At 60.2% G+C, this 164,581-nt stretch carries 123 protein-coding genes, 13 pseudogenes and 1 riboswitch; of the genes and pseudogenes, 83 read left to right on the top strand and 53 right to left on the bottom strand.

Annotated features, from left to right (window positions below):
- Nucleotides 1-358: 358 nt before the first annotated feature.
- The 3 genes from ABQJ48_RS25035 to ABQJ48_RS25025 form a co-directional block, all read right to left on the bottom strand.
- A complete protein-coding gene (locus tag ABQJ48_RS25035; protein WP_367840649.1) occupies nucleotides 359-1,621 on the bottom strand; it encodes a threonine/serine exporter family protein in 1,263 nt (420 codons plus the stop codon).
- Between the two features lie 126 nt (nucleotides 1,622-1,747).
- Nucleotides 1,748-1,996 carry a hypothetical protein gene (locus ABQJ48_RS25030; protein ID WP_367840648.1) on the bottom strand — a complete coding sequence of 83 codons (249 nt, stop codon included), beginning with the start codon at nucleotides 1,994-1,996 and terminating at the stop codon, nucleotides 1,748-1,750.
- 646 nt (nucleotides 1,997-2,642) lie between these two features.
- Complete coding sequence (locus tag ABQJ48_RS25025) at nucleotides 2,643-2,942, bottom strand: hypothetical protein (protein ID WP_367840647.1); 300 nt, start codon at nucleotides 2,940-2,942, stop codon at nucleotides 2,643-2,645.
- Between the two features lie 398 nt (nucleotides 2,943-3,340).
- Here ABQJ48_RS25025 and ABQJ48_RS25020 point away from each other — a divergent pair.
- The 10 genes and pseudogenes from ABQJ48_RS25020 to ABQJ48_RS24975 all read left to right on the top strand — a co-directional run.
- Nucleotides 3,341-3,493 (top strand): annotated as a pseudogene (locus tag ABQJ48_RS25020) (succinate dehydrogenase, cytochrome b556 subunit); the annotation flags it as partial.
- Between the two features lie 2 nt (nucleotides 3,494-3,495).
- Nucleotides 3,496-3,696 carry a hypothetical protein gene (locus ABQJ48_RS25015; RefSeq protein WP_367840646.1) on the top strand — a complete coding sequence of 67 codons (201 nt, stop codon included), beginning with the start codon at nucleotides 3,496-3,498 and terminating at the stop codon, nucleotides 3,694-3,696.
- Between the two features lie 61 nt (nucleotides 3,697-3,757).
- Complete coding sequence (locus ABQJ48_RS25010) at nucleotides 3,758-9,340, top strand: trifunctional serine/threonine-protein kinase/ATP-binding protein/sensor histidine kinase (protein WP_367840645.1); 5,583 nt, start codon at nucleotides 3,758-3,760, stop codon at nucleotides 9,338-9,340.
- 170 nt (nucleotides 9,341-9,510) lie between these two features.
- Nucleotides 9,511-10,149 carry a response regulator transcription factor gene (locus ABQJ48_RS25005; protein WP_367840644.1) on the top strand — a complete coding sequence of 213 codons (639 nt, stop codon included), beginning with the start codon at nucleotides 9,511-9,513 and terminating at the stop codon, nucleotides 10,147-10,149.
- 75 nt (nucleotides 10,150-10,224) lie between these two features.
- Entirely contained in the window at nucleotides 10,225-10,560 is a 336-nt protein-coding gene (locus ABQJ48_RS25000; RefSeq protein ID WP_367840643.1) for a response regulator, read from the top strand.
- A 957-nt stretch (nucleotides 10,561-11,517) separates the two neighbouring features.
- Nucleotides 11,518-11,724 (top strand): hypothetical protein, encoded by a 207-nt coding sequence (locus tag ABQJ48_RS24995; RefSeq protein ID WP_367840642.1) that lies wholly within the window; start codon nucleotides 11,518-11,520, stop codon nucleotides 11,722-11,724.
- Between the two features lie 151 nt (nucleotides 11,725-11,875).
- Nucleotides 11,876-12,325: a hypothetical protein gene (locus ABQJ48_RS24990; protein ID WP_367840641.1), complete on the top strand. Its 450-nt coding sequence runs from the start codon at nucleotides 11,876-11,878 to the stop codon at nucleotides 12,323-12,325.
- Nucleotides 12,326-13,091: 766 nt separating this feature from the next.
- Nucleotides 13,092-13,250, top strand: a complete 159-nt coding sequence (locus tag ABQJ48_RS24985; protein ID WP_367840640.1) for a hypothetical protein — start codon at nucleotides 13,092-13,094, stop codon at nucleotides 13,248-13,250.
- 149 nt (nucleotides 13,251-13,399) lie between these two features.
- A complete protein-coding gene (locus tag ABQJ48_RS24980; protein ID WP_367840639.1) occupies nucleotides 13,400-14,617 on the top strand; it encodes a serine/threonine protein kinase in 1,218 nt (405 codons plus the stop codon).
- Nucleotides 14,610-15,749, top strand: a complete 1,140-nt coding sequence (locus ABQJ48_RS24975; protein ID WP_367840638.1) for an ATP-binding protein — start codon at nucleotides 14,610-14,612, stop codon at nucleotides 15,747-15,749. Before ABQJ48_RS24980 ends, ABQJ48_RS24975 begins: the two co-directional genes overlap by 8 nt.
- A gap of 294 nt (nucleotides 15,750-16,043) precedes the next feature.
- On the opposite strand, the gene ABQJ48_RS24970 is transcribed toward ABQJ48_RS24975, so the two are convergent.
- The 5 genes and pseudogenes from ABQJ48_RS24970 to poxB all read right to left on the bottom strand — a co-directional run bounded on the left by ABQJ48_RS24970 (nucleotide 16,044) and on the right by poxB (nucleotide 21,802).
- Nucleotides 16,044-16,379 (bottom strand): response regulator, encoded by a 336-nt coding sequence (locus tag ABQJ48_RS24970; RefSeq protein ID WP_367840637.1) that lies wholly within the window; start codon nucleotides 16,377-16,379, stop codon nucleotides 16,044-16,046.
- A 75-nt stretch (nucleotides 16,380-16,454) separates the two neighbouring features.
- Nucleotides 16,455-17,065, bottom strand: a pseudogene (locus tag ABQJ48_RS24965) (response regulator transcription factor).
- A 414-nt stretch (nucleotides 17,066-17,479) separates the two neighbouring features.
- A protein-coding gene (locus tag ABQJ48_RS24960) for an IS5 family transposase (protein ID WP_367840636.1) occupies nucleotides 17,480-18,344 on the bottom strand; the annotation gives its coding sequence in 2 pieces (ribosomal slippage) (nucleotides 17,480-17,933 and nucleotides 17,932-18,344; 867 coding nt in all).
- Between the two features lie 429 nt (nucleotides 18,345-18,773).
- Complete coding sequence (locus ABQJ48_RS24955; RefSeq protein ID WP_473094178.1) at nucleotides 18,774-19,946, bottom strand: MFS transporter; 1,173 nt, start codon at nucleotides 19,944-19,946, stop codon at nucleotides 18,774-18,776.
- A 134-nt stretch (nucleotides 19,947-20,080) separates the two neighbouring features.
- Nucleotides 20,081-21,802 carry a ubiquinone-dependent pyruvate dehydrogenase gene (poxB, locus tag ABQJ48_RS24950; RefSeq protein ID WP_367840634.1) on the bottom strand — a complete coding sequence of 574 codons (1,722 nt, stop codon included), beginning with the start codon at nucleotides 21,800-21,802 and terminating at the stop codon, nucleotides 20,081-20,083.
- A gap of 565 nt (nucleotides 21,803-22,367) precedes the next feature.
- Here poxB and sdhC point away from each other — a divergent pair.
- From sdhC to ABQJ48_RS24920, 6 genes are all read left to right on the top strand, one after another.
- The gene (gene sdhC, locus ABQJ48_RS24945; protein WP_367840633.1) at nucleotides 22,368-22,784 is read left to right on the top strand and encodes a succinate dehydrogenase, cytochrome b556 subunit; all 417 of its coding nucleotides are present in this window, start codon (nucleotides 22,368-22,370) and stop codon (nucleotides 22,782-22,784) included.
- A 2-nt stretch (nucleotides 22,785-22,786) separates the two neighbouring features.
- Entirely contained in the window at nucleotides 22,787-23,155 is a 369-nt protein-coding gene (gene sdhD / locus ABQJ48_RS24940; RefSeq protein ID WP_367840632.1) for a succinate dehydrogenase, hydrophobic membrane anchor protein, read from the top strand.
- 3 nt (nucleotides 23,156-23,158) lie between these two features.
- Nucleotides 23,159-24,934 carry a succinate dehydrogenase flavoprotein subunit gene (sdhA, locus tag ABQJ48_RS24935; RefSeq protein WP_367840631.1) on the top strand — a complete coding sequence of 592 codons (1,776 nt, stop codon included), beginning with the start codon at nucleotides 23,159-23,161 and terminating at the stop codon, nucleotides 24,932-24,934.
- A gap of 86 nt (nucleotides 24,935-25,020) precedes the next feature.
- A complete protein-coding gene (locus ABQJ48_RS24930) occupies nucleotides 25,021-25,722 on the top strand; it encodes a succinate dehydrogenase iron-sulfur subunit (RefSeq protein WP_367840630.1) in 702 nt (233 codons plus the stop codon).
- 1 nt (nucleotide 25,723) lies between these two features.
- On the top strand, nucleotides 25,724-25,996 hold the full coding sequence (locus tag ABQJ48_RS24925) for a succinate dehydrogenase assembly factor 2 (protein WP_367840629.1): 273 nt from the start codon (nucleotides 25,724-25,726) through the stop codon (nucleotides 25,994-25,996).
- A gap of 100 nt (nucleotides 25,997-26,096) precedes the next feature.
- A complete protein-coding gene (locus tag ABQJ48_RS24920) occupies nucleotides 26,097-27,611 on the top strand; it encodes an NAD(P)/FAD-dependent oxidoreductase (protein WP_367840628.1) in 1,515 nt (504 codons plus the stop codon).
- 388 nt (nucleotides 27,612-27,999) lie between these two features.
- Here the strand turns inward: ABQJ48_RS24920 and ABQJ48_RS24915 are convergent, their stop codons facing one another.
- The 8 genes and pseudogenes from ABQJ48_RS24915 to ABQJ48_RS24880 form a co-directional block, all read right to left on the bottom strand.
- On the bottom strand, nucleotides 28,000-29,697 hold the full coding sequence (locus ABQJ48_RS24915) for an NAD-dependent malic enzyme (protein ID WP_367840627.1): 1,698 nt from the start codon (nucleotides 29,695-29,697) through the stop codon (nucleotides 28,000-28,002).
- Nucleotides 29,698-29,784: 87 nt separating this feature from the next.
- On the bottom strand, nucleotides 29,785-31,191 hold the full coding sequence (gene fumC, locus ABQJ48_RS24910) for a class II fumarate hydratase (RefSeq protein WP_367840626.1): 1,407 nt from the start codon (nucleotides 31,189-31,191) through the stop codon (nucleotides 29,785-29,787).
- 672 nt (nucleotides 31,192-31,863) lie between these two features.
- Nucleotides 31,864-32,853, bottom strand: a complete 990-nt coding sequence (locus ABQJ48_RS24905; RefSeq protein WP_367840625.1) for a cytochrome d ubiquinol oxidase subunit II — start codon at nucleotides 32,851-32,853, stop codon at nucleotides 31,864-31,866.
- A 30-nt stretch (nucleotides 32,854-32,883) separates the two neighbouring features.
- Complete coding sequence (locus tag ABQJ48_RS24900) at nucleotides 32,884-34,296, bottom strand: cytochrome ubiquinol oxidase subunit I (protein WP_367840624.1); 1,413 nt, start codon at nucleotides 34,294-34,296, stop codon at nucleotides 32,884-32,886.
- Nucleotides 34,289-36,181, bottom strand: a pseudogene (locus tag ABQJ48_RS24895) (molybdopterin dinucleotide binding domain-containing protein). Before ABQJ48_RS24895 ends, ABQJ48_RS24900 begins: the two are co-directional and overlap by 8 nt.
- A 172-nt stretch (nucleotides 36,182-36,353) precedes the next feature.
- Nucleotides 36,354-36,554 carry a hypothetical protein gene (locus tag ABQJ48_RS24890; protein ID WP_367840622.1) on the bottom strand — a complete coding sequence of 67 codons (201 nt, stop codon included), beginning with the start codon at nucleotides 36,552-36,554 and terminating at the stop codon, nucleotides 36,354-36,356.
- 38 nt (nucleotides 36,555-36,592) lie between these two features.
- Nucleotides 36,593-36,742 (bottom strand): annotated as a pseudogene (locus ABQJ48_RS24885) (class II fumarate hydratase); the annotation flags it as partial.
- Nucleotides 36,743-37,370: 628 nt separating this feature from the next.
- Nucleotides 37,371-37,706 (bottom strand): annotated as a pseudogene (locus ABQJ48_RS24880) (DUF932 domain-containing protein); the annotation flags it as partial.
- Between ABQJ48_RS24880 and ABQJ48_RS24875 the strand changes: the two are divergent.
- Nucleotides 37,665-38,042, top strand: a pseudogene (locus tag ABQJ48_RS24875) (hypothetical protein); the annotation flags it as partial. The pseudogenes ABQJ48_RS24880 and ABQJ48_RS24875 sit on opposite strands and share 42 nt — an antisense overlap.
- Nucleotides 38,043-38,245: 203 nt before the next feature.
- On the opposite strand, the gene ABQJ48_RS24870 reads toward ABQJ48_RS24875, so the two are convergent.
- Together ABQJ48_RS24870 and ABQJ48_RS24865 are read right to left on the bottom strand one after the other, a co-directional pair.
- Nucleotides 38,246-38,974: a haloacid dehalogenase type II gene (locus ABQJ48_RS24870; RefSeq protein WP_367840621.1), complete on the bottom strand. Its 729-nt coding sequence runs from the start codon at nucleotides 38,972-38,974 to the stop codon at nucleotides 38,246-38,248.
- An 86-nt stretch (nucleotides 38,975-39,060) separates the two neighbouring features.
- Nucleotides 39,061-39,849 (bottom strand): SDR family NAD(P)-dependent oxidoreductase, encoded by a 789-nt coding sequence (locus ABQJ48_RS24865; RefSeq protein ID WP_367840620.1) that lies wholly within the window; start codon nucleotides 39,847-39,849, stop codon nucleotides 39,061-39,063.
- Nucleotides 39,850-40,215: 366 nt separating this feature from the next.
- Here ABQJ48_RS24865 and ABQJ48_RS24860 point away from each other — a divergent pair, with 366 nt between their 5' ends.
- Nucleotides 40,216-42,480, top strand: coding sequence for a putative bifunctional diguanylate cyclase/phosphodiesterase (locus ABQJ48_RS24860; RefSeq protein WP_367840619.1), 2,265 nt, complete (start codon nucleotides 40,216-40,218; stop codon nucleotides 42,478-42,480).
- A gap of 412 nt (nucleotides 42,481-42,892) precedes the next feature.
- Here the strand turns inward: ABQJ48_RS24860 and crcB are convergent, their stop codons facing one another.
- Both crcB and ABQJ48_RS24850 read right to left on the bottom strand, forming a co-directional pair.
- Complete coding sequence (crcB, locus tag ABQJ48_RS24855; protein ID WP_367840618.1) at nucleotides 42,893-43,273, bottom strand: fluoride efflux transporter CrcB; 381 nt, start codon at nucleotides 43,271-43,273, stop codon at nucleotides 42,893-42,895.
- Between the two features lie 75 nt (nucleotides 43,274-43,348).
- Nucleotides 43,349-43,410, bottom strand: a riboswitch (Fluoride riboswitch).
- A gap of 146 nt (nucleotides 43,411-43,556) precedes the next feature.
- Nucleotides 43,557-44,744 carry an ammonium transporter gene (locus tag ABQJ48_RS24850; RefSeq protein ID WP_367840617.1) on the bottom strand — a complete coding sequence of 396 codons (1,188 nt, stop codon included), beginning with the start codon at nucleotides 44,742-44,744 and terminating at the stop codon, nucleotides 43,557-43,559.
- A 375-nt stretch (nucleotides 44,745-45,119) separates the two neighbouring features.
- Here ABQJ48_RS24850 and ABQJ48_RS24845 point away from each other — a divergent pair, with 375 nt between their 5' ends.
- Nucleotides 45,120-46,847 carry a sensor histidine kinase gene (locus tag ABQJ48_RS24845; RefSeq protein WP_367840616.1) on the top strand — a complete coding sequence of 576 codons (1,728 nt, stop codon included), beginning with the start codon at nucleotides 45,120-45,122 and terminating at the stop codon, nucleotides 46,845-46,847.
- Between the two features lie 36 nt (nucleotides 46,848-46,883).
- On the opposite strand, the gene ABQJ48_RS24840 is transcribed toward ABQJ48_RS24845, so the two are convergent.
- Nucleotides 46,884-47,210 carry a hypothetical protein gene (locus ABQJ48_RS24840; RefSeq protein ID WP_367840615.1) on the bottom strand — a complete coding sequence of 109 codons (327 nt, stop codon included), beginning with the start codon at nucleotides 47,208-47,210 and terminating at the stop codon, nucleotides 46,884-46,886.
- Nucleotides 47,211-47,360: 150 nt separating this feature from the next.
- Nucleotides 47,361-47,942 carry a DJ-1/PfpI family protein gene (locus tag ABQJ48_RS24835; RefSeq protein ID WP_367840614.1) on the bottom strand — a complete coding sequence of 194 codons (582 nt, stop codon included), beginning with the start codon at nucleotides 47,940-47,942 and terminating at the stop codon, nucleotides 47,361-47,363.
- A gap of 274 nt (nucleotides 47,943-48,216) precedes the next feature.
- On the opposite strand from ABQJ48_RS24835, the gene ABQJ48_RS24830 reads away from it, so the two are divergent.
- From ABQJ48_RS24830 to ABQJ48_RS24820, 3 genes and pseudogenes are all read left to right on the top strand, one after another.
- A complete protein-coding gene (locus ABQJ48_RS24830; RefSeq protein WP_367840613.1) occupies nucleotides 48,217-48,687 on the top strand; it encodes a BCAL1086 family glycoprotein in 471 nt (156 codons plus the stop codon).
- A gap of 93 nt (nucleotides 48,688-48,780) precedes the next feature.
- A pseudogene (locus ABQJ48_RS24825) lies at nucleotides 48,781-48,867 on the top strand (Rrf2 family transcriptional regulator); the annotation flags it as partial.
- Between the two features lie 280 nt (nucleotides 48,868-49,147).
- Nucleotides 49,148-51,787: a mechanosensitive ion channel domain-containing protein gene (locus ABQJ48_RS24820; protein WP_367840612.1), complete on the top strand. Its 2,640-nt coding sequence runs from the start codon at nucleotides 49,148-49,150 to the stop codon at nucleotides 51,785-51,787.
- Between the two features lie 51 nt (nucleotides 51,788-51,838).
- Here ABQJ48_RS24820 and ABQJ48_RS24815 read toward each other — a convergent pair whose 3' ends face one another.
- Nucleotides 51,839-52,522, bottom strand: coding sequence for a cysteine dioxygenase family protein (locus ABQJ48_RS24815; protein ID WP_367840611.1), 684 nt, complete (start codon nucleotides 52,520-52,522; stop codon nucleotides 51,839-51,841).
- Between the two features lie 138 nt (nucleotides 52,523-52,660).
- On the opposite strand from ABQJ48_RS24815, the gene ABQJ48_RS24810 reads away from it, so the two are divergent.
- Together ABQJ48_RS24810 and ABQJ48_RS24805 are read left to right on the top strand one after the other, a co-directional pair.
- Nucleotides 52,661-53,134 (top strand): Lrp/AsnC family transcriptional regulator, encoded by a 474-nt coding sequence (locus tag ABQJ48_RS24810; protein WP_367840610.1) that lies wholly within the window; start codon nucleotides 52,661-52,663, stop codon nucleotides 53,132-53,134.
- Between the two features lie 310 nt (nucleotides 53,135-53,444).
- Nucleotides 53,445-53,654 (top strand): hypothetical protein, encoded by a 210-nt coding sequence (locus tag ABQJ48_RS24805; protein ID WP_367840609.1) that lies wholly within the window; start codon nucleotides 53,445-53,447, stop codon nucleotides 53,652-53,654.
- 126 nt (nucleotides 53,655-53,780) lie between these two features.
- Here the strand turns inward: ABQJ48_RS24805 and ABQJ48_RS24800 are convergent, their stop codons facing one another.
- Entirely contained in the window at nucleotides 53,781-56,282 is a 2,502-nt protein-coding gene (locus ABQJ48_RS24800) for an FUSC family protein (RefSeq protein ID WP_367840655.1), read from the bottom strand.
- A gap of 202 nt (nucleotides 56,283-56,484) precedes the next feature.
- Between ABQJ48_RS24800 and recC the strand changes: the two genes are divergently transcribed.
- The 3 genes from recC to ABQJ48_RS24785 are packed head-to-tail and all read left to right on the top strand — an operon-like array spanning nucleotide 56,485 to nucleotide 65,779.
- Nucleotides 56,485-59,874, top strand: coding sequence for an exodeoxyribonuclease V subunit gamma (gene recC, locus ABQJ48_RS24795; protein WP_367840608.1), 3,390 nt, complete (start codon nucleotides 56,485-56,487; stop codon nucleotides 59,872-59,874).
- Complete coding sequence (gene recB, locus ABQJ48_RS24790) at nucleotides 59,871-63,620, top strand: exodeoxyribonuclease V subunit beta (RefSeq protein ID WP_367840607.1); 3,750 nt, start codon at nucleotides 59,871-59,873, stop codon at nucleotides 63,618-63,620. The genes recC and recB overlap by 4 nt, the downstream gene beginning before the upstream one ends.
- A complete protein-coding gene (locus tag ABQJ48_RS24785) occupies nucleotides 63,617-65,779 on the top strand; it encodes an AAA family ATPase (RefSeq protein ID WP_367840606.1) in 2,163 nt (720 codons plus the stop codon). The genes recB and ABQJ48_RS24785 overlap by 4 nt, the downstream gene beginning before the upstream one ends.
- Before the next feature lie 126 nt (nucleotides 65,780-65,905).
- On the opposite strand, the gene ABQJ48_RS24780 is transcribed toward ABQJ48_RS24785, so the two are convergent.
- On the bottom strand, nucleotides 65,906-66,547 hold the full coding sequence (locus tag ABQJ48_RS24780; protein WP_367840605.1) for a VC0807 family protein: 642 nt from the start codon (nucleotides 66,545-66,547) through the stop codon (nucleotides 65,906-65,908).
- 167 nt (nucleotides 66,548-66,714) lie between these two features.
- On the opposite strand from ABQJ48_RS24780, the pseudogene ABQJ48_RS24775 reads away from it, so the two are divergent.
- Nucleotides 66,715-66,807: pseudogene (locus ABQJ48_RS24775) on the top strand (alternative ribosome rescue aminoacyl-tRNA hydrolase ArfB); the annotation flags it as partial.
- A 234-nt stretch (nucleotides 66,808-67,041) separates the two neighbouring features.
- On the opposite strand, the gene ABQJ48_RS24770 reads toward ABQJ48_RS24775, so the two are convergent.
- Nucleotides 67,042-67,377, bottom strand: a complete 336-nt coding sequence (locus tag ABQJ48_RS24770) for a helix-turn-helix domain-containing protein (RefSeq protein ID WP_367840604.1) — start codon at nucleotides 67,375-67,377, stop codon at nucleotides 67,042-67,044.
- A gap of 175 nt (nucleotides 67,378-67,552) precedes the next feature.
- On the opposite strand from ABQJ48_RS24770, the gene ABQJ48_RS24765 reads away from it, so the two are divergent.
- From ABQJ48_RS24765 to ABQJ48_RS24735, 7 genes are all read left to right on the top strand, one after another.
- A complete protein-coding gene (locus ABQJ48_RS24765) occupies nucleotides 67,553-67,855 on the top strand; it encodes a hypothetical protein (RefSeq protein WP_367840603.1) in 303 nt (100 codons plus the stop codon).
- Nucleotides 67,856-68,472: 617 nt separating this feature from the next.
- Nucleotides 68,473-69,174 carry a hypothetical protein gene (locus tag ABQJ48_RS24760; RefSeq protein WP_367840602.1) on the top strand — a complete coding sequence of 234 codons (702 nt, stop codon included), beginning with the start codon at nucleotides 68,473-68,475 and terminating at the stop codon, nucleotides 69,172-69,174.
- Nucleotides 69,175-69,185: 11 nt separating this feature from the next.
- Nucleotides 69,186-69,893, top strand: a complete 708-nt coding sequence (locus ABQJ48_RS24755; RefSeq protein ID WP_367840601.1) for a hypothetical protein — start codon at nucleotides 69,186-69,188, stop codon at nucleotides 69,891-69,893.
- Nucleotides 69,894-70,018: 125 nt separating this feature from the next.
- Nucleotides 70,019-70,297, top strand: coding sequence for a hypothetical protein (locus ABQJ48_RS24750; RefSeq protein WP_367840600.1), 279 nt, complete (start codon nucleotides 70,019-70,021; stop codon nucleotides 70,295-70,297).
- Nucleotides 70,298-70,312: 15 nt separating this feature from the next.
- Entirely contained in the window at nucleotides 70,313-70,948 is a 636-nt protein-coding gene (locus tag ABQJ48_RS24745; protein ID WP_367840599.1) for an RNA 2'-phosphotransferase, read from the top strand.
- A 316-nt stretch (nucleotides 70,949-71,264) separates the two neighbouring features.
- Nucleotides 71,265-71,981, top strand: a complete 717-nt coding sequence (locus ABQJ48_RS24740; RefSeq protein WP_367840598.1) for a putative phosphothreonine lyase domain-containing protein — start codon at nucleotides 71,265-71,267, stop codon at nucleotides 71,979-71,981.
- Between the two features lie 209 nt (nucleotides 71,982-72,190).
- Nucleotides 72,191-72,379 carry an AbrB/MazE/SpoVT family DNA-binding domain-containing protein gene (locus tag ABQJ48_RS24735; protein WP_367840597.1) on the top strand — a complete coding sequence of 63 codons (189 nt, stop codon included), beginning with the start codon at nucleotides 72,191-72,193 and terminating at the stop codon, nucleotides 72,377-72,379.
- 139 nt (nucleotides 72,380-72,518) lie between these two features.
- On the opposite strand, the gene ABQJ48_RS24730 is transcribed toward ABQJ48_RS24735, so the two are convergent.
- Nucleotides 72,519-72,797 (bottom strand): DUF1427 family protein, encoded by a 279-nt coding sequence (locus ABQJ48_RS24730; RefSeq protein ID WP_367840596.1) that lies wholly within the window; start codon nucleotides 72,795-72,797, stop codon nucleotides 72,519-72,521.
- Nucleotides 72,798-72,959: 162 nt separating this feature from the next.
- Nucleotides 72,960-73,649, bottom strand: a complete 690-nt coding sequence (locus ABQJ48_RS24725) for a hydrolase (protein ID WP_367840595.1) — start codon at nucleotides 73,647-73,649, stop codon at nucleotides 72,960-72,962.
- A gap of 429 nt (nucleotides 73,650-74,078) precedes the next feature.
- Here ABQJ48_RS24725 and ABQJ48_RS24720 point away from each other — a divergent pair, with 429 nt between their 5' ends.
- From ABQJ48_RS24720 to ABQJ48_RS24690, 7 genes are all read left to right on the top strand, one after another.
- A complete protein-coding gene (locus tag ABQJ48_RS24720) occupies nucleotides 74,079-74,369 on the top strand; it encodes a XapX domain-containing protein (RefSeq protein ID WP_367840594.1) in 291 nt (96 codons plus the stop codon).
- Nucleotides 74,366-76,255 (top strand): amidohydrolase, encoded by a 1,890-nt coding sequence (locus ABQJ48_RS24715; protein WP_367840593.1) that lies wholly within the window; start codon nucleotides 74,366-74,368, stop codon nucleotides 76,253-76,255. The genes ABQJ48_RS24720 and ABQJ48_RS24715 overlap by 4 nt, the downstream gene beginning before the upstream one ends.
- Nucleotides 76,234-76,689, top strand: coding sequence for a DoxX family protein (locus tag ABQJ48_RS24710; protein WP_367840592.1), 456 nt, complete (start codon nucleotides 76,234-76,236; stop codon nucleotides 76,687-76,689). Before ABQJ48_RS24715 ends, ABQJ48_RS24710 begins: the two co-directional genes overlap by 22 nt.
- 24 nt (nucleotides 76,690-76,713) lie before the next feature.
- A complete protein-coding gene (locus ABQJ48_RS24705) occupies nucleotides 76,714-77,631 on the top strand; it encodes a glyoxalase (RefSeq protein ID WP_367840591.1) in 918 nt (305 codons plus the stop codon).
- Nucleotides 77,632-77,704: 73 nt separating this feature from the next.
- A complete protein-coding gene (locus ABQJ48_RS24700; RefSeq protein ID WP_367840590.1) occupies nucleotides 77,705-78,397 on the top strand; it encodes a YoaK family protein in 693 nt (230 codons plus the stop codon).
- A 161-nt stretch (nucleotides 78,398-78,558) separates the two neighbouring features.
- The gene (locus ABQJ48_RS24695) at nucleotides 78,559-79,995 is read left to right on the top strand and encodes an alginate export family protein (protein ID WP_367840589.1); all 1,437 of its coding nucleotides are present in this window, start codon (nucleotides 78,559-78,561) and stop codon (nucleotides 79,993-79,995) included.
- 92 nt (nucleotides 79,996-80,087) lie between these two features.
- A complete protein-coding gene (locus tag ABQJ48_RS24690; protein WP_367840588.1) occupies nucleotides 80,088-81,668 on the top strand; it encodes a cation:proton antiporter in 1,581 nt (526 codons plus the stop codon).
- A 262-nt stretch (nucleotides 81,669-81,930) separates the two neighbouring features.
- Here ABQJ48_RS24690 and ABQJ48_RS24685 read toward each other — a convergent pair whose 3' ends face one another.
- On the bottom strand, nucleotides 81,931-83,865 hold the full coding sequence (locus ABQJ48_RS24685) for a PAS domain-containing sensor histidine kinase (RefSeq protein ID WP_367840654.1): 1,935 nt from the start codon (nucleotides 83,863-83,865) through the stop codon (nucleotides 81,931-81,933).
- A gap of 867 nt (nucleotides 83,866-84,732) precedes the next feature.
- On the opposite strand from ABQJ48_RS24685, the gene ABQJ48_RS24680 reads away from it, so the two are divergent.
- Together ABQJ48_RS24680 and ABQJ48_RS24675 are read left to right on the top strand one after the other, a co-directional pair.
- Nucleotides 84,733-84,900: a tetratricopeptide repeat protein gene (locus ABQJ48_RS24680; protein ID WP_367840653.1), complete on the top strand. Its 168-nt coding sequence runs from the start codon at nucleotides 84,733-84,735 to the stop codon at nucleotides 84,898-84,900.
- 579 nt (nucleotides 84,901-85,479) lie between these two features.
- Nucleotides 85,480-85,784: pseudogene (locus ABQJ48_RS24675) on the top strand (acylphosphatase); the annotation flags it as partial.
- A 787-nt stretch (nucleotides 85,785-86,571) separates the two neighbouring features.
- Here the strand turns inward: ABQJ48_RS24675 and ABQJ48_RS24670 are convergent.
- The 3 genes from ABQJ48_RS24670 to ABQJ48_RS24660 form a co-directional block, all read right to left on the bottom strand.
- A complete protein-coding gene (locus tag ABQJ48_RS24670) occupies nucleotides 86,572-86,784 on the bottom strand; it encodes a hypothetical protein (protein ID WP_367840587.1) in 213 nt (70 codons plus the stop codon).
- A gap of 345 nt (nucleotides 86,785-87,129) precedes the next feature.
- Nucleotides 87,130-87,333 carry a cold-shock protein gene (locus ABQJ48_RS24665; protein ID WP_367840586.1) on the bottom strand — a complete coding sequence of 68 codons (204 nt, stop codon included), beginning with the start codon at nucleotides 87,331-87,333 and terminating at the stop codon, nucleotides 87,130-87,132.
- A 1,493-nt stretch (nucleotides 87,334-88,826) separates the two neighbouring features.
- On the bottom strand, nucleotides 88,827-89,189 hold the full coding sequence (locus ABQJ48_RS24660) for a hypothetical protein (RefSeq protein WP_367840585.1): 363 nt from the start codon (nucleotides 89,187-89,189) through the stop codon (nucleotides 88,827-88,829).
- A gap of 243 nt (nucleotides 89,190-89,432) precedes the next feature.
- Between ABQJ48_RS24660 and ABQJ48_RS24655 the strand changes: the two genes are divergently transcribed.
- From ABQJ48_RS24655 to ABQJ48_RS24640, 4 genes are all read left to right on the top strand, one after another.
- On the top strand, nucleotides 89,433-90,173 hold the full coding sequence (locus ABQJ48_RS24655) for a 3-ketoacyl-ACP reductase (protein ID WP_367840584.1): 741 nt from the start codon (nucleotides 89,433-89,435) through the stop codon (nucleotides 90,171-90,173).
- A 237-nt stretch (nucleotides 90,174-90,410) separates the two neighbouring features.
- Nucleotides 90,411-90,746, top strand: a complete 336-nt coding sequence (locus tag ABQJ48_RS24650) for a hypothetical protein (RefSeq protein ID WP_367840583.1) — start codon at nucleotides 90,411-90,413, stop codon at nucleotides 90,744-90,746.
- 731 nt (nucleotides 90,747-91,477) lie between these two features.
- The gene (locus ABQJ48_RS24645; protein WP_367840582.1) at nucleotides 91,478-91,711 is read left to right on the top strand and encodes a hypothetical protein; all 234 of its coding nucleotides are present in this window, start codon (nucleotides 91,478-91,480) and stop codon (nucleotides 91,709-91,711) included.
- A 588-nt stretch (nucleotides 91,712-92,299) separates the two neighbouring features.
- Complete coding sequence (locus ABQJ48_RS24640; RefSeq protein ID WP_367840656.1) at nucleotides 92,300-92,578, top strand: hypothetical protein; 279 nt, start codon at nucleotides 92,300-92,302, stop codon at nucleotides 92,576-92,578.
- Here ABQJ48_RS24640 and ABQJ48_RS24635 read toward each other — a convergent pair.
- Nucleotides 92,537-92,698: pseudogene (locus tag ABQJ48_RS24635) on the bottom strand (cold-shock protein); the annotation flags it as partial. The gene ABQJ48_RS24640 and the pseudogene ABQJ48_RS24635 overlap by 42 nt on opposite strands.
- A 2,217-nt stretch (nucleotides 92,699-94,915) precedes the next feature.
- Between ABQJ48_RS24635 and ABQJ48_RS24625 the strand changes: the two are divergent.
- Both ABQJ48_RS24625 and ABQJ48_RS24620 read left to right on the top strand, forming a co-directional pair.
- The gene (locus tag ABQJ48_RS24625; protein ID WP_367840581.1) at nucleotides 94,916-95,209 is read left to right on the top strand and encodes a GYD domain-containing protein; all 294 of its coding nucleotides are present in this window, start codon (nucleotides 94,916-94,918) and stop codon (nucleotides 95,207-95,209) included.
- Between the two features lie 137 nt (nucleotides 95,210-95,346).
- Nucleotides 95,347-95,922 carry a hypothetical protein gene (locus ABQJ48_RS24620; RefSeq protein ID WP_367840580.1) on the top strand — a complete coding sequence of 192 codons (576 nt, stop codon included), beginning with the start codon at nucleotides 95,347-95,349 and terminating at the stop codon, nucleotides 95,920-95,922.
- A 128-nt stretch (nucleotides 95,923-96,050) separates the two neighbouring features.
- On the opposite strand, the gene ABQJ48_RS24615 is transcribed toward ABQJ48_RS24620, so the two are convergent.
- On the bottom strand, nucleotides 96,051-96,323 hold the full coding sequence (locus ABQJ48_RS24615) for a hypothetical protein (RefSeq protein WP_367840579.1): 273 nt from the start codon (nucleotides 96,321-96,323) through the stop codon (nucleotides 96,051-96,053).
- Nucleotides 96,324-96,907: 584 nt separating this feature from the next.
- Nucleotides 96,908-97,354: an HU family DNA-binding protein gene (locus tag ABQJ48_RS24610; RefSeq protein WP_367840578.1), complete on the bottom strand. Its 447-nt coding sequence runs from the start codon at nucleotides 97,352-97,354 to the stop codon at nucleotides 96,908-96,910.
- A 592-nt stretch (nucleotides 97,355-97,946) separates the two neighbouring features.
- Between ABQJ48_RS24610 and ABQJ48_RS24605 the strand changes: the two genes are divergently transcribed.
- Nucleotides 97,947-98,861 (top strand): H-NS family nucleoid-associated regulatory protein, encoded by a 915-nt coding sequence (locus tag ABQJ48_RS24605; RefSeq protein ID WP_367840577.1) that lies wholly within the window; start codon nucleotides 97,947-97,949, stop codon nucleotides 98,859-98,861.
- 53 nt (nucleotides 98,862-98,914) lie between these two features.
- Here ABQJ48_RS24605 and ABQJ48_RS24600 read toward each other — a convergent pair whose 3' ends face one another.
- From ABQJ48_RS24600 to ABQJ48_RS24590, 3 genes and pseudogenes are all read right to left on the bottom strand, one after another.
- A complete protein-coding gene (locus ABQJ48_RS24600) occupies nucleotides 98,915-99,226 on the bottom strand; it encodes a hypothetical protein (RefSeq protein WP_367840576.1) in 312 nt (103 codons plus the stop codon).
- Nucleotides 99,227-99,824: 598 nt separating this feature from the next.
- A pseudogene (locus ABQJ48_RS24595) lies at nucleotides 99,825-100,214 on the bottom strand (phosphatidylserine decarboxylase); the annotation flags it as partial.
- A gap of 535 nt (nucleotides 100,215-100,749) precedes the next feature.
- Nucleotides 100,750-102,351, bottom strand: a complete 1,602-nt coding sequence (locus ABQJ48_RS24590) for a hypothetical protein (RefSeq protein ID WP_367840575.1) — start codon at nucleotides 102,349-102,351, stop codon at nucleotides 100,750-100,752.
- 477 nt (nucleotides 102,352-102,828) lie between these two features.
- Between ABQJ48_RS24590 and ABQJ48_RS24585 the strand changes: the two genes are divergently transcribed.
- The 3 genes from ABQJ48_RS24585 to ABQJ48_RS24575 are packed head-to-tail and all read left to right on the top strand — an operon-like array spanning nucleotide 102,829 to nucleotide 107,277.
- Entirely contained in the window at nucleotides 102,829-103,023 is a 195-nt protein-coding gene (locus ABQJ48_RS24585) for a hypothetical protein (RefSeq protein ID WP_367840574.1), read from the top strand.
- Between the two features lie 52 nt (nucleotides 103,024-103,075).
- A complete protein-coding gene (locus tag ABQJ48_RS24580) occupies nucleotides 103,076-104,776 on the top strand; it encodes a site-specific DNA-methyltransferase (RefSeq protein ID WP_367840573.1) in 1,701 nt (566 codons plus the stop codon).
- Nucleotides 104,773-107,277, top strand: a complete 2,505-nt coding sequence (locus ABQJ48_RS24575; protein ID WP_367840572.1) for a DEAD/DEAH box helicase — start codon at nucleotides 104,773-104,775, stop codon at nucleotides 107,275-107,277. Before ABQJ48_RS24580 ends, ABQJ48_RS24575 begins: the two co-directional genes overlap by 4 nt.
- 201 nt (nucleotides 107,278-107,478) lie before the next feature.
- On the opposite strand, the gene ABQJ48_RS24570 is transcribed toward ABQJ48_RS24575, so the two are convergent.
- Both ABQJ48_RS24570 and ABQJ48_RS24565 read right to left on the bottom strand, forming a co-directional pair.
- A complete protein-coding gene (locus ABQJ48_RS24570) occupies nucleotides 107,479-107,667 on the bottom strand; it encodes a hypothetical protein (protein ID WP_367840571.1) in 189 nt (62 codons plus the stop codon).
- 72 nt (nucleotides 107,668-107,739) lie between these two features.
- Nucleotides 107,740-107,949, bottom strand: a complete 210-nt coding sequence (locus ABQJ48_RS24565; RefSeq protein WP_367840570.1) for a hypothetical protein — start codon at nucleotides 107,947-107,949, stop codon at nucleotides 107,740-107,742.
- Nucleotides 107,950-108,094: 145 nt separating this feature from the next.
- Between ABQJ48_RS24565 and imuA the strand changes: the two genes are divergently transcribed.
- From imuA to ABQJ48_RS24525, 8 genes are all read left to right on the top strand, one after another.
- Entirely contained in the window at nucleotides 108,095-108,802 is a 708-nt protein-coding gene (gene imuA, locus ABQJ48_RS24560; RefSeq protein ID WP_367840569.1) for a translesion DNA synthesis-associated protein ImuA, read from the top strand.
- Nucleotides 108,732-110,204 (top strand): Y-family DNA polymerase, encoded by a 1,473-nt coding sequence (locus ABQJ48_RS24555; RefSeq protein ID WP_367840568.1) that lies wholly within the window; start codon nucleotides 108,732-108,734, stop codon nucleotides 110,202-110,204. Before imuA ends, ABQJ48_RS24555 begins: the two co-directional genes overlap by 71 nt.
- Nucleotides 110,205-110,210: 6 nt before the next feature.
- The gene (locus ABQJ48_RS24550; protein ID WP_367840567.1) at nucleotides 110,211-113,360 is read left to right on the top strand and encodes an error-prone DNA polymerase; all 3,150 of its coding nucleotides are present in this window, start codon (nucleotides 110,211-110,213) and stop codon (nucleotides 113,358-113,360) included.
- Nucleotides 113,361-113,423: 63 nt separating this feature from the next.
- Nucleotides 113,424-114,386: an SOS response-associated peptidase family protein gene (locus ABQJ48_RS24545; RefSeq protein WP_367840566.1), complete on the top strand. Its 963-nt coding sequence runs from the start codon at nucleotides 113,424-113,426 to the stop codon at nucleotides 114,384-114,386.
- A 669-nt stretch (nucleotides 114,387-115,055) separates the two neighbouring features.
- Nucleotides 115,056-116,030, top strand: a complete 975-nt coding sequence (locus tag ABQJ48_RS24540) for a HamA C-terminal domain-containing protein (RefSeq protein ID WP_367840565.1) — start codon at nucleotides 115,056-115,058, stop codon at nucleotides 116,028-116,030.
- On the top strand, nucleotides 116,027-118,591 hold the full coding sequence (locus ABQJ48_RS24535; protein ID WP_367840564.1) for a DEAD/DEAH box helicase: 2,565 nt from the start codon (nucleotides 116,027-116,029) through the stop codon (nucleotides 118,589-118,591). The genes ABQJ48_RS24540 and ABQJ48_RS24535 overlap by 4 nt, the downstream gene beginning before the upstream one ends.
- Entirely contained in the window at nucleotides 118,588-119,862 is a 1,275-nt protein-coding gene (locus tag ABQJ48_RS24530; RefSeq protein WP_367840563.1) for an SIR2 family protein, read from the top strand. The genes ABQJ48_RS24535 and ABQJ48_RS24530 overlap by 4 nt, the downstream gene beginning before the upstream one ends.
- Nucleotides 119,859-121,598, top strand: coding sequence for an ATP-binding protein (locus tag ABQJ48_RS24525; protein WP_367840562.1), 1,740 nt, complete (start codon nucleotides 119,859-119,861; stop codon nucleotides 121,596-121,598). Before ABQJ48_RS24530 ends, ABQJ48_RS24525 begins: the two co-directional genes overlap by 4 nt.
- Before the next feature lie 8 nt (nucleotides 121,599-121,606).
- Here ABQJ48_RS24525 and ABQJ48_RS24520 read toward each other — a convergent pair whose 3' ends face one another.
- Genes ABQJ48_RS24520 through ABQJ48_RS24510 form a run of 3 tightly spaced genes read right to left on the bottom strand, consistent with a single transcriptional unit; the run spans nucleotide 121,607 to nucleotide 127,091 of the window.
- Nucleotides 121,607-122,335 carry a hypothetical protein gene (locus ABQJ48_RS24520; protein ID WP_367840561.1) on the bottom strand — a complete coding sequence of 243 codons (729 nt, stop codon included), beginning with the start codon at nucleotides 122,333-122,335 and terminating at the stop codon, nucleotides 121,607-121,609.
- The gene (locus ABQJ48_RS24515) at nucleotides 122,332-125,691 is read right to left on the bottom strand and encodes a VPA1269 family protein (protein WP_367840560.1); all 3,360 of its coding nucleotides are present in this window, start codon (nucleotides 125,689-125,691) and stop codon (nucleotides 122,332-122,334) included. The genes ABQJ48_RS24520 and ABQJ48_RS24515 overlap by 4 nt, the downstream gene beginning before the upstream one ends.
- Complete coding sequence (locus ABQJ48_RS24510; RefSeq protein WP_367840559.1) at nucleotides 125,688-127,091, bottom strand: hypothetical protein; 1,404 nt, start codon at nucleotides 127,089-127,091, stop codon at nucleotides 125,688-125,690. Before ABQJ48_RS24510 ends, ABQJ48_RS24515 begins: the two co-directional genes overlap by 4 nt.
- 122 nt (nucleotides 127,092-127,213) lie before the next feature.
- Between ABQJ48_RS24510 and arfB the strand changes: the two are divergent.
- Nucleotides 127,214-127,549, top strand: a pseudogene (gene arfB, locus ABQJ48_RS24505) (alternative ribosome rescue aminoacyl-tRNA hydrolase ArfB); the annotation flags it as partial.
- A 59-nt stretch (nucleotides 127,550-127,608) separates the two neighbouring features.
- On the opposite strand, the gene ABQJ48_RS24500 reads toward arfB, so the two are convergent.
- Nucleotides 127,609-128,904 carry an EAL domain-containing protein gene (locus ABQJ48_RS24500; RefSeq protein ID WP_367840651.1) on the bottom strand — a complete coding sequence of 432 codons (1,296 nt, stop codon included), beginning with the start codon at nucleotides 128,902-128,904 and terminating at the stop codon, nucleotides 127,609-127,611.
- Nucleotides 128,905-129,455: 551 nt separating this feature from the next.
- Here ABQJ48_RS24500 and ABQJ48_RS24495 point away from each other — a divergent pair.
- Nucleotides 129,456-129,746: a putative quinol monooxygenase gene (locus ABQJ48_RS24495; protein WP_367840558.1), complete on the top strand. Its 291-nt coding sequence runs from the start codon at nucleotides 129,456-129,458 to the stop codon at nucleotides 129,744-129,746.
- Between the two features lie 101 nt (nucleotides 129,747-129,847).
- Here ABQJ48_RS24495 and ABQJ48_RS24490 read toward each other — a convergent pair whose 3' ends face one another.
- The 3 genes from ABQJ48_RS24490 to ABQJ48_RS24480 all read right to left on the bottom strand — a co-directional run bounded on the left by ABQJ48_RS24490 (nucleotide 129,848) and on the right by ABQJ48_RS24480 (nucleotide 131,561).
- Nucleotides 129,848-130,105: a hypothetical protein gene (locus ABQJ48_RS24490; RefSeq protein WP_006052974.1), complete on the bottom strand. Its 258-nt coding sequence runs from the start codon at nucleotides 130,103-130,105 to the stop codon at nucleotides 129,848-129,850.
- 273 nt (nucleotides 130,106-130,378) lie between these two features.
- Nucleotides 130,379-130,615, bottom strand: a complete 237-nt coding sequence (locus ABQJ48_RS24485) for a hypothetical protein (protein WP_367840557.1) — start codon at nucleotides 130,613-130,615, stop codon at nucleotides 130,379-130,381.
- A 226-nt stretch (nucleotides 130,616-130,841) separates the two neighbouring features.
- Nucleotides 130,842-131,561, bottom strand: coding sequence for a YdcF family protein (locus ABQJ48_RS24480; RefSeq protein ID WP_367840650.1), 720 nt, complete (start codon nucleotides 131,559-131,561; stop codon nucleotides 130,842-130,844).
- A gap of 264 nt (nucleotides 131,562-131,825) precedes the next feature.
- On the opposite strand from ABQJ48_RS24480, the gene ABQJ48_RS24475 reads away from it, so the two are divergent.
- Nucleotides 131,826-132,149: a hypothetical protein gene (locus ABQJ48_RS24475; protein WP_367840556.1), complete on the top strand. Its 324-nt coding sequence runs from the start codon at nucleotides 131,826-131,828 to the stop codon at nucleotides 132,147-132,149.
- Between the two features lie 341 nt (nucleotides 132,150-132,490).
- Here ABQJ48_RS24475 and ABQJ48_RS24470 read toward each other — a convergent pair whose 3' ends face one another.
- Complete coding sequence (locus tag ABQJ48_RS24470; protein ID WP_367840555.1) at nucleotides 132,491-132,745, bottom strand: hypothetical protein; 255 nt, start codon at nucleotides 132,743-132,745, stop codon at nucleotides 132,491-132,493.
- Between the two features lie 285 nt (nucleotides 132,746-133,030).
- Nucleotides 133,031-133,429: pseudogene (locus tag ABQJ48_RS24465) on the bottom strand (transposase); the annotation flags it as partial.
- 402 nt (nucleotides 133,430-133,831) lie between these two features.
- Here ABQJ48_RS24465 and ABQJ48_RS24460 point away from each other — a divergent pair.
- The 9 genes from ABQJ48_RS24460 (at nucleotide 133,832) to truB (ending at nucleotide 146,801) form a co-directional block, all read left to right on the top strand.
- On the top strand, nucleotides 133,832-134,734 hold the full coding sequence (locus tag ABQJ48_RS24460; protein ID WP_367840554.1) for a LysR family transcriptional regulator: 903 nt from the start codon (nucleotides 133,832-133,834) through the stop codon (nucleotides 134,732-134,734).
- Between the two features lie 210 nt (nucleotides 134,735-134,944).
- A complete protein-coding gene (locus ABQJ48_RS24455) occupies nucleotides 134,945-136,192 on the top strand; it encodes a pyridoxal phosphate-dependent aminotransferase (protein ID WP_367840553.1) in 1,248 nt (415 codons plus the stop codon).
- Nucleotides 136,193-136,547: 355 nt separating this feature from the next.
- A complete protein-coding gene (scpB, locus tag ABQJ48_RS24450; RefSeq protein WP_367840552.1) occupies nucleotides 136,548-137,786 on the top strand; it encodes an SMC-Scp complex subunit ScpB in 1,239 nt (412 codons plus the stop codon).
- A gap of 62 nt (nucleotides 137,787-137,848) precedes the next feature.
- Nucleotides 137,849-139,717: a 23S rRNA pseudouridine(2605) synthase RluB gene (gene rluB / locus ABQJ48_RS24445; RefSeq protein WP_367840551.1), complete on the top strand. Its 1,869-nt coding sequence runs from the start codon at nucleotides 137,849-137,851 to the stop codon at nucleotides 139,715-139,717.
- A gap of 478 nt (nucleotides 139,718-140,195) precedes the next feature.
- The gene (gene rimP / locus ABQJ48_RS24440) at nucleotides 140,196-140,654 is read left to right on the top strand and encodes a ribosome maturation factor RimP (protein WP_007182297.1); all 459 of its coding nucleotides are present in this window, start codon (nucleotides 140,196-140,198) and stop codon (nucleotides 140,652-140,654) included.
- On the top strand, nucleotides 140,651-142,126 hold the full coding sequence (gene nusA, locus ABQJ48_RS24435; RefSeq protein WP_367840550.1) for a transcription termination factor NusA: 1,476 nt from the start codon (nucleotides 140,651-140,653) through the stop codon (nucleotides 142,124-142,126). The genes rimP and nusA overlap by 4 nt, the downstream gene beginning before the upstream one ends.
- A gap of 94 nt (nucleotides 142,127-142,220) precedes the next feature.
- Nucleotides 142,221-145,181: a translation initiation factor IF-2 gene (gene infB / locus ABQJ48_RS24430; protein ID WP_367840549.1), complete on the top strand. Its 2,961-nt coding sequence runs from the start codon at nucleotides 142,221-142,223 to the stop codon at nucleotides 145,179-145,181.
- A 225-nt stretch (nucleotides 145,182-145,406) separates the two neighbouring features.
- The gene (gene rbfA / locus ABQJ48_RS24425; protein WP_367840548.1) at nucleotides 145,407-145,772 is read left to right on the top strand and encodes a 30S ribosome-binding factor RbfA; all 366 of its coding nucleotides are present in this window, start codon (nucleotides 145,407-145,409) and stop codon (nucleotides 145,770-145,772) included.
- Between the two features lie 93 nt (nucleotides 145,773-145,865).
- Complete coding sequence (truB, locus tag ABQJ48_RS24420; protein WP_367840547.1) at nucleotides 145,866-146,801, top strand: tRNA pseudouridine(55) synthase TruB; 936 nt, start codon at nucleotides 145,866-145,868, stop codon at nucleotides 146,799-146,801.
- A gap of 144 nt (nucleotides 146,802-146,945) precedes the next feature.
- Here the strand turns inward: truB and ABQJ48_RS24415 are convergent, their stop codons facing one another.
- The 4 genes from ABQJ48_RS24415 to ABQJ48_RS24400 are packed head-to-tail and all read right to left on the bottom strand — an operon-like array spanning nucleotide 146,946 to nucleotide 151,943.
- A complete protein-coding gene (locus ABQJ48_RS24415; protein WP_367840546.1) occupies nucleotides 146,946-148,508 on the bottom strand; it encodes a DHA2 family efflux MFS transporter permease subunit in 1,563 nt (520 codons plus the stop codon).
- A gap of 35 nt (nucleotides 148,509-148,543) precedes the next feature.
- On the bottom strand, nucleotides 148,544-149,779 hold the full coding sequence (locus ABQJ48_RS24410; RefSeq protein ID WP_367840545.1) for an EmrA/EmrK family multidrug efflux transporter periplasmic adaptor subunit: 1,236 nt from the start codon (nucleotides 149,777-149,779) through the stop codon (nucleotides 148,544-148,546).
- 33 nt (nucleotides 149,780-149,812) lie between these two features.
- The gene (locus ABQJ48_RS24405) at nucleotides 149,813-151,378 is read right to left on the bottom strand and encodes an efflux transporter outer membrane subunit (protein WP_367840544.1); all 1,566 of its coding nucleotides are present in this window, start codon (nucleotides 151,376-151,378) and stop codon (nucleotides 149,813-149,815) included.
- Between the two features lie 49 nt (nucleotides 151,379-151,427).
- The gene (locus tag ABQJ48_RS24400; RefSeq protein WP_367840543.1) at nucleotides 151,428-151,943 is read right to left on the bottom strand and encodes a MarR family winged helix-turn-helix transcriptional regulator; all 516 of its coding nucleotides are present in this window, start codon (nucleotides 151,941-151,943) and stop codon (nucleotides 151,428-151,430) included.
- Nucleotides 151,944-152,283: 340 nt separating this feature from the next.
- Here ABQJ48_RS24400 and typA point away from each other — a divergent pair, with 340 nt between their 5' ends.
- The 9 genes from typA (at nucleotide 152,284) to ABQJ48_RS24355 (ending at nucleotide 164,475) form a co-directional block, all read left to right on the top strand.
- Entirely contained in the window at nucleotides 152,284-154,110 is a 1,827-nt protein-coding gene (gene typA, locus ABQJ48_RS24395; RefSeq protein ID WP_367840542.1) for a translational GTPase TypA, read from the top strand.
- Nucleotides 154,111-154,506: 396 nt separating this feature from the next.
- A complete protein-coding gene (locus ABQJ48_RS24390) occupies nucleotides 154,507-157,368 on the top strand; it encodes a 2-oxoglutarate dehydrogenase E1 component (RefSeq protein ID WP_367840541.1) in 2,862 nt (953 codons plus the stop codon).
- A gap of 140 nt (nucleotides 157,369-157,508) precedes the next feature.
- Entirely contained in the window at nucleotides 157,509-158,792 is a 1,284-nt protein-coding gene (odhB, locus tag ABQJ48_RS24385; RefSeq protein WP_367840540.1) for a 2-oxoglutarate dehydrogenase complex dihydrolipoyllysine-residue succinyltransferase, read from the top strand.
- A 149-nt stretch (nucleotides 158,793-158,941) separates the two neighbouring features.
- Nucleotides 158,942-160,384, top strand: coding sequence for a dihydrolipoyl dehydrogenase (gene lpdA / locus ABQJ48_RS24380; RefSeq protein ID WP_367840539.1), 1,443 nt, complete (start codon nucleotides 158,942-158,944; stop codon nucleotides 160,382-160,384).
- A 90-nt stretch (nucleotides 160,385-160,474) separates the two neighbouring features.
- Nucleotides 160,475-161,572 carry a cell division protein ZapE gene (zapE, locus tag ABQJ48_RS24375; protein WP_367840538.1) on the top strand — a complete coding sequence of 366 codons (1,098 nt, stop codon included), beginning with the start codon at nucleotides 160,475-160,477 and terminating at the stop codon, nucleotides 161,570-161,572.
- 209 nt (nucleotides 161,573-161,781) lie between these two features.
- Nucleotides 161,782-162,000, top strand: a complete 219-nt coding sequence (locus ABQJ48_RS24370) for a transposase (RefSeq protein ID WP_367840537.1) — start codon at nucleotides 161,782-161,784, stop codon at nucleotides 161,998-162,000.
- A gap of 150 nt (nucleotides 162,001-162,150) precedes the next feature.
- Nucleotides 162,151-162,924, top strand: coding sequence for a DUF2971 domain-containing protein (locus ABQJ48_RS24365; protein WP_367840536.1), 774 nt, complete (start codon nucleotides 162,151-162,153; stop codon nucleotides 162,922-162,924).
- Between the two features lie 67 nt (nucleotides 162,925-162,991).
- Nucleotides 162,992-163,576: a recombinase family protein gene (locus ABQJ48_RS24360; protein ID WP_367840535.1), complete on the top strand. Its 585-nt coding sequence runs from the start codon at nucleotides 162,992-162,994 to the stop codon at nucleotides 163,574-163,576.
- Between the two features lie 443 nt (nucleotides 163,577-164,019).
- Nucleotides 164,020-164,475, top strand: a complete 456-nt coding sequence (locus ABQJ48_RS24355) for a hypothetical protein (RefSeq protein ID WP_367840534.1) — start codon at nucleotides 164,020-164,022, stop codon at nucleotides 164,473-164,475.
- Nucleotides 164,476-164,581 lie beyond the last annotated feature (106 nt).

Below are 164,581 nucleotides of genomic sequence, written 5' to 3'. Positions count from 1 at the left end.
ACGTTTCGTTGACAGATCCAGACCAAGACCAAGTTGCGTCATCGAAGATACCCCTAAACTTTCCTATCTCCCAGGATAGTCCACCCGTACGTCGACGCCAGGACTTTTGCAGACCTTCCCTAGTACCTCGCTGACGTCGGGGCGCGTCAACAACTTCCTGGGTGAGTTCTTCAAAACACATCTCCCTCCATTCGAGCCACGCAAAACAGCGGCGGCAAACAGCCCAGCAAGCAACGCTCGTGCTGCGGCCGCGGAAGTCCGATTGGCGAAGGCAGTGCCAGCGCTTGACCGACCTCAGGCAGCAAAAAAGTCGGCTGCAGCGGTGTCCGCCGGTGAACGCTGGACGCTTTGAAGCGAGTCAAGGGGCCGAGCGGCCCGTCGTAAACCATTCAAACAGCATGCGCGGGAGGATCAGTCCAACGGTCATGGCCAGGAGTATCAGGAACGCCGTGGCGCCGTTCACAACGAAGGCCGGGACAAGGTCGGCCGACGCGCGCGGTCCGACGGCGACCAGTTCAAGCAGTGTGCTTGCGGCACCGAACAGGTAGAAGCCCGGCATCATCGAGACAATCGCGGAGAAGCCGACGGCGGCGAAGGGCAGCCGTAGGCGATCGACGATCGGCGCGACGATCAGGCCGACCAGAAGGCAGGCGAAGAACGCCGCTGTCGGGACATTTGCGCTCAAGAACGAGATGAGCGCCCAGCGCGCCGCGTGCGCCAGCATGCCAACGGCGATTGGCAAGGGCAGCAGGCGCCACGGCATCGAAAAGAAAGTCCCGAAGCTCGCGACGGCGCATCCTGCGGCGATGACATCGGCGGCGAAGGGCGCGGCCGCGGACGGCCCGGCCTGAAGTGCGCCGCCGGCGATGCCCGTCCCGATCAGCAGGCCTGCACAGATCATAAGCACGATGATGCCGGCATAGGTCAGGCGCGCGACGCCCAGCGTGATCCGTGTGCGCGCAAGATCTATCGCACCGTTGAGGATATGCGGGCCGGGAACCAGCACCATGCAGGGGCAAAACGCGACGAGCGATTGCGCGTTGGAAAGGTGGAGGCGACCCGCGACGGCGCCGATCGCGCCGGCGATCGTGGCGGCGGACAGTGGTTCGAGGAAAGGGTTGCCGCCAAGCTTCCCCAGCAAGCGACGGACAAGGGCTCCGGCGCAGGCGCTCATGGCGATCAGCGCCAGGCTCGCCACATCATGCACACCGTAGATCACGCCGAGAGACGCCGCGCCGATGGCCGCAAAGACAGCGAAGCGAAGTGTCGCGACGGGTGGCATGCGCCCTGCCGCTACGAGCGCCGGGGGCACGGCTGCGGTCGACATGGCGCCGTCGCACACTTGATGCATGATTGTCTGGACGGCCAAAACCTTGCCCATGTCTATGCCTAGCGGCTCGGCCGGGACAATTTCCGAGAAGGAGGTGTGGTCAAGCTCGACAACGAGTTCGCCCCAGTGCGGCAACAGCCTGACCGATACGCCGAGGGTGCGCCCGAGTTGCTGTGCCGTGACGACAGTCATCTCCGTGGTCTGTCCGTGCGTGAACAGGAGCGAGGCTGCCAATGCGACGGTGTTCACTTCGTCCGTGGAGCCTCGCCGAGGAATCGCTTCTTTGTTCATGCCGCCTCAAATAGGATAATGTCGGACCGGATGCCCGCGACCAGGCCGCTGGATGCGAATGTAGTCGTCTGGATCAACGATGTATCGGATGTTTGGCCTCAGATCGCGCGACCATCGACCGATCGCTCACGCCGCAAGCGGGTAGACGCGCATCGTTAGCCTGCACGCCTTTGCCGGGAACACATTCCACGAGCCGTCATCATGCCGGAAGAAAACGATGGTCAAATTTCCGTCGGCACTTGCCGCCCCGATGCGCACGTAGCGCCTTCCATCCACTCGTGTACGACTGAACTCCATCACACGTATTGTCACCACCGAGGGAGGTCCAAACCACTTGTCGACCAGCGTTCGCAAGCACTTCTCGCCGGAACCCATCTTGCACTCCTCTGACCGCGGCGCCACCATCAGCGCTACCCACTACGCTTTGATAGTAGTAAGCGCGACACAAGATGGCTATTACATAAAGCTGGAACGCTGAGGTTCAGACGTCGGTTCCGGTTTGCAAATGGCCACTGCACTCCGAGCACGAACGGTTGGCCAGAACCACTGTTCAACGCGTATCCATTTTTGGTCAAAGCTTACTTTGCGACGGCTCGGCCGAATCAGAAATGCCAGCATGACAACGGCGCACTTGCCCAGAGCGTCGATCGTGTAAAGACACATGCCAAATGGCGTAAGCGTGATATGCGAGACCGGCATAAGGATGCCTGCAATGAATCCGTCCCCGAAGAGAACAAAGAATTGAAGAAAGGAATCTAGGGATAAAGATCTCTGCGCTGCAGGCGAGCGTGGTCCACATCGCGGTAGCCGCAACGAATGCCATTGCATCGTTCCGGCACTTGGTTCGAGGCAGCTCGACCGCGAGTTCAAGAAGCGAAAAGCCAACGGTGAGAACGAGTGTCATGTCGAACAGCCCCAGGCATTGCCGCAGCGTTCTTATCGGGCACGTGACGCTCTGCACGGTTATCGTGGACGGCAGACTGGAAATTCACGCTCTGCCACTTGTAGACAAGATTCCAGTTCATTGATATATCGCGGTGCGTGTACGAATGACGCCGCGAATAGAAAAAGCTAAACGAAGCACGCGTTTGCCGCTTTTCGCGAAACATGAGGTGGCCGTTCCTGCACGTTTTTGCGCATCCTCATACGACGCTGGCGCAGCGGCGTTGACTTGAAGCGTCGGACAGGCGATGGTATGACGAATGGCACGATCGACGAAGAGGTCCGGAAGTTTTTCTTCACACTTGAAGCGGACGTCCGCTAACTTCTTGCTGTCGCATTCCCGGAGCAGACGAATTACTCCGGATACCCTCTCGTGCATGCGATGGGCGCACAGCCTCTCGCGCTCCCGCGTCCGCGTGGTCCAGTCTCGCGCATGAACATCGCAAGCACCATTGCGAGCACGGTGCCACCGAGCACCACGAGCCGGCTCAGTGGAGTACCCGGCAGATTCATTACGCCGCCGTTCGCGAGGTGGGCGAGCAGCTGGCCGTATGCGGGCGTGAGCAATGAGGCCAGGTAGTGGAACGTCGCCCGGCTTACATAAACATGTAATTTCGTGGCCCGACACAACGTTATATGTTGATTCTATGGACGCGTGGTCAAAGCGTCCAAATAGCGGGGCGAAAGATCCGTATCACCACGACCGCTTGCTATTGCGTCGTTCGCGATGCTCGCGTGCCTGATTTGCCAGGTGTCGAATCAGAGTGGGGTCCAGGTATGAGTGAAATATTGACGAAACCCAGGCGAGAATTTAAAAACATCGGATTGGGGCAGATTTTGTTCAATTATCGTCTGCCTCTTGCGGGGCGCACGTCGATCTTGCATCGCGTCAGCGGTGTGCTGTTGTTTGTCCCCCTGCCGTTCCTGCTCTAATGGCGCTGGACCTGATTCGCGACGCCGACGGCGACGTGCTTGGCGTGACCGCGCTGGAAATGGAAACGGCCGGTCCCGGTGGTACCGACAATCCACTATTAGATGGGCGGCATTCCGACGAACATGAACGGCCTGGTCGTAAGGGCGGTGAAGGGATCAATGCGGTCAATGTTCTGCTGGGCTTCGAAGGACGTGCGTAACACGTGATTTTGATGTGCGATGGTGCAATGCGGCAGTCGCTCGAAGCGAGGGGCAGAAGCCATGGCGCGACATGTCGATGTCAACGACGTTTCAAAACTGGTTCGAAGTGCGGACATTCCACGAGTGCTGACTTCGATGGCGAGTGACATCAAGCGAGACTATGTGGGCTGCAGCTCCGAGGTCCTGGTGAAGGGCGGTGACCGTGTCGTCTCCAGGACGTGGCGTGTGAATGCCGACGGCACACATACTTCCGTGCTGACCGTGCGGCCCTTGGGCGAAGCCCCGACGGAGGCCAGTCTGGATCGTCTGGCGCACGAATACGGCTTAAAGGACCAGCTGGACAGTGCATGGGCCGTGCGGCCGTTGGAACTTGTACGTCAAGGCGATCGGCCCGTGCTGGTATTCGAGGACCCAGGCGGCGAGCCACTAGAGCGGTTGCTGGGCGCGCCATTCGAATCCGGGCGCTTCCTGCGGCTTGCGATCGGCATTGCCGCGGCGCTTGGGAAGGCCCATCAGCACGGCCTTGTCCATAAGGATCTCAAGCCGGTCCACATTTTCGTCGACGAGTCGACCGGATCGGTCTGGCTCACAGGGTTTGGCCTGGCCACATTACTGCCGCGTGAGCGCCAATCGCCCGCGCCGCCCGAAACCATTGCGGGAACGCTCGCCTACATGGCGCCAGAGCAGACCGGCAGAATGAATCGATCGATCGATGCGCGCAGCGATCTGTACTCGCTCGGCGTCATCTTCTACCAGATGCTGACGGGGTCGCTGCCGTTTGCAGTGTCCGAGCCAATGGAGTGGGTCCATTGCCATATTGCGCGTAAGCCCGTTCCGCCGGGCGAGCGGACTGAGCGCGTTGCGGCCCAGGTTTCGCATATCGTGATGAAGCTACTAGCCAAGACGGCCGAGGAGCGCTATCAAACGGCGGTTGGCCTCGAGCATGATCTTCACCGTTGCCTGATTGAATGGAACGCGGTTGGCAGGATTGATCCTTTTTCGCTCGGCGAACGCGACATCCCGGATCGACTTCTGATCCCCGAAAAACTGTATGGAAGAGAGCGGGAAATCTCGGCTTTACTCACTGCCTTTGAGCGTGTCGTCAACGGGGGCACTTCGGGTTTGGCGCTGGTTTCTGGCTATTCAGGGATCGGCAAGTCTTCCGTTGTCAATGAGTTGCATAAAGTGCTCGTGCCGCCACGCGGGTTATTCGCATCCGGCAAATTCGACCAGTACAAACGAAATATCCCTTATGCCACGGTCGCTCAGGCTTTCCAGAGTCTCATCTCCCAGATTCTCGGCAAGAGCGACGTGGAGTTGGGCGGATGGCGTGCCGGATTTCAGGAGGCGTTGGGTCCGAATGGCCAGCTCATTGTCAACCTCGTCCCGGAGCTCGCGCTCATCATCGGCGAGCCGCCACCACCACCAGACGTTCCTCTGCAGGACCAGCAGGCCCGGTTCCAGATGGTTTTCCGGCGCTTCCTCAGCGTCTTTGCCCGTGCCGAGCATCCTCTAACACTGTTCCTCGATGACCTTCAGTGGCTGGACTGCGCAACCCTCGATTTGATCGAGCATCTGATGGCGCATCCAGACGTGCGCCACCTGCTGCTGGTCGGGGCTTACCGTGACAACGAGGTCGGTCCCGCGCACCCGCTGGCGCGGACCCTGGCGAGACTCGACCGCGCCGATGGGCGGGTGCGGGAAATCGTGCTGACGCCCCTTTGTCCAGAGGATGTGGGGCGGCTGCTGGCAGATTCACTGCACACGGACCAGGGGCGCGTGCGACCATTGGCTGAACTCGTGTTCGAGAAGACGGCTGGCAATCCGTTCTTCACGATCCAGTTCCTGCTCACCCTCGCCGAGCAGGGGCTATTGGTATTCGATCCTGGCATGGCAGTATGGACCTGGGATCTGCCTCGCATTCGCCTCAAGGGATTCACTGAAAATGTCGCAGATCTCATGGCGGTGAAGCTGAGTGGCCTGCCTGTAGCGACCCAGGAGGCTTTGGGAGAACTGGCATGCCTTGGGAACGTCGTGACGTCGGGTACGCTTGCCGCGGTACGCGGAGGGGCCGAGGAGGCGGCGCACGGGGCGCTTTGGGACGCCGTGCGGTCCGGGGTTGTCCTGCGCTCAGATAGCGACTACACCTTCCTTCACGACCGCATCCGGGAGGCGGCGTATGCGCTGATCCCTGAAGGGGCGCGTACGCTGCTGCATCTTCGGATCGGCCGCGCTCTCGCAGCCGGGACGTCCGCGCAGGACCTCGAGGAGAATATCTTCGACATCGTCAACCAGTTCGGTCGTGGCGCGGCGCTGATCAGCACGGCGCAGGAATGCGAACATGTCGCTCGTCTGAACCTCATTGCGGGCAAGCGAGCGAAGGCGGCAACCGCTTATGATTCGGCACTGCGGTACTTCATCGCCGGCCGCACATTACTGCGGGACAATGAATGGGAACGATGCTACCGGCTCACCTTCGACCTTGAACTTGATTGCGCCGAGTGTGAATACCTGATGGGGGAGCTGGCTTCAGCGGAAAAACGGCTCACCATGCTGTCGACCCGGGCACAGACGACGATTGACTCCGCAGCCGTTACCTGCGTGCGCCTCAATCTCTACACGACCCTGGACCAGAGCGACAGCGCTGTCCGGGTCGGCCTGGAATATCTCCGCCGTGTTGACGGCCCATGGTCGCCGTACGCAACGGAGGAAGACGTGCATCGGGCCTATGATCGATTGTGGCAACAGCAGGGTGCGCGCTCCATCGAGGCAATGCTTGATCTGCCGTCGATGCAAGACCCGGATCGGTGCGCAACCATGGACGTCCTGACGGTGCTCACGTCACCGGCCTTTTTCACCGACATGAACCTGTTCCGCCTCGTCGTGAGCCGGATGGCATCCCTCAGCATGCAGTATGGCAACACCGACGGATCATGCCTTGCCTATGAATGGCTGGGCGCAGTGCTGGGGACGTATTTCGGCGAATACGAGGCGGGGCTACGCTTTGGCAGGCTTGGCCTGGAGCTGGTAGAGAAGCGTGGGTTCGACCGCTTCAGCGCTCGCGCTTATCTGGTGTTCGCCGTCCACGTCGCCCACTGGACGCAGCCCCTGCAAACGTCTCGTGCCTTCCTGAGGCGCGCCCACGAGGCGGCGCTGATCGCCGGCGACCTGTCTTACGCGGCCTACAGCTGCATCGATGTGATCACAAACCGTATCGCCAGCGGAGACCCGCTCAGTGACATCGAACAAGAGGCCGAGCACGGGCTTGAATTCGCGCGGAAGCTAAAATTCGGTCTCGCGAGCGACTGCATCATCGGGCAGCTCAGGCTCATTCGAATATTGCGCGGGCTGACACCGGACTTCACCTCTGTCCATGACGTGGCATTTGACGAGGCCTGTTTTGAGCAACGTCTGGACGATCCGCAACTGGCCAATCCCGCGTCCTATTACTGGATTCGCCGGCTGCAGGCGAGCGTCTACGCCGGCGACGACGCGTCTGCCATCGCGGCTCTATTGAAAGCTGCGAGACTTCTTTGGGCGACTCCGACCCAATGCGAGTTGGCCGAATACCACTTCTATGGAGCCCTGGCTCGGTCAGCACGCTGCGATGGGAGTTCAGTTGAAGAGCAAGCCGGGCATCTGCAGGCGCTGGCGGCACATCACAAGCAGCTTGCGATCTGGGCAGAAAGCTGCCCAGCAACGTTCGCGAACCGCGTGGCATTGGTAGGTGCCGAGATTGCACGCCTCGAAGGCCGGGACCTCGACGCCATACGCCTATATGAAGATGCCATCAGGATGGCGCGCGAGGGTCAATTTATCCAGAACGAGGCCTTGGCCCACGAACGCGCCGCAAAATTTTGTGCGACGCGCGCCTTTCCGACAATGGCTGACGCGTATCTGCGAAATGCGCGGCATTGCTATCAGAGTTGGGGCGCCGATGGGAAGGTGGGGCAACTTGACCAGCGCTATCCCCAACTGAGCGGGAAGGAGCCTGCGCCGGGACCCACGAGCACGATCCGGGCGCCGGTCGAACATCTGGATCTCGCGACCGTGCTCAAGGTGTCGCAAGCCGTTTCGGGCGATATTGTGCTGGACAAGCTGGTCGACACGCTCATGCGCACGGCGATCGAGAATGCCGGGGCCGAGCGAGGCCTGCTGATTTTCTCCCACGGCAGTGAACAGCGGATCGAGGCGGAAGCCATAACGTGCGGCGATACGATCGACGTACGGCTGTGCAACCAGCCCTTAACCGCAGAGGTGCTATCCGAGGCGATTGTCCAGACGGTCGTTCGCACGCAGGAGGCCACGATCTTCGACGACGCCGCAGCCGAACCCGCACTGGCCACGGATCCGTACATTCGGCAACGCCAGGCCCGGTCCATTCTCTGCCTGCCTCTTATCAAACAGAACAAGCTCAACGGTGTGCTCTATCTCGAGAACAACCTGGCTCCGCGCGTCTTTACGCCGCTGCGCATTTCGGTGCTGCGGCTTATTGCATCTCAGGCGGCGATCGCGTTGGAGAATACGCGTTTGTATCGCGACCTCGCTGAGCGCGAAGCGAAATTTCGCCGCCTGGTTGATGCAAATATCATCGGCATTTCCTTCTGGGAACTTGACGGTCCGATTCTTGAGGCCAATGATGCGTTTCTCCGGATCGTCGGATACGATCGCGAGGATCTCGTCGCTGGCCGACTGCGCTGGACCGAGCTGACTCCCCCGGAGTGGCGCGATGGCCACGAACGCTGGTGGACTCCGGAACTCAAGATGACCGGCAGCGTGCAACCCTACGAGAAAGAGTACTTCCGGAAAGACGGCAGTCGTGTGCCCGTGCTTGTCGGCTCGACGAGCTTTGATGACACCCGGAACCACGGTGTCTCCTTCGTACTCGATCTGAGCGAGCGCAAGCGTGCGGAAGAGAAACTGCGGTGCAGCCGCGAGCAGCTTGCGCAGGCGTCGAGGATTGCGACGGTGGCCGAGCTGTCCGCTTCCATCGCCCACGAGCTCAATCAGCCGCTGCAGGCAGTTATGGCCAACGGGCACGCGTGCATGCGATGGCTTGCTGCTGCGCCGCCCAACGTGGGCGAAGCCAGACGCATTGCCGAACTGATCGTCAGCGACGCACATGCCGCGTCGGACGTGACAAGGCGCATTCGAGCGTTGTTTAAGCAGGCAGCGTCTGCAAAGACCCATCTCGACGTTAACGGATTAATACTTCGAGTCTGCGCCCTGATGTCTGACGAGATCCAGGTGGATGGGATCTCGCTCAAGACAGAGCTGGCCGCGGACGTCCCGATGATCAATGCCGACCCGGTGCAAATTCAGCAGGTAGTGGTCAACCTTTTGCGCAACGCCATCGAGGCGTCGATGGCGACGGCGGACCGATCGAAGCCGCTCTTGGTCCGCTCCCGGCGCGACGGGGACGACGTAGTGGTTGACGTTCAGGATCGCGGCATCGGGCTGACAGACTGCACGACCATATTCGAGCCGTTCGTTACCACAAAGGAAACGGGCATGGGCATGGGACTGGCAATCTGTCAGTCTATCGTCGAAGCACACGGCGGCCGCATTTGGGTCGCGCGCAATGAGGCGCAGGGCGTGACCTTCAGTTTCAGCCTTCCGGTTGATAGGGGCAGATTTGCCTGAGTCCGGCGATGGATCCGCGGGTATTGTCAACTTGTTGAGTAAAGCGCTGCCGAACGCGCAGTGCGTAAGGTCGGTGTAGTACCGGCAATGCATGAAGAGATTGGTCACCTGATCGGGGACCGACCGTGACCGCATTTCGAAGGGCATTTACCTGGCAATAGGGGGGTTCCATGGAATCCGCGAGCGAACTGGTGTATGTGGTCGACGACGACAGACGGGTATGTGAAGCACTCGCTGCGCTGATACGCGCAAACGGAAGAGACGTCCACACATTCAACTCCGGCCGGGAGTTTCTGGACACACAGCGTCAAGATGTCGTTGCATGCGTGATCCTGGACATGAGAATGCCAGGCATGAGCGGCCTCGAAGTCCAGAAGCTTGTCGGCAGGGACGCTCAGATGCCCGTCATTTTCATTACCGGAAGGGGAGATGTGCCGTCCACGGTCCAGGCCATGAAGGGCGGAGCGGTTGACTTCCTCACCAAGCCTCTCGATGAGGATGCGTTGATGCGCGCGATCGATGCGGCCCTCGCCAGGGCACACGTTCTTCGCAGGGAGGCAGAGGATGCAGCGACGCTCCAGGCGTTCTATCAATCGCTGACGCCTCGTGAGCAGGAGCTTTTGCCGTTACTTGCAGGCGGCCTGCGCAACAAGCAGGCGGCGGCAATCCTTGGTATCACCGAATACACCGTACAGGTATATCGCGGCCACATCATGAGAAAAATGCAGGCGGATTCATTTGCCACGCTGGTCAGGCAGGCGAGCAAACTGCGGCTCGAAACGTCATTGACAACTACGTTGCATGCCTGACGCTAACGCCAATTCGTTGTTGGACTCAATAACCCCGGGAAAAAAATGCCCACGCCTCCGGTTCGAACCGTTGCCGTGATTGATGATGACCGACGCGTTCTGGCGTCTCTGGGGAACCTGCTGGCCTCCGGCGGGTATGAAACACGCGCGTACGAATCTGCACGGGATTTCTTTGCCGACGGATATGCGGGCCTCGTATGCGTTATCACCGACCTGGGGATGCGGCCCATTGACGGCATTCAGGTGCTCGATAGAACGGTTCATTCGGACGCAGCGACGCCGGTCATCATTATCACAGGGCGACCGGGCGGGCATACGGAAGACTTCTATCTGCAGCGAGGCGCACTCGGTTTCTTCAGAAAGCCTGTCGACGGGGACGCCTTACTGGATCTGCTCGATAGTATCGCTTGAACGGTTGGGTCGGTGTTTAAGGTGAGGCGTGGGGTGCATACGCTAGTAACTGCTCGTAGCCCGTCGACGGCAGGCGCATCACGTAGCCTCGTGGCGACCCACTTGAAGGCACCCGATCTCAACTGCGTAAGACGGTCACCGTGATATCGGTGCCAGCCTGCAGTATTGCGACGGCACCACCGTGACTCGGCAGATGAGGGGGCAACTTGTGCCGGTGAAGAGTAGGCGCTTCCGGTACGGCGACAGGGACATACTTGCGCAGTTCGTACGCAACGCTGTCACGACTCAGCGGTTCACGCTTCCGGTTCACGAAGACGAAGTCGTCGGGCTTTGCATCGCGCACCGCGGGCAGCCACTGGCGCCCGAGCGCGGTTTCGCGCGACAGCGGACTCAGAAGGCCCTTCCGCCCCTTCCGGTGGAGTAGTACCTGGTACGGATGTGTCAGATAGAGATCGACGCAACGAATGGCCAGCGCCTCGCTTATCTTTCCCCAGTCGCGTCGCGAGCATGCCGCCGTCCTCGTCGCTTCAAACGATTGAGATGACTCGAACCACTGTGCAGCGCTACCCAAAGTTCCAGCAATATGTAATAGCCAGCCTATGTCGCGCTTACTACCATCAAAGCATGGCGAGTAACGCCGATGATGGCGCCGCGGTCAGAGGAGAGCGAGATGGGTTCCGGCGAGTAGTGCTTGCGAACGCTGGTCGGCAAGTGGTTTGGCCCTTCTGCGGTAGTGACGATACGCGTGATGGAGTTCAGTCGCACACGAACGGATCGAAGGCGCTACGTGCGCATCGGCGCGGCGCGCGCGGACGAACGTCTGACAATCGCTTTTTTCCGGCACGCTGACGGTTCGCGGAACGTGTTCCCGGCGAAGGCAAGCAGGCCGGCGATGCGCGCGTACCCGCTTGCGGCGTGAGCGATGGGCCGAACGTCTGGCGATCTGAGGAGAGCACAATGAACGCCCTGAAATTGGCGGAGGATGCAGGAATGCTGATCGTACTTGACGGCAGAATTGGTTGCACCGAATACCGAAGCGTCCATGGAACCCTGGATGCATTTCAGCGTTTTGTTCAGGCATTGGAATCGACATTGTCCAATGCCGACGAGTCCGGCGAACCTCGGTGTCGCGACAACCTACCCTCGGAGTCTTCCTCAACTTGAAGAAATGGCACCGGAGCTATTTCGGAGGCCTTACCCACAAGTCGGCACGTCCATCTGACCGCCGACCACGAAACTGTAGGTGGGAAGGACGTGCTAGTGCCAGTTCGTGTTTGTTTACACTGGGAGCAGGTCCGATTAAGTGGAGAGACTGATGAAGATTTCTGCAACCTACGCCTGCGTGATGGTGCTTACTGCAATCGTCGGCGGTCTCCCGCCGGTCTCGTGCTACGCTCACGCGCTCGATTCGCAGCTCGACTGTAGATCGAACGCACATGCGTTCATCGCTCCGCTCCTAAAGGAGAAGTATATCGATCCAAGTCCGATGCGCGTCGAAGCGAACTCGGTCAACGCATTTCGACCAGCACAAGGCAGCAACTTGACGGCATTTGGCTTTCGAGTATATGCAGTCCTCGGGTATGAAACCAATGATGCACTGTTCAGCCGCGGAGAGGGCCAGCCTATTACGGACTCAGCCTATGGCGCGGTAGTAATGGGCGCGGCCGGATCAGTAGAAGCGAACGCGCGCCAGGGCGGCAGCAGCGCTGACATTCATCAAGTAGTCCCCCTCTTGCTAACTGCCATTTTTTGCGGCGGACCGTGACGCGCTTGTGATTGCCGACAGTACGGCGTGTCGCCCACGGGCTAGTACTTTCAGTGCATTTGTCAGAATACTCGATGACGGCGTTTTGCCGGTGCTTCGCCGTTTTCCACGCCTTCCTGCGTGCACGAGACGCGCGGGTCACGTGCTTGCCTGTCGCACTGGCGAAGACGGCGCGAACTCCAGCTTTATGTAATAGCGGTCCCTAATCCTGCTTACTATCATGAAGACAAGGTGGGACCAGCATTCGGCACACGGTGCGCGCTACATGCCGTCGCGATCATCGTTATTAGGGGGGTGTCTGGCGCCGTGGTCCAGAAGCTGTTCTAGCGCCGTCGGCTCGTGGATCGATCCCTTACCGCTATACAAACGTGTCTGAGCCCTATGCTCACGAAAGACTGCGGTAACCGTTCGTGCAATGGTTTTCTTTGGGTCGTCCGCATATCTTGGTTTCATGGACGGTACAATTTTTTGAGACGTGATATGTCAGACGTTCTACATACCTGGATTTTTAAAAGTTGCAACGAGTATGACGAGCATACCTTCCTCTCCGGGTTTCCATCCAATTGTAGTGGTCAAGCAAGTCTGGATAACCTCCGCACTGAGGCTCGCCCCCGTACGTGACGGTATAGGCAGGCATACTGATGATGTTCCTGTCGTGGGGCATGAGGAAGATCACTATGACGATGAAGATTAGATACCCCCGCTTCACGAGCATCGAGTTGTGGGTCCTGGCCATCTCCATCATCATTGCAGCCGGAATGCAGATATGAGTGTAGGTGCCTATAGTCCCACCAACGCACGCCTAATGCTCTTCAAGACGCGCGATGCGATCAGCCCGTTGCTGCCGCTGTTGCTGATCGGCGGATTGATCTGGTTCATGCGCCCGGCCGTGTTTGGGTTGTGCGCAATGGGGTCCGTTGCGTGATTGCGAATATCGCCCCGGACCGGGATCGTTCCCGACAGTCGACGACGATAGCGTCGGCGGCTGCTCCCGTTCCCGGTCAAACTGACCGGGAATCAAGCCTTACGTGAAGCAATGGACCCTTGCTTCCTAGGCCGGAGCAAGGAGAGGAAATGACAGTCGCGCATTATCTGTTACTTGACCGCATCTGCAGAACGGCAGGCTCTGACCTCTATCGCGCCCGCCGCGTGGATGACCGTATGCCGGTGCTGTTGAAACTCCTCCGCTCTGAAACTGCCGGGGCAACCGAATTCGTCCGGCTCCGGCGCGAATATCTGCTGCTTCAGTCATTCAATGCTGCAGGAATAGCGAAACCGCTCGCACTGATCGCTGACAGCCGATCGCTGGCTCTGGTACTGGAAAATTTCCAGGGTGAATCGCTCGAATCCGTTCTGGCCTGCACGCGCCTGGATTTCACGGTCTCTCTTCAGATCGCCCGCCATCTGGCCGAAGCACTGGCAGACATTGATGCTGTTAAGGTCGATTATCAGAACATTCATCCCGCCAATATTCTGGTGGAACCGGCAACGGGACAGATATTGCTGGTGGACCTGAGCAATGCGACCGCCCAGGAAGCGAAGAGCGTCCCGTCCGAGGATTGCGCTGTGCCCGTGGCCGATTGGGCCTACTTGTCTCCCGAGCAAACAGGCCGCCTGAATCGTCCGGTTGATAGCCGAAGTGATTTGTATTCGCTCGGTGTTTTGTTCTATCGCATGCTTACCGGTCAGTTGCCGTTTCAGGCGCACGACCCTCTGGAATGGACGCATTGTCATGCTGCCCGCGTCCCGCCACCGCCGTGCGACATCACGCCCGAAATCCCGAAGACGGTTTCGGACATTGTGATGAAACTGCTCGCGAAGCTGCCGGAGGATCGGTACCAGAGCGCATACGGACTGCGATCCGACCTGGACCGTTGTATCGCGCAATGGCAGGCAACGGGTTACGTCGAGACATTTCCGCTCGGCAGTGAAGATATCTCCGACCGCTTTCAGATTTCGCGCAAGCTCTACGGGCGTGATGAGGAAGTCGCCACGCTGCTCGCCACTTTCGAGAAGGTGGCGGCAACCGGCCGCACAGCGCTGGTGACCGTCGCAGGCTATTCGGGCATCGGCAAATCATCGCTGGTGGGACGGAAGTCTCTTTCCCGTCGAGGTGCGTGCACGGGCGTTCAACCGCGGGGGGCGCCTTTTCGCGATTGCGCTTGCGAGCGATATCACCGAACGCAGGCACCGCGAGCAGCGGCAGCTCGCGCAATTCAGCGTCACGCGTACGCTGTCGGCAGCGGGCTCGCTCGAAGAGGCGGCACCACGCATTCTGCGCGAAATGTGTGAGGCACTCGAATGGGATTGCGGCGCATTGTGGCGTGTCGATCCCGAAGCGGGGGTGCTGATGCGCGTGCAGACATGGCCGCCGGACACTTTCGCGCGAGTTGGCTCCAGGTTGGCGGCCGGGACGAGAGGCTTCGGTATAGGACTTTCCGGGCAGGTGTGGTCGAGCGGTGCGCCTGCATGGATTCCCGACATGAAGCTCGATCCGGAGTTCCAGCGGGCGGAACCGGCCGCGAAGGAAGGGCTCCGCGCGGCCTTCGCCTTCCCGATCACGCTTAAGAGCGGCGTACTGGGTGTGATCGAATTTTTCAGCCGCGAAGTCCGCGACACCGACCCCGAGATCGTGCAGATGATGACCGCCGTCGGCAGCCAGGTCGGGCAATTCATCGAACGCGCGCGAGCGGAAGACGCGCTGCGACATGCCCGGGAGAAGCTTGCGCAGGCGTCGAGGATGGCGACGGTGGCCGAGCTGTCCGCGTCCATCGCCCACGAAATCAACCAGCCGCTGCAGGCCGTTTTGGCCAACGGGCAGGCGTGCCGGCGCTGGCTCGCAGCAACGCCACCCGACATCGACAAAGCACGACTTAGCGCCGAAGCCATCGTCCGTGACGGTTATGCCACGGGGGATGTAATCAGCCGCATTCGCGCGCTGTTCAAGCGCACGGCGCCTTCCAAGATCGATCTTGACATCAATAAACTGATACTTCAGGTCTGCACGCTGATGGCTGACGACATTCAGGGGAACCTGATCTTGCTCGAGACTCAGCTAGCCCAGAACGTGCCGATGATCAGAGCCGACGCAGTGCAGATTCAGCAGGTGATCGTCAACCTTCTGCGCAACGCGATCGAGGCGTTGTCAGCAACGGTCGAACTCCCGAAGTCGCTATTGATCCGCTCTCGGCGCGACGGGGACCACGTAGTGGTCGACGTTCAGGATGAGGGCATGGGGCTCGCGAATCCGGAGACGATATTTGAGCCATTTACCACCACAAAGGAAGCGGGCATGGGGATGGGGCTGGCGATCTGCCGGTCGATCGTCGAAGCACACGCCGGCCGTATCTGGGTCGCGCGCAATGGGGTCCGTGGCGTGACCTTCAGCTTCAGCCTTCCAACTGAAACTTCGGACGCAACGTGAAACAAATGGACCATACTGCCTACGTCCTCGTCAACTATCCTTCGATTGCCATCATATTGGGCGCATTGGACGAGCCCTTCTGCGATCGAAGTGGGCGATTCGATCTGCGCGCTTTGCGCACCCAATGCCAATTTTGTGGGCGTCGCGAAGCAATTTTCGGCCGGTGATGCTACCTCGAGCTTTCCGGATGCCGCTGCGAGGCTACGTGATGCGCCTTTCCATCGACGGGCTGCGAACTCGCGCAGTTACTGGCGTCTGCACCCCACGCCTTACTTTAAACACCGACCCAACCGTTCAAGCGATACTATCGAGCAGATCCAGTAACGCGTCCCCGTCGACAGGCTTTCTGAAGAAACCGAGTGCGCCTCGCTGCAGATAGAAGTCTTCCGTATGCCCGCCCGGTCGCCCTGTGATAATGATGACCGGCGTCGCTGCGTCCGAATGAACCGTTCTATCGAGCACCTGAATGCCGTCAATGGGCCGCATCCCCAGGTCGGTGATAACGCATACGAGGCCCGCATATCCGTCGGCAAAGAAATCTTGTGCAGATTCGTACGCGCGTGTTCCATACCCGCCGGAGGCCAGCAGGTTCCCCAGAGACGCCAGAACGCGTCGGTCATCATCAATCACGGCAACGGTTCGAACCGGAGGCGTGGGCATTTTTTTCCCGGGGTTATTGAGTCCAACAACGAATTGGCGTTAGCGTCAGGCATGCAACGTAGTTGTCAATGACGTTTCGAGCCGCAGTTTGCTCGCCTGCCTGACCAGCGTGGCAAATGAATCCGCCTGCATTTTTCTCATGATGTGGCCGCGATATACCTGTACGGTGTATTCGGTGATACCAAGGATTGCCGCCGCCTGCTTGTTGCGCAGGCCGCCTGCAAGTAACGGCAAAAGCTCCTGCTCACGAGGCGTCAGCGATTGATAGAACGCCTGGAGCGTCGCTGCATCCTCTGCCTCCCTGCGAAGAACGTGTGCCCTGGCGAGGGCCGCATCGATCGCGCGCATCAACGCATCCTCATCGAGAGGCTTGGTGAGGAAGTCAACCGCTCCGCCCTTCATGGCCTGGACCGTGGACGGCACATCTCCCTTCCGGTAATGAAAATGACGGGAATCTGAGCGTCCCTGCCGACAAGCTTCTGGTGGTCAACCTCAAAACCGCGCTCAGCCATCATCTCTTCGAGATTGCGAAGGCTTAACGAGTAGGCCACATACCACCGCACACACAGCAGGATCACGTCCAGCGGATAGTGCAGGCGCTTGAGTACCTTCGCTACGCTGGCAGGCAGGGCTTTTCTCGCAGTTGCCTTCTTCATATCACGCTTCACTTCAGGAAAATGTCCGCCTGAATTTCACTCCTGCATCCTTAGCGCGACACAACCAATCAACAGGTTTGAGCATTTGAACGCTCACCGAGCGGGGGCGCTTCAGGGTCCGTCGTTACTTTGAGGGTTGTCGCGCAGGTTGCCCGTGTGTCAGTTGCCCAAAGGAGATCTACGCTCGCAACTGATGAACGAAACGTCCTAAAGAATGGGTCTATCAGGCTGTTAGTTTGTCTACACTCCGGCTTACGTGAGCTTACTGTTTGTGCTGTACCTGTATGCACAGGCTTGATCTACGGGAATTCGCTGGATTCGTGCACGACTACTGGCAGGGGCGCGGTCTTGCGCTGCCGGTTCCGAGCTTCGGCCGTCTGGCCGACCGTGTTGCCAATGATTCCGCCTAAGAACTTATCCGTAAATTATGTTGACGTCCAGTGGCAGCTTACGAAAGGCGATGATGGCAGCGGCAAGATGGTTTAGGGCGACGAAACTGCGCTCGAGCTTTTCGTATCGGACGAGCAGTTTGCGAAAGCGGTTGAACCAGCTATGACAGACTTCAACCACCCAGCGCGTGGCCTTTTTATTCGGATCGCGCCGCTTGAGGTCGGCCTCCTTCCGGCGATCAACGACATGAGCAATGTAGTCGTGCTCGTCGACGATGCGAAGACACTCGGCGCTTCGGTAGCCCGCATCGACGCACAGGTGCTTGCTGCGTCGATACGCAGGATTCGGGCGCTTGACCATGATGGCACTGAGCACCTCATCGAGTCGCTTCCCGTCATTGACGTTGGCCCCGGTGACGATGAGCGACAACGGGACGCCACGACCGTCGACCAGAAGATGGCATTTGCTTCCATTTTTTTCCCCGATCCGTCGGGTTCGGACCGACAGGTTCTTGTGCCAGGAGAGCCTTCATCATCGCCCCGTCGACGCTTTGCCAGCGCCAGGCGATGCCCTCCATTTCGTCGTATTCGGACAATCCCGCCGCCCAGAGTGCCTCGAAGAAGCCCGCTGCTTCCCATTCGAGAAAGCGTTTGTGGATGGCGCTGGCACTACCGAAACGCTCTTTGGGCAACGCCTTCCATTGGCAGCCCGTGCGCAGTACATACACAATGGCTTTAAACACCTGGCGAGCCGGCTTCGGCGGTCGTCCCGCGCCCGGCCTGCGTAGGCACTTTTTCTCTGGTGAGGGCGCACGTTGCGGAATCAGCGGCTCCACCCGCTGCCAGAACGCATCGGTCACCTCCCACGATTCGACTCTCTTCCTGGCCAAGCCTTCGCTCCAATGCCGCACTCGATTGCGGCTCCGAACGAAGTATAGATTTATTTGCGGATAAGTTCTAAGTCCGATGCGGTTGATGACCCTAGGCAAAACCGCTGGCACGACCAGTTCGTGTGTTATCTCAAAGAGAAGGGACGGTATGCATTTCAGAACAAATATGGCGATGGCGCGCTCGCGTTGAGGCGCAATTCTCACATATCAAGCGCTGCATCGGCGCACGCTGCTGACTCACCGTATCGCGTCACACGTTCCGAAAGGCCGTGTGATCGCCAACCTGATCAATCAATGGAATGCTTTTGGCCAGGTACTAAAAAGGGCCTGCTTGCGTCTGTAAATGTGGATTCTTACCATCCAGAACAAAGCCCTTCGGCGGCCCACACCCCTGGATAGGCATCCCCAAATGCTGGCGTGGAGCCGGGGTCATGTGTTCGCACGTCCGCGTGGTCCGGTCTCGCGCATGAACATCGCAAGCACCATTGCGAGCACGATGCCACCGAGCAGCCACGAGCCGGCTGCGCGGAACACCGGCAGATCCATTGCGCCGCCGCTCGCGACGTGGGCAAGCAGCTTGCCGTACGCGGGCGTGAGCAAGGCGCTGAACGCGAATACCAGGAAATTGATCGCGCCGCTGGCGCTGCCCTTCACGTTGTCCGGATTGACTTCCTTGATGACCGTGTAGGGCAGCATTGCCGCACCGGAGCCGATGCCGAGGAGCAGCCCGAGCACATAAGGCGGCGCCACACCGGCTGGCAGATAGAAAATGCCCGCGCCCGACACAAGCATCAGTAACGCGCCTGCAATCAACACCGGCTTGCGACGCCCCAGACGGTCAGACAGGTAACCTAACAGCGGGCAGCCGATCACCCAGCCGAGCGGCACCATGCTCGCACGATTGACGGCCTCCGCATAGCTGACGTCGAGACCGTTGTGCAGGAACGGAATACCCCAGATCATGTCGCCGATCGTAGTCGGCAGGAACAGCAGGCCGGCGCAGAAACCGCAGAGATACGACTGCGGATTGGACAGCACTTCCTTGTACGGCGCGAACATCTTTATCCATGAGCCCTGGTTGGCTGGGCTGTCGTCATGGACTGCGGGCGTCGCGAAGAACACCAGCACGGCGATCAAAAGGATGACAAGGCCGGACAGCCACCAGAACTTTTGCCACGTGATGAGGCCGTGAATCAGCGGGGCAACGGCGAACTGCCCTGCGGAGCCGCCCAGCATGCCGAAGCATTGAGTGAATCCCACCGCCGTCGCAAGAGAACGCGGGGGAAAGCCGTGCGTGGCGAGATACACCGCGCCGATGAACCCACACGCCGAACCCGCGCCTTGCAGCAGGCGGCCGACCTGCGCCGCCTCCACGCTGCCCAGGCCGAACAGCGCCGCGCCGACGGCAACGAGGACGATGCCGGCCGGAATGACCGCCTTGCCGCCGAGCCGATCGAGCAACGCACCGCAAACGATCGAGAACAGCGCATAGGTGTAGTAGTACAGGCCGACTAGCGCGCCCACGCCCAGCGCATCGCGGGCGAACGCCGCACTCAGCTCGGGTATCATCACGCCCGGCGCCGAACGCAGCATGTACTGCATGAAGTAGAAGGCGGCACAGAAAAGCCAGGCGATGACGAAACCCATGTGGATGGGCTGGCGGTCTGATGCGACATTGACGGTGCTGACGACCTTGCTGGACATGGTTCGATTTCCGTTGAGTTTTGCGGACCGCGTTACCGGAACAGGTTGACCTTTGCGAGATCGATGAGCTGCTGGCCGCGACCGTCCATGACGGCACGAAGCATGAACAGCCCAAAGTGGTAGGCCTGATCAGCGGTGGTCGTGGGAGGCATCACGAGTTCCTGACGCGCGCTTACTACGTCGACGAGAGCCGGGCCTGGATGGGCGAATGCTTCGGCCAGGGCAGCTTCCAGTTCAGCAGGATGTTCGACGCGCACGCCTTTGATTCCTATCGCGTTGGCCATCGCGGCGAAGTTCGGATTTTTCAGGTCACATCCCGTATCGACGAACCCACTGGCCTTCATCTCCATTTCCACGAAGCCGAGTGTTCCGTTGTTGAGCACGACGACTTTGACCGGCAAACCGGTTTGAATCAGCGTCAGGAACTCACCCATCATCATGGTGAAGCCGCCGTCACCCGACATCGAAATCACCTGTCGATCCCTGAAAGCAGCCTGCGCGCCAATCGAGTGCAACAACGAATTGGCCATCGAACCGTGGTTGAACGAACCGACCAGCCGTCGTTTGCCGTTCATCTTGAGATATCGTGCGGTCCATGCGACGGGGGTGCCGACGTCGCAGGAGAAGATCGCATCTTCGTCCGCGAGTTCGCTCACCAGCCGGGTCACATACTGCGGATGGATCGTGCTGCTGCCGGCTTCCGGCTCCGCCAGCGCATCCAGACTCTGGCGGGCCTTGCGATAGTCGTGGAGTGCGCGATTCAGAAAACTGCTGTCCGCTTTCTCCTGAATCATGGGCAGAAGTGCATCAAGCGTATCCTTGACTGTTCCCAGTACACCAAGCTCTATCGGGCATCGATTGCCGAGCGCTTCCGCCCTTGTATCGACCTGCGCGATAGTCACCTTCTCCGGGTAGAACTGTCGATAAGGGAAGTCGGTGCCCAACATCAGGAGCATGTCGCAACTCTTCATCGCGGAATACCCGGAAGCGAAACCGACAAGGCCCGTCATGCCCACATCGAATGGATTATCGTATTCGATGTATTCCTTGCCTCGCAGCGAGTGCACGATTGGCGCTTGCAGTTTGCGGGCGAGTTCTACGACTTCCGCGTGTGAATCCTTGCAACCCGCTCCGCAAAGCAACGTCACGCGCGAGGACTTATTCAACAGACCTGCGAGTTTCGCGACTTCGTCATTCGATGGGCGAATCACCGGAGCAACAGGCGCACTCCATTTCGGCGCAGGTTTGGTGAGCGGCCCGAGTGCCACATTGCCCGGTATGACGACAACCGCGACGCCTTTACGCGCAACGGCCGTCCGGATGGCACGGCCCAGAATTTGCGGCAGTTGGTCCGGGCTGGTGACGAGTTCGACGTAGTGACTGCATTCCTTGAACAGTACTTCGGGATGGGTAGACTGAAAATAGTCGATACCGATTTCCGAACTTGGAATATGCGCGGCGATCGCTAGAACAGGAACACCGCTGCGATGGCAATCGAACAAGCCGTTGATCAGGTGCAGATTGCCCGGACCGCAGCTTCCGCAACAGACCGCAAGTTCGCCTGTGAGATGAGCTTCGGCGCCGGCGGCGAAAGCCGCGCCTTCCTCATGCCGCATGTGAACCCATTCAATCGAACCATCCTGGCGCAGGGAATCCGTGAATCCATTGAGAGAATCTCCCACGACGCCGAACACACGCTTCACTCCCGCATTCACCAGTGCACCGACCAGGTAGTCGGCAGCTATCGTCGCCATTTCATATCTCCATATATTAAGAAATTACTACAAGTCGGATGGTTCCCTGAGAAACAAGACAAACACGTTCTGCGTGAGCGCGTCGTCCTCTGAATTGAAATGTTGAAAACCTGAATCGTTCATGGACGATTCTTTTTTGTCCCAAGTTCCACCATCTTGATTCCGGCCGTCCCGGTATCGCGTCCGGATGCTCGTATAGAAACTGGAGGAGTGCCAAGTTGATGATAGGCGGCGGGGCAAAGGAGAGGTATTACATGAATCTGGTATCAGTTCAGTGTGGCTATCAGCACCCGACGCTTGATGAGAATGAGGCCGGGCACTGGAGTGCACCTCGGATTACATAAACCTGTGTATCCGGGCCGTGAGAAACGGTATAGGTTATTTCTGTGCGCGCTTGATCAAAGCGCCGGAATAGCGGGCCGAAAAGCAGGCGCTTGCCTTCAGCGACACGACATTCTGGAACCTGCACAACGTGAGCATGAACGTGATCTCTCGCTAGCAACGACCATCATTTTGTGCTCAGCGCCTGATTTTCCAGGCGTCAATATCAGAGAAGGGGTCTAGCATGACTGAAATCTTAACGAAGCCCAGGCGGGAATTTAGAAACATCGGATTGGGGCAGATTTTGTTCAAGTATCGTCTGCCTCTTGCGGGGCGCACGTCGATCTTGCATCGCGTCAGCGGTGTGTTGTTGTTTGTCTCCCTGCCGTTCCTGCTCTACCTCTTCGAGCAGAGCCTCACCTCAGAAATGAGTTTCGGGGTTTTCAAGGCGTTACTTTCCAACGTCATCGTCAAGATCATCGGGCTCGTGCTCGCATGGGCTTTCCTTCATCACTTCTGCGCGGGCATCCGCTACCTTGTGATGGATGCGAATCATAGGGCGGTGACGAAGCAAAACGGCAGAAGTACAGCGGTGGTCGTTCTAGTCGTGTCGCTCATCCTCACGGTCGCGTTCGCGCTCAAACTCTTCGGAGCGTTCTAAAAATGGCAGCTAATAACCGAATCGGTCCGAAGCGTCTGGTCGTCGGTGCACACTACGGTTCGCGCGACTGGCTTGCGCAACGCGTGTCCGCCTGTGTGATGGCCGTGTACACCGTGATTCTGCTTGCATGGTTCTTCGGCGCGCGAGATTTCTCGTACGACGGCTGGGCGTCGATCTTCGCCACGCAATGGATGAAGCTCGCCACGTTTGTCGCGCTGATGTCGCTGTTCTATCACGCGTGGATTGGTATCCGCGACATCTGGATGGACTATGTGAAGCCCGTTGGCGTGCGTCTCTTCCTCGAAGCGCTGACGATCATATGGCTGCTCGCGTGTGCGGGCTACGCTGCGCAGATTCTCTGGGGGGTGTAAAACATGGCTGCGATCAGGAATTCTTTGCCGCGTCGCCGCTTTGACGTGGTCATCGTCGGCGCTGGTGGCGGGGGGATGCGCGCTTCGCTGCAGCTCGCGCGCGCCGGTCTGTCGGTCTGCGTGCTGTCGAAAGTGTTCCCGACGCGTTCGCACACGGTCGCTGCCCAAGGCGGCATCGGCGCGTCGCTCGGCAACATGAGCGAAGACAACTGGCACTTTCACTTCTACGACACGATCAAGGGTTCCGACTGGCTCGGCGACCAGGACGCGATCGAGTTCATGTGCCGCGAAGCACCGAACGCCGTCTACGAACTGGAACACATGGGCATGCCGTTCGACCGCAACCCGGACGGCACGATCTATCAGCGTCCGTTCGGCGGCCACTCGGCCAACTACGGCCAAAAACCGGTGCAACGCGCCTGCGCGGCCGCTGACCGTACCGGTCACGCGCTGCTGCACACGCTGTATCAGCAGAACGTGGCGGCCAGAACGCAGTTCTTTGTCGAATGGATGGCGCTGGACCTGATCCGCGACGCCGACGGCGACGTGCTCGGCGTGACCGCGATGGAAATGGAAACCGGCGATGTCTACATCCTCGAAGGCAAGACCACGCTGTTCGCAACGGGCGGCGCAGGGCGTATTTATGCTGCCACGACGAACGCGTACATTAACACCGGTGATGGTCTGGGCATGGCCGCGCGTGCCGGATTTGCCTTGCAGGACATGGAATTCTGGCAATTCCACCCGACCGGCGTGGCCGGCGCGGGCGTGCTGATTACCGAAGGCGTGCGCGGCGAAGGCGGCATTCTGCGTAACTCAAACGGCGATCGTTTCATGGAACGCTACGCGCCGACGATGAAGGACCTCGCACCGCGTGACTTCGTTTCGCGTTCGATGGGCCAGGAGATCATTGAAGGCCGCGGCCTGGGGCCGAACAAGGACTACATCCTGCTGGACCTGTCGCACATCGGCACCGAAACGATCATGAAGCGTCTGCCGTCGATCCGCGAAATCGCCATAAGGTTTGCGAATGTCGACCCCACCAAGGAGCCGATCCCGGTGGTACCGACCATCCACTACCAGATGGGCGGAATCCCGACGAACATGAACGGCCAGGTCGTGGGCACGTCGAAAGGTCACGAAGATCCCGTCAACGGCTTCTACGCAGTGGGCGAATGCTCGTGCGTGTCGATCCACGGCGCAAACCGTCTCGGCACGAACTCGCTGCTTGACCTGGTGGTGTTCGGCCGCGCGGCCGGCAACCACATCATCAAGCACGTCAAGGAAATCAGGGAGCACAAGCCGTTGCCGGCTGACGCCGCTGATTTCGCGCTCGCGCGTCTCGACAGGCTGGAGAAGTCGAACTCGGGCGAGTATTCGCAAGCGATCGCCGGCGATATCCGCTCGACGATGCAATCGCATGCAGGTGTTTTTCGTACGCTACAGCTCCTTTCGGAGGGTGTCGCGAAGATCAAGGAGTTGAGCGAGCGCGTCAACTATGTGTACTTAAAAGACAAGTCAAAGGTGTTCAATACCGCCCGCGTCGAGGCGCTCGAGGTAGCTAACCTGCTAGAGGTGGCCCGCGCGACGATGATATCGGCCGAAGCTCGCAGGGAAAGCCGCGGTGCACACGCTCTTCACGAATACCCGGTGCGCGACGATAAGGATTGGCTGCGGCACACGTTGTGGTTCAACGAAGGCGATCGCCTCGAATACAAGCCCGTGCATCTGAAACCGCTGACAGTCGACACCATCCCGCCGAAGCCGCGTACTTACTGAGAACTCTTCGGAGACTTCCTCGGGGCAGAAAGATTTAAGGTGCTTCGGCGTTTCTTGAGAGATAACCCATTCAGAGGACAGCAGAAATGGCAAAGCGTATTTTTGAAGTCTACCGCTACGACCCCGACAAGGATGCGGCGCCCCGCATGCAGACCTATGAACTCGAAATAGAGCATGAGCGAATGTTGCTTGATGCGATCATCAAGCTCAAGTCGGTCGACGAAACCTTCGCGTTCCGCCGCTCTTGTCGAGAGGGCGTGTGCGGGTCCGATGCAATGAATATTAACGGCAAGAATGGTCTGTCATGTCTGACGAACCTGCACGACCTGCCGCAGAAGATCGTGCTTCGTCCGCTTCCAGGTTTGCCAGTGATTCGCGACTTGATCGTGGACATGACAAACTTTTTTAACCAGTACCACTCGATCAAGCCGTATCTCATCAATGATACGCCGCCGCCTGAGAAGGAGCGATTGCAGTCGCCCGAGGAACGGGACGAGCTTGACGGCGTGTACGAGTGCATCCTGTGTGCGAGCTGCTCGACGTCGTGTCCGAGCTTCTGGTGGAATCCGGACAAGTTCGTCGGACCGGCAGGGCTCTTGCAGGCCTATCGCTTCATCGCGGACAGCCGCGATCAGGCGACTGCCGAGCGGCTCGACAATCTCGAAGACCCGTACCGTCTGTTCCGTTGCCATACGATCATGAACTGTGTTGATGTGTGCCCGAAGGGGCTCAATCCGACAAGGGCGATCGGCAAAATCAAGGAACTCATGGTTCGCCGAAAGGTTTGACATGGACGTGACCTCACATCAGTCAGATGCACTGCGCCGCGCGCGGCTTCGCTGGCGCGCCCGGCGCGGTCTGCTCGAAAACGACCTTATTCTTGAGCGCTTTTTCAACCGTTACGAGGACTGCCTCAGCGACGACGACGTAGCAGCACTCACGTGCTTGCTGGATCTGGGCGATAACGACCTGCTGGATTTGCTATTCGGACTCAAAGAACCGGTAGGCGATTTGGCCCGGGGGGATGTCGTTCGCCTGGTGCGTATCTTACGTAGTGTTTGAGCGCCACTTGTGACTTTCTAACGCGTGATTGGCGCTCTTTCCACATTTTGACAGGGTGGCGGATGGCCGCTCACAGAAAGTATTGGTCGAGCGCAATTTCTTGAGCACCGCCCTCAACGAATCGCCGGGTCTGGCACTTCATTCAACTGACGGTGAATTCCTTTCTTTAATGGAAACGCGCCAGCAACGCGTAGCTCCAACGGAAATCCCGCAGCCGGTTGGTGACGGTCGGTGCCGTCGCCAGCTGGATACACACGCGAACGAAGCCAGGAAAGCATTCCTGCCGCAATCTACAATCCTCAAGGTTTCCTTTGTTATGTCCCATCGAATTATCATCGTGGGTGGCGGGGCCGGCGGCGTGGAGCTTGCCACTCGCCTGGGCCGCAGCCTCGGCAAGCGCGGCAAGGCGGAAGTCATCCTTGTCGACACGCATCTGACTCATATCTGGAAACCACTGCTTCATGAAGTGGCAGCCGGATCGCTCAAAGCCTCTGAAAACGAGCTTGATTACGTCGCGCAAGCAAAGTGGAACCACTTCCAGTTTCAGATCGGACGCCTTTGTGGACTGGACCGTGCAACCAGGACCATACAACTGTCTGCCACGATTGACGAGCGAGGCGTGGAACTGGTACCTGGACGCAACCTGTCATATGACACGCTGGTGATCGCCGTGGGCAGCGTCACGAACGACTTTCATACGGCGGGTGCCTCCGAGCACTGCATTTTTCTTGATAACCCGAAACAGGCGGCTCGCTTCCATCAACAATTACTGAGCCACTACCTGACAGCGCATGCGGGCTCGTCCGAAGCGGTCGAGCTTGGTGTCGCCATCATCGGCGCCGGTGCGACCGGCGTCGAGCTGGCTGCAGAGCTGCATAACGCAGCGCAGGAGTTGGCTGCCTATGGCTTAAGCAATATCCGGCCGGAGAACATGCGGATTACCGTGCTCGACGCCGGACCGCGTGTTTTGCCTGGACTACCGGAGCGAATCGGTCTCGAGGTACATCAGACGCTCGAAGGGCTCGGCGTGACGGTGATCACAGGCGCGGCAGTCACTGAGGTGACCGCAGATAGTTTGAAGACAGTCGATGGGAGGGTCATTCCCGCAACCCTGAAAGTTTGGGCGGCAGGAATCAGAGCCCCCGACTTTCTGAAGGACCTGAACGGGCTGGAGAGCAACAGGATCAACCAACTGCTGGTACGCCCAACATTACAGACAACACGGGATGACAATATTTTTGCACTGGGTGATTGCGCGGCCTGCCCGCTGGGCGACGGTAGCGGCAAAACTGTTCCGCCCCGGGCACAGGCAGCCCACCAGCAGGCCTCATTACTCGCCGGGGGCATAGAGCTTCGCATTGAGGACAAGCCTCTGCCCGAATACCGTTACCGGGACTACGGTTCATTGGTCTCACTGTCTCGCTTCGGTGCCGTGGGCAATCTGATGGGCAACCTGATGGGAAGTGTCAAGGTAGAGGGCTGGTTAGCCAGGATGTTCTACATTTCCCTTTACCGGATGCACCAGGTCGCGCTCGTTGGTGTATTTCGAACTGGTCTTCTGATGCTGAGCGACCGCATCGGCCGTAAAACTGAGCCCCGCCTTAAACTGCATTGAGCCGCCTGTACATCGCGATTCACGGCAAAACGTTCCAGGCGGGGACGCTACTGGCCTGGGTAGGGCAGCGCGTTTCGGACAGTCGTGTGCTGCGTTTGATTGAGCAGATGCTCAAGGCGGGACCGTCTCACCGATCTTGAGTAACATTCTTCCTACTCCGTTTGACTCGGAGATGCCGTTCAGCTTCAGCCTTCCGACTGAGACTCCGGATGCAACATGAAATTCGTGGACCACATTGCACACGTCGTCGACTATTGTTCGATTGCCCCCATTTTTGCTAGTGACGTCGCTTTATGCGAGCGCACGCGTTGGTGCCCGTCGCAGCCGGATAGGCCCCTGAGACGTGTTGGCCCCGCGCGACAACCGATGTGGCGCGCAGGACCGGTTTTCAACCGCGCTTCCGATAAGGCCGATAGCGCGGCTCCCAAACGAGCGCCGCGATGCGGGCGTCGAGGGTGGCCTCATCGCAAAGCTCGGCGACGCCGTCGGCCTGCGCCTGACGAGCGACAGCCTTCGCGACGGCCACCGCGACCTTGCGCAGGTCGGTAACAGGCGGGAGAAGCAGCCCCTCCTTGTCCGTAACCGTCGGCGACATGGCGGCCACAGCCTTTCCGGCGACCATGAACATCGTATCGGTGATCCGGCGCGCGCCGGCGGCGAGGACGCCCAGCCCGATACCCGGAAAGACGTAGGAATTGTTGGTCTGATTGACCTTCCGTGTCTGGCCGTTCCAGTTAAGCGGCGGGAATGGACTCCCCGTGCCGATGAGAGCGCGCCCCTCGCTCCAGGCCATGAGCTGCTCCGGAGTCGCTTCGCTGCGCGAGGTCGGATTGGACAGCGGGAAGATGACCGGCCGCTCGACGTGACTCGCCATGGTGCGAACGATAGACTCGGTGAAGGCACCGGCCTGCCCCGAAACCCCGATCAGCACCGTCGGGTGGGCATGGGAAACCACATCGAGCAGGCCGATCGCGTTAGGTGCCTCCCGATTCCAGCCGGCGATGGCCTCCGGGTTCTGAAGGAATGGTTTCTGCGCCGGCGTGATGTCCGGCATGCCCTCGACGAGCAGCCCGTTGCGGTCGACAAGGAAGAAGTGGCGGCGTGCGTCGACCTCGTCGGCACCGGCATCGATCATCGCCTGGAGCAGCAGGGAAGCGATGCCGCATCCGGCCGATCCCGCGCCGAGCACGGCGATGCGCTGCTCCGTTAGCGGTACGCCAGTGACGTTGATGGCGGCGAGGAGCGTGCTGACCGCGATCGCGGCGGTGCCCTGGATATCGTCGTTGAAGGTGCACAGCCGATCACGATAGCGTTCGAGGAGGCGGGCGGCGTTCGAACCGGCGAAATCCTCCCAATGAAGCAACACGTCGGGCCAGCGCTCCGACACGGCCGTGACGAATTCCTCGACGAAGGCATCGTACTCATCGCGGCCTATGCGCTCGTGCCGCCAGCCGACATAGAGCGGATCGTCAAGTCGTTCCTGGTTGTTCGTTCCGACATCGAGCAGGACCGGCAGCGTTTCGTCCGGATGGATGCCGGCACAGGCCGTATAAAGCGCCAGCTTGCCGATCGAGATGCCCATGCCGCCGGCACCCTGGTCGCCGAGCCCCAGGATGCGCTCGCCATCGCTGACGACGATGAGGCGCACCCGATCGAAGCGGGCGTCCGACAATATCTCGCGAATGCGATGCTGGTTCGGATAGCTGATGAAAACGCCGCGCGGTTTGTGCCAGATTTCGCTAAAGCGCTGGCAGCCTTCACCAACGGTCGGCGTATAGACCAGCGGCAGCGTCTCCTGGAGATTGCCGGCGATGAGCGCGTAGAACAGCGTCTCGTCGCTGTCCTGCAGCTCGCGCAGGAATGCGTAGCGCTCGAAGTCGGTCGCGTAGGCGCGCAGCACCTTCAGCCTGCGCTCGACCTGCTCCTCGAGCGTGCCGACATGCGGCGGAAGCAACCCGTGCAGACCAAACACACAGCGCTCCTCATCCGTGAAAGCCGTGCCCTTGTTGAGCATCGGCGTGTTGATCAGGGCGAATCCTGTCAGATCGGTTTCAACCGGTGCAACGAGATTAGTTGAATCACTCATCGGATATTCCTTCGTAGCCGCTTTCAGGCCAGACCGATGGCGACCGCGGCCGGCCGTCGCCATCGGATCTGCGATAGATTTAAGGAATCAGACCATGGTCGCGACGTAGGGCTTGACCATCTTCGCCGGGTCGACCACGCGGTCGAATTCCGCCTCACTGACAAAACCGAGAGAGAGGGCCGCCTCCTTCAGCGTCAGATCCTGCTCCATCGCGTGGTGAGCGATCTTCGACGCCTTGTCGTAGCCGATGACCGGCGCGAGCGCCGTTACCAGCATCAGCGAGCGCTCGACGTATTCGGCGATCTTCTTCCGGTTCGGTTGCGTGCCTTCTACGAGGAACTTGCGGAAGTTGATGCAGCCGTCGGTCAGCAGGGTCACCGACTGGGTGATATTCGCGATCATCAGCGGCTTGTAGACATTCATCTCCAGATAGCCGCCGGCGCCGCCGAAGCCAACGGCCACGTCGTTCGCCATGACCTGGACCGCCAGCATCGTCAACGCCTCGGCCTGGGTCGGGTTCACCTTGCCGGGCATGATCGATGAGCCGGGCTCGTTCTCCGGGATCAGCAGCTCGGCCAAGCCGGCGCGCGGGCCGCAGGCCAGCAGCCGGACGTCGTTGCCGATCTTGTAGAGCGAGGCGGCAAGCGTCCGGAGCGTGCCTGAGAGCTGGATGAGCGCGTCGTGCGCACCCTGCACCGTGAACTTGTTGGACGCGCTCACGAACGGCAGGCCGGTAAGCTTCGCGATCTCGGCCGTGGCAGCCTCTGCAAATCCTGGGGCGGCGTTGATGCCGGTGCCCACAGCCGTGCCGCCGAGAGCCAGGCGATAAACGCTCTTCAGCGCGTCGTCGAGATGCTCCAGATTCTCAGCGAGCATACCGGCATAGCCCGACCATTCCTGGCCCAAGGTCAGCGGTGTCGCATCCTGCATGTGGGTACGGCCGATCTTGACGATGTCCTGCCAATCGGCGGCCTTGGCCGCGATGGCGTCGTGAAGCGCCATGACGGCCGGGATCAGTCGCTGCTTCACGCCGACCGCCGCCGCAACGTACATCGCCGATGGAAAACTGTCATTCGACGATTGCGACATGTTGACGTGATCGTTCGGATGGACGGGCGCCTTGCTGCCGAGGGCAGTGCTGGCGAGCTCGCAGCAGCGGTTCGAGATCACCTCGTTCATGTTCATGTTGAACTGTGTGCCGCTGCCGGTCATCCAGACGTGAAGCGGAAACATGTCGTGATGCTGGCCGGCCAGAATTTCGTCGCATACCTGAACGATGAGCTCATGGATCCTGGCGTCAAGCCGCCCGCCCGCGTGGTTCGCGGTGGCCGCGGCTTTCTTTAATATCGCGTACGCCACGATCATCTCGCGCGGCATGATGTCCCGACCGATGCTGAAATGCTCGAGCGACCGCTGGGTCTGGGCACCCCAGAGCTTGTCAGCAGGGACACGCACTTCGCCGAGGCTGTCGGTTTCGATGCGGACTTCGGTCATGTCGATCCTCCAGAATTTGGCATTCGGCGCGGTCGGTAGCCGGCAGCGCACCGGACCCTGCCGACGAACACACGGCAACTGCTCGCCGGCGTAAGCGAGCATGGTCGGGATATGAACAGACTCTCGCCGTGGAGCATGAAGGCGCCCTTATTGAAGGTCGCCACGTTGAAAGACAGATCAAGCGTCCACACAAACAATATATAACGTTGTGTTCAACCGAGACATTGCATATTCATGTAATCCGGGGCACGTCCAGGTGCCTGTTCTCGTTGTTCAACATGCGCTGAGCGCCAATAAATTCGCTGGAGTAAGTTCAGATTCATGTAATAGACATCATTTGCCATGCTAACTATCATCAAAGCAATCCGGCACCCTCGGCCGCTCAATGGTGATTGCTGCGGGCCTTGATGTGACTGCGGTCCGGGTGAACGTCTCGCGCGCAACACACGGCAGCCGATTCAACCGCTCGTGCAGGAGAGATCGCATGGTTTCAAAGACGCTGTGACCAGGGCCGACGAGGCAAACAAACGGAATGCGCTTTTTCGCGAGGTACACGGTTAAAGTTCATTCCGTTGAAATGGATGCAGGGTGGGCCGGCTCAAAATCAACAGTCCGTTAGCAAACCCAACATGACGGCTCCATGAATGATGTGATGTGAAATGGCGGCGCGGATCAATCGCCCGCATGTGCTTCGCCCACCACCTTGCCGCGAAAGATGTAGTACTGGTACAGGTTGTAGCCGATCATCACGGGAAAGATCAGGCCGATACCGGCGAGCATGAACGCGAGAGTCCGCGAATCGGAAGCGGCTTCGACGATGCCCAACTTGCCGGGCACGAAGTCCGGGAACAGGCTTACCGCGAGACCGATGAACGACACGAGGAAAAGAGCTACCGCGCCGCGGAACGGACCGCGCGTCGCGCCAAGATAGAGCGATGTCATGATGAACGAGAACGCAAGCGCTGCTGCGACGCCGAGTGCGATCAGCACATGCATGACTCCCGGCTGCGACCAGCGTTCGAGGCCGACGTCACTGAAGAACCAGGTCCCAACCGTCAGCAGCACTGCGGCGGCTACCGTCAGGATCGCGCTCAGCAACGCCATGCGCCGCGCCCATTGCTCGATCATGCCGACAGTCTTTGCCACCAGATACGTCGCGCCCAGCAACGCATAGCCCGCGACGACGCCGATCGCTGCCACGACGACGAACGTCCTGTTCAGCTCGTCCGGCACGAAACCCGTAATGACCTTTCCGAGCACGACGCCTTGCGCGAGCGCCGCGATCAGGCTGCCGATGCCGAACACCTTGTCCCACAGCGGACCGTGCTCGACGCTATGACGAAATTCGATCGTGGCCCCGCGCATGATAAGCCCGGCGATCAGCGCCATGACGGGCAGATAGAGGTCCTGCAGCAGGTGTGCGTACGCGATGGGAAACGCACCAAACAGCCCGCCGCCGAGCACGACCAGCCATGTTTCGTTGGCGTCCCATACATGGCCGATCGACCGGACCATAACGTCGCGATCCGTGCGCCGCGACCGCAGCAAACTGAGAATGCCGACGCCGAGATCGAAGCCGTCTGTGACAACGTAGAACATCAGCATCAGGCCGAGCAGGCCGAACCAGATATAGGCCAGCAGCGAATGGGCAGAGCTATCCATGAGGCAACCTCGTGAGCTGAGTACCCGGCATCAGTAGCCGGAATTGGGGGGCGTGGTCGTCGTGGCGGAAGCGCCGCGCGCGGTGACGTTGACGGGCGGCACGCTGGTCAGATCGGGACCTTTGTGTAGCCAGCGGCGCGCGAGGACGAAAAACGTGACAAGCAGCACGACATAGAACGCGAAGAACATCGCTATGCTGAGCGAGACCGACGTCGCGGCCACGCTCGATACCGCCTGATTCGTGCGCAGCAGCCCATAGACCACCCACGGCTGACGTCCCACTTCGCGGACGATCCAGCCCGCCTCGACAGCGACATAAGGCAGCGGTATGCACAGCACCCAGGCAAGCAACAGCTTGCGCTGCGCAAGCAGTGCAGCCAGGCTGCCGCGCGTCTTGCGGAGCGCGTACGCTGTCCAGAACGCGAGCAACATGAAAACGAAGCCGATCCCCGCCATCACGCGGAAGGCGTAGTAGAGCAGCGGAATCATCGGCGGCTGGTCTTCAGGCTTGAATTCGGTGAGACCCTTTACGCGGCCGTGCAGCGAGTGCGTGCCGAGGATGCTTAGCATGCCGGAAATTTCCAGCGACCAGTCGTTGCGCTGCGCCTTCTGATCTGGCCATGCGAGCAGCGACCACGACGCGGCCGTGCCCGGCGGGTTGGTGCGCCAGTGGCCCTCGATTGCCGCGCCCTTGGCGGGCTGCGTTTCGAACACGCTCACTCCGCTCGAATCGCCGAGCCAGATCTGTAGCGGGGCAACAAAGACGAGCACGGTGAGCGCGATCTTGAACGAACGCGCAAAGAACTCGGGCTGGCGCTTGCGAAAGAGGTTCCAGGCCGAGATGCCCGCGATCACGAACATGCCTGTTTCGATTGCCGCGACCCACATGTGCGACACGCCCCAAACCATGTCGGGATTGAAGATCGCGGCGACATAGTCGGTCACCTCGATCTTGCCGTTGACCACAGCATACCCCGCCGGCGTCTGCATCCACGAATTGGCGACCATTATCCAGAACGCGGAGATGCTCGAACCGAGTGCGACCATCGCCGTTGCAAACAGATGGACGCCGCGCGGCACGCGTCCCCAGCCGAGCAGCATGACACCGACGAACCCCGCTTCGAGCATGAAGGCCATTGCGCCTTCGAAGCCGAGAATATTGCCGATGAACTGACCGCTGTACTGCGAGAAGCCCGCCCAGTTAGTGCCGAACTGAAACTCCATCGGAATGCCGCTGACCACGCCGACTGCGAAGTTCAGCGCCAGCAGCTTGCTCCAGAAACGCGCGTGCCGGTAGTACATCACGTTGCCCGTCTTGATCCACAGCGCTTCGATCAGCACCAGGAACGCGGAGAGGCTGATCGTCAGGATCGGCCAGAGGATGTGAAAGACTGCGGTCATCGCGAACTGCGCGCGCGACAGGTCGAGAACATGATCAGGCATAGTGGGGCTCCCGGCGTTGCAGGGCGACTGCACGGGTCCCGGAATCCGGGCGCACGGCGGCGGCACGTAGCACTTTCACGGGCACAGATTTGTACGACGGCGTGCGCTTTGCGGGTCGAACGCGTAGAGCGGCACGAGAATTCACTTCGGGGTAGTACGCACCGCAACAGCCGTTGGGCAGCGAATAGTCGACCACCTTGAGGCTGCGGATGATGCGTTCGTTGCTATCCGTCGAAAACGCGACGATATTGACGCGCTCGCCCGGATGCAGTCCGCGCTTTTCCAGTTCGCGCTGGTTCATGAATACAACGTCGCGTTGTCCGGACACGCCGCGGTAGCGGTCCCAGTGCGAATCGAGCGTGGTGTTGTACTGGTCGTGCCTGCTCATCGTCGTGAGCCAGAGCGCTTCGGGGTCGTTGTGCCAGGGGATTTGGTCAAGCCCTTTGAAGACGAGGAAATTGGCGCGGCCCGTTGGCGTGGCCCACACGCGTTCGCGTGGCGTCGATGCGAGATGAACACCACCCGGCACGCGGATGCGCTCCTTGTACGCCTGAAAGATGGGGGATACGATTTCGATCGCATCGCGGATACGGGCGTAGTTCGCCACCATGTGTTCCCATGGCACGCGGGATCTTTTGCCGAGCGTCGCGCGCGCGATGCCCGCGACAATGGCCGGTTCGCTTAACAGATGTGGCGAGGCAGGTGCGTTCCGGCCTGAGGATGCCTGCACCATCGACATCGAATCTTCGACGGTGATCGGTCGCGGCCCATCCGCCTGAATGTCGATCTCCGTGCGGCAGAGGCATGGCAGGATCAGCGCGTCCTTGCCGTGTAAGAGATGGCTGCGGTTGAGTTTCGTTGCGATGTGCACTGTCAGGTCGAGCTTGCGGATGGCCTCCTGCACACGGACCCAGTCGGGAATCGCTGCCGCGATATTACCGCCGAGCGCGATGAAAACCTTAGCGTCGCCACGCATCATTGAGTCGATCGTCGCAATCACTTCGTGACCGTGGCCTTCCGGCGCGCAGAACCCGAAGGCGCATTCGAAACCTTCAATCAGCTGCGCCGACGGCTTTTCCGTGATGCCGACCGTGTGGTTGCCCTGCACGTTCGAATGTCCGCGCACGGGGCAAATGCCGGCGCCCGGTCGTCCGACGTTGCCGCGCAGCCGGGCGAGGTTCTCGATCCGCTGAACGTTCTCCGCGCGGCGATGATACTGCGTGATACCGATCCCGTTGACGACGATCGCGTCGGCGTAATCGAAATCTTCGAGCAAGACCGTGCCTTTGCCGACGCCGATCGATTGCGGCAGGCCAACGCTCGTTGCCTCGTGGCACATGTTCGAGCAGTCCGGACAATTGTTGCTGCCGAATTCGGGTACAAAGAGTTGATAGAGGAACACGGCTTCGTTCGACGAGCGGCCCGACGTGTAGAAATAGGCCTGGTCAGGATGATCGAGCGCATTCAGGTGGTGGTCCACGAGCGCGAACGCATCTTCCCGACTGATGGGAAAATAGCGATCTGAGGCGCGGTCATAGGCCATCGGATGCGTTAGGCGTCCGACCATTTCAAGGTCGTAGACGTCCCATGCGGTGAGTTCGGACACGCTGTGCGCGGCGAAGAACTCCGGCGTGTATCGGTTCGCCGTCGCATCCCACGCGACTGCTTTTGCACCGTTCTCACAGAAGTCGGACGACGACGTGTGTTTCAGGTCGGACCACGCGCAGCCGGAACAGTCGAAACCTTTCGGCTGATTCATATGCAATAGCGTCTTCGCGCCGGAAACGGCAATGCCTTGAAGCGCGAGCGCTTCGCCTGTTGCCTTGAGCGCGCCCCTATCGCCTGCAGGGTCCCTGTAGATGCCGATTACCTTCTTCCTGCCCATGTCTGTTTCCTTTACCAGTTCAAAGAGAGCCCGCGAGGGTCTTTAGTTTCTCGGTGAACTGTTACTCGCGATATTGCGCGAGGTCGGCCAACTCGATAGCGTCACCTGACTACCGTCGTTTGCACTGCAGTCGGTGTTTTTCACCGACAGCGAACTGCATTCGACGGGCAATCTATTTCACGTCGACGCGTGCCTGCTCCATCCCGGCGGGCTTGCGGTGCTCATATGTCTGGAATAGCTGCGAACACAAGGCCGCCAGTGCAGCCAGATTCACGGCCTGATGTGGATACTCAACCTCCCCAGCGTTGAGTACGTCGTCTAGTACTGGAGCAAGACGACGCAGTTGCCGGAAGGTAGTCGCGTCGAGTTTCATCTCGGCATACTCCTTGTGATCAGTCCGTGCAGAAAAAAAGCCGGTGCATGGAGGAATTCGGGCGGTTTCGTTTCGCTAGAGATTCGAGAATTCTGCAGGGAGCGCTGTGTCTGCGCTTCCCACATGCGATCGTTCGGTACGGCGAGCTTCCCGAACGTGTCGCGCTCCATTCTCGTGATTTCAATCATCGTTCCCTCCCTCTCGTCACCTCATCAGGCGATGGTCGATCGGATCCGATAGCAGTCGGTCTACAAATCACAGTTCGCTATCGACGGTCAAAAGACTGGTTGGCCGCAACATTCCAAAGAGACGCTTCGATCTTAGTTCGTGGGGGCGGCGACGGGTATTACATGAATCTGGAATCGGCCCAGCGAGGCTATTGGCGGTCGACGCTAGTTGAGCAACGAGGCGAGGCACCTGGACGTGTTCCGGATTACATAAACGTGCAATGTCTCAGTAGAGCACAACGCTATATTCTGTTTCCGTGGACGCTTGCCTTGCCGATGCAACTTCGACTGAAGTCATCCAATAACCGGACGCTGGCGCGGTTGCCTTCGCGCAACCGTGCGGGTCCCACGCATTCCCGCGAAAAGGGGTGCCGACCGTTCTGACAACGGTCGCCGCTGACTCTTTTAGCGGCCAACTGCTGCCGGAAGTGTGCGTCGCATTCGACTTCATGGGATTGCATGGTTGAGTCCAGAAAGTAGGACGGGCAGTTCCGGGTCAGGCTGCTGCCGGAAACCATCAGGAATCGACCCGGATAGGAATACTGATGGAATGGCGTGGAGTGGGGGGCGGGTGCCACCCCTGCCATGCTTACGCCTTCATCTGGCGCATCGCGTCCGCGAGCATCCAGAGGGCGCGGTTGCGTTTCACGTTCTGGTCGATGCCGGTGATGGGGCGCGTGGACATCGAGCAGCCGGTGTGCGAGCGTCCATGCAGACCACCTTTCGTGAGGTTTTCCTGCCCGCGGACAAAGACCGTCCAGGGGTCGTCGCGGCGATCCTCGAAGCGACGTGGGGCGAGCAACTGGATTTCAATGATCGGAGCAGGTGTCTCGGTATCGGTTGGGTCGTAGCGCAGGGCGAGCGCGGAGCGGGCAAACGGGTGTTGTTCGTCACGGTCAAGCGTCACGTCGCGCATGCCTTCCTTGCAAAGACTCTATTCCAGGTTCATGGAGTGGATTCGCAAGGGCATATTGTCGTACGCAAGCAGTTGCGCCGCGATGAGGTACTGACGTTTTTCGCCAAGCTTGTGCCGTGCGTGGTTGGCATGGAGGCATGTGGGTATTCGCACTATTGGGGCCGGCAACTCACGAGGCTCGGACACACGGCGTGCCTGATTGCCCCGCAGTTCGTTCGACCTTAAGTGAAGGGCAACAAGACTGATGCGGCCGATGCTGAGGCAATCTGCGAGGCGGTAAATCGACCGCACATGCGCTCTGTGCCGATCAAGACGCAGGCGCAACAGACGATGCTTTCACTGCATGAAAGAACAGCACTGCCCACAGGACGAATACAGCGACCATGAGTAGGGAACTGAATGCGGTGCTTGAGCGTTTAAAAACGAGCATACTTTGTTGTATCTTACTAGTTCTATTTCAATTGCTGCTAAAACACTGCCAAAGCTCCGCTCACTGACATCGCGCATTTCAGCCGCGTATCGCGCGGCAAAGTCATACGCGCCTCGCGCTAAATCGGGCAGCCGAGTTGGGTTGCGAGGTCGTTCAAGTCCGTCGCCGAATAGTCCCACTGCTGTTCAGCCCGCAGGTCGCTGTGCTGGTTCGGGCCGTGTTCGACGGGCCGAACAACAAAGGCGGTCTTCAGTCCACACGCTCTTGCTGCGGCGAGGTCGCCGTTATGAGCTGCAACCATACAAACTTCCGCCGGCCTCAGACAAAGAATTTCGACAGTCTCAACGTAGACTTGCGGCGACGGTTTATATGCGCGAACGACCTCTGCACCCAGGATTGCGTCCCAAGGAAGTGCAGCCCTTTTTGCGATGTCCAGCATCAGCCGGATGTTGCCGTTCGATAGCGGGGCAATCACGAAGCGCCGCTTGAGCCGTAAGAGCCCTTCAACCGAATCGGGCCACGGGTCGAGGCGGTGCCAGGCGGAGTTCAGCTCGTCGAGTTCATCCGCAGCAATCGAACCGGTATCGATGCCGTAGTCGTTCATCACCTTGACCAGGTTTTCTCTGTGCAGTACGTCAAGCCTGATAAACGGCCGCCGTCCACTTCGTATTTCTTCCATTGCCGGTGAATACTCGCGTCGCCACGCGTCCGAGAACTCGAACGAATCGATCGGCAGGGCTCGGCCGGCCAAGAACTGGCCCACGTCGCGAGCGACGCCACTTCGCCAATCGACCACCGTTCCGAATACATCAAACAGGAGCGCTTTGATTTCCGAGTTGTCTGCCATGTAGTACACCTGTCAAGAGTGAGATAAAGCGAATTGATTTGCCGGGCCCCGTGGACGCATTCGGCAAATCGACGGGCAGGGCGCCCCTAAAATCTCTCGAGCCAGGGCCGCAACTCGACCTCCCATGTCCAGGCACTGCGATGCTGGCGGTGAATATGCAGATACTCCTGCGCTATGGCATCAGGGTTCAGCCATTTATCGTCGGTGCTGTCGTCATCTGGTTGCGCCCGACTACTGGCGATCCCACCGTCAATGACGAAGTGCGCAACGTGAATGTTCCTGGGGGCGAGTTCTCGTGCCATGCATTGGGCCATCCCGCGCAAAGCGAATTTGCCCATCGCGAATGGCGTCGAACCGGGTAGCCCTTTGACGCTCGCCGTAGCGCCGGTCAGGAGGATGGTGCCGCTACCGCGTGCCAGCATTCGAGCCGCTGCGGCCTGTGCAACGAGAAAGCCGCCCAACGCGGTGACTTTCAGCGCATCCTCAAGTTTTGATGCCTCGATGTCTGCGACTGCCGCGCGATAACGGCCACTCGCGTTGTACACGACGACGTCCGGCGTGCCGAACGCTTGCTCGACCTTCTCAAACATCGCGTTGACCTCGTCCTGTCGACTGGCGTCGCAACGCAACGCGAGGGCGCTCGTCTCATCGACGAGGTCCGCCAGCTTGCCGGTGTCGCGGGCAGCGAGCGCAACCTGCATTCCCTCTGCCGCCAACAGGCGCGCAAGAGAGGCGCTCAACCCGTGTCCCGCGCCCACGATCAATGCTGTCTCGGGTTCAGTCATGGTTTCTCCGCGTTCGAGAGTGACATTGGGTGAATCGATTCGTTTGCCCAAAATTATGCACCCACACGAGCCAGGCTGGCTTTCCCTCACGAGAGACGTTCAAGGCGCCGCATTCGAATGCAAACCGACTCTCAAAGCCCAAGCTGGTGACAAGTCTGTTAGCCTCGAAACGGGCGCTCGAACAGTGCCTGATTTCTGCCCCAGCGGAGGGGCGCTTCTAAGGCCTGCGGCCTTGACAGGTGAGGCGGCGGGCACCTTTCGAATGTTGCCTTCAAGTTAAGTTCCGCGCCGTCGTAAACTGTTCTGGAAACCCAATAAAGAAGGGTGGCGGTATTTGCTTCTGGCGCGATGTCCATGCGGGCAAGCTCGGGAGGTAATCGTCCATCATCGGCGGACCCGTACGGGGCGGCTGCACGGATGGAATCAAGTCGACTGCTAATTCGGAGGCGTGACATATTGAAGGACCTGCTTGAGCGCTTGATGCGCCCAGCCAAGCCCCGCAGGTGGGTTGGTTATATGGATATGCTCGCCGCATTGGCCGCATCGACTGCGTGCGCCATATCGGGCGTCGCCGTGGCGCTTCACGGGGGACCTGCCATAGCCGTCGGGGCTTCGTCATTCGGTTGCTTCGCCGGGGGCTACGTGGCGCTCCGGCTGCAACGGTGCAGGCGCAGGACTCATGCGACAGAAGAACTGACGCGGGGCTTGCTGGCAGCGAACCGGGACTGCCTGAAGCTGCTGGACTGCGATGGACGCATAGCCTGGATCTCCGATGTCGGTCTCCAACTGATGCGCGCGGAAACTCGGGCTCAGCTGCTTGGCGCAGACTGGCTCGGATTGTGGACGCGCAGCGGCGCTCGGGAGGCTTTCGAAGAAGCGCGCACCGGATCGCAGACGTCGTTTTTCGCTTCTTGCCTGAGCCTATCGGGCGAAACAAAGTGGTGGCGCTCGGACCTGGTCCCGCTTATGGACAGAAAGGCTGGAACGACGGCAATTCTATGTGCGTCGCATGATGCGAGCGCTGAGGTCGAATCGACTGCCGAGCTTCGGCGAAATGCTGAAATACTGCAGCAGATGGAGGATCACGCACAGGCCGTGTTCTGGCTGACCAGCAGCGATTTCCAGACCCTGCATCATGTCAGCGCCGGCTTCGCCAGCGTATGGGAGATGCCGCTTTCCGCACTGCATCAGAATCCGGCAGCCTGGCGTATGTCGATCCATCCGGCCGATTTGAGGTCACTGCTCGTGCAGATGGTCGCTGTGCGACGCGCCAGATCGGAAGCACACGTGTCCTTCCGGCTCCTGGCGCCTGATGGCACGATGAAATGGATTCGCGCGGACGTTTATCCGATCAAGGACGACAATGGAGATGTCGCACGTTTCATCACTGTATGCGTCGACGTTACTGAAGAGCGAGCGCGTTTGCAGCAGCTCGAAACGCTGTCGCAAACCGACGGGCTGACCGGGCTGCTTAATCGCCCGGCGATGTTGGAAGCACTATCGACGGGTTGCCAGCGAGCATTGCCGTTCGCGTTGCTGTACATCGATCTGGACCGGTTCAAGGAGCTCAACGATACGGCGGGTCACTCGTTGGGCGATAGTGCAATCAAGGAACTTGCGAGGCGTATCCGCGAGACGCTCCCCGACGATGCGGTGATATCGCGTCCAGGCGGCTGCGATGAATTCACCGTGATCGTACCGGGCGAATGGAAGCGCCGGAATATTGACCGCCTATGCCAGCGTCTCGTCGCTTGCGCCCGTCGCCCATTGTTACTGGCGGGCAAGACCCTGTCTGTGACGATGTCGGTCGGCGCGGCGCTCTTCCCGGAACATGGCGGCTCGCCCGAGGCGCTCTTTACGGGTGCGGACCTTGCGATGTACGCAGCGAAGCGGGCCGGCCGCAACGCGTACCGGCTTTTCGGGGCGCAGGAGCAAGGCGACCGGGAACGTCTGCAACTCGAAAGGGAGTTGCGCGAAGCGGTGCGGGATAAACAGTTTGTGCTTGTCTACCAACCGCAGTTTTGCGCCAGGTCCGGACGGCTGACGGGAATGGAAGCTCTGCTTCGCTGGAATCATCCGCAGCGCGGCCAGGTGGGTCCCGGTGCATTTGTTCCTCTTCTGGAAGAGACCGGGCTTATCATTCCGGTGGGATACTGGGTAGTGGTCGAAGCTATCGGCGCACTCTCCGCCTTTCGCAGGACAGGTGCACATGACCTCTCTCTGTCGGTCAACGTTTCTGCCAGACAGTTTCACGATACGGGGCTCGTTGATGTCATTCGGAGCAGTCTGCAAAAGAACGACATCGATGGCTCGCAACTGGTGGTCGAAATCACTGAATCGACGTTAATGAAGAGCCTGGAGCGTGCGCAGGAAATCCTCGCGCAACTGCGGCTCCTGAACGTGCGCATCGCCATTGATGATTTTGGCACGGGGTATTCAAGCTTGAGCTACGTCACCCGGTTCCGGCCGGATGTATTGAAGCTGGACAAGTCGTTTGTGGATGAGGTCGCTACCGACCACGCAGCCAACGCCGTGGTCGAGGCCGTCATCGAGCTGGCGCATAAACTGAATATAGTCGTCGTTGCTGAAGGCGTAGAGACGCAAGCTCAGTTCGACATTTTACGGTCGGCGAACTGCGATGAAATTCAGGGATACCTGCTAGGCAGACCCGAACCCTACGACATTCTATCGGGGCGATTTCCGCACGAGGGCTCGGCTTGACTGCCCCGCGCGTTGAACCGCAGACGTACCGGCGCTTCACGCTGCGGCAAGCTGTCCGACTGCCGCAGGCAATGTCCTGCGGTCAGCCGCGAGTGTTTGCGTGGTTTCATCGAGGGGGGCGGGTACTTCAACGCCCCCAGGCGATGAGCATTGCTGGAACGCGAGTGGCAACGAAGACCGCGACGACGGCGGCTAAAGTTGGAAAGCCGCTCATCTACTGGAACGGCTGCACGGACCGCCCGTGCCGGCGAGCAGTTACCGGATGGATGGCTCGAGCTGGCTTACGACATCGCATCGGTTCTTCGTCAGGCGAAAGCCGTCATGCGTCTGCTGTCTCCGCGCTTGCCAGCCAGGCCGGTGAATAGGGTCGCGCGCCGGGGTATTTGTGTCCCGGGGCGCCCGCCGTGCTCCTTCAGCGCGCGAGCAACGAAACGGTCGCGATGCCCAGAACGGTCATCGCCAGCGACGCGCCGACATGAATGACGATCTCGCCCGCGGCCCAGCCGAGGCGTCCGTCCTGCAGGCGCTGGACGACTTCTGCCGAAAACGTGGAAAAGGTCGACAGGCCGCCCATCAGACCCGTAATCACGAATAGCCGCCACTCGGGCGCGAGTTGCGGCGCACGCGCAAATCCCGCAACCGCGACGCCGATCACATAACCCGCGATGACATTGGCAGCGAGCGTGCCGAGCGGCAAACCGCTAAAAAGCCCGTTCAGGCGGAAACCGAGAAACCAGCGGAACAGCGAGCCGAGCGCGCCGCCAAGCGCGACAGCGAGAAAGGACCAATACATGGGAGCGAACCTGACAAAACCGGGTGGACAAGCCGGGCTGTACGGGCGATGCGATGCTTCGTCGGTAGTCATTCGGGCGTAGCAGGCATCATCAGCCCCGAGGGCGGTTACGGGAGAATGCCATCTCCAGCGCGAAAGTCTAACATCCACCGCAGCATGTGGGGACAGGTCCGCGCGTGCCATCGCCGGTGCACCGCACGGCACGCCTGGCGCAGGGGCCTGGCGCAGGGGACTGGCGCCGGCGCGGGCTCGTGCCCGGCAGGCGCGACCTGACCGCCGTGCACTACTCCGGAGTCGCCGAGATCCTGTGGATCGACAGATCCGCGCCGTTGTACTCCTCTTCCTGGTCGAGCCGCAGACCCACCGTCGCGCGAATCGCGCCGTACACGATCGTGCCGCCGAGCGTGGCCACCACGACGCCGCCGAGCGTGCCGAGCACTTGCGAGCCGAACGACACACCACCCATCCCGCCCAGCGCGTGCAGTCCGAAGATCCCTGCCGCAATGCCGCCCCACGCGCCGCACAGGCCGTGCAGCGGCCACACGCCGAGCACGTCGTCGATGCGCCACCGGTTCTGCACACACGTGAACATATAGACGAAGAGCGCACCGGCGATGCCGCCCGTGACCAGTGCACCGAGCGGGTGCATCAGATCGGACCCGGCGCACACCGCCACGAGACCGGCCAGCGGACCGTTATAGGTGAAGCCGGGGTCGTTGCGGCCGGCAAACCAGGCGCTCAGCGTGCCGCCGACCATCGCCATCAGCGAATTGACCGCCACGAGGCCACTGATCTTGTCGACCGTTTGCGCGCTCATCACGTTGAAGCCGAACCAGCCGACGGTCAGCACCCATGCGCCGAGCGCGAGAAACGGAATATTGGACGGCGGGTGTGCGGCGATGCCGCCGTCGCGGTGATAGCGGCCGTGGCGCGCGCCCAGCAGGAGCACGGCCGGCAACGCGACCCAGCCGCCGAACGCATGCACCACCACCGATCCGGCGAAGTCGTGAAACGGGGCGCCGAACACCTCGGTGAGCCAGGCCTGCACGCCGAAGCGGCCGTTCCACGCGATCCCTTCAAAGAACGGATAAATAAAGCCGACCAGTACAAACGTGGCAAACAACTGGGGGTTGAACTTCGAGCGCTCCGCGATGCCGCCGGAGACGATCGCCGGAATTGCGGCGGCGAAGGTCAGCAGGAAGAAGAAACGCACCAGCGAATAGCCGTTGTGCGCGGCGAGCGACTCGGCGCTGCCGAAGAACTGCACGCCGTACGCGATCGTGTAGCCGATGAAGAAGTACGCGATCGTCGAGACGGAGAAGTCGACCAGGATCTTGACCAGCGCGTTGACCTGGTTCTTCTCGCGAACCGTGCCCAATTCAAGAAACGCGAACCCTGCATGCATGGCGAGCACCATGGCGGCGCCCAACAGGAGAAAGAGCGTATCTGTGCCGGTTTTCAGACTTTCCATCGATGTGTCCCGCTTATGGCAAAAAGCGGGCAACGAACGCAAGAAGCGGGCCAAAACTGTGCTTTCCTGGTAAAAAAGGTGCAAAACCGCACCGACATGGCGTCGGGCCGCACTCGTGTACCGCGGGGCCGTTGTCGACGGTGCAATGCGGTGCATGGCATGCACAAGAACGGTGCATTACGAAGGTCGCGCTGCCTCCGGTGTGATCCACGCCGGGGCATGAACTTCGATTTCGATTACGTGTCCTTCAGAAACCTGACGCTTGCGTCGGCTTGCCGGCGGCCGACCCGTTTTTGTCTTCTTTGGTAAACGCCGACATAATGGGCCCACTCTTTTCCGCCCGACTGGCCCGCGACCCTCTCCCAGTGCACATGCATGAGACTGACAACTAAAGGCCTGCTCCTGATCGGGATTCCGGCGGTCTTCGAGCTGGCGCTGCTGTCCGGGCTGGTAGAGGCGCAGTCGGACGCGGCGCAGGGGGAACGCTGGGCGCTCCATAGTGGCGATGTGCTGCGCCAGAGCGCCGCCGTGGCCGATCCCGTGCTGAGCGAATCGGTGGCGCTGCGCGGCGCAGTGCTCGGGGGCAACGCGCACTTCTCGACGCCGGTGGCGGTCTGGGTGGACGTCGATCGCCGCATCGATCGGCTGGCCGAGCTGGTCGCCGACAATCCGGCGCAGGTCGAGCGCGTCGTGCAGATGCGCCAGGCGGTGCAGGCATATCGCCAATGGTCCGACCGGGTCCAGGACCTGCTGCGCTCAGGGCGGCGCCGCGATGTTTTGAACCGCTTCATCGATCTGGGCCAGGCGGACGTGCTCGATCCGTTCCGTCAGCAGTTGGTGGCGTTTCGAGCCGAAGAGCGACGCCTCGACACGCTCCGCTCGACTGACGCTAGCGTTGCGCGCAAACGGCAGCAGAGTCTGATCATTGCGGCTGCGCTCGGCTCCTTGCTGTTCGTCGGGCTGGCCGTGTGGCTCTTCACGCGTGGCGTAGGCGGCCGGCTCGCACGCCTGTCCGGCAACGCGGGCCGTCTCGCGGGCAGCGAGCCGCTCGCGCCCTTCAGCGCAGGCCGCGATGAGATCGCCTGGCTTGACGTGACCTTGCATGAGACCAATCGGCGGCTGCTCGAAGCCGAGCGCATCGAGGCGCGCTTGCGCGCCGATCTCGCGCGGCGCGCGGATGAACTGGCTCAGATCAACGAGTCCTTGCGGCAGCAGACGCAGGACAACGAGATGTTCATTCACAGCGTGTCGCACGATCTGCGGACGCCGCTCGTGAATCTGCAAGGCTTCTCGCAAGAGCTGATCCGCTCGTGCGATGAACTTCGCGCCGCGGTGCGTGAGTCGTCGTTGGCCCACGGTGCGCGACAGCGGATCGAGCGGGTGATCGACGAGGACATCGGGGAGGCGCTGCATTATCTGCAGAGCGCCGTCTTACGCGCGTCGCATATCATCGACGCGCTGCTTCGGCTCTCGCGGGTAGGGCGTATTGAGTATCGCCGGCAGAAGGTGGAACTGCGCGATGTCGTGCAGCGCGTGGTGGATGCGATGCAAGCTTCGATCCGGGCGCGCCGGGCTCACGTCAGCGTGGGCGACTTGCCCGCTGTGTGGGGGGACGCTACCGCGCTCGAACAGGTGTTCGCGAACCTGGTAGGTAACGCAGTGAACTATCTTGACCCGGCGCGCGCAGGCAGGATCGACATTGGCACGAAGCCCGCGCCGCCGGGTGTGCATACGTTGTGCATCTTCTATGTGCGGGACAACGGTCCGGGGATTCCGGCGGTTGCTTTGCCGCGGCTTTTCAACGCGTTCCAGCGGCTGCACGGCAATGCGACGGCGGGAGAGGGTATCGGCCTCGCGCTCGTGCGCCGGATGGTGGAGCGGCACGGCGGACGCGTGTGGGTCGAGTCGAAAGAAGGGCAAGGCACCACGTTCTATCTGTCTCTGCCCGAAGCGGATTCGCGGACCGAGGCAAGCGATGGCGTTGCGCTGCTCGCATCGCAGTACGGCGTTCGTACGACAGCGTGCGACGACGACCCGGCAAGCACGAGTGGCAAGACGGCTACACATTGCGCCGATGTCGGGCCCCGCATCGGCGTACGGTAGTTCCGCCAAACGCGGGGGCTGGTCGGCGTGCGCCGCTCAATGCATGGCGAAGAGCCGCCGCGGTTTGAGCAGCCTGCTGCCGCGAATCGACCAGTAACAGCCGCAGACAATCAGTATCGCGACGCCCATCAGTATTTCGGGCGGGGCGGCGTGCACACCTGGCAGGCCGTCGATTGCGAACAGGCCGCGCGCGACGATCAGCAGCGCCGCCCACAGCGAGCAGGCAGCCTGCACCAGCAGGCGCGTGCCGGTCAGACGTCGCGCGCGGTTGTCGTGCGACCAGTTGGCCGGCGTGCGCGCGCAGAAAAACGCAATTGCCATCAACGCGATGGCGAGAATGACAATCCAGTCGATCAGTTCCATCGAACCACACTCCCAAGTCAGCCACGACTATAGGAAAGTGCTGCAGTCCGAACTATCGGACAAATCTCAAACGTGGTTCTTAAGTTCTATCAGGCGAGCGCGACTGGACGCGAGGGCCTGGCGCTCGCCGTCGAACCCATGCCAGATGGCTCAGAGTTCGATCCGCGTGCCGAGCAGCACGAGGAACTGGCGCAGCCATTCGGGGTGCGCGGGCCATGCCGGGGCAGTGACGAAGTTGGCGTCGGTGATCGCCGCGTCGATCGGGATGTCGGCGTATTCGCCGCCCGCCAGCTTTACTTCGGGCGCGCAGGCAGGGTACGCGGAAATGCGCTTGCCGCGAATCACGTCGGCCGCCGCCAGCAGTTGTGCGCCGTGACAGACGGCCGCGATCGGCTTGCCCGCTTGCGCGAATTGCCGCACCAGATCGATTACTTTGGGATTGAGCCGCAAATATTCCGGCGCCCGGCCGCCGGCGATCGCGAGCGCATCGTACTCACGCGGATCGGCGTCGTCGAAGGAGGCATTGAGCGTGAACTGATGCCCGGGTTTCTCGGTATAGGTCTGGTCGCCTTCGAAATCGTGGATCGCGGTCTTTACGCGATCGCCCGCCTTCTTGTCAGGACAGACCGCGTCGACGCTATGGCCGACTGTCTTCAGCGCCTGAAACGGCACCATGGTTTCGTAGTCTTCGGCGAAGTCGCCGGTGAGGAACAGAATCTTCTTTGCAGCCATCGAATGCCTCCAGTTGATCAACGGAACACGGAATCTTGCTTGACGTACATCGCCGCTCGCAGGCGCCCACGCAGTCTACTCTGCGGAGTTTGACAGAACCGCGCCGGATCGCAATTGGCCTGATGGACGATGGCGGCGCTTGCCGCGCTGCGGGTTCGAGTCGGCCGCCGATGCGGCCATGTGCAGCAACGGCGTATCATGAGCGCGTTTTCGCACACACAAGCCGCTCCCGGTGGCTCACACAGGCAAGCCGCTCGACGCGGCTCATTCAGACATGACTTCATCCGTTCATTCTTCGTTGCTGCGCCGCGCGGCGTTCGTGGTATTCGCATTGGGCGGGCTCGCTGCGTGCCAGAAGAACGACGCGTCGGCAGGACAGGTGGCCGGCAAGCTCGATGCGGCGGCCCAGGCCGCCGGCCAGAAACTCGACCAGGCGGCGAGCTATGTCGGCCAGCAGGTCGACGCGACCAAAGCCGCCGCCCAGCAGAACCTGGAATCGGCGTCCGCGCCGTCGATTACCATCAACCCCGGCGCACTCGCTTCGGGCGCGCAGGCCAATCTGCAAAGCGCCGCGAGCCTCGCCGATGCGCAACTCGGCAAAGCCGCGTCGCTCACCGGCCAGAGCCTGGAAACGGCCGGACACAAGCTGCAGCAGTGGTCGGCGCAGAGCTCGGCGTCGTCGGCGAACGCGGCCGCTTCGTCGTCGGCCGACTCCGCCGCCGCCCAAAAGCAAATGGACAAGTGACAGCGTGCGGGTCGGGCAGCCTCCTCACGCTTTGACGGCGGGATCAAATGTAATTGCCGTGAATACAGATTGTCGATGCCTTGCGGGTTTGCGGTGAATACGAGCAGCCGGTTTGCGTTCGCGGTGCATGTGCTGGCGCTGTTGTCGCTGCAGCAGGGCGTGCCGCTTTCGTCGGAGATCAGATAGGTAATCAAAACAGTTACGACGCCGGCGCGCGTGGCGGGTTGAAACTGGTGCGGCCACACGGGAATGCTGCGCGGGAATGTGACTGCGTCGGTCCGCGGACGTTCGAGAAGCGGGCCGGAAGCGGGGCAGCAGTACTGGTACGCCGCGAAGCGCCTCGCTCCTTTCAGCGCTTCGCCATCCCGCGCAAGCGCTCTAACATTCAGTTACGCATGTCCGGTCGCGCCCGATAAAACTACGGCTACACTTGGCGTCTCCCGTTTTCCTGCGGATTGCCATGCAGTCATGCCCGTCACGGCGTGAGTTCGAGGCTACGCCGTCCAACGGCTGCCAGCCGGCGACTCGCGCCGCTCTTCATCTCTCCACCGACCGCACCGCCCCCGGCGAACGCGCCAGCCTGCTCGCGCGCTTCGGCGCATTGGCCGCGACCTTGTGCGTCGCGCTGCTCCTGTGCGTGGGCTGGATGCCCGCTCAAGCGCAGGCCGCCGGGACCGCCGCCAGCATGCCGGTGATTCCCGCTTTGCAGAGCCTGATCAACAGTGCGACGGTGAGCGCAACACCGGCGACAGCCGCGTCCGCCTCCTCCGCGGCTTCGGGCGCGTCGGCAACCGACGCGGCGTCCGCGCCGTCGCCGGCGAGCCAGGCCGAGCTGGCTCGCTCGCTCGACAGCGTGATCGCCACGCTCGAGAACGACCACCAGCGCAGCGCGCTCGTCAGCCAGCTCAAGAAGTTGCGCGACGTGTCGCGCAACGTCGCGCCGGCCGCAGCGGCGCCCGCGCAGCCGAGCCCCGGGCTCCTCGGCGCGATTGCGTCGGGCATCGCGTCGTTCGAATCCGACGTGCACGAGGGCCGCACGCCCGTGCGCTATTGGGGCGGCCGCCTCAATGCGGCCGCCAACGAGCTCTACACGATCATCTCGAGCCAGGGGCGGGAGAGTTTCGGCAGCGTTCTGCTCTCGATGCTCGCGATGTTGGCCGGCTGGGGCGCATGCGCCGGTGCGCTGATTTACCTTCAACACCGGCTGCACCGGCGCTTTGGCATCGTCATGGGGCTGCATCCGAACCCCACCACCCGCGAACTGCTGATTTTCGCGTTGCGCCGCGTCGGGCCGTGGATCATCGCGTTCGTGACGGCGCTGCTGTTCGCGCGCGCGATGCCCGACGCGCTCGGCCGAACGCTCGGCATGGTGGTCGCCTATGCGATCGTTGCGGGCGCGGTGTTTTCGGCGATCTGTCTGATCATGTTTTCGCTATTCGGATCGGGGCATCGGCGCATCGCCGTGCGCCTGCTGATCGATCACGCGCGGCGCCTGCTGTTCGCGGTCGGCGTTTGCGGCGCGCTCGGCGACGCCGCCGTCAATTACGACGTCGCGCATCAGCTCGGCACGAACCTCGCCGCGCTGATTTCGACGGTCGCCAATATGACGGCCGCGGTGCTGGCCGCCTACTTCGCGCTGGCGTTTCGCCGGCCGGTCGCACATCTGATCCGCAACCGGCCGTACGAGCAGCGCCACCACCACAAAGCCGCGACCGATGCGTTCGATCTGCTCGCCGCGCTCTGGCACGTGCCCGTGCTGGTGTTGGCCACGGCGTCGGTGGTCGCCACGCTCGGTGGTTCCGGTTCCAGCGAAAACGTGCTGCAGATTTCAGTCGTGACCGCGCTGATGCTGGTACTGGCGTTTTTCCTGTCGGCCATCGTGCTGCGCATGACGCGTCCGCGCAGCGCCCGCGCCCGTCGCCGCTCGCCGTATCTGACGCGGCTCTTGCGCTTTTTCGGCACGCTGCTCACGGTCTTCATCTGGCTGTTCTTCTTCGAGCTCGCGGCGCGTCTGTGGGGCGTGTCGCTTGCGGCGATGATCGAGCAGAACGTCGCTGCGCGAGGCATCGCGCACGCGGCGACGGCGATCTTGGCCACCGTGTTCATTGCATGGCTGCTGTGGATTCTGGTCGATACGGCGATTACCGAGGCCCTCAGCCCGGGCGCTCCGCGCAACAAGGCGCGCATTCCGAGCATGCGCGCCCGCACGATGCTGCCGCTCGTGCGCAATGTGCTGCTGGTGACGATCATGACGATCGCGGGCATCGTGACGGCGGCCAATCTCGGCATCAACGTGACGCCGCTGCTGGCGGGCGCAGGCGTAATCGGTCTCGCAATCGGCTTCGGCGCGCAGTCGCTCGTGACCGACCTGATTACGGGTCTCTTCATCATCATCGAAGATACGATTTCGGTGGGCGACTGGATCGACGTGGACGGCGGCCACGCGGGCACGGTCGAACAACTGTCGATCCGCACCGTGCGTCTGCGCGACGGCCAGGGCGCGATTCATGCGATCCCGTTCTCGCAGATCAAGATCGTCAAGAACCTGTCGCGCGATTACGCCTATGCGGTGTTCGAAGTGCGCATGGCGTTCTCCACCGACGTCGATCAGATCACCGAACTGATTCGCGAGGTCGGCGCGGATCTGATGGACGACTTGCGCTACCGGCGCGAGATGCTGGGGCCGATCGAAGTGTGGGGGCTGGACCGCTTCGATCCGAACTGGATGGTCGTGAAAGGGCAGATCAAGACGCGCCCATTGCAGCAATGGAGTGTGGCGCGGGCGTTCAATCTGCGGCTCAAACTCAAAATGGATGAAGCCGGGATCGAGATTCCGGTGCCGCAGATGCGGATCTATACGTCGTCGAAGGATAGCGAGGGGCAGCCGTTGCAGGATGACGAGATTTCCGGGTTCGTCACGCACCCGCATGAGCAGGTGATGCGCCCGGTGGAGGCGACGGCGGCAGCGCGGGCCGCGCATGCGCCGCTCGCGATGGCCCGCGACGTGTCGCACGAGCCGCGTCCGGCGCCCCCGCCGACAGGGCAGACCGCGCCGATTGCGCCACAGATTCCAACGGCAGGGGAAGCGGGAAAGGGGTGAGCGGGCGCGTTGCCTGAAAATCCGCAGCGTGCGCCCCTGCGACGAACTCGTTCAGACGAGCGCCGTGGCATCCGCGACGCGAACGATGTCGTTCACATGCGTAGCGATCTGCGCGCCCGGCACGCCGTAGACATGCAATGAGACGGCGGGCGCGTCGCTGCGATTGCCCAGCCGATGAATTCCGCCGCGCCCACCGCGCACGAACGACACCGCGCCCTGCCGGCGCGTGTGCGTGCGTGTGGCGCTCGCGCAATGCTGCGCGCCATCCCATTCGAACATCGTTTCGGTCAACTTGCCTTCGAGCACCGCGTAGCCGCACCACGTGTGATGCGCGTGCACGGGGCTCGCCTGGTGCGGCTGCCACACCAGCGCGGCGATCGCGTAGCGGCCGCGCGGATCGGCGGCGAGCAGGTGGCGGCGGTAGGTTTGCGCCGAGCCTTCGCGCTGCGCCGGCGTGAGAAACGCGGGGTCGGCGGCCGCTTCGGCCAGCGCACTGCGCATGGCGCGCGCGAAGAAGGCGGAGTCGGACGGCTCGGGACAATGCACACTGGCTTCGAAGATCGCGTCGAGCGTCGCGCACAGGCGAGCGAGCGGCGCGCGGCGGCGCTCGCACTCATGGCCGCCCGAGCCGGACGCGTGCGACAGAGCGTTGAACGACGCTCGTGGGTCCTGTGTGAGCGGCGACTGGGACTCGTGGAGACGGTCGGACGACGTTGCGCGAAGGCCTTGGTTCATGGTGTGGGCGCAGCGGCAGCGCTGCTTATCGGTTGTTATCTGACAGCGATATTTATACCGGTTTCAACCGAGAAAGAGTTTCCATATAATTCCCCTCGAAATCTGAAAAGTAGAATAATTTCCTACAAGGATGTCACGATGGGAATGGATAACATCGACCGGAAGCTGCTCGAACTGCTCCAGGAAGACGCGACTCTGCCGATCGCCGAGTTGGCGCAGCGCGTGAATCTGTCGCAAACGCCTTGCTGGAAGCGGCTACAGCGCTTGAAAGAGGCCGGGTTGATCCGCGCGCAGGTAGCGCTGTGCGACGCGCGCAAGCTCGGCGTGGGCACGACGGTGTTCGTCGCGGTGCGCACGAACCAGCATACCGAGGCGTGGGCGCAAACCTTCACGCGCTCGGTGCAGGACATTCCGGAAGTGGTGGAGGTTTACCGGATGAGCGGCGAGACCGACTACCTGCTGCGCGTGGTGGTGTCGGATATCGACGACTATGATCGCGTTTATAAACTGCTGATCGCTGCCGTGCCTTTGTACGACGTGAGTTCGAGCTTTGCGATGGAGCAGATCAAGTATTCGACGGCGCTGCCGGTGCGGCCTTCGGCGGTGAATTAACGGGGCAGCGCGGACGCTGTGCGGCTCGCGGCTCGCGGGTGCGCGGCTTGCTGCATTCGATAGCGACAGCCGCGCCGCGATGCGCGGCTCCAATGCTGCGGCGCTGAGCCCGGGTGACCGCTTCGGCTATCCCGCCGCACGAAACAACGACGCGCAACAACGACGCGCGCCACGGGGACCAACCACCGCCCGCCGCACCGCTTGCAGCACTCGCCGTCTCACCACTGCAAGCCATGTGCAAGCCACGTGAGCGTAGAATGCCGCCTTCCCAAACAGCATTCGCACCTGCTTCGCGAACCGAGCCCGCCTCATGAACAAACCGCCGCGCAAGAAGAACCCGACCTTTGGCATAGCCGTCTTCATCGTGGTCGCGATCCTGGTGGTGATTGCCACGCTGTTCTACAACGCGATCCGGGAAAAGCACGAGGCCGAAAGCCAGAACGCGCAGGCGCCGTCGATTTCATCGGAAGCCGCTGCAGCGACGACCGCTGTCAAGCCCGCAAGCGGCGAGGCGCAATAGCGGTCGCGGGCGTCGGCGGCAAGCGCGATACCGGCCGATCTCGAGAGCCTCGCAATTCTGCGCGACCCCGCACTGCACGCGGCGCTGGTCGATACCGCAGCGCTCGCAAGGTCCAGCGCTTGCACTTCACTCGTGCGGCAACCGGATCACACTCGCATCCTTGCGGATGAGCGCCGCCGCAGCCAGCATCTGCTTGCACTGATGGGCGAGCAGTTTGATGTCGTTCACCGCATCCGCGGAATAGTCCGGCGACTTTTCCGTTTCGACCACCATCGCATCGAGCTCCCGGCTGAGCAGTTTGCTCTGCTCGGCGTAGTCGGCCGGTAACGGGGTGCCGGTTTCGGCTTCGGCGAGATTGTCGCGCACGGCGCTCAGCGCGCGTTGCAGCGGCTTGAGCGACACGTCTTCCGCGTGCTGCTGTTGTTGCGCGGAACTGCGCAGCAAGGGCGCGGCCGCGGCGATCTGCGAAGCAAGCACGTGGCTGCGCAACAGCAGGTCGTTCAGTTCCGGCACGAACTTTTGCGCGGACCTGGGTTCGAGCATCATCCGCTGGAACGCCTGGCCCAGGTTGGCGAACGCGACGTTGACGTTCTTGCGCGCGAGCCGGTAACGGTAGTCGCGGTCGAGTGCGGTGGCGGCGGCCACAGCGGCCGCGGATGCGCCGGCCGCCGCTTTCCTGGCCGTGGCGCTGGACGTCGCGCTGGCCGTCGGGGCGCTTGCCCCCGCGTCGACATCCGCGATCGGCTGGATGGCGCCCTTGCTGCCCACCGCGGCGATGTTGGCGCCAACGCTGCCACCAGCGGCAGCTCCCGCCAACGCCGCTGCGTTGAACCCGATCGACGCATCGGCCATCGCCGCGGCCGGCGCGCGCGCGCCGGCTTCGGTCACGGCGGCCACCACCGCGGCAGCCGGCTTGCCGCTCCACCACCAACTGGCTTCCAGATACTGCCGCGTCGCGCTGATCACGGTGTTGACGAGCTTACCCATCAAGCGGTATTCCCAGTACGGGAACAGATGACTTGCGGCGATCGCGATCGCGCAGCCCACCACCGTGTCGATCGCGCGTTCGCCGATGATCCGCATGCTGCCCGGCGCGAGCAGGTGAAACAGCAACAGCACATACGACGAGGTGAACACCACGCTCGCCGTATAGTTGAAAAGCAGCAGGCTGTAGCTCATCACCATCGATGCGAACATCGCCACCATCAGGAAATGCGGCTCCTTGACGAAGATGATCAGCGCGATGCTGGCCGTGCAGCCGATCAGCGTGCCGACGATCCGCTGTCCGTTGCGCTGTTTGGTGAGCGAATAGCCGGGCTTCAGGATAATGACGGTGGTCATCACGATCCAGTACGCGTTGGTGAGCGGCAGCAGACGCCCGAGCCAGAACCCCACGGCGACGGCGATCGTTACGCGCAACGCATGGCGAAAGCTTGGCGAGGCCATCGTCAGATTCGAGAAGATCTGCCAGAACGGCACCCGGCGGCTCGACACGAAGCGGTTGAGTGCCTGGTCGATGCGCAGTTCGGTTTCGGTCGCGCTCGGCTCGCTCGACAGGCTCTTGCGCATCTTGTCGATCAGCCGCGTGGCGCTCCAGATGCGCCGGAAATTCGACGACACCGCCGAGTACGCCTCCGGGTTCTGCGCCGGCATGTCCTGCTTGCGCATCAGCTCGATTTCGAACTCGATCGCGCGCAGCTCCGCCTTCACGTTCACGCGTTTGCGCGGCGCCTGATTCTGCAGCACCGCGAGCCCGATCTCTTCGAGATCCGCAGCGGCCTTGCGAATCAGGTCGCGATAGAACACCAGCAGATCGGAGCCGCCGAACGTGCTGCGCACCAGCGAGTAATCCGTGTGTGCGCCGACGAACAGCTCATGCAGATCGACCGTGTTGATGAACAGGTTGAACAGCATCGCGCGGCGCGGTTCGAGCTTGCCGCGCTTGAGCTTCGGAAGATTGCGCAGCACGATGTCGCGCGCGGCGTCCTGGCGTTCCACCGCGGCGATCTGCTTGTCGATGAGCACGCGGTAGCACTCGTCCAGATCGTTGTCGAGATCGTAGAACGCGGCGCGCGCGAGCAGGTAGTCGGCGCAAGCGAACACGCTCTCGGCGAGCGCCTGCTGCTCGATACGATGCAGCATCCAGCGGCTGACGAAAGTCGACCAGTAGGTGAACCAAAGACCGCCCAGCAGAATCCACGACGCGTTGACGAGCGCCTGCAGCGGCGTGAAGTGGTCCTCCAGCGTCATGATCATCATGAACAGCGTGGCGAAGCTGATCTGCGGCCAGCGGTTGCCGTACACGACGATCAGCGACAGCGCGAAGGTGAGCGGCACGACCGTGCACCACAGCGCGATCGGATTCACCGTGGCAAGACCCGTGGCGAGCGCGGATAGAAAGCCGATCACCGAGCAGGCGAGCATCTCGTTGTGTTTGTACTTCAAGGGGCCCGGCATGTCGACGACGCACGCGCCGAGCGCGCCGGTGGCGATCGTGAACCCGAGTTCACGATCGTGAAACACAATCAGGCACAGTAACGCCGGCAATGACACGCCGACCGCGATGCGCAGGCCGCCATAAAAGTACTGGCTGTAAAGGAATTTTTTTATCTCGACCGAATAGCGCATCGACTGCATGAATTCCATTCACTGAGCAAACCGCGGTTGAAGGGCGGACCCGAACTGCCGTCGAGTCTAACTGATTTTGGGTGTCGTCCGGCCTCGGCCGTTCGGCCAGGTGATGCCCGGGGAGCCCGTTTGCTATGCTGTCGCTTCACTGTCTCACGCGGCTCGCAGATTGCATTCGTGCCGCGCGCCTGAACCGGAATCCATGCTCCAGCTCTTCTATTCGAACCGTTACGAAACGCTGGTCGGGGCATTGCTCGACGACCTGGCGCAAGCGCCGTCCGATCCATGGACCGCGCAGCCCGTGATCGTCCCGAGCGCGGCGGTGCGGCGGCGGCTCGAACTCGATATCGCCGCGCGCCAGGGGATTTGCGCGAACGTCGATTTCGGCTATCTCGCGCAGTGGCTGTGGGCGCAGATCGGTCGCGTGATCGAAGTGCCAAGGCACTCGCCGTTCGCGCCCGACCGCCTCGTGTGGCGCTGCTACCGGCTGCTGGGCGACGCTGACGACGCGCTGCCGTGGAATGCGTCGCCGCGGCTGCGCACCTATCTCGACGCGGCGGACGCATCCATGCGCTACGAGTTGGCGCGGCGCGTGGCGAGCGTGCTCGACCACTATCTGACCTATCGCCCGGAATGGCTGCTGCAATGGCAGAAGGGCGGTTCGATCTTCGCGAGCGGCGCGGCGCATGACACCGGCCCGCGCCTCATTGGCGCGAGCGACGCGGCGCGCGAGGACGAGCGCTGGCAGGCGGCCCTGTGGCGTGCGGTGCTCGCCGAAGTGGCGGATGCCGCGCCCAATGCGCAAACGCCCGCTGGCGCATTGCCGCCGGCCTATCGCTTTCTGGACGAGATCGGCACGCTCGATCTCGAGGCCATTTCGCGGGCGCAGTGGCCAGAAGCAGTCAGCGTGTTCGCGCTACCGACCATGCCGCCGTTGCACATCGCTTTGCTGCGTGCGCTGTCGCGCTGGATCGACGTGCGGTTGTACGTAATCAACCCCTGCCGCGAGTTCTGGTTCGACGTCGTCAGCGAGGCGCGCGTGCAGGCGCTGGACGCCGCCGGGCAACTCGACTATCAGCAAGTGGGTCATCCGTTGCTCGCCGAATGGGGCCGTCAGACTCAGGCGCAGTTGCACATGCTGCATGAATTGACCGAGAGCGCCGCGTCCAACGAGACCGGCGATTACACCGAGAACCCCGAACCGAGCTGGCTGGCCGCCGTGCAGAACGGCATTCTCGATCTGCGCGAGCAATCGGACGCCGATGATCCGCCCATCGCGCGAGGTATCGAGGTCCACGTGTGCCATAGCCTGTCCCGGCAATTGGAAGTGCTGCATGACCGCCTGCTGGGCTGGTTCGACGAGTTCGACGATCTGCAACCGTCCGACGTGCTGGTCGCCGTCGCGGATCTCGCGGCCGCCGGTCCGCTCATCGACGCTGTGTTCGGCACGACGCCCGCCGGCGACACGCGCCGCATGCCGTATCGGATCACCGGCTTGCCGCCGTCGCAGGCCAATCCGGTTGCGCGTTTGCTCCTCGACTGGCTTGCGCTGCCCGAGCGCAGCGTGGGTGCGCCGGAGCTGATCGAATGGCTGCGCGTCGACGCCGTCGCCGTGCGTTACGGCATCGACGCGAACTCGCTCGAAGCCGCGCAGGAGTGGCTAGCCGCAGCCGGCGCGCGGCGCGGGCTCGCGCCGCTCGAACCCACCGGCGAACACGTGCCGGTGGCCCGTCACACGTTCGCAGATGCGCTCACGCGCCTTTACCTCGGCTACGCGATGCCCGATGGCGGCGAGCCCGTCGATGCGTGGTTGCCGGTGGCAGGCGCGGACGGTTCGGATGCCGAATTGCTCGGCCGTCTGTCGCGCTTTGTCGACGACGTGGAAAGCTTCGCTGCGCGCTGCGCGGTCGAGCAGACGCCGGCCGAATGGTCGCGCCTGCTGCTCGAAACGCTTGCGCAGTGTTTCGACGGCGGCGTCGAATTCGCCGCAACGCTCGCCGCCGTGCGCGATGCGCTGGGCACAATGAGCGACGCGATGCAGGCCGGTGCCGGGAACGTCGCCTTGCCCGCCGCGGTGGTGCGCGTCGCGCTCACGGAAGCACTCGACGATCCGGCGCGCGGCGGCGTGCCCTGGGGCAGCGTGACGTTTTCGTCGCTTACCAGCTTGCGCGGTTTGCCGTATCGCGTCATTTGCTTGCTCGGCATGGACGACGGCGTGCTGCCGAGTCTCGCGCGCGCCGACGAATTCGACCTGATGGCCGCGTTCGGCAAGGCCGGTGACCGCCAGCGCCGCGACGACGAGCGCAATCTGTTCCTCGACCTGATGCTGGCCGCGCGCGACCGGCTCTTTATCGCGTATACCGGGCGCAGTGTCCGCGATAACTCGCCGCTGCCGCCGGCCGCGCTGGTCGACGAGCTGCTCGACTACCTTGCACAGGTGTCGGCGGGCGAGCAGGCGAGTCCCGCCGAGGTGGAGCAGGCGCGGCGCGTGTTCATCGTCGAGCATCCGTTGCAGGCGTTCGCGTCGGAGTACTTTGCGGCGCAGCGCGAGCTGTTCAGCTACGATGCCGACCGCGCGGAACTGGCGACGCTGCTGGCCGCGCCACATCATCCCGCCGCGGCACCGTTCTTCGATCAGCCGTTGCCGGCGGAAGACGCGGCGCCCGTCGCGTTCGACGAATTCGTGCGCTTCTGGCGACATCCGGCCCGGGCGCTATTGCGCGATCGTCTTGGCATCGTGCTGTCGGATGCGCAAGGCGAACTGCTCGACACGGAGCCCTTCGAACTGGACTACGCGGGGCGCGATGCATTAGCCGAGCGTCTGTTGCCGGTGTTGCTCGACACCGATGCCGAAGAAGATGACGGCGCAATCTTCGAGCGCGTGAGCCGGGTTGCCGCCGCGAGTCCCGAGTTGCCCGGCGGCGCGACCGGCGCGGTATGGCGTGCGCGCGAACTGGGCGCATTGCGCCAGCTCGCCGCGAGTGTGCGGCGCGAAGTGGCCTCGGGTGTCGAGCGCTTGCCGTTCGTGCTGCAGATCACGCCGCGCTGGCCCGACAGTGCGGACATCGCCGGCGCGCTGTTCGGTCCTCACGACGCGGCGCTGCGCGAGGCCGCCGAAACGCCCCTGCAACTGCAGGGCACGTTGAATTTGCTCACCGGTACCGGACAAGTGATTTTTCGTTACGCCAAGGCGAGCGCGCGCGACTATCTGTCGGCCTGGCTCGCGCACCTGGTCTATTGCGCGGCGCGTCCCGACGGCCCGCGCCGCACCGTATGGCACGGCAGCGGCGAGCGCTTCGAATTCGCGCCGGTCGCGGCGCCGCTCGACGAACTGGCCCCGCTCGCCGCGCTGTTCAGGGCGGGGCGCAGGCTGCCGCTGCGCTTTTTTCCGAAGAGTGCGTGGACTCGGGTCAGCGAAAGCGATTCGGCGGCGCAAGGCGTGTGGATCAACGATCGGGTGCGTGGCGAATCGGACGATCCGGCGTTGCGTATCGCGTTGCGCGGCACGCCGCTCACGCTCGACGAACCGTTCGGCAGCCTCGCGTCGATCGTGTTCAAGCCGCTCGTCGAGCATCTGCGGAGTGCATCGTGAGCGGCGCCGCGCGCACCGCCGCGCTGGTCGCGGACGAACTCGACGTGTTTGCGTGTTCGCTCGACGGCGTCAATCAGATCGAGGCGTCGGCGGGAACCGGCAAGACCTGGAACATTTGCGCGCTGTATGTGCGGCTGCTGCTCGAAAAGAACCTCAACGCGGATCAGATACTCGTCGTCACGTTCACGAAGGCGGCGACCGCGGAATTGCACGAGCGCATTCGCGCGCGCCTGGCGGAGCTGCATCGCGCGATCGAGCTGGATGACGACGGCGACGATCCGTTCATCCAGCGTCTCTTTGAAACGACGCTCGGGCAGCAGTGTGGCATCGCGCGAGAAGACGCGCTCAAGGTGGTGCGCCGCGCACTTCGTACGTTCGACCAGGCCGCGATCCACACCATTCACGCGTTCTGTCAGCGCGCGTTGCAGGAAGCGCCGTTTGCCGCGGCGATGCCGTTCGCGTTCGAGATGGAAGCCGACGACGCCGCGCTGCGCTTCGAAATGGCCGCCGATTTCTGGCGCGAGCAGATCGAGCCGGTGGCGCATGTACATCCCGGTTTCGCCGCGTGGCTGGTGGCCAAGGGCGCGGGTCCTGGGTCGCTCGACGAGCAACTCGCGCGGCGTCTGAAAAAGCCGTTGGCGCAGTTGCGCTGGGGCGCGTTCGAGACAAGCGGCGGGAGCGCGGATCCGCAGGCAGACTTCGATGTCGCTTGTGCGCTGTGGCACGCGCAGCGCGATGCAGTCGCCGGTCTGCTCGCACAGGCGCAGGAGCGGCTCAACAGGACCACGCACAAGCCCGAACAGGTGAGCGCCGCGATTGCCGCGTGGACCGACTACTTCGCGCGGGGCGACTGCCATGCGCCGCCGCCCAGGGCCGCGCTGAAGTTGACGGTGTCGGCATTGAAGAAGGCCACCAAGGCCCGGTTCGAGGCGCCGGCGCACCCGTTCTTCGAACATGCCGAAGCGCTCGCGGCCGCCATGGCCGCGGCCGAGGCCGAGCAGCGCATACGCTGGCTGGAACTCGTGCAGATGTGGCTCGACTACGCGCCCGCCGAACTCGTCGCGCGCAAGCGCACACGCCGGGTCGTGTCGTTCGACGATCTGCTGTCGAACCTGTATCGCGCGCTCGCCGCTCATCCGTGGCTTGCGCGTGCCTTGCGCACGCGCTACCCGGCTGCGCTGATCGACGAGTTTCAGGATACCGACCCGCTGCAGTTCGCGATCTTCAGCAAGATCTTCGCGCCGGCTGGGCCGCTCTTTCTGGTCGGCGATCCGAAGCAGGCCATCTACAGTTTTCGCGCGGCGGATCTGCACACCTACCTGGCCGCGCGCGCTGCGGCGTCCGCACGTTACACGCTGGCGGTCAATCAGCGCTCGACCGCGCCGATCGTCGAGGCTTGCAACCGCCTGTTCGAAGCCAATCCCGGCGCGTTCGTGCTGGCGGGGCTCGACTATCAGCCGGTGCGCGCGGGCGAGCGGCGGCGGCCGCCGTTGTCCGATGGCGCCGCGCAGAGCGGCGATTTCCGCGTCTGGACCCTGCCGCAAGGCGAAGCCGCGTTGACCAAGCGCGAAGCTCAGCGCGCAGCGAGCGAAGCGTGCGCGGCCGAGATCGTGCGGCTCTTGCGCGGGGCTCGCGAACGCACCGTGACCATCGGCGACGCGCCGCTCAAGCCCGGCGACATCGCTGTGCTCGTGCAAACGCACAAGCAGGGCAGCCTGATCAAACGCGTGCTGGCGGCGTGGGGCGTCGGCAGCGTGGAGCTCGCGCAGGCGTCGGTGTTCGCGACACTCGACGCCGAGCAGATCGAGCGCGTGCTGGCCGCCGTCGATACACCGGGCGATCTGCGCCGTCTGCGCGCCGCGCTGGCAACCGACTGGCTGGGTCTGGACGCCGCCGCGCTAGGGCGTCTGCAGCAGGCCGCCGCCGACGCGCCGGCGTCCGGCGACGACCGCGCGCAAGCGGCGGACGCAATGGGCTGGGTCGAGCGTTTTTCGCGCTATCGCACGCTGTGGCATGAGCGCGGCTTTGCGGTGATGTGGCGCACGCTGATGCGCGAGTTGCGGGTGGCGCAAAGGCTCGTCGCGGGAGTAGACGGCGAGCGCCGTTTGACCAATGTGAACCATCTCGCCGAGCTGGTGCAGGCGCGTGCCGCGATGCAGCCGGGCATCGCCCCGACCTTGCGCTGGCTCGCCGCGCAGCGCGCGCAAGGAGGCGGCGAGGAGGCGCAGCTGCGGCTGGAATCCGACCGCAACCTGGTGCAGATCGTCACCGTGCACAAATCGAAGGGGCTCGAGTATGCGGTGGTGTTCTGTCCGTTTCTGAACGACGGTGGGTTGCGCGAGCCGCCGTCATCGGGCTTGCCCGACGCGCGGGAATACCATGACGAAACCGGCGAGGCGGTGCTGCACTACGGTTGCGACGACCAGGAGGCGGAGCGCGCGTCGCGTTACGCACTGCGCGAGCAGGCCGCGGAGCGGGCGCGCCTCGTCTATGTGGCGCTGACTCGCGCGGTGTACCGCTGCTATCTGGTCGCCGGGACGTATCTGTCGGCGCGCTCGACCAAAGAGTCGCGTCGAAGCGTGCTGAACTGGCTGGTGGGCGGAGGCGGTCACAGCTTCGACGACTGGCTCGCCGAGCCGCCCGACGAAGCCGCATTGTCCCAGCGGTGGCAGGCGCTCGCCGGCGGCCCGGTCACGCTGCAGGCGCTGCCGCAGGTGGTGCGCCGCACGCCGCTGGAAAACCTTCAGGACCACGGCGCGCAGATGCAGGCGCGAACCAATCGCAGGCCCTTGCGCGATCAGTGGCGCATGGCGAGCTTCAGCGGCCTGATCGCGGCCGGCGGCAAAGCTGGGCAGGCGCGCACGCCGCTCGAAGACGTGCGGCCCGATCACGATGAGCTCGCCGATGCGCTCGCAGCCGCGCCTGGGACCACGCTTGGGACCGCGCCTGGGACCGCGCCGGGGACCACGCAGGCGCTAGCGCCCGTGCCGCCAACGCCGCCGTATCCCAGCGACGACATCCTCGCGTTTCCGCGTGGCGCGGCCGCCGGCGACTGCTTGCACCGCATGTTCGAGCTTGCGGATTTCAGCGATCCCGACACGTGGCCCGATGCGATCCGTGCCGCGCTGCGCGAGCGGCCGGCACCGGCCGCGCCCGAACTGGCCGCGCGTCTGCCGGCAATGATGCGCAAGCTGATCGCCGATGTTGTGACCACGGAACTCGTGCCCGGCATGACGCTGTCGCGGCTCGATCCACACCGTCGGCTGAACGAGCTGGAGTTTCTTTTTGCTGCGCCATCGCTCGATTTCGCCGCGCTGCGCGAGCTGCTGATCGCACACGGCTATCCCGACGTCGCGCTGGAACCCGGCGCGTTGCGCGGCTTCGTCAAAGGATTCATCGACATGATCGTCGAGCACGAGGGACGCTTCTGGATCGTCGACTGGAAGTCCAACCATCTGGGCGAGAGCGCCGCCGACTACGCCGCGGCGCCGCTCGAAGCGGCCATGACGAGCCACGCGTATCACCTGCAGGCGCTGCTTTATACGGTCGCGCTGCATCGCTATCTCAAAACGCGGGTGCGCGATTACGCGTACGACACGCACATCGGCGGCTATCTGTACCTGTTCGTGCGGGGAGTGCGCCCTCATTGGCGCGATGCCGACGGCCCGGCCGGCGTGCATATGCGGCGACCCGCTTTCGAACTGGTGGCCCTGCTCGACGCGGCGATGATCGGAGGCCTCGCATGAGCACGTTTGAACCAAGCCTCGCGGCGCCGCCCGAACTCGACGACATTGGCGTGAACCTGCCGGCGCCGGCCGATTTCAGTCTCGCGCTCGCCGAAGGTTTCGCACGCCGCATCGGGATGCTGGCGCGGCGCAGCGGGGCGTCGACCGAAGCGGTCAAGTGGGCGGCGCGCGGCGCATTTGCCGCAAGCCGCGCGACGGCCGAGGGCCATGTATGCGTGCCGCTGGCCGTGCTCGCGCGCCGCTTCGAGGCGTCGCGCGCCGAGGTGCACGCCGCCTTGCTGGCAAGCGGCATGGCGAGCGACGGTTCACGAGGCGCGGCGGCGCTCAGGCCGCTGGTGATCGACGCGCAGGGCAGGTTGTACCTGGCGCGGTACTACGACTATGAGCGGCGCCTGGCTCGCTCGCTGGTCGGGCATGCTCGCGAGCGCGGTGCAGATGAGGCCGGTGCGCATATTGGCAGCGACGACCCGGCGCTGCGCGCGCGGGTGCTGCACTACTTCGGTCCGCCGAAAGACGACGAGGTCGATTGGCAACGCGTCGCGGCGGTGATGGCGCTGTCGGCACGTCTGACGATCGTCAGTGGTGGACCGGGCACTGGCAAGACGACCACCGTGGTCGGCGTGCTCGCGTGTCTGCTCGATGCCCAAGCCGATCTGCGGATCGCGCTCGCCGCGCCCACCGGCAAAGCGGCGCAACGAATGCAGGAAGCGCTGCTCGCACGCGCCGGCGAGCTGCCGCCCGAACTCGCCGCGCGGCTGCCGCAAACTTCCTACACCTTGCACAGACTGCTCGGCTCGGGGCCGGACGGGCGGCTCCGCCATCATCGCGACAATCCGCTTCCTTACGATGTGGTCGTGATCGACGAAGCGTCCATGATCGACGTTGCGATGGCCGCGCATCTGCTCGATGCGATCGCACCGCAAACGCGTCTCGTGATGCTGGGCGACAAGGACCAGCTCGCCGCGGTGGAAGCCGGCGCGGTGTTTGCCGAACTCAGTGCCCGGCCGGCATTCACGTCGGACGGCGTTAAGCGGATCGCGCTCGCGCTCGGCATCCAGCAGGCGCGTCTCGCGCAAGCCTTGCCGCGCGTGTCGCCGCAGGTCGGCGACACGTCGGCGGATTTCTACACGCCGTTCGAAGCACAGCGCGATTTTGATTTGCCAACCGATGATCTGTTCTTGCCGGCTGCGCAGCCGGACGAGTTCGATCGACCACCCGCGAGCGACCTAAGCGACCTGTTCGACAGCGCCGAGCCGGTCGGCAGGCAGCGTGGGTCGCGGGCATCTTCGTCGCCCGGTCTTTCAGCGGCGTCATCAAGCCACGCCCCCGGTCCTCTCGCCGACCGGGTCGTCTGGCTCGAGCGCAACTACCGGTTCGGTCTCGAGTCGCCGATCGGCCGTTTGTCGCTCGCGATTCGCGGCGGCTCGGCGAGCGCCGCGCTGGAAGTCCTGCAAATCGATCCAGGCGAGGCATGCGCGGCTGCTCTCTACGAAGATGCGCACACGACGCTTGCGGAGCGCACCGTCGCGAGGCTTGGCAAAGGCTTCGCGCCTTATGCCGACGCGCTCGTCACGGCGCTCGCGGCTAAAACACCGGACCCGTTGCCGCTGTTCGATGCATTGAACGGCTTCCGTATCTTGTGCGCGACACGGTCGGGACCGCGTGGCGTCGATCAGGTGAATGCGACGATGGCCGCCCAGGTGCGGCGCGCCGCCGGTGTCACCCTGGCGGTGGGCGCGCAGTGGTTCGCCGGGCGTCCGGTGATGGTGACGCGCAACGATTACGCGATGGGTCTTTTCAACGGCGACATCGGTATCGCGTTGCCCAGTGCGGGCGGTGCGCTGCGCGTGTATTTCCGTACCGGCGACGGCGGTGTGCGCGCGGTGTCGCCGGCGGCGCTGCCACCTCACGACACCGCTTTTGCATTGACGGTTCACAAGTCGCAAGGCTCCGAGTTCGAGCACGCGGTGCTGATGCTGCCCTCGGCTTTCAGCAGGGTCTTGTCGCGCGAACTCGTGTACACGGCGATCACGCGAGCGCGTGAACGGGTGGAGGTGATCGGCGCGCGCGCGGTGCTGGCGCAGGCGATCGCGACGCCGACGCAGCGCGATTCGGGACTGGCGGCGCGGATCGCGGAAGCGTGGAGGCGCGCTGGATAGTGACGGCGAGTCGCAGGCCGTCTGGGGTTTGCCGGGGAATCAGAAACCGGAATGAGAGCGGGTCGCAGACGGGGCGGGCAGCTGGGGGAAGAGTCAAGGTTGTCGCGGCCCCAACGTGCTTCGCTCTCAACCGACCATTCCGTCCGCCCGCACAGGTGCATCGACGCAATTGCGCACGGTGTTCCGATACCACAGCGTCCACAGCGTCAGCCCGCCGTAGATGCCATAGCCGATGAACGGCGACACCACCAGGAAGCGTTCGATCGGCCACGTGAGCGCCATCCACGCCCGCAGCGCCGTTTCGCAGGTCAGGCCGGCGCCCCAGACCAGCGTCATCAGACGCATCGACGAAGCGAGGCCGGGCCGTTCGCGCCACAGCATTTCGAAACGCGCGGCGCCGCCTGCCATTTCACGAGCGACGGTGGCGCGCGCGAGATAGTAGAGTAGCGGCCGGCGCATCGGCAGAGACAGCAGAAACACCACGCCGATCGCACCGGACACCAGCGACTCGCGCAACAGCAGCACCCGTGGACGGCCGCCGAGCGCCATTGCCGCGACAGACAGCACGATACCCGCCACCACCATCATGCTGAGCGCATCGACGCGCCGAAAGCGCACCAGTTGGATCAGGCTCGAGACGGTCGGCGGCCCGGCCGAAGCGATCAGCGCGCCGGTCTCGCCGAGATACGGCAACGCGAGCCGGTAAGCGAGCCACGGCAGCACAAAATTGACGGCCAGTTCGACGACAAGTCCGGGACGAAGCTTCATATGGATTTACGCTGGAAGGCAAGAGGGCAATATTGATGAGGCCGGCACTGCGCTGCAAGCAGTTTTTGCGATCGGCCGCCGCGCGCGATATCCGATGCTACGAAGCTGATGACAAGCGCCGCCCATCACGCTGTGTACACTGACGTCTCTTGGTCCAAGCCAGCCTCATGACATCCCGCTATCCGATCCCGCCGAACGAAATCGAATTGACTGCAGTGCGCGCCCAGGGAGCGGGCGGCCAGAACAGCAACAGGACTGCCCCTAAGTAAGATACTTATAATTTAAAATCAATGACCTACGATAAGTATTGTTACTTTTATCAGATACTTTGAGTATCTGCGGTGGTTGCCGGTTTTGGCTTTTTGTCTTCGGGTTCGCAATATCTTTCCTTCTGCTCGGGGGTGCAGGGGGGCAGAGTTATCCACAGGGGCGAGGCGGACGTGCCCATATAACTTGCGGCTAGACGGCTGATAATGGAAGGCCACATGTCAGGTCTATTTAACGCCCCTTCCAGCCAGCTTCGCCTCTATAGCCTTTCTCAGTTGCCTGCGCTCTGCTTTCGAGAAGGTGCCCCAAGCCAGCACTAATTCCGCGAGGTCGTCGTCCTCGCAATAGAAATAAGCCGCCGGTACACATAGCGCGTTGGCCAACTTCCGAGCGATTTCAAATGGTGGTTCGTGTACGCCCGTTTCGTAACGGCTAATTCGCGCGCTCGCCGTATGTTCATCAAGCCCAATCTGGACGCCCAATTTGTCCTGTGGAATATCCGCATGACGCCGGGCACCCCGAAGTCGCCGACCAAACAGAGAGGCAGATTGCTGGATTGTCATTCTACGAATATCGTAGGATTCGCTTGTGGAATCTCTACGTAATTCGTAGAATTTGAATCTGTCGTGGCATCTCGCTGACGTATAGGGAAAATCACTTGTACGTCAAGGTCTTCCATCGGACTGACTGTGCCTCGTTAACTACGAAGGCTAGTAGTTATCTGGCGCGCACCGACGTATGTCGGAAAACGACGAGCTGTTAACTAGCTCAAACGTCGATGTTGTTGGGACGACTGTCTCGGCGTTCCTAGGCCAGCGTTGCATGATGGAAGGATGGTACCGCGCAAAGCAGCGTCTCAGAGCCAGCAAGTGGCGCGCGCAAGCAATCAAGGAGATTTTGATGCGCCGTCAGCCCATTCCTCGCACCGCGGTCGAGCCCGATGTCTATCTGTCGTGTTGGAGAATTTTTGAGACCGATGACGGTTTCAAGCGTCTTGTCGGTTCCGACGCCCTGTGCACCGATGCATTTTTTCGTATCTGAGCGTCCAGGCGTGCACGAGCCCTGTCATCATTTTTGGACCTGTCCGATGCTATTTACTGACAGCAGTTGGGAAGAGCCACATCCCATCAAGAAGAGGCTCATGCAGCCACTTCTTCCGTGGCGCTGCGTTGGATGGTCGGACCTAACGCTGAACTTCTTTGTCGTTGCCTCATCTGGCGGTGCGGACTGCGCGAGCCCGGACGGTTGGGTGGTGGACGGTGCCGAGGCGCTGATTGAACTGGTACTGCATCTTGGCGATGTAAGCTTTTCGGTTCACCTGTTGGCTCGTAGTGAGGATGACGCTTCCGTCACGCTCTGCCGAGTAAGCGGGTTGTGGCAGGAGGCAGAGGGCAAAGATAAGGACGTCGTGCACTACTGGTATTCCACCACCGACGGAGAGACAAGACGGTGTTCGCCTGTTGCATCCGGTAGGCGCGTTGAGAGGCCACGGCTGGTAAACGTAATGAGCTTCGGAAACGGATGAGTACGAAGCGAGATTCGAAGTCTGCGGCGGGCAGCAGAACGAGCTTATCCGGGAAGGCCGGCCTGTCGTTAGGTGCGGACGTTCGACTTTGTCCTGCACCGGTAAGTTTGAGGTAGCAACACAAGGAAGGAATATGCCACGGCCAGGAAGCATCACGAAGGACATCCCGCTGTTCAATGACACTGATGTGCGACATGTCATGCGCAATGCCGCCGTTGCGGCGATGCTGTCGGACCCAACAGGCGCTGAAGCGCTTCTTGCCCTGTCCGATGCGGAAGTCGGGCGTCTCTTCAAAGCACACCTCATTCAAGTCATTGGCACCGCTACGTTGTCGAACCTGGACTTAAGTTCCACTCGTGAGGAAGACGAGAAGCGAGGCCGCTTGACCAACCGCCGAGCTTCAGAATTTCCGGGTTTGACCAATGTCTCTGCGGCCAACATAGAGCGGTACTCCCTTGTTCTACAAGGAAGGCTGCTACCTGCAGAGAACTTCTGCAAAGCCGCAGGCATCACTGAGCAGAAACTAAGCGAAGACGTTGCGTCTTGCCGAGTATTCACCGTGGAATTTGAGTCCAACCAGTATTACCCAATTTTTGCCTTATCGAATCTAGTCGACCAGAGGGATTTCGCGAAGGTCGTACGGCGCTTGGGTGACTCAACCGGTTGGAGCAAATGGAAATTCTTCACGACGCCATCAGAGTCACTTGGAGGTCTCACGCCGCTGAGACTTCTGCAGCGCGATGAGGTGGAGCGCGCACTTGCCGCAGCAGATGAATTCAAAGCCCTAAGTGCGGTGTTCTTTAGTATTGCAAGAACCACACCGCTGTCTAACTAATTCCTGCCGCCATGAATCCAACCACGACCAAAGGAGCGTCAAAGCCACGGCTCTCTCGCCAAAAACGCGACACCGCTTCGCTCGAAGAGGCGTGGCTTGCACAGATAGACCACGCGATTCATTGTGCAGTTGTCGCTGCCCTCCTGGTTGACCCTATAAGCTGGAACGCGCTTCTCACACTTTCCGACGAGCAACTCGGTCGTATGTTTAAGAATCGACTGTGGAAAGTCATTGGCGTGTCGACGATATTGAACCTAGACCTCCCTTCGATGCGTGACGAGGGTGAGAAACAACGCAAGGGCGTTAGCCGAAAAACCAAACTGCGAACATCTGAAAGCCAGGGTGCGATACAGAGCGCGTCGCCAAACTCCGAGCGCTACGACCTCGTGCGTCAGGGAAAGTTGCTGCGTATGGGCGACTACCTTGGGGCGGCAGATGTTACAGAGAAGAAGCTGAGCAAATCCGTCGCTTCAGGGAAAGTCTTTAGCGTTGAGCTTGAAGGAGAGGTGTACATCCCCGCGTTCTTTATTTCCCCAATGATTCATCACAATGACTTCGCGGAGGTCATACGTAGTCTAGGTGATACATCCGGTTGGAACAGATGGGACTTTTTTACCACTCCGACAGAAGCGCTCGGTGGTTCGACGCCGCTCCAATTTCTCGCAATTAAAAAGGTGAAGCCTGTGCTGAAAGCCGCTGAAGAATTCGCGAAGCGCTGAGTCTCAGCTCCCTTCGAGGCCATGGAACAGATTCCGGAAATCGCTCTCCAAAACCTACCGCTACTGTATGTGCCGGCGGTCGGAGCCGCTCTCGCGTTGGTCGTGTAAACATAAAGAAGCGGTAGGTGAACCAGGGCTACATATTCCGGCGCCCAACCGTTTCCTCGCGCGAGCATCATGCTACGTTCACTGCAGAGAGCAATATGCCTATCGAAAATCAACTTGACTTGGAGATTGCGCTCCGCAAAATCCACGAACTTGCTCTCGCCGACGGAGACCTTGGCTTTGAATACTGGCAGCAAGTCGGCCAGTTGCTTCGAAGAGCAGCTGGCATGCAAGCGGAGATAGACGCTCTCAGTAAAGAGTTGGAGCAATGCCGTGCGAAGCAACGCAAGAGGCACTGAGATGGGTACCTTCTTATGGTAACGATGCCGAAAACCGATACACACCTCCCGGCCGACCACATCGCGGTTAGCAGACTTCTCTCGAAGATTTTGCGACACGAACCCGAGATGATTGGCATTCGGCTCGACAGTCAAGGCTGGGTATCTGTCGACGAACTGATACGCGCTATCGAACGCGCTGCGCGCACTCCGGGTGCGTCAAAGCGACTGAGAACGCTGCCGACAATCACCAAAGACGTCATACAGGCTGTGGTCGCGACGAGCGATAAAAAGCGATTCACGCTTTCACGGGATGGCACGCGAATACGTGCGGCGCAGGGCCACTCAATAGAAGTGAGCCTAGGATTTGTCGCAAAGGAACCGCCGGCTGTTCTCTATCACGGCACCGCTCGGAGTAACTGGACGAGTATCGCTATTGAAGGGTTGACGGCTCAAACTAGGCACGCGGTCCATCTGAGCACGGATGTCGATACGGCTACGCGTGTCGGTGCTCGCCACGGTGCACCATTGGTACTCGTCGTGGATGCCGCGCAAATGCATGCCGACGGGTACGGTTTCACGTGTTCGGATAACGGCGTGTGGCTTACCGCGGTAGTCCCGCCTGCATACCTGACTCAGTTGAGGCCGGGCGAAGGTGGGCGGAAATCATGAACGTGCGTTCTCGTGTCAAATCTCTCACAGCGCAACGGATGCAAAGACGCGAACTGAGTCGGCAGCGCGCGAAAGAGTTGCTACTCGACGATGCCATTTCTGGGCTCAACGATGTGAAATTCGGGCGCGTAGCCAGCGAGCCCGAATTTCGCCGACGGTTTCGGCGATGAAGGCGAGCCAGCCTACATCGTGCGCGACCCCTTTCGGCTGCGGAGCTTGATGGCTCAGAGAGCGGTTGCATCATGCACGGATGTCACACGGTGGTGTTTGGTTTCGTAGCATCATCGGCGCTTATGCCGAGCACAGGAGATTCGCAATGACCTCTGACCTGAAGGCCTTGTTTCGGCGTGCCACCCCGCTATCGAGCGAACAGACGGAGGCGCTCATCAATGCACACATGGCCTCCAATGCTCATCGCTACCCGTCCGCTTCGGAAACCTCGGTCCCAATGGACAGCGAGAATGAGCCGACGGACGACCAGGAAGTAAAAGCAAGAGAACTCTGCGGCTGGCGCGGTATGCGCTCCCGGTTCATCCCGCACGACCAAACTGTGAGACGCATGAATATGCGTCGCCTAGGCCGTATTACCAGGCACAAGGAGGCTCGAATGAAAGAAGAAATCCGTCTTGAAGAGCGACTGTTCAGGAAATCGGACAAACCTTCTGAGGACTTGAGTTGCAACTGGCACTACAAGAAATCCCCGAGCTACAACGACTTCGCCTCTACAGATGCGGCAGGGAAATGGTGCATCTTTGTAAGCCCCGCCGAAGTGGACGAGGAATGGAGCAAAATCAGAGGCGTAATCGAGAGCGACCAGCTAATGTGTGCCAAGGTGTCCACCGCTCTGCGCAGCATGAGCCGCGATGGCCACGTCATCTGCGTCTACACGCGTGACTGGGCCGATAGGCAGGACCTCATGCGCGCCCGCGCGGTGTTGCGGTCACTGGGCTTCGTGAAGGAACTCGGCTACAAGCGTGACATTGATACCCGGAGCGGGAAGTACGGCCCCAATGAGTGGTACTTGCGTGCGTAGCCAGCCATTGTGGCTAACCGGGACCAGATGACTACAACAGTTCCTGACGATTTCCCCCGAGATGTGACGCCAGCGTCGCTGGCAGGCAAACTAATGAAGCTTTCGGGCAGACTGATTGGCGGCAAGTTTGTGGTCGGCCAGACCGCAGACGAGCGGTACCAATGCTGCGATTTATGTGAAGACCTACCCGAACATCCAAGGGGAAGTTCGTGGCTGAATCGCGACTGACAACCAGAGGCCGTACCACCGTGCCTGCCGAGGTCAGGAAAGCGCTAGGCATGAAGCCGGGCACGCGACTGGTATGGCATGTCATGCCCGATGGCAAAGTCCTGGTACGGGTAAAATCGAAGTCGCTTCTGGAGCTGGGGGAATCGTGGAATCCCCGGTCCAAGGGGTGACCATCGAGGACATGAAAACGTGGCGACGGTAAGCCAGTGAATAATGACAGCAGACTCGTAAGGCTTCTGCAGCAACACGAGTGCGCCTATCTGTTCGACTCAAAGCAGCGCTCGGCGGCGTCGACTCAGGCTGCTGGATTCAATTCGGCGAGACGTTGGCGGGCACGCCCGAAATCAGTTTGGCGTTATTCGAACGGGGCGAATGCGTTGTGTGCGCCTGCACCATCGTTGTTTTTGCGAACGGGAGCGTAGAGTCCGCCAGAAGCTGGCGTCCAGTTGGAATGATTTGCGTCCCGATAACTATGCCCAGCAATCCGACGAGGGCCACCATTGGCGGCGCCGGCGACCTCACACGAATCAGGCTGTATATCGCGCCGGCGAGAATGCCACCAAGGAGCGAGAGAATATAAGGTTTCATTGGCAGAAAATTGCTCGGACTCGGATGCCAGCGTGCTCCGTGGATGTCGCGAACTATTTGCATTCAAGTAATAGCCATGGACATTGCACTGAAAGGCCCGCACCGGAATGATTACTCCGGGGACGAGCCTCGCATGTCACCTGCTCAGCATGCGTTGTTACGTCAGGTCTTCGCCGGGACTGGAGCGAGAGACTCGTGCTTTGTCTTGGTACGCTGGGGGGCGTTATGAACCCTCGTGTAGGCGTAGTCGACGCCCATTCCGTAAGCGCCCGAATGCTCCTTCACGATTTCCATCACTGCGTCATACGTTTCTTTGCGCGCCCAGTCGCGCTGCCACTCGAGCAGGACCTGTTGCCATGTGACCGGGACGGCGCCGGCCTGCACCATTCGTTGCATCGCGAAGTCGTGCGCGTCCTTCGACGTGCCGCCGGACGCATCGGCGACCATGTAAATTTCGTAGCCGCCTTCGAGCATCGCGCAGAGTGCGAACGTCGTGTTGCAGACCTCCGTCCACAGGCCGGCGACGACGACCTTGTTCCGGCCGTTTTTCTTGAGCGCGTCGCGGACCTTCTGGTCGTCCCAGGAGTTCATCGAGGTTCGCTCGAGAGTGGGCTGGTCCGGGAACACGTCGAGCAGCTCCGGGTACGTGAAGCCGGAGAAGCTTTCGCTCTCGACCGTCGTGATAGTCGTCGGGATGTTGAATGTCTTCGCCGCCTTCGCCAGTCCGACGACGTTGTTCTTCAATACTTGCCGGTCGATTGACTGGACGCCAAAGGCCATCTGAGGCTGCTGGTCGATGAAGATGATTTGGCTGTTGGTCGGTGTAAGTACTTCCAGTTTCTCTGTGCCCATGATGTCATCCGTTCGTCTGAGGTTTTAACAAAACGTCGCGCCAGATTTGAGCGCCGGAAGAGCCCTTGCATTGCTCTAATGAAGCCAATAGCGACGTGTCTCTGGCTGGAGAAAAAAGACATGAGCAATGCCGTCTCGTGGTCGAAAGGAAGCATAGTGTGACGCTGTCGATAACGATATAACAGTTTTATGTATGTTGCCAGTAAGATGCTTTTCTTTGGACATGGAAAGTCATAAGCTGCGAGGAAAGCGCAAGACTCGTTGTCCTTCGATAGCCGGTGTCTCGCTGGAATGCGTCCTTCAGTCGTTGCCAGGTGGGCGACACCTTTTGAAGCCAGTTGCGAATACGTGGAGGAATGCTATTTTTTTCAGCTTGGTCATTCGTCGTCGCGAGTGGTTGCTTGCGGCGTACCAGAGGAGGGTTGGTCGATGAAAGCGTATGTGGTTTCGCTGCTGGCTGGAATCCTGATAGGCGTGGTCTACAGCCTGATTGGCGTGCCGTCACCGGCCCCTCCTATCGTCGCCCTCGTGGGCCTTTTAGGCATACTCGCGGGCGAACAAATTTTCCCGGTTGTAAAGAAGATGCTTTCCGGGGCCAACTTTCGTGTGGCCTGGAAGGAGGAGCATTGCAATCAACACCTGTTTGGGTCTTTGCCAGGCCGGAACTCCGGAAGCCCTCGGCCCATGGCGGGAGTATCGTCTGAGGAGAAGCGTTCATGACGTCTCATCAAGATGCGCCAGATTTGATTCTTCTTAATGGCCGGTTTACGACATTAGATAAGTCGAAGCCAACTGCCACTGCGGTTGCTATCAAGGACGGTAAATTCATTGCCGTCGGCGGCGACAGCGAGATAAGCGGGCTCAAGTCCGATGGCACGCGTACGGTCGACCTGAAGGGACGCTCAGCTCTTCCGGGGTTAATCGACAATCATCTCCACATCATCCGTGGCGGGCTGAATTTCAACATGGAGCTCAGGTGGGATGGTGTGCGCTCACTGGCGACTGCCATGGAGATGCTCAAGGCGCAGGTCGCCATCACCCCGCCGCCTCAATGGGTACGTGTCGTCGGTGGGTTCACGGAGCACCAGTTCGACGAGCGTCGCTTGCCGACCATCGAGGAGCTGAACGCTGCAGCACCCGACACGCCGGTTTTCATGCTGCACCTCTACGACCGCGCGCTACTGAACGCCGCGGCGCTGCGAGTGGTGGGCTACACGAAGGACACGCCTGAGCCCCCCGGTGGCGAGATTGTGCGCGATAGCGCGGGCAATCCGACCGGGTTGCTGCTGGCGAAGCCCAACGCGGCCATCCTCTATGCGACGTTGGCGAAGGGCCCCAAGCTTCCTCTCGAATATCAGTTGAACTCAACGCGGCATTTCATGCGCGAGCTCAATAGACTGGGCGTCACCGGAGCCATTGATGCCGGCGGCGGTTTCCAGAACTTCCCGGAGGACTATGAGGTCGTCAGGAAGCTAGACGCTGAGGGACTGCTGACCATCAGGCTGGCCTACAACCTGTTCACTCAAAAGCCCAAGGGTGAAAAAGAAGACTTCGTCAACTGGACGAAGACGTCGAAGTATAAGGACGGGAACGACTACTTCCGGCACAACGGCGCGGGCGAGATGCTCACGTTCTCGGCGGCGGACTTCGAGGACTTCAGGGTGGCGCGCCCGGACATGCCTCCGGAAATGGAGGGCGACCTCGAAGGGGTCGTTCGCGTGCTCGTGGAGAATCGCTGGCCGTGGCGTATGCATGCGACGTACGACGAGACCATCAGTCGTGCGCTCGACGTATTCGAGAAGGTGAACCGCGATACTCCCCTTGCCGGCCTGAACTGGTTCTTCGACCACGCGGAAACTATTTCAGAGAAGTCGATGGACCGCATCGCAGCGCTCGGTGGGGGCATTGCGGTCCAGCATCGGATGGCGTACCAGGGCGAGTATTTCGTCGAGCGATACGGTGAGAAGGCGGCTGAGGGCACGCCGCCTGTTGCGCGAATGCTCGAGAAAGGAATTCATACGTCGGCGGGGACCGACGCAACGCGAGTGGCGTCCTACAACCCGTGGGTCTCCCTCTCCTGGCTGGTGACCGGCAAGACGGTCGGCGGCCTGCGCATTTATCCCCAGCGCAACTGTCTGGACCGTGAGACGGCCCTGCGCATGTGGACCGAGAAGGTCACCTGGTTCTCGAATGAAGTCGGCAAGAAAGGGCAGATTGCAGTCGGTCAGCTCGCGGACCTTATCGTCCCTGACCGCGACTTCTTTGCCTGCGCCGAGGACGACATTGCTGGCGCTTCGTCTTTGCTTACGGTGGTAGGCGGCAAGGTGGTGTATGCGACTGGCGAGTTCGCCGCCCTGGACGACAGTCCGCCACCTCCGGCGATGCCTGACTGGTCACCGGTGCGAAAGTATGGCGGATTTGCCGCGTGGAAGCAGGGCGACGAGTCCGGCGCGCCGCTTCAGCAGGTGGCGTCCACAGCATGTGACTGCGCGCGCGCTTGCGGCGTTCACGGTCACGACCATCGGCGCGCGTGGCTCGGCAATGCGCCGACGTCGGACTACAAGGGCTTTTGGGGAGCGCTGGGATGCGCGTGCTGGGCGGTCTAGAGCAAGGGCCAATGGTGGACAGTCCATCCTGGGTAGCGGCGCTGCTTCGTCAACCGTGGGTGATGCCATCGGTCCGCATCTGTCTCGTCTCAGCGTACCTCATTGGCGGTGTCGCCAAGCTGATGCATTTCGACGCTGCGGTCGCTGAGCAGGTGCACTTCGGTCTCCATCCCGGGTGGCTTTGGGCTACCCTGGCGATTTTCGTGGAGATTGCCGGCTCCCTGTGCGTCATCTTCAACAGGTTCACGTGGCTCGGAGCGGGAGCGCTAGCTGGATTGACGGGGGTGGCGATGCTCGTGGCGAACGACTTCTGGCGTCTGGAAGGCGTGGCGCGCTTCGTTGCGTTGAACAGTTTTTTTGAGCACCTGGGATTGATTGCCGCCTTCGTGATGGCCACCTATCTGGCCAGCGGTGAGCGACGCTCTCGCGTCTAAAAAAAAGACAGGAAACTCACTATCATGCGTAACTTTCAATCGCTCGGCGTCGCCGTTGCTCTTGCTCTCGGTCTGGTTGCAAGTGCTCCGTCGACTTCTTTCGCAAAGGCAAACATCGGGGCGCCGCAATCTGCGTCTTACTCTGTCGGGCCGCAGTACGACACTACTCACGTGTATGTGGCACCGGAAGACTTCGACAAGTTCACGGAGAGCTTCGCTGCCACGTTTGGCGGCCACAAATCGCAGCAAGGCGTCTTCCAGGTGACGCCGACACCGAGCCAGACGATGTCTCAACTGGTCTTCACGCCGGTCGGTACGATTTCGGTGTTCGGCTTCAAGACACCGATTCCGTTTCCGTTTGGTGACGAGCGTACCGGCTACCTCGTCACGGACATGGACGGCGCGATGAAATCGGCGAAGGCTCACGGCGCTGATGTCATGGTCGATACTTTCGCGGACCCGATTGGGCGTGATGCAGTCATCTCGTGGCCGGGCGGCGTGCACATGCAGCTCTACTGGCATACGCAGGCTCCGAACTACGGGGCGCTCGAGACTGTTCCGGAGAACCGGGTGTACGTCTCGCCGGGGCGTGCAAACGCACTCATCAACAACTGGGTCGGGTTCTCGCACGGGAAGGTGGTTTCCGACAATCACAGCGCGCCAGGCGTTGAAATCGGTCGGCCGAACGATACCTTCCGGCGCGTTCGACTGACGTCGGGATTCGGGAACATGACTGTCTTTGTGACCGATGGACGTCTTCCGTACCCGTATGGGCGCGAGATGACCGGGTATGAAGTGAAGGACTTCGATGACACCATGAAGAAGGCTCAGGCCGCTGGTGTTTCGGTTCTGGTGCAGCCTTTCACGTCGGACCGGAGAGAATCGGCAATCGTCCAGTTCCCGGGCGGGTACATCGCGGAAATTCACGCGGCTGCGAAATAGGACAGCGTCACTACAAGAGGAGTGTCGATAGTCGAGAGGCCAATCTCGCTAACGCCTCTCCATAGGGTGAGCAATGAATGACGATAGTTTGCTGTCCGCAATTGCTGGTTATGTCGACACTCTCAGCTTTTTCGCGCTGTTCGGCCTGTTCACCGCGCACGTGACGGGGAACTTCGTGCTCATTGGTGGTGGCGTCGCAGGGTATGGGCAGGGCATCTTCCTTAAATTGATGGCGTTTCCTGCTTTTATCCTGGGAGTCGCGCTGAGTAACTTCATCATTCGCGGCGCAAACCCCGAGACCCCGATGCGAGGCGCGTGCATGCTCTACGCCCTGCAGGCGCTTCTGCTTCTGGCGTTCTGCTTTGCAGGTGTCAGGCTCGGACACAAGTTCAACCCGGAAAATTGGGCGGTGGTCGTGTGTGGGATGATTGGCGCGACCGCGATGGGTGTCCAGAACGCCCATAGCCGTCTTGTTGCCCGGCCTGGTGTGCCGAACACTGTCATGACCGGCAACGTGACGCAGGTCATTCTTGACACGCTTGACCTGTGTACGCCACGCGTTACAGCGGACGCCAAGATTGCTGCGCGAACGCGAGTCGCCAAAATGCTTCCAGCAATCGCGGCATTCGGGCTCGGCGCCGTTGCCGGTGCTCTGGCGTACAGAAACTTTGGCTTCTGGGCTCTACTGGTGCCGGTAGTCGGTCTCGCCTGGCTGGCAATGCATGCGTGGATGCACCGGAACGCGGTGGGTAAGCTTGCCGCTTGACACCTTCTCCTGCGCGCGCACTCGCTGGTCGCGCTACAGGGAGGGAGGCATCGACGGTGCCTTGATGGCATCTGAAAAGTGCGTGGGGTATGCGGTGGCGGAGGGCTCCACTCCATAGGGGCCGGAAGAACAATGTTTGACAGGGCGGGAGGCCAGGTGGGATGCAACTTGCGGCATTGATAGGGATTGCCGTTGCTGGGCTTGCGCTCGCGTTCTGTGAAGACACGCGAGCGGATAACGAGGGGCAACCATCTCAGCAGAGTCGGACGCCGACTGAGACGTGTGACGCCAAGCGGCCGGTTGTGATGTTCAATCGCTGGCAGGAAGATTGGTCCGTTCTCGCGAATCCTTGTGTACCGCGCAAGCCACTCGACAGCCTGAAATATATCCCGCTCGGAGGTGACCCACATTCGTATCTGTCGCTGGGTGCCAATTTACGCGAGCGCTTCGAGTTCAGCGGGGCACCGCTTTTTGGGCTCGGCTCGGCAGGCACCGATAGCTACGTGATTCAGCGGGCACAGGTCAGTGCCGATGCGCGTATTGGCCCATACCTTCAGTTCTTTGCGCAACTCGAAGATGCCCGGCCGTTCGGCAAGAATACTGTGACCCCTGTCGACAAGAATCCGCTCGATTTGGAGCAGGCGTTCGTTGCCTGGGTGAGTCCGCTCGGCCCGGGAATGATAAAGTTGCGCATTGGGAGGCAGGAAATGGCCTTCGACTTGCAGAGATTTATCTCTGTGCGCGACGGTCCGAACGTACGCCAGGCGTACGACGCTGTCTGGGCCGATTACGAGTACCAGAAATGGCGCTTCATCGGTTACCTGACCCAGCCCGTTCAGTACCGCGACGTCTCAGTATTCGACGATACGTCGAATAGCCATTTGACCTTCAGCGGCGTGCGTTTCGAACGGCAGGGCGTTGGGCCTGGAGACCTGTCTGGATATTATTCGCTTTACACCCGTGCCGGTGCGCATTTCCTTGATGCGCAAGGCGATGAGCATCGCAATGTATTTGACCTGCGATATACGGGGAAAATCGCTGCCACAGATTGGGACGTGGAGTCGATGTACCAAACGGGCCACGTCGGCGACAAGACGATTGCTGCATGGGCGGTTGGCTCGCTGTTTGGCTATACGCTCGATTCTCCCTGGAAGCCACGGTTCGGTTTGCAGGTTGATGCTGCTTCCGGTGACCGCCATTTGAACGACGGCCGCGTCGAAACCTTCAATCCGCTTTTCCCGAACGGTTATTACTTCACGTTGGCGGGCTACACGGGGTATGCAAACCTCATCCATGTGAAGCCTTCGATTACGCTCAAGCCGTCCAGCAAGCTAGCCTTGTTGTTTGCCATTGGATTCCAGTGGCGAATGAGCACGAACGACGCCATTTATCAGCAGGGAAATGCTGTCGTTCCGGGTACTGCTGGCCACGGGACGCGATGGACTGGCGCCTATGCACAAATACGTGCTGACTGGACGGTGGCGACCAACCTGATTGCAGCCGTTGAGGCCGTTCATTTCCGGGTCGGAGATTCCATCCGCGAACTGGGCGGGAGCAACTCTGACTATGTTGGGCTGGAGCTGAAGTATGGCTGGTAGCACCGGGCGGGCGAGGCTCGGGCTCCGTATCGTGCGGAAAGAAGAGCTTCAAGATGCCTGTCTTAGCCGCGCACGTGTTCCCACAATTGCCCATGGATAACGTCCAGTTTTTCCACTACCTGCTAATGCTGATGGCGGGCGCGTGCGTTCTGACCTGGCTCGCCGACCGTGTGGCATTTCCTCCCGCGCTCGCGCTCCTCGTCGGCGGGTGTTGCGCGGCCCTCATTGGAGGGCACTCTCTGGAGCTTGACCCCGGCCTCGTGCTCGCAGCAATCCTTCCGCCGTTGCTGATGTCCAGCGCCTTCTATACCGCATGGGATGACTTTCGCCGGGAAGTCGGCCCAATCATTTCGCTTGCACTGGGGGCCGTGGTGTTTACGACCGTTGTCGTCGCAGCAGTTGTCCACACGGTCAATCCATCTCTGCCGTGGAGCGCGTGCTTCGCTTTAGGTGCTATCGTCTCGCCGCCTGACGCAGTCGCTGCAAAGGCGATACTTCAACGCAATCCGCTGCCCGCCAGGTTGGTGACAACGCTGGAGGGTGAAAGCCTGGTCAACGACGCGTCAGGTCTCCTGCTTTACCAAATAGCAATTCTGTCCGCGTCGACTGCCAGCATTACGCTGGCAAGAGGCGGCAGTCTTTTTCTCGCGCTCACCGCCATAGGAATCGCGGCAGGGACTCTCAGTGGCACGGTGATGACCTGGCTGATAGCGAGGATTAAGGATGTCGCTATCGGCATCACGGTGACATTCATCATGGCGTGGGCAAGCTACGCCATAGCTGAGGAAATGGGCGGCTCTGGCGTGCTCTCGGTTGTGACGTGTGGACTGATATTGGGGATTTCCCAGCATCGGATTTTCGGCGCCAGCATGCGTCTGAAAGCGAAAGCCACGTGGGAAGCTGTCGAGTTCGTTCTCAACTCTCTGGTGTTCATCCTTATCGGGCTTGCGCTGCGCGGCATCCTGGCCCGCATGCAGCAGCAAGATTCGTTGCTGGTCGATGGCCTGAAGATGGCCATACCCGCCATCATCGCCACCTTCGTTGCGAGACTGGTGTGGGTCGGCGTCGCGATGTACGTTCCAGGGCAACTGCTCAGGAAGACGAAGGTAGTTCGGGCCTGGTCGCTTCGCGAGTCTGTGATTCTCGTGTGGGCGGGTATGCGCGGAGTGGTCAGTCTCGTGGCCGCACTCGCGTTACCCAACCATTTCCCCGCGCGCGACCTGATTATCTTCACCTCCTTCGCGCTTATCATTTCCACTTTGGTCATCCAGGGCGGGACGTTATCGTTTTTTATTCGACGCGTTCGAATTCGTCCGGTGACGCGAGCGACGATGTCCGAGCTGGAGGCGAGGTCAAGAACATTCAATGCGGCGCTGCAGGAGCTGGGAGCGAGAAAAGCTGGCGGCGAGGAGGCCGAGGAGGTAGCGCTCCAGCGGGTCCTGGACGAATACAAGGTTCGGGTAAGCAATAATGAGCGAGCCCATAGCGAAGGAGCCGAGCAGGGCAATGTGAGAGCGCGACAACTACGCCTGGAACTCGACATGGTGAGCGTGTCGCGCCGGGAACTGTTAAAGCTCAAGGAAGCAGGGAACATCGACGATGCGGTCCTGCATCGGATAGAAGCCGAACTTGACTTCGAAGAGATGAGGCTCTCGCGCCTTCTGGAGCCTTGACTGGAGCGTGCCACGCGCACAGCCAGTGCAGCTGCTACTGCCGGCGCTTCCATAGTGGAGTTGCGAATTCTGGCGCGCGAGCAAACCGAAAACCGCTGCGAAAGAGCCCGTGAGAAAGCCAGCGAAGGCACCGGCGAAGAATGCTGCTGTCGCCAAGAAGGTAGCCACGAAGACGAATTTCCGCGAGGCGCCGGAAGCTGCGACTGCAGGAAGCTATTGTGAAGAGACGAGTCAGGCGACCTGCAAGGTCGCCTGATGTTGCTTAAGCTCTGGGAGCTACAGTTTGTGGTTCACCAGCAAGGGAAAAAATTGGCAGCGTTAGAGAAAACGTTGCACCCTGGTCGAGGTTGTTCCTCGCGGTCAATATACCGTCATGTGCTTCGATAATTGAGCGTGAAACTGCCAGACCTATGCCCATGCCTTTTGCCTTTGAGGTGAGAAACGGCTGGAAAAGAGTATCGGGCTCAGCGATACCATTGCCGTTGTCAGAAATTTCGATTTTAACCAATCGTTCATCGAGCACAGCGCCGGTGATGCCGACTTGTGGTGTGCGGCCGGTATTTTCTGTTGCTTCGATTGCGTTCGACATCAGGTTGATAAGGACCTGCTGAATCTGTATCCGGTCGACGTTCACGTCTGGAAGATTGGCGGGAAACTCCGGCGTTATGGCGGCATCTCGCATAGTGGGGTCTTCTTTCAACAGTCTCACTGCGTCCCGGACCGTGCCAGGAATACTGCATTGAGACTTCTTGAGGGACTCTCCTTTGAACAGGGTCCGGATGCTCTGCATCGTTTCGTCGGCAGCATGGCCATCCCGGAGTATGGCCTCCACGGAAGAGCGCGCCTCGTCGAGATTTGGCGGGTTGGCGGCAAGCCAGCGCCGACAGGCGTGAGCATTGGCGATAACAGACGTAAGTGGTTGATTGAGCTCATGCGCTATCGAGGCCGATAATTCAGCGACCGTCGCAATCCGGGTCGCCCGAGCGAGTTGGGTTTGTACTTCTCGCAAGCTGTCTTCAGCACGTTTTTGTTCGTCGATGTCGATGTTCAGGCCGTACCATTGAACGATGTTGCCATCCGCATCGCGCATCGCTTCGGCGCGTACCTGATACCAGCGGTATTGCCCGTCCTTGCTGCGCATACGGCGGACGCCGGTGTAGGGTTCGCCAGTCTGAACTGAGTGTTTCCATCTTTGAAAGACCCTTTCCCAGTCATCTGGGTGGATGGTCTTCCTATATCCGAGGTCACGGGTTTCCGATATGTCCACACCGGCGTATTCTGCGAGTCTCCGGTTGAGGTAGGTCGGTTGCCCGCCAGCATCGGTGCACCAAATCATTCCTGGGATTGTTTCGGTAATCTCTCGCAGCTGGTGCTCGCGGTGCTGGAGTGCGACTTCCGTTTCCTTCAGGTCGTCAATGTTCGTGCAAACCAAGTACCAGTTGACGACGACCCCTTTGTCATAAAACGGTTCAGCGAGGAGGCGTTGCCATCTGTACGCGCCATCGTATTGCTGCATCCGGACGACGACATCGACGGGGCGACCTGCTTCAATACATTGCGCCCATTGGGCACGGGCAGCTTCTACATCTGTGGGGTGGATGTAATTCATCCATAGGTCACCGACAACCTCTTCGCGTGGACGGCCCAATGTGGCAAGCCCGACCTTGTTGACGTAAACGAGTTTGCCGGCGGGGTCTGCCACGCACACGCAAGCTGGCACGCAGTCAACCATTCGCCTGAAGTTTTGCACTTGGCTCCGAAGACGCGACTCCGCAATCTTGCGGCCGTTCATGTATTCCGGTTGACCGTCAATGGTTCGCGACCAGAGCTGACTGGCCAATCTCTCTATAGGCAAGTCAAACGGGTCATCTTTCATCCGGGCGTTAGATACCGGTTTCCTTGGGCGGCGAGAGACCAGTTCCGCGCATAGCCACGCTGCAAGAATCGTAACAATGGACCGGGTGATTGAGCTTGATGCGAGTACAGGATGGGGTAGGCCGACCAAGACCCAGACGATTCCTGTAGAGACGAAAGCGGCAGAAAGGCGGCCAATGTCTCGCCCCAACAAATGGGTGAAGAGAATTACAAGGACCAGACCCAGGCAGCCGGTATAGGGTTCGAGTAACGCCACGGTACCAGAGGCAATCGCAACGCCGATAGCCAGGGCGGCAACCCGAGAAAAGCGTGAGATTCGCACGGTAAGCAAGTCAGCCTCGAGTCCGACATTGACTGGCCTCGAGACGTTCTGGTTCTCTACCAGTCCTTCTTATGTTTCGTAACATGGCGGTGCTGATGAATGACCTCGATGCTTCGCACCCGCAACGAAGCGTTTATCGCGGCTGCCTCGCACGGGTTGTGCTCTTTCGAGTCGCATCATTGAGGGCCGGGCAGCGTTGAACGGCTGGTTGTTGGATGAATCGACAAGACTACTATGCGTCACGTCTTTGAAACGTTCTCTTCGACTGCGGTACCAATGACTCGTGCTCAGCGCTGGGTAATCGGTGACCCTACGACCCTCGCGTTCATACGCGTGCGCGAGTCCCTTTGGTCAGGCCAGGACCGACAAACTACGATGGCGTGATGGACTCGCGCAATTACATATTTATGTAGCCCCTCACGCGTTTTCGCGGCTGAAGGCTGAGTTGCCGGATGAACTTCCTCTCTCGGGCATCCGGGTCACGGCACTAGGCGAGCCCATTGCAGTCAAGACTGGGTCATCCCAATGGGACGCCATCACCGGGCAGTTCCTGCTCGACCGAAGTCGCTGAAATCAAGGGGGATGTCGTTTTCCTCGACACAATACCGGGCAAGAAGGAAGCGGCACTTCAAGCCGGGGAATGGTACGACCTTGGCGAGCTGCTGATGGAGTCGGATGTCAAAGGTGCGGAGCAGGCGTACCGGAAAGCGTTGGAGCTCTCGCCCGAGCCGTTTTACGAGGCCTATGTCGACCCGTGTGCAATGCTCTGCGAGGAGGAAGGGCGATGTGAAGACGCGCTTTGCATCTTCTGTACGGCGTCAGTCAGTCGACCAAGCCAATCAAGGGTGACGGCTCGTTTGAAATGCAATACTGCGTCATCGGGAAAATGCGACAGGGCCTCGCTACGAGCGATGCCTTGAACTCAATCCTTCATACGCAGATGCGCATCACAACCTTGCCATACTTCGCGACAGGCTTGGTGACAGGCAGGGCTTCGTGCGCCATCTGAGCGCCTATCGCGGGCTGAGCATCTGAAGGCGCAGACGAGATTGATGCCGTCGCGTCCGAAGTTGTACGTCAGCGGTTATAGTGAAGCTATGGCCGCGTAGTTGGGCTCCTATTCAAGACATGGAAGTTCGACGGACGGTCTAATGACGGCGACGGGTATTGGTCCGGACCATAGAAAGGTTAGGTAGCCGGTTGATGGACCGGTGATGGGTCTGCGAATGCAGACACACGAAGCCCGCAATATTCGCGCGGATGCCTACCAGCGCTGCTTAGAAGTTGACGCCAGCCATGCCGACGCTCATTTTAACCTTGCACGGCTGAGCGAGATTCGCGGGGACAAACAAGGTCTTGTACGGCACCTCAGTGCTTATCGTCGGCTGGTTGGCTGAAGTCGCCTCCCAAGCGGCGACGCACACCATTTTCGTTGACACGAGCACTCGGGTGCCAGTCAACATCGCGCGCGCCGGTGAAACCGCACGCGCGTAAGAACGGCGCAGCTCGCGCTGTTGCCTCAGTAGCATCGGGGTGCGCAAGCATGCGATTGGAGCCGGGCCGCTTCATTGAACCCCGCTCGTCGGCGCACCAATCTGCAACCCGAGTACGCACATGGAATCTCACGATAAGGACGAGCCGCTTGAGACCCGATTGGTTCAGGTCCGTGACCAAGTGCAAGGCGTGGGCTATCGGGAGGCCTGCGTACGGCGCGCGAAAAAACTGGGCGTCACCGGTTGGGCCGCAACCGGATGGACGGTTCGGTAGAGGCGATGCTGCAAGGCTCGCCGGAGCAACTGGCAGCCATGTGCGCCTGGCTCAGCGAAGGCATGTCCGCAGCGCTTGTCGAAGAGCTTGAGGTAACCGAGGTGCCCCCACCGTTTGCCCGCTTTGATAACTTCGAACGTATGCCCACGCTGCTAATGCCGGGGAATCGCTGCAGTGGAGGTTACGCTCAGCAGGGAGCTGGAACAATGTCGCGCAGCGCGCCCCGATGCGGATTGAAACGGATATGACAGCAACAGCCGCCAGTCCGCGTTCGGCCTTGAGCCGTCGGGCCGCTAGGATTCGTTCCGCGATTTGCGCGCTCGAATACCCGTCCAATATCATCTGCGAGCATGGTTTTTTGGGACCGCTATTGGTGAGGTGACCCCGTACTTCGCCGACGCGGTCGGCACATCCCAACGATGTAACCATTATGTAGAAGTTCATCGACATGACTTGTCCTCCACCCACGTTTTGCTTGTCCTCCACCCACAGTTTACTTCTCCTCCACACACGTTTTGCTTGTCCTCCGCCCACGGAAAATGGGTATCCACTTCTGAAACCTCCCCTGTAGCCAAGGAGTTTTCTCGGTCCACCGCTCCGGTAATCATATAATCTCTAATCTGTGTAATTCCCTATGCGTGAGCGAGGCGTCTCCCGATATTCGCTCCTGATAGCGCTTCTGTTCAATTCCTTGAGCTTGCGTGTATCGGTGCTCGTTTTCGAGCGTAGGGTTTATGGCAGCCAGAACAAGGAGTTGGCCCATGCGAGTGGCATCTCTCCCATCAAGACTGGCGTCCGCGCTGTTTCTTAGGACGCGGCGGCGCAGTTGAAAGTCACCGCGCCTTGGCACGTTCCCTGGCTGCCCTCTGCACAGTTTCAGGAAAGTTCTTAGCGCAAATCCGCCTGCGCTGCGGCCAGCGTCCTACTCGCGTCATTAGTTCACGTTTTCTTGTAGTCAATGTCGTAGGCGCCTGCTTTGTGCGACACGTCAATGCGACATCGCATGGCTTCAAGACTCTCCCGACGTCGCAACTCGGGATACTCACGCACAGCGACAGGCGGAAGTGGCGGACTTTCTGCTTGGATAGCAGGTGCAGCCGGCGCATGTTTCGAGCGCTTCGCCGCAAATTTTCGGTGGGTATTGGCGGACATGTTCATTCTCCCCGATTGAAGACGGTGAGGTCCTCCGACCGCCAGGCGTTGTCCGGGCTGTGAGCGGCCGCGAATAAACAGCTCCATCGTCACTTGCAGTCGTTAGAACGAAGGCCGGCACGTGAACGTCAACTACACCTTTGCTTTTCATCAGCATTCGCAGTCGTATGTGTAAGTTTCTATCTGGCACAGACAACGGCCCCTCCAACGCGCATCTGCCACCGTCACGTTCCGTCTGCATTCACCGCGAATACTCCCTTCAAACGAGAAGCAGATGGCGCGCGGAAAAACCATTGGCCAGCCGAGGCGGTCCAATGGTTCCGGGGAAGCTAGTGTACTGGCTGGTTACAGCGGCGTGATGTTTGCAGCCTGCTTGCCCTTCGGCCCTTGCTTGACCTCGAAGCTCACCTTCTGATTTTCCTGCAGGGATTTAAAGCCATTTCCCTGGATTTCCGAAAAATGTGCGAACAGGTCTTCGCCGCCGCCGTCCTGCGTGATGAAGCCAAAGCCCTTTGTATCGTTGAACCATTTCACTGTGCCTGTCTGCATTATCTGATTCCAAGGAAGTTAAAAAAGAGTCATTGACCCGCTGTAAAAACTCTAAAAGCGCCTCTGAAGGCGCTGGGCAGGCGTGCGGACGCCCGCCGAAATGGCTACTATCAGTTCCCGCTAAAAACAGTGTCTGGGCTTGGGAAGCGTTATTCGGTTTGCAATCTGCTTCGATGAAACTCGAAGGGCAGGCAGCGGCGCCATCTGCTTGTGCGACGCAAGTCAGCCGTTCCAAGCCTGTGCCCGTCAGATGCCCGCCAGGTGGAGGGAGCAGTCTCAGGCGGTCTCCATCTGACGCCTCGAATCTGCGGGAGCGCTGGCGAGACGGTCGAGCAATCGCTGTAGCCGTTCCCGTTGTCGTTGCAGCAGTCCGGGCGTCGCATACGCCTGAAGAACCCGGGCGCGCCAGTAAGTCTGGGCGAACAAGGAATCGGCGCCTTCTGCGCATAGGACCCGCTTAAGATGCGTAACTGCAGGGTCAAGGTTATGAGGCGTGTAGGGGCTCACCCAAGTGCCTGCTTTGGTGGCAACGTTCACTGTCTTCTCTCTCAGTCGTATGGTTTTCTGACTACCGGCACTCCGCAAGGTCCGTCGGCTTTAGCCCACAACGCCATTAGTAAGATGTTTAGTACGTTTTGCTAAATGTAATGAAAAAGATACAGGAAACATCGCCTCTCGATAAACCGGGTTTACCCCTTGGATGCGTGCACCTTTCGCTGCACGGCATATGCGCAACTTTTATATGATGTATCGAGACTCTACTGTCAGTGAAAAAGAGTCCCACCAATGGGCTTCTGGTTCGCGCCACATTCGACGTCATGCGTCCTCAGGACAGCGCCACAAAAGCGGCACGGCTCATCCGCCAGAGTTGCTTCGGGCACTGTGGAATTCGATGACGAGAGGCGTTCAATGCGAGACAGTTCGTTACCGGAAGGCACGGAACGCAAGATTGATGTGGGCGCAACGATTTCTGTTTTTTTATTTGACAGCGGTTTATTGGTGAACAAATAGTTGTACGTGTAACCATTTGCCAGTCTTGTCACCATAAAGCGCTGCGAGGGTTAACGATGACGTCACGAGGCCGTCATAACGTATACGTAGATTTGACCGGCAGCCGGAGAGCTGTATTGAATTGCACAACATAATATCTGAGAGAAGTTTCATAAGATGAATAGTTACACTAATACTATCGGTCATCTCGAGCGCAGTGCCGAGGATGACCACCTGAGACGCGCCGTGGCCGCACGCCTTGACAGGGCACTCAAACGCAGCAGCATCAGTTCGGCACGCGCAGCCAAGTGGTTGGAAGTGAATGAATACGACGTGGATTATTGGCGAGGCGGAATCACCGTGCCGCCGCTAAACGCCTGTCTGCGTCTCGCCACCCTTCTCAACCTCGACGTTCACTGGCTTTGCACAGGGCAGACCCGGGACGTCTAGTCCGCATCTCATGACGATGGCGGCGCATCGGGTCGGCGTGCCGTTCGCCCGTTTCATTCTTGTATGCCAAGGTCTGACTGGTGCGTGACGGTGCGTTCGCCGGCGTTGATAAGTCGACGCGACAGGCGTTGCTGCAAAACCGGGGTATCGATGTGACGGCAGCTAAACCTAAACGGTCTTCTGATGACGTCCAGCGCCTGGACGGTTGCGAGATGGAATTGGCGCGAGGGTCGTCGCATATTGCGAGCATGCTGTACGAGCAAAGCATTCACGCGGCGGTCAGCGAAACGCTTCTCCAGTTCGAGGCAGGCCATGGAGGCGAGGACCTGCAGGCATTTGCGTACGCACTTCTCGGGAGACTGGAGCAGCGGGGCAAGCCGGAGGCAGTCACGCTGCTTCGCGATTTCATGAAGCATGGTCGCCTGCCAGAGCTGACGGCCGGCACGTCAGCGACATCCGTGTCTGCCCGGAAACGCGTTGTCCCCCCGCGCAGCAAGCAACCCCGTTAATGACGCGTGGGCTGCAACGGCTGAAGCTGTTTGAACGCCGCCGGACGGTGTGGCGGAGAGAAGCTTCGTCCGGCGCGCACGTCGGAAACACAGGTTAGTTCAGGCAAAAGTACGATGGTCCTTCAACCGTAGCAAGAACCGGGGTAGAACATGTCAAAGCGAATCGCTTACGTAACCGGTGGTATGGGGGGAATTGGAACAGCCATATGCCAGCGGCTTTACAAGGACGGCCTAACCGTCGTGGCGGGATGCGGGCCCAACTCGCCGCGGCGGGAAAGGTGGCTGGCCGAGCAGGTCGAGCTTGGATTCTCCTTTGTGGCCTCGGAGGGCAATGTCGGTGACTGGGAAGCGACCGAAGCGGCATTTGCAAAGGTAAAGAAAGAGGTCGGAGAGATTGACGTGCTGGTGAACAATGCCGGCATTACGCGGGACGGCGTGTTTCGCAAAATGTCGAGGGAAAACTGGAACGATGTCATCGACACGAATCTGACGAGCCTCTTCAACGTGACCAAGCAGGTCATTGAGGGCATGATTTCCAGGGAGTGGGGGCGCGTAATCAATATCTCGTCGGTGAACGGACAGAAGGGACAGTTCGGGCAAACCAACTACTCAACTGCCAAGGCGGGCATTCACGGCTTCACGATGTCACTTGCTCAGGAAGTAGCCACAAAGGGCATCACGGTGAATACGGTTTCCCCCGGGTACATCGGGACGGATATGGTTCGCGCCGTACGTCCCGATGTACTGGATGCAATCGTCCAGAGTATTCCGGTACGTCGGCTCGGAGAAGCGACCGAGATTGCCTCCATTGTCTCGTGGCTTGCCAGCGACGAAGCCGCTTTCGCCACTGGTGCTGACTTTTCGTTGAACGGTGGCCTGCACATGGGCTAGCAGCCGCCGACGCCTGAACCGGCGCGAAAGCGGTTGCCCCCGGCGTTCGCGACAGAGCGCCGGAGACGCGGAAGGGCCTCGTACGCGATGTTTTTTTTGCGCTGCAAATATTCCTTGACGGCACGCAGAAGACGCAGAAGCGTACCGCACCGGACGCGCACCCAGGTAGACCTGTTGCACCGGACCTGCCGTCGAGACAGTACGCCGCGAATTTCACCCGCACTCACGGAGACCTACATGCACGATGAGCCATGCATCGAACCAGCTTCAAAACCCGTCGGGTCAACGACACTGCGTTATCTTGAGCGCGATGCCCAGAACCCCGGCACTGCGCTCGTGTATTGGCTGGGGAAAGCGGAGCCGTCAAGCGAGGCGAACTTCTTCGAAGCGACACGGAAATTTGGTTCGCTGATGCAACTTGTTCTTCCCGATGAGCGCCCGGGCGTGTTTGTGAACCGGAGCGCCGTCCATGCCGTTCAGGATTTTGGCGTCGTTAAACGGCTTGTATTCAAGGATAGGTCCTCGCTCGAGGTCCGATACAGCGGGTCTTGCAGTGACCTCCACGACGCGTGACAGTCATATGTCGCGCCGCCCGTCGAAAGCGCCTATTGCTGGTAGCAGATTCATCGTGAAAAGTTGGTGGCTCAATTGGTGAATGCCAGTATTCCTTCGTCTACATGGCGGGATGTCGTGGCACTGGAACGACCGGATAACATCGGACCCGGTAGAGCTGCCGGGGCTCTTTCGCCGCAGACAATAGCAACTTATCTGCGGGTCGAGTGCCCAGATGATGCAAGTGAGGAACAACCCGTCTCAGACCTTCGCTTTGGCGGAGAACCCTCTGGAGGCTCCGCTCGCTGCGAGCAAAATGGATGCGTTCTGAGAACGGTGGGAATTGTCCGCGAGCGTGCGTTGCCGAACGTATGGAAATGCCGCGAAGTTACAGAGTGCAACGTCTACCGGAAGGCTTTAGCACCATATGGACTCCCAGCCATTCAGTTATAAACAGCACGTAATAGTGCCTTTCGCATCAATCTCGAAGCTAGGCTATGCGGCAAGCGTATTTGTCACGCGCCCGACCGGAAAGTGCAGCGCATTCGGAATTCTCGCCTATTTCGTCTCGGAGAATGCCGCGCTCCAGTATGCCGCTGCGTATGCTCAAGCTTACATTGACGGCACAACACTTCCGAAACCGCCGTTCACCCGGATTCGGTCTGTCCAGCGACCATCTGGCAGCCGCACCTGCGTGACCAAAACCTAACAGTAGGCAGGTCATGCAACGTACGTATCAATATCGGGGCTTCGTGGCGACTGTTGAAGTCGAGCTGCTGCCGACCGTTATCGTCGCGGACTCGGTTGTCGCATCGGGAGGTTTCCTGGTAAAGGTTGGCGTGCGTCATCCGCCGTCCGGGCGGGAACTGCCTCCGGCTTTCCTGCCTAACGTGGGCGAGCGGCCTTTTGCCACGGAAGCAGAGGCCCTGATGGCCGGGTTTAGCTTCGCTCAACGGCTGATTGAAAACGCGCTCGAACAACCGTGAGAATTTACCGCTCCGCACCGACGCGAAGGCTTTTGGGCTTCCCTTGACGCAGTTTCGACGGCGTAATTTCGCAAAAAATCTGACCGGGAATAACGAACGGCAGGGCTAATTCCACATCTTGTGTATGCCTGAAAGCACAACCATTCGGTCGGTTTGAGAGAGGCCGATAGACAGTGCCTGCCCGGTTGTCTTCGGCAAGTTCGTGAAACCGCTATCGCACTTCCGCGTTTCGCCGAGCGGCAAAAAATAGCCGCCAACCTGTCCGTCGTAGACGACAAGCTGGACGTCATTGCCCGCCAGATTGAGACCACCCGGACCCTCAAGCGTGGATTGATGCAGACGCTAATCCCCGTTTGTTGACTCTGAATCCATGGCTGGCAAACGCGCCCGGCGGTGTGAACGCTGACTGGATTGCAAACGCACTTCCCGGTGCGACGCTCAAACCAGCCTTACCATTCGGCACAGTTGGCGAACTGTATCGGCCATACGTGTGCGAGCCAAATGGCCGAGGAAATCGCGGAGTCCGCTGTTCTCGAATCGTATGCCTCGCTATAGTTCTGGCGACTTTCTCGTGCGCAGGAGTAACGGATGGCCGACCGGTTGACGGTGCAGCAGTTTCTCGACGCGTTACGCGCACAGAGCATCACGCCGCTTGTCGATACGCCGGCGGTGAGAGCGAGCGTCGACAACCGAGCACGCGTTTTCTGCGTGGGCTATCCAATCCAGGACCGGTGGCCGGTGCTGGACCTTGAGGCCGCCTACGAACAGACGCTCAACGACCTGCCAAACCGCGGCGAAGTAGAACTTGGTCCAGGCGGGGTTCCAACGGTTTTCTTGTCTCTTAAAGCCTGCTGCCCGAATCTCTGAAAAGTGCGCGAACAGGTCCTCGTCACCGTCATCGGGCGTGATGACACCAAAACCCTTTGCGTCCTTGAACCACTTCACAGTACCTGAAGCCGTAGTTTCGAAAACCTGTTGTTTGACGATGTGTCGCCGACGGGTTGACCTCCCAGCCGCTCCCTTCGAATACAGCCTTACGCCAGGCCTTCGAAAATCCCCCGAGTCCGCTCGTCTATGCAGAAAACACCAGCGCAGTCCGAGAGTGCGATTCGAGGCCTTCCCCGGGTCGCAGCCCGCATCGAGCAGCCACCGTGTCATATAAAGCAGCGGGACACGACTAACGCATACCCCGGACCCTCACGCCGCAAGCGTCCAGCGTATCCGGGTTTAATCGGCCGTTTGCGCATTGCCGCTATGCAAACGGTCCGCTCGTTAGCGGCACATCGACGCGACCCAAGCGTGTCGAACTTGCAGGAGAAGTATCATGAAGTATTCACTGAAGCTCGCTCTGGCCTGCTGCACCGTTGCTGGAATGTGTGCGACGGGCGCCGCGTTTGCTGAAGGTGGTGGAAATGGCAATGGTGGGAGTGGCGGAGGCAACGCGCATGGCGCGGCGACGGCCGGCATGACCTACCACGGGGACCCTGTCTCGGGCCCGCTGGCTGCGATACCCGGCAAAGTGGAAAACAGCACATCCGGGTATGGCGGTGTATCCGGAAGCACCATCGCAAGTGGTAGCTTAACCCCCTCCGGATTGTCTACATGTGGTCATTTGCCACGATGCAACGCCGACAGCGGCCACTAAACAGAAGAGTCGAAAACGGTGGGGCATCCGTCGAATCGGCGTGCCTCACCGCGACAGTATGACGGCGTTACATGTGCCAGACTGTCGCAATCCTTAAGCGTTTCTTAAGGATTGCGACCAGTCACATTGCCAAAATCAGTTTCTTGAACTATATCAACCACTGTTTCACCGTATGCGACCTGTTCATGGACGAAAGCGGTCGGCCGGTTTCATCAAGAGCCAGCGATTCGTGGAACGTGCAGACTGCGGTGAATAACACCGAGAGTTATCTGCGGCTCTATCTGCGCTTACAACAAGCACTTTTATAAAGCACGTGACTAAAGGAGGCGTCCCTTAGTACATTCGGCGTCCCTATTCCCTAGAACTTAGGTCATATGCCCTCGAGAAATTTATATGCCTCGTGGCTTGCAAACAACCAGACCCTGCCCTAGGCTTTACCCAGATATTGAAGGTATATCCCTCGCCTCAACGTAAGCATGTTGTGGTGTCCGGGGCGATGTAGTGAATCAAGACGAATTGGCGACTATGGACACTGGCTTCCAGCACGTATTCACGAGACCCCGTCAGTAGCGCGCTGGCGCGCCCTCTCCGGTGTACGCGTGCGCTTGTCTCTGTGACTGATTAACACAGAGCGTGGGCGATTACGTTTGCTCGCTTCTGGTCCATCCGGAGACGGACGTCGCATGGCACGACGGGCGAAGTCCGTCGTCACTCATAAATGCGCCTCAATAGCAGTTTCGCAATTTCTGCGGCCGACTTGTTGAGCCATTGCCGTCCGGCATCGCGTTGGCCGTTGTCCGTCGCTATTCGAACCGACCACGCGATTCTGGCCCACCCGGAAACACGCCAGGGCCCATCGGAGGTCGCATGAAAAACATCGCCTCACTCATCAGGAGAGCAATGCAGGCATCAAGCATCACAGCAGTCGCGAACGCGTTAGCCTGTATAACCTCGCAAGGCAGAAACATAAGCATGCACAGCGCAGTGTTGCTCTCCATCTGCTGCGTGGCACTGCTTGCAGGCCCGGCCGCGCGGTCACAGGCTGCCCAGCGGACGAAGATAGCCTAGGAAGGGCATGAGCATAATTCGAAGTACACCCAGCAACACACACTGGACATTGGCGACTTGCCAGGCCATACGATACGGCTTTCCGAGCTTCATCGAACTTTTCCGGACGACCCGCCTGCCTTTGCTGGTGTGGCAATTAAAGACTACTGGTCTCGCGGCGAAAGTGAGAGCCTGGCTGGCAATGGCCCGGTTTTCACTTACTCAGTCTTCAACATGGCCAATGGGGACAAGATATTTGGCCGGTTTGACGGCGTAGCCCAGGCAACGGCCGGTCAATCGGCCGACAAGAGGACGGTCGTGGGTAACCTCGTGCTCACGGGCGGGACGGGAAAGATACGGGGCATTCGAGGCACGTTGCACGTTTTGACTAACGTCGACCTCTCAAAAAACCTGAATGATACCAGGTACGAAGGCGAATAGTGGATGGGAAAGGAGTGACGCCCTGCGCATCCGTCGCGGGAAGCAACCAACTGTGGAATAGGAGATACATCGTGGCAACCTATATCAGCCTGTGGAACTTCACGGACCAGGGCATCCGTACGGTGAAGGACACCACAAAGCGAGCCGACATAGTGAAAGAGACGGCGCAGAAAGCCGGCGTGACCGTGAAAGACATCTATTGGACTTTGGGAGCCTACGACGGCGTGTCCCTTTTCGAGGCCCCGAACGACGAAGCCATTGCCGCTCTTGGACTGGCGGTTGGAGCGCTGGGCAGCGTTCGCACGCAAATTATGCGTGCTTTCTCTCTTGACGAGATGAATGGTGTCCTTGGCAAACTGCCTTGAGGGCAATATTGGGGCGCGTCGGATGACGGGGCAATGTTGAGACCCGTCGAGAGCTGCGAGAAATAGAACCCCGCATATGCCAAAGACGTAGTGCCTCGTTTTTTTGTCGCTCGGGTTGCCGGGCACAGGAGATGGCCATGCTTCGCACGCACGTAGTAATCCTAACTACCGCCGTCACGGCGCTGTTTCTGAGCGCGCAGCCCGCGTATTCATCTGGTGAATGCTCAGCGTCGACGCTGAAAGGCGCCTACTCATTCAGCGCGCACGGAGAACTACTCGGCATTCTGGACACGTCAGTATCCCCGCCAGCGCTTTCCCCGCTCACCACGCCGATTGTTCTTGACGGTGTCGCCCTTCAGAACTTCGATGGTGCCGGCAGCTTTACCCGAACCGATTTCCTTAATACTAATGGCTCGCCCAGAGGCGGGCAGACTATGTTCAACCCAAACCAGCACGGAACCTACACCGTTAACCCGGACTGCACAGGTACGATGCATATCGTGTACGACAGTGGCGCGGTACTCGACCTTCAGATGGTGATTGCAGACGATGCCCGAACCATAAAAGCCATAATCAGCGCGGAGACGGTGCCCACGTTCCCCACCTCGTCAGGTAAAACGTGTGACGCGACCACCGGACCCTGCTCAATCGGGGTCCAGGTGAGCCTCGAGGGGCAAAGGACACATGACCGGGTCCGGGACCGCGACCACTAGGCCGGTCCCGAATAGTCAGGCTGATTTTGTGTACGCTAAGTGAACCTGGCCGGCAGCAGCATGGGCTGCTCGCGATGGCGGGCTGTGTCGAGGGCGCCGCCCGTCAACAGCCCGTCCGTGAGCCGTTCTCAGACGCCGACGACGTGTTCGCAGAACCACTCGTTGAACGCGTCGAAGTCCTGCACGGTCAGCCCGAGCCGGTGCGCATTCTCGCAGACCCGCACCAGCATCCGGCACGCAGCCCCCTCTAGGTCGGCTTCGAAGTCGGGCGCATTGGTTCTATCGAAGTGCCGCAGCGCGTAGGCTACACAGTTGTCCGCGTCATTGAAGGTCTTCCGGTCCGGCGGCCGGTCGCGCAGGTTCGTGTGCGCCAAGTCGGTCGCATCGAACTTCCAGTCCACGCCCGCCTGCTGTCCCCTGTTCCGCAGCGCTTCGCCCAGTACCCGTTCGGCCGCGCTGGCCGGGGTGATGACCGAGGCGAAGCGGCGGCGCTCTAGTGTTGCCGCCGACGCCAGTTTGACCCGGATGCCGACATTCGGTTGAACCGCCAGAGAAAGCCCAAATCGCTGCTGCTGAAACGTTTTTCTACTTGGAAACAGTGGTCAGTCCGCCGTCGGCATGTGGGTCGATACTGTGTCGGCGTCAACAATGTTCACGGACACAGACACAAAAGCGCATCCAGGAGGTCTCTGCCTACTTCCAGTATCGCTTCCACTCTGCGTTCAGTGCCAATTTCAATGGCGATGCCGGTGTGCAAGCTATGGATTCGAATGTCGTCCGCGGGTCTGAAGCGCTGGTTTCTGATTGGAGCACATGCCAGATGCTTGAGCGCTTCAAGGACCGCCGGAGGGTTCAGCCCATCAATCCGTTTGCGAAGCAGTCAACTTGGCGTCACGGAACGGCTTTCGTTGCATGTGGGCAGGCATAAAAGCAAAAAAGCCCCTCAGACTTCCATCGCGAGGGGCTTCCGTTCCGGCGGTCCGGCTTAGACCGCGGCGTCCTTCAGCTTCTTCAGCGGGCGCACTTTCAGACGTACTGAAGCGGGCTTTGCGGCAAACCATTTTTCTTCGCCCGTGAACGGGTCCTTGCCGAAGCGCTTCTTCTTTGCCGGCACGTCCTGAGCAACAACCTTCAGCAGACCCGGCAGCGTGAACTCCTTCGCACCCTTCTTGTGGACCGATGCGAGCACTGTTTCTTCCAGAGCGGCCATCAATGCCTTCGCCGCTTTCGGCTCGACACCTGCGCGCTCGGCAAGATGGGTAGCAAGCGAAGCCTTCGTGAACGAATCCTTGATGGGCTTCAACGGCGTGGCAGCGACCGCCTTCTTCGTGGCAGGAGTCGCCGCCTTCTTTACCGTCGGCGCCTTCGCCTTTTTCTCGACCGGAGTCGTCACCTTCTTCGGAGCCGGCTTTGCTGCAGCTTTCGTTGCCATAGATTCCTCGTCATTGGTCAAAGGTTGGCCCGGGGTCCTTGCCTTTGCGTAGTCACCGACAATGCGCAAAGGTCCAAATCCTCAAGCTGGCGCTAGGGTAGCAATTCGCATTTGAATCCGCAACGGGCGAGGCCCTAAAACAAGGGGTTTTGTGCAGAAGGAATGCAAAAACGGCGACCTGTACCCGTCCAGAGGAGGCTGCGCTCACGAAAACGGCTACGCGACAGGGTTTGACGCAGGGCGAGAGGGGTAAACCGCTCGCGCGAGTCCAGCGTCGGGTGCCGGAATCGGCAATGAGGCATGCGAGCGCTTAAGGTGATTGGTGTTTGCTGAAGGATGTCTATTTTCCTATGGCTTAAGCGAAGGGGGCACCTTCCGGCAATGCGCCGTGCAAAGCATCGACTTGGATGCATCACAAGTCATAGCGCCTGCGAAACTATCTCGTCTTGTTGGAGACGTTTCGTGCGTCGACCCTTGAAGACAGTTCTGCTATTTGAACCTTCCGCCAATGCTCCTCAAGACGTAATCGACAACAGCTAGCGGACGGTCGATACGCATGGCATAGTGCGGACATCTCAAAGGGAGAGAAAAAATGACAACTTTGGAATCTATGCAGGCAAAAATTAAAAAGCTTGAGCAGCAAGCCGAGGCTCTGATTGCGAAACAGTCATCGGGCGTCATCGAGAAAATTCGCAAGCTGATGGCAGAACACGGCCTGACGGCTGCGGATATTGAGGGGCATGCTGGCGGCAAGGGGCGCGCGAGGAAGGTCGGAGCGAAGACTGTCAGCAAAGGGGGCACTGCCGCGGTCAAATATCGCGACCCGAAGAGTGGCGCGACGTGGACCGGACATGGCCGGGCACCCCAGTGGATTGCAAGCGCAAAAAATCGAGATAAATTCCTTGTTGATGGAGGTAAGGCGACGGCGACGCCAGCACCTGCGAGCAAAGCGAAGGCTGCTGGCAATTACGTCCGCGGTCCGCAGCCTGCGCTTTATCGTGACCCAAAGAGTGGCGCGACTTGGAGCGGGCGTGGGCGGGCGCCGACGTGGATTGCTGAAGCCAAAGACCGAAGCAAATTTTTGATTGCAGGTGGCGCTGAATCGACTGTTGCTGCGACGGCCAGTGCTGTGAGCAAGGCGCAGGCTGTCGGCAAAAAGGCGGCATCGAAGTCAGGCGGTGCGACTGCGGGCAAGGGGCAGCCAAAAGGTCCGCAGCCGGCCAAATATCGCGACCCGAAGTCTGGCGCTACCTGGAGCGGACGCGGTTCGGCGCCGGCGTGGCTTGCTGGTGCCAAAGAACGTTCGAAGTTTTTGATTGATGGCGTTAGCGGAGTTGCGGATTCTGCCGCTGCGAGCAAGCCGAAAGCCGTCGCGAAGAAGCCCGCGACAACGACTGCGGTAACGAAGAAGGCACCGGTGAAAAAATTGGTTGGCGCCAAGAAGGCGGTTACGAAGTTGCCTGTCGCAACCGCGCCAGAAGCTGTGACTGCTCAAGCGACCGCGTAAGCCTGGACACAGAGCTCGCTTTTCGTTGCGTCGGGACGCGCGATTAATGCGGTCTACCGCGAACGGGCCCGCAGCGCGTCCAGACGCGCGGCGCATTTTGCGTTCGAACCACCGCGCTTGTAGGCCTGCGTGGCCTTTGCACTGTCTGGAACGACGTCGCCGGGAGCACTTCTGTCCCAGTGCCCCTCCCAGTACAAACCAAGGTTGTACGCGGCTGAACGGTGTCCAAGCTCCAGGGCCGTGGCATACATGTCCTTGGCCATCTCAAGGTCGGCGTCCATGCCACGACCGAGCCGCGCACTGTCCGCAATAGCCGCTGCCGCCATGCCGCGCAGCGGCTCGCTCGCGGTATCGTCCTTCAGCACGTCGCCCAGAATGACGTGTCCGCCCTCTTAATCCGCAGGCCCACCTGTCTCCGTGACAAGAGACAGTGCAAGCGCGACCCGGAGGGAGGGATGCCGGCCAGGGCCAACCCGCTCAAGCAGTCGCCGGCCGAGATAAGGCGCGCCCGACAACGGGCTTGTGAGCAGGCCATTCGCAATGGCCGCGATAGATTCAAGTGAAAGAAATCCGACCTTGTTTGCTGATACAACGTGCCGGAAGAACCTTTCCACGTCGAGTGACGGGTCGCACTTGCGAAGTTGTGCCCACTCGCGTTCAATTTGGCCCAACCAGCTGGAATCTACCGACATCAGATTTGGCGTCCTGTGGTGAGTGATGAGGGCGATGATACCTCACCGCGCCTCTCGCCTCCGCCCCATCATTGGTTGGCGACGCTCGTCAGGTACTCGAATGTAGGCGCACTCAAGCCGGCTGCGGAGTGCGGGTGTCCCGCTGCTGCATCTTAAACGTATGTGAAGTCGCCGAGTTGGGACTTGAGATAACGCCCGGCACACATGAACATCACGCGCCGGACTATTTCGGCAGTTGAAATTCAAACCGGCGGAGAGGCGTTCCGCATCTTCACGAGCGGCTTCCTCGCCTGCCGGGCGACACCATCGTTAAGCTTTGCACTACATCAGGCCGGAACACCAGGCAGTATGTCGAGCCTCCGTATTGGAAGTATCCCAACTCGCCGCCTTTCGCATCTTGCTGACCAGGAAGCGCCTCAATGACGCACGACGACACATCGCCCATGCCCACAAATATGCAGCCGACGAGGCCAATCTCCGGGTCGCCGCAGTCGATGACGATAACGGCGCGCGCTGCAACCGCGGTCGTGCAACCCTGTGAGTCGTTCAGCCCGCGCGGGTCGCTACCCTCCGATTCAGCATCGGAATAAGAGCTTCCATCGACGTGGTACGCCTTTACTATCCTGCCGCTTACACGACCAGCCCGCCGTTTCGGTGCATGCGTAGTGACGGCGATTGCGGGTCGTCTTGATAGCTGCGGATTGCCGACTCGTATTTCTTGAAGAAGTCAAAACTCACGTGTGTGTTCGTCCGTTTTATTTGTTCAATGTCGCGCCGCTTTGCGTTTTGCATTGCTCCTGGCGCATCTGGTGAATATCCGCATTGATGCCGTGAAATATCGGCAGGCTGTGCGGGGCGAGAGCGAGGATTGTAAGTAAAGCGAATGTCAATATCGAGAGGCATAAAGGTGAAATCGCAGCTGTCTATGCTGAACTTCTCGTGGACCCGACCAGCTTTCGAATATCACACAGATACAATAGTGCCAACAACTAGCTTGAAAGGGTTTTAAGGGAGCAACGGCGGCCAGTTTGACGCATGGACTGAAAAAAGCGTTCTGGATACCTCGGCTTGTCGTTTCAAATGAGGCAGAGGGGCGGTCGCCGGGTTCGAGTCGGGTTGCGCAGCAGTTAGGGCGACAGCATCAGCTCGGTCGAACGACTCGATGTCGACGAGTTCGGCAAAGTGATGGCCGAGTGCTACTTTTTTCGGTTTTTTCGCTTTGATGCCCTAGCTGCTTTCGCACGGTTGAGCCTTGTTCTGAGTTCGCGTTCCCGCCGGAGCCTTTCGACATCGGGTTTCGTATCGACATTTGTGACGAAATTCGGATACTCCGTGGCCCTCACGTGTTTAAGCTCTAGGTCATTGGACAAGATTCCGAGCTCTCGCCGGTAGCGCTCTGCTTCCTCCCGCTCATCATCAGCAAGATGCCCGCAGAGATACACAAACAAATCTTCTGAGGCTCCGCGGTAGTCCTTGTTCGGATGGTCGAGCGCAATGCCGATGAACGTCGAGCCCGCCGGCAGCCGCAACTTCGCGCACTTGCAATAGGCATGTAGCACGGCGACTCGATGTCGGCGGTACTCTTCATAAGTTTCGGCAGGCTCCTTCGGCACCGTTACGAAAACATAGACCAGATGCGGGTCTTGCTCGCTGGTAAATAATCGAGCGATTCGACCTCCCTTTCTGCCTGCCGACTGAAGCAGGCCGCGCAACGCGTCGACCAGCATGCGTCTGCGGAATCGCGACTCTCCGGCAATCAGGCGCAGTGCCTTTTCTGTTTCACCGTTGTCCTGCTCGAACCCGGGCGCGACCAATGCGGGGTCGCCGAGATGGATGAAGTTTTCTACCATGTGGTCCCAGGCATAGCTGGGTTTGTCCATCTTCTTTTTGGCGATGTATTGAGGGTCGGCTAGCAGACCTTCGTAGTAACCTTCTTCTAACACGACGATGTCGTGCTCCTCATGGCGTGCTCGTCGCGGCAAGAAATTTCGACCCAGTTCATCGCCGTGGGTGAGATACGCAGACAGCATTTGCTCTTCGCCTGCGGCCCACACGGCGCGGTTTGGCTTGCAAAGAAAGGCCTGGCGGTCTCGAAGATAGGAAATGAAGTCCGACGCAGTGTCCATCTCTGCAAGGACAAACTCGAGGGAAAACTCGTCGAGAACGTGAACGAACGCCTTATCGGGCGACACTATTCCTATTGTAAAAGGATTGTGGCCGTGGTCGGCGCCGACGACGTCTGTACGGATTTGAAGCGTCCCCAAGCTTCCGGGAAAGTGTTCTGCGCAGGCCTCAAAGCTTCCCCGGGTGACGGCGACCAGGTGGAAGCGTGCGACGTCCGGGCGCGGAATGGAAACGGGTAGTCGCCGCTCGCAGGCGCTGTCGAGAAACACCCGGCCCGGGAACCGCTTCGCCCAGTTCATTGCACCGTGCAACTGTTTCGCGGACTCGTCGACGGCCCGTTTGTACCAACGCTTCCATGCAACGTCGAGTGGCTTATCTCGTTGGAACTCGACGTGCTTGTCGGAGAAGACAATAACGTCGCCGCCAAAAACTACTAAAACGTCGGCAAATTCCTTTGCGCTCCCGCGGCCATTACGCATATCTTGGTCAGTATGCAGGTTTGCGAACGACCAGAGACTAAGAAACGAGCGCCGGCATAGCCTCATGAGCAGGCGCTCCGACGCGTTTACCCCATCCGCATCTGAAATATCAAAGATGCCACTAGGCGCCGCTGCCCGCACTTTTGCTTCGCCCGCAGCAGCGGGGCTGGGCGGGGTGTTCTCGTCTGCTGTCACAGGCGAAATTTCGTCTGACACCCTGAACCTCACAATTTTAAAACCGCAACCTGGCTTGAGTTATTCCTCGCCGTTCCGGAGCCCGACGTTCGAGATTTTGTATTTTTTGGAAACCTTGCTGACGGGTCCGACCAGATTTCGTCTTAGAGTTTCTCGCGTTCGATTTCTTGATGGACATGGGGCATACAGGCCACTTCCTATTCGTGCACAAAGCAGGGGTGCGGAAGGCGCTGCCGGCAAATCAGGCGACATCGGCGACGTAATCGAACACTACCGCATTCTTCGCTTCAAACTCATTTAAAGGCTTCAGGTATCACCGCGAGAGCAGCCAAATAAGCGGCGCCGTCGTCTTTCCCGCTCGTCAGGCGGATTTTAGCAACTGCTTGTAAGGACGCAACTGAGATGCCTTTGCGGTCCAATAACCTGATGTGTTAAGGTGTTGCGTTTAGACACCATTACGGTTCCGGAGGCGTTGAAATGTCGCGACCGAAGCTCAAAACAGAAGCGACGACGGTGAAGATGACGCCGGAGGTCAAGCGGCTTTGGGAGCTGGCATCAGCCCAAGAGCGGCGCACTCTTGCCAACATGTTCGAGGTGATGGTTCGAAAGTACTGCGACGATATGGGCATAATCCCGCCGTCGCGTCTCGATATTCACGAGCAACGCAGCTGAGCCATACTGGCTTAGCGCATTAATAAACGAAATCTGCATTCGGAGATGACGGGTGACCTACGAGAGCTTGAGCACGGAAGAGCTCATTGAAATCCTAAAGCGGCGAGACGATACTGCCTCTTATGGCTTAGTCTGGGAGCGTCAAGGTATTGAGCAAGACAAAAAGGTCAATCGAGACTTTGTCGGCTTGACTACGGAATCGAACCTATCGGTCGGTCCTGCGGACGGCGGAAATTTCATCATCGAAGGCGACAACTTCGACTCGCTTCGCGCACTTGCAACAACACATTCTGGCGCATTTCACCTTATTTACTGCGACGTTCCATATAACACCGGAACGAAAGATTTCGTTTATAACGACCATTTTTTCGATAAGAATAATCGCTATCGCCACTCTACATGGCTGGAGTTTATCTATCAGCGCATGCTGCTCATCAAGCAACTGCTCCGCGAGGACGGGGCTGTCGTTGTCTCCATTGACGATAACGAACTGTTCAATCTCGGTCTTCTGATGAACCAAGTATTCGGCGAAGACAAACGGGTTGCTACTTGCATCTGGCAAAAGCGTTACAGCCGTGAAAACCGTGAAGCCATCGGCGACGCTCACGAGTATTTGCTGGTCTACAGCTTGAATCCGAGCAAGTTCAAGACTCGCCGAGGTCTGATTCGCCTTTCGGGTAAGCAGGCCGCCGTTTACAAGAATCCAGAAAACCCTGACGAGACCGACCCTACCAAGCGCTGGCGCTCCATCCCTATGACGGCACAAGGCACTCGACCGAATCAGATGTATACGGTCGTGTCACCTTCCGGGAAAAAGCACAAGCCCAAAAGCGGGCGCTGCTGGAGCTTGCTGGAGGATGAGTTCCTCGAATTGGACAAAGCGAATAAAATTTGGTGGGGCAAGAACAAGTCTTCCCAGCCAGGTTTGATTCGGTACTTGTCAGAAGTGGACGGCATCGTTCCATGGACGTGGTGGCCTCACGACGAGGTGGGCCACACGGATGAGTCGCGCAAGGAAATAGAGGCCTTCTTTGGGACGCAGACGGCGTTCGATACGCCAAAACCGGTGCGGCTGATGGAGCGATTGATTCAGATTTGCGCCCCAGAGAAGGATGCGTTGGTTCTCGACCCATTTGCCGGGTCGGGCACTACGGCTCAAGCGGTACTTCAGGCAAACAAAATCGACCATGGGATGCGCCGGTTCGTGCTGCTCTCAAGTAGCGAGTCTACCGACGAGAATCCGGACAAGAACCTTTGCCGTGAAGTATGTGCAGTCCGGGTTCGAAAGGTCATCGAGGGATACGATAAATCTGTGCGCAAGAAGACAGGCCCCGCGACTGTTCGCATGGAAGGTACGGGTGGAGGGTTCCGGTACCTGCAAGCTCATCGCATCCCCATGCACCGGCTGGAAGAGGCCTTGACCGATGATATGGTATGGAATTTCGCGTTGATGGCTTGCGGCCACGAACTAACGCCGCTATCGCATCCGTTCTCAATTTCAGTGAGACCGAGCGACCAACACATGGTTGTGTACTGCGCCACTACAAAACAGCACACGCTCATTGACCTGGCAAAAGCCGTCGAGGCTCACGCGGGCAAGGTTGCAATTCTGTCTTGGGCTCCTGAAATCGTCGAGGAGGCGCTTGGTGGCCTGGCGGACCGTGTAAGTCTGGTTCATGTGCCCGACGACCTCAAGCGGGTCTTCAAACAAGGTAATGTTCGCGCATCCAACACCGAAGGAGCAGAGTCGTGAGCCGAGTCGCGCCATTGAAATTTCAAGACAAGCATATCGACGTCTTGACCAAGCGATTCGGAACGCTCAAAGAGCGCTACGACTCGCTCGGCCCATCACGTTCTGGCTCGGCAGTGGAGGTCATTCGAAAGAACAGTGCTTGTGTCTTACTGCAAGCGCCTACCGGTAGTGGCAAGACTCTCATTGGCATTGAGGCCATAGCGAAGTTCTCCGCTACGGAGCGAGTAATTTGGTTTTGGTTCGCGCCATTTGCCGGCGTGGTTTCTCAGACGAAGCTAGCGCTTAAGGCACAAGCTCCCGCGTTAAGCCATCTTGAGATTGGGTCCGACCGCAAGGCGGCGAACCTCACGCAGGGAGCAGTTTTCGTCCTTACTTGGCAGACGGTCGTGTCTACATCCAAAGACGCACGATTGGCTCGACAAACCGGTGACCGTGGGCTTGGCGTGGATGACCTGATTGATACTGCCCGCAAGGAAGGGTTCCGGATTGGTGTGGTGGTAGACGAAGCTCATCACGGCTTCGTGAAGGCATCTGGTGCGAGCAAGTTCTTTGCTGAAGTCTTGAAACCGGACTACGTGCTGCTTATGACGGCCACACCCCGTGACGCGGACGCAGCTGCCTTCTCCAAGCTCACAGGCTATGTCATAGGCGGCCCCTCCGAGTGGGCTTCGGTGACGCGAGAGGAAGGAGTGAAGGCGCAACTCCTTAAGACGAGTATAAAAGCAGCGCGATTCATTGCAAAGAGCCAAGACGACGCCCAGCTTCTGAAGTTCGAGGAAGTGGCGTTGTCCGAGTGTGCAATTATGCATCGACACATCAAGGACCAACTGAAGTCGACTGGCGTCGACTTGGTACCGCTGATGCTTGTCCAGGTGCCAAACGGCGACGATGCAATCGCTGCCGCGCATAAATATTTGACCGACACTTTGAAGTTTTCTCCGGAGTCGGTGAAAAGCCATACAGCGGCAGAGCCGGACCCAAACCTACTCGCGCTTGCACGTGACCCATCTATCGAAGTCATCATCTTCAAGATGGCCATTGCCACTGGCTTCGATGCACCGCGAGCTTTTACGCTCGCCGCCCTGCGCGGGGCTCGCGACAAGGCATTCGGTATCCAGGTCGTTGGACGCATCTTGCGCGTTCATAAGCTCTTGCAAGGCAAGATGGACGTTATTCCTCCGGTCCTGCGGTACGGCTACGTATTTTTGGCCAATAGCGAAGCTCAAGAGGGTCTTCGTACCGCTGCCACGGAAATCAATCAAATGCCCGAGCAGTTGGCTGAGGCGACGCCTTCAACGGTAGTCACGATTGTTGCTGGCCAAGCCCATGTACAGGTGGTTCATGCGGGCCAAACCTTATCTTTGTTGCCGGCCCAGGAAGAGGTCGATGGGGGTGAGGTTTCCCTTGCCGAGGTTGAGGAGAGCACCGACGGAACTGGACAGCCGTGGCGACCCGGAATGCAGACAACGCTCTTTGACACTCTCAACGCGGACGCGGGTGCTGAGAAGAGCCTCGTTGCCGGTCTGGGCTCAACATCCAAACTGGTTGAGGCATTTGAATTAGAGGCTAGCACGGCCCTATATCGTTATGCACGAATCCCGGGGGTACCTAAGGAGCTCGAAACGGAGAAGCTTCCGAAGACCGCCGACGATGTCGAGCAGCAGCTTGCAAACTACATTGACTTCACACCGGTGTTGGCGGACAGAGGGAAGATTCGGACCAAGCTTACAGAGCGAATGTCAGACGTGTTCGCGCCGGACGCGCCTGAGGATAGGGACATCTTCGCAAAGCTCTCACCGGCGGCAATCGCCGAAAAAGCTAGGCAGAGTGCCTTGTCCTTTCCTGACGCAGATAGGCGAGAACTGCTCAAGTCACTCAAAGCTCGTTTGAAAGGATGTTTGCTCGAGGGTGGCTTCGAAGTTCCGGAGTCCGAGGAAGAGCTAACCCAGCAGCTTGAGCTCATTCTCGTACGAAATGAGAGCCTCGTGCGCAACGCCTTCAAGAGGTTACGCGCGGACCAAGTTGTCGTGACAAAGGCGCACTTACCTGAAGCAATCGACAGCATCATCCCGCTTCCGCCAGCGAAGCGGGCCTCATACGGTATTTTTCCGGTCAGCCTGGGCACGGACGAAATCAAATTTGCCGAGATGCTGGACACTGCGGGTTGTGTAGAGTGGTGGCACCGAAACGTGCCAGGTGCGACATCCGCTGAGAGTGTGGGCTTGTACAGTTGGTCCGGCGGTACCGGGTTTTACCCGGATTTTGTCGTGAAGCTCAAAGACCGGAAGGAAGGGGACGGGATTGCGCTCATCGAAATAAAGGGCCGCCACTTGCTTCAGTACGAAAAGGCAAAGGCTGCTGCACGACATCCGTCTTATGGCCGGGTCTTCATGGTCGGCAGAGTGAAGCCCGAGGGTGATTTCCGTTTGTGGAGACTTACTAGCGAAGGTGAGCTTGTAGATGACGGCAAGTTCGAGTTCGTTAGGCTATATCACTCGTAAATGCGCATACCGCCTTCGTCTTAAATAGAAATGCGGGACGCGACGGGGCACTCAATGTTGAATGGTCTGTGAGTTGACTTTCGCAATGTCTGCCCCGCCGCCGCAAAGGTTTAGAAAGCCCTCTCAGCCGGGAACTGCTCTCACTTATGGGGAGACGACTCTGTCTCGTTAAGAGGGGCGCATATCCACGCACGCGCGACACTACGCAATGCCAGCAAGTTCCGCTTCCTCCTCCGTTCCGAAGGTCGCGAGGACTCCAGACACATCGACTACTTTCGTGTCACGCGTGATTGTGCCGCTTCCCGCGAACCGTTCCGGTTGCAGGATGTCTTCCTGCTGCAGGATGGCATCGCCCCACAGCGTGTACCCGCGATATTTCTCAGTTTGCATCTGTTGACCTCTTAAGGTCTCCGTACCCCTTCTGGTCAATGATTGCATCAGCTCGAGCGGCTCGACAAGTATCTACTGCCTGAGGCGCCGGGTATCGATTCCGGCCATCTTCAACGTAGCGTCAATCATTTTCAGTTCCTGACCGAAATCGAGCGCCCATTCTTCGCCGTCGCACCGCACGGTCATGCCGTTGTGCATCGAAATCAGATAACGGGCCTTGTAAAGGGCGTCGACAAGTTTCGATTCGCGTTCGGCCTCCCGAACCCATTCATCTGCTCTCATGATGGACCTCCTCTGAACACGGAAGCAGGATATGAAGCCGAGCGACGAGTGTCGCGCGGCCCCTTTTCCTCAAATAAAAGTGACAGTTCACGGCAACGAATTTGCGTGTACGATACTGTATAAATATACAGGTTTTTCATGATACATGACCAGCGCTACTGTCACGGCCGAAGAGATACACCCGTCCTTGTGGCGTGCGTCCCAGTTCGCGCGTGGCCGTGGGCGGGTCGTTGAGACCGGCTATCCAGCGTTGTCGGCTGAGCTTCCCGGCGGGGGCTGGCCGGTCGGAGCCCTTGTCGACCTGATGGTCCAGCAAGCCGGGGTCGGTGAATTGCGACTGTTGCGCCCGGCGCTCAGTGGCTCGGACAACCGCCCTGTAGCGTTTGTGCAGCCGCCGCACACCCCGGACGGACTTGGACTTAGCTACATCGGACTTTCGATTGAACAGGTGTTGCGCGTGAAAGCGCAGAAGACCGCAGATGCGCTCTGGTCGGCTGAGCAGATTCTGCGGGCAGGCAGCTGCGGTGCGCTCATCTTCTGGGCCCAATACGCGCAGGCCTCATCGCTTCGACGCCTCCATCTGGCTGCGCAGTCATCCGAGACGCTTTTCGTGATGGTCAGGCCTTTGGCTGCCGCGCAGGATTCATCGCCCGCGCTTTTGCGGCTCGCTTTAAGACCATCAGCCGACGGCCTGACCGTCGACATCGTGAAACGACGAGGGCCCGCGCGCGCAGAGCCTCTGTCGATTCCCCTACAACCAACTCCTGTACTGCTTTCCCGACATGCGCGTCTTTCTCGCCGTCCACTTGCCGAAGTTGCCGCTCGAGGTGTTCCGACCGAAGTGGTCATCTGAGCCCGTGCACGGAAGCGCAGTCCTGGAGAAAGACAAAGTGGTCATTACCGACAGCGCGGCTCGTGCAGCCGGCGTACGCCTCGGTATGAAGCGCGGCGGAGTGCTGACACTGTCGCCGGAAACGGAGATGCATGAACGCGATGCCGCGAAGGAGGCAGTGGCGCAGCGGGAGGTGGGTGTCGCCCTGATGCGCTTTTCACCTGAGGTCGCCTTGCTTGACGAAGCGACGGTCGTGGTCGAGGTCGGCGCGAGTCTGCGTCTTTTCGGCGGGCTGCTTGCATTGTGCCGGGAAGCGAAAGCGGTCCTCGGGACGCTCGGACTTACTGCGCGCATCAGCGCTGCACCCACCGGTCAGGGTGGCTGGCTGCTCGCAAAGTTCGGAAACCGGCGCGTGCTCAAGCTGGCATCGCTTGAGCAACGGCTGGCCGGTTTGCCGATGATGTCGGTTCCCGAGGTTCGTCCGTTCGGAGACTGGTTCTCGGGACTCGGCTGCGAAACCATCGCCGATGTAAGACGCCTGCCACGCGCCGGCCTGCAGCGGCGATGCGGTGAACATCTCCTTGATTCGCTCGACCGCGCGTTCGGCACCGCGCCCGAACTATTTGATTGGCTAGAACTGCCGCCGACTTTCTCCGCACGCATCGAAATGCCGGACCGGCTTGAGGATGCGGACGGTGCAGTCTTCGGCGCCCATCGACTCATCGTGCAACTGTGCGGCTGGCTTTGCGCCAAGCAGTTGGCGGTCACAGCTATTAAGCTGCTGCTGGAGCATGAACGTGGGCGCGACGCCATCGAGCCGACAACCATCGACATCGCGTTGGGCGAGCCGACGTGGAAAGAGGAGCATCTTGTCAGGCTGCTCAAGGAGCGTTTGCATCGAATTGAGCTGGCTGCACCGGTCATCGCACTGAAACTCGACGCGTCAAAAGTAGAGTCCGCGGCACCGGCTTCCGACACACTTTTTTTCCCGGAGCCCGGCGGCTCGAAGGAAGACCACGCACGCCTTCTGGAATTGCTCGTTGCGCGACTTGGTGAAGAAAATGTGCTCAGGCCTGCGCCGACGGCCGACCATCGCCCTGAGATTGCAAACCGCTGGGTTCCGGTAACGCAAAAATCAAAGCAAAAAGCTCTTCCGCTAGGTCTTCCGAGACCAACCTGGATGCTGGACAGCCCGGTACGGCTGTTGATGCGTCAGCATCGCCCCTTCTATGGTTCTCCATTGCGGATGGTGTCGCCTGGCGAACGCATCGAGGCCGGCTGGTTTGATGGTGAGCTGGTGACGCGCGACTATTTCGTTGCCCAGGCGGAAGACCAGAGTTGCTACTGGATATATCGTGAGCGTGTCAGCAGCCGCGATGTCGAAGAAGAGCAGCGGTGGTTTCTTCACGGCCTCTTCGGCTGATGCGTCATGGACACCTCCTTCAATGTGCTTCCGGCGTATGCCGAGCTTTTCTGTCTTTCGAACTTCAGCTTCCTGCATGGTGCTTCCCATGCGGAAGAGCTCTCCGAGCGCGCGGCACAGCTTGGCTATTCGGCGCTGGCCGTCACCGACGAATGTTCGCTAGCCGGTGTGGTGCGTGCGCATGTCGCCGCGAAGGAAGCGAAGCTGCCGTTCATCGTCGGCTCCTGGTTCCGATTGGTCAACGCCGATGGCTCGCCAGCATTCGGACTCATCCTGCTCGCCCAGAACCGGGAGGGATATGGCAACCTGTCTGAACTGATTACGCTCGCCCGCACCCGGGCAACCAAGGGCGAATATCGCCTGACGCCACAGGACATCTCGCGTCCAGAGAAAGAATATCGACACCTTCGCGGGATGCCGGACTGCCTCGCCATCCTTGTACCGGATTTCCCGGCCAACGAAGATGTCCTGGCTGCACAGGTCGAGTGGCTGGACGATACATTTACTGGCCGCGCATGGGTAGGGTTGGTGCTTCATCAACGCGCCATGGATGACATTCATCGTGGCTCGGTCGAGTTCATCGCGCGCAGCCTGGATGTACCCGTGGTGGCGCTGGGGCATGTCGTCATGCATGTGCGCTCGCGCAAGCCACTGCAGGACACGATGACCGCCATCCGCGTCGGGAAACCAGTTCACGAATGCGGTTACGACCTTGCGCCGAATGCCGAGCAGCATCTGCGGTCTCGGCTCCGGCTTGCAAACCTTTACCCGACCGAAGCACTCGCGGCGACCGTCGACATCGCGAGTCGCTGCACGTTTTCGCTCGACGAACTGCGCTATGAATATCCGGACGAACTGGTACCTGCGGGCATCACCCCGAAAGCCTATCTTCGGCAGGAGACTTACATTGGTGCACAGCGCCGCTTTCCATCCGGCATCCCGCACAACGTACAGGGGCAGATTGAGCACGAGCTCGAGCTCATTGGCGAACTGGAATACGAACCGTACTTTCTGACTGTGTACGACATCGTTCGCTTCGCGCGCAGCCAGCACATCCTTTGCCAGGGACGCGGCTCCGCCGCTAACTCTGCGGTGTGCTACTGCCTCGGCATTACCGAGGTCGACCCCGCGCGCGGCAACATGCTGTTCGAACGGTTCATCAGCAAGGAGCGCGGTGAACCTCCAGACATCGACGTCGACTTCGAACACCAGCGTCGCGAAGAGATTATCCAGTACATCTATCGCAAGTATGGTCGCGACCGCGCAGCAATCGCCGCCGCTGTTTCAACATACCGGCCTCGAGGCGCGTTGCGTGAAACCGGCAAGGCGCTTGGCGTTGACCCACAGATTGTCGACCTGGTCGCAAAGAGCCATCACTGGTTTGACACGAGCAAGGACCTTCTGATGCGCTTCGCCGAGTCCGGGCTCGACCCGGAAAAGCCGCTTATACAGGCGTGGGCGCGACTCGCATCCCAGCTCCTTGGTTTTCCGCGCCACCTGTCTCAGCACTCTGGAGGCTTCGTTATCAGCCGCGGCAAGCTCACTCGTCTTGTCCCGGTCGAGAACGCGGCGATGGCTGACCGGTCTGTCATCGAATGGGACAAGGACGACCTCGAGGCGCTTGGCCTGTTGAAAATCGATGTGCTTGCGCTCGGCATGCTGTCTGCAATCCGCCGGGCCCTCGACACTGTGTCGGAACAGCGCGGTGAGCGATTTGAAATGCAGGACATTCCGGCTGAGGACTCGCATACGTACGAGATGATTTCTGCTGCGGACACGGTGGGCGTGTTCCAGATTGAGTCGCGAGCGCAGATGAGCATGCTGCCTCGAATGAAGCCGCGTACGTTTTATGATTTGGTCATCGAGGTTGCCATCGTCAGGCCGGGGCCGATTCAAGGTGGTGCTGTTCATCCTTACCTGCAACGTCGTCAAGGCTTCGAACCCGTGACGTACCCGAGTGAGGCGCTCAAGACAGCGCTTGGGCGGACGCTCGGGGTGCCTATTTTTCAGGAGCAGGTCATGCAGGTGGCTATCCTGGCAGCCGGGTTTACTGCCGGCGAGGCTGACCAGTTAAGACGGGCAATGGCCGCCTGGAAGCGGAAAGGTGGCCTCGAAAAATACTACGACCGTATCGTCAACGGGATGCAGGAGCGCGGCTATGACCAGGTTTTCGCGGAAGGCATCTTTGAGCAAATCAAGGGCTTCGGTGAGTACGGCTTCCCGGAAAGCCATGCCGCCAGTTTCGCTCTGCTGGTGTACGCGAGTAGCTGGTTGAAATGTCACGAGCCCGAAGCATTCCTTGCTGCCATGCTCAACAGTCAGCCGATGGGATTCTATTCGCCGTCACAGCTTGTGCAAGACGCACAACGCCACGGCGTAAAGGTGCTGCCTGTTGACGTCACTGTCAGCGGCTGGGACTCTGTCTTGGTGCCGCTGCCCGACAACGACCGCCCAGCGGTCCGACTCGGCATGTCACTGCTGCGCGGCATGAAGGACGGCGCCGCAGAGCGGGTTGAAAATGCCAGGGCCGTGCGTCCATTCGAAACCGTCGCTGACCTTGCGCGTCGAGCGCAGCTAGACCGAAAAGACCTTCACGTTCTAGCGGACGCCAACGCACTCGCTTCGCTGGCTGGCAATCGCCGCGAGGCTCTATGGCAGTCGGTCGCTGCGGTGCCGGATAAGGACATGCTTGCCGCAGCGGCGGTGCAGGATGAGACGCCCGAGTTGGGCGCGCCGACGGAAGCGAACGACATCGTTGCAGACTATAGGGCTGTCGGATTGACGTTAGGGCGGCATCCGCTCGAACTGCTTCGGCCGCAACTGCTCGCAAACCGGCTGATGCCAGCGTCGACGCTGCGCACCTATGGCGATGGGCGGTTAGCAAGAGGCTGCGGGCTTGTGACGGTGCGCCAACGGCCAGGAACTGCGAAGGGTGTCATGTTTGTCACCCTTGAAGACGAGACAGGAAACGTGAATGTCATCGTCTGGCCAAGCCTGTTGGAAAAGCAAAGGAAGGAGGCGCTTGGGGCGTCGTTGCTTGCGGTGTACGGCACGTGGCAATGCCAGGGGGAAGTCCGCCATCTAGTCGCACAGAGGCTTGTCGATATGTCCGATTTGCTTGGTGGGTTGACGAGCACGAGTCGGGATTTCTACTGAGCCGGAGAAAATCTGGATGTGCTAGCTTCTGGATTGTGGCTCCGCTATTACAGGAGGACGGTGATGTGCTACTCGGCTCAAATTCAGGCTGACTACCGGAAATTTGTACGAACCTTCGGCGCCCTGATGGACATCGACGAATTTGCGCGGCTGTTCTTCGAGCGCGCAGAGGGAGTCAGCAAAGCGAAGATACCGAAAGCGATGGAGGACGCCTTTGCCTCGCCGGAGACGGACACTGAACGACAAATCAAAGTCTTCATCGACCGGTTTAATGTCGACCAGACGACAAAGCTCGAACAGGACCTGTTCAAGCAACGAAAGAGGCTAGCTGACGCGGAGCGGTCCCTATTGACAAAGACGACCAAGGCAGCGACCGAAAGCCGGCGAATCGCCACCGACAAAATCACTTGGACACGCGGCAAGCTTGACGACATGCAGCGCACAGAGCCGAAGCCGAGAGACTCGCGCATATTTCCGGGCCACTACGCTCCCGTGCTGGTCATGGAAAACGGTCGCCTCGTGGTCAAACCAATGCGTTATCAATGTCGTATTGCGGGCAAGCCGGCGTCATACGATGTAAAGTACCCTGGGACATATAACGCTCGCCGCGACAATCTTGAAGGGTTCTGGAACCCATGCTTTGGTTACACGCACGGCGTCTTGCTCGTCGATGTCTTCTACGAGAACGTCAGCAAGGCAAAGTTCGAAGGGACCTTAAGAGAGACTCACGAAAAAGACGAAAATATAGTCTTGGAATTCCGTCCTAGCAATGGGCAGTTGATGCTCGTGGCCTGCCTCTGGTCTCGATGGTCCGCTCCAGGCGAGCCGGACCTACTTTCGTTTGCGGCTATCACGGACGAGCCACCGCCAGAAGTCGCGGCGGCAGGACATGACCGGTGCATTATCCCCATTAAATCGGAAAACGTAGACGCGTGGTTGAACCCGGATGCGTCTAACCGTGCGTCTTCATACGCAATACTCGATGATAGAGACAGGCCTTTCTACGAACATCGTCTTGCCGCGTGAATGCCGGGTGGTGGAGTTTGGGTGATTGATGGCCCCGTAATTTCTAGGCATCGGTCGGCGCGAAACGCTTGCGCACCTAATTCGCGTGCGCCGTAGGGCGCACAAGGTTGATATGAGTCTGCCTCGGATAAGCGCGACCGAGAATCGGCGCATTCTCCGGCAGTGCTCACTCGTCGTATGCCGATGGCATCGTTAGAGCCGTTTTACGGCCCGATGAGCCTCAGGTGCGGCCGGACAAGCGCTTGATTAAGCGAATTGCGTATCGAAAAAGCGGCTAATCGTTGCTTATACCAGACGTCTCTATGCAAAAATACCGCTGGATGCCATCATCCGTCCGATTGGCCGGACAAAATGTCCGAAAGTGAATCGCGGTGCGACGCCCACCAAGTCAAAGAATTGCATCGACCGCTGAGCCGGCAACCGATTTATACCGGGAGATGGACGGAATCGTAGGTGCTGTGTCAACTGGCGGCCAAGAGTGGGCAGCGTGTCTAGGGCACGTCATGGCACCCCGACCTCGGCGAATGGACAGCGGTTGGGCGCGGTGCAGGGACGAACCGCAGGCTGTAGGTATCTTATTTCAAGCATTAGACCGGCCGACATAAGATTCCCTGACCGTAGCGACGCAGTGCGACCGAGCGCACGCAGAACGTATATAAGACGAGAGAGATGGATACTAACGAATCTGGGGAAGGCCTCGACAGTCTCCGCGAGAATGACAAAGAACTTGACCTTTACATAGGTCTTGTTCCAGTTCCGGCGTCTAATGACGGAGCACATCATCGCAGTCGGCTACTTTATCTGCGTTTCGAAGAAGATGAGCCGAGGAGCGAGGCGTTCATCGAATTCCTTCTTGATTCAATAATCGCGTATGCCATCCCAAAAAAGAAGCGCTTAGCAGCTATTGCACGGTCGAATCAATCCCGCACTGGCGCGGATACCCGTCCTTTGGCGAGGCTGCAGAGAGAAGCCCGCAGGCTGTTCCTCGAATATGACCCAAACAATACAGGTCGCTTCGGAGAGGTTGGCGAGCTCATCGCCTACTGTGTTGCCGAGCGCCACTTAGGCGCCGCGCAGATTGCCGCGAAGCTGTCGCTCAAAACTAACAGCAACATGCCCGTGCACGGAATCGATGGCATTCACGCCAAGTTCTCGGACGGGGTGATGAGCGTGTTCTGGCTCGAGTCTAAACTCGCACCTAGTGCCAATAATGGTGCGAAAGAGTTCGCGATTTCCACTGCGGCGTTCGCAGAGAATCGTGCGCAATACCTGCGCGAACTTACCATAATTACTGATTTCAGCAACCTTGACGCATTGCCGCAGGACCAGAAAGATGTATTGCTAAGTTACTTCGACATGTACGAATCGGAGTCAGTCTTGCAGAAGCGCGACAGGCACGTGGGCTTCATCTGCTACGACGAGAAGCAGTATGGCAAAGGTATTCCCGTCGACGATTCCAAGCCGCCCTCGATACACGAACAACATTTCATCGCTCACTACGCAAAGCAGCACAAACATCACGACGACGCGCTGTTAAAGCATCTAAATGACAACAACGTGCCGCCGACCAAATCTATGGCCTTCTTCATCGCTGTTCCATCCGTCGACGGTTTGCGCCAGCAATTTGGTGAGGCGTTGAAATGACCACTTTCGCAAAGCAGCTTGCGTCTCGTATATTGGGCCACAGCCAGTTCTGGAGCGACTTAGACTCTGTCAGTTCTCGGGGTCTAATGGGACAAATCCAACCGGTCCCTGACGATGCCGAGAGTGACGACGGTTTGAGTGAAACCACCCAGCGATTGGTGTACTCGGCATCCGTGTTTGCACAAACCGATTCCGACGAGCATCGCTCGCTCGCACAGCGTATAGCTTTATATACGTCCCTAGTAACAACCAGTCCGTTGGTATTGGAAGCATCAACTCGTATCTTGGCGAGCATCGGCAATTTTCCGGGAGTTACGCAGCTGGAGCGTCGGCCGGGAGGCACGCGGCCTTCGTTGAGTACGTCGCTGACGAACAGTTTGCTTCGGGAAATTAACTCTGAGCAAATCGGAGGTGTGCGGGTCCCGCTAACCGATTTTCAGCGCTCGGTTTGGGAGCTATTGCCCACGAGGCAAAACATTGCCGTCAGTGCCCCAACTTCCGCTGGGAAATCGTTTGTCGTGCTAGCTCAACTTTGTGAGCGAGCGGAATTGGAGCCGGGTTTTCGCGGTGTATATATAGCGCCCACGAGAGCACTACTCGCCGAGGTAAACGAAAAACTGACCACTCGCCTCGCGAAAGTTTCAGACAAGGTACGCGTTTCGACCATCCCGACGCTCGACAGTGAAGAACGTTCTGGCCAAGTTTTTGTGCTTACACAAGAGCGACTCATGGTGCTGCTGAGCGTCACGTCGATTCGGTTTGACATGGTCATTGTTGACGAGGCGCAATCAATCGGCGATGACATTCGCGGAATGATTTTGCAAGACTGTCTTGAACAATGTCGAACTCGCAATCCGGCAGCACAATTCGTCTTCCTCGCTCCGGGCGCAACCGGATTTTCGACGATGGGCAATTCCATTGGTGTTGACGAAATTCTGGTAAGAAAAACGGGGCTGTCGCCGGTATTGCAGAATAGGATTGTCGTCACTCCGGACGCGGCAAACCCGAAGCATCTCAGGCTGAATCTCCTGGATGCGGAAAAGACGGTGGAAATTGGTCGAATCGTCGGCAAGCGGGGTTTTCTCAATGCAAAGACGGTATTGGCCGCTGTCGCTCTCGAGCTTGGAAGCAAAGGCGCCTCGCTGGTGTACGGTACAGGACCCTCGCAAACTGAGAAAATCGCGTCGCAACTCTCGACCGACCTTCCACGAAGGTCGACACCTGCCTTGCTTGAGTTGTCAAAGTTTATCAAGGACCATGTTCATCCGAAGTACAGCTTGGCAGAACGTGTGATGCACGGTGTTGCGTTTCACTATGGAAAGATGCCCAGTCTGCTTCGAGAGGGCATCGAGCTTGCCTTCAAAAACGATGACATCAAATATCTTGTTTGCACGACTACGCTGTTTCAAGGTATCAATCTTCCGGCTCGGAACGTATTCATTGATACGCCAACACGCGGGCGAGATGGAAAGCTCGATGCGGCCGCCCTATGGAATTTTGCTGGGAGAGCGGGTCGTCTCAACCACGACATCGTCGGCAACGTGTTTCTGGTCAACTATGACAATTGGACGGAAAAGCCTCTAAGCAGTGCGCAGCCGTTCACGTTGCGCCCGGCGTTCGGGGTTGCGGTCGCCGAGAAGTACACTGAAGTCTTGCAGGTGTTAGAAAGCGAATTGAACAGCGACCTCTCGAAGGTCCCAGCGGACGCAAAAGCTGCCGCCGGATTAATGATGTCTCGAGCCGCGAAGGGTTCTCTGTCGAAGTTTTTCGGTCGCCTCGAAACCAGTCTCGACAGTGGGGCGCGGGAGGTTTTAATTGAGGCGGCGGAAAAGACAGTGGAGAAACTGAAGCTTCCTGCAGAGGTCTTGGAAAACAATTGGACGGTGAACCCTTTCGGGCAAGCTCGGCTGCTCGCACGTTTCCGAGAGCTGATTGCTGCCGGCCATGGGATGGAGCTTGTCCCGCAGCATCCTTCAGGCGACGTCTTCGACAACTATGTACAAGTCTTCGCGCGTATTAACAAGTACATCCTAGGTTTTAGCTTTTCCGGCTTTAACGCCAAGCTCGCAACCATGGGCCTAGCTTGGATGCGAGGAACACCGCTGCCCGTTCTTATTGGGAAAAGCATTGAACTAGCCCAGACAAATAAGAAGACTAGCCGCCCGGTGAATGTAGATAGGCACGTGAGAAGTACGTTCGAGTTCGTCGAGGACAAGTTGCGTTTCGAGTATGTCCAGCTTGGCAAAGCCTACGTGGACCTCCTTCGATTTGCGTTGAGGGAGCATAAGTTCGAGGTCGAGGCAAACTCTGTCTTTGATTTTCCCCTAGCCTTGGAGTTAGGAGTGTCTTCTGTCGCCGGTCAAGCCTTTATCGAACTAGGGTTGTCGAGGGTGACGGCTTCTTTGCTGCAAGACTTGATACCAGATTCGAATCCGACGCTCGCACGAGCCAAGTCATGGCTTGCCTCATTGAATACGGAAAGCTTGCAGATTTCAAAGGTCATCGCGCAGGAGCTGGTGCAGAAAGGTTTGGTGAAGGCGTCCGGTGAAGAAAACCCATGACAAGCGATGAACAGATGACCAGTGAAATCATAGCGAAGAGGACAAGCAGGATAGAGCCGGGAATGCTCGCTTTCCGCAGGCCGGGTTCTGAGCGTTGGCTGCCGCTCGACGAGCGCGCGCTCAAATCAGCTACGGGTAGGGAAGGTGACGACTTAACGGGAGAGGACAGGGAAGCTCTAACGACAAATCGCACACTTCTCGTCGATGCGCTTACGAACGGACTTCAGATGCCGAATCCGCTAGTCCTCGCGGGAAGCGGAACTTCACTGAAGGGCGGTGTGAACGGCCCCAGCATGGGGGACCTTTGGGCGGCCACAATGTGTGTTCCTGGTGGCCCTCAAAACATGCTCAGCGAAGAAGCCGACGCCATTTGCCACAAGGTCGGATTCACCCCCGGAGAGGCAAACATCGAGCACTTCCTTTCTCGATGCGACGCCTATCTCAGCTTGTACAACGACGCAAATCTCGTTGATTTCGTTGTTCGCTGCAAAAAGACCATACTCCGGTTGTGCTCTGATTTCATCGAAAACGCAAAGCTAAGTAGCCACGAGCTATTCCTGCGCAAGGTAGCTCGCCGAAGAACGAGAGATGCGCGACTCAAGGTTTACACAACTAACTATGACCTATGTTTCGAGGTTGCCGCGTCAAACTTGGGTATGGTTGTAGTTGATGGTTTTTCCTATGGACGTCATCGTCGATTTGACCCGAGCTATTTTCAATATGACTTTGTTCGTCGTAAGGACGACTCGCAGGAGTTCTTGGAAGGTGTTATCCATCTGGCGAAATTACATGGCTCTGTTAGTTGGGAGCGAGACGCGAATGGACGAATTTACGAGAGTTCCGCGCCGGACCCAGCGCGTGCCTGCCTGATATATCCGACCAAAGGCAAGTATCAACAGGCCTTCGTGCAACCACACCTCGAACTTCTTTCCCGTTTCCTCGACGACCTGAGACGGCCGAATACGTGTGTTGTAGTTTCCGGATTTGGGTTCAACGATGACCATTTGTCTGAGCCGCTCGTATCATCAATAAAGAGCAACTCTAGTTTGACGGTGTTTATTGCGGACTTTTGCGCAGTAGACCACACGGACAGCGATTACATGGGGGAGAACTACTGGCATCAACTGTCCGACCTCTCAAAAAAGGGCTTGCCGGTCTACTTCGTGAACGCTTCGTTTCAAGATTTTGTGACACTTATACCTGACCTAAAGGCCCTTACGCCAGCTGAGCAGATGGCAAACGCAATCGGTCGAGCGCGGGGTACTGTATGACGGTAGCCTACGAGCAGCTATGCGCCTCGGGTCTATTATGGCCAGATTTGCACCTCGGCGTCGTGGTGTCGGTCGCGGCTCAAAGCGTTACGCTGAATCTCAGCAACGCCGGCGATACGAGTGGTGCATATTTCAGCGCTGCCCGGTATGGACGAGGAGAAGTTGGGGAACTGGTGCTCATCGAGGGGCAGCAAAGAATACTTCTAGGGCGGATGATGGAGGTGAGACTCCCGGAGAGGGACCGCGCTGAAGTTACACAAGATTACGCAGGGAGTCGGGAACTGGACGCAGTTGGACGCTTGCAGCTTCTTGGTTCAATACGGCCTCACGACCTCAAAATTGAAGCAGGGGTTGATGCTTATCCAAGGTTAGGCGACCGCGCTTATTCCGCTCCTGCGGAACTAATAGCGTTGATGCCGGAGTTGACCAGCAAGAAGCCCGGTACACAGAGCCGTGTCCTCCTTCAGTTAGGCACGTCGACGACAGACGGGGAGCATGCGATTCGAGTTACGCCAGAAGTGTTGTTCGGGCGTCATTGTGCAATCTTGGGCGCAACGGGAGGCGGCAAAAGCTGGACCACTGCACGGCTGCTTGAAGAGTGCCTACGGCATCAATCGAAAGTAATTCTGCTGGATGCTACGGGTGAATACAGAGACATCGTCGACGCGAACGCCACTCATATCCATCTCGGCAACCCGAAGCTGACGAGCGCCACTTCCTCTGCTGTTTGGCTGCCAGCCGAAAATTTTACAGAATCCGACTTCATTGCTTTGTTCGAACCCTCAGGAAAGGTTCAAGGCCCTAAACTTCGAGAGGCTTTGAGAAGTCTTCGGTTGGCTAAGCTAGCACCTCGGTCCTTTCCGAAAGGATTTGTCGAGAAAATTGGTCAATCAAAGGCTGCCTATGAAGCTGCCTTGGGGATTGGTAGTAACGCTGACAAGGTTGATAACCCTCGTCAGGCTTTTGATGTGCGCCTCCTTCCAGAGCAACTCGAACAGGAATGCGTCTATCCCGACGGGTTCGGAGCGGCGCGAGGTTCCAAAGACCCGACGAAGTGGGGCGGAGAAAGTGGTGAGTTTTCTTTCTGTGTTTCTTTGGCGACACGCATACGTGCGGTTGTCAGTTCACCCTCGATGCGTTGTGTTTTTCATCCTCAAGCCGCTACCTCCTCCGTACTTGACGAGATACAAACGTTCCTGCAAGGCTCAGCGCGGCTTTTGCGAATTGATTTGAGCGATGTGGGGTTTGAGTTTTACGCTCGAGAAATCGTTGCGAATGCAATTGGGCGTCAGTTGCTCGACCTCGCGCGCAAGGGCTCCTTCTATGGCAAGCCTGCTGTCGTCTTCGTTGACGAAGCCCACAACTTCCTCGGCAAGCGAGTTGGTTCGGATGAGTTCGCATCTCGCCTTGACGCCTTTGAGCTTGTCGCGAAAGAGGGACGAAAATATGGCCTGAGCATTTGCCTTGCAACACAGCGACCGCGGGACATCACAGAGGGGGTTCTCAGTCAAATGGGGACGCTCATAGTCCATCGGCTGACGAATGACCGGGACCGTGATGTGGTAGAACGCGCATGTGGCGAAATAGACAAGTCATCGGCTGCATTCTTGCCAAGCCTGAAACAAGGTGAAGCAGCTCTGATTGGGGTGGACTTTCCAATACCGTTAACCATTCAAGTCAGTCCACCCACCGTAAAACCTGCCTCTGACGGTGCCCGATTTCAAAACAACTGGTGACAGCTTCATCAAACAATTCCGAGGCGCAGCAGTTGCTGATGTAATCCTTCGATATGCTGAAGCGTTTCCACACTAAACAGCTCGTCTCGGGTTCCAAGTTTCCGTCGAACTCGCTTGCCATCGTTGATTAGGCCTACGTCCGCCAATCTTTCATTGTCGGACAGTATCCGCATGAGATTGCCAAGTGCAGATACCTGCAAATGCGAGAAATGTGGACTTTCTGATTGAGTCGGGCTTGCTTGACCGTTGATGACCACGTCAAGGTCAGCCCCTGGTTGCAACGTCTTCAAAACCAGCTTCGCCCGCGCAAGTTGTTTCTCCGTAACCATCAGGCGGTCGTAAAGGTCGCGCATGTTCGCGCGTACGTCCATGTCGTCGATTCCCTCAATGTCTGACAACGTTGACGATTTTGATTGCCTGATATTCGAGTTTTGGTTGACGGACGTCACCAACTGTTGTTCTCGGTCGCGAGCGAGGACATAGTGATACATTCCGAGTTTGCGCTGCTTTTCGTTCGAAATTGACTGCGCTTTCGGGCCGGCATCCTTGCCGAAATTATCCTCAACGTAGTGCTGAATATTGGATAGGTGGAGAGCTAGACCTCTTTCACAAAGGTCGTCGCATGCTTTTTTCAATCGCTTCAGTGTTGCCTCGCGGCGGGGATTGCGTACCTCCGCAAGAAGGGCTTGGAAGATGAGTTCTGAGGCATCGACTTTGCCAACTTCAGGAACGCTCATTTCGTATCCTCCGTCAACAGTGAAGGCTCAACGCTAAAATTTTCGGCGGCTCCGTCAAAAGTCAGAGCTCGCGTTCGAATGTCTGAAATTACTGATGCGACCACAGGATAGTTATCCAATGCGTCAGACGTGAGACGCAAATTCTCGTGCTGGTCAGACGGCACCAAAGAAGCCAACGTCCGCCCAAGTAGTAGAGCGGCTTTGTCTCGCAGTTCCCCTCGAAGTTTTAGGAGGAACGGGTCAAGACCGGAGGCCGTGAGAACCTCGTTAAGGAACTCGCGATGTTCACTGATTGCGGCAGTTGGCTTGAATCCGGGCCACAAATTCGCTCCTTCAACCAGCGACTGAAGCAGTCCCAGCTCGGAATTGTGGACAATCTGACTCTCGACGGCTTTCTTCGCGAGACCGGTCACGATAACAGGCTGCTCGCCTTGCGAGTCGCGCTCTTCATCAAGATAGCGGTCAACCATCTTCTCGACCGTGTGAATATATTGGACTTCGGCCGCCCACTCTGTCGCGACAATGTCAGTTTCTCTGTAGAGCGCCTCAATTCGAGCTTTTACCGCATGAGTTGGCTTGTGCGCATCCTCAAGGCGGGCTCGTTCTTCATTAGCAGCAGCGATTTCTTTACCTTTTGTACGCAACTCATGCATCAGTCGATTTGCGTTGAGAACTAAACCGACGAGGAACATGGGTCCCGTCAATCGATACCTACACAGCGGGCAGGCCAAGGGCCTAGGTACTGGACCATAACCGACAGCCTGGTTTTGAAATTCCCCGCCAGTGGCGCATTCTCCAGCTGGGCAAATACCGTGTGTGAACACTTCAATCGTACCGTCTCCATGGCCCATGCGCTCGGTCAATAGCGACAACCCTATTGCGTCTTCCTCAGAACGGCTATTCGTTAAGAAGCTGGCAAGCTGCTCAAAGTCTGCCTCGTTGAGCCCATCGATGTTGTCGAGGTCGGAACTTAGTTTGTCCAGCGCGCGCGAGAACGTCTCGTTCAGCTTCCACGCCTTTATCTTGTTGTAGTAGAGGGTCATGACCAAGGTCGCATGGCCAGCGACCTGTTGCACGAGGTCAGGCGGCATCCCTGCCTCAATCAGCGCACTGATGCCGCTGACGCGCAGCGTGTGGACGTCGTAGATTGCCAGTCGCTTAACGACGGGCTTCTTGTTGGGCCCCTTCGAAACTTCCTTGGCTTCAGTTAGCCGAATGTCCCGGCCTGCAGACGCAAGCTCGTCTTCGACAGCAGCAAGAAGGCTGCTCCAATAATCAAAGAGTCTGTCTCGACTGATTGGCCATCCGGCCGGGTCAGCGGGGTCGCGAAACATGGAAAAGGTTGTCTTTAAAGAGTCGATGACCTCCGGATTTTTTGTTATCTCAAACTCATGCTTTTCCATGCACGGAATCGGCCGGGCGACCGGATTGTTTTCAACTTGCCAGCTCCTTAGCAAGCTAAGACTGTCGCGCAACTCATCTGAACACCAAGCTATTTCATATCCAGTCTCCCTATCGACTGAGGTTTTGTTGGTGTTAATGTAAAGGCCGAGCGAAGGAGTTCCATCCGCTAACTCAAATATATAGAACAACGATTCGTTTCTTTTCTTGACTGATGTCGAGAGAGTATTAGGTACTGCTCGGATACTTTTTTTATCAAAAACGACGACTTCCTCATCGCCCTCCCCAGTATCAAGGTACCTCGCTTGGAAGCTGCGCAAAGGAAGTTCTAAGAGTAGGTCTATAAGCACAGCAAGGCCGGGAAACCAGACGTTTTCATACTGGCCATTTGCATTTAGTGCTTGTCTATAGTGAGATTCGAAACCTTTGGAAAAAGAATAATCGTTCCGCCGATTGAAATCCTTCAGATACGTGAGTAGTTCCCGTCCGAGGGGCCGTCGGGGAGTTTTGCCGCGTGCAAATGCAACCTTAAACGAATCGAATCGAACCGAGAAAGGGTTTGCTATTTGCAAACTGTCTTCTTCGATAATTGACTCCATTGCCCAAGTAAGGCGGAGGATATGGCCATTCGCGCTTTCAGGTGTAATTTCTAGTCGCGCAAGGAATGCTCGGAAGCATCTACTTTCTTTAATATTTGAATTGTCATTGATGTGTTCCCGCCGAAGTTCGCCGGGATGTGAGATTTTTCTTTCACTTTCAGCTAGCCAGCACAAAAATGTCTGTAACGACGATACTACATTCCCTGTGCTTTTTATTTGCAGTCGTACCAAATATTTAGTGAATCGGTCAGCCCACACGATTATATCGGGCCGCGGCTGGTAAGAGGATTTTAGATTGCGGGGGAATGTGCTCCTTGGATGGCCGTCGATTGAGAGTTTCGTCCAATCGAATGGGCTTTCAAGTGGCGGATTGCTCTTTCTAACCGGTCTGAAAGTCGGCAGTTCACGCTGATTCAAACTGTCTCGCAGAGGACGATATATTTTCGATAATTTGTCTGCCACCGCGGGAGCAAAGGTGTCGTCAATAATCTCATAGATTTTTTCGAAGAACTCTAGGCTGAGGTCGTCGCTTGTTCGAAACGTGGACGACGCTATAACTATTTCATAACAAAATTCGAGCCGCTCGCGCCACTCTTTGGTGTATTTCTCAGTAGTTTTTTCATATGCGACAAGGATAGTTTTTAAGGTTTGTGAAGCAACTGAGGAAGTAAGATGTAATTTAAGGCCTATGTTTTCACCAATAAACATTGGTTTTACGATGGGGCAAAGAACAATTCCTTTCTGTGATAGCCAGAATAGAAATAAACTGGCCATCGGATTCAGTAAAAAGTTTCTGCCTTCACGAGGTCGCTCACGTTCGAATGCAGCTCGTTCAATTAAGGAGGAAAGAAACTTTTCTGGATTGTCAATGTTTTCATTCGCTTGATATAGCCATGGGTAGATTAGCCGGTCTTTATATTCTTCTCTCAAAACGACCGCGATTGATTCAATGTTTGCTCCAATTGCGGCCTCGACGAAAATCCTTTTGTCCGAGTCGGACGCATTAAATAGCTTAGTGGCTATGGTGCCGTTTTCAAGTGGCGGTACATGGTCGAGCGTAGCCCACGCATCAGCCGGAAGTTTCTCGATTGATAATCTCGTCAAAGTGGCTGACCAACGTTCGCCGGTGTCACTTTTGGTTCGAATTTTAACGGCGCCTGCCCCGAAAATATCATTTGAATCTCCCGCAGGACTTAAGAGATAACGACGTAGCCAGAGAAGGTGAAGGCTTTTAAATTCTTCTACAAGCTTGTTTAACGTGAGTCGGTTCGGTATGTGCAGAATTTGATGTCTATTGGATGGGTTTAGCCGAACGACACCGCCGCTGAAACTTTCAAATTCGAGAATCGAACTCATGTGTTATCCTGATTGTGTGCAAGAATTAGGCGTTCATTCAATCGAGCAGCCGAGCGGCCATAGTCCTCTTGCGTCACAGCTGATACATGATGCATCGCGATACGGATTTCCTCCGGGCTCAATCCAAGCTTATTGAGCATCGCTTTGTAAGCATGACGGAGACCGTGAATGCCCTCTTTAAAACGGCTAGCATCCACGCCAATGCGACCACAGGCGCGAGCAAACGCTTTGCGGATGTTCGACATTTTCAACGGCTGACCAAACTCTGCTCGAGACAAGCTGTCATTAATGTAGAGATATGGATGCGAGTTTCTAATATGGGCGGGAAGGTTCGAAATGACGGTTGCCCGCAATTCTTGAAATAGCTGATAATAGATTAATGCCCATGCTTTGTTTGCCCAAAATATCTGTGAAATAAGCAAGGCATCGTTGTCGTAGAGCATTCCCTTCCAACCCGACCTCAAGGAATCTGCGTCTAACAGATTCCGGGGTGCGAGATTATAGTCTTGTGAAAGATGTTGGAGTCTATCTACCGAGCTAGGCCTAATTCCTCCAACGTAACGGGATTGCGAGGGATGAGCGATGACCAGTAATGGAACATCACTGGGCTTGTCATCGGGAAATAGGTGCGGCCTGTAAGAGCCCGGTAGCACATCACATCGCCACATATTAAGGATTTCACTTATCCGCGGTCCACCGAATGACGCTTGTATAAAGACCATCTTTTGCACAACGCTGGGCGTGGAGGATATGAGGTCCTCTATCATGGGCAACGACAAAAATGTCCCTCTGCTCGTCCGCCGATAGATTCTGCGTTCTGGAAGATTTACTTCGGTGGAGGGCTGCCGGCGCTTTTGTTGCTGGCGGAACTGGAGATGTGCTAGAAGTCGAGTTTTGTTTCTAGCTAAGCTCCGCATTACATCCTTGAAGCTGGTGCCATTTTGGCCGAAAGCATCCTTGGTGCCCGTCGTGATAAGAGGGAAGTAGCCATACTGCAGGGAGCAAAATTCTGAAAACTCGCGTAAATAAATTCTGTCCCTGTCGACTGTTTCTCTTTTTACCGGTGTCCAGTCTAAACCGTCGTCGCTAGAACTACCATTCCTTCTTTTCCGAAGAAAATCGGAGATAATGTTTGGCAGTTCAGAATGTAAAAGCAGCGGGTAATGTAAAGACAGAGCGAAATACTCGTGAAGAAAGGCGAGTGTAACTGCAATGCCGCGCATCTTTGAAAACGACGCCCCGGTAGATGAGAGGTTTCTCATTAGCGCCGTGACTTCTGGGACGATTTTGGGGGCACCGTCGCTGTCATCCACCACGAGAATTGGGATTTTGCCGCCATCGCGGGTCCGTAATGGAAAGACGGATGCTGTCTTTAGTACGACCTGAGCCGGGGCTTCCATTTTCATCCTCGTGCCTCACATGTGAATGAGTATAGGTATCCTTAGGGGCAAACACAAACAGGCCCTAAATATTTTTGAATAGAAACTTAGAAGTGGCGCGGAGAATTAGTAGCTAGACGCTGGGGGCAAGAATCAACAAGGTTTCGAGCGCCATCCATCTGCGTTTCGAGGTGCGCGCGTCGTCATTGCCCGAAGTGCTCAAGATGCGCCTGCTCGCGCTGTCCGATCGCCGGCTCACGCGCGACGGCGTCGTGATCATCAAGGCGCAGGAGCATCGCACTCAGGAGATGAACCGCGCGGCAGCGCTCGCGCGGCTCGACGAACTGATCGAAAGCGTTAGCGTGACGCGCAAGCAGCGCGTCGCGACGCGGCCGACGCGTGCGTCCAACCGACGGCGTCTCGAGAGCAAGTCCAAACGCAGTGAGATCAAATCCGGTCGTGGCCGGGTGGACGACTAGCTATCAGGAGCCGCCAACCGCCAACCGCCGACTACCGGTTCGGGACCCGCGACCCGCGCTCAGCGTTTGCTCCCCTGGCCGGCAGCACGCCCGTCCGTATTCGACGCGGCCGGCACGAAGTCGACGCACAGCACATGCGTGCCGTCACGCTCGAAGGCGATGGCCGCGGTGTAGCAGTCCTGACCATCGGCGAGCGAATAATGCGGGCCCATCATCGCGACGCGTCCGGGCGCGGCGAGCGCATGCTTGAAATAAGCGCGCCGCGACCAGTTGCTGCGCGCCTCCGAGTAGAGCGGCGCGAGCCGCAGAGGAGGCGGCGGCACCGACGCTGCCGTCACCGATGCCTGGGACTGCTCGCCATGACCGTCGGTGATGAACACCCGGCGCGCTTCGCGCAGATGCCACATTTTTTGTGCGGCCTGACGCAGGTCGCCAGTGGCCTTGAAGGTGTCGGCGGCGCTTAGCACCGCCTCCGCGAATCCTTCGAAACCGAGCGGCTGATGGCCGGCGTGCACGCGTTCGTAATCGGCGAACCTGGTCCAGATCGACGCGATCCGCGCCGGCACCTTGGCGCACGCCGCCTGCACAGAACCTTTCGGCTGGCCGAGCCAGAAACCCTGCACGAAATCGACGTCGGCCTGCATCAGGATCATCAGTTCCTCATCGGTCTCGACCCCCTCGGCCAGCACCAGCGTGCCGGACTGATGAAGCATCGCGATCAGGTGGCCGATCATCGAATCGTCGCCCTCGCGCTTGCCCGCGCGCGCGACCAGCGAACGGTCGAGCTTGACGATGTCGGGGCGGAATCGCCATACCCGGTCGAAGTTCGAAAAGCCGGTGCCGAAGTCGTCGATCGCGATCAGGAAATCGCGCGGCTGCGACGCGGCGAGCATGCTGGCGACAGCCGACTCGTCGTCGGCGGGCTGCTCCAGCACCTCGATCACGATGCGCTCCTGCGGCAGTCCGAAATGCGCGGACAACTCGTCGATGAAAGCGCGTTGCGGCCAGTCGGTTTCGAACACCTGCGGGCGCGTGTTCAGAAATAGCCAGCCGGTGGTGATGCCTTGCTCCATGAAGTTCGCCACATGCAGGCAGCGCGCGATACGGTCGAGTTCGCGCGCATCGGCGGCCGAGCGGGTGCCGGAAAAGAGCACTTCGGGCGACACCGGCAGACCGACCGGATCGAACGCGCGTAGCAGCCCCTCGTAGCCGACCACGCATTGATGCGTGACCGACACGACGGGCTGGAACACGCTGTACAAAGTCAGGGCGCGCCAGGTTGCGCTCCAGCCTGCTTCGCCGCGCACCAGATGCGGAAGGAGGCCGCTAAGGGTCAATTCGCTGACGGATGGCATGGAAGCAGGGAGGAAAGTAGACATCGGGACGTCCCGGCTGGCGGACGACGAGGCGCGCATCTCGATTCGACGCCCAAGGGATGCACAGCGCGCGCGTGGACACGGCGAGTGCCGGGAAGTCCAGGAACGCGGAGAGCGATGCCAGCCATGCTGGACTCCGGCGGAACGAGTCAATAAGTCTGAATCAGTCTAACAGTTTGCAATTCGCATGAATGTGCGGGTAATCACAGACTTCGGACCGGGAACTGGCCAGGCGAACGGGTCGCCGAGCGCCGGTCGGAAACGGCGTCGCGCTGCTTGCATCCCCTCGCGGACTTGGCGTGCGATCGCCCTTGAGTGAGACGGATTCTCAATCTCAGTCAGTTGCCGGCCTGAAAGCGAGGGTAGCAGGGCGTCAAGCGCCCGCCCGCCAAACTCCAGGCGCCGACGGTGCGCGCACCTTACGCACCTTTCAATGTTTCGCCATGTGTTGCCATGAGCACATTCGCGCTCGACAGCGGGCTGGCTGCAGCGCGGGTATGCTGCTGTTTTTCGTGAACGGGAGGGCAGACATGGCGGAAATCGCAGTGGTGGCAATCTCGGTGGCAAAGCCGGGCTTTGAGGAGCAGTTGCGTCAGGCGCTCGAAGGTATTGTCGGGCCGACGCGCAAGGAAGCTGGCGTACTCCAGTACGACCTGCATCGCGACGTGCAGGAGCCGCGCCGATTCGTGTTCGTCGAGCGGTGGGAGAGTCAGGAGGCGCTCGCCGCGCACGCGAAATCCGCGCACATTGCGGCGTACAGGAAGGCAGTGGCGGACTGGGTGGAGCACGCGGAGATTCGCGTCGTGTCGAAGATCGCCTGAGTGTTCGGAGTGGGACCGGGAGTCGGAGTCGAATTCGCGCGACTCGCGTAGCGGCCAGCGACGTGCAAGGCCGGTGCCGGCCCCGCTCGTCGCCATTGTCGCTAGTGGGTGGCCTGCGGGACGTCGAGGATCAGGATGATGGTCCAGTCGGCTTCGCCGTCGTGATGGTACTGGCGCTCGGCGACGATAAACGGTTGTTGCTTGCCATCGGGGCCGAGAAACAACACGTCGCCTTCCATCGGCAGACACTCGACGGGCGGCAGCGCGAGGAACGCTTCCTGACCGCCGCGCGGCATCAGTTTTTCAATTTTGCGAGAGGCTGCTTCGGTCCATTCGATGTCTAGCTGGATGTTGCTCATGCTGTCCTCCGCACCAGGGTGCGCACGGGTTAGGGATTGCGGCGGGGTGCCGGTTGGTGCGCGACTTTAGCATACCGATAGCCGCGCACTGAACGCCTCCCGCGCGGCGGCCGGCGACGCCCACACAGCCCTTGCCGGTCTGCCGCAAGCGCTTTGCAGCACGTCGCGCCGCTTCTTCCGTCAGTCCCCTAGTCCATTAAACAGCAAAAAGCCGAAGCCGGCAGTACCGGCTTCGGCTTTGCGCGCTCAAGGCGACCGCGCCCGAAATTGGGCCTACGAACTGGAAGCGTCCGCCTTTTTATGGTGATGCGGAGTCATTTTGTGATGTTTCTGGGGCATCGCTGGCGCACTGGGCATGGCATCTTGGCGATTTTGCAATTCCTGCGCACGCTGTTCCACGTCGGCGGCCTTGGCCGGATCGGTGCTTGTCATGATGCCGTTATCCTGTGCGTACGCCGCGCCGGCGACGGCAGAGAGGGACATCAGGATTGCCACGGACACTTTTTTCATCGTTACCTCCGCAGTTGGTTGTGGACCCGACTATGTGCCTGTCCAGTCGAAAGACAATGCATTCTAGCGAGCAACTTCCGCTCAAACCGACCCTTTTGTGACTGTCTTTACGATTTGTTACAAGTCGTTGTATTTGCGTTTGCGCCGAGCGCGGCATGCGCAACTTCAGATGCGTCGAGCCATGAGCTTACCCGAGCAACGATTCCTGAGCGCGGCGCGTGGCTAGTCAGAACCATCCAATGGCGCGGTACACATGGAATTGCGCGATCCCGAGCAATTCATGTAGCGCTATTTCTGCGTTGAGCAGATTGATATAGCGCGGCAGTAGGCCCAGATGTGCGTGGCGCGCGCCCGAAACGAGCGGCTGCGGCGCAACGCCGAAACAGGCAAAGTCGAGCAACGCGCGCCGCATCTGATAGGCGGAAGTGACGAGTATCAGCGCGTCGTAATGCGATTGCGCGAGGATGGCAGAGACGTTGCGCGCGTTTTCATAGGTCGTGCGGCTGCGCTTTTCGAGCACGATGTCCGTGCGCGGCACGCGCTGGCGTAACAGGTAGGGCAGATAAGTGTCAGCCTCGGTCGCCTCGTGCCGCTGCGGATTGCCGCCGCTCACGATCACGTGGCACGTGGCCGCCGTTCGTTTGCAAGCGGCGTAGTTGTCCGCGCTCACCTTGATGCGCACGAGGACATCACGTGGCGGGACGAGCACTTTGTCATGGTCATAAACGGTGCCGCCGCCCAGCAGGATGATCGCGGTGCGCGGCGCAAACGCGGGGGACCCTGGGCCCGCCTCGCGCGGCTGGGCGAGCTCCAGTAGCGGTGCGGTCAGCCAGCCGGCAGCCAGCAGCCAGAACAGGAGGACCGTGAACAGGATCAGCGGGCGGCGGGACCGCTTCCATCGCACGATTGCTGCAAAAAAAAGCGCTAATAAAGTGAATAGAATCAATTTAAATGGGGTAACGTATGTCTTTCGGGACAAATCCAAGGGCCTGCTATCGCGCCGCAGCGGTTGCATCGTCGGCTCGTGGACAGAACGCTATCATGCCGTTCAACGGGGGTTTCCGAAATCAGACCAGGCAGCACCTGGCGGAATCGGCTTTATGAAGTGCAGCCTGTTTCCAGCCATGGGCGGGTGCTACGCGCGTCACAGGTGGCGCGGTGACGCGTTGGGCATAGATGTGTCATAGCTGCACTTTAAGAAAGAAGTGAGATGACCACGTATTCCAACGAAGCGGTACTAGAAGCGCTGCGGCGAGCGCAATATCGTCAGGTCCCGTGGGCCAGAAGGCCGGGCGTTTTCCAATATCTTCGCGCGCTCGGCCTGATGGACACCGTTCGCCAGCGCACCGTCGCTCCGGCACCGGGCTTTCACGCGCCTGTGGACATCGCCGTGCTCACGGAGCGCGGAAAAGCCGAGTTTGCGCGGCTCGAACACAGCGAACGGCTCCTCAGCTGGACTGCTCAGCGGACGAACGACTATGTCGTGACCCCCTTGGAACCGAGTTCCAGCGCCGCCTTGGAAGTCCGGTCCTAGACCCTTGCCGGCGGGTGCCGTCGGTGCCCTGCTGTCTCGCGGCAGTGGTTTTTCTCGCTGTTTGCGTTCAGGTAAGTGGGCCTGCCTACGCCCACGAGCGTGCTCACCAAAAAAAAGCCCGTATCGCGAGGATACGGGCGTACCGGAATTACTACTGCCACGCTGTGCTAATGGCGTTAAATGAGACTGGTCTGGCGCCGGGTGGTTCCCTGAGTATTCAACCTGGTTGCATCCGGGTCAGCTAGCGGTCTGCCAGTTGTGCTGATCCCAGGCAACCCTAACGGTTGTCGACATAAGGGGCGACTGGGCTACCGCGGAGGCGGGCAGTCAGACCACCGCTTCTAACGGTGGTGCGCCCCACCTTCCCGGGGCACATCGGGCCGTGCCCGCACATTACTGGCGATATCGCCGCGCAAGTCTCCGCGCGGCGCCGCAGGCGTGATATCGCGGTTGCGTGTTTCGCTCTGTTGCCAGGCTTCGAGGGCCGCCGCACGATCCGGCCGCCAGCTCCCCGCTTGCGGGCGCTGTTGTGCAAGCGCCGGTGCGGCCATTGATGAAATCACAATGCCGCACAGAAGCAGTGACATTGGTTTCATGCGAAGCTCCCATCAAGCCCATCGAGTCAAGGCCTGTTTTGCATACATATAAAGGTATGCGGGGGCGCGAAAGCACGCTGTAAGTAATAGTAAATGGTTGTTTCATCGCGGGCGCCCGCTCAGTGCGCTCGGACGGAATTGCGATGGCGATCAGCGAGGATTCGGGGACAGACGACAGGCTCGGACATGCCGAGCCGCCCGTAGTGAGTCAACGGAATTGGCACGCGCCCGGGCGGTCCAGATCGAAGCCGGGCGCCCGCAGGTGAAATAGCGGTGCTGGCCTCAGGCCATTTTGACCGGCGCGCGCCACGACTCCGGGTTGGTCCAGAACGCGCCGCGCAGGCGGTCACGGCTCGGCGGTGCAGGCGGTTTGGCAGCGGTCGCCCCAATCCGGCCGCGCAGCGAAATTTCGCGGCCGCTCGTACCGAGTCGCTTAACTATTTCGGCGAGCGTACCATCGGCTTGCCATTCGTCGAAGCGGCGGCGGCAAGTCGGCGGCGATGGGTAACGGCCCGGCAGTTTCGACCAGCCTTCGCCGGTCGACAGCACCCAAAGCACGGCGTTGACCACTGCGCGCGCTTCTACGCGGGGCCGGCCGCGCCGCTCGCTCCGTGCCGGTTCAGCACAGAACAGAGCCTCGACCAGCGCCCACTCGTTGTCTCTCAAATCGTCGAACAGCGTCATGTTTTCACCTCAGCGAAGCTAACTCCGGTGCGCTGCCCCGCGCCGCGCACTCTCCATGCACTCGATAGGCGAGTGCCAAGGGGTCGGACTTGCCACAATCTGCTATTCAGGCAGAAGTCATGGCGCCGACCTGTATGCATGTAAATGCAGAAAGCGTGCCAAGTTCATTCCGACTGCCTCGAAGCCTGTGGCGGCGGGCCAGCGCGGGCGCTAGCTAGGGGCGTATGAGAATCTAAAAAACCCATCTCGCAAATCGGGACAATCACCAATCTTGTGCACCGAGGCCCGGCAGACGTGCGTTTGCGCCGCATTGCTGCGCCGCAGCGGAAGAGGTCGTAAACGGTCTGGCCCGTTTTTGATCGTATAATCCGCATCAAATCGCGTTATTAATGAGGACGATAAATGAATGTGACGCTCCGACAGCTCAGAGTTTTCATCGCCGTTGCCCGGCTGCAAAGCTTCAGCAGAGCCGGCGATGAAATCGGCCTGACGCAGTCGGCGGTGAGCCGCTGCGTGCGCGAACTGGAGGGCGAAATTGGCCTGAAGCTGATCGATCGCACGACGCGCGACGTCCAGCTAACGGATGTCGGCGGCAATCTGGTGTCGAGCGTGTCGCGGCTTTTGACGGACCTCGACGACGCACTGCGTGAAATTCGCGAGATCGGCGAGCAGCGCCGTGGACGCGTCGTAGTGGCCGCCAGTCCGACGGTCGCGTGCCGGCTGATGCCGCGCGTGGTGGCGTCGTGCGGGCGGGAGTTCCCGTACATCGCACTCGGCTTGCGCGACGACGTGCAGAGCGACGTGCTGCGCAAGGTCAAGTCCGGCGAAGTTGATTTCGGCGTGATCATCGGCCCGTTTTTCGCCGATGACCTGCTGAGCGACCCGCTCATGACGGATTCTTTCTGCCTCGTCGCACGCAATGACCACCCGCTGGCGGCGCGCGAGGAGGTGGCTTGGACCGATCTCGAAGGCGAGCGGCTCGTTCTGCTCGATTACGCGTCCGGCAGCCGGCCGATCATCGACGCCGCGATGCAGGAATATGCGGTGAACGCCACGGTCGTGCAGGAGCTGGGGCATTCAGCGACTGTGTTTGGGCTCGTCGAGGCGGGCGTAGGCGTCAGCGTGCTGCCGTGGCTGGCGTTGCCACTGCCGGCTGGCGCGTCGATGGTAGCCCGTCCGCTCGTGCCGCGTGCGGAGCGCACCGTCGAACTCGTGCGGCGGCGCGACCGCTCCCTATCGCCCGCGGCTGAAGCGGTATGGGGCTTGATCCGGCGATTGCCCGCGCGGGCGGAGGAACTCGGTTAGCTTCGGCGGCGCGGCGAAGCGCGTTTTCCAGCTCTGAGCGGTTCTGCGTTTAAAAAACGAGGCGAAGGCCGCCGAATACGCCCACGCATCCAAGGCATCCTCGGACCAGTACGCGGGCCGGCTGCGGGTTTCGCTGCTTTCAGAACCGGCGGCGCGCTAAACTGTCGCCTTCCTGAGCATCAGCCAATTTTTTCCGTCCGGGAGCCCTCGATGAGCGAATTGGATTCGTCTGTCCCATTCATCCCGAATGCGCGTGATGCCGTGCGCGCGCTGCGTTCATCCCAAATTCGCGAAGTCGCCAACGCCGGGTTCGGCGTCGAGAACGTGCTGCCGTTCTGGTTCGGCGAATCCGACCGTGTGACGCCAGCCTTCATTCGCGACGCCGCGAGTTCCGCGCTGGGCGTCGGCGCGACCTTCTATACGCATAACCTGGGCATGGCGCCATTGCGCGCGGCGCTCGCCAACTACGTCAGCAACTTGCACGGTGCGACTTCCCCTGACCAGGTCGCCGTCACGAGCGCCGGCGTCAATGCGCTGATGCTGGCCTCGCAACTGGTCGTCGGTGCCGGTGATCGCGTCGTCGCCGTGACCCCGCTGTGGCCGAATCTGGTCGAGATCCCGAAGATTCTCGGTGCGCATGTCGAGACGGTCGCGCTCGGCTATGGCGAGCGCGGCTGGCAGCTCGATGTCGGGCAGTTGCTCGCCGCTTTGACGCCAGACACGAAAATGCTGCTGATCAACTCGCCTAACAACCCGACCGGCTGGGTGATGAGCCGCGAAGAACAGCGTACCGTGCTCGCGCATTGCCGGCGTCATGGCATCTGGATCGTCGCCGACGAGGTGTACGAGCGTCTTTACTATGGGGACGCCGATCATGGGGACGCCGATTCAGCCAACGCCCTGACGGGCGGCGCGCGGGCGCCTGCCGCACCGTCGTTCCTCGATCTCGCCGCGCGCGACGAGCGGGTGATCTGCGTGAATTCGTTTTCCAAGACGTGGCTCATGACCGGCTGGCGGCTTGGCTGGATCGTTGCGCCATCCGGATTGATGGACGATCTGGCCAAGCTGGTGGAGTACAACACTTCGTGCGCGCCGTCGTTTGTTCAGCGGGCGGGCATCGCGGCCGTCGAGCAGGGAGAGTGCTTCACCGCCGAACTGGTGCGCGATCTGAAGGCGTCGCGCGACCACCTGGTGCGCGCACTTCGGGCAGTGCCGGGTGTCGACGTCAAAGCGCCGCCAGGTGCGATGTATCTGTTTTTCGCGATGCCGGGCGCATCTCGCAGCCTCGAACTATGCAAGGCGCTCGTGCGCGAAGTGGGGCTGGGCGTGGCGCCCGGCAGTGCGTTTGGTCCGCAGGGCGAGGGTTTCGTACGATGGTGCTACGCGTGCGACACGGCCCGGCTCGACGACGGGGTCGAGCGTCTACAGCGGTTCCTGGCGAAGCATCGAACCGTTTAATGCATATGGCGGAGAACAACGGCGCTGCAACTGAATAAGCCTATAAAAGCGCGGAATGTTTGCCGGGGTTCCTCCCTTTTTTCACCGCGATTCGCTGGCTGGAGCGGGGGAAGACAATGCGCAGGGGATTTCGTCTTTACGCAAAGAGGCTTTTTGCGTAATATGGCGTTCAGTCACGCGGTTCCTTTTCAGGAATATCGCTGCTCCGTCCGGCTGGGTTTGGCTCGAAGTCTGTTTCGCCTCCCCCCGGTGCGTGCTCCCATCAATATGACCGATCAGAATCGGGCGAGCGCGTCTTCAGTTCCACATCGTCTGTTTGATCCGGTTCTTTGACCACAGGGTCTGACCTAGCTGCATGAATACCCAAGAGGCGAAGATCGTCCTCGAGACTGCCTTGATCTGCGCGCAGGAGCCGTTAAAGCTCGGCGAGTTGCGCAAGCTCTTTGCCGACGGTGTGTCGGCAGACACCGTTCGGACCTTGCTCGAGGACCTCAAGCAGGATTGGTCCGGACGCGGTGTGGAGCTGGTCGGGCTGGCGTCGGGCTGGCGGTTTCAAAGCAAGCCCGCGATGCGTTCGTATCTGGATCGTTTGCATCCTGAAAAGCCGCCGAAATATTCGCGTGCGGTGCTCGAAACGCTCGCGATCATTGCCTACCGGCAACCTGTGACACGTGGCGACATCGAAGAGATTCGCGGTGTCACGGTGAATACGCAGGTCGTCAAGCAGCTCGAAGATCGCGGCTGGATCGAAGTGATCGGTCATCGCGATGTCCCCGGCCGTCCGGCGTTGTACGCGACCACGCGGCAATTCCTCGACGACCTGGGACTGACTGCGCTCGACGAATTGCCGCCGCTCGCCGATCCGTCGGCGCAGCTGAACGCGGACCTGCTTGGTCAGCACGCAATCGAGTTTACCGATGTCGACGCTGGCGAGACGGTGCATGAGCCGGCGGTGGGCGAACAAGGCGAAGCGGTGCTGAACGGGTACGCGCAAGCTGTCCAGTCGGCCCAAGCGTCAGTGGCAAGTGCAGCGGGGCCAGAAGCGGAAGCAGCCGCGGAAGCAGCCGGCAACGCGGCGGCAGCTGGAGCAGCCGGCAACGCCACCGAAGCGCAAGCAGGCGGCAGCGCCGTTCAAGCGGAAGCGGCCGACAACGCAGTCCAAGCCGAAGCAGCGGGCAACGGCACCGAAACGCAAGCCGCCGGCAACGCCGTCGAAGCCAACGCAGGCGGCAACGCCACCGAAGCCGGAGGCGCCGCCAAGGCCAAAGAAGCAGAATCCGGAGTAGCTGCCGAAGCGGCGCCTGCGCCGCGGTCGCAGACGGACGTTCTTGGGACGCCGGCCGCCCCGCAGCATACCGATACAGCACATGCCTCATCGCGGGCCGGCGTCGCCGGCTCCGCACAGAACCATGATCCGGTCTCCCTGGCCGATCCTGCAATACCCGCGCACGACTCGGGCGCACTCCGCGATACGGAGCGCGCCGTCGAGCCGAACCCGACCACGGCGGCGCACGGCGATCCGGAAGATCGTCGCGATGCCGCGCAGGACGCAGGCGTGCTGACCGACGACGAAGCCGAGCCGCGCAGCGCCTGACGTAACCGAACTTTCTGCCACGCCCGCAACGGGCGTGCGCGACCTGACATTTTGAGGTTGTTTTGACACATACCCACGACACCGATTCGTCCGAATCCGAGCGCGCCGTGCCGTCGGCGCGGGCCGACGAAGCGCGCACCCCGCAAGCGCCGGCAGGCGAGGGCGAGCGCCCGGCACAGAGCGCCGAAGCGGACGGCGAAGACCGTCCGCGCCGCGGTCTGCGTCGCGGACCGCGCAGCCTGATCGCGCGACGTCGCGCCGGGGCGAAGGCGAAGGTCGCCGAAGGGGTGCCCACGCAAGGCGGCCCGGTCGTCACCGACGCGCCGCCGGACGGCGAGGTGGTCGCCCAGGTGCGCATGCCGCGCAAGGAGGGCGGTGCCAAGGGCCAGGGCTCGCGGCGCAACGCCCAGGCGGGCGGCGCGAGGCGCGACGGTGGTCAGCGGGACGGCGCGCCGCGCGAAGTTCAGACGCAAGGGCAGCGGGAAGGCCAGCGCGAGCGTCAGCCGCGCCAGGGCGCTCAGCGCCAGAATCGCCGCAGCGGCGAAGTGGCGGCAACCCCCGAAGCTAGTCAGGACGACCTGTTTTCGTACGTGAGCTCCCCCGCGTTCGACGCGGACAACAGCACCAGCGGCGGCGTACGCGCGCCGATGCTGCGTGGTGGCAAGGCGGCCGCGCCGAAGCGCGTGCTCGCCGCGGACGACGACGCGCCCAAGTTGCACAAGGTGCTGGCGGAAGCGGGCATGGGTTCGCGCCGTGACATGGAAGAGCTGATCGTCGCCGGACGGGTTTCGGTGAACGGCGAGCCGGCTCACATCGGCCAGCGCATCATGCCGACCGACCAGGTTCGCATCAACGGCAAGCCAGTGAAGCGCAAGCTGGCCAACAAGCCGCCGCGTGTGCTGCTGTACCACAAACCGACCGGCGAAATCGTCAGCCATGCGGACCCGGAGGGCCGTCCGTCGGTGTTCGACAATCTGCCGCCGATGAAAACCGCCAAATGGCTCGCGGTCGGTCGCCTCGACTTCAACACCGAAGGACTGTTGATGCTGACGACCTCCGGCGATCTGGCGAACCGCTTTATGCACCCACGCTACAGCGTCGAGCGCGAATATGCGGTGCGCGTGGTCGGCGAGCTGGCCGAAGGCATGCGTCAGAAGTTGCTGCACGGTGTCGAACTGGACGACGGTCCGGCGAACTTCCTGCGCATCCGCGACGGGGGTGGTGAAGGCACCAATCACTGGTATCACGTTGCGCTCGCCGAAGGGCGTAACCGTGAAGTGCGTCGCATGTTCGAGGCAGCCGGTCTGATGGTCAGCCGGCTGATCCGCACGCGTCACGGCCCGATCTCGCTGCCCAAGGGCCTCAAGCGCGGCCGTTGGGAAGAACTCGAAGATAACCAGGTGCGCGCGCTGCTGGCGTCGGTCGGTCTCAAGGCGCCGGCGGAAGAGCGCGGCGGCCGGAGTTCGGCGCCGGAGCGCAAGCAGCCCGACCCGATGCAAACCTCGATGGGCTTCATCGGCCGCGAACCGGTGTTGATGTCGCATAGCCGCTTCGAGCAGCAGCCACGCGGTCAGGGCCGGCGCGGCGCGACGGGCGGTGGCTTCGGCGGTGGCGCGGGCGCCGGTTTGGGCGGCGGCTACGGCAATCGTGGTACTGGCCGCGGCGCCGGCGGTTTTGGCAGCGCGCTGGGCGGCGGTACGGGCGGCCAGCGGGGCGGTCGCGAAGTCGACGGCAATCGTGCGCCGCCCGCAACGGGCAATCGAGCCGGCGGTGGCAAGCGGGCCGGTGCCAGTGGTGCAAATCCGGGCAACAACCGGGGTCCCGGCGGCAACCGCGGGGGCAATGCCAATCGCACGGGCGGCGGTAACGCCAACCCGGGCGGCGCCAATCGCGGCGGCGGCGGGCCGCGCGGCCGTTCGCGCGGTCGTTAAGGCGCAAGTTCCGCGTCGCATAACCGGGGCCGCGAATCGTCCTTTAACGATCCAGCGCTCGCCGTCGGATTCGATCGACGCTTGCCGCGCGCGTAGTCAACCTTGGTCGACCAATCGACCAGGGTCGATTGCGGCGGCGCCAGCTCATCTTGAAAGCGCCTTCAGCGCCTCCATATCCTCATCAGATTTCCACCGAATCAGGCGGAAATGCGCTTAGGATGGCGTTCTGCAGATTGCGTTTGTCCCGGAAAATGACTACAATCGCGAAGTCGCTGGGCGTGCGGCTTTTCACGTGCGGCTCAGGTGCGACCACCGGTAATAAGATGATGGGCGTTTAGCCCATTTTTTTTTGCCGCTCAGTTCATCGTGGTTTGGCATCTCGGGTTCGCACTAACGTGCGCCGGCTTGGCGCGCGGCCCGCATTGGTTGTTTGCAAAACAGGCGGCAGGCTCGCTGCGCGAACATCTAAGAGGGCACTGTGCAACTGACGGAACTGATTGAAACCACGGTCGTGGGACTCGGCTACGAGCTCGTCGATCTCGAGCGCACCGGGCGCGGCATGCTGTGTATTTATATCGACCAGCCGGCCGGCATCGCGATCGAAGATTGCGAGAAAGTCACGCGTCAGCTCCAGCACGTTTTGACGGTCGAAAATATCGATTACGAGCGGCTTGAAGTGTCGTCTCCCGGTCTCGACCGCCCGCTGAAAAAACTGGCGGATTTCGAACGCTTCGCAGGCAGCGAAGTGGTGATCACATTGAAAAAGCCATTGGACGGACGGAAATCGTACCGGGGCATCCTGCATGCTCCGCAAGGCGAAACGATCGGTCTGGAATTTGAAGGGAAGGAAGGCGCCGCGATGCTCGATTTCACGCTCGCGGACATGGACAAAGCACGCCTCGTTCCGAAAGTTGATTTTAGGAGCCGCAAACAATGAGTCGCGAAGTGTTGATGCTGGTGGATGCGCTGGCACGCGAGAAGAACGTCGACAAAGACGTGGTATTTGCCGCGCTCGAAGCGGCTCTCGCTTCGGCCTCCAAGAAACTCTTCGAAGAAGACGCGGACATCCGCGTCCAGATCGACCGTGAAAGCGGCGAGCACGAAACGTTTCGCCGCTGGAAAGTGGTGCCGGACGAAGCCGGCCTGCAGGAGCCGGATCAGGAAATCCTGCTGTTCGAAGCACGTGAACAGAAGCCCGAGATCCAGCTCGACGAGTACATCGAAGAGCCGGTGCCGTCGATCGAATTCGGCCGTATCGGCGCGCAGGCCGCCAAGCAGGTGATCCTGCAGAAGGTGCGAGACGCGGAGCGCGAGCAGATCCTGAACGACTTCCTCGAGCGCGGCGAGCACATCATGACCGGCTCGGTGAAGCGTCTGGATAAGGGCAACTTCATCGTCGAAACCGGCCGTGTGGAAGCGCTGCTGCGCCGCGACCAGCTGATTCCGAAGGAAAACTTGCGCGTGGGCGACCGCGTGCGTGCCTATATCGCCAAGGTCGATCGCACTGCGCGCGGTCCGCAGATCGAACTGTCGCGTACGGCGCCCGAATTTCTGATGAAGCTCTTCGAGATGGAAGTGCCGGAAATCGAACAGGGCTTGCTGGAAATCAAGGCGGCCGCCCGTGATCCGGGCGTGCGCGCGAAGATCGGTGTGGTCGCATACGACAAGCGCATCGATCCGATCGGCACCTGCGTCGGCATTCGCGGCTCGCGCGTGCAGGCGGTGCGCAACGAGCTCGGTGGCGAAAACGTCGACATCGTGCTATGGTCGGAAGATCCCGCTCAGTTCGTGATCGGCGCGCTCGCGCCGGCAGCCGTTCAGTCGATCGTCGTCGATGAAGAAAAGCACTCGATGGACGTCGTCGTGGACGAAAACGAACTGGCGGTCGCGATCGGCCGCAGCGGCCAGAACGTGCGTCTTGCCAGCGAACTCACCGGCTGGCAGATCAACATCATGACGCCGGACGAATCTGCGCAAAAACAGAATCAGGAGCGCGGTGTACTGCGTGACCTGTTCATGGCGCGTCTCGATGTCGACGAAGAAGTCGCCGACATCCTGATCGACGAAGGCTTCACGAGCCTGGAAGAGATCGCTTATGTGCCGCTCAACGAAATGCTCGAGATTGAAGCATTCGACGAAGACACCGTTCACGAACTGCGTAATCGCTCGCGCGACGCGCTGTTGACGTTGGCGATTGCGAATGAAGAAAAGGTCGAAAATGTAGCGCTCGACCTGAAGAGCCTGGACGGCATGGACGCCGACCTGCTCGCCAAGCTGGCCGAACACAAGATCCAGACGCGCGACGAACTCGCCGAGCTGGCTGTGGATGAACTGGTTGAGATGACCGGTATGGAAGAGGATGCCGCTAAGGCGTTGATCATGAAAGCACGTGAACACTGGTTCCAGTGAGAAATGACCATGGCGCACTAAATTGAACGCGGCCGTCAGGCCGCATGAGTCGATGCTAACCGCAAGGAATCGGTCCTTGCATTAAGAGGAATGAATGGCGAGTAACAACGTAGCCCAATTTGCCGCGGAACTGAAAATGCCTGCAGGCGTGCTGCTCGAGCAGCTGCAGGCGGCGGGCGTGCAGAAAGCGAGCGAAGACGACAACCTGTCCGAGGCGGACAAGGCGCGTCTGCTCGACCACTTGCGCAAGTCGCATGGCTCGAACGATGCCGACAAGCGCAAGATCACGCTGACGCGCCGGCATACGTCGGAAATCAAGCAGTCCGATGCGACGGGCAAAGCTCGCACCATTCAGGTCGAAGTGCGCAAGAAGCGCACTTTCGTCCGCCGCGACGAAACCTCCGCAGACGGCGGGGATGCATCGAATCATGTAGCTGAAGGCGCCGAGGTCGACGACCTCGAGTTGCAACGCCGCGAAGAAGAAGCACGTCACGAAGCGGAACTGCTCGAGAAGCAGGCTCAGGAGCTGAAGGCGCGCCAGGAACAGCTCGAACGCGAAGAAGCCGAGCGTCAGGCGCGCGAGCAGGCTGCCGAAGCCGAGCGCCGTCGGGCGGAAGAAGAAGCGGCGAAGAAGCGCGCAGCGGCTGCGGCCGAGGCGGCAACCCGCGAGACGGTACAGCAGACGGCGCAAGCTGCGCAAACGGTGACCGCAAAGGCCGAGCCGGCGCCTGCCAAGGCTGCGCAGCCGGTGATCGCCAAGGAAAGCGAGCAGGACGACGAACGCGCGGCCGCGGAACGCGCTGCGCAGCGCGAAGCCGCGAAGAAGGCAGAAGATGCAGCGCGTCAGGCTGCCGAGAAAGCGCGTGCCGAGCAGGAGGAAATCGCGAAGCGCCGTGCGGCCGCGGAAGCCGAAGCACGTGCCATTCGCGAAATGATGAATACGCCGCGCAAGGCGCAGGTGAAGGCGCCGGAACCCGCGCCGAAGCCGGCCGAGCCGGCCAAGCCCGTAGAAGCCAAGGGCACCCTGCACAAGCCGGCACGTCCGGCTGGCGAAGCAGCAGCGCGGCCGGCAGCACGCAAGCCCGCTGCTGCGGCTCCCGCTGCAACGACCACGCCGTCCACCGGCGACAAGAAGAAACCCGGCGGCAAGGGCGGCTGGCAGGACGACGCAGCAAAGCGCCGTGGCATCAAGACGCGTGGCGATACGAGCGGCGGTGTGGATCGCGGCTGGCGCGGTGGCCCGAAGGGTCGCGGCAAGCATCAGGACCAGAACACCACCTTCCAGGCGCCGACCGAACCGATCGTGCGTGAAGTGCACGTGCCGGAAACCATCACCGTCGCCGATCTCGCGCACAAGATGGCGGTGAAGGCTTCGGAAGTCATCAAGTCGATGATGAAGCTCGGCCAGATGGTCACGATCAACCAGATGCTGGACCAGGAAACGGCGATGATCATCGTCGAGGAACTGGGCCATCACGCGGTAGCGGCGAAGCTGGACGATCCGGAGGCCATGCTGGTCGAAGGCGAAACGTCGGATGCGGAAGCACTGCCGCGTCCGCCGGTCGTCACGGTCATGGGTCACGTCGACCACGGCAAGACCTCGCTGCTCGACTACATCCGCCGCGCGAAGGTTGCAGCAGGCGAAGCGGGCGGGATTACGCAGCATATCGGCGCTTACCACGTCGAAACGCCGCGTGGCGTGATCACGTTCCTCGACACGCCGGGTCACGAAGCCTTTACGGCCATGCGGGCCCGTGGTGCGAAGGCCACGGACATCGTGATTCTGGTGGTCGCCGCTGACGACGGCGTGATGCCGCAGACGAAGGAAGCGATTGCCCACGCGAAGGCAGGCGGCGTGCCGCTCGTCGTCGCGATCAACAAGATCGACAAGCCGGATGCGAATCCGGACCGCGTAAAGCAGGAACTCGTGGCCGAAGGCGTCGTGCCGGAAGAGTACGGTGGCGATTCGCCGTTCGTCTCGGTGTCGGCGAAAACCGGCGCGGGCATCGACGATCTGCTCGAAAACGTGTTGCTGCAGGCCGAAGTGCTGGAGCTCAAGGCACCGATCGACGCCCCGGCCAAGGGTCTCGTCATTGAAGCGAAGCTCGACAAGGGTAAGGGTCCGGTCGCAACCATCCTGGTGCAATCGGGCACGCTCAACCGCGGCGACGTTGTGCTGGCCGGCAGCGCGTACGGTCGCGTGCGAGCCATGCTCGACGAAACGGGCAAGCCGGCCAAGTCGGCCGGTCCGTCTATCCCGGTCGAAATCCAGGGTCTCTCGGAAGTTCCGCAAGCCGGCGAAGAAGTCATCGTGATGCCGGACGAGCGCAAGGCGCGCGAAGTCGCACTGTTTCGTCAAGGCAAGTTCCGCGACGTCAAGCTGGCCAAGCAACAGGCCGCGAAGCTCGAAAACATGCTGGAACAGATGGGCGAGGGCGAAGTGCAATACATGCCGCTCATCGTCAAGGCCGACGTGCAAGGTTCGCAGGAAGCTTTGGTGCAGTCGCTGCTCAAGCTGTCGACCGACGAAGTGCGCGTGCAGATCGTGCATGGCGCCGTGGGCGGCATCAGCGAGTCCGACGTCAACCTGGCAACGGCTTCGAAGGCGGTCATCATCGGTTTCAACACGCGTGCCGATGCGCAAGCTCGCAAGCTGGCGGAAGCCAACGGCGTCGATATCCGCTACTACAACATCATCTACGACGCAGTGGATGACGTGAAGGCGGCGATGTCGGGCATGCTGGCGCCGGAGAAGCGCGAAGTCGTCACGGGTACGGTCGAAGTGCGCCAGGTCTTCAAGGTGCCGAAGATCGGCGCGGTGGCCGGCTGTATGGTCACGGACGGTTTCGTCAAGCGCTCGTCGTCGGTGCGCGTACTGCGCAACAACGTTGTCATCTTCACGGGCGAACTGGATTCGCTCAAGCGCTTCAAGGACGACGTGAAGGAAGTCCGTCAGGGCTTCGAGTGCGGTATGTCGATCAAGAACTTCAACGATATCGTCGAAGGCGATCAGTTCGAAGTGTTCGAAGTCACGGAAGTCGCGCGTTCGCTGTAAGTCGCGCGGCATGGCTCAACGGGCGGAGCGGGCTTGAACGCCCGCTCCGCCCGTTGTTTTTGCGCCAGCCGGTTTGCGGCCACTGTTCGATGACCACGGTGTGATTCGCGCAGCAGTTCCGCCATGCGGTTGCGATCGATCGCGCCGCGGCCAGGACGCTCGTATGATCAGCCGCGGCCGCGCGAACAACTTTTTGCATCCGTTAAACACGGATCACACAACACCATGCCTAAGAAACGTTCTTCTCCCAATCGCAACGTGCAGATCGCCGATCAAATCCAGCGCGATCTGTCCGAGCTGCTGCGTGAGGTCAAAGACCCGCGTATCGGCCTCGTCACGATCCAGAGCGTCGAGCTGACGCCGGACTACGCGCACGCGAAAGTCTATTTCACGACGCTGACGGGCGACCCTCAACTAACGCTCGATGCGCTCTCGCACGCAGCGGGTCATCTGCACAATCAGCTGTTCAAGCGGCTGCATATCCATACGGTGCCGACGCTGCATTTTCACTACGACAAAACGATCGAGCGGGCTGTCGAAATGTCGCGTCTGATCGACGAGGCGAATGCCAACCGCGCGAAAGAAGACTGAGCGTGCCTTGAGCCGGGCTGCTTGCCGCGCTTCCCCGGTTGCGCCGCGTCCCGGGCTGTTTCCGTATTCATCGACGTCTCCCGCCTCTCTGACATGATCGCACCTCAACGCCCCCGCGTGCCGCGTCGCGCGCTCGACGGCGTGCTGCTGCTCGACAAGCCGCTCGGACTGTCGAGCAACGACGCGCTGATTCGCGCGAAGCGTCTCTATCTGGCCAGGAAAGCGGGCCATACCGGCACGCTCGATCCGCTCGCGACCGGCCTGCTGCCGCTGTGTTTCGGCGAAGCCACGAAATTTTCGCAAGATCTGCTGGAGGCCGACAAAACCTACGAGGCCACTATGCGCCTCGGCATTCGCACGACCACCGGCGACGCCGAAGGCGAAGCGCTAGACACGCGCGAGGTGAGGTGCGACGCGGCGGCGGTGCACGCCGCCGTGCCGCAGTTTCTCGGTGCGATCGTCCAGGTTCCGCCGATGTATTCGGCACTCAAGCGCGACGGCAAGCCGTTGTACGAGTACGCGCGCGCGGGCCAGACAATCGAGCGGGAAGGCCGCCAGGTGACGATTCATGCGCTCGAAGTGCTTGCTTGCGCGCTGCCCGACGTAACGTTTCGTGTGACGTGCAGCAAGGGCACGTATGTGCGCACGCTGGCCGAGGATATCGGCGAGGCGCTGGGTTGCGGCGCGCATCTGGTGGCGCTGCGGCGCACCGGCGTCGGCGCTTTGACGCTGGCGAATTCGGTGACGCTGGACGCGTTGTCCGACGCCGATGAGACCGAGCGCGATGCGTGGCTGCAACCAGTGGACGCGTTGCTGTCGACGTTTCCGTTGGTACGGTTGAACGAAGAGCAGACGCGCCGCTTTCTGCATGGCCAGCGTCTGAAGCTCTCCGAACTGGACCTTGCAGGCGGCGCTGTCGATGCGCCACGCGTCAGAGTGTATGCGGAGCAGGGACGCCTGCTGGGTGTCGCGAAACAAGGCGACGGCGTGCTCGCGCCCGAGCGGCTGGTGGTGACGACGGCGACCTAGGTCGCCCGGAACGGCGTAAAGGCGGCCACGCGTTAGCCGACGCGCCGCCAAACGTTGACAGTCGGACGAAAAAAGGCGGGACCGCTATCGGGCGGTCCCGCCTTTTTCATACGGTCCCTGGCTTCGTCCGAACGAAGCGCTGCCTCAATGCGCGGCCGCAGCGGCCGCACCCGCATCGCCACCGGCGCGTTCCGGCCGCGTAATCCAGATCAGCGCGATGAGTGCGACGAAGATGCCGGCAGAGACAAAGAACAGATCGTTCACGCCCAACTGCGCGGCCTGTTGCGTGGCCATGGAATTGAACAGACCGTACGCCTGCGGTTGACTAAACCCCGCCGCGCCCATCTGGCGAATCGATTGCTCGAACACCGGGTTATACGCATTCGCCTGCTCCGCCAACTGCGCGTGATGCATGATCGAGCGGTGATCCCATGCGGTCTGGAAAATGGAAGTCCCGATGCCGCCGCACATGATCCGCACGAAATTCGACAGCCCCGACGCCGCGGGGATCCGGTTGCCCGGCAAGCCCGACAGCGTGATCGATACGAGCGGGATGAAAAACCCGGCCATGCCGATCCCCTGAATCAACGTGGGCAGCAGCAGCGAGTACGTGTCGACGCCGGTCGTATAACGTGAGCGCATCCAGAAACACAGCGCGAACACGAGGAACGACAGGGTCGCGATGTAACGCGGGTCGGTGCGCGGCAAAACCTTGCCCGTGATCGGTGACAGCAGCACGGCGAACAGGCCGACCGGGGCCATCACCAGACCGGCTTGGGTCGCGGTGTAGCCGATATCGGTCTGCAGCCACAATGGCAGCAACACGAGATTGCCGAAGTAGAGCCCGTAGCCGACCGACAGCGCAATCGTGCCGCCCGTGAAATTGCGCCGGCTAAACAGCGACAGGTCCACCACCGGATGCTCGGCCGTCAATTCCCACACTACGAAGAACGCGAGCGCGATCACGGCGACCAGCGCCAGCACGACGATGGTCGTCGATGAGAACCAGTCGAGGTCCTTGCCCTTGTCGAGCATCACCTGCAACGAGCCGACCCAGACGATCAGCAGGCCGAGGCCGACGCCGTCGATCGGGGCTTTTCTGATGACCGAATCGCGATGGCGGAAGATCGACCAGGTCGCGGCGGCGGCGATTGCCCCGACGGGGATGTTGACGTAAAAGATCCACGGCCACGAGATGTTGTCGGAGATCCAGCCGCCCAGAATCGGACCGGCCACAGGCGCGATCAGCGTCGTCATCGCCCACATCGACAAGGCCATCGGCGCCTTCGCGCGGGGATAGCTGGCGAGCAGCAGCGTTTGCGACAGCGGAATCATTGGACCGGCCACCGCGCCTTGCAGCACGCGCGAAGCCAGCAGGAAGGGCAGCGTCGGCGCGAGGCCGCACAGCCATGACGAGATCACGAACAGCACGATCGACGCCATGAACAGGCGCACCTGGCCGATGCGCTCGGTGAGCCAGCCGGTCAGCGGCACGGAGATCGCGTTCGCCACCGCGAACGAGGTGATCACCCATGTGCCCTGGTCGGCCGACACGCCGAGGTCGCCGGAAATCGACGGGATCGACACGTTCGCGATCGACGTGTCGAGCACGTTCATGAACACGGCGAGCGACACCGCGATGGTGCCGATCACCAGTTGCGCGCCCTCGAGCGGCGGATGAGGGACTTGCGCCTGAGCCTGAGCCATTAAAGAAGCCTTCTATGAATCGTCGTTCGGCTCGATCAGCTTTTCGCGCCGGCCCGGGTCCCGCCGCCGCTCTGCACCGACCTTTGCGAGCCGCCGTTCGGGCCGGCGTTTTCCGCGATGATGCGGGCAATCTCCGCGTCGGCTTCGTCGCCGTATTTGTCGAAGACGTTGGTCTGGTAGGCGGTGTTCGGCGCCTGGCCGAGCTGTCCGCCGCTGTCGTCCTTGATGCTCACGTCGGCCTGCATCGACAGCCCGATGCGCAGCGGGTGCTTGTCGAGCTCCTGCGGATCCAGCGCAATACGTACCGGCAGGCGCTGCACCACCTTGATCCAGTTGCCGGTCGCGTTTTGCGCGGGCAGCAGCGAGAACGCCGAACCCGTGCCGGCCGAGAAACCGACCACTTTGCCGTGGTAAGGCACGGACGAACCGTAGACGTCGGCCGTCAGTTCCACCGGCTGGCCGATGCGCATGTGCTTGAGTTGCACTTCCTTGAAATTGGCGTCCACCCACACGTCGTGAAGCGGCACGATCGCCATCAGCGGGGTGCCCGGCGACACGCGCTGACCGACCTGCACCGAGCGCTTGGCGACGTAGCCGGTCACGGGCGCGGGCAGCACGTTGCGTGCGTGGTTCAGGTACGCGTCGCGGACCTTCGCGGCCGCGGCCTGCACGTTCGGATGATTCGCGATCGTGGTGTTGGCCGTCAGCGCGCGGTTCGACGCCAGTTGCTGTTTGGCGGCGTCGACGGCGGCCTGCGCGCTTTTCACGGCGTCGCGAGCGTGCGAGATTTCTTCCTGCGATACAGCGCCGGTTTGCGCGACAGTCAACCGGCGCTTCAGGTCATCCTGAGCGCGCGACAGATCGGCCTGACGCAATTCGACTTGCGCCTGGTACTGATTGTCGTCGGCGAACAGGCCGCGCACCTGGCGCACCGTTTGCGCCAGATTCGCCTCGGCCTGTTCGAGCGCGACGCGCGCGTCGGCCGGATCGAGCACGACGAGCGGATCGCCGGCCTTGACGACTTGCGTGTCGTCCGCGTTCACCGCGATCACGGTTCCTGTGACTTGCGGCGTGATCTGCACGACGTTGCCGCTCACGTAGGCGTCGTCCGTGTCTTCATGAAAGCGCGCGACGAGGAAGTAGTACAGGCCGTAGGCGAGCGCCGCGATCAGGATCACGATGACGAGCAGCGTCATCATGCGCTTGCGTTTGCCGTTGTTCGCCGGTTGCGACGGCTGTGGATTCGCCGCGGGCTGTTGGGGGGTGCTCATTGATGTGCTCCGGATTCTCTTGAACGTCGTCGTTTATTCAGATGTCGATGCGTTGGCGTGGGCGGTCGGGCGGGCAGCGCTGGGCAGCGGTCGGTTTGCAGCGGCGGTTGCGGCGACGGCCGAGGTCGGGGCGTCGGTCGGCACCAGGAGGCCGGTCTGCGTTGCGTCGAAACCGCCGCCTAGCGCCTTGACGAGGCCGATCTGCAGGTCGCGGCGGCGCATCTTGAGCCCGGTCACCGTCTGTTCGGCGGCGAGGCGGTTCTGGTCGGCGGTGAGCACCTGCAGTTGCGGCGACAAGCCGGCCTTGTAGCGGATCACTGCCAGCTGATAGGCCTTACTCGACGCGTCGAGCGCGCGCTGTGCGTCGCCCGATTGCCGGTCGATCGAGCGGATTTGCGAGACTTGCGTCGCCACGTCCTGCAACGCGTTGATCAGCGTCTGGTTGTAGTTGGCGACGTCGAGATCGAAGTCGGCGTAGCGGCCCTTCAATTGCGAGCGCAGGGCGCCGGCGTCGAAGATCGGCAAGTGGATCGCCGGGCCGAACTGGATCTGACGGCTCGATGCCGTGAGGAAGCGACCCCAGCCGAACGCATCGAAACCGGCCGCCGCCGCGAGGTTGACGTCCGGAAAGAATTCCGCTTTGGCTTCCTTGACGTCGTGCATCGCGGCTTCGACTTGCCAGCGCGCGGCAACGATATCGGCGCGGCGCGCGACGAGGTCGGCCGGAATATTGCTCGGCAGCGCCACCGCGTCGCCGCCGGTCAGCGTCGGTTTGGCGATTTCCATGCCACGGTCCGGACCCTTGCCCAGAAGCGCGCCTAACTGATAGCGCACGACGGTGATCTGGCCGTCGAGGTCCGACAGGTTCGCCTGACTGGTGGCGATATTGCCGGCCGCCGTTTGCCGCTCGACATTGGTGTCGAGGCCGGCCGCCACGCGGCCGTTGGTGATGCGGCCGATATCCTGGCGGTTGTCGATTTCGCGCTGCGCGATGTCGCGAAACGCATACAGCTGTGCCAGCTGGTTGTAGGTGCTTGCCACCGACGCGGCTAGCGTCACGCGCGCCTGCTGCATGTCGGCTTGCGCGGCTTTTTCCTGGGAAATCGCCTGGCCGAGGCGCTGGCGGTTCTTGCCCCACAGGTCGAGATCCCACGAAGCGCTCGCGAGCACTTTATTCTCGTTGTACCAGGTGCCGCCAAACGGAGGCGGGTACAGCCCATTCTCCGAGAAGATTTCGCGGGTCCACGAATAGCTGGCGTCGACTTGGGGAAACAGCGACGCACGCGAGGATTCGATATACGACGACGCCTTTGCGAGCCGCGCCTGCGCCTGGGCGATCGAGGGGCTGCCGTCGAGCGCTTCGGCGATCAGCCTGGGCAGTTGCGGGTCGCCGAACTGGCTGGCCCAGTCGAGCGACGGCCACTGGCCGCCTTCCCCGGGCAGGCTGTGCGCGGCTTCGTACTGCGTCGGCGACGATATCTGCTTGTCGCTCTTCACGCCGAAGTAGTTCGCGCATCCCGCGAGGGCAAGCGCTGTCGCCGCGGCGGCGACAGCGCCGCGGCTCGAAAGCGCGGGCGCGGACAGAAAAAGGGATTTCATCGCTCGACTCTTTGAGTGGAATGTAGTGATGGACGCAGCAAGCGATGTCTTACGATTTGCCGTCGAGGTTGCTTGCTGCATCACGGGTGAGTCCCGTTTGTTCGCCGGCATTGACGAGCACGCGGCGCAGCATGTTCTTCAGGAAGCCCACTTCTTCGGCGGTGAAACCGCCCAGCAGGCTGTCCAGCACGCCGGTGAAAATGGCCGGCATTCTGGCTGCGATCGCTTCGCCTTCCGGTGTCAGCGCGAGGCGCACCACGCGCCGGTCTTCATTGCTGCGCACCCGGGTCAGCAGACCGCGCTTTTCGAGCCGATCGATCAGGCGCGTGACCGCGCTCGCGTCGATTCCGTATTCGCGCGCCAGTTCGGCGGCCAGCAGACACTTTCCGCTTGCCACCATGAACAGGATGCTGCCCTGCTGGCTGGTGATGCCCAGTTCGGCCATGCTGCGCTGTGTGACCAGGTTCGAAAGCGTCGATTTCACGCGCGAGATCAGGTAGCCGACGCTCTCACCTAACTGATACTCGCGGGGATCCGACGGGGGGGTAGGGGACGGCTCCGGCATGATTCTCGTGCGAATGCAATGGTTGACTAGGCACAATTATAGGGTGCGGTCGTTGACGCGGCAAGCATCATTGCAGCTTAGGCAAGGATCTGTCCGCTTTCGGCAGGCAATGGGCCGCGATGTTACGTAGGCCCCACTTCGTGAAGTGGCGCTTCGAACGTGGGCGTGGGTACGCGAGCCGTGCGGTCCATCGGGGAATACCCAGAACCCTTCATTGCAGCGTGCTACAATATTGGGTTCCCAAAAGTGCGCTTTGGCCTTGTCGTGGTTGGTACCATCAAGTAACCGGCATAAGCAAGCGGTAAGCAAGCGGCGCACTCCAACTGTCTTCAGGTTTCCTATGACTCGCGCCCTACGCAATATCGCCATCATTGCCCACGTCGACCACGGCAAGACTACGCTCGTCGACCAGCTCCTCCGCCAGACCGCCACCTTCCGCGACAACCAGCAGATCGCCGAGCGCGTGATGGACTCGAACGACATCGAAAAGGAACGTGGCATCACGATCCTTTCGAAGAACTGCGCGGTCGAGTACGAAGGCACTCACATCAACATCGTCGACACGCCGGGCCACGCTGACTTCGGCGGTGAAGTGGAGCGCGTGCTGTCGATGGTCGACTCCGTATTGCTGTTGGTCGACGCGGTCGAAGGCCCGATGCCGCAAACGCGCTTCGTCACCAAGAAAGCGCTGGCGCTCGGCCTGAAGCCAATCGTCGTGATCAACAAGGTGGACCGTCCGGGCGCGCGTATCGACTGGGTGATCAACCAGACGTTCGACCTGTTCGACAAGCTCGGCGCAACCGAGGAGCAGCTGGATTTCCCGATCGTCTACGCGTCCGGCCTGAACGGGTACGCCGGGCTGAGTCCCGACGTGCGCGAAGGCGACATGCGCCCGCTGTTCGAGGCCGTGCTCCAGCACGTGCCGGTTCGTCCGGCCGATCCCGATGCGCCGCTGCAGTTGCAGATCACTTCGCTCGACTACTCGTCGTACGTCGGCCGCATCGGCGTGGGCCGCATTACCCGCGGCCGCATCAAGCCGGGCATGGCGGTCGCCGTGCGTTCGGGTCCGGACGGCGCGATCCTGAACCGCAAGATCAACCAGGTGCTGTCGTTCAAGGGCCTCGAACGCGTGCAGGTCGACTCCGCTGAAGCCGGCGACATCGTACTGATCAACGGCATCGAAGAAATCGGCATCGGCGTGACCATTTGCGCACCCGAACAGCCCGACGCGCTGCCGATGATCACCGTCGACGAGCCGACGCTGACGATGAACTTCCTCGTCAATTCGTCGCCGCTGGCTGGCCGCGAAGGCAAGTTCGTCACCAGCCGTCAGATTCGCGACCGCCTGATGAAGGAACTGAACCACAACGTCGCGCTGCGGGTGAAGGAGACCGGCGACGAAACCACGTTCGAAGTGGCGGGCCGCGGCGAACTGCACCTGACCATTCTCGTCGAAAACATGCGCCGCGAGGGCTACGAACTGGCCGTGTCGCGTCCGCGCGTGGTCATGACCGAAGTCGACGGCGTCAAGCATGAGCCGTACGAGAACCTGACCGTCGACATGGAAGACGCTCACCAGGGCGGCGTAATGGAAGAGCTCGGTCGCCGCAAGGGCGAAATGCTCGACATGGCGTCGGACGGCCGTGGCCGCACGCGTCTGGAGTACCGCATCTCGGCGCGTGGCCTGATCGGTTTCCAGTCGGAATTCCTGACGCTCACGCGCGGCACGGGCCTGATGAGCCACACGTTCGACTCGTACCAGCCGGTCAAGGAAGGCGCGGTCGGCGAGCGTCGTAACGGCGTGCTCATTTCACAGGACGACGGCGCGGCGGTTGCGTACGCATTATGGAAGCTGCAGGATCGCGGCCGCATGTTCGTGTCGCCGGGTGAGCCGCTGTATGAAGGCATGATCATCGGCATCCACAGTCGCGACAACGACCTGGTCGTGAACCCGATCAAGGGCAAGCAGCTGACCAACGTGCGTTCGTCCGGTACCGACGAAGCCGTGCGGCTCGTGCCGCCCATCCAGATGTCGCTCGAATACGCGGTCGAGTTCATCGACGACGACGAGCTGGTCGAAGTTACGCCGCAGTCGATCCGTCTGCGCAAGCGCTACCTGAAGGAACACGAGCGCCGTAGTGCCAGCCGCAAGGGCGCGGTGGACTGAGCAGGCCGCGGCCTGACATACTTCGGGGCCATCTGCCGTAGCGCATTACCAACGCAGAGTCGCGCAAAAGCCACCTTCGGGTGGCTTTTGCCGTTTTGGGGGCGGTGCGAATGGTGGGCGCCGTTGCCCGCGCTTGGTCTTTCGTCGGTTCACGTTTTTTGACAGAAGTGTGTTGCGAGCCCTGCGAAGCGCGGCAAAAGCCCGTCGCGACGGGCTCGCGCGGCGATTCGCCTGCTATCTGCCCCATGGGTTCTGTGCTATGCTCCCCGGGTGCAAAGTTTTAGGTCCTTCCAAGCAAGACTTGATTCGCGCAATCCGCTAAACGGTCAGGCCGTGTCGCGGAAGGTTCTGTAACCCGCTATTTCTCGAGAAACTCGAAGAAAGGTGAGCGTAAAAATGATGAAGCAATTCCAGTCGAACTCTTATCTGTTCGGCGGCAATGCTCCGTACGTAGAAGAAATGTACGAAGCATATCTCGACAATCCGGCGTCAGTGCCCGAGAACTGGCGCAGCTATTTCGACGCGTTGCAGAACGTTCCTGCATCCGACGGCAGCAATGCCAACGACGTGGCCCATGGCCCGATCGTCGAATCGTTTGCTCAACGGGCCAAGGCGAATGCCTTCATCCCGCGCACGGTTACCGGCGGCGAAGATCTCGCTACCGCCCGCAAGCAGGTGTATGTCCAGTCCCTCATCGGCGCATATCGCTTCCTCGGCTCGCAATGGGCCAATCTCGATCCCCTGAAGCGCCGCGAACGTCCCGCCATTCCCGAACTCGAACCCGCGTTCTACGACTTCACCGAAGCCGACATGGACGAGGAGTTCAGCGCAACGAATCTGTACTTCGGATTCGAGCGTGCTTCGCTGCGCGAGATCGTCAAGGCACTGCGCGATACGTACTGCGGCACGATCGGCGCCGAGTACATGTACATCAGCGATCCGGAACAGAAGCGCTGGTGGAAGGAACGGCTCGAATCGATCCGCTCCACGCCGAATTTCAGCAACGACAAAAAGAAGCACATCCTGAACCGCCTGACGGCGGCTGAAGGCCTCGAGCGCTTCCTGCACACCAAGTACGTCGGCCAGAAACGCTTTTCGCTCGAAGGCGGCGAAAGCTTCATCGCGTCGATGGACGAAGTCGTGCGTCACGGCGGCGCCCGCGGCGTTCAGGAAATCGTCATCGCCATGGCTCACCGCGGCCGCCTGAACGTGCTGGTCAATACGCTCGGCAAGATGCCGGCCGACCTGTTCGCCGAATTCGAAGGCAAGCACGTCGACGATCTGCCGGCGGGCGACGTGAAGTACCACAAGGGTTTCTCGTCGGACGTCTCGACCGACGGCGGCCCGGTTCACCTGTCGCTCGCCTTCAACCCGTCGCACCTCGAAATCGTCAACCCGGTCGTTGAGGGTTCGGCGAAGGCCCGTATGGACCGTCGCGGCGACGACAGCGGCCTGCAAGTGCTGCCGGTGCAGATCCACGGCGATGCGGCCTTCGCGGGCCAGGGCGTCGTGATGGAGACGCTGAATCTCGCGCAAACGCGCGGCTACGGCACGCACGGCACGCTGCACATCGTCATCAACAACCAGATCGGCTTCACGACGTCGGACCCGCGCGACTCGCGCTCCACGTTGTACTGCTCGGACGTCGTCAAGATGATCGAAGCGCCGGTGCTGCACGTGAACGGTGACGATCCCGAAGCAGTCGTATTGGCTACGCAGATGGCGATCGACTTCCGGATGCAGTTTCACAAGGACGTCGTCGTGGACATCGTCTGCTTCCGCAAGCTGGGCCACAACGAGCAGGACACGCCGGCTGTCACTCAGCCGCTGATGTACAAGACGATTGCGAAGCACCCGGGCACGCGCGCGCTGTACGCCGAAAAGCTGGTGCAACAAGGCGTGATCGGAGCCGACGAGGCTGACGAGTACGTGAAGGCGTACCGCAAGGCGATGGACGAAGGCCATCACACGGTCGACCCGGTGCTCTCGAACTACAAGAGCAAGTACGCGGTGGACTGGGTGCCGTTCCTCAACCGCAAGTGGACCGATGCAGCTGACACGGCCGTGCCGCTCGCGGAACTCAAGCGCCTGGCCGAGCGCATCACCACGATTCCGGAAAACTTCAAGGTTCACCCGCTCGTCGAGCGCGTCATCAACGACCGTCGCGCGATGGGCCGCGGCGAAGCGAAGCTCGACTGGGGCATGGGCGAACACCTGGCGTTCGCGTCGCTGGTCGCCTCCGGCTATGCCGTGCGCCTGACCGGCCAGGATTCAGGCCGCGGCACGTTCACGCACCGCCACGCGGTGCTGCACGATCAGAATCGCGAACGCTGGAACGACGGCACCTACGTGCCGCTGCAAAACGTCGCCGATGGTCAGGCGAAGTTCACGGTGATCGACTCGGTGCTGTCCGAAGAAGCGGTGCTGGGCTTCGAATACGGTTACTCCACCGCTGAACCGAATACGTTCGTCGCATGGGAAGCGCAGTTCGGCGACTTCGTCAATGGCGCGCAAGTCGTGATCGACCAGTTCATCTCGTCGGGCGAAGTGAAGTGGGGCCGCGTGTCGGGTCTGACGATGCTGCTGCCGCATGGCTACGAAGGCCAGGGCCCTGAGCACTCGTCCGCGCGTATCGAGCGGTTCCTGCAACTGTGCGCGGATCACAACATGCAGGTCGTTCAGCCAACCACGCCGGCGCAGATCTTCCACCTGTTGCGCCGCCAGATGATCCGTCTGTTCCGCAAGCCGCTGATCGTCGCGACGCCGAAGTCGCTGCTGCGTCACAAGGAAGCCGTGTCGGATCTGTCGGAACTCGCGAAGGGCGCGTTCCAGCCGATCATCGGCGAAGTGGACCCGGCGATCGACGCGAAGAAGGTCAAGCGCGTGGTGGCCTGCTCGGGCCGCGTGTACTACGACCTGGTTGCGCACCGTCGCGAAACCAAGGCGAACGACGTCGCGATCATCCGTATCGAACAGCTCTACCCGTTCGCGCACAAGCAGTTCGAAGCGGAAATGAAAAAGTACGACAACGCGACCGAACTGGTCTGGGCGCAGGACGAGCCGCAGAATCAGGGCCCGTGGTTCTACATCGAGCACCACCTGAAGGAAGGCATGAAGGAAGGGCAGAAGCTCGCCTATAGCGGCCGTCCGGCTTCGGCCTCGCCGGCAGTCGGCTACTACGCGAAGCACTACGAGCAGCAGAAGGCGCTCGTCGAAGGCGCTTTCGGCCGGCTCAAGAGCGCGTCGATCGCTAAATAAAGAAAACGCGAACCGGGAGAGCGCGAGGCGCTTTCCCGGGCCGCATCCGGTGATCCTGTAAAGGTTCATCCCGCGGTCATGGTTCGCAGGCGGTCGTCGTTCACCGCGCCGTCACCCGATACGTATTCAGGATATTCATAATGGCTATTGTTGAAGTCAAGGTTCCCCAGCTGTCCGAGTCGGTCTCGGAAGCCACGATGCTGCAGTGGAAGAAGAAGCCCGGCGAGTCCGTCGCTGTCGACGAAATTCTCATCGAAGTCGAGACCGACAAGGTCGTTCTCGAAGTGCCGGCACCCTCGGCCGGCGTGCTGGTTCAGGTCATCGCGAACGACGGCGACACCGTCGTTGCCGACCAGGTGATCGCAAAGATCGACACCGAGGGCACGGCCAGCGCCGCCGCCGTCGAAGCCGAAGTCAAGCCGGCACCGGCTGCCACGCCGGCTCCGGCAGCCGCTCCGGCCGCCCAGGCCGCTGCTGCGACGGGCGCGAACACAGCGGCTTCGCCGGCTGCCGGCAAGCTGATGGCCGAGAAGGGCCTCTCCTCGGGCGACGTCGCCGGCACGGGCCGCGACGGCCGCATCACCAAGGGCGATGTGCTGACTGCGGGTCAAGCGGCTCCGGCCGCTGCCAAGGCCGCGCCGGCGCCGGCTGCCGCACCGAAGGCGGCCAAGCCGTCGCTGCCCGACGTCAAGCCGCCTGCTTCGGCCGAACAGTGGCTGAAAGACCGCCCGGAACAGCGCGTGCCGATGTCGCGTTTGCGTGCGCGTATCGCCGAGCGTCTGCTCGAGTCGCAGCAAACCAACGCCATCCTGACCACGTTCAATGAAGTAAACATGGCACCGGTGATGGACCTGCGCAACAAGTACAAGGACAAGTTCGAGAAGGAACATGGCGTGAAGCTCGGCTTCATGTCGTTCTTCGTCAAGGCGGCGGTCCACGCGCTGAAGAAGTTCCCGCTGGTGAACGCGTCGATCGACGGTAACGACATCGTCTATCACGGCTATTTCGACATCGGTATCGCCGTCGGTTCGCCGCGTGGTCTGGTGGTGCCGATCCTGCGCAATGCGGATCAGCTCAGTCTCGCCGACATCGAGAAGAAAATTGCCGAATTCGGCCAGAAGGCGAAAGACGGCAAGCTGTCGATCGAAGAAATGACCGGCGGCACCTTCTCGATCTCGAACGGTGGTGTGTTCGGTTCGATGCTGTCGACCCCGATCATCAACCCGCCGCAATCCGCCATCCTGGGCGTACACGCCACCAAGGAACGCGCTGTGGTCGAAAATGGCCAGATCGTGATCCGCCCGATGAACTATCTGGCGCTGTCGTACGACCACCGCATCATCGACGGCCGCGAAGCGGTGCTGTCGCTGGTCGCGATGAAGGACGCGCTGGAAGACCCGGCTCGCCTGCTGCTCGACCTGTAATCGCCATCCCGGCGTCGTCGGCTTGTTCCCCGTTGATTTTGGGCAAGCCGGCGCCACCTGAGCACCACGTCTTTAGCATTCCGCAGTAAAAGGCAGGGCGCGCGCCACGAAAGGTGGCGGCGCGCCGTTCCGCTATCAAAAGGATTGTCATGTCCAAAGAATTTGACGTCGTCGTGATCGGCGCGGGCCCTGGCGGTTATATCGCCGCCATTCGCGCAGCGCAGCTCGGCAAGACCGTCGCATGTATCGAAAAATGGAAGAACCCGGCCGGTGCGTTGAAGCTCGGCGGCACGTGCCTGAACGTGGGCTGCATTCCTTCGAAGGCGTTGCTCGCGTCGTCGGAAGAATTCGAAAACGCATCGCATCACCTCGCGGACCACGGCATTTCGGTGGACAACGTGCGGGTGGACCTCGCGAAGATGATGGCCCGCAAAGACGGCATCGTCGAGAAGATGACCAGGGGTATCGAATTTCTGTTCCGCAAGAACAAGATCACCTGGCTCAAGGGGCACGGCAAGTTCACCGGCAAGACGGACGCCGGCGTGCAGATCGAAGTGAGCGGCGAAGGTGCCGACGGTACAGGCAGCGAAGTCGTGACGGCGAAGAACGTGATCATCGCCACCGGCTCCAAAGCGCGCCATCTGCCGAACATCCCTGTCGACAACAAGATCGTCGCGGACAACGAAGGCGCGCTGAGCTTCGACACCGCACCGAAGAAGCTGGCCGTGATCGGCGCCGGCGTGATCGGTCTCGAACTCGGTTCGGTGTGGCGCCGTCTCGGTGCGGAAGTGACCGTGCTCGAAGCGCTGCCGGAATTTCTCGGCGCGGCTGACCAGGCGCTCGCGAAAGAAGCGGCCAAGCAGTTCAAGAAGCAGGGCCTGGACATTCAGGTCGGCGTGCAGGTCGGCAAAGTCACGACCACGGACAACAGCGTGTCGATCGCGTACACGGACAAGGACGGCAACGCGAAGACGCTGGAAGCGGACCGGCTGATCGTGTCGATCGGCCGCGTGCCGAACACCGACAACCTCGGGCTGGAAGCGATCGGCCTGAAAGCCAACGAGCGCGGCTTCATCGACGTCGATGAGCACTGCGCGACTGCCGTGGCGAACGTGTATGCGATCGGCGACGTGGTGCGTGGTCCGATGCTCGCGCACAAGGCCGAGGACGAAGGCGTGCTGGTCGCCGAAATCATCGACGGTCAGAAGCCGCATATCGACTACAACTGCATTCCGTGGGTGATCTACACGGAACCGGAAATCGCGTGGGTGGGCAAGACGGAACAGCAGCTGAAGGCCGAAGGCCGCGAGGTCAAGACGGGCCAGTTCCCGTTCATGGCGAACGGCCGCGCGCTCGGCATCAACAAGGCGGACGGTTTCGTCAAGATGATCGCCGACGCGAAGACCGACGAACTGCTCGGCGTGCACATCATCTCGGCAAACGCATCGGACCTGATCGCCGAAGCCGTGGTGGCGATGGAATTCAAGGCGGCCTCGGAAGACCTGGGCCGCATTTGCCATCCGCACCCGTCGCTGTCGGAAGTCATGCGCGAAGCGGCACTCGCCGTGGACAAGCGCGCGCTGAACATGTGATCACGCGCACGCCTGACTGAGCACAACTTTGGCATCACCATCAAGGCGGGCGGGTTCACTCCCTCCCGCCTTTCTTTTTGCAGCAACACCATGAACGTCACCGAATACTACGAAAAAGAACTGCAGACGCGCGGTTATCAATCGGACCCCGCTCAACGCGCGGCGGTCGACCGGCTGCAGCGGTGCTACGAAGAGTGGGTCGAATACAAGGCGCGCCGCTCGAACGCGTTCAAGAAGCTGATCAATCATCCGGATTTGCCGCGCGGCGTGTACATGTGGGGCGGCGTAGGGCGGGGCAAGAGCTTCCTGATGGACAGCTTCTACATGATCGTGCCGGTGCAGCGCAAAACGCGGCTGCATTTTCACGAGTTCATGCGCGAAGTGCATCGCGAACTGGAGGAGCTGAAAGGCCAGGCCGATCCGCTCGACGAACTCGCGCGCCGCATCGCGAAACGCTACCGCCTGATCTGCTTCGACGAATTCCACGTGTCGGACATTGCCGACGCGATGATCCTGTACCGGCTGCTCGACAAGATGTTCGAGAACGGCGTGCAGTTCGTGATGACCTCCAACTACGACCCGGACACACTCTATCCGGACGGGTTGCACCGCGACCGCATGCTGCCGGCCATCGAGCTGATCAAGGACAAGCTCGACGTGGTCAACGTCGACGCGGGCATCGACTACCGGCAGCGCACGCTTGCTCAGGTGGAGGTGTATCACACGCCGCTCGGCGCGGCCGCCGACAAGGCGTTGCGCGACGCATTCGCGCGTCTGGCCGCGGTCCCCGACGAGAGCCCGATCCTGCATATCGAGAAGCGCGAGCTGAAGGCGCTGCGCCGCGCGGACGGCGTCGTGTGGTTCGATTTCGCGACGCTGTGCGGCGGCCCGCGCTCGCAGAACGACTACCTGGAACTGGCAAGCCGTTTTCATGCAGTGATTCTGTCGAGCGTGCCGCAGATGTCGGTGCGCATGGCCTCGGAAGCGCGTCGCTTCACGTGGCTGATCGACGTCTTCTACGATCACAAGGTCAAGCTGTTGATGTCCGCCGCCGTGCCGCCCGACCAACTGTACCTGGACGGGCCGATGGCCAATGAATTCACGCGCACGGCATCGCGGATTGCCGAGATGCAGTCGAAGGAGTATCTGGACGCACCGCGGCGGATCGTCGACACGTCGCTGACGTGAGCGACTTCTAAGGACCGCAGCCGGCCCCCGTATCGAGTTCCTGCCGGCGCTTGGAAAGTGATACCGCGGCCGTTACCTATGCCGCAGGTCATGTGTGGTTGCGGCACTGATTAGCCCAGGCTGGCACATTTTCAAGATTCAGATTGGTCTTATGTCCCGGGCGCGCACGAGGGGCTATCTTTTATCGAGGTTCAGATAAAGGAGAAGCTATGAATCCGCACCGTGATATCACTGACGAAGAATGGCAGCGCGTCGCTCCGTTGCTTCCTGAACTGCGCCCGCGCTCCGAACTGCGTGGCCGGCCGCTTGCCAATACCCGTTCGGTACTTAACGGCGTGCTGTGGGTCATGTATAGCGGAGCAACGTGGTCCGCAATGCCGCGCAGATACCCGTCGTATCAAACTTGTCATCGCCGCTTCAAGGGCTGAAAACCGTAGCGCCCCGCGCCAGTTCAGGCTTCAAAGCATCATCCCTGCCGAGGGAGGAGGTTGGATTGTCCCAGCGTTGTCCCAGCGACGCAAGCACACGCCCTGTCCGGCAATTGGTACGATGAGTGACCGCCTTCGACCTCCGATGACATGGACCTCAAAAACGCTACTCACGACGGGCACGCCGTGCTGTATCACTACCAGTCGTTCAATGCCTGTTATCTGGAGCGGACGCTCCGCGACCGGACGATTCACATGGCGAAGCCTTCGGAGTTCAACGACCCGTGGGACTGTAGGCCGTGGTTTGATGCGACCGATCTGGACGATCCCGATGAACGGGAGAAAATCCTGCAATGGATTTGCCGCACTGATCCGCTGGAAGACATTGAAGAACTGCGCAGAGATACCGAGCAACTGCGGGCTATGGTGACTGTCACGCACCTGTTTCACGTTAAGACCGTCTCCGATGTGTACCGCGTGTACTGCCTGACTCCCGATCCATTGCACCCGCTGATGTGGTCGCACTACGGCGGTGGGCACAAGGGAATTGCGCTGGAGTTCGATGCTACGACTCCCCAGATGCAATACGCGTTCGGTGTCTCTTACCGAGAGACGTATCCGCCAATCCGCATGTACGAGGAAGGCGGTAGCACTGACCTCGTGCCGATCTACACGAAGTCCGACGTGTGGGAGTACGAGCACGAATACCGGCTGGTCGGAGAGGAGCGCACCTCAGCCCTCTCGGACAAGCCGCCGCACGGCGTTCCAATGGTGTTCGAGTCGAACCTTCGCCTAATGCCCGGGGTACTTACCGGCGTTGTGCTCGGATGTCGGTGCGATGAACCGCTCGCAATGGAACTGATCGACGCGTATGGCCCTGATCTGAGAGTGCATCCACGCAACGCAAGCCCGGATAGATGGTAAGAAACACCTTGCATTGGGTTTCTATCCATGAGACGATTCTATCCACGTTTTCTAACCGGGGCCAAGCATGTCACGAACATTCCTCTACAGCCGAGTATCGACACAGGATCAGGACACCACGAACCAACAGCTTGCAGCAGAGCGGGCAGGCTATGCCGTCGAAGCGCGCCGCGTCCACGCTGAGACGATCAGCGGCACGGTGCCCGCGATGGACCGCCCAGTGTTTCGCAAGCTAGTGGAGAAGCTGGAGGCTGGGGATACGCTGGTAGTGGCGAAGCTGGACCGACTGGGCCGGAATGCTTCCGACGTGGATAGCACGGTGCAGGCGCTGCGCGCAGCGGGCGTCCGGGTGGTGGTGCTGGACTTGCCGGTGCAGGAGGTGACGAGCGCGGCAGGGGATTTGATTCTGCGGATGTTCGCTGCGTTCGCTCAGTTCGAGCGTGACCTGATTGTTGAGCGGACCCATTCGGGGCTGGAGCGGGCACGGTCACAAGGCCGGGTCGGTGGTAGGCCCGAGCGGTTCACACCCGAGCAGAAGCTGGAGATTCGGGCGAGGCTGAAAGGAGGCGCTACGGCGCGGGGCTTGGCCAAGGAGTACGGCACCACGCACGTGACCATCATTAAGGCAGCACAGGACGCAGCAGCGCAGTAGGACGGACGAGCAACACAGCGCGTCACGCTTTGCGTGGCCGCTTCATCCGAGAGGCCCGCCACCGAGCGGGCTTCGTCGTTTCTGGCGGGATCAATTTCGGTCGATACACAGACAAGGATTCTATTTCGGTTGACTTGAGAGACACAGAGACGCCGTGTGCGCTGGTTCCGATTTCGGGACACATACAGACAGGGATCTCGATTTCAGTCGACATACAGACAGAGAACCGCTTGACGTCTCGAAGCCACCGCAAGGGTGCGCGCAGTCCCGCCTATCTCGGAGGGCATTAAGCCCGTCGATCGTTCCCGGTTAGTTCCTCTCGTATAAGTCAGCCGATGACTGACTTTCTGAGCCCGCTTTCACTGCGTATTCAATGACTTACAGAGGTTTCCCCTTATTCAATAACAGCGTGCTCTGCGCGTTCACCCATCCCGGAGGAAAACATGACAGTAACCATCACCATTACCCGGCACTCACAAGTAAGTGAACGCCACAAACAGCCTATGAATGCCGAGTGCTGGGTAGTCCACAAGGTGCGGCAGGTATGGCGACGCCTCTCGAAGCCGGTGACGCTGGGGAAGACAACCCTCAGCCGGTACAAGTCCGTCGAGGCTATTGAATGGATCGACCTGACCACAGGCGAGATTCTGACAGCGGAGCAGGCTAAGGCGCATGGCCTCGGAAGCGGGGTACATGCCGGTGAGATGACATTGCAGCGGGCGCAGGCTGTGGCCGGATTGCGGACTGAGCCGCAGGCATTCGCCCGTTTCCTTCTTCAGTTCAGGAATCAGCGCCGAGGTATCGCGCCGAGTGTCACACAGGTGCGCCGCTGGTATGCAGAGATGACCGGCCAGCGCATGAGCAACACAGCGCCGGTGCATGCTGTAGTGGTCAACTAATTTCGGACAGGTAGACAGGTTCTTTCGCTGTCGGATTCGCCTCGTAGGCGGCGGGCGACAGATAGCCCAACGTGGAGTGCAGGCGCACCGGATTGTAGAAAGCAAC

The organism is Paraburkholderia suaedae (genome assembly GCF_040812055.1).
GTDB lineage: Bacteria > Pseudomonadota > Gammaproteobacteria > Burkholderiales > Burkholderiaceae > Paraburkholderia.
The sequence above is the reverse complement of the archived record's forward strand: the minus strand, read 5'-3'. Positions and strand labels throughout refer to the sequence as shown.

What these genes read in the sequence shown, in the direction of transcription:
- ABQJ48_RS24545 (WP_367840566.1), top strand. Translation starts at nt 113,424, where the DNA reads ATGTGCTACTCGGCTCAAATTCAGGCTGACTACCGGAAATTTGTACGA.
- ABQJ48_RS24670 (WP_367840587.1), bottom strand. Translation starts at nt 86,784, where the DNA reads ATGTCCGCCAATACCCACCGAAAATTTGCGGCGAAGCGCTCGAAACAT.
- ABQJ48_RS24985 (WP_367840640.1), top strand. Translation starts at nt 13,092, where the DNA reads ATGAGTGTAGGTGCCTATAGTCCCACCAACGCACGCCTAATGCTCTTC.
- ABQJ48_RS24690 (WP_367840588.1), top strand. Translation starts at nt 80,088, where the DNA reads ATGGATAACGTCCAGTTTTTCCACTACCTGCTAATGCTGATGGCGGGC.
- ABQJ48_RS24850 (WP_367840617.1), bottom strand. Translation starts at nt 44,744, where the DNA reads ATGGAAAGTCTGAAAACCGGCACAGATACGCTCTTTCTCCTGTTGGGC.
- ABQJ48_RS24650 (WP_367840583.1), top strand. Translation starts at nt 90,411, where the DNA reads ATGCACGATGAGCCATGCATCGAACCAGCTTCAAAACCCGTCGGGTCA.
- ABQJ48_RS24905 (WP_367840625.1), bottom strand. Translation starts at nt 32,853, where the DNA reads ATGGATAGCTCTGCCCATTCGCTGCTGGCCTATATCTGGTTCGGCCTG.
- ABQJ48_RS24485 (WP_367840557.1), bottom strand. Translation starts at nt 130,615, where the DNA reads ATGAAAAAAGTGTCCGTGGCAATCCTGATGTCCCTCTCTGCCGTCGCC.
- ABQJ48_RS24815 (WP_367840611.1), bottom strand. Translation starts at nt 52,522, where the DNA reads ATGAACCAAGGCCTTCGCGCAACGTCGTCCGACCGTCTCCACGAGTCC.
- ABQJ48_RS25025 (WP_367840647.1), bottom strand. Translation starts at nt 2,942, where the DNA reads ATGCACGAGAGGGTATCCGGAGTAATTCGTCTGCTCCGGGAATGCGAC.
- ABQJ48_RS24510 (WP_367840559.1), bottom strand. Translation starts at nt 127,091, where the DNA reads ATGGAAGCCCCGGCTCAGGTCGTACTAAAGACAGCATCCGTCTTTCCA.
- ABQJ48_RS24660 (WP_367840585.1), bottom strand. Translation starts at nt 89,189, where the DNA reads ATGCTTCATGAAATCGCGAAGCAGCGTGACTGCCTCCGGCTTGCCCCG.
- ABQJ48_RS24515 (WP_367840560.1), bottom strand. Translation starts at nt 125,691, where the DNA reads ATGAGTTCGATTCTCGAATTTGAAAGTTTCAGCGGCGGTGTCGTTCGG.
- ABQJ48_RS24845 (WP_367840616.1), top strand. Translation starts at nt 45,120, where the DNA reads ATGAGACTGACAACTAAAGGCCTGCTCCTGATCGGGATTCCGGCGGTC.
- ABQJ48_RS24770 (WP_367840604.1), bottom strand. Translation starts at nt 67,377, where the DNA reads ATGACAATCCAGCAATCTGCCTCTCTGTTTGGTCGGCGACTTCGGGGT.
- ABQJ48_RS24725 (WP_367840595.1), bottom strand. Translation starts at nt 73,649, where the DNA reads ATGGGCACAGAGAAACTGGAAGTACTTACACCGACCAACAGCCAAATC.
- ABQJ48_RS24520 (WP_367840561.1), bottom strand. Translation starts at nt 122,335, where the DNA reads ATGAGCGTTCCTGAAGTTGGCAAAGTCGATGCCTCAGAACTCATCTTC.
- ABQJ48_RS24745 (WP_367840599.1), top strand. Translation starts at nt 70,313, where the DNA reads ATGGTAACGATGCCGAAAACCGATACACACCTCCCGGCCGACCACATC.
- ABQJ48_RS24730 (WP_367840596.1), bottom strand. Translation starts at nt 72,797, where the DNA reads ATGAAACCTTATATTCTCTCGCTCCTTGGTGGCATTCTCGCCGGCGCG.
- ABQJ48_RS24640 (WP_367840656.1), top strand. Translation starts at nt 92,300, where the DNA reads ATGGCCGACCGGTTGACGGTGCAGCAGTTTCTCGACGCGTTACGCGCA.
- ABQJ48_RS24540 (WP_367840565.1), top strand. Translation starts at nt 115,056, where the DNA reads ATGGATACTAACGAATCTGGGGAAGGCCTCGACAGTCTCCGCGAGAAT.
- infB (WP_367840549.1), top strand. Translation starts at nt 142,221, where the DNA reads ATGGCGAGTAACAACGTAGCCCAATTTGCCGCGGAACTGAAAATGCCT.
- ABQJ48_RS24765 (WP_367840603.1), top strand. Translation starts at nt 67,553, where the DNA reads ATGTCGGAAAACGACGAGCTGTTAACTAGCTCAAACGTCGATGTTGTT.
- ABQJ48_RS24355 (WP_367840534.1), top strand. Translation starts at nt 164,020, where the DNA reads ATGACAGTAACCATCACCATTACCCGGCACTCACAAGTAAGTGAACGC.
- ABQJ48_RS24990 (WP_367840641.1), top strand. Translation starts at nt 11,876, where the DNA reads ATGAAGATTTCTGCAACCTACGCCTGCGTGATGGTGCTTACTGCAATC.
- ABQJ48_RS24475 (WP_367840556.1), top strand. Translation starts at nt 131,826, where the DNA reads ATGACCACGTATTCCAACGAAGCGGTACTAGAAGCGCTGCGGCGAGCG.
- ABQJ48_RS25030 (WP_367840648.1), bottom strand. Translation starts at nt 1,996, where the DNA reads ATGGGTTCCGGCGAGAAGTGCTTGCGAACGCTGGTCGACAAGTGGTTT.
- ABQJ48_RS24525 (WP_367840562.1), top strand. Translation starts at nt 119,859, where the DNA reads ATGACGGTAGCCTACGAGCAGCTATGCGCCTCGGGTCTATTATGGCCA.
- ABQJ48_RS24715 (WP_367840593.1), top strand. Translation starts at nt 74,366, where the DNA reads ATGACGTCTCATCAAGATGCGCCAGATTTGATTCTTCTTAATGGCCGG.
- ABQJ48_RS24585 (WP_367840574.1), top strand. Translation starts at nt 102,829, where the DNA reads ATGTCGCGACCGAAGCTCAAAACAGAAGCGACGACGGTGAAGATGACG.
- ABQJ48_RS24700 (WP_367840590.1), top strand. Translation starts at nt 77,705, where the DNA reads ATGAATGACGATAGTTTGCTGTCCGCAATTGCTGGTTATGTCGACACT.
- ABQJ48_RS24695 (WP_367840589.1), top strand. Translation starts at nt 78,559, where the DNA reads ATGCAACTTGCGGCATTGATAGGGATTGCCGTTGCTGGGCTTGCGCTC.
- ABQJ48_RS24370 (WP_367840537.1), top strand. Translation starts at nt 161,782, where the DNA reads ATGAATCCGCACCGTGATATCACTGACGAAGAATGGCAGCGCGTCGCT.
- ABQJ48_RS24535 (WP_367840564.1), top strand. Translation starts at nt 116,027, where the DNA reads ATGACCACTTTCGCAAAGCAGCTTGCGTCTCGTATATTGGGCCACAGC.
- ABQJ48_RS24570 (WP_367840571.1), bottom strand. Translation starts at nt 107,667, where the DNA reads ATGCAAACTGAGAAATATCGCGGGTACACGCTGTGGGGCGATGCCATC.
- ABQJ48_RS24665 (WP_367840586.1), bottom strand. Translation starts at nt 87,333, where the DNA reads ATGCAGACAGGCACAGTGAAATGGTTCAACGATACAAAGGGCTTTGGC.
- sdhA (WP_367840631.1), top strand. Translation starts at nt 23,159, where the DNA reads ATGGCTGCGATCAGGAATTCTTTGCCGCGTCGCCGCTTTGACGTGGTC.
- ABQJ48_RS24550 (WP_367840567.1), top strand. Translation starts at nt 110,211, where the DNA reads ATGGACACCTCCTTCAATGTGCTTCCGGCGTATGCCGAGCTTTTCTGT.
- ABQJ48_RS24565 (WP_367840570.1), bottom strand. Translation starts at nt 107,949, where the DNA reads ATGAGAGCAGATGAATGGGTTCGGGAGGCCGAACGCGAATCGAAACTT.
- ABQJ48_RS24930 (WP_367840630.1), top strand. Translation starts at nt 25,021, where the DNA reads ATGGCAAAGCGTATTTTTGAAGTCTACCGCTACGACCCCGACAAGGAT.
- sdhC (WP_367840633.1), top strand. Translation starts at nt 22,368, where the DNA reads ATGACTGAAATCTTAACGAAGCCCAGGCGGGAATTTAGAAACATCGGA.
- ABQJ48_RS25035 (WP_367840649.1), bottom strand. Translation starts at nt 1,621, where the DNA reads ATGAACAAAGAAGCGATTCCTCGGCGAGGCTCCACGGACGAAGTGAAC.
- ABQJ48_RS24755 (WP_367840601.1), top strand. Translation starts at nt 69,186, where the DNA reads ATGAATCCAACCACGACCAAAGGAGCGTCAAAGCCACGGCTCTCTCGC.
- ABQJ48_RS24530 (WP_367840563.1), top strand. Translation starts at nt 118,588, where the DNA reads ATGACAAGCGATGAACAGATGACCAGTGAAATCATAGCGAAGAGGACA.
- ABQJ48_RS24460 (WP_367840554.1), top strand. Translation starts at nt 133,832, where the DNA reads ATGAATGTGACGCTCCGACAGCTCAGAGTTTTCATCGCCGTTGCCCGG.
- scpB (WP_367840552.1), top strand. Translation starts at nt 136,548, where the DNA reads ATGAATACCCAAGAGGCGAAGATCGTCCTCGAGACTGCCTTGATCTGC.
- ABQJ48_RS24780 (WP_367840605.1), bottom strand. Translation starts at nt 66,547, where the DNA reads ATGAAGCTTCGTCCCGGACTTGTCGTCGAACTGGCCGTCAATTTTGTG.
- typA (WP_367840542.1), top strand. Translation starts at nt 152,284, where the DNA reads ATGACTCGCGCCCTACGCAATATCGCCATCATTGCCCACGTCGACCAC.
- ABQJ48_RS24360 (WP_367840535.1), top strand. Translation starts at nt 162,992, where the DNA reads ATGTCACGAACATTCCTCTACAGCCGAGTATCGACACAGGATCAGGAC.
- rbfA (WP_367840548.1), top strand. Translation starts at nt 145,407, where the DNA reads ATGCCTAAGAAACGTTCTTCTCCCAATCGCAACGTGCAGATCGCCGAT.
- imuA (WP_367840569.1), top strand. Translation starts at nt 108,095, where the DNA reads ATGACCAGCGCTACTGTCACGGCCGAAGAGATACACCCGTCCTTGTGG.
- ABQJ48_RS24890 (WP_367840622.1), bottom strand. Translation starts at nt 36,554, where the DNA reads ATGAAACTCGACGCGACTACCTTCCGGCAACTGCGTCGTCTTGCTCCA.
- truB (WP_367840547.1), top strand. Translation starts at nt 145,866, where the DNA reads ATGATCGCACCTCAACGCCCCCGCGTGCCGCGTCGCGCGCTCGACGGC.
- ABQJ48_RS24995 (WP_367840642.1), top strand. Translation starts at nt 11,518, where the DNA reads ATGAACGCCCTGAAATTGGCGGAGGATGCAGGAATGCTGATCGTACTT.
- ABQJ48_RS24410 (WP_367840545.1), bottom strand. Translation starts at nt 149,779, where the DNA reads ATGAGCACCCCCCAACAGCCCGCGGCGAATCCACAGCCGTCGCAACCG.
- ABQJ48_RS24500 (WP_367840651.1), bottom strand. Translation starts at nt 128,904, where the DNA reads ATGCCATCCGTCAGCGAATTGACCCTTAGCGGCCTCCTTCCGCATCTG.
- ABQJ48_RS24830 (WP_367840613.1), top strand. Translation starts at nt 48,217, where the DNA reads ATGACTTCATCCGTTCATTCTTCGTTGCTGCGCCGCGCGGCGTTCGTG.
- ABQJ48_RS24955 (WP_473094178.1), bottom strand. Translation starts at nt 19,946, where the DNA reads ATGCAGTACATGCTGCGTTCGGCGCCGGGCGTGATGATACCCGAGCTG.
- ABQJ48_RS24610 (WP_367840578.1), bottom strand. Translation starts at nt 97,354, where the DNA reads ATGGCAACGAAAGCTGCAGCAAAGCCGGCTCCGAAGAAGGTGACGACT.
- zapE (WP_367840538.1), top strand. Translation starts at nt 160,475, where the DNA reads ATGAACGTCACCGAATACTACGAAAAAGAACTGCAGACGCGCGGTTAT.
- fumC (WP_367840626.1), bottom strand. Translation starts at nt 31,191, where the DNA reads ATGACCGAAGTCCGCATCGAAACCGACAGCCTCGGCGAAGTGCGTGTC.
- nusA (WP_367840550.1), top strand. Translation starts at nt 140,651, where the DNA reads ATGAGTCGCGAAGTGTTGATGCTGGTGGATGCGCTGGCACGCGAGAAG.
- ABQJ48_RS24470 (WP_367840555.1), bottom strand. Translation starts at nt 132,745, where the DNA reads ATGAAACCAATGTCACTGCTTCTGTGCGGCATTGTGATTTCATCAATG.
- ABQJ48_RS24400 (WP_367840543.1), bottom strand. Translation starts at nt 151,943, where the DNA reads ATGCCGGAGCCGTCCCCTACCCCCCCGTCGGATCCCCGCGAGTATCAG.
- recC (WP_367840608.1), top strand. Translation starts at nt 56,485, where the DNA reads ATGCTCCAGCTCTTCTATTCGAACCGTTACGAAACGCTGGTCGGGGCA.
- ABQJ48_RS24555 (WP_367840568.1), top strand. Translation starts at nt 108,732, where the DNA reads ATGCGCGTCTTTCTCGCCGTCCACTTGCCGAAGTTGCCGCTCGAGGTG.
- ABQJ48_RS24820 (WP_367840612.1), top strand. Translation starts at nt 49,148, where the DNA reads ATGCAGTCATGCCCGTCACGGCGTGAGTTCGAGGCTACGCCGTCCAAC.
- ABQJ48_RS24390 (WP_367840541.1), top strand. Translation starts at nt 154,507, where the DNA reads ATGATGAAGCAATTCCAGTCGAACTCTTATCTGTTCGGCGGCAATGCT.
- crcB (WP_367840618.1), bottom strand. Translation starts at nt 43,273, where the DNA reads ATGTATTGGTCCTTTCTCGCTGTCGCGCTTGGCGGCGCGCTCGGCTCG.
- ABQJ48_RS25015 (WP_367840646.1), top strand. Translation starts at nt 3,496, where the DNA reads ATGGCGCTGGACCTGATTCGCGACGCCGACGGCGACGTGCTTGGCGTG.
- ABQJ48_RS24810 (WP_367840610.1), top strand. Translation starts at nt 52,661, where the DNA reads ATGGGAATGGATAACATCGACCGGAAGCTGCTCGAACTGCTCCAGGAA.
- ABQJ48_RS24710 (WP_367840592.1), top strand. Translation starts at nt 76,234, where the DNA reads ATGCGCGTGCTGGGCGGTCTAGAGCAAGGGCCAATGGTGGACAGTCCA.
- ABQJ48_RS24835 (WP_367840614.1), bottom strand. Translation starts at nt 47,942, where the DNA reads ATGGCTGCAAAGAAGATTCTGTTCCTCACCGGCGACTTCGCCGAAGAC.
- ABQJ48_RS24740 (WP_367840598.1), top strand. Translation starts at nt 71,265, where the DNA reads ATGACCTCTGACCTGAAGGCCTTGTTTCGGCGTGCCACCCCGCTATCG.
- ABQJ48_RS24805 (WP_367840609.1), top strand. Translation starts at nt 53,445, where the DNA reads ATGAACAAACCGCCGCGCAAGAAGAACCCGACCTTTGGCATAGCCGTC.
- ABQJ48_RS24490 (WP_006052974.1), bottom strand. Translation starts at nt 130,105, where the DNA reads ATGAGCAACATCCAGCTAGACATCGAATGGACCGAAGCAGCCTCTCGC.
- ABQJ48_RS24785 (WP_367840606.1), top strand. Translation starts at nt 63,617, where the DNA reads ATGAGCACGTTTGAACCAAGCCTCGCGGCGCCGCCCGAACTCGACGAC.
- odhB (WP_367840540.1), top strand. Translation starts at nt 157,509, where the DNA reads ATGGCTATTGTTGAAGTCAAGGTTCCCCAGCTGTCCGAGTCGGTCTCG.
- ABQJ48_RS24455 (WP_367840553.1), top strand. Translation starts at nt 134,945, where the DNA reads ATGAGCGAATTGGATTCGTCTGTCCCATTCATCCCGAATGCGCGTGAT.
- ABQJ48_RS24915 (WP_367840627.1), bottom strand. Translation starts at nt 29,697, where the DNA reads ATGAGTGATTCAACTAATCTCGTTGCACCGGTTGAAACCGATCTGACA.
- ABQJ48_RS25010 (WP_367840645.1), top strand. Translation starts at nt 3,758, where the DNA reads ATGGCGCGACATGTCGATGTCAACGACGTTTCAAAACTGGTTCGAAGT.
- ABQJ48_RS24900 (WP_367840624.1), bottom strand. Translation starts at nt 34,296, where the DNA reads ATGCCTGATCATGTTCTCGACCTGTCGCGCGCGCAGTTCGCGATGACC.
- ABQJ48_RS24975 (WP_367840638.1), top strand. Translation starts at nt 14,610, where the DNA reads ATGTGTGAGGCACTCGAATGGGATTGCGGCGCATTGTGGCGTGTCGAT.
- ABQJ48_RS24925 (WP_367840629.1), top strand. Translation starts at nt 25,724, where the DNA reads ATGGACGTGACCTCACATCAGTCAGATGCACTGCGCCGCGCGCGGCTT.
- ABQJ48_RS25005 (WP_367840644.1), top strand. Translation starts at nt 9,511, where the DNA reads ATGGAATCCGCGAGCGAACTGGTGTATGTGGTCGACGACGACAGACGG.
- ABQJ48_RS24655 (WP_367840584.1), top strand. Translation starts at nt 89,433, where the DNA reads ATGTCAAAGCGAATCGCTTACGTAACCGGTGGTATGGGGGGAATTGGA.
- ABQJ48_RS24365 (WP_367840536.1), top strand. Translation starts at nt 162,151, where the DNA reads ATGGACCTCAAAAACGCTACTCACGACGGGCACGCCGTGCTGTATCAC.
- ABQJ48_RS24720 (WP_367840594.1), top strand. Translation starts at nt 74,079, where the DNA reads ATGAAAGCGTATGTGGTTTCGCTGCTGGCTGGAATCCTGATAGGCGTG.
- ABQJ48_RS24415 (WP_367840546.1), bottom strand. Translation starts at nt 148,508, where the DNA reads ATGGCTCAGGCTCAGGCGCAAGTCCCTCATCCGCCGCTCGAGGGCGCG.
- lpdA (WP_367840539.1), top strand. Translation starts at nt 158,942, where the DNA reads ATGTCCAAAGAATTTGACGTCGTCGTGATCGGCGCGGGCCCTGGCGGT.
- ABQJ48_RS24800 (WP_367840655.1), bottom strand. Translation starts at nt 56,282, where the DNA reads ATGCGCTATTCGGTCGAGATAAAAAAATTCCTTTACAGCCAGTACTTT.
- ABQJ48_RS24980 (WP_367840639.1), top strand. Translation starts at nt 13,400, where the DNA reads ATGACAGTCGCGCATTATCTGTTACTTGACCGCATCTGCAGAACGGCA.
- ABQJ48_RS24405 (WP_367840544.1), bottom strand. Translation starts at nt 151,378, where the DNA reads ATGAAATCCCTTTTTCTGTCCGCGCCCGCGCTTTCGAGCCGCGGCGCT.
- ABQJ48_RS24605 (WP_367840577.1), top strand. Translation starts at nt 97,947, where the DNA reads ATGACAACTTTGGAATCTATGCAGGCAAAAATTAAAAAGCTTGAGCAG.
- ABQJ48_RS24870 (WP_367840621.1), bottom strand. Translation starts at nt 38,974, where the DNA reads ATGGCAGACAACTCGGAAATCAAAGCGCTCCTGTTTGATGTATTCGGA.
- ABQJ48_RS24840 (WP_367840615.1), bottom strand. Translation starts at nt 47,210, where the DNA reads ATGGAACTGATCGACTGGATTGTCATTCTCGCCATCGCGTTGATGGCA.
- ABQJ48_RS24760 (WP_367840602.1), top strand. Translation starts at nt 68,473, where the DNA reads ATGCCACGGCCAGGAAGCATCACGAAGGACATCCCGCTGTTCAATGAC.
- ABQJ48_RS24705 (WP_367840591.1), top strand. Translation starts at nt 76,714, where the DNA reads ATGCGTAACTTTCAATCGCTCGGCGTCGCCGTTGCTCTTGCTCTCGGT.
- sdhD (WP_367840632.1), top strand. Translation starts at nt 22,787, where the DNA reads ATGGCAGCTAATAACCGAATCGGTCCGAAGCGTCTGGTCGTCGGTGCA.
- ABQJ48_RS24495 (WP_367840558.1), top strand. Translation starts at nt 129,456, where the DNA reads ATGGCGGAAATCGCAGTGGTGGCAATCTCGGTGGCAAAGCCGGGCTTT.
- ABQJ48_RS24620 (WP_367840580.1), top strand. Translation starts at nt 95,347, where the DNA reads ATGCTTCGCACGCACGTAGTAATCCTAACTACCGCCGTCACGGCGCTG.
- poxB (WP_367840634.1), bottom strand. Translation starts at nt 21,802, where the DNA reads ATGGCGACGATAGCTGCCGACTACCTGGTCGGTGCACTGGTGAATGCG.